Source organism: Terasakiella sp. SH-1 (assembly GCF_004564135.1).
GTDB lineage: Bacteria > Pseudomonadota > Alphaproteobacteria > Rhodospirillales > Terasakiellaceae > Terasakiella.
Genome location: NZ_CP038255.1, coordinates 3,223,632 through 3,454,317 on the forward strand (window position 1 = coordinate 3,223,632; position 230,686 = coordinate 3,454,317).

The window sequence follows — 230,686 nt, forward strand, 5'->3', positions numbered from 1 at the left end:
ATCAAGGAACTGTAATTTATGGGCAAACTTCGGATTTGTTTCTGCATTTGGCTCATCCCCCCCTGCCGGAATATAGAAATTGTGCAGTTCAATACCGCCTTCCAGTTCCAGACTGACATGACGCTTGTCTTCGCGTTCGCACCAGGACAGGGCTTGCTCATTGCTAAAGGGGGTTTTGGACAGAATCGCCACACCATTATAGCTTTTTTCCCCGGAAAAATGGATATGAGGGAAGCCCATGGCTTGTAAATCAATCAGGGGAAACAGTTCATCACGGACCTTGGTTTCCTGAAAACAAATCACATCCGGATTATATTTTTCAACCAGCTCTTGGACATGGTGCAAACGAATGCGAACAGAATTAATATTCCAGGTGACAAGTTTCATCAGACGACCCTTTAAACGATTGTCATCCTCGCGCATGCGGGGATCTTTATGGAAAAAGAGATCCCGCATCAAGTGCGGGATGACGTTTTTTTACTCTATAGCAGAAAAGAAATGCGCCCGGCTAGGGGGTGCCGGGCGCAAAAGGCTGTCTCTCATGGCTGAGAGTGTCATTGGTGGCAGGGGAACCACCATTGATCAGCGGCAAATAATATAGGGTAGGACTGCCGCTGCCTATTAAATGGGGATTGAACGGTAAAATAGTTAATGCAATTTATACAATGCAGCTATGCGTTTATTGCATATTTTTTAATCACTTGAATCTACTTAATTATTGCCCTGATCATATTGCGGGTCAATAAATTCAAAATGCTTTGGATTGATTTTTTGCCCCAGCACCGGGTTTAAAAGGGACACTTGGGTCATGCCCCCTTGGGCATCTACAACTACCCATTTTCGCAATTCCAGCGGGGCCTCGCTAAAAACCAACGTCACCGTTCCCATACCGGGGTCTTCACGATCCACCAGTGTCAATTCTATCACCCCGGCAAACCGCGCAATATCAATAATCTTGACGTCTTTTTCAAACGAGAATTCTTCCTGTAACAACACAGCCAAGGGGGTTGAGGCCAACGGATAATAATTTACCTGTTTAAATTCTTTATCGTGATAAATGATCGTCTCGTTACGCACCACCAGTTCTGTCTGGCTCGGCGGGTTATAGATCAGACGCATTTTACCGGGGCGAGAGAGGTAAACCTTGCCATCAGAATAAGCCCCATCGGAACTGACCTGAGCAAATCCGCCACTCAATGTTTTCATTTCATTGAGATACCCACGCAGTTTCACTGCCAGTGCCTGTTTTTCCGGTGAAAGTTGCCCCGTTTCCGCCAATAGCGGCGTTGCAACAAGGATCAAGGCAAGAAAAGCAATCAGGCGCAGCATAAAGGAATATCCTATCAATCTATCACTGTGACACAATGTAGCGTGTTAGAAATCAAAAGCAATGGTTCTTACATTTCACGCAAAACACGAAAAGAGATATTATAGCTAAAGACCTGCACATGGTTTTTATAGCGATAGGCCGATCGCGACAGTTTTGGGAAATAATACCATGATCCGCCCCGTGTCACCGGCTGTTTACAGTCCCCATCCATACGCGCCCTGCCATCTGTCGGGGCCAGGGCGTAATGCGGGCTCCAACAATCAGCCACCCATTCCCAAGCATTGCCATTCATATCGTGAAAGCCCCAAGGGTTTGGTTTGAATGACCCAACAGGGGCCGATCCCAATCCCGACCATTTAGAGCCACATTTACGGCAATTGGCATTATTCTTTCCCGGTTTATCCCCCCACCAATAGGCCGATGTGGTCCCTGCACGTGCAGCATATTCCCATTCCGCTTCACTAGGCAGGCGATAGGTTTGCCCGGTTTTTTTCGACAACCAACCAAGGTAATCACCAATATCTTTATAGGTCACATTGATGATGGGATAACGCCCCTTGCCCCAGCCATGATCATCAGGGGCCGGCTTACACCCCAGTTCCTGCGCACAGGCTTCCCATTCATCAAACGTGATTTCATACTGACCCAAAGCATAAGGGTAATTGATCTGCACTTCATGGGCCGGACGTTCATATTTATAGCCATGATCATCGCCCATGATAAAACTACCCGGCTGCACTGTCACCATACGCGGACACACGTCACAGTCCTGAAACGTAACGGGCTCGGCCTCTACAGAAGAGATCATAAAAAAAGAAAGCAGTACGAAAAATATATACATCACACCCTGAGCTTACTGGATTCCCGCTTTTGCGGGAATGACGAATTCATAAAAAAAGGGAACCCAAGGGCTCCCTTTCTTCAATCATTTTACACTGTGGATTAACCAACATGCCCCATGTCCGGCTTAACAGCGGCCATGCGCAAACGCAGGGCGTTGAGCTTGATAAAGCCTTCTGCATCACGTTGATCATAAACTTCATCTTCTTCAAACGTGACATGTTCTTCGGAATACAAAGACACATCAGACTTACGACCGACAACGATGACATTGCCTTTATAGAGTTTCAGGCGAACCACACCGGAAACATTTTCCTGTGTCTGGTCAATCAGGGCTTGCAGGGCTGCACGTTCCGGGGACCACCAGAAACCGTTATAGATCAGTTCAGCATAACGCGGCATCAGCTCATCTTTCAGGTGGCCTGCGTTACGGTCCAGCGTGATGGATTCCATCGCACGGTGGGCTGTCAGCATGATGGTGCCACCCGGTGTTTCATAAACACCACGAGATTTCATACCAACGAAACGGTTTTCAACCAGATCCAAACGACCAATACCGTTCTTACCTGCCAACTCATTCAATTTCGTCAACATGGTTGCCGGGGACAGTTTTTCACCGTTCAGCTTAACCGGATCACCTTTTTCATATTCGATCTCGATATATGTCGGGGTGTCTGGTGCGGCTTCCGGGGAAACTGTGCGCAAGAACATATCTTCAGAATATTCCGCCCATGGGTCTTCCAGTGCCTTGCCTTCATAAGAAATATGCAGCAGGTTCGCATCCATGGAATAAGGCGCTTCACCGAATTTATCTTTTGGTACCGGAATTTGGTGGTGCTGTGCATATTCAATCAGCTTGGTACGGGAGTTCAAATCCCACTCACGCCACGGGGCAATGACCTTGATGTCTGGTTGCAGGCCATAATAACCCAGTTCGAAACGAACCTGATCGTTACCTTTACCTGTGGCCCCATGGGAAACCGCATCTGCGCCAACTTCACGGGCAATTTCGATTTGACGCTTGGCAATCAATGGGCGGGCAATAGATGTGCCTAACAGGTAAACCCCTTCATACACCGCATTGGCGCGAAACATCGGAAAGACATAATCGCGCACAAATTCTTCACGCAGATCATCAATGAAGATTTCCTTGATGCCCAGCATTTCAGCTTTCTTGCGAGCCGGTTCCACTTCTTCGCCCTGACCGAGGTCAGCGGTAAAAGTCACCACTTCACAGTTATAGGTATCTTGCAGCCATTTCAGAATAATGGATGTATCCAGACCACCGGAGTAGGCCAATACTACTTTTTTAATGTCACTCATGATTAAACCCGCCTTGAAAAATGCGTCGTCAAAATTTGCGCCGAAAATAGGGCAAATGCTTCCCAAGAGCAAGATTTATTGAATCGTACTTATGCGTATCGCTTTCGTGACAATGATGGGGTAGAGTGAATAAACGCCATCGAAGCCGAGGAACTAAAGAAACATGGAAGAAAACTTCTTATACGATGCAGCCCCAGCCATTCTGGAAGCCAGCAGCGAAGCCATCATCACCATTGATTATGACGGTAAAATCAAAGGCTGTAATAATCAGTTCCTATTTCTATTGGGAATCAAAACGGAAAACGACTTGCCCCAAAACATTGACGGGCTGTTTCCAGACTTTGATTTTGAAAACCTCAAACCCAACAGCGCCGATGTCTTTGAACCCACAAAACTGACCAAACCGAGCGGCACAAATTCGCTGGTCCTGATGAAGGTCATCCCAATCGGGCTTCATACCAACAGCTTTAAAACCATCCTGATCCAAGACCCGGAAACCATTCGTCGCATTATTGATCATCTTGATTATATTGACAGTTTTGATGTGGCGTCCGGTCTGCTCAACCGAAACAAAGCCACCCTTGAATTTGAACAATTGCAAGCCAGTAACCTGTCGGGTGGGTGTTTCCTGATCAAAACGTCAATCGGTGGGGAACTGGATAACGAAGATCAACGTTATGGTGAAATCCTCAAACAGGTTTCTGTTCACCTCAAACCCCTATCCAGCCAAAGCGTTATTTGTCGCTATTCTCTTGATGAACTTCTTTTCGTCAGCGTCAATGAAAAACCACTAGACACAACGGCCCTGCAAACTGCCATTGAAGCCATTAAAAATGACCCCTATCTGACCCCTGATATTCATTTTTCCCTGTCTTATCAAGAATGGTCTGGTACCAAGGAACCTGTTGGCTCGTTGCTCAGTGCCTTGCGTCAGCGTCTTGATGACATCAACGCCACAGACCTTTTTGATGCGGTGGCCCATAAATCCACCAAGGGGTCGCGCAGTGCCTTTCTCCATAAGCTTGAAAAAGCCCTTGAAAATGACGAACTGCACTTTTTCATCCAGCCACAACTCAGTTCTGAAAACCGCCATGTGGCAGGTGGGGAACTGTTGATCCGCTGGATGCCCTCAGACAATGAAGTCATCCCGCCCTCACAGTTTGTCGACTATCTCGAACATGGGGAATTTGGCAAAACATTCCTCAATTGGTCAATCAAGCGTTCTGCGGAAATCCTCACCTATCTCAAAAAAGAGCTGGGGACCTATGTACCGATTTCCCTGAATGTGGCCTCCAATTATTTTTCAGAAGAAACATTGGTTCAGCCTCTGGAACAATGCATGACGCAATATGGCATTCCGTTTGAAAACCTGGAAATCGAAATTACCGAACGGGTTTTGGCGGAAAATCCCAAGGAAGTCATGAAAACCCTGTCAAACTTGCGTGAAAAAGGCTTCCCCGCCGCCATTGACGATTTTGGCACGGGCTATTCCAGCCTGTCCTATTTGCGCAAGTTCCCGCTGGATCGCCTGAAGATTGATCGGGTGTTTGTCACCAACCTGCAAGAAAATGAGGAAGACCGCCTGATTGCTGTGGCGATTGCCTCTTTAGCCCATGTGTTAGGGCTGGAAATCGTTGCCGAAGGGGTCGAAACCAATACACAAGCGGCTTTCCTGAAAAATATCGGCTGTGAATATTTCCAGGGCTACCTGACTGGCAAGCCCATGAGCGTGAAGGATTTTGTCGAATTCTACCGCGAAAACGAAAAACAACTGGATGAAGACAGCTGGTCAACAGACTATATTGCCGATACAAAAGTCGGCACCAAACACCGCAAAGTCACCTGGAAGAAAAGCTTCTCAACCGATGTGGTGTCCATTGATAATGAACATCGCGACTTGATTGAACTTCTCAATAAAGCGGCTGAAACCTACAATGAAGACCCCGAAGCCCTTGATCTGGGCGAAACCTTTGACCTGATCGGGGCGGAAACCTTGCGCCATTTTGATCACGAAGAAAATGTCATGCGCAACATGGGCTACCCCCGTTATGAAATGCATAAGGATAAGCATAAATGGCTGATTGCCGATCTGGCCAAACGTAAGGCGGAAATCCTCAATAACCCGGAAAGCACCAACTTTGAAGAAGTCTTGCACTATCTGAAATACTGGCTGTTGCGCCATTTAATCAGTGAAGACACTCATATTTTGCGCTACCTCAACAAATCCAATACGGAACGCCGCTTGCCATAAAGAATATTACGCCCAAAAGTTTTATCTGGACCATAAATACAATTATTGATAATTTTATATCAATGATTGTATTTATGAGGTGAAATCGTGCAAATTGATATGCATTACTATGGCACTTATGCTATGGCACGGGCAGCTGGATTAACAGAAAAAGCCGCCCAGCTCATCGCACAATGTTCCCAATTCGTTGATGATGCGGCAGAAGAAGAAGCCCTGCATTTTGAAGATGGCGGGGCTGTCTATGCTGAACCAACAGCCCACCATAACGGGCAGGTTCTCATCCAATATGCCACACAAAAAGTCTCCGGTAATGATCTCACACAACGCCAGATTTGGGTGCCTTATCATTTCCTGCCGGGCAATCAGGGGACAAGTTTTAGTGAACGGCTGAAATGTCAACAAAACAGCCTGATTGCACAGAAAATGGTTGCCCATAACCTGAAAATGGCTACAGAAGAATTTGCCTTGCCCCTCATCGGCATTACGGCACATGTTTATGCCGATACTTTTTCCCATTATGGGTTTTCAGGGGTCAGTTCCCGCAATAACCGTGTTAAGGGGGACAGCTTTCGCTTTCACAATGCCAATCCCGACACCATCACCTATCTGGAAAGCAAGAAAAAAAGTTTCCTTGAAAAATCAGAAGAGTGGGTCAAAGACAATTTCCGCTCCTGGATTTCTGATGGTGTTGCAGATGTCACAGGCGCGCTTGGTCATGGGGCTGTCATGACCTATCCAGACCTACCTTATCTGGAATGGGAATTCAGCTATGCCGATTCAGACAGAAAAATCCAGCGCAATAATCCAGAAACATTTCTGGACGCCTGTGAACAGTTGCACGGCATGTTCAGAACGTTTGCCGCACGTTGCAACCCGGTATTCCAGGACCCTGACGCTTTGGTTTCTTTTGAAAAAATGCGTCCAACCATCCAGGCTATTCTGGCTGTGATGCATGGTAAAAAACAACGGATTGCCGCCTGGAAAGATGCCTTGCAAACTGGCACGCTTTATGGCCGTGCAGAAGACCTGCCGGATTATACAGGTGAGGCATGGATTGACGAATTAGACCAGTTAAAAGCAGGTCGACAAACCTTCCCTTCTTCTGAAATGCGTGACAAAGATGTCTTCCATTATTTTCAGGCCGCACGCCATCACCGTTCCTTCATTCTCAGGGAACTGCTTCCTGATCATGGGCTGATTGTTGCCTAAGATGTCAACTTTAGGAAAGAAGGGGGCCGTTGGCCTCCTTTTTCTTTTCTCCTGTTTCCTCTCTGTGCTAGGTTCGCCAAAATTCTTTCTTCCTTATCGGAGCATAAAATGAAAATTGGTATTGTCGGCTGTGCAGGCCGTATGGGTCGTATGTTGGTGCAAGCTGTGGTCAATCAGGATGGGGCTGAACTGGCCGGGGGAACGGAAACCTCTTCCTCCCCCTTTATCGGTCATGACCCGGCTGTTGTCGCTGGCGAAATACCCAGCGGTGTAGAAATTACTGCCGATGCCGACAAGCTGTTTGCCGATTCTGATGCTGTCATTGATTTCACCATCCCTGCAGCCACAGTCGAACATGCCAAACTGGCCGCCAAGCACAATACCAACCTGATTATCGGTACAACCGGTTTAAGCGCAGAAGATCAGGCCATCATTGCTGAAGCCGCCAAATCTGTCACCATCATTCAGGCCCCGAACATGAGCTTGGGTGTCAATCTGGCCTTTGCCATCACTGAAAAAGTCGCCTCTATGCTCAATGACGACTGGGATATCGAAATTGTGGAAATGCACCACAAACATAAAGTCGATGCTCCCTCCGGTACGGCCTTGGGCCTGGGCCGTGCAGCGGCAGCTGGTCGCAAGGTTGATCTGGATAACGTTGCCGATAAAGTACGCAACGGCCATACAGGTGAGCGTAAAAAAGGCGACATCGGTTTTGCCACACTGCGCGGTGGTGATGTGGTTGGCGATCACACCGTTGTTTTCGCCATTGAAGGTGAACGTTTTGAAATCACCCATAAGGCATCCAGCCGTGTCATTTTTGCCCGTGGTGCTGTCACCGGGGCCTTGTGGACAGGTACAGCCAATGCCGGTCTTTATGACATGCAGGATGTGCTGGGCCTGAAAGAGTAAAAAAAAAGGGCGTCATCCTCGCGCAGGCGGGGATCTCTTTAACCTTAAGAGATTCCCAATCAAGTTGGGAATGACGATGATGTGAACATGAAAAAAGCTGATCGTGAAGAATTTTTCCGCCGTTTGGAAGAAGATAACCCTGAACCGGAAGGCGAGCTGAATTACACCAACCCTTATACATTATTGGTGGCCGTGGCCTTGTCTGCCCAAGCCACAGATGTTGGTGTCAATAAGGCTACAGAGAAGCTTTTTCAAATCGTCTCCACCCCGCAAGATATTCTGGATTTGGGTGAGGCAAAGCTTAAGGATCATATCAAGACCATCGGGCTTTATAATTCCAAGGCCAAGAACGTGATGAAAGCGGCTCAAATGCTGGTCGACCTTCACGATGGCGAAGTGCCCAATGATCAAAAAGCCCTGGAAGCCCTGCCCGGTGTCGGGCGCAAAACCGCCAATGTAGTGCGCAACATCGCTTGGGGGGAACATACCATGGCGGTGGATACCCACATTTTCCGCCTTGGCAATCGCACAGGTCTTGCCAAGGGCAAAACAGTTTTGGAAGTTGAAAAAAAGCTGATGAAAGCCGTGCCTAAACATTACATGTTGCACGCTCATCACTGGCTGATTTTACATGGACGCTATATCTGCAAGGCACGCAAACCCGATTGTGCCAAATGTAAAGTCTACGACCTCTGTTCCTATAAGGCCAAGACCGTTTAAGAAAGTCTTTTCAGACCTATCTGTTTGTGTAAAAATACTTAAATGGATTATGTGCTGAAATCACTGATAAAGGCTGGCGTTGCCCTTTGTATATTGGCGACAAGCTCCTTTAATCTATCTGCCAAAGAAACAATCCTTTGGACATTAAACGATTTCATTCCCTTTTATATTCAGGAAGGCCCCTACAAAGGACAAGGGATTTCGGACAAGCTGACGGCATTTTTTATCAAGCATCTGCCGCACTATCAGCACAAACAATCAAAAATGAATTTCCCACGTTTTTTTGCCTTGGCCAAACGCGGGGACCTTGTTTGTAACCCTTTATTGCTCAAAACGACTGAGCGCGAAAAAATCCTCGCTTATTCCCAACCTTTCAAGCCAGCCTATGCCCATATCATGGTCAGCACCCATCCGGTCAATAATGGAAACGGACCCATCTCGTTGCGAGATTTTTTAAAAACGGACCCCCATGCCATGATCGTTCAAACCAAACGCTCTTATGGACCTGTTTTGGACGAAGTTATCAAGGAAGCAGTTGAGGCAGGCCGGGTTAAAGTGGAAAGTTTTCCAACACGGCAGCTTCTCATCATGCTGGAAAACAATCGGATTGAGCATTTTATTGATATTGAAAATACCACCAGCTATTACAATACCCTGCATCGTGGGACCAGAAAGCTTTATAAAATCGCCCTGAAAGAAGACCGCCTTGATCGTTTTGGCTATGCCGTCTGTTCCAAAACCCCAGCGGGGCAAAAGCTGATTTCTGAGATCAATGACATTCTGAAACGTAAAGGGGCCTCCCAAGAATTTCGTGATATTCTGGAAAGTTGGATGGCGACGGAAAACCTGATGCGCTTTCGCGAATTCTACTATCGGGAAATCCTGAAAAAATAGGCAATCTGTGCTATAATAGCTCTGTAGAGACATCACCTGACAAATATAGGGAGGTGTATTATGGCCATTGCAATCACCATAGAACAGTTCCTGCATGATCATCATGTCACTTATGACACTTTGACCCACAGGATCACAGCAACTTCTTCGGAAACAGCTGAAATCGCCCATATTCCGGGCGCCCGTCTGATTAAGGCGGTGGTGCTGAAATCCGAAGGCCGCTACATGATGGCTTTGTTACCCGCATCCCATCACTTAAGCCTGCTTATGCTCAAAGACCTTCTTCTCAAAGATGTTGCCCTGGCAACAGAAGAAGAACTCAGCCCCTTCTTCACTGATTGTGAACTAGGCGCGGTTCCAGCCCTTGGCATGGCTTATGATATGGATGTGATTGTTGATCGTTCATTAGCAGATGTCGGTGATGTCCTTTTTGAAGGGGGCGATCATCAAACCTTGGTACGCATGCAAGCTGAAGACTTTGAAGGTCTTGTCAGCGATGCCATGCACGCCAGCTTTAGCCATTGGGACAAACATCCTGAAAAACGCGGCGGTTTTCGTTTCTCCCACTACTAACGAAACCAGACCCAAGAAAAAACGCCCTGCACAAATACTGTGTAGGGCGTTTTTATATTCTTGTCATCCGCGCGAATGCGGGGATCTCCCTGATCTTAAGAGATTCCCGATCAAGTCGGGAATGACGTTATGGCTTTATGCTGCTTCAGCAACCAAGGACGTGATATCAGCCATAATAGTGTTGATCTCATAATCCTTCGGTGTGTAGACGCGAGAAACACCAGCCTTGAGCAGTTCTTCTTCGTCTTCCGGCGGAATGATGCCACCAACAACCAACGGAATTTCCGTGATCTCAGCTTCTTTCATGCGATCCAGAACTTCTGTCACCAGCGGAATGTGAGAGCCAGACAGGATAGACAGGCCAATCACATGCACACCTTCTTCCAAGGCTGCGTTTACGATTTGCGCAGGTGTCAGGCGGATGCCTTCGTATACCACTTCCATACCGGCATCACGCGCACGCACGGCAATTTGTTCTGCACCGTTGGAGTGACCATCAAGACCCGGCTTACCCACCAACATCTTCACACGACGACCCATTTTGTCAGACAGTTCGTCTACTTTCGTGCGAACTTCTGCCAATTGATCCCCATGTTTAGCACTAGATGCGCCCCCAACACCTGTCGGTGCACGGTATTCACCAAATACTTCACGCAGCGCTGTACCCCATTCACCTGTTGTGACACCAGCATGAGCCGCCGCGATGGATGGTTCCATGATGTTGCGACCTTCTTTCGCCGCAGACTTCAATTCTTCAATCGCTGCTTCTGCCTTGGCCGAATCGCGTTGATCACGCCATGCTTTCAAACGTTCAATCTGTTCAGCTTCTGCTGCTGGATCAACCGTCAGGATGGAGCCATCGCCAGATGTCAGCGGACTGTCTTCACCTTCGGCAAATTTGTTTACGCCGACAACAACCTGCTCACCAGCCTCAATCGCGGCCAAACGTGTGGCGTTGGATTCAACCAGCTTTTGCTTCATGTAACCTGTTTCAACAGCCGGGATCGAACCGCCCATTTCATCAATGCGCGCCAGCTCATCACGGGCACCAGCTTTCAGCTCTTCCACCTTGCGGGTGACTTCGCCAGACCCGTCAAACAAATCGCCATATTCCAGCAAGTCTGTTTCATAGGCCATGATCTGTTGCAGACGCAGCGACCATTGCTGATCCCACGGACGCGGCAGGCCAAGGGCTTCGTTCCAGGCCGGAAGCTGTACGGCACGCGCACGGGCATTTTTGGACAATGTCACCGCCAGCATTTCCAGCAGGATACGGTAAACGTTATTTTCCGGTTGTTGTTCAGTCAGACCCAGTGAGTTCACCTGAACGCCATAACGGAAACGACGGTATTTTTCTTCTTCAACGCCGTAACGCTCACGACAGATTTCGTCCCACAGTTCAGTAAAGGCACGCATCTTACAGATTTCTGTGACAAAACGGATACCTGCGTTCACGAAGAAGGAAATACGACCCACCACTTTCGGGAAATCTTCATCCGGCACCTGACCAGATGCTTTTACAGAATCAAGAACCGCGATCCCTGTTGCCAGTGCATAGGCCAGTTCCTGTTCCGGTGTCGCACCCGCTTCTTGCAGGTGATAAGAACACACGTTCATCGGGTTCCATTTCGGGATTTCACGATATGTGAAGGCCGCGATGTCCGTAATAAGTTTCAGGCTAGGCTCCGGCGGGAAGATATATGTGCCGCGAGACAGATATTCTTTAATGATATCGTTCTGCGTTGTCCCGGCCAGCTCATTACGCGCTGCGCCCTGACGTTCAGCCGTCGCAATATAAAGCGCCAACTGCCACGCTGCCGGAGCGTTGATTGTCATGGACGTGTTCATCTTGTTCAAAGGAATTTCATTGAACAGTGTTTCCATATCGCCCAGATGTGAAATCGGCACACCTACTTTACCCACTTCACCGCGAGACAGCACATGGTCAGAGTCATACCCTGTCTGTGTCGGCAAATCGAAGGCAACGGACAGACCTGTCTGGCCACGGCCTAGGTTGGTGCGAAACAGCTTGTTAGTTTCAACGGCAGAGCTGTGACCGGAATAGGTCCGAAACAGCCAGGGACGATCTTTTTGAACAGTCATTTCAAACGCTCCTAAAGCGGTAATAAAATTACGTGTAATGATTCGCAGAAAATACAATATTTCACAAATGAATCATTAATTGCCGACAATCTACCACTATGTGCATCGCAAAAAAAGTCCAAAATCATATAAAAACTAGGATCTTTCCAAAATAAGTTACATATGCAACCATTTTTTTGTGCGCAGTCGCAAAAAAGACTTGTCAACGGCCCAAAAAAATGTAGGACTGATGTCAAATTAATCGTCGATTTTTGATCGGCAGTTGGAAACGTAATTCATAAACCAAGGGAGTATCCCGCATGAGCTATCTCGCTGAAGTTCTTCAAGACCAGCCGAAAAAAGACCTGTATGAAATTGGTGAAATGCCGCCACTGGGTCACGTACCTGCACAAATGTACGCCTGGGCGATTCGTCGCGAACGCCACGGTGATCCAGATACAGCAATGCAGCTGGAAGTCGTTGACACACCTGCACTGGACAGCCACGACGCCCTCGTCTACGTGATGGCCGCTGGTGTAAACTACAACGGCGTATGGGCTTCTCTGGGTAAGCCGATTTCTGTATTCGACGTACATGACGAAGAATACCACATCTGTGGTTCTGACGCGTCCGGTATCGTTTGGGCTGTAGGTGACAAGGTTAAAAACTGGAAAGTGGGTGACGAAGTTGTCATTCACTGTAACCAGGATGACGGTGACGACGAAGAATGTAACGGTGGTGATCCGATGTTCTCCCCGACACAACGTATCTGGGGTTATGAAACGCCGGACGGTTCTTTCGCACAATTCTGTCGCGTTCAAGCCCGTCAGCTGATGGAACGTCCTAAACACCTGACTTGGGAAGAAGCAGCGTGTTACACACTGACGCTGGCAACTGCTTATCGTATGCTGTTTGGCCACCGTCCGCACATCCTGCGTCCGGGCCACAACGTTCTGGTTTGGGGTGCTTCTGGCGGCCTGGGTTCTTACGCTGTTCAGCTTTGTGCGGTTGCAGGTGCAAACGCCATCGGTATCATCTCTGACGAATCCAAACGTGACTTCGTTATGGGCCTGGGTGCAAAAGCTGTTCTCAACCGTAATGATTTCGATTGCTGGGGTCAGCTGCCGACAGTAAACGGCGAAGGCTTCAACGATTACATGAAAGAAACACGTAAATTCGGTAAGGCCATCTGGGAAATCACTGGTAAGGGCAATGACGTTGACATGGTCTTCGAACACCCGGGTGAAATGACTTTCCCTGTTTCCTGTAACGTTGTTAAGCGTGGCGGTATGGTTGTATTCTGTGCGGGTACAACAGGCTTCAACCTGACAATGGATGCTCGTTTCGTATGGATGCGTCAAAAGCGTATTCAGGGTTCTCACTTCGCCAACCTGAAACAAGCGGCTCAAGCGAACAAACTGATGGTAGAGCGTCGTCTTGACCCATGTATGTCTGAGTGTTTCCCATGGGATCAAATCCCTGAATCTCACATGAAGATGATGAAAAACCAACACCTTCCGGGCAACATGGCTGTTCTGGTTAACGCCAAAACAACTGGCCTGAAAACAGTTGAAGAAAACCTCGAAGCATAAGTTTCACGTTTTCTAAAATGAAATGAACGCCCGTCATCCTCGCGAATGCGGGGATCTCGACAAGCAGATCTCCGGTTCATATTCCGAAGATGACGGGCGTTTTTATATCGCTTCGCTACACTTTAAAAAAAATTGAAAGGAATGATCCATGAGCGATCTAATCCTGTCTGATCTTCTGGCTTCTGCTGGTCGCGCTGTTGAAGCTGCTGACGCACTGCTGGAAAAAGCCAAAGACGCTGTTTCTGAAAAAGTTATGGTCGATGGCCGCGTCAATTCTGCCAAACTGGAAGAAGAACAAACCGCTGCTCACGGCCTGTCCTGGATGGCAACTTATGTTGAATCCCTGCGTCAAATGCACAAATGGGGTGAAAAGCTGACTGAAGAAGGCTCCTTCGGTGAATTTGAACAGCTGATCCTGCAATGCGCGTTCGGTGAATATTGCACACAGCTGACACACGGCATTGCCATTTCCCAAGTTGAAATCATCCGTCCACACGATCTCGGCCTAACATCTGCTGATTGCCACGCTTACATGAAAGACGATGTGAAGCGCTTCAAATATGAAGGCAACACACCAGCTGTTCGTCGCAAGATCGCTGAATATGCCAAAGACGGTCTGGAAACAGGTTCTTTCGGTACAACGGGTCTGGACGAAGAGCTGGAAATGATCCGTGATCAGTTCCGCCGCTTTGTTGACGAACAAGTGATTGAAGAAGCCCACAAATGGCACGAAAAAGACGAACTGATCCCGCTGGAGATCATCGAACAAGTTGCTGAAATGGGTGTCTTCGGCCTGACAATTCCTGAGGAATACGGCGGGCTTGGCATGGGTAAAACAGCCATGTGCGTGGTGACAGAAGAACTGTCACGCGGCTACATCGGTGTGGGTTCGCTCGGTACCCGTAACGAGATCGCAGGTGAGCTGATCCGCCTGGGTGGTACAGAAGAACAAAAAGAAAAATACCTGCCGCTGATCTCAAGTGGTGAAATTCTGCCGACAGCTGTTTTCACTGAACCAAACACAGGGTCTGACCTGGGTTCCTTGAAAACACGTGCGGTTCTGGAAGACGGCAAGTGGAAAGTTACAGGCAACAAGACATGGATCACACATGCCTCTCGTTCTGACCTGATGACATTGCTGGTTCGCACCAACCCGGACGAAAAAGGCTATAAAGGTCTGTCTATGCTGTTGGCTGAAAAACCACGTGGCACAGAAGACAACCCGTTCCCGGCTGAAGGCATGGACGGCGGCGAAATCGAGGTTCTCGGTTATCGCGGCATGAAAGAATATGAATTGGCATTTGACGACTTTGAAGTTGAAGAAGGTCAATTACTCGGTGGTGAAGAAGGCCAGGGCTTTAAACAGTTGATGGAAACATTTGAATCAGCCCGTATTCAAACCGCGGCACGTGCTTCTGGTGTGGCCACATCTGCCTTGGAACTGGGCCTGCGTTATGCAACAGAACGCGTTCAATTCGGCAAGCCGATCTTTGAATTCCCGCGTGTTCACTCCAAAATCGCCTGGATGGTTGTTGAAACCATGATCGCCCGTCAGATCACCTATTTCTCTGGCTGGGAGAAAGATCACGATGTGCGTTGTGATATCGAGGCAGGCATGGCGAAACTGCTGGCTGCCCGTGTAGCTTGGTCTAACGCCGATAACGCGCTTCAAATCCACGGTGGTAACGGTTATGCGACCGAATATCCGATCTCTCGCGTTCTGTGTGACAGTCGTATCCTCAATGTCTTTGAAGGTGCCGCTGAAATTCAGGCAGGCGTTATTGCACGTGGTCTTTTGACCCGTCGATAAGATTATCACCACGGGCCTTTGTTCTTCCCTCTCCTTTTTTAGGGCAAAGGTCCAATCGGTGGTCCGGCGTGAGATAAGCACCTTAAAAGATTCTGCCATCTGCTTATCAACAACCACGCCTTCCATTGGGGCTCCCCTATGGAAAAGGCAGACAGCGAAGCCGACTTGACCCCCTTTCCTTTTTTAGGGAAGGGGATTTTTTAAAGGGGCGGCTTGCATGTTTGAATTGTTAGCCCTCTTAACAATTCTTTACCTCTTTGAGCTTGACGAATATGTCAAAAAGCCCATGATTTGCCCTTGCACTTTTGCATGCGAAAATAAGGTTTGATTGATCTATGGTCACATTGACAAAAATCTACACCCGTGGCGGTGATAAAGGCGAAACCTCCCTTGGAGATGGTAGCCGCATTGCCAAACATGACTTGCGCGTGGATGCCTATGGCTGTGTGGATGAAACCAATGCGACCATCGGACTGGCCCGCCTTCACACCGAAGGCGAGATGGATGTCATGCTGGAACGTATCCAAAATGACCTGTTCGATTTGGGCGCTGACCTGTGTACCCCACAGGATGGCCGCAAAAACGAAGGGGCCTTGCGGATTGTTGCAGAACAAGTCACCCGTCTCGAATCGGAAATTGACCGAATGAATGACGAGCTGGAAGCTCTCACTTCTTTCGTCTTGCCCGGTGGCAGCCCGGCGGCTTCTTATCTGCATCTGTGTCGTACGGTTTGTCGTCGCGCAGAACGTCTGTGCAGTGAACTGGCAAGCCGTGAAACAATCAACCCTTTGTGTGTGCAATACCTCAATCGCTTATCTGATCATGCTTTTGTCATGGCCCGTTATCTAAATGGCAAAGGCAAATCGGATGTTTTGTGGAAACCGGGTGCACATCGTTAGGTCTTAAGGAGGTTTTTCGGCTGAGGCACAGCAGGTACAATTGGGCGCATGAAGTTGACATTCAACGTTGCAACCCGTATTGTGCATTGCGAAAAATTGATTGGTGGAAGAGGGCTTCCTCTGAACCGCATAACAAGCCTCAGGCGTTATTTGAAACGACTTCTGAGAAAGGAATTCCATGAAGGTTCTCGTCGCAGTAAAGCGCGTAATTGATTACAACGTGAAAATCCGCGTAAAGTCGGACAACACGGGTGTTGAAACAGCAAACGTCAAAATGTCTATGAACCCATTTGACGAAATTGCCGTTGAAGAAGCTATCCGCCTTAAAGAAGCAGGCACAGTTGAAGAAGTTGTGATTGTTTCCATGGGTGAGAAAAAATGTCAGGAAACCATCCGTACCGCCCTCGCCATGGGTGCTGATCGCGGTATTTTGGTTGAAACAGGCGAAGAGCTTCAGCCGCTGGCCGTTGCCAAGCTGCTTAAAGGCATCGTTGAAAAAGAAAACCCGGATATGATCATCCTGGGTAAACAGGCAATTGACGACGACAATGGCCAAACAGGTCAGATGCTCGGCGCGTTGCTGGATTGGCCGCAAGGCACATTCGCTTCCAAGGTTGTTGTTGCTGACGGTTCTGTTGATGTCACACGTGAAGTTGACGGTGGTCTGCAAACGGTGAAACTTGCATTGCCGGCAATCGTTTCAACTGACCTGCGTTTGAACGAGCCGCGTTACGCAGCACTGCCAAACATCATGAAAGCCAAGAAAAAGCCGCTGGAAACAGTTTCTCCGGCTGACTTCGGTGTTGATGTGGCGCCGCGCCTGAAAACGTTGAAAGTTGAAGAACCTGCTGCACGCTCTGCCGGGATCAAGGTGGAAACAGTGACTGAACTGGTTGATAAACTGAAAAACGAAGCGAAGGTGATCTAAGATGAGCGTTCTTGTTATTGCTGAACACGACAATGCGTCCATCAAAGACGCAACGTTGAACACAGTTACAGCTGCTAAAGAGCTGGGTGATGTAACTGTTCTGGTTGCTGGTAACGGTTGCGGCGCTGCGGGTGACGCAGCGGCAAAAATCGACGGTGTTGCCAAAGTATTGGTTGCTGATGATGCAGCATATGACCACCAGCTGGCTGAAAACATGTCCAAACTGGTTGTGTCCCTGGCTGATGATTACAGCCACATTCTGGCCCCTGCAACAACAACGGGCAAAAACTTCATGCCACGCGTTGCAGCGCTTCTGGATGTTGCCCAAATCTCTGACATCACAAAAGTTGAATCTGCTGATACATTCGTTCGCCCGATCTATGCGGGTAACGCCATGGCGACAGTTCAGTCTTCTGATGAAAAGAAAGTCATCACCGTTCGTGGGACAGCTTTTGATGCAGCTTCTGCTGAAGGTGGTTCTGCGGCTGTTGAAGCTGTGGCATCCCAAGGTGACTCCGGCAAATCTTCCTTCGTTGGTGAAGAACTGTCTGTGTCTGAACGTCCAGAACTGACATCTGCCAAAGTGATCATCTCTGGTGGTCGCGGTATGGCAAATGGCGAAAACTTCGCCCTGCTGGAAAAAGTTGCTGACAAACTGGGTGCAGCCATTGGTGCGTCCCGTGCAGCTGTTGATGCGGGCTTTGTACCGAACGACATGCAGGTTGGTCAAACAGGTAAGATCGTTGCGCCTGAACTGTATATCGCAGTTGGTATCTCCGGTGCGATCCAGCACTTGGCAGGTATGAAAGACTCCAAAGTGATTGTTGCAATCAACAAAGACGAAGAAGCCCCGATCTTCCAGGTGGCGGACTACGGTCTGGTTGCAGATCTCTTCGATGCGGTACCTGAACTGGAAAAAGAGCTGGGTTAATCCCGGCTCTTTGCCTATGATGTCTCGTACTTTACCTTAACAGACGGAAAAAAGAGGGACCATGTCTGTAGAAATTAAAACAATCGGTGTTATTGGTGCCGGTCAAATGGGTAACGGTATTGCACATGTTGCAGCCGCTGCTGATTACAAAGTCATACTGGTCGACGTCAATGCTGATGCATTGGAAAAGGCCGTTGCCACCATCACCAAAAACCTGGACCGCCAGGTTAAGAAAGAGAAGATCACACAGGATGCACGCGATTCGGCCTTGGCCAATATCGACACATCCACTGAAATGTCTGCTCTATCTTCTGCAGATTTGGTTATTGAAGCCGCCACAGAGAATGAAGAGATCAAAAAAGCGATCTTTGAACAAGTTTGTGCGGTTGTGCCGGAACATACGATCCTGGCATCTAACACCTCTTCTATCTCCATCACACGTCTGGCGGCCTCTACAGACCGCCCAGAACGTTTCATCGGTATGCACTTCATGAACCCGGTTCCGGTCATGAAACTGGTTGAACTTATCCGTGGTATCGCCACAGATGAAGACACCTTCCAGTGCATCAAGGAAATGACAGCGCGTCTTGGCAAAACATCTGTTTCTGCCGAAGATTTCCCGGCCTTCATCGTAAACCGTATCCTGATCCCCATGATCAACGAAGCGGTCTACACATTGTATGAAGGTGTGGGTAACGTTAAATCCATCGACAACGCCATGCGTCTGGGTGCCAACCACCCGATGGGCCCGCTGCAACTGGGCGACTTCATCGGTCTGGACACTTGCTTGGCAATCATGAACGTTCTACACGAAGGTTTGGCCGATACCAAATATCGTCCTTGCCCGCTGCTGGTTAAATATGTGGAAGCTGGCTGGCTCGGTCGCAAGACGGGTCGTGGTTTCTACGACTACAGCGGTGACGAGCCGGTACCGACTCGTTAAGGTCATTAAAGACTTTCAAGAAAAGCCCTGCCTGAGAAATCCGGCAGGGTTTTATTTTTGGGGCTGAAGTAGCTAAGGACTGAAAGAGGTTCTATAATGGCTACGATGTACATCCGAAAAAGTCGTCTGACTTTACGTCAGCAAAGCAAGTTGATTGAGCATTTTGTCGCAGGCAGCACGGCTCGTGCGACTGCTGAAATTGTAGGTATCCAAGCGAACACATCGATCCGCTTCTTCATGCGGCTTCGCCAATTGATTGCCAGCAAGTTGCCGAGCTATCGTTTGCAAGGCGAGATTGAAGCTGATGAAAGTTATTTTGGCGGTGTCCGTAAAGGAAAACGAGGTCGTGGTGCTGGCGGCAAAGTGGCTGTGTTTGGCCTTTTAAAGCGGGGTGGCAAGGTCTATACGGCAATCATTCCCAATGCAAAGACAGAGACGCTGTTACCGATTATTCAGGAGAAGGTCGAGCCTGACAGTATCGTCTATACCGATACGTTTGGCGCTTACAACGCATTGGATGTTTCGGACTTTCATCACCGCCGCATCAACCATTCCAAACTCTTTGCAGACAAACAAAATCACATCAATGGCATTGAGAACTTTTGGAATCAGGCAAAGCGTCATATGCGGAAATTCAACGGTATCAAAACTGACCATTTCTACTGGTTTCTCAAGGAGTGTGAATGGCGTTTCAATGGAGGCAACCACGCAGACCTCCTAAAGCAGCTGAAAATATGGTATAAACAGGCTAAACATTAACCCTTAGCTACTTCAGCCCCTTATTTTTTGCCTAAACCAATAAGAAAAACGCCCCTGAAGTTTCCCTCAGAGGCGCCTTAAACTGCTTTAGAGAATAAAGCTTATTTCTTCAGATGGTCACGTACCAGCGCTTCGGCAATCTGAACAGTGTTCAGGGCTGCCCCTTTGCGCAGGTTGTCAGACACACACCAGAAAGACAGGCCGTTTTCAACCGTATCGTCTTTGCGGATACGAGATACATAAGTCGCATCTTCACCTGCACATTCGACCTGAGTGACGTAACCTTCATCAGCGCGATGGTCAACAATCACCAAACCGTCTTGCGCTTTCATCACTTCACGTGCGCGCTCTTCATCAATCGGCTTTTTCGTTTCAATGTTGATATATTCCGCATGACCGACAAAGGCTGGAACACGACAGCAGTTAGCGTGAACTTTGATGTTTTCGTCGAGAATCTTTGCCGTCTCAACCTTCATCTTCCATTCTTCTTTTGTCGCGCCATCATCCATGAACACATCAATATGCGGAATACAGTTAAAGGCAATCTGCTTTGTGAACTTCTGCTTGGTTTCAGATGCAGGCTTGTTCATGAAAATGCCTTTGGTCTGTTCAAACAGTTCGTCCATAGCTTCTTTACCGCCACCGGAAACAGACTGATATGTAGAAACGATCACACGCTCAATCTCAAATTCTGCGTGCAGCGGCTTCAACGCAACCATCATCTGAATTGTGGAACAGTTCGGGTTCGCGATGATCCCTTTTTTCTTATAGTCCCCAATCGCTTCCGGGTTAACTTCCGGCACGATCAGTGGAATATCCGGGTCCATACGGAAATGGGATGTATTATCAATCACAACCGCACCCGCTTCAGCCGCACGCGGAGAATATTTCGCAGAAATCGCACCACCTGGTGAAGACAGTACAATGTCTGTCCCTGTGAAATCAAATGTATCCAGATCCTGTACTTTCAACACCTGATCTTCCCCATAAGAGATTTCACGCCCGACAGAACGACGTGAAGCCAGTGCAACGACTTCATCTGCCGGGAAGTTGCGTTCTGCCATAATCTGGAGCATTTCACGGCCCACATTACCAGTGGCACCCATTACTGCGACTTTATAACCCATTTTTAAATCCTTTTTAAGTTACGGTCCCGTTGGTTTTACCCGCCTGGCCCATTTCCCATCTAGATATTACATACGAAAAAAGGCCCGAAGCGGTATTCCCCGCGAGGGCCTGTTTTTCGAATATATAATCCGTTTACCTGGTTCCTCGCGAGACTTACGTCGTCTTTGTCAACGTTGTCTTGGTCGTTTTGGAGCCGATGAGAAGCGTGCACGCCACATCATCCGCAAAAATCTTTGCGGTTGTCTTTTTCACAGACATGATGTTCAGCGCATTTAGCATAATAAAAAACACTCTCTTTAAAACGTGTTCTTTACATACTGAAAAGATTCACATTTGTCCAGTGATGTTTATGGCCGTGTCCAGCTTTCCACAAGCCCGTCAACCAAAGGCACCTGTAAATTATTTTCATGTAACGTCACCGGGCCTTTAATCGCACTGGCAAAACGTCGCTTTGCAATCACTTCTGCTTTTCCTGACACAAAACTGATCACGCGTAGCTCATGACGGGTCATATCAGGCACGATGATATCAACGGTTTTATCCCGATTCCAGTCCACAATCTCATGAAGGTCCAGCTCTTGCGCCCCCATTTTATGGTTGGAAAAAAACTCAGTGGCTTTATCCGCAACAAGCTTTTTGCCCTGACGTTCATAAAGTTGCAACTTGCCGCCAATATGGGGCGTAATCACCGCTGCGATTTCCAGTTTACGATCCCGATCAAAATCCCCAATCCCAATGGGGTTTTGCCAGCGAAAAGCTGTCCCGATTGCCGGGCTTTCTGCCGCAATCATCAATTGACCAGAACGCACATCCAACACCACAAGCGCCGCCCCCCGGTCTTGATAACTGCGCACCACCAAAATCGCTTTACGCCCATTTAAGCCCATCGGCACAAGGCGTGGGGTGACATCTTCAAAAACAGAGCCTTCATCCAGACGAAAAGACAAAATACGGCCATCATCCATAATTGCCTCAATCGCTTCATATTCAAGACAATCACCCAGCACACAATGGTCATAGCGGTCCGTCGGCAAGACAAAACGTGCAGAAACAATATCATCAGCCCAGACCATTTGGCTGATCACAGTGAAGAGCAAAGTAAGGATCAATCGGAACATGATGCGACCTCTCTTTCTTATTGTTATTTAAGAAAGACTATAGCCGATTGCCCTTAATAATCAGTAAAGCCTGATATAGGGTCAGGACCTCTTAATTTATTGCGTTTGGCGGAGCTAAAAATAAAGGTGGATTAGGCATGACACTCGCCGCAGTGCCATCCACTGCAAAAGTTTTATAACGCTAGCCACCTTTATTTTTAGCCCGTCCCTTCGGGATTTGTAGAAAATGACGCAATAAATTAAGAGGTCCTGACCTTAGCTATTTCAACTGTTTGGCTGGTGGGGTCAGTTCATCAGCAGGGCTATCTTCCCCCAGCTGGATTTCTTCAATCCGCTCGCCCCGCTTGGTGACTTTATCGGTGGAAATGCGGATTTTACGGATGTCTTCAATGGATTGATTGAAATGGCGTTCCAACCCGCCAACCCGGTCATCCAAACGCCCGACATCTTCCAGCAAGGTCATCACCTCTTTTTGAATACGCCCGGCTTCTTCACGCATACGGGCATCTTTTAAAACTGCACGCACCGTATTCAAGGTTGCCATCAAGGTCGTTGGGGACACGATCCAGACCTTCGCCTTATAGGACTTTTCCACCACATCGGTGAAATTGGCATGAAGTTCCGCATAAATGGATTCTGAAGGCAAAAACATCAAGGCACTTTCAGCCGTTTCCCCCGCAATAATGTATTTTTCAGAAATATCCTTGATATGCTTCAATACGTCCGCCTTGAAGGTGCGAATAGCCAGCGTTTTTTCCTGCTCGCTATTAGCAGCTTGCAACGCCTGATAACTTTCCAGAGGGAACTTCGCATCAATACAGATGGAACCCGGCGGGTTTGGCAAACGCAGCAAGCAGTCCACCCGTTTGGTGTTAGAAAGTGTTTCCTGAAAACTATAAGCCGACGGTGGCAACGCATTAGTCACCAGCATTTCCAGCTGCACCTCCCCAAAGGCCCCGCGTGATTGCTTGTTGGACAGGATATCCTGCAATCCCACCATCTGTTCCGACAGGTCCATAATATTTTTTTGTGCCGTATCAATCACGGCCAGCCGTTCTGCCAAATGAGACATATGCTTAGCCGTGGATTTGGTTTGTTCCAACAATCCTTCGCCCATACGGTGGCTCAGATTATTAAGGCGTTCATCCAGTGTTTTGGTAATCGCACGTTCTTGGGCCTGTAAACGCTCATTAACCGTCTGTTGAGAGCGGTTCTGCACTTCTGCCATCTGGGCCATGCGCCCGGTTAGTTCCCCGTGGGCACGGCTCAGTTCCAAAAGCTGCTGGGCCAAGGCTTCGGATTGACCATCTGCGATGGGTGCCTCCTGATTTTGGTTTTTGCGTACCGCCATTACAGCAATCACCAGACATAAAACCGAAAAACCGACCAGCACACTGATCAACACCGCACTATCTTGCAAAAAATCCACGCTCTCACCTCTCCATAAGCTTATGAATACATCCATAGCACGTTTTTTTTCAGACGCAAGCTTGCCCCACCGTTTTCCAGCAGGCAACATAAGACCAGCTGCATTTTTTCAAGGAGCCACCCAATGTCCTGTCTCACCCCCTTAAGCTTTGGTCTGGCTGCTTGCCTGTTTGTCACAGCTGCACAGGCCGAAAGCCCCCTTGATCCCCCCCATCAAAAAGAGTTATCGCTCACCCTTTATCAAAATGGCCTGGGATTTGTACAGGACCGCCGTCAGGTTCGTTTAGGCACAGGTTCCCAAACATTGGCTTTTGCCAAGATCAGTCCGCAGCTCCTGCCTGACAGTTTACTAATCTTTGGCACAGGCTTTAACGTGATGGAACGCCGCTTTGCCTTTGACCTGCTGACACCACAAGCTTTGCTGGAAAAATCTGTGGGCAAGACCGTTTCATTTCGCCGCTTTAACAGTGTCACGGGAAAAGATGACATCATCCGTGCCAAAATCCTTTCCGCACAGGGGCAGGTGATCCTTGAACGCGACGGCAAAATTGAAGTGGGCCTGCCCGGACAGCTGATGATTGACAAACTGCCCGAAGGATTACGCCCCCACCCCACCTTGTTAGCCACGCTGAACAGCACAGAAAAACAACAGGCAGATTTAGCCCTTGCCTATCTTTCAAATGGGTTAAAATGGCATACCTCTTATAGTGCCGTACTTGATCCCAAAAAAGACAAGCTCCAGCTCAACGCCTGGGCAAACCTGACCAACAACACAGCCGTTTCCTATGAAAAGGCCGATATCACCCTGGCCGCCGGACAAGTTAATAAACAATCTTTGCGCAAAGACGTGCCCATGATGGCACGCGCTGCCCAGCCCCAAGCCATGATGGCGATGGATAGTGTTATGGAAAGAACAGCCAAACCTGCACAGGCCCTTGGCGGGCTCCATCTCTTCAAACTGCCTGTCAAAACGACACTCCATTCACAAGAAACCAAACAAGTGCAGCTCCTGCCTGTTCAGAACTTTACCACACAACGTATTCTGACTCAGAAGTTTGGCCCCACCTATCGCGCCTTAGCAGGGAAAACCAAAGCCCACCATCCTCACATTAAAATCCGTTTTCAAAATAACAGCGCCCATCCGCTTCCCAGCGGGATCGTTCGCCTTTATCGACAGGATACGGAAGGACAGCTCCACTTTATCGGGGAGGACCGCCTGGGCGATACACCCAAGGGCACAAAAGCCGCTTTACACCCGTCTCAAAGCTTTGATGTGACATTAAAGCGTGCCCAAACCGATTTTGAGCTACACGGTAAACACAGTTTTGAAGCGGCTTATAAAGTCACCATTAAAAATGCCAAGAATGTGAAAGAAACCGTGGAAATTACAGAATCCATCCCAGGGGAATGGTCTTTGGAAAACAGCAGCCACAAACCCAAATCACGGGAAAATAATCAAGCGGTCTGGGCCATTGACGTCCCTGCTCAATCAGAACAGGTTTTAACCTATCGCCTGAAAGTCAGGACACGTTGATTACATGGACATATTATTAAAGAAATCAACCTGCCACTGAAGTTCTTCTTCAGACAGGGCATATTTTCCCTTATGGGGGCGCACCACATCTTCTGCTGGAATATGACCAACACGGGTTTGAACTTCCACAGCCATGCGTGCACTCAAACCTGATTTCCAGCACAAGGCTGTAATCCCGCGTGCGCTACGCATGGCGATCATACGCTGGGCAATCGAAATATGCAGGTTTGCCTGTTCTGCAATACAGGCAACAACAAAATCATATTCACCTTCTGCCAAAGCATTCACAATAACCTGAACATTCAAGCGGTTCATGCGTTTCAGGTTTTGGGCAATTTCTTGCGGGGGTTGCTGGAAAAGCCACTGATATTCCCGGCGTAGCTCTTTATTGCCACCTTTTTGGGCCTTAACTTCAACCACAGTCGTTTCGGGCGCTTCACTATGTTTTAAGCGCCGGTTCATTTCCTTGCGGATCACAGACAAGGTTGTTGGGGCAATATCTTCCCTGCCCTTAAGCGTATCAAGCAAATTGTCCGCAACAAATTCCGCCAAACGGCGCGATGCCTGATCACTTAAGACCGGGCGATGAACCAGTGGCCCCTGCCATTCCGTGACATTGCGGGATTCTTCAATCAATTGATCCAGCGTATCTTCACGAATTTGCGCACTGTCATTACACAACAAAGTGGTAATGGCTGAAACATCATTGGTGCCCACAATCGCATCAGAAACATCCGAGCTGACATGCGCCCGATTAGAAATAGCGCCTAAAGCCCCGGAAGAAATCCCACTGCTGATAATTTCCTGTAAATCCTCATCACTAAGCACCGGGGAATGTTCCAGCACCGGACAAGAAACCGCCAGTTCTGCATCCTTGGCCAGTTTTAAAATCACGTCTTCAGGAACATTAGCGACATCTTTTAACGTATCAGCCAGAACACTACGCACCTGTGTCAGCTGATCGCTCGCCAGAATTTCCAGTGCCTGAAAGGTGAAATTCTGCATTTTATCGACCTGGCTTGCCGATAAGGTCGGGGCAAGTTTGGCAATTTTTTCCGCCAGATTTGAACGAATATCATCATTGCTGTCACGGGCCAATTCCACATAAGCCTGTGCAGGTGTGGATTTATTCTCCGTAATGGCCCGGCGCACCTCAGAATCTTTATCCCCAGCCAGATAAAACAAAATTTCCGGACGGATATCTTCGCGTTCAGCCAATGACTTTCGCACCGTCACATCCTGATGGCGGGCAAGTTCCCGAGCCTCTTCATAGGTCAAGGGGGCGTCATGTACCGGGTCTTTTGTCATTTGACTTCTTCACCCTTGTAATCTTCGGCAACGCAAAACTGGCTTTTCCCGGAATGTTTGGCCTGATACATGGCCGCATCTGCACGCCCGACCAATTCTTCAACAGTTTCATGTGTCTGGGGATGATAAAGCGCCAAACCAAGGGACACCCCTAACGGCTTATCCTCCACCCCGGAATGCTCAATCAGAAAACGACTGCTTTCCATCATTTTCTCACACCGCTTATGAGCCGTTGTTTCTGTAATGTCATCCAGCCACAAGGCAAACTCATCACCGCCCAAACGGGCAACGACATCACCGGGGCGCACTTGTTTAAGCAAATAATCACGCACCAACAATAAAACATCATCACCTTTTTGATGACCAAAGACATCATTGACCTGTTTGAAATTATCCAGATCCACATAAATCAAGGCCGCAGGCTTGTTGTTGAACTGCAAACGTTCAATATGACGAGGCAATTCATCTTCAAAAAAGGCACGACGGTTCAACAGGCCGGTCAAGGCATCTGTACGTGAGAGTTCAACAATGCGTTCATGCCCGGTAATTTGTTCATTTGCGATCCCAAGTTGGTTTGCCACATCAGTTGCCAGGATTTTGTCGTCATCACTCCACACCCCACGCACCTTTTCGCGCCACAAACAAATCGCGCCATTGACATGACGGCGATAACGCGTGGCTGAATAAATCGCCACCCAGTCTTTGACCTCATAAAACCCGACTTCGTTTTCACCCAGATTTTCAAGCTTGGCAAACAAATCCGGAATTTCATCCGGCACATCCCCAAAAGAGGCATTCACGATCATGTCGCAATCAGGCTTGCTTCTGAAAATCTGGCATCCATTGGCGCTCAACGCCCGTGCTGTTGCATTAGCCGCAGCGCTCAACATATTGCCGGGTTCCACCTCATCACGGATGGTTTTGACAATATAGGCCAGAAGTTGATCACGGTGATAGGCCCGCGCCAGTGCAGCATCGCGTTCACGCTCTTCGGTAATGTCACGACAGACCCCGCGTGCACCGACCCAGTTGGCATCATCATCAAACAAAGGCACACAGGAAACCGTCAAACAGGCCGGTTCCCCATCCGGGCGAACAACCCAAACCTCTTCACGTTCCAGTTTGGATTTGGATAAAAACGGATTGAGAGAATGTTTTTTATGGCGTTTGAGAACAATGTCATCGCAATGTTTGCGAATTAGCTCGTCCGGTTCATAGCCCACCGCCCCTTTTTGCGAGACGAAAATAAAATAACCATCTGCCCCGACTTCCCAGGCAAAATCACTGGAAATATCAACCAAATCCTTAAAACGCTGGCGCGAATCCATCAAGGCAGCGCGCAGGTTATGTTCCAGACTGGCATCTTTGGCAATCAGCAAAAAACCCTGTTCACTGGGACACAGGGTCAGGTCATAAAACAGAACACCTTTTTCCGTTTCCAAACCTGTGGTTTGCATATGGGCTGCATTTGTCTGAGACACTCTGGCAAATAAATCCACAATATTGGGCAAATGCAGGCTTTTAACCAGCAAATCGGCCGCACGGCTTTGGGATAAGACGGTTTTATCCTTATCCATTAACACCGCTGGGAACGGCGCAGTCGTCACCCAATCAGCAGATGAGATCTCAGAAGTTTCAAACATCTTTATTCTTCTTCAACGTCGACGAACCTAAATATAGATAACATCTTATAAAAACTTCGAATTATCCTATTCGGGTTTGCCATGGAAATCAAACATTCATACCAGAAATCTACACAGAAAAATGCTTATTAATTGCAATGGAAATTAAAGGCAAAAAAGAAAGATTTTTTAACGTTTTTTTAAGATGACTATATTCAACTGGTATTTTGCGTTCAAATCTGTACAATCCGCATCCATGATCCAGACATCACAGTTGATGAAAACGGTTATCCGTTGCCTCTGGGTATGCGCGTAAAAATAGCCAGCCACATGCGGGCCGCGCTCTTGTTAACAACATTTGATTTTCACATGGCTGCGACACCGCAAAACAACCGCTTCCATCATATGCTTCTAGGTCTGGTGGGAACTTCCTTTTTTGTACTTTTAGGCATGCATGTGCTGAACCCCAGCAATACAGTCAGCAAAGCGCCAAAGGCTGTTCTCAAACCCGTAGAACATAAAAAACTCAGCAAAGCAGACATGGATGCCATTGCCGGGGAAAGTCCATCTTCCTTAAATGGTCGCCTGACAGTCAATGATCTCAATCAAACCTTTAATAAAATCGGCTACGAACTGGACCCGGTTCTAAAAGGAACCAGTGATGTTCCCCGTGTCTTTTTGACATCCTTGCCGATTGATCTGGCTAAAATCAAACAAAGCGAAGAACGCAAGTCCCTGTTTTTCAGAACGCTCTTGCCTTTGGTGCTGAAAATCAATGAAGAGCTACATGAAAAACGCGCTAAAGTCTGGCGTTTTCGCCATCGCCTGAATATCGGTCTGGACATTGCCGGGAAAGATCGGATTTGGCTGAGCGGCCTGTTTAAACGCTATCGTGTTGAACAAGGGAACTTTGACGCCCTGCTACAAAAAATGGATGTGGTGCCGCCCTCTCTGGCCTTGGCACAAGCGGCTGAAGAAAGCGGTTGGGGAACCTCACGTTTTGCCCGTGAAGGCAATGCGCTGTTTGGTCAATGGACCTTTAACCCCAAAGACAAAGGCATTGTGCCCCAAGGGCGCGATCAGGGGAAATCCCATCGCATCAAAGCTTTTGACAGTTTGGCAGACAGCCTGCGGGCCTACGTTCATAACCTGAACACCCATAAAGCCTATCTGGGTTTGCGCAAAAAACGCGCTGCCATGCGCACCTCTCATCAGGAATTAAGCGGTTATGATCTGGCACGTACGCTGGATAAATATTCAGAACGCGGTGAACATTATGTCACTTCGCTTCATTCCATTATGTCCCAAAACGAGCTGGGCCGCTTCGATCAAACCGCACTTGATGGCGGCGAAGCCACAATCCTTAAGGGGCCACTGATTTAGAGTGTAAACTCAGGCCCCTCGCAAATCTTTTAATTTATAGAGTGCTTCCAAAGCTTCACGCGGGCTCATATCGTCGGGCTGGATATCATCAAGCGCGGTTTCAACTTCACTGGGGCCGCTTTCCACCACGATCGGGTCCGGCTCGTTGGCAAGAGCTGCAAAAAGGGGCAAGTCATCGGCCAGCTTGGTCACAGCACTGCTTTGTTCACCCTGTTCCAAGGTTTCCAATACCTGTTCTGCCCGCTTGATCACGGCCTTGGGCAACCCAGCCAGACGGGCCACATGAATCCCGTAAGAACGATCCGCTGCGCCAGCCCCGACTTCATGGAGGAAAATCACCTCCCCTTTCCATTCTTTGACCCGCATGGAATGACAGGAAAGATGACTAAGCTTGGATGTCAGGGCGGTTAATTCATGATAATGGGTGGCAAAAAGCGAACGGCATTTATTTAATTCATGAAGGTGTTCCACCACCGCCCAGGCAATGGACAACCCGTCAAACGTCGCTGTCCCGCGCCCAATCTCATCCAGAATCACCAAGGAGCGATCACTGGACTGGTTCAAGATGGCAGCAGCTTCCACCATTTCCACCATAAAGGTTGAACGCCCACGGGCCAGATCATCTGCGGCCCCCACACGGGAAAACAGCCGATCCACCACCCCGATATGGGCCTGATCAGCTGGCACAAAACCACCCATCTGCGCCATAATGGTAATTAAGGCATTTTGGCGTAGGAAAGTTGATTTACCTGCCATATTCGGACCGGTGATTAACCAGAGGCGCTGCTGTTCAGACAGGTCACAATCATTGGCAACAAAGGCCGATTCGTTTGCAGCAATCAGGGCGGCTTCCACCACCGGGTGACGCCCGCCTTTAATATCAAATTCATACCCGCCTGATAAAACCGGGCGATTAAAATCACGTTCCACCGCAATTTGGGCCAGCGCTGCCAACACATCCAAGCGGGCCAACGCATTAGCCGCACGGGCAATTTCATCTGCACGGGCCATGACATCGCCAATTAATTCCTCAAACAGGCGGGTTTCCAAGGCCAAAGCACGATCACCGGCAGAACTGATTTTCCCTTCCAGTTCGGACAATTCCACCGTGGTGTAACGAATGACATTTTTCATGGTCTGGCGATGAATAAACACACCATCTGTCGGCATTTTTTCCGATTGTTTTGCTGTAACCTCAACAAAATAGCCCAGTACGTTATTGTGCTTCACCTTCAAGGTCGGGATATCGACCATCTCGGCATAACGCGCCTGAAGGTTGGAAATTAACCGTTTGCTTTCTGAACGAAGCGAGCGCAATTCATCCAGCTCTGGGGCATAGCCTGTCGCAATAAAATCCCCATCTCGTGCCAAAAGCGGCAAGTCTTCGCTTAAGGCGCGGCGTAATTTATCCACCAGTTCGCCATGATTACCCAGATCCGTGGCACATTGCTCCAAAATCGGCGGCGGGGTCAGGGGCAGCAGCTTTTCACGCAACTCAAAACTCGCCGTCAACCCATCACGAATACCCGCCAAATCCCGTGGACCACCCCGGCCCAACGTAATGCGTGACAAGGCTCGTTCCATATCCGGACATTTTTTCAAGGCCGCACGGATATCTTCACGTGCTGCCAAATCTTCTGCAAAAAACTGTACCCCGTCCAACCGGGTATCAATATCGTCCACATTTGTTAAAGGCGATGACAACCAGCCCGCAAGTAAACGGGCACCTGCGCCACTGACTGTGCGATCAATCACCTCTAACAAACTGCCTTTGCGCTGCCCGCTTAAAGTAATGGTCAGTTCCAGATTGCGTCGGGTGGCCGCATCAATTTCCATACTGGCCCCCTGGGCCATCTGGCGGGGAACTTCCAGACGGGGCAACTTGCCCTTTTGGGTCAGTTCCACATAATCGACCAAGGCCCCGGCAGCAGAGATTTCAACACGGGAAAAACTGGCAAAAGATTCCAGCGTTTTGACCCCATAAAGCTTTTCCAGCCGCTTGGTTGCATTGGCACTGTCAAAGCGCGTACCTGGTTGCGGGGTTAAAATGGATTTAAAGTCATTGAAGGTTTCAAAATGATCCGGGGTTTGCAGCAATTTATCACTGATAAGCAATTCACCGGGATTGAGTCGGGCCAAAACCGCAGGCAATACAGCAGGGCTACAAGCTTGTGTATAAAAGGCCCCGGTGGAAATATCCAGCCACGCCACACCAATGTCATTGCGTGTTTGGGTCACAGCCGCCAAATAGTTGTTTTGGCGTGAATCCAACAGCGTATCTTCGGTGATTGTGCCCGCCGTAAACAGGCGCACCACATCACGTTTGACCACCGCCTTGGAACCGCGTTTTTTGGCTTCTGCCGGATCTTCCATCTGTTCACACAGGGCTACCTTGAAACCTTTATCCACCAATTTTGGCAGATAACTTTCATAGGCTTTGACCGGCACCCCGCACATGGGAATATCATCACCTTTATGATGACCACGTTTGGTCAGGGTAATTTGTAAAGCATTGGCAGCCGCCACCGCATCTTCAAAAAACAGCTCGTAAAAATCCCCCATACGATAAAACAACAAATAGCCGGGATGACGATCCTTGATCGCCATAAACTGCGCCATCATCGGCGTTGCCCCGTCTTTCATGCGCGCTTCAATCTCTTCCTGCGTGACTTCGCCAGACAGGTGTTCTTTAACCAGTTCAAGGGTGCTCATGGGTGGTTTTCAATACTGCAATAAATGAAGAGCCACAGTGATAGCACACCGCCTTGAACGGGTGAAGCCTTGCATGGCCGCTTTTGCACAACTATTGTAATGCCCGACCAATCAGCAAGGAAACAGCGCACCATGATTTCACGAATTTTTCAAAGTCTCGGTTACTTATGTCTGCTTGGTGCGCTTGTCAGTTTCTTCTATTACTGGGACCCAACACGTATCTTTTTCATGGGCCTGAAAAGCAAAAACAGTTTTGCCTTTGAAGAGCTACCTAAAGAGATTACCAAATACGATATAGAAAAAACGCTAACGCTGACCTCATCAAGTAATCTTGAAGATAAACGCGCCCAGTTAAGAAACTCTATTTTAGGCAAACAAAAGCTAGAAGACCTGCGCCCCTATCGGCAGATGCGGATTTATAAGCAGGAATTTGCAGAAAAATACCCTGCACCGATCTGCCTGTTTGAACCTTCTGTCAGTACGCGTATGTATTGCCAGCTGGCAGCTTACAAGCAGTGGTCAAATCTCGATGCCATTTTTGAACTGTCTACAGACTTTGATCCAGCCTATATTGCCAAATCTTTTTTATTTACCCCATTAAAATCAAATGGGCATCTTGTGCTCTATCATCACGGTTATGCCGGAACATTTCACCAGCAAAAATATTTTCTGGAAAAACTGAATGAACAAGGCTTTACAGTCATTGCCTTCAATATGATCAGTTATGGCGATCACCCCAATAATATACCGGACCCTTGGATGTATGCTGTGAATGGCAAATTGGATCAGGTCAAACACCCGCAAGAAGTTATTTTCAAACCTGTTTTTGCCTCCCTGAACCATGCGTTGGATACGCAGAAGATTCAACATGTCCATATGATGGGCCTGTCGGCTGGTGGTTGGGTGACAGCTGTGAGTGCCGCGCTTGATCCCCGTATCGAAAAATCCTATCCCATTGCCGGGGTTCTTCCCATCGGATTGCGTCATGGTGATAAAGAACGAGCCTCGCCTCAATTTTATAAGCCCATGCTAGAGACTGCCTCTTATCTCGATATGTTTGCCTTGGCCGCAGATCGGCCAGGGCGTTCACAGATGCAAATCTTTAACCGCTATGACCGCTGTTGTTTTAACAATACACGCGGCAAGCTCTATGAAGATATTGTGCAAAATGTGACAGGCGGTGATTTCTCTGTCCTGATTGATGAAACCCATGCGCGTCATAAGATTTCATCTTGGGCATTTGATAAAATTCTAAAGGACCTCGCCCAATGAAAATCGCCTCTTTCCTCGCTTTCCTTTTAGCTGTCGCAGCTCTCACACTCTGGTATCAGGACGGGGCTTGGCAAAATGGTGACATGCCAACCAAAGGCATGATTAAAACCACCGCTCTTAGCGCCCTTGCCGTGTTGTGTTTCTATCTGGCAAAGAAATTTCGCAAAGCCTCATAAGGTTTGCTGTACTGATTTGTGAAAATTGCATAGCACATGTTTCTTTTTTTGCGTTATGCTAAGGGATAATGGGACTCGCATTATGTCTTAAAATAGGGCATGCTGCGCAATATAAATACTCAATTCACATACTGGTTAAAACAAATGAACACAAACACATCAGTAACAGAAGTCGTTGGTCTTCTTGAAACCCGCGAGACTTTTGAAAAAACAGTCGAGGCATTACTCAACGCAGGATTTGAACGCACGGATTTAAGTGTGCTTAGTTCTCATGAATCCATTGAAGCTGCGGGCAAACCTGCCAAACCGATCAAAGATATTTTGACCGCCCTTGTGGGGGAAATTCGCTTTGAAGGTCCGATGGTCGCCAGTGGTGCTGTTTTCCTGGCTGGTGGTCCGGTGGGTGAATTGATTGGCGCTGTTGTGGGAGCAACAGTGGGCGGTACTGCAATTAAAGAAGTCCTCGATGAAGTCACCGCAACACCGCATACTGAAGATTTTGCCCGCGCTGTTGATGCCGGAAGCATTATCTTATGGGTGCGTGCCCTGGGTGAAGACAAGCAAACCAAAGCCACAGAAGTTTTGGAAAATCTGGGTGCGCAAAACGTCCATCTTCATACCAAATAAACCAGTGTCAATCTGGTCTTATCAAAATACCTAAATACTACTAACAGAGATCTATACATCATGGACGATCAATCAATTCGGGTGACAGAGCGCGAAGCTCTGTTGATGCATGCCTCGGGCCGACCGGGGAAATTTGAAATTCACCCCACAAAACCGCTGACAACACAGCGTGACCTGTCACTGGCCTATTCCCCCGGTGTGGCGGCCCCTTGTGAACAAATCGCACGCGATCCTAATCTGGCTTATGACTATACGGCCAAGGGTAACGTGGTTGCGGTTATTTCCAACGGGACAGCCGTTTTGGGTCTTGGTAATCTTGGCGCACTGGCCTCAAAGCCCGTGATGGAAGGTAAGGCCGTTCTCTTTAAACGCTTTGCCGATGTGGATGGTATTGACCTGCTGGTCGATACCGAAGATGAAGATGAATTTATCAATTGTGTGAAATATCTTGGCAAGACATTTGGCGGTATCAACCTTGAAGATATCAAGGCCCCGGAATGTTTCACCATTGAAACCAAGCTGCGCGAAATCATGGATATCCCGGTTTTCCATGATGACCAGCATGGCACGGCGATTATTTCTGCGGCGGGTCTGATCAATGCCTGTGACCTAACCGGCCGTAAGATGGAAGATGTGAAGCTGGTGGTCAATGGCGCAGGCGCTGCCGCCATTGCCTGTTGTGAGCTGGTGAAAGCCTTGGGTGTTAAGCATGACAATGTGATCATGTGTGATTCCAAAGGTGTGATTTACAAGGGTCGCAAAGAAGGCATGAACCAGTGGAAATCCGCCCATGCCTCTGACACCGATGCCCGTACATTGGCCGAAGCCATGGAAGGGGCAGACGCGTTCTTTGGCCTGTCTGTTAAAGGGGCAGTAACCCAGGATATGGTTGAAAAAATGGCGCCCAAGCCGATCATTTTCGCCATGGCGAACCCGGACCCGGAAATTACCCCGGAAGATGTCAAGGCCGTGCGTGCCGATGCGATCACCGCCACAGGGCGTTCTGATTACCCTAACCAGATCAACAATGTATTGGGTTTCCCTTATATCTTCCGTGGTGCACTGGACGTGCGTGCCAGCACCATTAACGAAGATATGAAAGTGGCTTGTGCCCAAGCTTTGGCTGATTTGGCAAAAGAAGACGTACCCGATGAAGTGGCTGCGGCCTATTCCGGGCGTCGCCTGCGCTATGGCCCAGATTACATCATCCCCGCCCCGTTTGATCCACGCTTGATTTTCTCTATCCCCCCTGCGGTGGCCGAAGCGGCCATGGCCTCTGGTGTGGCGCGTCGCCCGATCATTGATATGGATGATTATCGCAATGAACTGCAGGGTCGATTGGATCCGACAGCCTCCAGCCTGCAAGTCATCTGTGACAAGGTACGTGGCAACCCACGCCGTATTGTCTTTGCCGAAGGCGAAGAAGAAAAAACAATCCGCGCCGCTTATGCGTTTTTGAATGCAGGATATGGCACACCGATTCTGGTTGGGCGTGAAGAAAAAATTCAGGAAACCATGTCTCACCTCGGTCTGGCTGATGCCTCCGGGATTGAGATTAACAACTCCCTCATTGGTCCACGCACCAAGGAATATGCGGAATATCTTTATCGCCGCGTACAGCGCAAAGGGGCCTTGCTGCGTGACTGTAACCGCTGGGTCAACCAGAACCGCAATATTTTTGCCGCCACCATGGTGGCATGTGGCGATGCCGATGGTATGGTCACAGGGCTGACCCGCAGTTTCTATTCTTCTTATGATGATGTGGCGCGTGTTCTGGACCCTCACAAAGATCAAATCCCCATGGGCGTGTCCATTGTAGTCAGCGGTGGTCACAACACAGTCTTTTTGGCTGATACCCGTATTCATGAAACACCGACTGCGGAACAAATGGCGGATATTGCCGTTTCCGCTGTAGCAAAAGCACGCAAGCTTGGTCATGAACCCCGTGTGGCTTTCCTGTCTTATTCTTCTTTCTCCGGTCGCGCAGGCGGTCGTACAGCAGAAGTACGCAAAGCCGTAGAAATCCTTGAAGGGCGCAATGTAGACTTTGAATTTGATGGAGAAGTCACCGTCAATACCGCCCTTGATCAGGAATTACTCAACGATTATCCATTCAGCCGCTTGTCCGGTCCGGCCAATGTCCTGGTCATGCCGGGCCTGCATACCGCAGATATTTCATCCAAGCTGCTGCAAAAGCTGGGCGGTGGGACGGTCATTGGTCCAATCCTGCTCGGTCTGGAAAAGCCGGTACAGATTGTACCGCGTGATACAACTGTGTCAGAGATGGTCAATATGGCAATTTTGGCGGCCCATGACGCAATTGTTGGTCGTTAAGATACATCCAGAACCAAAGAAAAAGGCGGGTCATCTGATCCGCCTTTTTTTGTTAGCGCCGTACCCACTTATAAATTTCCATCACGATGATCAGCCCCAATGCCAAAGGCAAAAGGGTCAACCATTGTTCCAGCGTCACCGGCTGAATATGCAATGTTGTGTTCAACCCTGGAATATAGGCGGCTGCAATATGTAGTGTCTGGGTTAGAATAACCATCACCACCAAGATCGGGTTTTTAAACAAAGACATGCGCAACAGGGATTTCCGTTCTGAGCGGCAGTTAAACACATGGGTATTTTCAAACAGAACCATGAGCAAGAGTAAGGCACTGCGCGCTGCGGCCTCATCCATCCCGCTATCCAGCGCATGTTGGAAAAAGATATAGGCCACAATCCCAATAAACAGGCCGGAAATCACCACTTCTTCAATCATGCGCCTGTTAAACAAGGGGGTAGAAGGATCACGTGGTGGATGATGGAGTTCATCACCTTCCGCCTTTTCCAAAGACAAGCCCACATGCTGCACCCCATTGGTCACAAGATTCAGCCATAAAAGTTGCACGGCAAACAATGGCAAGGGCATACCACTAATGAGACACAGGAAAAATAGTACAATTTCAGATGCACCGGTACTGACCAGCAGATAAATCACCTTGCGCACATTGGCATAGGCAATGCGGCCTTCTTCCACCCCATTAACGATGGAAGCAAAATTATCATCGGTGATAATCAAATCCGCCGCCCCACGTGCCACATCGGTGCCTTCCTTGCCCATCGCCACACCAATATTGGCCGAACGTAGCGCAGGAGCATCATTGACCCCATCACCAGTCACCGCAACAAAATGGTTATTTTCCTGCAAGGACTGAACGATATTAAGCTTCTGCACAGGTTCCACACGGGCAAAGACACGCGCATTATGAATGGTCTCACTGAGGTTAATCGGATCATCTTGCAGGTCTTTGAGTTCTGCCCCTGTGACCACATCATTTTTTTCTTCAGCAATCCCCAGTTCCTTGGCAATGGCCAGGGCCGTTGCCGGGTGGTCCCCTGTGACCATCCGCACGCCTACTCCGGCATTTGTGCATTTTTCAATGGCTGTGAAAGCTTCGGGACGTAATGGGTCAATTAAGCCTGCCAGCCCCAGAAATTCCATATCCTGATGTTCGCCCAAACGATCAAGATCATCATCATCTGCCCATGCTCCTTGGGCAAGGGCCAAAACACGATAGCCCTGCGCCGCCATTTCATCAGCAGTTTTCAAAACAGCCTCAACCGCCACATTGCCACACAGTGGCACAATGACTTCTGCTGCCCCTTTCAGGCTGACCTTTGCCCCCTTTTCAAAACTATTGATACTAGCACTGAATTTCCGTTCTGATTCAAACGGCAAAAAACCATGTTCGGGGTGACGTTCTAACAGAAGTTCACGGTCCAAACCGCCTTTTGCCGCCATCACCAGAAAGGCCACGTCAACCGCATCCCCAAAATGATGATAGCCTTCTTTTTCAAGGCGAAAAGTTGCTTCGTTACACAGGCTGGCAGCCACGGCCAAACGTCCGGCTTTGAAATCAAGGGTACCTTTCGGGCTATAGCCTTCCCCGGCAATGTCATATTCGTCCCCACCGGGAAGCCATAAGCGACGCACCGTTAACTCATTCACCGTCAACGTCCCTGTTTTATCACTGGCAATGACCGTACAGGCCCCCAGTCCTTCCACCGCAGGCAAGGCACGCACAATCACATTGCGCCGTGACATATGAAACGAGCTGATCGACAAAGCCACCGTGATCGCTACAGGCAAACCTTCGGGAATGGCAGAAACGGACAAGGCCACAGCAAGGAAGAACACTTCCTTCACACTGACCCCCTGCCAGATCATGGTGGTCCCCAAAATCACCACGGCCCCAATCACCAACAAGCCGACTGTCCGGGTAAAGCGGTCCAGACGCTGCACCAAAGGCGGATCGGCATTTTCAGTGGTTTGCAGGGCCTGGGCAATGCGACCCAGTTCAGTGTGCAAAGCGGTTTGTGTCACCAGTCCTTCACAGCGCCCTTGCGATAAAGTTGTGCCTGCATGCAACATATTGCGCCGATCCCCCACGGCGCATTCATCACTTAATTGGACTGTGGCGGTTTTATCCACTGTAACCGATTCCCCTGTCAGTAAGGATTCATCAGATCGCGCCTCTAATGCTTTGACAAGACGAATATCAGCCGGGATTAAAGCTCCACTTTCCAAAAAGACATAATCACCGGGAACAAGTTCTGAACTATCAATCTCAATGCGCTTTTGATCACGCATGACAATGACCCGGTTTTTCACCATAGCATTCAGGCTTTCCGCACTTTTCTGCGCTTTCCATTCCTGAATGGTTCCGATGATCGCATTGATTTGCAAAACGGCAAAAATAAACAACGCATCGGTGCCTTCCCCAATCAAGACAGACACAAAAGCCGCAGCAGCCAACAGATAAATCAACGGGCTGATGAATTGATGGAGATAAACCGATAAGACAGATTTGCGTTGGGCCTTGGGCAACACATTTGCCCCAAAAGCCTCTTGGCGACGGGCCACTTCCTCTGTGCTTAACCCTGTCTCAGAACTATCCAACAGCCCCCAGAGGTCCTGCACATCAGTCGCATGCCATAAGGTATGTACCAGACGATCACGATCCATAACCGCCTCCTATCATTTGAGAGGATCAGTATAACAAGGATCACAAAGCCTGTGATAGGCGTAGGTCAAAAATAATGGAAAAAGGTCCTGAGACTAAATTACGCGTCTTCTTCCAGACCCACCAGCGCATTGGCAAAAGCACGCGCTTCAAAGGGGCGCAAGTCTTCGGCCTTTTCCCCCACCCCAATGGCATAGATCGGTTTCTGGAACTTTTCAGCCAGCGAAACGGCCACACCGCCCTTGGCCGTACCGTCCAACTTGGTCAAAATCAGGCCCGTGAGATCAGTGATTTTATCAAACAGTTCGACCTGAGAATGGGCGTTTTGGCCTACACCGGCATCAAGCACCAAAATCGTATCATGGGGCGCACGTGGATCGACTTTTTTAATCACCCGCACCATTTTTTCCAGCTCGTCCATCAAATGGGATTTGTTCTGCAAACGTCCAGCCGTATCAATAATGAGTACGTCCATTTCCTGCTTTTTAGCTTCCTGAATCGCATCAAAGGCCAAAGCAGGCGCATCAGCCCCGGTTTCTTTCGCAATCACCGGAACACCTGCGCGCTCCCCCCAGACTTTCAGCTGTTCAACAGCGGCTGCACGGAAAGTATCACCTGCCGCCAACATGACCTTTAAATCCTGCTGTTTAAACAGCCCTGCGATTTTACCGATGCTGGTGGTTTTACCCGACCCATTCACCCCACAGACCAACACCACATGAGGCTTTTTATCCACATCAATTTCCCAGTCTTCCGTCACCGGGATCAGCTCATGTGTGACCGCATCGGCTAAAACCTGCTTGAGCTCTTGAGAGGTAATATCCTTGCCATAGCGGGTTTCGCGAATATGTTCGACGATCTTTTGGGCGGTTTCCACCCCCATGTCAGACATGATCAGCGTATCTTCAAGCTCTTCCAATGCCTCGTCATCAAGCTTGCGTTTGGTAAAGGCCCCGCCGATACCATCACTTAATTTAGAGGAAGATTTGCTCAAACCTGCACGCAGGCGGGATATCCAGCCTTTTTTCTCGTCCGTCATGGGTCTTAGATCACTTTCGCTATTAAGGAACCGTCTTGAATTTTCTCAACTTTTGCGCTGACGATTTGGCCTGCTTCGACCTCACTTGTCAACTGCACAGGACAATAATGTTCACAATGTCCCGCATTATTTTTTTCCACCAAAACTGAAACCGTCTTGCCAACACGACCGCTTAAGAACTCATCCAGCGCCGCCTCGCCCAAAGCGCGGATTTTCGCCGCCCGTTTCTTGCGGATATCGCCGGGAACTTGCGGCATCCGCGCTGCTGGCGTGCCTTCACGTGAAGAATAAGGAAACACATGGGCAAAGGTGATTTGGCAACGATCCAATGTTTCCATGGTGGTGGCGAACATAGCGTCATCTTCGGTGGGGAAACCCGCAATCAGATCAGCCCCAAAGACCGCATCAGGGCGAAGCCCACGAATTTTATCACAAAGTGCGATGGCATCTGCCACCGTATGGCGACGCTTCATGCGTTTAAGCACCATATCTTCGCCTGCCTGCAAAGACAGATGGAAATGTGGCATGAGACGCGGCTCCGTGGCAATCACGTCAAACAAATCATCATCAATGGCCGCTGGATCAAGGGAGCTGAGGCGCAGGCGCGGCAAGTCCGGCACGTTATTCAGCACCCGGCGCACCATCTGACCAAAAGTCGGCTGTCCCGGCAAGTCCGGCCCATAAGAGGTCACATCCACGCCCGTCAGCACCACTTCACGATAGCCGCGTTCCACCAGATTCTTCACCCGGTCCACAATCTCGCCTATGGGGACTGAACGGTTTGGCCCACGCCCAAAAGGAATGATGCAGAAGGTACAGCGATGATCACAACCCTGTTGAACCTCAATAAAGGCACGAGTATGACCGTCAAACCCATCAATCAAGTGATTGGCGGTTTCGCGCACATCCATAATATCGGTGACTTCGATCAGTTCTGTGCGTTCAGGCAGGAAGCTTTCAACTTCCAGCTTTTCCTTATTGCCGATCACCCGGTCGACTTCATCCATTTCCGCAAAGCTTTCCGGGTCAATCTGAGCCGCACAGCCTGTCACGATAATTTTGGCATCCGGATCGTTCTTACGCATTTTACGAATGGTTTGACGAGCTTGGCGCACGGCCTCACCAGTCACCGCGCAGGTATTCACAATCACCGCATTGTCCAATCCGGCTTCCTGTGCGTTTTTACGCATGACTTCTGATTCGTAAGTATTGAGCCGACACCCCAATGTAACGACTTTGGCCTCAGACACGGTTGTTCAGGCCCCCGGATAGACGCTTGCGTGGAAATTCCCACCAAAGGCATAAGAGGCTGGACCCGTCATCAAAATATCGCCATTTTCCAACCATTCAATGGTCAATGTGCCACCATCTAAAACCACGTCAGCCTTGCGCCCGTCAATGACACCACGACGAACCGCAGCCACGACTGTTGCGCACGCCCCGGTCCCACAGGCTTGTGTAATGCCAACACCGCGTTCCCACACACGCATACGCAAAGAGCCATCTTCCATTTTAGAGACGACTTCCACATTGATGCGTTCCGGGAAAAACGGATGGGTTTCCACATGGGGGCCTGCGGCCTCTAAATCCACTGTTTCAGCATCTTTAACAAAATAAACAGCATGGGGATTGCCCACATTGACCCCAACCGGGCCTTCCAACGGGCCAACAGTAACGGGCATATTCAAGGTATCGCAATCTTCAGCTATCGGGATTTGATCCCAGTTCAAACGGGCAGGCCCCATATTGACACAAACCGTCCCATCCACCCCTTCACTGGCATGAAGAAGGCCAACGACAGTTTCAACCACCACCTTGGATTTACCTGTTTCATCCATCATGATACGGGCAATACAGCGTGTGGCATTGCCGCAGGCTTCGACCTCATTCCCATCGGCATTGCGAATACGCATAAATACATCTGCCGTGCTGTGCCGGGCAGGTTCCATCACGATAAATTGGTCACATCCGGCCCCTGTACGACGGTCGGCCATCGCCTGCACCTGCGCTACAGTCAGCTCAATCGGATTTTCACGCCCGTCCAAGACAACAAAATCATTGCCCAGACCATGCATTTTGATAAAAGGTAATCCACTCATAGCCTGCTTTATATGTGCTTTTTCAGGCGCAGAGTCTATAGTTAATACTGCTTTTTTTTGTTATAATGAACCTGTTATGAGCTTTATTGATGCCACCCTTGGATTGTTGAGTTATTCCCCCTTTATTGGCGGAGCATCCCCTTTGCGCTCAACGCCGGGGACCGGCCATGTCCCTGTGGGCCGACAGGCTGAAATCATTGATGGGCAATATTACCCGGACCGCCCCTTGCCGCAAAATTATCGTTTGCTGGAAAACCCTTATGCCTCTTCGGTCCCGATCTTTGAAGATTTACAACAAAACCACAGCCCAACACGGGGCACCTTTGGCGCTGTTGCCGCCCTTTATGCCAATCAAAGCAAATTCACCGCTGCCATGGTCGCCGGACGGGATGCAGAAAGCGGTATTGATATCCGGGTTTAATCTTTTTCTTCTTTTGTCTGTGACGTTCTAAACCGATCCAGATGGAAAAAGGCATGTTCGCGTTCATAAGCATATTCCTTGCCCACCGGGCAGGCTTGACGGGCCAAACAGCCGTATTTCATACAAGAGCCTTCCAGGTTTTGATTGAGGTGATCAATACAGTCCAGAAAAGCAAATTCCTGATCTTCACCAAACGCATCCACAGGACAGCTGGTCAGACAGGGTTTGCTAAAACATTTCTCACAAGGGGAGATGACATCGGGAATAGAGGGGATATCCTCCACAGGTTCACTAAAAATCAATACTGCGCGATAGGCATGCCACAGGCCATATATCGGATGGATCAATGGCCCGATTGGTGATGGGAATACACTGTCGGCCTTTGCCGCCCAAAACTGGAAAGGGGCATAATTCGGACCGTCAAAAGGATAGATAACATTGGCCCCCAGCCGGGCACCAAAGGCATCCATCTTTTTGCGAATCCAGTTATCCATCGGGTCCGGTTCAATCCAGTCTTCATATTGAAGACCAAACTGTTCCCACATTTTTGACCCGACATTGCCCACAAGGAGGTAGGTTTCATTTTCAACAAAGCCGCCCCTAAGGCACAGGCCAAGGGGCTCCAACTGCTTGTCGATATCGAGATAAGAAACCATGCCTTACCCTTGTGCTTTGACCCTAAGAGCGTGCCCACCCTTGGTGCTGAAAGAAAACAACCACAACAACAGGCAGGACCAGAAAGGCAAAATCGCTTATCGCACGAATGGGGGCCTGCGCCAAAAACATGACATCCGCAATTTCAATGGCAACCGCCAGAAAAACAATCGGAGCTACACAGATCATTCGCGTCATCGGTAAACGAAAAACCAATCCGCCCAACAGCCATAACAACAACCCAATAACAATCAAAGTTGCATCATAACTGAATGGGAATACGCCGAATATTTGAGATTTGATATCGCCATACATGATTTTCCACCTTTATTTCAAACAGGTTAGAAAATCATCTTAAAAGATAATGTTTAAAAAAGTGTTTCGACCACAACGGTGGAAATATATCGAAATATTATCAACCTTGCGGTTCTACGTATATATACAGTATATTAGGAAATTAGAATTATTATAAATAAGGTAATCCAATGACCTGGGCGATTGTCGGATTTATGGGAATGATCATCGTTGGGACAGCCTGCATCTATACGCAGATCAAATAAGGCTTTCTTTACCCAACGTTATCAATAAGGCGGGCTTTCCCTAGAAAAGCTGCTGCCAGAACGCGGATGGGCTCATCCTTAACCCCGTCAAGCGCAATATCATCTGCACGGCGAATGACAATATAATCAACCTTCTGAAACCCTGCATCCAACAATTGCTGGCCCGCCCATTTGGACAAAGCTTCGGCTTTCCCCCCCATTTTGAAACGTTCAGAAACCTCAGCCAACGTGCGATAAAGCACAGGTGCGATTTCGCGTTCCTCACGGGTCAAATACTGGTTGCGCGATGACATTGCCAATCCATCATTTTCACGCACAGTGGGGACACCACAGACCTCAACCGGAATGTTCAAATCCGCAACAAACCGCTTAATGACATTCAGCTGTTGATAATCTTTCTCACCAAAGAAAGCCTGATCCGGCAAGGCTTGCAGCAAGAGTTTCGTCACCACTGTTGCAACCCCATCAAAAAAACCGGGGCGACATTCACCTTCCAAAATATCACCAAGACCGGCAACAGAAACCTTTGTCACCCCGCCATCTTGCCCATACATTTCTTCAACATGAGGCGCAAACAACAGATGCCCCCCGACAGAATCCAGCTTTGCAGCATCTTCTTTTTCTGTACGTGGATAGGTGTCTAAATCTTCATTCGGGCCAAATTGCTTGGGGTTGACAAAAATGGTCGCCACCACCCGATCACAAGTTTCAAGCGCGGTTTTCACCAAGGTCAAATGCCCTTCATGCAAAGCCCCCATGGTTGGCACCAATCCAACCTTCAACCCTTCACTGCGCCAGCTTGAAACTTGTGCACGTAAATCAGCAACTGTGCGAACCGTTTGAAGCGCCATGTTATTTATCCCCTTTATAACCGAAACAATGTTCCGGTGCCGGGAAAGTGCGGGCACGCACTTCATCACGATAGCCTGCAACGGCTTCGGTAATCATTTCATCCATCTGGGCATAGCGTTTAACAAACTTTGGCTTGAATTCAGCAAACAGGCCGATCAAATCTTCTGTCACCAGAATCTGACCATCACATTCAGGCGACGCCCCAATGCCAATGGTGGGAATATCCACTTCCTTGGTAATGCGAACTCCCAATGGTTCCATCACCCCTTCCACCACAACGGCTGACGCCCCGGCCGCAGCCACGGCCTTGGCATCTTCAACAATACGTTCTGCGGCCTCATCCGTGCGCCCTTGTGATTTAAACCCGCCAAAGGCATGAACTGATTGCGGTGTCAGACCCACATGAGCCACCACCGGAATACCGCGCTTCACCAAAAATTCAATGGTATCGGCCATTTCAACGCCGCCTTCCAGCTTCACACCGGAACAACGGGTTTCTGCCATCACGCGTGAACAATTGCGAAAGGCTACTTCACGAGATTCTTCATATGACCCAAAAGGCATATCTACAATCACACAGGCTTTTTCAGACCCCCGCATGACGCCTTTACCATGGGCGATCATCATATCAACCGTCACCCCCAGCGTGCTGTCCATGCCATAAAGCACCATGCCCAGACTATCACCGACCAAAATAAAATCCACATGATCATCAATCAGGCGGGAAATAGAGGTGGTATAGGCGGTCAGGCAAACAATCGGATCTTTGCCTTTGCGTTGTACCAGATCGCTCAGCGTGATGCGTTTTGTATTGGTTGCTTTACTCATTGTTTTTTTCCTCTGGTGGCAAGGGCGCTTCATCATCATCAAACAAAATCCGCGATGCGTTGCCTTCCATATCGTCATATTGACCCGATTTCAAAGCCCATAAAAAGCCAGCCAGCCCAAGGCCGCCTAAAAACAGCATGGCCGGAATTAGATATAACAAGCTTTTCACGACAGTTTTCCTCTGCTTAATCGAAGGGCGTTCGCTATCACTACCAAAGAAGAGGTGGACATGGCAACCGCTGCAATCAAGGGCGTGACATATCCCGCCATCGCCAGTGGGATGGTAATGGCATTATAGGCAAAAGCGAGACCAAAATTCTGCTTCACCAGAATATCAGCCTTGCGCGCCACACCCAGGACTTCCAACACCGGGCGCAACTTATCCCCCTGAAAGACTGCATCAGCCGTTGTTTGCGACACATCAATAGCCGTTGAGGGGGATAAGGACACATGGGCTGCGGCCAATGCGGGCGCATCATTCAACCCATCGCCCACCATCAGGCTGTGATCCATCTTTTCAAGGGCGTCACATTTATCGCGTGGGCTACATCCAGCTTGCCAGTTTTCAATGGACAGATCATTGGCGACTTTTTGTGCCGGTTCCACACGGTCCCCAGACAGCAAATGAATGCCGTATCCACGGGATTTCAGTTTCTCAATCACATCTTTGGCATCACTGCGCAGATGATCAGCAAATTTCAAACATTTGGCCTCTTTGCCTTCAACCGCCAACCAAAGTTCAGGCCCTTCAGACAAAGGCGCATCCACATTGCCACACCAAGCCCGACTCCCCAAACGCACGCCATCTGCTTCCAGCCCACAGCCAGGTACTTCCTGAACAGAAGACCGAATAGCGATATGAGGAACGGCGCGACAAAGTGCGCGTGATAATGGGTGTTTACTTGCGCCTGCCAAAGAGGCCGCTAATTCCAACTCTTCTTGGGAAAATTCATCCTGGTTAATCAGTTCTGCACGGCCCAAGGTCAGGGTCCCGGTTTTATCAAACACCACATTGCTGACATGGGATAAGCGTTCAAGGGCCGTCCCGGTTTTCACCAAAATACCTTGGCGCATCAATCGGCCAGAGGCAATAACCTGTACCACCGGAACGGCCAAGGCCAAGGCACAAGGACAGGTGATAATCAGAACCGCAATGGCATTGAGCAGCGCTTCATTCCACACAATCCCACCGGGGATCAGCCAATAAAAGAAAGTCACCAGGGCCAGCACATGCACCACAGGCGCATAATAACGCGCCACACGATCCGCCAAAGCCACATAATTAGCCCGACCTGCTTCGGCCTCTTCCATCAAGCGGACGATTTCGGCCAAAAGTGTGCCTTCCCCTGTTGCCGTAACGCGAATCTTAATTGGGCCGGACAGGTTGGTCGTTCCGGCAAAGACCTGATCTTCGCACCTCACCATGACAGGGACAGACTCCCCGGAAATCAGGCTGGTATCAATATCGGACTGACCGTCAATGATCACCCCATCCACAGCAACCCGTTCCCCGGCCGCACAGAGAACCGTCATGTCCTCATGGACCTGATCCGGCGGTAACAGGGATTTGGTGCCATCCTCGTTAATCACCGTCACCGCAACGGCATTCAAACCCAACAGGTGTTCAGCCGCCCCACGCGCACGACCACGCGCACGACGATCCAGATACCGCCCAACCAGCAGGAAAAACAACAGGCTGATGGATGAATCAAAATAAGCATGTTCTGCGCCATTGATCACCTGAAACAGGCTCATACCCGCAGCCAGTAACACGGCCAGCGAAATCGGCACATCCATATTCAAACGGCCCAGACGCAGGGCTGTTAAGGCCGAACGGTAAAAGGGGCGACCCGAATAGGCCACCGCAGGCAAGGCCACAAGGGCAGAAAGCCAATGCATCAAATCACGTGTACTGTCCTGCATTCCTTGGGAATAACCCGCCCAGACCGACACACTGAATAACATCACATTGGCCGCCGCAAAACCTGCCACCGCCATCGCTTTTAAAAGCTCTCTTTCCCCTTTTTCATTTTCGGAATTCAGCAGACACGGGTCATAAGGCACCAGACGATAGCCCAGCCCGGTGATGATGGCGACCACCTGATTAGGATCAAGCCCCTCATTTTGCCATTTCAAGACAAGGCGACGTGTGGACATATTCACACGGGCTTGTTGCACACCATCTTGGCGACCCAAGGCGGTTTCAATCAACCAAACACAAGCCGCACAATGAATGCCTTCAACCATCAGATAAAGGGTGTTTGTGCCCCCATCTTCTTCAATAATGTGAGCGCGATAATCAATGACCGCGCCTTCTTCATCGGGGCGCAGGGCCTTGGCTTCCGGGTCAAGGACACGGCGATCATAATAGCTTTTCAGCCCCAACCCATTAATGAGTTCATAGGCACCGCGACAGCCCTTACAACAAAAGCCCTCCCCCCCATCGGAATGGGCCAAAATAGGATCACCACAATGCTGGCATGTTGCTGTCGTCATATCTCTACCTGAGCTGTCATCACACACCTGTTGTGTGATCGTCCCTTTATGCAGAGTTCTACATCAAAAGATAACCCCGCAACAAGTGCGGGGTGACAATCTTTTTTGCATATTTGTCGATGCGATTATTTAATCACAACACGTTCCACATGCTGATACTGACGCCCCATGCTTTCCACATGGATACGTGCATCCCATTGCCCCGGAACAGACAGAACCAACTCGCCACTGATTTGACCATCGGAAACCTGGTCAGCTGTTTCATCTACATCCAAACCTTCACTTGTCGGACGGACGAAAAAGACATGAGCCTTCAAGGCAGAAACGGGCTTCTGATCATGATCAAGGAAGCTGGCCTTATAGGCGACTTTGCGCTGAAGATCGACAGTTTCAAGCACATCTACATCCAGCTTCACCGTCCAACCCAGTGCTTTTTGCGCACGCGAGGCTTCGACGTTGCGGTCATACGCCAGACCTTTCAGATAATGGTCTTTGGTCTCCAAGCCTGTCCAGCTGTCAAAGGCAAAGAACATCATGATGCCGTTTACAGTGATGATCACGGCAAAAAAGGCGACGAAAATCCAGGGATACCACCACCCCGGTGCGCGTTGCTTACTCATTATTTATTAGGTCCACGGAATACTGTTGAATGACTGACAATTTCGCCAGTCTCCTTATCCTTGAGCACAAAGTCAATATCCGTTGACTTGCCATCCAATTTTCCAGGCCGTGCTTTCAAGAAAATCTTGAAAGCACCAATACGGTCTGCCTTGACGCCAAGGTCTAAAGACTTAAGGTCTTTTTTATCATGACCAATCATGGTCATGGTCACACCTTCCAGCCCAGCGACACTGAGTTCATATTGTTTGGCTGACGATTCCATATTCAGAATCTTATAGGTATAACCGTTGCGAATCGTCCCATCGGACAATGTGACAAACAGCGGCGCACGGTCACGGATGATGTTGACTTCCAAACGATCACGAAAAGACAGGCTGGTCAGGATAGCAGCCGCCACAAGCGACAAAATCACCGCATAATAAATGGTACGCGGGCGAATAATATGAACCTGTTTGCCCAAGCCCTGCTCACGCGCAATCATGTTTTTGTAACTGTCATAAGAAATCAGGTTACGCGGCAGCTTGAGATTATCCATCATGGTATTACAGGCGTCGATACACAGACCGCAGCCAATACATTCCATTTGGGACCCATCGCGAATATCAATCCCCATCGGGCAAGCCTGAACACACAGGCCGCAATCCACACAATGACCGCGATCTGGCGAATCCAGATTCTTCGCCCCCTTCATCCGGGGCTCGCCGCGCCACTCTTCATAAGTGACCAACAAGGATTCTTCATCGGTCATCACAGACTGGAAACGACCATAGGGGCACATATAGAAACACACCTGTTCACGGGCGAAACCCGCCATCAAATAGGTCATACCTGTCAGGATACCCAGCGTAATCAAAACCCAGCCGCCCAGCTCACCCGAAAAGAGTTCTGCTGTTACCGTCGGAGCATCGTTGAAATACCAGACAAAAGACAAAGCCATGAAGAAGGAAATCAGCAACCAGATCACATGTTTTGTCAGGCGCTTAACAATTTTGTTAAAAGAGATCGGTGCGTTATCAAGCTTGATACGCTTGTTGCGATCGCCTTCAACAAATTCTTCAACCTTCATGAACAGGTCGGTCCAGACGGTTTGGAAACAGGCAAAGCCACACCAGACCCGCCCGGCAATGGCCGAAGCCGCAAACAGACCAACAGCGGCCAAAATCAACAGGCCCGTCAGGTAATAAACTTCCTGCGGCCAAATTTCGATCCAGAAGATGTACGCACGGCGCCCCGGTAAATCAAACAGGACGGCCTGATCGGGTACACCCGGCCCACGGTCCCAGCGAACCCAGGCAAAACAGTGATACAACGCCAGAAAAAACCACAACAGACGCGTTTTCCACAAACGAAAAGGGCCTTTGAAAATGCGGGGATGAACTTTGATACGTTCTGCGTAAAGGGGGCCATCACCATTTTCATTTGGCTTGATGACACCGACTGCTTCAGTTTTCGCCATGGCTCTTACTCGATCTCAGGGTCAAAAAAGGTTGTGGTTTTGTATACTTCTTCCCACCGATTAGCAATTGATAACCGTCAATTTCACGAAATAAAGCCACCTGACTCAACTTCCTGAAAGCCATTCTGATCTCATTGCGAACCTATTGGTTTATCGGGCAAAGAAGAATATCAAGATATGCTAACGTAAATCTTTTGTAACTGCGATTTCGCAATTTTACAAACAGGTCAAAAAAAACGGCTGTCGGAACATTCCAACAGCCGTTTTTAATCGGATCAATCAAACGATTGTTCTTACTGACCGCCACCCAAAGAGTGAACGTAGATAGAAACCTGTTTGATTTCTGTATCTGACAGACGACCAACCCAAGCTGGCATTACACCATGCTGTGGTTTATTGATCTGTGCCAGAACGCCTTCACGACCAGCTTTGAAGAGCCAGATGCCGTCGTTCAAACGAGGCGCACCCAGGTCCATCATGCCAGCGCCGTCTTCAGCGTGACAAGAAGCACAGTTCTCTTCATACAAAGTCTGACCAGCGTCAGAACCACCCTGACCGCCAAGCTTCATTACGTAATCCGCAATTTGCTCAGCATCAGCAGCAGTGATTGTTTCGTCAGCAACCAGTGCCGGCATGTCAGAAACGCGTTCTTCATCATGACCGGAACGAATGCCGTATTGTACAGTTGTCTGGATCTCTTCCAGCGTACCGCCCCACAGCCAATCATCATCAGCCAGAACCGGGAAGTTTTTCGCACCAGAACCCGCAGAACCGTGACATGGCTGACAGTTGTCGGCGAAAATCACGCGACCACCTGCCATAGCGTAGTTCAACAGTTCAGAGTCTTTAGCAACTTCACCGATCTCTTTCCCTTCAAACTTGGTTGTCCAAGCTTCGCGGGATTTCGCAACAGCTGCCATTTCTTCAGCATGTGCGAGACGGTTTGTTGTACCGAATGCACCTTTGGCGTAATCGGTCAGTGTCGGCCAGGACGGGTAAACTACCCAGTAGCCGACTGCCCAAATGATACAAGCATAAAAAGTCAGCAGCCACCACTTTGGAAGCGGTGTATCCAGCTCTTTAATGCCGTCCCATTCATGGCCTGTGGTATTTGTGCCCGTTACTGGGTCCTTTTCCACGTTTGCCATCTTAATCTCCTTAATCATCGTCCTGTAAGGGGATCTGAGAAGCTTCGTCGAACTTCTTCTGATTCTTCGGCCGAAGCGCGAAGAAAATGATCCCCACGAACAGGAACATCAGCCACACGACCCATAACTGTCGTGCGAGTGAGACTATGTCGTCCAAGCTCACGCTTGCACCCTATCGAGCCATTTCGCCTTCAGGCTTGTACGTCGTGAAATCCACGAGTGTACCAAGCATCTGAAGATAGGCGACAATTGCATCCAGCTCAGTGATTTTAGACGGATCACCGTCGAAATCACCCAGAACGGCTTTCGGATAACGAGCTTGCAGCTCTTCCGTATCGCCTTCACCTTCGTCACCCATTGCCTGAGTGATGAAGTCTTCTGCAGCTTTCGCGATTTGCTCATCGGTATACGGATCACCCGCAGCACGCAGTGCTTTCAGGTGTGCCCCGGCATCACGGAACGTCAGTTCTTTTTCAGCCAGGAAACCGTACATCGGCATAACAGACTCAGGCACAACGTCTTGCGGACGAATTAAGTGCGCAACATGCCATGCGTTAGAGTATTTGCCACCGACACGTGCCAGGTCAGGACCTGTACGCTTAGAGCCCCATTGGAACGGGTGGTCGTACATGGATTCTGCAGCCAGGCTGTAGTGACCGTAACGCTCAACCTCGTCACGGAACGGACGAATTTGTTGAGAGTGACAAGTATAGCAACCTTCACGGATGTAGATATTACGACCGGCCAACTCCAAAGGAGAGTAAGGACGGATACCGTCTACTTTCTCGATTGTTGAATCGATAGTGTAGAGCGGTACGATTTGAACCAGACCACCAACAGAAATGGTGATCACGATAGCGATCGCCAAGAGGATCGTATTCTTCTCGAAAATTTCGTGTTTCATAACGGATCCTCTTACTCAGCTGCCGCGCCTTGGGGTGCAGCGAAGTCTTCTTCTGTACGAACGTTGCCACTGATTGTCTGGATAAAGTTCCAAACCATGATCAGAGCACCAAGTACAAAGAGAACACCACCACATGCACGGATGACATAGTACGGATGCATCGCTTCAACAGACTCGATGAAGGAGTACTGCAGGAAGCCAAGATCGTCGTATGCACGCCACATCAGACCTTGCATGATACCGGAGATCCACATCGCAGTGATGTAGAGAACGATACCGATCGTTGCAATCCAGAAGTGGTAAGTTACCAGACGCAGAGAGTACAGACGCTCACGGTTCCACAGTTTCGGTACCAGATAGTACAACGCACCGAAGGAAACGAAAGCAACCCAACCCAACGCACCAGAGTGTACGTGACCGACAGTCCAGTCAGTGTAGTGAGACAGACCGTTAACCGCCTTGATAGACATTGCCGGACCTTCGAAAGTAGACATACCGTAGAAGGCAACAGCTGCGATCAAGAAACGCAGTACAGGGTCAGTACGCAGTTTGTCCCAAGCACCAGACAATGTCATCAGACCGTTGATCATACCACCCCAGGACGGCATCCACAGCATAATGGAGAATGTCATACCCAGCGTTTGAGTCCAATCCGGCAGTGACGTGTAGTGCAAGTGGTGCGGACCAGCCCAGATATACAAGAATACCAGCGCCCAGAAGTGGATAATCGACAGACGGTAAGAATATACCGGACGATTAGCCTGCTTCGGGATGAAGTAGTACATCAGACCCAAGAAACCCGCAGTCAGGAAGAAACCTACTGCGTTGTGACCGTACCACCACTGAGTCATCGCATCTTGAACACCGGAAGCCCAGATGTAGGACTTAACGAAGCTCTCACCACCGAAGAGAATAACCGGCAGTGTGATGTTGTTACCCAGGTGCAGAACTGCAACTGTAATAATAAATGCAAAGTAGAACCAGTTTGCCACATAAATGTGGGAAACACGGCGGGTCATCAATGTGCCTGTGAAGGCAACCAGATACGCAACCCATACTACTGTAAGAAGAAGGTCAGCATACCATTCTGGTTCTGCGTACTCTTTGCCCTGGGTAACACCCAAAACATAGCCCAGAGCCGCAATCACGATGAATGCTTGATAACCCCAAAAAATGAAATCTGCCAGCAATTTGCCGCCAAAAAGCGGCGCGCGGCAGGTGCGCTGCACAACGTAAAAAGACGTTGCAAACATAATAGAACCACCGAAGGCAAAGATTACTGCCGACGTATGGACCGGACGTACACGACCGAAAGTCGTCCATTCCAGACCGAGGTTCAGCGCCGGAAACGCTAATTGAAAAGCGATGAAAGTCCCGACGATAAAGCCGATTACACCCCAGAAAGTGGCTGCGAGTACAAACTTACGTACGACGTCCTCGTTATAGGCCACTTCGGATGCACTAGCTGTGGTCGCTTGGTTCATGCCGAACTCCTGTTCTTCCCGAAAATCGAACGCATCAAAGCCATAAGCCAAAGATGCTTGAAACACCCCCCAGTGTTTCGACCTTTGTGCAAATGACCTCTTTGCATTCCGCTTCCAAACCCCATGCTTTCAACAAAAAAACACAAGTTGGAAGGCTTTGAAATATAGCGGCGAATATATGGAGCGCTTTGATATAAGTCAAATACAGTTTCCAAGTAACCACCAGTTTAAATTGATTTTAAACTAGGCAGTAATGTAAAAGTTAAATACTCATATTCCCCAACATTATTATGTTGATCCATTTCAGAGTCACAAAATCATACTTTAGTTTTGATTCAAAAACTTTAGACCATTATATTTTTTTCAAGAACAAAAGGTATCACCACTTATTACTTTAGCTTTACTTTATTCTATTTAAAATAATAATATTTTTATGGGTTTTCGCTTTACATACACAGTTATTATTGAACATAAAATCAACACTATAGCTGATCATAAGCCTATTTCTCTTGTTTTTATCTTTGTTTCAGCCCATTCTTAAAAGAGCTTTAACACCATTACTTGTCTGATCCACACAATGTCTTTATTGCGCCTGCCTCGCCCCACTTATTCTCTTATCTTATCAATCGTTTGCCTGTTTCTGCTTAGCGCCTGTGGTTCTGCCCCACAAACAGACCCTTCTGCCAGCCCGGAAAGTGCGTCCGGGCGCATGGTTAAACCCCTTGTAAAGTCCCAAAAAGCCATGATTGCCGTGGCTAATCCACTGGCGGCTCAAGCAGGGTATAAAATCCTTCGTGCCGGGGGAACTGCAATAGATGCCGCAATTACAGCGCAAATGGTGTTAAACCTAACAGAACCTCAATCCTCAGGAATCGGTGGGGGTGGCTTTTTGTTGGTATATGATCCCCAAACAAAAAACATCATCACCTTTGATGGACGTGAAAGCGCTCCTAAAAAAGTCACACCGAATCTGTTTATCAGGCCCGATGGTAAAAAAATGGGCTTTTTTGAAGCTGCTGTTGGCGGACGCGCTGTGGGAATCCCCGGTTTGTTACACATGCTGGATCAGGCCCATCGTGAATATGGCCGTCTGGACTGGTCCCTTTTATTTGATGATGCCATTCAACTTGCAGACCAAGGATTCCCGATTTCCCCACGCCTTCACCATCTTTTATCCCAAGACCGTTTCCTGAAACAGGACCCGACAGCCAAAGCCTATTTTTATGACAAAAAGGGCCATCCCCACCCGGTTGGTCATTCTTTAAAGAATCCAGATTTTCTCAACACACTGCGTCAAATCCAGATGGGGGGAGCGGCCTCTTTCTATCTGGGGCAAATTGCCGATCAAATTGTCGATAAAGTCCAAAATCATCCCACAAACCCCGGCTTGCTCAGCCATGATGACATGATGGAATATCGCGCCATTAAACGCGACCCTGTCTGCCTTAATCATGCCCTATATAAAGTGTGTGGCATGGCCCCACCAAGTTCCGGGGGGATAAGCGTCCTGCAAATTTTGGGGCTGATGGCTCAATATGACCAAAATAACGACCCAAAGCCAACCATTGAGCGCGACCACCTGTTTTTAGAAGCCTCAAAACTCGCGTTTGCTGATCGCAATCATTTTATTGCAGACCCGGATTTCATCACGGTCCCCACAGAAAAACTGCTCGCCCCCAACTATCTCATCGGCCGGCAAACCTTGATTTTAGATAACCAAGCCCTGAAAACACCCGTTGAACCCGGTGGCCCACGCCTCTATAGCGCAAACGGTGATGAACATGGCCTGTCCACCACCCATCTCAGTGTTGTAGATCAGGATGGTATGGTGGTTTCCATGACCACCAGCATTGAAAATGCCTTTGGGTCACGTCAGATGGTTGGCGGCTTCTTGCTCAATAACCAACTGACCGACTTTTCATTTCTGGCACAAAAAAATGGGCTTAAGGTTGCCAATCGCGTCGAACCCGGTAAACGCCCGCGCAGTTCCATGGCTCCAACCATTGTATTGGACCAAAAACAAAACAGCCCTGTTCTCGCCATTGGCTCACCGGGTGGGTCACGCATCATTGGCTATGTCGCCCAAAGCCTGATCTCAATTCTTGATCATAAAATGCCACTGGATCAGGCCCTTTCCCAAGGCCATATCAGCAACCGTAATGGTAGCACAGAACTGGAAAAAGACACTGAGGCCACAGAGCTTGCCGATAAACTACGCGCCCTTGGTCATGAGATCAAATTCAAAGATATGACCAGCGGCCTACATGCCATCCAAATTCTCCCAAACGGTAGCCTCATTGGTGCCGCTGATCCGCGCCGCGAAGGAGTTGTGATGGGGTATTAGGGCGTAAACTCATAAAAAGGCCCCCAAATCAGACACCTACGTCCAACTTGGGGGCCTTTTTGTGCCCATTGGGGGCCTTTTTGTGCCCATATGCACCCTCATACCCTTCTTATACCCAGACTCATATGAGGGTCATTTCTTCAATTTCAAGCTTTTGTCAGCTTAATAATTTCATCAACACACGCCTGCGCCCCATCCGCAATCTGGGCGATATTGGCATCCAGCATATAACAAGGTGTAGTCACGACTTTGGCCGCTGCATCCACCGTAATCTCCCCATGACTGGTCGTGGTATGGGTGCAACCCAGCGTTTCAATCGCCCCAGCTGTCCCTTCATCCTGACCGATGGTTACATTGATATCCCCAAACACCTTAGCCAACACGGCCGGGGAAATACACAATGCCCCAATCGGTTTGGCCGCATCCCGTGTCGATTTCAGTGCAGCTTCCACATCCCCATTGACCTGACAATCCGGGCCATCAAAGGCAAAACTGGACAAATTTTTAGCCGCCCCAAAGCCGCCGGGCAAGATCAGCGCATCGAAATCAGACGCTTGATAGTCCGCCAAAGGTTTAATATCCCCACGGGCAATCCGTGAAGATTCCACCAAAACATTGCGGGTTTCATCCATTTCATCGCCCGTCATATGGTTAATGACATGATGCTGGTCCACATCTGGTGCAAAACATTGATAGCTTGCGCCTGCGCGTTGGATTGCCAACAACGTCAAAACAGATTCATGGATTTCCGCCCCGTCAAAGACACCGCAACCGGACAGAACAACCGCAATTTTCGTCATTTTAAAATCTCCCTGATAGATATTTTACAAGGAGTATAATCAGAAAGAAGACGCGCTGTCATTCCCAACTTAACCGGGAATTTCCCAGCCCTTGGAAAAAGATCCCCGCATTCAGCGAGGATGACAATCTCGTTTTGTTAATTGCCAAAGAGTTTCTCAAAGAACCCCTGAACTTCCTGCACCGCCTTGGGAGCCCTATCACCGGGTAATGGTTTGGGCGGCAAGTTATGGTGTGCAGATTTCATCACATCCCCCCACAATTGGGCCGGCAAACCCGCCCCTGTGACCTTTTTCATAGGCTTTTCATTGTCATTGCCCATCCAAACCCCAAGGACAAGATCAGCGCTATAGCCCACAAACCAGGCATCACGAAACGCTTGAGATGTTCCGCTTTTCCCCCCAAGGCTGCGGTTAAAGTTGGCCTTTTGCCCTGTGCCTGTCATCATGACCTGTTTCATCATTTTATTGATCTCAGCCACATGTTTGGGGGCAACGATTTGTCCAGCCCCCCCGCCTGTGCGTTGATAAAGGACCCGCCCGTTCAAGTCCTTGATGGTTTCAATGCCAAAGGGAAAAACGCCAAAGCCACCATTGGCAAAGGGACCATAAGCCGCCGTCAGTTCCAGTAAATTCACTTCACTGGACCCCAATGCGATGGAGGGGTGAGCTTTTAAATCCGATGTAATGCCCAAACGGTGCGCGGTTTCAACAGCCCGGCGCGGACCAACTTTCTGCACAATCTTGGCAGAAATGGTATTGACCGATTCGGCCATGGCCTGCGCCAACGTAATCTCGCCCAAATATTTGCCAGAATAATTGCGCGGTTTCCACGTTCCAATGGCAAAAGGCTCATCTGTCATTCGGCTATGCGCTGTCAGCCCTCTTTCCACCCCGGCCAAAAAAACAAAAGGTTTAAAGCTGGAACCAGGCTGACGACGGGCCTGAGTTGCCCGGTTAAACTGACTACGGGCATAATTGCGCCCGCCCACCATGGCACGCACCGCCCCATCAGGGGCCAAGGCTACAAGGGCTGCTTGTTCCACCTGTTTTTTCTTGCCATTTTTTGTCAGAATTTGGCGCAGCTTCCGTTCGGCCAATTGCTGCAAGCCCATATCCAGCGTGGTCATAACCGTCATATCCTGATTAATCGGCCCCACATAATCACGCACCTGTTCCATAATCCAATCGGCAAAATAGCGCCCGGCCTTATGGGGTTTAGCTGATTTAATCACCCGGTTTTTATGACGTTTGGCCTGACTGGCCTGTGCCTTGGTCAAATAGCCCGCATTCACCATATTCATTAACACAACAGCCGTGCGTTCTTCGGCCAGTTTCGGGTTTGCACGGGGGTTATAACGGCTTGGTGCCTTTAAAAGACCGGCAATTAAAGCTGATTCATATAAAGAGAGATGACGCGCTGATTTTGAGAAATATTTCCGTGCAGCAGCCTCCACCCCATAAGTCCCGGCCCCGAAATAAACCCGGTTGAGATAAAGGGTAAAAATCTGATCTTTGGTAAATTTCTTTTCCAGCCAAAGCGCCAGCATCAATTCCTGTACCTTACGCTTGATCGAACGTTCCGGAGATAAAAACAGGTTTTTCGCCACTTGTTGGGTCAAGGTGGACCCCCCCTGTTTTACCCGACCTGACATCACATTTGTCACCATGGCCCGAGCCAAACCAATAAAATCCACCCCGAAATGACTATAAAAACGGCGATCTTCCGTTGCCATTACAGCCTGAGGCAAATAATCCGGTAAATCATGAATTTGCACCGCCTCGCCATATAAGTTTCCACTGGTCGCAATAACTTTCCCATCCGCAGAAAGCAGGGTCAGACCGGGGCGACGGTCAACCGATGTAGCTTTATCCACATCCGGCAAATCATAGGCATAAAAGGCCAGTATGAATCCCAGCCCCACACAGCCCCAGACCGCCAAAGTCGACAGCCACATCATCACCCGTTTAAAACGGATGGGCTCTTTGGTCTTCGCAGAAGCTTTTGCCGATGTTTTTGCAGGCTTCTTTGCCTTTTTTTTAGCAGGTGTTTTCTTTTTCTGGCTCATGACTGTCTATATGGCGTCAAGAGCGTTAGAAATCTGTTAACTTGCAGACCATATTAACCATTTTTTATTTCTCTTGTGCCATGTTTTCAGGGCATAATATCGAAAGATAAATGATTGCAAGACCTTCCACCCTGTTAAAGCAAGAACCCAATGGCTGACGACGACCAACTCCAAACCAAAAAACCCCTGATCGAGCCTCTCTCGATTCAACTGCCGCCAATGGTCAATGTGGATAAAACCATCAAGGCGCAGATTATTCAGGGTACCAAAGACGCCATTACCCTTTTGCAGGAAAATGAACTGCTGGATACAGAGCTGACATTTGATGCGATCCTCAGCGATCCACAAAAGCTCAAGCATCTTTTTACCGTCTTTCGCGATAACATCGACCTGTTTGCAGAAACCGTTGTTGATAAAGCAGGCGATCCGATTGTGGATGAAACCACCGAAACCGCCTGTGGTGTCACTTTGCAACAAGTTCAAAAACTGTTGGTGTCCACCACAGCACGGCGTATTTTTGTAGCCAATGATGGTAAGGTTGTCGTTAAAAAGCAGAAGAAAAAAGTCAAAACCATGATGTTTTTCACCAAAGAAGTCACGGTGAAAAAGAAAGTCAAAACAAAACCCGGTGCCGATAAATTTGACGTCATGAAACGGATTCTCGGTTTTGACTGGCAATTGGATATGCTTGAATTTTACCGCGATGAACTGCCCGATGCCCATATGCTGGTATTGGGTGATGACGTATTGGTCATCCGTGATGTTGCAAGCGGGCGTGAAGTTGTCGAAGTCCATCACGAAGATTTCAAAAAAGTCAAAGAAGCCGTCGGTGTATATTTCAGGAACGTTGTGGCCCACGGGGCAGCGGCCATCCCTGGCATTCTTTATTGGCGCAAGGATCTGGTCGGCACCTTTATTAAAGTGATGGGTGAAAAAGCCTGGGATTTCTTTAAACGGGAAAAATCCTTCTTTGATCATTGTACCGAACTGGATAACCCGCGCATTGGTATTTACGGCGATGTACTGACCTATATCGCCCATGAAAACCTGACGGAAATGAACCGCCTGAATCTTGATCGCCTGGATGGCACCATCAACGCTTTTAAAGAGACGTTTGGTGATAAGTTACCGGAAATTCTCTCAGAACCTAAATTCGCCACAGATATTCTGCGCCCCACCGTTGATAGTTTCATTCACCTTGAGGCCAAGGATAATGAACAATTCAACATCGGCTGTCGCAGTGCCGTCAGCTCCCTGAAAACAGAAGTTCTCTCCTTTATTAAAGAAGTACAGAACACAGCGTAGTGCTCCCCTCGCACAACGGCGAAGGGGCTTTCGTGATCAAAAAGATTCCCAATCAAGTTGGGAATGACGATGTGTTTCAATCGCTTGGCAACATTAATCGAAAACACGTCCCGCTTTCCCCAGTCTGAACCAGCATAAGGTCCCCACCATGGATGCGCATGATATCACGTGCAATCACCAGTCCCAGGCCGGTGCCCCCGCGCCGTGCTGAACCATCAAAAGGTTTAAACAGATTATCACGCGCTTTGTCAGGCAGGCCGGGGCCATTATCGCTGACATCAATACAGCAAAAACCATCTGCGTCCTGCCCGGATGTATATTCCAGTCGGCTTGCCCCCATTTGCAAAGCATTGCGCGATAAATTCACCAGAACCCGGCGCAACTGGGTTAAATCACCTTCGGCTTCGGCCATAGCCCCCACATGATTGACAATCTCGCTGTTTTCATCACACAAATCCTGAATGTGACTGGTCACTTCCTCAATCAAATCACTGACGTAAAACAGCTCCATCTCCAAACGCGGGCTGGAATTGGACACATAGTCCATGGTCTGGGAACAAAGATCAATGGCCTGATCCACGGTTTGGGACAGTTGCGGGGCCATCTTCACTACCTTTGCATCACTGCTGCTGGCCAGTTGATCTGACATTAACATGGCTTTTGACAAGCTATTGCGCAGATCATGGTTGATCTTGGCTGCGGCCGTCCCAATAGAAGCCAGACGATCTTTTTGTTTTAAGAGTTTGCGCAACTCCCCTTGCAAGGATTGCAGTTCCTGTTCCGCCCGGCCCAATTCATCGCGTCGCCCAGATGGAATAATGCTTAAAGCTTCCTCTTCCGGGTTTTTGCGAAATTCAGCCATATTACGTGCTAATCGCCGCACCGGGCGCACCAGCAAACGATGCAGGCTGACATAAACCAACACTCCGGTCATCAAGGAAATCATCAAAGACAGGTTTAGGATGCGACGCGAATAATCCGCCATTTCCATACGCATGGGCGCCTCATCAATAATCACCTCGATTCGTACCGTTTCATCACGCGGACTGGGACCGATGACGCGCAATACCCGGTTTTCTTTTTGAAACAACGTATCAAAGGCCCCCGTGATCATAGGAACCCAGTCTTCATAGCTCAAATCAATGCTCAGGTTGGTTTGAGGCGGCATATCCTTGGACAGAACCAACATGCGCTTCTCGCCTTCAATCAATACCACCCCATAAGCTTCCGCATGTTTGAGCAAACGATTTTCCAGTTCCTCATCCACCATCTGGTCCGGTGCAGCTTCCAGAGCCAAAGCCGCCAGATGGGCAGTTTCCATATGTTCTTTCAGGTAAACTTTGCGATAGCGCGCAATGGAGGGCACATAAATAAACGCCTCAGCCAACAAAATAAAAATAGCTGTTAAGATCAGCAAACGCGCTGACAGGCTGACACCGATGGGATGCTTGTTTTCCATCCCAAAAGCTTAACTGAAACGCAAAAGGAAACGAACGATCTTCTTGGTTTTCTCACTAAATAAAGACGGGGTGTAAAAAGACCCGGCAGCACGTTTGGACACCTCACTTAAGGTCGGATAAGGCGCAATGATGGAGGCCATGGCCCCGATCTTCATTTTTTGAGACAGAGCCAACACCCAAACCTGAATCAATTCCCCCGCACTCGGCCCAACAATAGAAGCCCCAAGGATCAGCCCTTTCTTAGTGGTAACCACCTTAATCTGACCTGTGGTTTTACGTTCAGCACGCGCCCGGTCATTTTCACTAAAAGGCCAGCGCAAGATGCGAATATCACCATGTTTTGTACGCGCAGCTTCTTCATCCATCCCCACATGGGCCAACTCCGGGTTGGTATATGTCACCCAGGGCAAGGCCGAATAATCCGCCTTGGCCGGAAGCCAAAACAAAGCATTACGAATCACAATCCCGGCATCATACCCCGCCTTATGGGTAAACTGAAATCCACCCGCCACATCCCCAATGGCAAAGATTTTTTTATTGCTGGTACGCAAACGGGCATCTACTTGAATGCCCTTGTCACTATAACTCACATTAGCGGCTTCCAAATTCAAGCCATCCACATTGACCTGACGCCCGGTTGCGACCAATAAATGGCTTCCATGAAATTCATCATCTTCTGTGATGAGTGTGATGCCACCATCGGTTTTCACCACTTTTTGAACAGCCACCCCTTCTTTTAAAGTAATACCCTCTTCGACAAAACGGCTGCGAATGATATCAACCAATTCAGGATCATCTTTGGGCATGATAGAGGAACGATCCAGCACGGTTACATCACAGCCCAATTGACGATGGGCTTGGGCCATCTCCATCCCGATCGGCCCCCCACCGAGAATCAATAAATGATCCGGTTTTTCTTGCAGGTCAAACAGGGTTTCGTTGGTGAAATAATCTACATCACTCAATCCACCCAAATCAGGAATGCGTGCGCGTGATCCGGTGGAAATGACAAAACGTTTGGCCTGAATGCGCTGATCACCAGCTTCAATTTCCTGTGGCCCTGTAAAACGTGCAGCCGCCTGGATAACTGTCACACCCAAGCCTTCAAACCGTTCCACCGAATCATGAGGTTCAATCCCGCCAATGACCTCATGCACATGATCATGCACGGCCTTGTGGTCGATGGATTTAATCTCTGTCTGAATGCCGAATTTTGCGGCCTCTCGCACATGCTGGGCAGCATGGCCTGCAGCCAACAGGGCTTTGGATGGGACACAACCATAATTCAGGCAATCCCCGCCCATTTTACCTTTTTCCACCAGAACGACTTTCGCCCCCATTTGTGAGGCACCGGCTGCAACCGATAACCCGCCTGATCCCCCCCCGATCACACAAATATCGCAGCTGATTACATCGCTCATGCTTTCCCCCGATTTTTCCATTTTTTATAAAAGACAGGCACCATCGCCAAAACAGCCAAGCCGACCATAGGTGTTAAAATTTCCGGGCTAAAGATAACCCCGACATCCGGTGTTTCCCCTTTTGCAAACAAGGCCCCCAGACCACTGCCGACCGAGGCATAGACAAACGCACCGGGAATAATGCCAAAAAACGTCCCGATGGTGTAAATGCGCAACCGTACACCCAACAAGGCAGGCACCAGATTAACCAGCCAGAACGGAAACAACGGGACAAGACGCAACACCAGCATGTAGCTCAGCGCATCATCCTGAAACCCCTTTTCCATCCGCTTCAGGGTTTTACCGACACGGGCATGGAAAAAATCATAAAGGGCATAACGCGCCAGCAGGAAAATCCCCACGGCCCCAGCAGTCGCCCCAACCACAATATAAGCCGTGGCCTCAACTGTTCCGAATAAAAACCCACCCGTCAGGGACAGCCAAACCGCACCGGGCAAGGAAAACATCACCGCCACATGATAGGCCAGAATAAAGGCAAGGATCGCCAACCCATAATTTTGCTGGGTCCAATCCAAAATTGCCTGTCGGTTATCGCGCAAGGTTTCAAAAGACAGATAATCCAGCCCGCCAAATAAAACAAAAGCCACAGCTCCTGCCCCAATAATGAGAAGGGGGAGCAGATGGGCTTTCTTTTTATTTTCTTTCGGGGTCGTCTGTGTCATGTCACCTGTTGCCATCATCGCGCTTGTCCTACTTCACTATCATTTGTCCCCTATTCTACCGCCCTTTGCAAGCTTCGCCAGTCACGCTTGCGTGATCAGAATGTGATCCATCATGAAATACGCCCTACAGCTCTTTTCTCTAAACCTGACTCGCTTTCACGTTTATCTCATACAATGTGGGTAGAAACCTTGCATGTGGCGGTGTTATTCACCGCAAATGGAAGGTGCCGCCCTCCACATTGTTTGAGATAAACGCCTCTGGTGGGCCTTATCTGTGCTTGTGTCGCGTCAATTTGCTTAACCGATGCCCCGCATCGCTTTGCACAATTTTCCTAACTCAAGCACAGATAAGGCTCCATGAAACGGGTCAGATTTAGAGAAAAGAGCTGTAGACCGCTCATTCCTTTCCCATTAAAAACAATTCATGAATGAGCGTATGCCCCATGTTTTGACCATTTCCCCCAACGTATCCTTTGCCGATGCGTTGGCCCATGGTGTTATGGAAAAATTTGGTGAACGCCCGGAAACCCTGTCTCAAGTCACCCTCTTGCTTCCCACACGGCGGGCATGTCGCACCGTGCGCGATGCCTTTTTGCGTTTATCAGAAGGCAAACCCCTGCTGTTGCCGCGCATGCAACCCCTTGGCGATTTGGATGAAGATGAACTGGCCCTCACAGGCTGGAAAGATATCGGCGGACTGAACGCAGTCAAACCTGCCATTGCCCCGCTTCGTCGCCAGATGTTGCTCACCCGTTTGATCCTGTCCTTTGAAGGGGGCAAGACCTCCCCGGATCAAGCAGCCCAATTGGCCGCAGAACTCGCCAGCCTGCTGGATCAGGTTCATACCGAAGGATTGGCTTTTCATGATCTCAAATCACTGGTACCGGAAGATTACGCCAGCCACTGGAACATCACGCTCGATTTCCTGAAAATCCTGACCGATAACTGGCCTGTCATTTTAGAGGCCGAAGGTGTACTGGACCCGGCAGAACGTCGCAATCGCCTGCTCGATGCCCAGCGCCGAGTATGGGAAGACACCCCGCCCCAAGGCCCTATCATTGCCGCAGGTTCCACTGCCTCTATCCCTGCTGTGGCAAAACTTTTAGCCTGCATTGCCCGCCTGCCCCAAGGGATGGTCGTACTGCCCGGTCTTGATCGTTATATGAGCGATGATGACTGGCAAAACCTTGATCCCAACCATCCGCAATATGGGCTGAAACAATTACTCACCCGCCTGCGTATGGGGCCTGAAGAAGTCACTGAATGGGACATCACGGGCCTGCATGGTTCCCACCCTTTGCGCGCAAAACTGCTATCCGAAGCCATGTTGCCTGCCGCCAGTACCGATAAATGGCGCACCATGGATGTCCCCCCAAATGGGATTCTCGATGGGGTGGAACGCATTGACTGCCCGACACCGTTCGAAGAAGCAGGTGCCATTGCCTTAATCCTGCGCCGCGAACTCACGATTGCAGGCAACACCGCTGCCCTTGTCACACCGGATCGAAATCTGGCACGCCGTGTCGCATCGGAACTGCGCCGCTGGAATATTGAAATTGATGATTCTGCCGGGACCCCGCTACATTACAGCGCACCGGGCACTTACCTGCGCCTGCTCGCCCAATGTGTCGCTGAAGAATTTGCCCCGGTGCCCTTCCTCGCACTCGCCAAACATCCCTTAAGCTGTACCGGCATGGAGTCTGGCATTTTCCGTCGCCTGATCCGTCAGTTGGAAATCCAAACCCTGCGTGGACCACGCCCTGGTCCCGGCCTTGAAGGCATGCGCGTTGCCCTTGAACGGGTAGAAGCCCATTGGCGCAAACCCACCAATCGCTTAAGCGCCCCACAAAAAAAACTGCTGGATAGTCTGACAGGTCTGCTCAACAATCTTGAACAGGCACTTAGCCCTTTCATTAAGGTGATGAAACGGAAAAAAACAGACTTCATCAAACTGGTGGAAAGCCATATTAAAGTAGCCGAATGTCTGGCAGATAGTAAGGAAGCAAGCGGGGTTGAACGGCTTTGGTCTGGGGAAGCCGGCGAAGCTTGTGCTGATTTCATTTCTGAATTGATGGATGCCGCCAATGGTTTTGGCGAGATGGAACCTGCGAGCTATCCTGCCTTGCTCGATGCACTCATGCAAGGTCGTGCCGTTCGCCCCCGATTTGGTGCCCATCCCCGCTTGGCAATCCTCGGCCTGTTTGAAGCCCGCCTCCATAAGGCCGACTTGATCGTGATGGCGGGCCTGAACGAAGGCACATGGCCGCCAGATACCACCGCCAGCCCATGGATGAGCCGCCCCATGATGCGCGATTTCGGCCTGCCGCAACCGGAATTTCATATCGGCCAAACCGCCCATGACTTTACCCAAAGCTTTTGTGCTGAACGGGTCATCATCACTCGATCCGAACGAGTTGATGGCACACCGACCGTGCGCTCACGTTGGTTACGCCGACTGGAAAATCGCCTGTCCGGCACCAATCTGGCACGTGATTTTACAGGCTATAATAACTGGCTGTCCATGCAGGCCGCCCTTGATTATGTGGCAAAAATTCAGGCCGTTGCCCCGCCTGCACCACGCCCGCCCCTGTCAGCACGCCCGCGTCACATGTATGTCACCCGCGTTGAAACATGGATGCGCGACCCTTATGCGATCTATGCCCGTAACATACTGAATCTAAAAGCACTTGATGCCATTGATGCAGACCCTGGTGCAGCAGATTATGGTAATATCATACACGAAATATTAGAAAAATTTATCATTAACTTTCCAAAAGAGCTGCCTGACCAAGCCGCAAGCTTGTTGCGCGAGATGGGGCGCGAGGTCTTTGGCTCTGAACTAGATAACCCCGGCATTTGGGCCTTTTGGTGGCCACGATTTGAGCGCATCTGTGATTGGTTCATTGAGCAGGAAGAAAGCCGGCGCGCCCTTGTTGCCAAAAGCTTCTGCGAGATCGAAGGTTCCCTAACCTTTGAAACATTGGGCGGGCCGTTCACCATTGCAGCCAAGGCCGACCGTATGGACCTTTATAAAGATGGCGAACTGGCAATCATTGATTATAAAACAGGTGTGCCCCCAAGCCAACGCGAAGTCGAAGCCGGCTTTGCCCCGCAACTGCCGCTCGAAGCCGCCATTGCCATGGCTGGCGGATTTGCAGAATTCGGCCCGCGCGATATCAAGGAACTGGAATTTTGGCGTTTGCGCGGGGCCAACCCGGCAGGCGAGATTAAACCCGTCACCAACAATCCGGCCCAAACCGCTGCCGATGCCTTAAAAGGGCTGCAAGGTCTCGTATCAGCTTATGACCGGATCGAAGCCGCCTATGGGTCACGCCCCAACCCGGAAAATGCGCCGAAATATTCTGATTACGAACATCTCGCCCGGGTGAAAGAATGGTCCGTCGCAGGTGGGGAAGGTGAAGAATGATGCCTGTTCTCTTTACGTCATTCCCGCGAAAGCGGGAATCCAGCACTTCCTTTGCATCCATCTGGATTCCCAATCAAGTTGGGAATGACGGTATTGAGGAACGCCTATGACCCAGTTCATTGACCCTAATATCGTCCAGCGTCAAGCCTCAGACCCCAAAGCATCCGTCTGGGTAGCCGCCAATGCAGGGACGGGCAAAACCAAGGTTCTGACTGATCGGGTGCTGTCGCTTATGGTGACGGGCACAAAACCGCATCATATCCTTTGCCTCACCTTCACCAAGGCCGCTGCGGCTGAAATGGCGAACCGGATTGCCGATCAGTTGGGCAAATGGTCGATCATGTCTGATGAGGACCTCAAGGCGACCTTGCATGACTTATTGACCCGCCCAGCCAATGAAGAAGAGTTCACACTGGCACGGCAATTGTTTGCCCATGTGCTCGATACCCCCGGTGGCCTGCAAATCCAGACCATTCACGCCTTTTGTCAATCCCTGTTGCGCCGCTTCCCGCTGGAAGCCGGACTGGCCCCGCATTTTCAGGTCATGGATGAACGAAATGCGGCAGAATTGCTCAAAAAAGCCCAAGACGAAATCCTCATGGATGCGCGTTTGGGCCGCACACCAGAACTTTACGAGGCTTTGCGCGCCGTCACCCAACATATTCATGAAACCGCCTTTCCTGAATTAATGGGGGCTTTGGCTTCTGATCGTGGTCGCCTGCGCCGGGTGTTAGAGATCCATGGCGGTGTGCGCAAACTGGTCGCCCGACTGGCCGAACTGATGGACCTGACGCCGACTGATACACCCGAGCGCATTGTGGAACGAGCCTGCGAACAAGACAGCTTTGATGCCTTGGGCCTGCGCATCGCCATGGATGCCTTACTGGCCGGGTCCAAAACCGATCAGGCACGCGGGGACCTGTTGGCTGCATGGCTTGGCGCGACACAGGCTGAACGCCCAGCCCTGTTTAACGAATATAAGAATGCGTTTCTCACAGGTAGTGGTGAAATTCGCAAAACTCTGATTACCAAAACAGCCGCCGCCCAAAGCCCCGGTGCCATTGATGTCTTAAGCGTTGAGGCGGAGCGCATGTTGCGCATGACCACGAAAATCCGTGCCGCTGTGACCTTGCAAACCACCAACGGCCTGTTGCGCATCGGCAAATGCCTACTGGATTCTTACGAAAAATATAAACAAGGCAGCGCCACCCTTGATTATGACGATTTGATTTTGAAAACTCGCGACCTGCTCACCCGCGAGACCGTACCTTGGGTGCTTTATAAACTGGATGGCGGGATTGAACATGTCTTGGTCGATGAGGCTCAAGACACCAACCCGGATCAATGGCGCGTGATCGAAGCCCTGACCCAGGAATTTTTCGCAGGTGTGGGTACTCATGAGGACGAAAACCCCCGCACCATCTTTGCCGTGGGCGATGTCAAACAATCCATCTACAGCTTCCAAGGGGCTGACCCGGCAGAATTTGAACGCATGAAACATCATTTCGCCGCCCATGTGCCTCAATCCCTGCATGACTGGCGCGAAGTCCCCATGACCATGTCGTTTCGCTCCACCCGCGCAGTCTTGCAATGTGTTGATGCGGTCTTTTCGGACCCCACCATTGCCCAAGGGGTCGAGATTGATGACGTTATCCACCATGATGCCTGGCGGGCAAAAGACGGCGGGCTGGTGGAACTCTGGCCCCCGGTTGTACCCAGCGCTGCGGCCCCTGCCACCCCATGGAAGCCCCCGGTCGAACGCATTCAGGCCGATAGTCCGCGTGCGCGTCTGGCCCAAATGATTGCCCGGCGCATCCAGCATATGGTACTGAGCCAGGAAAAGCTGGAAGCCAAAGGCCGCCCCATTGAGCCCGGTGACATAATGGTGCTGGTGCGCCGTCGCAGTGGTTTTGTCGAAGAATTGGTGCGCTCCCTTAAAGAGCTGAATATCGCAGTTGCCGGGGTTGACCGGATGGTCTTGAGCGAGCAAATCGCGGTTATGGATTTGGTGGCCTTGGGCCGATTCTTGCTACAACCCGAAGATGACCTGCAACTGGCTTGTGTGCTCAAAGGCCCCTTGATCGGTTTTAGTGACGAAGACCTGTTTGATCTCGCCCATAAACGCAAAGGTAGCCTGTGGTCCATCCTGCGCGATAAAGCCAACAGCGACCTACATTATCTAACCGCCTGTAATTTCCTCAAAGACCTGATGGCACGCACCGATTATGTGCGCCCGTTTGAGCTGTTCACCTATGTGCTCTCAGCCCTTGAGGGGCGCAAAAAATTGATCTCACGCTTGGGCGTGGAGGCTGATGATCCCATCAATGAATTTCTTGATCTCGCCCTTCAATATGAACGCAGTCACGCCCCTTCGCTGGAAGGATTTTTAGCGTGGCTTGATACCGGGGAAACCGAGGTCAAACGGGATTTGGAACAAGCCAGCCAAAATGCTGTGCGGGTGATGACTGTTCATGGGGCCAAAGGTCTTCAGGCCCCCATCGTCTTTATGCCTGATACCTTGCAAGCCCCCTCAAAAGGGGCCAAACTCTTCTGGCCCCATGATCCAGAAACCAGCGAAGAACTGTTTATCTGGCCGCCAAAATCTGAATTTATGGAAGACCTGTCAAAGGCGGAAAAAGACAGATTGGCACAAAAACAGGACGAAGAATACCGCCGCCTTCTTTATGTGGCGCTCACACGAGCCGAAGATCGCCTTTATGTCTGTGGCTGGGAAACCAAACGTACAGCGCCCGCGCACTGCTGGTATAATCTGATTAAAAATGGATTGGCCCGTGTGGGGGAAGAAGTCGATGATATTTTCATCAATCAATCGGAAGAAGTCAGCGAAACAACCGTCTTGCGCTTGAAATGTGCCCAAGAAGAGGAAGCAACCGTTGAAGCCAGCCCGGAAAAACTGGACGTTGTGGTCCCCACCCTGCCTGACTGGGCCAAATCCATGCCCGGACGAGAACCCAGTCCCCCGCGCCCCCTGGCCCCGTCTTGCCCAGCTGAACCAGAACCGGCCACCCGATCACCACTGGGCAGCGATCATGGGTATCGTTTCAAACGCGGAAACATCATCCATGCCTTGTTACAAACCCTGCCGGAACTGCCCATGAGTGAGCGTGAAGAGGCGGCACGCAGCTACCTTTCAAGCCCCGCCCATGACTTAAGCGAAACCCAGCAAGAAGAAATCACTGCTGAAACACTGCGGGTGCTTCATGATGAAGAATTTGCAGCCGTCTTTGCACCGGGCTCTCAGGCCGAGGTTCCCATCGTAGGCGAAGTCAATGGCCGGGTCATTTCCGCCCAAGTCGACCGTTTGTTGGTCAAATCAGACGAAATTGTCATTATCGACTATAAAACCAACCGCCCACCACCACGCACGGTGAAAAAAGTCCCGACCCTCTATATCAACCAAATGAAAGCCTATCGTCAGGCTTTGGAACTGATCTACCCGGACAAACCTGTGCGCTGTGTGCTGTTGTGGACAGACACCCCCAAACTGATGGAAATCCCGCCAACAATGTTGGAATAATTTTTTTATTGTAGGTGCACATCTTGACGCACGTCCCCCATGACCTTAAATTCAACGGACGTAATTTTTCGCCTTCTCCAAACAGGATAAGACAATGACTAAAAAGATCACTGACGATAGCTTTGATGCTGACGTTGTAAATTCCGATACTCCCGTTCTGGTAGACTTCTGGGCAGAATGGTGTGGTCCGTGTAAACAGATTGCTCCGGCTCTGGACGAACTGTCTGAAGAGTACAGCGGTAAAATGACTATCGCCAAACTGAACATTGATGAAAACCCAGGCACACCATCCAAATTTGGCGTGCGTGGCATTCCAACGCTGTTGTTGTTTAAAAACGGCGAAGTTCTGGCAAAGAAAGTTGGTGCCCTGCCGAAAGCCAAACTGCAAGAATGGATTGAAGAATCCCTGTAAGATTAGGCTTGCTCCAATCATAAAAAAAACCGCTGAGCCAGAAGTTCAGCGGTTTTTTTGTTTCTACAGCTCTTAAGCTTTCAATTTATAGCCTGTCTTGAACATGCGATAGCTCAACACCCAAAGGACCGTATTCACCCCGGCCATGACCAGCATTCCCGTAACAATATCACTATCGGCCTGACCGATAAAACCTGCACGAAAACCATCAATCATATAGAAAAACGGGTTGATACTTGCCAAAAACTTGCCAACTTCCGGCAAACGTTCAATGGAATAAAAAGTCCCCGACAAGAAAGACAAAGGGGTCACAATAAAATTGGTTACAGCTGCCATATGATCAAATTTCTCAGACCAGATGCCCCCGACCACACCAAACAGCGACAGCATCAAGGCCCCCATAAAGGCGTGATACAGCACAAGGCCGATATTATCCACCCCCATCGGCACAAAGAAACTCATCACTGTAACGATCACCAGACCAATCAGAAGCCCGCGTGTTGTGCCCCCCATGGCAAAAGCAAATGTCAGTTCATGGGCATTAAGTGGTGGCATCAAGGTATCCACAATATTACCCTGCACCTTTGAGATCACCAATGAGCTGGAGGTATTGGCAAAGGCATTTTGCGTAATCGCCATCATCACCAGCCCCGGTGCGAGAAATTCCAGAAACGGCACAGAACCGATCTGTTCCACCGCCCGGCCCAAAGCGAGGGAAAATACAGCAAAAAACAACAAGGTTGTTACCAGCGGGGCCACCAAGGTCTGGGTATAGACTTTCAAGAAACGACGTACTTCACGGGAATAAAGGGTCCACAGGCCCAACCAATTGCCCGCATGGGGATTGACTTCAATCGGAGTCATAAGAGATTCTCTTTTTTGAATTTCAAGGTTATGTTCCTTGTAACAGGCAAAGCCCATTTGGTTAAGTGAGATATGTCACAAGATAAAAAAATTCCAAAACCCGTCACAGCACAGTCCCTGCGCAATGCTGCGCTGAGATATCTCGATCGTTTTGCCACATCACGTGAAAACCTGCGTCAGGTTCTGATGCGCCGGGTGCAGAAATCCCATTACCATCACAACACGTCTCTTGAAGAAGCCTCTCAATGGATTGAAGACCTGCTGGACAAATTGCAAGACGCCAAATTTGTCGATGACCTGCGCTATGCAGAAGGGCGTGCAGGCGCATTACATCGCAAAGGCACCTCACAACGCGTTATCCGTATGAAGTTGAAAGAAAAAGGCATCCGTGAGGAGGATATCAATCAGGCCCTTGATGCATTGCGCGAAGAAACCGACAGCCCCAATCTGGAACGCGACGCGGCCATCGCCCTGGCAAAGCGACGACGCCTTGGGCCGTGGCGATTGCCGGAAAAGCGCAAGGCCATGCGTGACAAGGATCTGGCAGCTCTTGCCCGTGCCGGTTTTTCCTATGACCTTGCCCAAGATATTATCAATGCCAGCACCGTAGAAGAACTGGAAAAATTCACAAACAACTAAAACACTTATATAGCCATTACGCCTGACACAGTTTACTCTATTTAAAAAGAGATACTGTGTCAGGCAACACATGAGTGAAACAACACAACGCACAGAATTTGAACCCAAAATGCTCCGGCGGCTTCAACGCCTGATCACATGGACGCGTTATGTCTTGTTATGGGAACAGCTTTGGCCCCGGCTTTGGCCGTTCTTAATTATTTCCAGTCTCAGTATTCTTCTGGTTTTATTTGACCTGCTGCCCAAATTAAATGCCACGCTTCACCTTTTGGTCTTAGGGGTGCTTTTTTCACTATGGGCCGGCTGTCTCTATCTGGCCTTTCGCAATCTGAAACACCCGACCTCCAAGCAAGCATTGCTGCGCCTTGAACAAGACAGTGGGTTTACAAACCAGCCCCTGATGACCCTAATGGATCGCCCCAGCGCAGCCAGCACTTCCAAAGTGTCCCAGACCCTGTGGGTCTATCATCAAGACCGCATGGCCGCTGCAATGGAAAATATCCAAAGGCCCTGGCCACGCTCTTATCTGGAACACCGTGATCCCTATTCCCTGCGGGCCGGACTTGTTTTATTGCTGCTTTTGGGGGGAATTGAAGCCCGTTTTGACTGGAATGAACGACTGGCCCGCGCCTTTGACCCGGCATTTGGCTTATCGGGTCCGGGCCATTGGACCATACAAGCCTGGATCACCCCGCCTGCCCATACCGGTGCCAATTCCACCTATCTAAACGCCAAGGCAGACACAGAAGAGACCACAACAGGTCCGGTAGTCTCCATCATTCAAAACAGCGATATTTTAATCCGTCTGGAAGGTTGGTCTTCCCACGAAGGAGTTTCTCTTCAATTTGGCCCGTTTGAAGACCAGTTCACCCCTCTGGGCAAAGGAGCGTTTTCACTGGAAAACCGTCTGGAACAAGGTGAAGAGCTTATTGTACGCCATGATGACAAGATTCTATATCGCTGGCCTGTTCATCTTCAAGGGGACCTGCCCCCAAAAATCACCGTCTCAGGAAAACCGCGCACAGGTTTTCGCGGGCACCTGCAACTAAGGTTTGAAGCCACAGATGATTTCGGCTTGAAAGAAGCCCGCCTTGAAATCCAGAACCCTGCGGATTCCACATCCCCTAATATTACCATCAAAAACCTTCTTCAAGGCATGGAGAGTAAAGGACAATTTAGCCATAACCTGGCCGCACACCCCTGGGCAGGACAAGCTGTTATCATGACCCCAATGGTGCAGGATAATCTGGGACAAGTGGCGCAGGGTCACGCCCTTGAAACTATCCTGCCTGAGCGCAAATTCACCCATCCGGTTGCGATTCGCCTGATTGATATTCGCAAGGAACTCTACACGCCCACAGCCCATGAACGGGCCTTTAGCAATTTACGCCTGATGCGTCTGCTGGATACACCACAGGATTTTAACGGATCACTTGCCATCTACTTTGCCTTGAAAGTTGCAGCCGACCGTCTTAACGCCCCTGACGGTCATCAAGAAGTTGCAACCGTTCAATCCATTTTATGGGAAAGCGCCATACATTTAGAAGAAGGATCAGGGGGAAGCGCACGTAATCAGCTTGAGTTTATGTCCCGGCAAATGAGTGAAATGCTGCGTTCTTCAAACGACAAAGCCGCCATGGAAGCCCTGTTTGAACAAATGCGTAAAAGCCTTGATCATTACCTGCAACAAATGATGAAATCTGGCAATGCCATACAAGGGTTTGAAGAGGCATTGGGACAAGAACAGGTCAATATGGTCGGACGTGACCAATTACAGGATATGCTCAACAAAGCCCGTGAATTGATGCGCCAAGGTAACATTAAAGCCGCCCAGGCAGTGATGGATCAATTCCAGTCCATCTTGTCCCGTTTGGCCATGCAGCAAAAGATTGATCCCAAACAGGCGGCAAAGGCCCGTCATATTCTGGAAAAACTGCGTGAAATCAAAACCGGGCAGCAGAACCTGCTTGATCAAACCTTTCAACGCAGCCGCAATGAAGACAGTCCCTCTCTCAAATCAACCAAGCAGGCCATTATCGAAGCAGCAGAACAAAAACGTTTGTTGAAGATGCTACGTGAAGAAATGAACAAACTGCGCGAAATGAAGGTTAAAGCTCCCAAACCACTTGGTCAGGCAGCAAAAGATATGGGGCACTCTTATACGGCATTGGAAAAGGGGCAGGACGAAGCGTCTATTCAGGCACAAATGCGGGTGCTGGAACAGTTGGAAGACGGCCTGAAAAACAGTGCTCAATCCTTGGCCCGGAAAATGGGCATACAACCCATGCCGCAAACCTTACCCGGCCATGACCCCTTAGGCCGTGGGCGCAGTGGACCCATTCAGACACAAGGCACAAATGTCGTCCCTACAGAACGCGAAATGCATCAATCAAGGGAGATTTTGCAGGAATTATACCGTCGGGCCGGACAAAAAAGTCGACCTGAACAGGAATTACAATATATTGATCGCCTGTTAGACCGTTTTTAAATAAAAGAGACTTTCAATGAAGGACCGTTCTGCCCGTTTATCCGCTTTACGCCGCGAAATGGCTATCTTTGGCATGGATGGCTTTATCATCCCGCGCAGCGATGAACATCAGGGAGAATACGTTGCCCCCTGTTCTGAACGGCTCGCCTGGCTCACAGGTTTTAGCGGTTCGGCCGGATTTGCCATTGTCTTAACAGAAAAAGCCGCCATTTTCGTTGATGGACGCTATACCCTTCAGGTGACAAAAGAAGTCGATGGACAGAATTTTGACTATCGCCATGTGACAGATGAACCTGCCTCAGACTGGTTGGAAAACCAGTTGGGCGAAGGTATGACATTGTCCTATGACCCGTGGCTACATACTGGGCCAAGCCTGCATCGTTTAAAAGCAGCCTGCGAAAAAGCTGGGGCAAAACTGGTGGCAGCCCCACATAATTTTATTGATGCCATTTGGGCGGACCGCCCGTCCCCTCCCTTAAACCCGGTCTATCCCCACCCCCTGTCATATGCTGGGCTCTGCCACGGTGAAAAACTTTCGCAACTGGCCGATCAATTGCGCTCTAAAGGGCAGGATGCGGTGGTGTTAAGCCTGCCTGATTCCATCGCCTGGTTATTTAATATTCGGGGCGGCGATATCCCCTGCACCCCCGTTCCCCTTTGTTTTGCCCTGATCCATGCTGATGGCAGCGCCATCCTGTTTTTAGATCATCGTAAAGCCGACGAAACCTTGCGCAATCATTTGGGCGAACGCATTAAAATTTACGACCCCGATGATCTGGGGACAGAACTGGACCAGTTAAAAGGACTAAAAGTACGTCTTGATGGGGCAACAGCGCCGAAATGGCTCCATGATCGTCTGAAAAAAGCCAAGGCCGAAGTCATCCTGGGCGATGATCCCACCATTTTACCCAAAGCCTGTAAGAATGCTTGCGAAGTCAAAGGGATGCAAAATGCCCATCGTCGTGATGGGGCCGTGATGGTGCGTTTTTTATACTGGTTGTCCCAGCAACCCTATGGTGACACCCTTACTGAAATGGCCGTATCAGACAAGATTGATGGTTTGCGTAGCGAAGATGACCTGTTTCATGACCTGAGTTTCCCGACCATTTCCGGGGCCGGAGAAAATGGGGCGATTGTGCATTATCGTGTCAGTCCGCAAAGTTCTATCCCTTTACCTGCAAATGGACTTTATCTGGTCGATAGCGGGGCGCAATATCGTGACGGCACCACCGACATCACCCGCACAATTGTGCGCGGAAAAGCAACCCCTGAAATGAAAGATCGCTTTACCCGTGTGCTGAAAGGTCATATTGCGCTTTCTTCAACGCGCTTCCCCAAAGGGACCACGGGGTCACAGCTGGATGTACTGGCGCGTCATGCCCTGTGGCAGGGGGGGCTGGATTATGACCATGGTACAGGCCATGGGGTGGGCAGTTTCCTCAATGTTCATGAGGGGCCGCAACGCATTTCAAAAGCCTATAGCAAAACAGCCTTGCAACCCGGCATGGTGATTTCAAACGAGCCGGGATATTACAAGGCGGGGGAATATGGCATCCGTTTAGAAAATCTCATTTGTGTGCACGAGTCTGAAAAAGGCGAGCGCGAGATGTTTGAATTTCACCCCTTGACCCTGTGTCCGTTTGATCGCAATGGTATTGAAGTCACCCTACTCAATGAGCAAGAACTCGACTGGCTGAACACCTATCACCAGCAGGTATGTGACGAGCTGACACCTTTGCTGGAAAAGGACGAAGCAGCATGGTTAGCTGAGATGACACAACCTTTATAAAACTAGAATCAAGCCGAGCATGACGTATTATTGTGTAATCGTTTGAACCAGATTCTGTGCCTGACAATATTTGGCCAGCAGGCTTGCGGTTTCATCCAGATAAGCCTGTAATCCCTCACCTTCACCAAAATAGATCAAAACCATAATGATCTGGTGATTGCCTGGCGTGATCATGGTGCGTTCGCTGTCACTGGTTGGACAACCAAAGGGGCCGAGTTCATCACAAAAAACCGGAAGCCCTTCCAAATTCAGATCCCCCCGGCCAATGCCTTTATAGCTTTCGCCTTCACCGGCACGGCGAAAACTCACATCGCCTTGAATTTTTTCACTGATATACGTGCCGATAGAAATACCGGATTTAATAGAAATCAGGTTGTTCACATCGACCACGTTATTCACATGATAGATCCCTTTACCCGATAAAATACGACGCGTCAGGGCTTCTGCTGCCGGACGATAGCGGGCCGGGTCTTTACCCAAAGCTTTATAGGCTTTGCGCGTTGCCATAATTTGCGGGTCAGTTGACGCAGGCTGGCCGTTAAAATCTGCAATTCGACACTCTGCAGTTTCTTCCAGCTGTTGCAACAGCTCAGCTGAGGCATCTTCAATCACCACATCAGCCTGAATGATCCCCAGACGAACCTTAAGATCACGGTTGGCAAAATCACAAGACAGGGAAATATTCATTAGGGTCAGGACCTCTTAATTTATTGCGTTTGGTTTGTAAAAAATGTCGCAAGGCAAGGAAATGACTTGCAGGAAGAGTATTCTCTTTCAAAAGTTATTGACGTGGCCTTTGCGTCATTTTCTACAAATCCCGAAGGGACGGGCTAAAAATAAAGGTGGCTCGCGTTATAAAACTCTTGCAGTGAATAGCACTGCGACGAATTTAATGCCTAATCCACCTTTATTTTTAGCTCCGCCAAACTCAGTAAATTAAGAGGTCCTGACCCTAGGCCGCTTTCGGTTTAGTAAACACTTTTTGCAGCTTATCGACCAGCCAAGCACTTTTCAAGCTGGCAACAGCAACAATAGTCACAAGGGCACCAACAATCTGCATAGGGTTGAGAGTTTCCCCCAAAATCGCCCAGGCAGCCAAAACCGTTATAATCGGACCGGACAAGGTAATCAGACTGGCCTGGGTTGCCCCGCAGCGCTTAATTCCTTCAAATAACATGAAAAATGGCAAAACCGTACAGGCCGTGGCAATAATCACCCCCCATAAGATACCATCTGTTGGAAACGAAACCCCTTCTGCCCCTGCCGTCAAAGGGATCACCAATAACATAATGCCCAATGTGACAGTTCCCGAAGCCGCTGTAAAACGCACAGAGCCCAAGGATTTCATAATCTCCTGACTGGAAATCAAATAAACGGCATAGGTAAAGGCAGACCCCAGCGCCCAACTGGCCCCCGCCCAGTCAAACCCTTGTAACGATGCCAGACCATCAGGCAACATCACCATAGCGATCCCGAAATAAGTGGCAAAAAACACGCACCATTGATGCAGGCTTGGCGGTTTTCTCATCAACACTGCGTTGATTAACATCACCATCATGGGAAAGGTAAACAGGATCAGGCGCGATACGCTGACCCCCACTTTTGCAACAGCGGTAAAATCACAATAGGTGGCAAAGAAAAACATCAATCCGGCAAAGCTACAAGCTTTCCATTGCGCCCTCGTCAATGGGGCGGATTTGCGTGCCAAGAAATAAACCCCAACCCAAAATAAGGGGGCCGCAATACCAAAACGCATCAACAAAACCGCATCAACAGACATACCGGCCAGATAGGCAAATTTGGCAAACACCCCTTTAAAGGCAAGAGCGATGGTTGCCAGTGTGACAAAAACAATCGCGCTCATATCTGTCTGTTGGTTGGGCATGGCTTTTTTTCCGTTTGATTGATGACTATGGTGATATCTCAGTCCGTGACATAAGCCAATTTCAATATTATTCTAAAAGATATTACTTTTTGTTATATCTGGTACAAAATGGACCTTAAACAACTGCGCAGTTTTTTACATGTGGCTGAAACAGGCTCGCTATCCAAAGCGGCCAAACGGCTTAATGTGACCCAACCGGCATTAAGCCGCCAAATCCGCTTGCTTGAAGAAGATGCGGGTGCCCCGTTGTTTATTCGCACAGGACGTGGTGTGCTTTTAAGTGAGGCCGGACAGATGTTGCAAGCCCGCGCCCGTGTGTTAAATGAAGAGATGGAACGGCTTAAAATGGACCTGACGGCTTTTGCCGGAACCGTACGCGGACAGGTTCGCCTTGGCCTGCCGCCCAGCGTTGGCTTGGTACTCGCAGGTCCGGTGATTGAAAAATTTCGCCAACAATACCCCCATGTTCATTTGAAAGTCACCCAGTTGCTCAGTGGTGCCTTGCAAGATGCCTTGTTGGAAGGACGCATGGATTTAGGGGTCCTGTTTGAAGGTAATGTCAGCCCACACCTTCATAGTGAGCCCCTGTGGGCCGAACAGCTTTATTTCATCACCACGCCCGCCAAACCCTGGACCCAGCGCACAGAAATCTCTTTATCAGAATGTCTGGACCAACCTTTTATTCTGCCGGGAACCAAACATGGTTTGCGCGATTTACTGGATAAAGAAGCAGCCAAACTGGATCGCACCTTGAATGTGGTGGTCGAGGCCGAATCCCTTGCAATCCAGACAGAACTGGTCTGTCGGGGCTTAGGTTCAACCATCCTGTCCTATGAAGCCTCTAAATCCCACGTAGAAGCTGGACGCTTGATTGCCTTACCGTTACGTGAGCCACGTGTAGAACGGGTCTCTACTTTGGTCTGGTCAAAAGATTATCCCCTGACCCGCGCCGCGCAAGCAATGGCTGAGGTCATTAAAGATCAGGTGAAGTAAAACGAATCCAGGCTTCAATCATATTGCGTGCAATGCTATCGCGACTGGGCAGGAATTTGCCCTGATCACTAAAATTCAGCAGGTCATCGCGGGTAAACCATTGGGCATCGCTGAGTTCTTCATCCTGAATGGAAATATCGTAATTTTCACATTTGGCATAAAAACCAATCATCAGCGACGTTGGAAAGGGCCAGGGCTGCGATCCCGCATAAGTGACGTCACTGACCTTGATACTGGTTTCTTCCAAAACTTCACGGCGCACAGCCTGTTCCAAAGTTTCACCGGGCTCAACGAATCCAGCCAGTGTGGAATACATGCCGTCCTTAAGGTGATGATTATGGGCAAGCAGGCAATTTTCCCCGTCATGAACCAGCATAATCACCGCTGGGTCTGTACGCGGAAAATGTTCCAGATTGCATTCAGGATTGGTACAGCGACGAAGATGGCCGCCCTGAGCCATGATGGTTGGATGGGCACAACTGCCACAAAAACGGTGGCGTTGATGCCAAAACATCAAGGCTCGGCCATAAGCAAATTGCGACGCCTGTTCTTTTTGCAAAATCGGGCCTGCACGGCGTAAATCCTCAAAAAACAAATCATCATCAAGATTTTGCAGGATGAGCATTTCAGTCTTTTGTGACAGATCAATCACAAATAAATGGTTGTCCCCATCCCCGCCAAGATAGGCCCAAGGGTTTTCTTCTAGAAAAGGAGCAGCTTCTTCATATGACAGCATATGGGGTAAATTCTGTGTTTCTGTCTTTTTAAATAAATTTTTACTTTGATGCAGAAGAATAAAACATGAAGAAGGCTGTTTGATTTGCTTGGCCAACCATTGGTCATCGCTACGCAGGTGAGCATGGCGATTCAGATTAGGGGTTGCATAGAAGAGATCGTCTGATGCAATAAACATTGTGTATGTTACCTTTTCTGCAAGAAATCATTGCCGTTTCCAAGAGGCAACGATAAAGTAGCCACCAAAGTTAACCTACGGCCCGATGAAGGTCTGTACAAGGGATTAAGGTAAGTAAAATGAAAGTTCGTTATGGATTGGCAATTTTGGCTGCACTCGGCTTAACTGCCTGTGCTGAACGTGACATCTCTTACGAAAAATCCTTTATTACCGACTTTGGCAGCTATCAGCCGACACAATATGTGAATACAGACGCGCTCGATAAAACTGCGTGGAATGAAACCCGTCAGATTACCCTGACTGTGCGTCAAAACGAATTTTCCCCCATGGTTGTCCGCCTGAAAAAGGATGTTCCCTATACCATCCGTGTGGTGAATCAGGATAAAAACACGGTTTCTTTTGACGCCAGTGACCTGTTTGAAAATTCTGCTGTAGCAGAATTAAGCGAAGCTGCGAGCTATCCGGCACGCAGCAAACCATTATTGAAATCTTTCGTGGTGCCCTCTAACGGCGAACGTATGGTGAAATTGGTTCCCGTTCTGGAAGGACGTTATGAATTTGAAGATAACGCGCCGGGACTTTTCCTGCTTGATCTGGTCTTTTCCCCCTGGAGTCGGGGTGCGACCAAAGGCACAAGCGGTGTCTTTATTGTCGAATAAGCCGTTATCCACCCAGTGATTTCTTCACTTTCTGCCAAAGCCCCTGCTTTTTTGCCGGGGCTTTTTTCTTTTTCTTGGGCACAGGACCACCTGTGGGGCGAATTTTACGCCCTGATGACTTCACCACATTGGGGTTGGTGTAGGAAAACAACACCTTAAACCCACCCCCGCTGACATCGTAATAGACAATCTTTTCAATGGTAGGGATGATCTTGCAGCGTTGTTTGGCATCCTCTTCGGCAGCGGCCTTACAGTCAATGTCATTGGACATGACCATCTGGCCTTCTTCAATTTTCTGGCCGGGTTTGCAGATATAGATTTCAACAGCGTCCGTCATTTTCTCGTCCAATCTTACTTTCGTCTTATTATTTTTGCGTTTTTTCTTGAAGTCAACGCCTTCACAGGGTAAAAGCCGCCCTTGAGAGGTTGGTATGGACGGACTCCTCGCCAACCCGGTCAGGTCCGGAAGGAAGCAGCCGTAACGAGTTCTTTGTTCGGGTCGTATTCAACCTCTCACCTAAAAGCCCTTGTGTGGAAACACCAAGGGCTTTTTGCTTATCTCGTCGTCCTCACGAATGCGGGGATCTTTTTCCTGATTGATAAAGATTCCCAATCAAGTTGGGAATGGTATTATTGTTATAAATAATAAGCGTAATACAGCAGGAACCCGCCAAGGCCAAGGCGGTAAATAAAGAAGGGGGTGAAAGACGCCCGCTTAAGCCAGGCCATCATAACCGCAATGGCAATAAAGGCTGAGACAAAAGCCAGTCCCGCAGCCGTCATTGCATCATTGGTCAGCTGCATATTGCCGCTTTCATAAAGCTCCAGCCCCTTAAGCGTACCAGCGCCCAAAATGGCAGGGATGGACAACAACATGGAAAAACGCGCCGCATCCAAACGTTCATAGCCCAAAAAACGCGCTGCCGTCATGGTGATGCCGGAACGTGATGTGCCGGGGATCAGGGCAAGACATTGTGCCAGGCCAATCAAAATTGCATCCACAATCCCGGTATGTTCCACCCGGCGAATGGTCAGGCCCATTTTATCGGCCATATACAACAGAAAGCCGAATCCCAACGTTGTCCAGCCGATCACTTCAACGGTACGAAATTCCGGCCCAATATATTTATTCAGGAAATACCCCGCCGCAATAACCGGGATCGTGCCAATAACCACCATGGCCGACAAACGCGCACCGGGGTCTTTCTTGCCTTTGGTAAAACGCAACAAGCCACGGATCATATACCAGATGTCGCGCCAAAAATAGATCAGCACAGCTCCAAGGGTTCCAACATGGACGGCAACATCCATCAAAAGCCCCTGATCTTCCCAACCACCAAAAATCGGCACCAGGACAAGATGCCCAGATGAACTGATCGGCAAAAATTCTGTTATGCCCTGAACAAGTGCCAGAACCAGGATATGGAGTTCAGTCACGTTATTTCCCCGTTAGAGAGATTTTCTTATTAAATTTCTGATTTATATAGCACGTTCGGATTCGAGGCCCAAAACCAAAATATAGTACCATTTTGGTACGAATTTCAGAAAAAACAGATTTTCAGGTCCCGCGCTAACGGCCTTTAAACAAGGTAATTTTCGTCACATAGGACAGCTTAACTGACCTATGTGTACATTTTTCCTTGAAATCTGCGCAAAAATCGCGCATATCAACCATCCGGCTTTGCCCCTGCGGTTCAGCGGGCATGTGCTTGCGCGTAAGGTTATAGCGCAAACCGAGGAAAACACACTCTATTATAAAGAGGAATTGGAGAGAGATATGGCTGAAAAAATGATGCAGTTCGTCAAAGTCGGGCAGGATTATCCCGAAAAACGTTCTGCTGAAGACCGCAAAAAAGATTTCAATGAAATTTATGCGCGCTTCTCCATTGAAAAAGCCCAAGAACAAGCCTCACGCTGTGAACAATGTGGCATCCCGTACTGCTCTGTTGCCTGTCCGGTAAACAACAACATTCCTGACTGGCTGCGCCTTGTGGCTGCGGGCCGTCTGGAAGATGCTTATCATGTCTCTCAGGAAACCAACACTCTTCCTGAAATCTGTGGCCGTATCTGCCCGCAAGACCGTCTGTGTGAAGGTCTGTGTGTTCTGGAACAGTCCGACCACAATGCCGTGACCATCGGTTCTATTGAAAAATTCATTACAGACAACGCATGGGAGCAAGGCTGGGTGAAGCCGGCTCAGCCCCTTAAAGAATTGGGTCAAAGCGTTGGCATCATCGGGGCAGGCCCCGCTGGTATGGCTGCAGCAGACCGTTTGCGTCGCAAAGGCTACGAAGTTCATGTTTATGACCGTTATGACCGTGTTGGTGGCCTGCTGACTTATGGTATTCCGGGCTTCAAACTGGAAAAAGACGTTGTTGAACGCCGTGCAAAACTTCTCGAAGAAGGTGGCGTAACGTTCCACATGAACTTCGAAGTGGGCCGTGATGCGAAACTGGCTGAACTGCGTGACAAACATGATGCGGTTATGATCTGCGTGGGTGTTTATGCAGGTCGTAAACTGGATGCACCAGGTTCTGATCTGGAAAATATCTTCCCGGCTATGTATTTCCTGACAGCCTCAAACAAGAAAAGCTTCGGTGATGCGGTTGAGGAATTCGACAATGGTACATTGAATGCAGAAGGCAAAAACATTGTAGTCATCGGTGGGGGTGACACGGCTATGGACTGTGTGCGCACATCCATCCGCCAGGGTGCCAAGTCTGTGACATGTATGTATCGTCGTGACCGTGCTAATATGCCGGGTTCCCAGCGCGAAGTCGAAAACGCTGAAAATGAAGGCGTGGATTTCCAATGGCTGTCTGCCCCGAAATCTTTCAAAGGTTTGGGCAAGGTTCAAAAAGTTGAAGCTGTTTCCATGCATTTGGGCGTGGCGGACGGTTCTGGTCGTCAAAGCGTCAAAGAAATCGAAGGGTCCGAATTTGATATTGACGCCGACATCGTGATTGAAGCTCTTGGCTTTGAACCAGAAAATATCCCCACATTGTTTGGCGAACCGGAACTGGCTGTGAGCCGCTGGGGCACGCTGGAAGTTGATAGCGACACATGGATGACAAGTCTAGACGGCGTTTTTGCCTCTGGTGATATCGAGCGCGGTGCGTCACTGGTTGTCAGCTGTATTAAAGATGCCCGTGATGCATCCGATGCCATCCACCAATATCTTCGCGCGAAAACACGCGCCGGCGCTGCGGCCGAATAAGGAGCATGAGTAGAAAAATGACTAATAAGTACGTATCCGATTATAAACAAGCCGCCCAGTTCCTTGCTGAAAATGGCATGTATGACCCGGCTTTTGAAACAGCCAACTGTGGTGTCGGTCTGGTGGCCTCTTTAGATGGCAAACCCAACCGTGAAGTGCTGCGCCATGCCTTTCAGGCAACACGTGCCTTGGATCACCGTGGTGCGGTTGATGCCGATGGTAAAACGGGTGACGGCGCGGGTATTCACGTTCAAATCCCGCAAGAATTTTTCAAACGCCACATCCGCCGCACAGGTCATGAGCCGGAAGAAAGCTCTTTGGCGGTTGGTCAGGTCTTCCTGCCGAAAACAGATTTTGGGGCGCAAGAGCGTTGCCGCTGTATCGTTGAAGCCGAAGTTCTGAAATTTGGCTACCGTATCTATGGCTGGCGTCAGGTTCCGGTAAACATTGATGTCATCGGTGAAAAAGCCAACGCGACACGCCCGGAAATCGAACAGATCATGATTGCCAACACATTGGGCAAATCTGACGATGATTTCGAAAACGACCTTTATGTTATTCGTCGCCGTATTGAAAACCAGTGTCTGGCCGAAAACCTGACAGAATTTTACTTCTGTTCCCTGTCTTGTCGCAGCGTGATCTACAAAGGTATGTTCATGGCCGGTGAGATCACTGAATTTTACCCGGACCTGAATGACGAACTGTTTGTTTCAAACTTTGCGATTTATCACCAGCGTTACTCCACAAACACATTCCCGCAATGGCGTTTGGCCCAGCCGTTCCGTATGCTGGCACATAATGGTGAGATCAACACGGTTACAGGTAACATCAACTGGACGAAAGCCCATGAAACATGCATGGCGTCTCCGGTCTTTGGTGGTCATATCGAAGATATCAAACCGTTGATCCCGAACGGCGCGTCTGACTCTGCTGCACTGGATGCGGTATGGGAAGTTCTGGTGCGCGCAGGTCGTCCGGCCCCGGCTGTTAAGGCCCTGATGGTACCGGAATCAATCGGTCAAAACGCGTTGATGCCGAAAGAACATGAAGACCTGTTCTCTTATTGTAATTCCGTTATGGAACCATGGGATGGCCCTGCTGCGATCTGTGGTACAGACGGTAAATGGATTGTTGCTGGTCTGGACCGTAACGGTCTGCGTCCGCTGCGCTACACCATCACAGGTGACGGCGTGCTGCTGGTTGGTTCTGAAACAGGTATGTCAGAAGTTGACGAATCCAAAGTGGTTGAAAAAGGTCACGTTCGCCCGGGCGGCATGATCGGTGTTGACCTGTCTGAAGGTAAATTCTACCACGATAAAGAACTGAAAGACTGGACTGCGGGTCGTCAGCCTTATGGTAAATGGGTTGAGAAAATCGTTAAAGTGAACGATATCCTCAAAGCCGGTTCGCCGAAACCGGTTAACCCGTCTGCTGAAGACCTGCTGCAACAACAACAGCTGTTCGGTTTCACACAGGAAGATATGGAACTGATCCTGCGCCCGATGGTGGAAACAGGTCAGGAAGCCACAGGCTCCATGGGTGATGATACACCGCAGGCTGTTTTGTCTGATCAATATCGTGGTCTGCACCACTTCTTCCGTCAGGCGTTCTCTCAGGTGACAAACCCGCCGATCGATTCATTGCGTGAAACACGTGTAATGAGCCTGCGTACACGTTTGTCCAATCTGGGCAACGTTCTGGATGAAGGTCCGGATCAGTGCGAAGTGGTTCAGCTGGAAACACCGTTCCTGAATTCCACAGAATTCCACGCGTTGAAGAAATATCTCGGCAGTGATGCAATCGAACTGGATTGTACATTCACGCCGGAAAAAGAATCTCTACGCGAATCTATCGAACGTATCCGTCACGAAGCTGAAATGGCTGTTCGTGGTGGCAAGAAACACATCATTTTGACAGACGAACATGTGTCTGGCGATAAGGCTCCAATCCCGATGATCCTGGCCGCAGGTGGTGTTCACAGCTACCTGGTTCGCCAGCAACTGCGTACATTTACATCCCTGAACGTTCGTTCTGCCGAAGCCCTTGATGTTCAGTATTTTGCTGTTCTGGTTGGTGTTGGTGCAACAACCGTCAACGCTTATATGACAGAAGAAGCCATTGCGGCAAACCATGCCAAAGGCATTTATGGTGACATCACGTTTGAAGCGGCTGTTGAAAACTACAAGAAAGCGATCAACAAGGGCCTGCTGAAAACCATGTCCAAGATGGGTATCGGTGTGATCAGCTCTTATCGTGGGGGCTACACATTTGAATCTGTGGGTCTGTCACGTTCTGTTGTGGCGGAATTCTTCCCGGGTATGATCTCTCGTATTTCCGGTATTGGTCTTAAAGGTCTGGAAGAAAAGATCCTTGAGATGCACGACAAAGCCTTTAGTGAAACAAACCCGCTGGCACAAGGTGGTTTCTATCGCTACCGTGCAAATGGTGAACGTCACGCCCACGATCCGCTGTTGATCCACAAGCTGCAAGAAGCTGTGGCGACAGAAAGCTATTCCAAATATCGTGAATATGCCGATGGCGTAAACAATCGTAAGCCGATGATGCTGCGTGACCTGTTGGACTTCCAGTCTGATCGTGACAGCATTTCCATCGACAGTGTTGAATCCATCACTGAAATCCGTCGTCGCCTGTGTGCGCCTGCGATTTCTGTGGGTGCTTTGTCAAAAGAAGCACATGAAACACTCGCGATTGCCATGAACCGTATTGGGGCGAAATCCAACTCCGGTGAGGGTGGTGAAGATCGCGAACGTTTCACACCGCGCAAAAATGGTGATAATGCCAACTCTGCAGTGAAGCAGGTGGCTTCTGGTCGTTTCGGTGTGACAGCTGAATATCTCAATAATTGTCAGGAACTGGAAATCAAGGTTGCCCAAGGGGCAAAACCGGGTGAAGGTGGTCAGCTGCCGGGCTTCAAGGTAACTCTTGAAATTGCCAAGCTGCGTCACTCCACACCGGGTGTAACGCTGATTTCACCACCGCCGCACCACGATATTTATTCTATCGAAGATTTGGCACAGCTCATTTATGACCTGAAACAAATCAACCCGGATGCACGCGTTTGTGTGAAACTGGTGGCACGTAGCGGCGTGGGTACCATTGCTGCGGGTGTGGCAAAAGCTGGTGCAGATACTATCCATATTTCCGGTTATGACGGTGGTACGGGTGCGTCCCCGCAGTCTTCCATCAAATATGCTGGTCTGCCATGGGAAATGGGCCTGTCAGAAGTCAATCAGGTTCTGACACTCAACAAATTGCGTCACCGTGTGAAGCTGCGTACAGACGGCGGTTTCCGCACAGGTCGCGACGTTGTGATTGCAGCCATGCTGGGTGCTGAGGAATTCGGCATCGGGACAACATCCCTGATCGCGATGGGCTGTATCATGGTTCGCCAATGTCACTCCAACACATGTCCGGTGGGTGTGTGTACACAGGATGAGGACCTGCGTAAGAAATTTACAGGATCTGCGGCCAAGGTGGTCAACCTGTTTACCTTCATCGCAGAAGAAGTGACAGAAATTCTGGCCTCCCTCGGTTATGAGAAACTGGAAGATGTCATTGGTCGTTGTGACCTGTTGACACAGGTTGGCCGTGGTCGTGAAAACCTTGATGACCTTGACCTCAACCCGCTACTGGCACAGGCTGATACGGGTGATACACCGCGCTTCTGCACATTGGAAGAACGTAACCCTGTTCCAGATACACTGGATGCACAAATCATCAAGGATGCAGGCAATGCCCTGCACGGTGGTGAGAAAATGCAGCTGTTCTACACAGTGAAAAACACACACCGTTCTGTTGGGACCTCCACAAGCTCTATCATCACCCGTAAATACGGGATGACTGGTCTTGAGCCGGATCACCTCACAGTTCGCATGCGTGGGTCTGCGGGTAACTCACTGGGTGCCTTCATCGTTCAAGGTCTGAAGCTGGAAATCTTTGGTGATGCCAACGACTATGTGGGTAAAGGTCTTTCTGGCGGTACCATCGTGGTGCGCCCGATGGTCTCTTCCCCGCTGAAATCCAATGAAAACACCATTGTGGGGAATACATGTCTCTATGGGGCGACGGCTGGTAAGCTGTTTGCATCTGGTCAGGGTGGCGAGCGTTTTGCGGTTCGTAACTCTGGTGCGGTTGCTGTTGTGGAAGGCATCGGGTCCAACGGTTGTGAATATATGACGGGCGGGACCGTGGTTGTTCTGGGTGATGTCGGTGCCAACTTCGGTGCAGGTTTCACAGGCGGCATGGCCTTCATCTATGATGCAGACGGCACATTCGAACACCGCGTAAACGGTGACAATGTGATCTGGCAACGTATCGAAGTTGATCATTATGAAGATATGCTTAAAGGTCTGATCCAGGAGCACGTTAAAGAAACACATTCTCAGTTTGCAGAACAACTCCTGCAAGATTGGGAAATGGAAAAAGGGAAAATCTGGCAAGTTGTGCCAAAAGAGATGCTTGATAAGCTTCCGGTTCCAGTAACCAAAGAAGCAGCCGCCCAAAAAACGGCTTAAAAGTACATTTCTTTTAAGAAACTGGCCTGAAAGGTCAACTGAAGCACCAGGTTACACCAATCTCTCGTGACTTGATTGCAAGGGTCCGGTTCGCTGGACCCGCCTTGAGTGCCGCTTCATCGGCATTCATCCCTAACCAAGACTTAGAGGCGAAGCTATTTTTGGCTTCGCCTTTTTTTGTCTTTTAAAAGTTGAGAAAACAGGCTATTTGACTTCTAGAGCAATAGGCTTTGTTCTCGTCACCCTCGCGTAGGCGGGGATCTCTTTGATCACGCAAATTCCCGATCAAAGTTGGGAATGACAGCCTGAGCATGAATGGTACTCTGCTCTGTTATATCCACGCATTTAATGAGTGTTATGAGACGTCTTTATCATCTTCCCTTTGATCCACAATCGCGCAAGGTTCGCCTTCTTTTAGCCGAAAAGAAGCTAGACTTTTCCTGCGTGATTGAACCTGTCTGGGAACGGCGTGAAACATTTCTCGCCTTAAACCCTGCAGGTGAAGTGCCTGTTCTGGTGGAACCGGAAGGTCGCCCGATCTGGGATGATGCCGCTATTTGCGAATATCTTGAAGAAGTCTACCCAACACCCACTTTACTGGGCATGCAAGCCGACCAGCGTGCCGAGGTCCGCCGCCTTGTCGCCTGGTTTGATAAGAAATTCGCCAATGAGGTCACTAAAAACCTGGTTGGTGAAAAACTGCATAAACGTTTTGTCACAGGGTCAACCCCCAATTCATCCGCCATTCGTGCCGGTAAACAGAATGTACATTACCATCTGGACTATATCGGGTATCTGACTGAACAGCGCAACTGGCTGGCAGGGGATGATTTATCCTTGGCTGACATTACCGCAGCGGCCCATATTTCCTGTGTGGATTATCTCGGTGATATTCCGTGGAAAGATCACGAAGGGGCCTATGACTGGTATGTGCGCTTTAAATCCCGCCCAGCCATGCGTGAGATCTTAAAAGATACGGTGACAGGCTTCCCCGCCTCACCACATTATTCTGATTTGGATTTTTAGTAATCTCTGACATTTCTTTACAATTGTTATGATGTTTGGTTAGCGAACATTCTGTATAACAGTTTCATCTGAAAAGACACTTGCACTCCCTAGAGGTGTGAGGAAAACTATATGCGACTGCGCTTAACGTCCCCCTGACTTTGCGTGTGGTCGCATTTTTTTTGAGCGAAAGGAATTGGCTGTGTCCGACTTACCAAAATTGATTGATGCTGAACTCACTGTTGAAAACCGAATTGCGACCCTGACGTTTAAACGCCATGACGTGCGCAATGCCCTCACCGGGACCAACCTGATTGACGATATCATCAATACGATTGACTGGGTGAACAAGGCGGCAGACAAGGTCAACGTCCTGATCATGACAGGCGAGGGCTCGGCGTTTTCCGCAGGCGGCAATGTCAAGGATATGAAAGAGCGTGCCGGTGATTTTGCCGGCGATGTAGAAGAATGCCAGACCCGTTATCGCCAAGGCATCCAGCGTATCCCGCTGGCGATGAACAAATGCGAAGTCCCCATCATTGCTGCGGTGAACGGCCCCGCCATTGGTGCAGGCTTTGATCTGGCAAATATGGCCGATATTCGCATTGCTTCAAGTAAAGCCAAATTTGGGGAAACCTTTGTCAATCTCGGCATTATCCCCGGTGATGGCGGTGCCTATTTCCTGCAACGCCTTATTGGGTATCAAAAGGCTGCGGAACTGACTTTCACAGGACGGGTCATTGATGCGGCAGAAGCCAAAGAAATCGGCGTGGTGCTTGATGTGGTGGAACCAGACCAACTTCTGGCTCGTGCAGGTGAACTGGCGGGAGAAATGGCGAAAAAACCACCCCAAGCCCTACGCTTTACCAAGCGCCTGATGAAAATGGGCCAACGCATGGAACTCCCCGATTTCCTTGATCTCTGCGCCTGTTTCCAGGGCATATGCCATAATTCCGATGAACATATGGAAGCCGTGGAGAAAATGTTGGAACTGATGAAAAAATAAAAACCGCTCAGGTCCTTTCATAGCCCTTTCAAACAGATTGTCGTCCTCGCGAATGCGGGGACCTCTTTCCCCAAGAGATTCCCAATCAAGTTGGGAATGACATAATTTGATTGAAGGATAAAGCTATGACAGCACGCATTACCACTGTCACATTTCAAGGCATCGACGTTATTGAAGTCGAAGTACAGGTTTCCATCACCACGGGCCTACCCGCCCTCAATATTGTTGGTTTGGCAGATAAGGCCGTGTCTGAGGCACGGGAACGGGTACGCTCTGCTTTAACCGCTTTGGGGCTGTCTTTGCCGCCCAAGCGTATTACAGTCAATTTGTCTCCTGCGGACCTGTCTAAAGAAGGCTCCCATTTTGATTTGCCTATTGCCTTGGGTCTTTTGGCCGCGATGGGCGTCATCTCAGAAGAAGAACTTCACCCTTTTATCGTACTGGGTGAACTGGCTTTGGATGGGCGGATCTCTCCGGTGACAGGGGTGTTGCCCGCAGCCATTCACGCCCAGATCAGCGGGCGCAATATCCTGTGCCCCAAGCCACAAGGCGGGGAAGCGGTCTGGGCAGGTGACTTGGATGTCTTGGCTCCTCATAATCTTTTGGAGCTGGTCAATCATTTTAAGGGGCGTCAGCTGCTCAGTCGCCCACAAGCGGTTCGAGCACAAGAAAAGGCCCCCAAAGATCAACTGGATTTACGTGATATCCGGGGACAAGAAAGTGCCAAACGCGCCTTGGAGATTGCCGCAGCCGGCAACCATAATCTCTTGCTGTGTGGCCCACCGGGGGCAGGAAAGTCCATGTTGGCACGACGTTTGCCCGGTATTCTCCCACCGCTGGATGCGCATGAGGCCCTGGAAGTGTCCATGATCCATTCCATTGCCGGTACACTTCCAGAAGGCGGATTGATGGTGGAACGCCCTTTTCGCGATCCCCATCACAGTGCCTCCATGCCGGCGTTAATCGGGGGTGGGCATCGCGTGCGCCCCGGTGAGGTCTCGCTGGCCCATTTGGGCGTGTTGTTTTTAGATGAATTGCCCGAATATAACCGCACAGCCTTAGAAGCCCTGCGTCAACCATTGGAAACGGGGCGGGCTGAAATTGCACGGGCCAATGCCCATGTGAGCTATCCGGCACGTGTGCAGTTGATTGCAGCGATGAACCCATGTCGGTGTGGGCATTTAGATGATGCGGCTCTGGCCTGTTCACGTGCACCAAAATGCGCAGAAAGCTACCGTGACAAAATTTCAGGCCCCCTTTTGGACCGAATCGACCTTCACCTTGATGTCCCCCCAGTCAGTCCGGCAGACTTGCATCTGCCCCCTTCTGCTGAGGGCAGTACAGAAGTGCGTGCCCGTGTCCTGCAAGCACGTCTGATTCAAAAAGAACGCTATGCCGATTATGGGGTGCGCACCAATGCCGAAGCTGATGGCGAGCTGTTGCTCAAAATCAGTGAACCGGATCAGGCGGGTAAAAACTTGCTGCTCGAAGCCACCAATAAGCTGAAACTATCAGCACGAGGCTATCATCGGGTCTTGCGCGTGGCCCGGACCTTGGCTGACCTACAAGGCCAAACACGGGTTAAAGCAGACCATATCGCAGAAAGCCTGTCCTATCGTCCCAACATGGCACGAAAAAAACAGGCTTTTGCAATATAATATGTCACCCTCACCACAAGCGGGGATCTTTTAGGGCCAGGACGTTCCTTTTAAGCCGCACGTCTACCGGCGAGGTTTGGCTTTTTTGTTTTTTTGGCCTTAGTCTTTTTAAAGGTACCATTGGCTTTTTTGCGGAAGCCACCCTCAGGCTTCTTCTTATTGCCGCCACCAAAACGGCGTTTCTGGCCATTGCCACCCCCGCCAAAGCGACGACGCTTTTGTTCACCGCCCGCTTTAAACGGTAACGGATCAGCATGATAGGGGTGATCGTCATGGATATCGACGCGCTGTTTAATCGTGCGTTCAATCTGTTTGAGAAGATCACTTTCCCCATCCGTACAGAATGAGAGAGCGATCCCGCTTTGGCCCGCACGACCTGTACGACCGATACGGTGAACATAAGCATCACCTTCCAGCGGCATGTCATAGTTGATCACGTGTGAGATATCAGCCACATCAATACCACGCGCGGCCACATCTGTGGCGACCAACAGTTCGATATTACCACTACGGAAAGCCCGCAAAACACGCTGGCGTGCAGATTGTTGGCGATCACCATGAATGGTGTCCGTTTTATGACCACGATCGCGCAGGCTTTCACACAAACGATCGGCCATAGCTTTCGTGCGGGTAAAGATCAGTACCTTTTTCAGGGTCGGGTCATCCAACAGGTGGGCGAGCAGCTTTGGCTTGTCTTTTTGTTTCAGATGCAAAACACGGTGGTCAATGGTTTCAGCCACGGTGTTTTCACGCGCCACTTCCACATGTTTGGGCTGAACAAGCAGACCTTTGGACAGGTTGCGGATTTGTTTGCTCATGGTCGCAGAGAACATCACGGTTTGTTTTTCTTCCGGCATGTTTTCAGCAACTTTATTCACGTCATGAATAAAGCCCATATCCAGCATACGGTCCGCTTCGTCCAGAATGAAGGTATGGACATTGTCTGTTTTGATGGAGCCACGTTCCATATGATCCATCAAACGCCCCGGTGTCGCAACAACGATATGCACACCGCGTTGGAGCTGCTGCAACTGCTGCTTATAAGGGGAGCCGCCATAAATAACGGTGTGGAAAACTTTTTGGCCTTTGGTGAAAGAACGAATGCTAACGCCAATTTGTTGAGCCAACTCACGGGTCGGGGCCAAGATAATGCAGCGCGGTTTGGCCGCAACGGTCTTTTCATTTTCTTCTAACAAGCGATGCACCAGCGGGAGAACGAAGGCTGCGGTTTTACCGCCCCCTGTTTGGGCAACACCCATCAGGTCAAAACCGTTCATCAAATGGGGAATAGCCTGATTTTGAATGTCAGTCGGGGTGTCAAAGCCTTGTTTCTGGATGGCGTTCAGCAACGGCTGCGCCAGACCCAGCATATCAAATGTGGTCACGGACGTGTTCCTATATCATCTGCGTTTAGATCATCGAAATGCAAGTGATGATCTGTAAAACTTCCGCACATGATGCCCAAATCGGGGCAAGGAAACGCGACCAAGAGACTTAACGATTAAGCCGAAGGGCACGTGCATTTATCGCACGCACGGAAAAATCTAAAAGCCCATCAGCCTTACTTGTCATCCTCGCGAAAGCGGGGATCTTTTGATCATAAAGATTCCCGATCTAAATCGAAAGACGCTATATGTGAGATGCGCTCTAGGGCTGCTTATCTACTTTTTGGGCGGATTTGTCAAGAAAAGCTTTCGCAACTGCGAAAAGAGATAGGCAAAAAAAAGAGGCTGCGCTCAATGAAGAGCTGCAGCCTCTAGAAAAAACCTTACAGGGGGAAGGTTTATTTTTTCAGCTTCAGAACTTGTTCTTTAACTTCGTCCAGAGACTCTGTGAAACGAGTGTGGATAGTTTCAAAAGCTTCAGTGTTGGATTTGCCAGCCATTTCAGCCAGTTCACGCATGTTGGACAGAGCTTTCTCAACAGCGTCTTTTACCAGATCAGTCTGTTGAGCAACTTTGTCTTGCGGCTCACCAGCAGTAGCCAGATCTTTAAAAGTAGACTGCATTTCTTCCATTGCTTGGCTCAGGATTTCAGCTTGACGCTTGAATACAGCCTGCATGCCTTCCAGAGCAACTTTGTTTGCTTGAGCCAAAGCTTCAACGTTTTTCTTTTGGCTTTCCAGAATGATGTTGCCATCAACGCCTGGGATTTTGTACTCAGAAAATGCTTTCTGGAAATCGCCCATGAATTTCTGCGGGTCGAATTCACCCATCAGTTTAGTCGGGTCAAAATCACCGAACATTTTTGTTGCATCGAAAGAAAACGGGTTAGCAGAAGATGTGGATTTTTTAGCGTTAGCCATAATAGTGAACTCCAAATAAAAGTAATAAGGTTTGCTGCACTGCAAAATTTCTGAGGGGAATATGGTCTAAACACGTAAAAGTGTCAACTGGTTTTTTGTGCGGCGCACAAAATTTCACCTATCCCCCTATCCAAAAGGCATAGAGAACAGCACTATCCCTTTGGTTTATTTGATAGTTTCAGAAAAAGAAAAATTTTATGACAATTCGCCTCAGGTAAGGGATTACCCTGCCAGTTCCTTGGAACGTTGCGTCGCAGCAAGAACAGCGTCACACATTGGTGCAGCGATTCCATCTTCTCCCATCAAGACATTCAGGGCTGCTTCGGTTGTGCCCCCCGGCGATGTCACATTAATACGCAACTGTTCTGCCTCAGAAGAACTTTGACGCATCAACTCACCTGCCCCGGCTACTGTTGCACGTGCCAATTGGGTCGCCAGCTCTTCAGACAAGCCCGCTTTCACCCCGGCTTGGGTCAAACATTCGGTCATATAAAAGACATAGGCCGGACCGGACCCTGATACAGCTGTTACCGGGTCCATCAACGCTTCCTCTTCAATCCAGGCAACTTCACCGATGGCTTCCAACAGGTCGCTACATTGTTCTTTGGCTCTGTCACTGACATTGCCATTGGCATAGGCAACGCTGATGCCCCGACGTACAGCAGCAGGCGTATTGGGCATCACACGAATAATCGCAGCCTCAGCCCCAAAGAAACCTTCAAAATAAGAAACCGTTTTGCCCGCAGCAATGGAAACAAAGGTCGAAGCCGCGCTAAATCGTTTACAGGCTGTGGCAGCCCCATCCATGCCCTGAGGCTTCACGGCCAGAATCACAATATCAGCGGGAAAGCCCTCTTCAATATCAGTAATATCATCGACAACACGCACATCATGGGTATCGCGCAGGGACTGGGCATGTTCTGCACTTTGTTCAACAATGCGAATACTATCTTTCGGCACCCCCTGATCCAACCAGCCCTCAAGCATGGCACCGCCCATTTTACCGCATCCAATCAATACCAGTCCCATAAGCTTAGTCTCCTACTTTTTGGCCTTCGGCTTCCAGTTCCGAGGTTTTTGTTTCGATGGTTTCTTCCAGTTTGGCCATAAATTCGCGCCGCTTCAAGCCTGGATCAATCGGTGGCATGATTTCCATGATGATTTTACCCGGTTTTTTCAGGAAACTACGACGCCCCCAATAAAGACCGGAATTCAGCGCAACTGGAACAACAGGCAGTTTCATCTGGGTATAAATCGCAGCCACACCAGGGTGATAGGTTCCCGGCGTTCCCGGCGTAGAACGGGTCCCTTCGGGAAAGATGACGACATTGCGACCGTTATCAAGTGCTGCTCTAACATCAGCCACCATTTGCTTTAACGCACTGGCCCCAGCCTTGCGATCCACCGCAATATGGCCGCTGCGTTTCACATACCAGCCATAAAACGGGATATTAAGCAGCTCTTTCTTCAAAATATAAGCTGTTGAAATACGCAATAAAACAAACACTGCCGTATCCCAGGCAGACTGATGTTTACAGGCAATCACCGCCCCACTTTCCGGCAGATTTTCCAATCCGCGTATTTCATAATCAATCCCGGTGATATGACGCATACCCCACATGACATATCGGGTCCAGAACTGGGAACCTTTGCGCATTTCCTGTGAGGAAAAGAGCATCAAAATCAACAGAATTAACGCAATAACGGCCGTGCCGCCAAAAAGATAAATGTTAAAAAGAAGAGAGCGGATAAATGTCATTTCAAAATCTCAATATCGGTCAGACGCGCCAGTTCCTGTCGTAACCAGACCAGCAGATACTTGTTATATTCACCAATAAGCAACCCTGCCGTACCCGGCCAGCGCCACCATTGGTCCACTTTTACATGTTCAGGAAAAACCGGATGGGCGATAATTTTCGTTTCCGGCAAAGAATAGGAAAATTCCAGCAGGCTTCGCGGCATATGATAATTCGCCGTCACCAGCCTAAGGGACGTAAAGCCTGTTTTTGTCACCCACTGCAATGTTTCCTTGGCATTGCCACGGGTATTATCGGCTTCATGCCCAATGTCGATACAACATTCCAGCTCGGCCGGGGCACGTTTGGATAAAGACAATAATTCTTCCAATTCCACCCCCCGATAAACACCGGAAATCAGCAGTTTTTCAGCCCTTTTGTCCGAAAGCAGACTCAAGCCCGTGTTCAACCGATGGGTGCCCCCGGTTAACACCACAATGCCATCGGTCTGCGTAAATCCATCGGCTACATGACGCGGCACCAGATTGGTAAAGGCAATAAAGCCCCCTGCCCAAACCAGACCTGCAACAAGTACAAGCAAGGAAAAAGGACCTAAAAGGCGACGTTTCTTTTGTTGTGCAAACCCCACCATCTTAAAACGTCACACCATTTGCTTTAAGGTGCGCAACACCGCAGAACGTGCCGTCAGATACCCCATAAACGCGGCCATCACCGGCAAGGAGCACACCACAATCCACTGAATAAGCGTGATATCAATTTGCGGCAGCAAGGCACTTTCAACCTGACGATAAAGATAGGCAAACCCGCCAAAGGTCGGCCCGGCCACTGCCAGCCCCAACAAGCCGCCCTTAAAGGCCAGATGCATGGAATGTTCGGCAAACTGGCGGGCAATATAACTGTCTTGTGCACCAATGAGATGAAGAACTTCAATCACCTCGTGATGAATCGCCAATCCCGTGCGAGTGACAAAAAAGATGGTCCCCACAGTGGCAAAACAGATCAGCCCCAAAACAATATAGGCCCCCCAGGTCAAGGTTTGGCTCATCCGAATAAGACGGTCCAGCCAGATGCGGTGATCATCCAGTGTTGCCCCTGGTGCCACCTTGTTAAGCTGATTAATCAACTCCTGCGCATCCAGTGGCTTTGAAGAGCGCAAGGCCACATCAATTAAATGTGGCAAAGGCATATCCGCCAACGTTGCCCCGCTACCCAGCCAGGGTTCCAGCAATTCCAACACATGGTCTTTGGCAATCGGTTCTGCCATCACCACAGCCGGGTGGCCGCGCAAAATTTTCAGTGCTTCGGCAATCTGGGTCTGGTCTTGCTTGACACTGCGTGCCGGTGGGATTTGCACCGTCAGTGTATCACTGACACCACGTTCCCAGCGGTTGCTGACCGATTGCATAATCGAGGTCGCCACAACAGACAAAGCCGCAAGATACACCATAAACCCCACCAGCCACGGCAAAAAACGTGTACCGGGGTCTTTATCAAGGGGCAGGTCCTTATGGTGGTTTAAGGAAAGGAAATTCATGAAATCTTTCCTTCCATACGGATACCACCAGCCCCACGCGCCGGGCGCAACGGCCCCATCTGTTCAACCCGCCCACCATCAATACAAATGCGTGGATGACCAAACTGGCGCACCAGACCTTCGTTGTGGGTTGCCATCACAATAGTCGTGCCCAACTTGTTAAGTTCTTCCATCAAATGGAGCAAACGCACAGCAAGTTTATCATCCACATTCCCGGTGGGTTCATCGGCCAACAACAGGCGCGGGCGTTTGATGATGGCACGCGCCAAGGCCACACGTTGCTGTTGACCACCCGATAGAGTATTGGGCTTGGCCTCCATATGATTTTTCAGACCAACCCAGGCGAGCAATTCTGTGACATGTTTTTTAATATCGCTTTCATGAACACCAGCCACCCGCATAGGCAAAGCAACATTATCAAAGGTGGACATATGGTCCAGCAGGCGAAATTCCTGAAAGACAACACCGACCTGACGGCGCAGGGCTGGCAGTTTTTCACGTTGGATGGTGGCAATATCATTCCCAAAAAGCGAAATCAAACCACGGGTTGGACGATGGGCCAGATACATCATCTTCAACAACGAGGATTTACCGGCACCACTGGGACCTGTCAGAAAATGAAACGCGCCTTCTTCCAGTGTCAAAGACACATCGCGCAGGACCTCGGGTCCCACGCCGTAGCGTAAACCAACATTTTCCAATTTTACGATAACCAAGCCAGCCATCCTTTGATTTTGAATTCAAATGCCTTTTTACGCATTCTTTGTCGATTCGTTAAGACCTTATTCACACATATTATATTAAAGTGGATACTAACGAGATTTTTAGGTGTTGGGTAGTCTTGCCTCGTGTATAAGAAACGCCTATAAAGAATAAGGACTTAAGGTATTTGTTGGTGGCCTCATGATTGTAAGTTGTCCAAGCTGTTCGGCGCATTATTCCGTCCCTCTCGCCGCATTAGGTGAAGAAGGGCGTACACTTCGTTGTGCAAAATGCGGCCATTCATGGGAACAACTCCCTTATGAAGATACGGTGCTGGAGCTGAACGAACATGAAGAAACAGAGGCGCCGCCACCACCGCCGCCAGCCCCTAAACCCGTTGTCATCCCTGAACCCGAGCCGGAACCTGAGCCCGAGCCTATTTTTGAGCCGGAGCCAGAACCCGAGCCGGAACCGGAACCCATTTTTGATCCCGAACCGGAGCCCGAGCCGGAGCCCGAGCCACTGGCGGCCAGTGATCGTTTTGATGAAGAAGACATGCCTTCTGATGAAGAGCTGAATAACTTCTTCTCAGATACAGATGACATTCAACCTATGGAATCCATGGCAGAATCCATGTACACCAAGGATGATATTCTGGACGATATGGATGACCCGGAACCAATTCCGGAAGTCTTCACCGCCCCGGTACGCCAAAAAGAGAAAAAGAAAAAAGGCGGTTTCTTCCGCTTCCTGCTGTGGCTGATTATTATCTGCTGTACCCTCATTGCCGGTCTCCATTTCGGGCGCCCTTATGTGATGCAATATGTCCCGCAGGCTGATCCTGTTTACAAGATTTACGACCAGTATTTTGGTATGGCTCAGGAAATGATGGGTATGAAGCCGAAACTGTCTGACCTGATGGAAATCCGTGATGTCCATTCTTCGCGTCGCAAAGAAGGCGAAGATGATATTCTGATCATCGCAGGTGATGTAGGCAATATTTCCGAAGCCACCCAGATGATCCCGCAAATCCGTGTCTCTCTTTACGATGCAACGGATCAGGAAGTTCAGTTTGTGGTCGTCAATACACAGGATAAGGAAGTGGCTGCGGGCGGAACAACACCGTTTGAAGCCTTGATTAAAAATCCGGTTTCATCGGCACGTCGCCTTGAAGTCACGTTCATGGAAGCCAAACCTGAAGCGAAATAATAGCCGCTTCAGGAAACGGTCCGAAAAGACGTTACACTAAAATATTAAGGTAATAACCGCGCGGAACATCATCGCGCAAAGGCTCACCAGAAGCCAGTAAGCGGCGCAACCGTTCCAGTGCACCACGAATATCGGGTCCGTCACGACGGCCAACCTTGGCGATACGAACCCGTTCCTCACGGTCTGCACCGTAAGAGCCACGATCCCCGACGACGGGCTGGGTCGTTGACCCGGATATGCGAATATTTGACGACATGCCAAAGATTTTAGGCCATGCCTGCACAAAGATAAAGTTTTTTCATTGACCCGACTACAGGTTCATAGTTTAGACATCCTGCTCCCTGTAGCGAAAAGGAGCATAAATCCATGGAAAAAGACTATATCGAGAACTTCGCCAAACGAGCCATCTCTCCGGAAGACTTCGATCATAAAGGCCACCTTTATATGGCCTGGGTTCATTTAAAATGGTTTCCTTTCCAAGACGCAAACCAGAAAATCTGTACCGGCATCCACGATCTGGCGACCCAATTTGGTGCCCCTGAGAAATATCACCGTACCTTGAGCGAAGCCTTTGTCCGTATTGTACAGTCCCGCCTGAATGAAGAGACGAAGACGTGTTTTGAATGCTTCGTCAAAGAAAACAGGGATTTAATAGAAGATTCAAAATCCGTTCTTGCCCAATATTATTCCCACAGCCGACTCTATAGCGCTGAAGCCAAATCAAGCTGGGTCCAACCAGATCTACAGGACATCACATGAAAACAATTTCACAATTTGCCCGCCAATTTGGATTATCGCGCTCTACGTTGCTGTATTATGAGCGCATTGACCTGTTAAAACCCGCAAGCCTAAACGCCAAAGGCTATCGTCTCTATGGTGACGAACAAATCCGACAGATGGAAAAGATCAGTCTTTATCGACAAGCGGGCCTTTCTCTGGAGGCCATTCAAAGCCTCTTGAAAGACGACCAGCAAAGTCAGTTACGTGACTGCATTGAAACCCAACTTGCCACCCTTAACAAACAAATTGCCGCACTTTATGCCCAACAAAAAGTCCTGCTTGGTCTTTTAGATGCTAAAAAACGCCAAGAATTAAGGACATGTCATGTCAATGTTGCCCAATGGGTCGCCATGCTGGAAGAAATTGGTATCGACGCTAACGGACAGGATCAATGGCATCAGGTGTTTGAACGCGATGCACCCCAAGCCCACGAACAATTCCTCTATTCTCTAGGGCTGGATGAAACCGAAGTCCAATCCATCCGCAAACAAGCCAAAAAAAACGATTAAGGTCAGCTCATCTTGTAGAAATCGGATGTTTTGGTGATCGCAGGGACCACATCATGACCACGGACCTCATCAAAACGTTCCAATGTCCATTTCACAGAGGGAAAAGCCAGTTCTTCCCACGGAATATCCTCCCAATGAAACAGGTTAACTTCAAGGCTTTCACTACCTGCCTGAAAATCAGCGGAACGCATCTGGGCGCGATGCATAATCATCACATGGCCGACACTGGGGACTTCATAGACACCAATGATATCTTTGATATCAACATGTACCCCAGCCTCTTCATAAGCCTCACGGGCCGCAGCCTGAGCAACGGTTTCATTGAGTTCCATAAACCCCGCCGGGAACGTCCACTTCCCAATGGAAGGGGCAATCGCGCGGCGACACAGCAGAAACTGATCTTCCCACGTACAGACCGCCCCCACGACAATCTTGGGGTTCTGATAGTCAATAAAGCCACAATCAGGGCAGACAAGCCGTTCGCGGTCATCGCCTTCGGGAACTTTTTTGACAGTTGGGCCGTTAAATCTTTGATCAGACATGGACACAGTTTGCCCTGTCACGCTCAAATAGGCAAGACTGTACAGCCCTTTTCTCTAAATCTGACCCGCTTTCACGTTTATCTCAAATAATGTGGGTAGAAACCTTGCATACAGCGGTGTTATTCACCGCAAATGGAAGGTGCCGCCCTCCACATTATTTGAGATAAACGCCTCTGGTGGACCTTATCTGTACTTGTGTCGCGTCAATTTGCTTAATCGATGCCCCGCATCGCTTTGCACAATTTTCCTAACTCAAGAAAAGATAAGGCTCCATGAAACGGGTCAGATTTAGAGAAAAGGGCTGTAAGCAAACTCTCGCTTTTTTATAAGCGATAAGTCCTTGCAAATACATATGAAGTTAGACAACACTACGTTTGAAGTTACCCCCATGATTTTGACCAAGAGAAATTTTTTTTATGTTTTTTAAAACTGATGAATCCCATCCCCTGCCCCATCATCCTTTCAAAGCCTGCATCGTCCCGCGCCCTATCGGGTGGGTCAGTACGGTCAGCGCAGAGGGAATCGGCAACGTCGCGCCCTTTAGCTTTTTTAATGGTGTGGCACAAAACCCACCTCAGCTAATGGTCGCAGTCAATGGTAAGACCCCTCATGCGGATACCAAGGATACGTTGCAAAATATTGAAAATACAAAAGAATTTGTCATTAATATTGCTAATTATGACTTGCGCAACGAAATGTTTCGCACCGCTGCCCCAGAACACCCTAACACTGATGAAGCCGATGTTGCTGATTTAGAGATGACCCCCTCCACCTTAATAAAACCAAAACGGATTAAAAACTCACCCATCCATCTGGAATGTGTTTTAACCCAGTTTGTGCCTCTTTTATGTGACTCAGAGTCAGAACGAAACACGGCTATCTTCGGAAAAGTCGTTGGCATTCATATTGATGACGACTGTTTGGTCGATGGCAAGGTTGATATTCGCAAGGTAAACCCCATCTCCAGACTGGGATATAAGGATTATGCCACGGTTGGTGACTTGTTCCAAATGAACGCAAAGTGGCGCAAAAGCTAAAGTTCTTACTTGTTTTTCACGTTCATTTCGGCCAGTTTAATCAAAACAACGATTGCAGTAACAAAAGGTTAACCCCATGTCCTACGATTCAAACAACATTTTCGCCAGAATTTTACGTGGTGAGATTCCGTGCGATAAAGTCTTTGAAAATGAACATGCACTGGCCTTTAAAGACATCGCCCCGCAAGCCCCTGTTCACCTGCTGGTCATTCCAAAAGGGGCTTATGTGGATTTTGATGATTTCACCCTCAATGCCACAGAAGCCGAGATTGCCGGTTATATCCGTACCATTGGTGTGGTGGCACGTGAAGCCGGGGTGAAAGAAAGCGGTTATCGCATTCTCTCCAACCTTGGTGAAGAAGGTGGTCAGGAAGTCCCCCACCTTCATGTCCATATTTTCGGTGGCAAGCCTTTGGGCCGAATGATCAAACCGATCGATAAATAAGACTCTCTTTCTTTAATCAGGGAGTCTTCCCCTGATTATAAAGACCCATTGGGGGAAGGTCCGTTTTGTGAAAAGCAAAAAGCCATGACCCCAATTTCCCGTGCCTTATTGATAATGGCCTTTGGTATCGCCTTCATGAGTTTCATGGATGCCATTATCAAGCATCTCAGCGACGAACTGAGCGCCGCGCAAATTTTATTCTTTCGCTCCTTTTTCGGCCTGTTACCCTTATTGGTCCTGTTCTTCAGAAAAGGATCGCCCACGTCCATTCGTACCAAACGCCCCTTACTGCATGTATTGCGTGCCGCCTTGGGGGCCTTGATGTTTGTGTCCTTCACCATTGGCCTGCGTGAAATGTCACTGGCCAATGCCTTGGCCATTTGTTTTGCCGCGCCCTTTTTCATGGTTGGCTTCTCTCTCCTTCTCTTAAAAGAACCTATTGGTCCCCATCGGATCTTTGCCATGCTGGCCGGGTTTGGCGGTGTCTTGATTGTCCTGCAACCCGACACGGGTATTTTTGATGGCGGGGCGGGCTATATGCTGATTGTGGCCCTGTCCTATGCCCTGACACAAACATTGGCGCGCAAATATAAAGACAGTGAAAGCACCTTCTGCCTCACCTTTTGGGGGACAAGCGGGATGACCTTATGCGGGGCTGTCATGATGGTATTTTTCTGGCAAGAACTCACCCTCATGGCCTTGGTCTGGTGTGTTGCCATGGGGGTTTTCGGCACCTCAGCCCATTATCTCATGACCGAAGCCGCGCGCACCGCCTCACCTGTCGTGGTCAGCCCCATGGAATATACCGCCCTGATCTGGGCAGCCGTATTTGACTGGGTTGTCTGGCAAAGCGCACCTGAACATGCCACAATGATCGGCAGTCTGGTGATTGTCGCCAGTGGCATCTATATTGTCTGGCGTGAACGTCTTCCCCATAAAGAAGTGGTATCCTTATGATTATTCGTCCCATTGAAATTAATGATTATGGCCGCTGGTTTGACCTGTGGCAGGCTTATCTGTCTTTTTATGACGTGCAACTGGATGATGATGTCAGCGAAGGGGTATGGGAACGGCTGATGAATGAAGATGACAAAGACCTGTGGGGCCTTGTCGCCGAACAAGATGGTCAAGTCATCGGCTTTACCCACTATTTTTTCCATGGCACCACCTGGCATCCCACCAGCTATTGCTATCTGGAAGACTTGTTTGTGGATGAAAACGCCCGTGCCAATGGGGCCGGGCGGGCCTTAATCAATGGGGTGAAAGACGCAGCCCAAGATGAAGGGGCTGCAAAACTTTATTGGCATACCAATAAAAACAATGAACGCGCACAAGCGCTCTATAATAAAGTCGCCAATCTCTGTGACTTTATTCGCTACGACATTCCTTTATAGCGTCATCCCCGACGTTGATCGGGGATCCAGAGAAGTACCAAAATCCGTGCTGGATTCTCAATCAAGTTGAGAATGACAGTCGCTTACTCGTCTTCCAGCTTTTGCTGCAAACGATAAGGGTGTGGCGGATACACCCCCAAAATGCGCATGTTGGAGGTAAAGAAATCCAGCTCTTCCAAAGCAAGGCGTAAATCGCGGTTTTCCGGGTGCCCTTCACAATCGGCATAAAACTGTGCCGCAATGAACGTACCGTCCACAATATAGCTTTCCAGCTTGGTAATATTGATCCCGTTGGTGGCAAATCCCCCCAATGCCTTAAAGAGGGAGGCCGGAACGTTACGCACACGGAAAATGAATGATGTCACTGCCTTGCCTGCTTTCGGGTGCGGGACAACGGCTTCTTTGGACATCACCACAAAACGGGTGGTGTTATGTTCCGCATCTTCAATATCAGCGGCCAGCGATGCCAGCCCATAAATTTCACCTGCCAGTTCAGAGGCAATCACCGCCTTGGTCGTATCGCCGGATTTGGCAATATCCTTGGCAGATCCGGCCGTATCCACTGCAACCACAGGCGTGATAGCATGTTCCTTTAAAAAATCACGACATTGGTTCAACGCATGCACATGGCTGTAAACTTCCGTCACATCTTCCAACTTGGTGCCCGGCAGCGCCAACAAATGGTGATTAATGCGTTGATAATGTTCCCCAATGATATGAAGACCCGATTCCGGTAAAAGATGGTGAATATCAGCCACACGACCTGCCACTGAATTTTCAATGGGGATCATCGCCAAAGCCGCCTTACCGTCACGCACCGCTGCAAAGGCATCTTCAAACGTGCGACACGGCAATGTGTTCATTTCCGGGCGCGACATGCGGCAGGCCAGATCGGAATAGGCACCAAGTTCACCTTGGAAAGCAATGAGTTTGGCGGGGTCAACCGGACGGGACAATTCTGACATTCTTCACTCTTATCTTTTCTTTTTATGGTTTCAGCGCAGCACGTGCACGTTCCAGATCAGCCGGAGTATCCACCCCTAACGGCACCGTGTCAACGAGGGCAACGTCAATACGCATGCCATTTTCAAGAGCACGTAGCTGTTCCAGCTTTTCACGTTTTTCCAATACGCTGGGGGCCAAGCTGACAAAACGTTTTAAAGCCTCGCGCCGAAAAGCATAAAGACCGATATGATGATAAAGCGGCCCCTCCCCATAAGGGGCCGTTGCACGGGTAAAATACAGGCCATGACCCACGTTGGCCCCTTCTTCAAAGCCCACAACCGCTTTCACCACATTGGGGTTTGTGCGTTCAGACTCTTCTGATATTTCAACAGCCAGTGTTGAAATATCCACCACTTCTTTACCCAAGGGTGCAAAAACCGTGCGCACTACATGGGGATCCAACGTCGGCAAATCGCCCTGAACATTGACCACCGCATCATAAGCCCCTTTGGGGTCAAAATTTTCAATGGCTTCAAACACCCGATCAGACCCGGACGGATGATCCGGCTTGGTCAAAATTGCATGGCCCCCTGCACTGGTGATCGCATCGGCAATTTCTTTTTCTGCACAGGCCACCACAACCGGACCGATCTCCGCTTCCATGGCACGGCGCCACACATGGACAATCATTGGCTCCCCATGGATATCGGCCAACGGTTTACCAGGCAGACGTTCTGAGGCCATACGGGCCGGGATCACAACAACGGGATTTTTAGGCAAAGACATGGGCTTAATCTCAATTGATAAATTCTGTTGAAATCAGTTTTAGACCATTTCCCCCATAAGTCAAAGCGTTCGCCCATATTTAAAACTTCCTCCCAAGACACAGGAAAGATATAAGAAGGCATGTCTCATGCTTCTGCTTTTGGCCTTTATATTCACTGGCCCTTTTGTGTCTCAAAATGTCCCTACTGCGATTTTAACTCGCATGTGGCTTCCCACATTGACCAAACCCAATGGCAAAACGCTTATCTTTGCGAGCTTCAGCGTGTTTACGAAGAAAGCTCGGACCGTCAACTTAGCAGTATTTTCTTTGGCGGTGGCACACCTTCCTTGATGCCAGCACAAACGGTTGAGACAATTTTACAAACCGCACAAAACCTGTGGGGCTTTCGCGATGGTATGGAAATCACACTGGAAGCCAATCCAACAACGGTCGAAACCGATACTTTCCCCAATTTTAAAGCCGCAGGTATCAACCGCCTGTCCATCGGCATCCAGTCCTTGCGCCCCGAAGTCCTCACATTCTTGGGCCGTGCCCATAGCCGGGAAGACGGTTTGCATGCTCTAAAACTGGCCCAACAGACCTTTGAACGCTATAGCTTTGATCTGATTTATGCGCGACCTGATCAAACATTGGATGACTGGAAAGATGAACTGACCCAAGCCCTCTCTCTAAGTGGAGGGCATCTTTCGCTCTATCAACTGACTATTGAACCGGGCACCGCCTTTTATAAAAACAAGGTCCCTGCCATTGATGAAGAACGCGGCGCTGATCTTTATGACCTGACACAAGAGATTATGGAAAATGCCGGGCTTCCGGCTTATGAAATTTCCAATCACGCATACCCTGGTCAAGAAAGCCGCCACAATCTGATTTACTGGCAAGGCGATGATTATATCGGGATCGGCCCCGGTGCGCACAGTCGCCTAAAAAACCAGGCCATCCATCAAATCTATAAGCCAGACTTATGGCTAGAAGCCGTCACCCAGAAAAAATCCGGTGAACAAAAGCGCAAACGGATCAGCACGGATGACAGGGCGATCGAACTCATTATGATGGGCCTTCGATTGAACCAAGGTATTGATAAGTCAAAATTTTGTAGCATAATTGGTGAAGATATCCACAGCTCAATTGATGAAGGTGGACTTAATATGCTAATGGATCATAAGCTTATTGAATGGAAGGAAAGTCACCTTCGCGCCACTGAAGAGGGACGTAAATGCCTCAACGGTGTCATTGAGAAATTAATTAAGCTTTAGGACCCAACTCATCCGTAAGCTGCCCCACCACACTGGTAAAGTCATCCCATTGCGGGCCAGACATATCAGCCGTACCCGCCTGAAAATCATCAATCATGGACAAGATAACCTGACAGATCGACACATGACTCTCATTGCCTTTCTTCTCCAGTTTTGCCCCAAGCTCCCGTGTTATCTCAATCATCTTATCTAAAAAGAACGCCGGATTTTGATGTTCGTTGCGCAATGAAGAAACTTTCTTACATAACCAACCGACTTGCACCACATATCGTTCAATTTTCAGCATTTCAATACGGGCCATCGCCTCTTGATGGGCCAAAAGATAGTCTTTTTCATTTTGTTTGGGCAGTGCCTTGAAAGCCAACGGGTTTGGCACATCGACCAAAGGAATTTCCTCACTGCCTTGACGAATGCTACTGCGACGGTCCGGTCCCACATAATCCAGCGTCACAACAAAAGGTTTGCGTTTACGAATGCGGCGTTCCACCCGGTCCATAATATTGCCCAACGCAACCGGCTTCACCAACACATCATCCAGACCGGCTTCTGATAGAACCTCCAGAACCGACGGTTCCGGCTGGTCGATAATGGCAAAAATCATACAAAACGGGCTGACCGTTCCTTTGCCCTGGCGAATATCACGGATAACTTGGGCAACATTGGATGTGCCCAGATTATTATCCACAATAATCAAATCCAGCTCATTGCCCTGGATACGATTGCGAAAATCAATGAAATTTCCGGCCTCTTCAATCTCGCGAAAGCCCTGCATATGTAGGCCCCCCTTAATGCTTTGGCGAGATTGCGAATTGGCATCGGCCAATAAAAAACGAATACTGCTGAAATTCAGCTTATCACGATAATCTTCCTTAAACAGAACAGATGTATGGGCGACTTTATTGGTCTCAATCTGTCCCTTTTTGGCGGCTTTCGTTAGAAAAGACGGTTCCGTCATATCTGCGATCATCTGATTTTGTTCACGCAGTCGTGCAATCAAGGTTCGCACCAGATTTTTGGTAAAAATATCTAATGCTTCTTGTTTTTGATTAAAGGTTGGCGGATCAACCACAATAACCGACACATCTTCCAAGGCGCGTACGCTGGCAGAACGGGGGAGAAAATCCACCATCGACATTTCACCGAAGATTTCCCCTGCCTTCAAGACCTGTAGAAGAATCTCCCCACCATCAGTGCGTTGTTTTATAACCTCAACAGAACCTTGCTTCAAAATATAGGCATATGTCGGCGGGTCCCCTTCCTTGAGAATATAATCGCCTTTTTTAAATTCTTTATTTCTATATTCCGCCATTATTATAAGTATTCCTAATTTGTAACTGGCGCAAAACTTTTCGGTGCCGGGGAAATTTCTCTAAAGCTTTTCTTCTGAACCTGCATAATCGCCAGCCCCCGTTCAGCCAGCCCCCAACTATGCAAACGGAAAATACCGTTACGCCCCAGATAACCTGCCGGATCTGTCAGGGTCGCCCGACTGTAATCGGCTTCCCCCTTATCATTAGCCAGCACCGCACTTAAGGCCACGGCATCATAAGCCAAGGTCGCCAAACGATGCGGGGCTGAACTGTAAACGGATTGATATTGGCGCACAAAATCACCCCGGTTCTTCGCACTTGGGGCGGCAAACCACCCCCCTAACAAAGCAGGTTCCGCACGAACCCATTTGGCTTCCCACAGACTGGTGCCTAACATACGCACTTTTTTCGGGTCTACATCATAATAGGGCAAATTCGCTGCGATAGATTGCAGGGTCTTACCACCAGCAGCCACCAGCAAGGCATCAAAATCCACATCACCCACTGTTTGCAGCAGCTCCAAACGCTCCAGCGCTTTTTGTGATAGTGCGTCTTCCTTGCCTTCCAGCTCTTTCTTTTGTTCCAGTAAGTCCTGACGGCGAATATCATAATCCGCCATTTCCCGGATCATCGCTGGCAGGTCATCACTGCCTAAAAACTGTACGATTTTTGACAGTTCCACCCCGTTGGACTGAACAGCGGCTTCAAAAGCAGTGCGAATACGGATGCCATATTCATCCGCAGGGGCCAGCAAGGCAAAGCGGGTTGAGCCTTGCAGCACGGCAAAATTGATAATGCGCTCAACCTCTTCTTCCGGGCGCACCCCCATCACAAAAACATTCTGACTGGCTGCGGTGGAATCATTGGTGAAGGCCAGCGCATTCACATTGGCGGCTTGCAGATAAGGCGCAATGGCTTGGGCTGATTTTGACAAAAGCGGCCCCACAATGATCGAAACCCCATCGGAAATCGCATATTGCGCAGCCTGAACCGCCCCTTCCGGTGTACTTTGCGTATCATACGGCAACAGCTCATAATTCGGTCCGGCAAAATCAAACAGGGCAAGCTGGGCTGCATTCATAATTTCTTGACCCACCTTGGCCGCACGCCCAGATAAAGGCACCAACAAACCAACACGGGCAGCACGCACGCCGCCGCGCACATCATATTGGGTCATCCATTCCTGAGACTTGGCTTGCGCATCGGCTTGCTGCACGGTTGGCTGGCTTGGGTCCCAGGGCTGAATCTCTTTTCCTTGTCGTGGGGCCGCTGTTGGGTCATAACTACCCGGTGCAGGGCCACGGGCCTGAGGTGTCGTTCCCGGAACTTCCCACCATTTGGGTATTTCAACGGTTTGACAAGCGCTTAATACCAAAGTGATGGCGAGCAGCAATGGCAAAAGATAAACACGCGGATTTAGAAACATCGGGTCCCCAAGACAACCAAGAAAACAATCAATTTGCGCAAGAGAGTACCCTTAGCACGCAACAGAGTAAAGGGACTGCTGGACTCTATATTGTCGCAACCCCGATCGGCAATGCCCAAGACATTACCCTGCGCGCCCTTGAGCTGTTAAAAACAGCCGATACCATCTTGTGCGAAGACACCCGTGTGACAGGCAAACTCTTGATGATTCATGGCATTTCCAAAAAGAAATGCATCGCCTATCACGAACATAACGCTGAAAAGATGCGCCCCAAGGTCCTTGAAAAACTGCAAGGCGGGGAAACCGTGGTACTGGTCAGCGATGCTGGCACGCCTTTGATTAACGATCCCGGCTATAAACTGGTGCGCGATTGTGCCGAACTGGGCCTGCCTTATACCAGTGCACCGGGGGCCAGTTCTGTCATCACGGCCATGGTCCTATCCGGCCTGCCCAGTGATCGCTTTCTCTATCTTGGTTTCTTACCCAATAAAACAGCGGCCCGTAAAAAAGCACTGGAAGAAATTAAAGCCGTGCGTGCCACCCTGATTACACTGGAATCGCCACGCCGCGTGGGCGCATGTCTGGCCGATATGGCTGAGGTTTTAGGCAATCGTGAAGCTGCGGTCACACGTGAACTCACCAAACGATTTGAAGAAGTTCGCCGTGCGCCCTTAACGGAACTGGCAGAATCGTATAAAGATGCAGAAGTGCGTGGTGAAGTCGTTCTGGTCATCGGCCCACCAGATGACAGCGCCAGTGAAACCAGCGCAGAAGATTTGGACGCCTTGTTAGAAAACGCCCTTTCTCGACTTTCTGTTCGCGATGCAGTTGCCGAAGTGGTCGATGCCACCGGGCTTAAAAAACGCATGGTCTATAATCGGGCCTTGGAACTGTCGAAATAGCGTTGTCTAAGCAAAGAATTTAATTGCTGCCAAAAAACCGCCAAGCGCAAAAATCATAACCCCTGTACGAATGGTAATGCGTTGTTCCATCTGCTGCATCGACATTTCAAGCTGTTTCAGGTCGTGTTTGGTGGTTAAGTTTTCATCAATCAGACGCGTTTATTCGTTGGCAATTACCTCGGCCTGTGCCTCCGGCATACCCGCTGTCACCAGTTTTTTCACAAATGCGTGTGTATCAAAAATCAAAACACCCATCCTTTAATCCTTTCATAAATATGGGTGAAAGGACGTGACGGATTTTCCCCCTGCCCCATTCATAGCTTTGTGTATGAAAGATCAAAAACGCAAAGCCTTTTCCTATGGGCAATGGGGGGAAACCCTTGCTTGTCTCTATTTACGGGTCAAAGGCTATCACATTCTCAAACGCAATCTACGCCATCCCCTTGGGGAGATTGATATTCTTGCCAAACGTAGAAATCAGCTGTGTTTTATTGAAGTAAAGTCCCGAAAAAACCGCAGTGATGCCTTAAGTGCGTTAAGCCTCCACCAACAAAAACGTCAGATCAATGCGGCAAAGGCTTTTCTTTCTGGAAACCCGCGCTATTCTACATGTGATATCCGATTCGATTTGATTGCCATTGCCCCCTGGCACTGGCCTGAGCATATTGAAAACGCATGGTGTGAAGGCAAATGAGACGTCGTTTAACTGGACTGGTTCTTGGTGGTTTTTTACTAACATCCTGTACCCCCGTGGGCATGTTGACCTCTCTGGGTACCACTGCGGGCACCTACGCCATGGAAGAACGCGGCCTGCAAGGGGTCACTGATGACCTGACCTTAAAAGCAGACATTATCACCAAATGGGCCAATGAAGACCTGTCTTACACCACAAACCTTACCGTCATTGTCTATAATGCCAAAGCCCTGATCATTGGGGCGGTAGAAACAGAAGAACAACGTGCAAAAGCCGTTGCAAAAACATGGGAAGTCACCGGAATTCAGGACGTTTTTAACGAAATTATCCTACAAGCCGAATCAGATTTGCAAAATTTTGCCTATGACACCTGGATTGATACCAGCTTGCTGGCTTCTGTGACCTTTGATGCCCAGATCATGGACATCAACTATCGCTTTGAAACCGAAGGCGGCACAGTTTATCTGATTGGTCTGGCCCAAAGCCCGGCAGAACTCAACCGTTTTATTGCCCACGCCAAATCCATTTCTTATGTGCGCAAGGTGGTCTCCCATGTGGAAATCAAACCCCGTAAATCCATGTTTAAACAAAACCCCAACAAATTAAGTCTTAAGCATGAACCTGCCTGAGCGTCTGATACGGGACCTAAGTGAACTTGCCCATCAAGATGATCACAGCTTTGACGCCCTCAAGGCTGCTTTTCTGGTTTCCAAAATCCTCAAACCTTCTGCCCGTCTTGAAAGTTACGATAACCAAATCAGTGACATCATCGCCCAGCTGGACAAACGATTTCGCCAGCTTTGTAATTATCAATCTGTTCTGGAAGCCAAAGTCTCCAGCCTGCAATTAATTTTAAGTCAGGACATGGGGTTTCATGGCGATGAAGATGCCTTTGATGATCTTGATCATTTAAACCTGTTTAGCGTGCTCGATCATAAATGTGGTACTGCGCTGTCTCTCAGCCTGCTCTATCTACATTGTGCCCAAGCCTGCGGCTGGTCTATTCATGCCTTGAATTTTCCCGGCTACAGTCTGATTTGTCTGGATGAAAGTAATAAACGCACCATTTTGGACCCGTTTCATGGCTGCGTTGAGATTGATACCTATACCTTGCGCCAAATGATCAAAGTCATCGGCGGGGCCGAAGCCGAACTGCAACCGGAACTCTATCAAAACCTTAGCCCCAAAACTTTGAGCATGCGCTATATTGCTTCAATCAAAGCGCATTTCTTGAGATGCCAACAAATTGATAAAGCTCTCGATATCTTGCAAGCCTCCCTTTGTCTTGAGCCCGAATCTGCCGCCTTCTGGCGCGAAACCGGATTATTACAGGCCCGAACCGGACAACTTGAAGAGGCGATAGACTCTCTTAATGTATCCCTTAAATATACGACAGATGGCGATGCTATTCGTCATGTCCAACATATTGTGCAGGACCTGGAAAAAAAGACAGAAGATTAAAGAGTTATATTTCAAGCTCTTATCCCTGCATTCACAAAACCATACGACGAAAGTCTAATTTTTTGCGTTGCTCCCCCTCATACGGGTGATGTTGGCAGAAGGCATTTTCGATATTTCTCAAAAATACAAAGAACAAATAAGTATAAAAAAATGAGGGAACAAAAGTTCTATATATTTTGTTAGGAATAGACCATGCAAGCTCACACAAGCCCCCGCTCACTTACAGAAAAAAAAGACATCCCTTATTCTGACTTTGAAGTCTCAATCAGTGAAAACCCCTTTACCAAAGAAAAACGGGAAATTTCCCGAGGCCGTTTTCTCATTTGGGGTGATGTCAAAACAAACGACTGCCCGGCCTAAAGGGCGTAATTTTTTCCCATCTGCAACTGGCGTATGCCTTCATCTTGATCTATATGTTTGGACAAGACTTAATTTTAGATCGACCTTAAGGAATTCACATGTCTTTGCGCGTTGCCATTCAGATGGACCCGATTGACTCTATTGATATTAATGGAGACTCCACCTTCGTTCTTGGCCTGGAAGCTCAAAAACGGGGCCATGCACTCTATCATTACCTGCCGCAAGATTTGACAATGGTGGATGGCCGCGTTGTTGCGTATGCCCATCCCATGACCCTGCAACGCGAACAAAACAATCACTATGAATTTGGCGAAGGACGCTGGATTGACCTGCTTGATGATGTCGATGTGGTGTTGATGCGTCAGGACCCGCCATTTGACATGGCCTATATCACCGCAACCCACCTGCTGGAACATGTACATCCCCAAACTCTTGTGGTGAATAACCCGGCAGAAGTGCGCAACGCCCCGGAAAAACTGTTCGTCACCAAATTTGCCGACCTGATGCCCCCGACATTAATCACCTGTAACAAGGAACAGATTGATGCTTTCCGGGAAAAACACAAAGACATTATTGTTAAACCGCTGTTTGGCAATGGCGGGGCAGGTGTTTTCCATATCAAGCCGGGTGATGAGAACCTCAATTCCCTGATTGAAATGTTCTCAGAACTCTATCGTGAACCTGTCATGGTTCAAGCCTACCTGCCCGATGTGCGCAAAGGTGATAAACGTATTATTCTGGTCGATGGCAAACCTGCTGGTGCGGTAAACCGCATCCCGGCTGAAGGTGAAGCACGATCTAATCTACATGTCGGTGGGCAAGCTGCCAAAACAGATCTGACCCCGCGTGAACAGGAAATTTGTGAACGCATCGGCCCTGACCTGAAAGCACGGGGCATGATCTTTGTCGGTATTGACGTGATTGGTGATTACCTGACAGAAATCAACGTAACATCACCAACAGGTATTCAAGAGATTAACCGCTTCAATGGTGCCTGTCTGGAAGGTGATATCTGGGACGCTATTGAAAGTAAATTTGAGAAATAAAATCATCAATGCCCTATTTTGCCGGCTTTTCTTCCTATCGGGTAAGTGACCCTGATGGACCTGTCCCTTGTGGGCTTTGGTATCCAACGCACACCAAAGCCCAACAGCTCACACAAGGGGTCTATGACATGCATGTCGCCAAGAAAGGCGAAATTGCACAAGGGCGCTTTCCCCTGATCATGATATCCCACGGGTCCGGCGGCACCCGGTTTGGTCATTGTAAAACAGCAGAAATGCTGGCTGAAAACGGCTATATGGTCCTTGCACCGGAACATCCAAAGAATAATTTTTTCGATGACCGTGGTGTCGGTTCCGCCCATACCTACCAATATCGGTCCCGCCATATGAAATCGGCCCTTGATGCCTTTTTAGGCGACCCAACATGGGGGGCTTGTGTTGATCCTCAACGCATTGCCGTTTTTGGTTTTTCCCTTGGCGGCTATACGGCACTCACTTGTGTCGGCGCACGCCCCTATGTCAAAGGATTGCGTCAACATATCCGCACAAACCGGGAATTTGACCCGATCTTCAGCGGTTATGAAGTCATTGTGCGCGATGGTTTTGACGATGATTACCTGCCCACCATGGCTGACCCCCGATATAAAGCCTGCATTGCACTGGCCCCGGTTAGCGGCGGGCTGTTCCCGAAAGCCAGCCTGCAAGACATCACCTGCCCGATACAAGTTTTCAGGGCGGAACGTGATATGATTTTGCGCAACCCGTTTCACGCCCACGACATTCAACAAAACCTCCCCGCAGGGTGTGACTATCATGTCACGCCAAAGGCTGGGCATTTTTCTTATCTCTCCCCGGTTCGTGAAGATGCCAAAGCCACATTGGGGGAACTGGCCAACGATGATCCCGGTTTTAATCGCGCCGGGGAGCATGCAAAAATTCATCACTTAATGCTCATTTTTCTGGATAAAGCCCTTTCATAGACAGGGGCTTCGGGCTACATAAAGCGATAGTAACGCGCATCTGCGCAAGGATGACATCAACCATATAGAAAACAAAAATGATCGGCGCCTTTACAAAATCCTTTGCCCAACTCCCCGACCCGACCTTTCGAAAAGTCGTATTTATGGGAATATTGGGCGCTTTTATCACCTTCTTGCTGCTGTTTAGTGCCGTAACCGGATTTTTATTTGATGCGGTTCTGGTCAATATCCCCTGGGTCGATGTCGCCATTGACTGGCTCGGCTCCATTGCCACAGTGGCTGTCGTCTGGCTGCTGTTTCCCGCTGTGGCCTCTGTCATTATTGGCTTTTTGCTGGAAGATATCGCCCAGGCAGTTGAAAACAAACATTACCCGGACTTGCCCCCAGCCAATTCCCTGCCTTGGGGGGAAACATTGGTCGAAGCACTTAAGTTTTCCAGTGTCATGATCCTGCTGAATGTGCTGGCCTTGCCGATTTACATTCTCTTTCCGGCTGTAAACCTGTTGGTTTTCTATCTCCTTAACGGCTATTTAATAAGTCGGGAGTATTTTGAGCTGGTAGGCCAGCGCCGTGTCGGTGTAAAAAAGGCCAAAGCATTGCGCAAGGCGTATCAGGGGCGATTACTTATCGCAGGTGCATTGACTGCTTTCCTGTTGACGATTCCTCTGGTAAACCTATTAGCGCCTGTGGTCGGTACGGCCGTGATGGTGCATCTTTTTCACAGCTGGCGTCAGGAACCAAAATTTCTGATGCTGGAACAACAAAACCTTTAAGGAGTATGTGTGAGTATGTTTGGGCGTAATAAAGACGGCGACAAAACAACCACCGAAACCAAAGACGCAAAAACCAACCAGCCTGCTGCTGAAAACAGCGCAGAAAAAGTTGAACAATTGCCGCCCCTCAAGCCATTTTCGGCCAAAGGGTCACATACATCCTCCACCACAACACCACCCAGCAAACCCGCCGTACCCAGTGCGGCTTCAACCGGTTCATCTCCTGGTTATCGCCCTGATATTGCCGCCCGCCGCCTGATGGATATTCCGGGGGCAACCCCGCGTCGTGGTGATCAACGCACCTATCAGGACCCGCGCACCCTGACAGTGGGCCGCGAAATCTCCCTGCGTGGTGAAATCACAGCCTGTGAAACCCTGATTGTTGAAGGTCAGGTGGATGCTAAAATCACAGATGCCCGTGTCCTTGATGTGGCAAATGGTGGGGTGTACACAGGTACCGCCCATGTGGAAGAAGCCTTTATTTCCGGCGTGTTTGACGGCGAACTGTACGCTTATAAAACACTGACGGTCAAAAGTGGGGGCCGTGTGAAAGGCGATGTGCGTTATGGCCGCATCGTCATTGAAGAAGGTGGTGAGATTGCTGGCTCTATGGCAACGCTCAGCCCTGATGAAATTGCCGCTGCACGTAACGAAAACAGCAAATAAAAGCCTTACTCATGAAATGCTTACATCGCGCCGCCTCTGCCCTGTCACTGGGCGGCGTGTTGCTTTTATCGGCCTGTGGAAGTTCAAACACACACGACATGTATCGTGACGGTATCGAAACAACCACACCTTCCCCAACGGAGCAGGCTGCACAATCAAACCTGCCGCCTCAACGGCTTGCCGCCATGAAATCCTTTGGCCTTGATGAAACATCGCAGCCTATCAAACTGGTCGGCATGTCTTCTTTTGACGTCAAACAAGTCTTGGGCGACCCTAGTTTCGTGCGAAAAGACAACGGGGTCGAAATTTGGCAGTATCGCCATGAAGATTGCATTTTAGACCTGTTTCTTTACGAAGACCGCCGGGGCCTGTCTGTTGATCACAGTGAATTACGCGGCCCGGAACTGGATCAAAATGGCCAGCCCAGCTGCTTTCAGACCATCTTGATGGGTCAAAGCTGATGCGCAGTTGGTTTGAGGCGTCGAAAATCTATTTTGATAAACGTGTCCTCGCCATTCTGTTTCTGGGTTTTTCAAGTGGCCTGCCTCTTTTATTGGTTTATGGCACTTTGTCCTATTGGCTAGGCGTGGAAGGTGTTTCCCTTGCCACCATCGGCTTTTTCTCGCTGGCCCGCCTGCCTTATACCTTCAAATTCCTGTGGGCTCCGCTGATTGACCAGCTGCGTCTGCCCCTTTTTGCCAAACTGATCGGTCATCGCCGCAGTTGGGCCTTACTTTCCCAAGCTTGTCTCATGGCCTCCATTGTGGGTCTTGGTCATTCCAGTCCGGCTGAAACCCCTGAAATAACCGCCCTTTTTGCCGTGCTTGTGGCCTTTTTCTCCGCCACGCAAGATATTTTGATTGATGCCTATCGCATTGAATTGCTCAAAGACGATGAACAAGGCGCAGGGGCTGCCATGTACGTCAATGGCTACCGCTTGGGTATGTTAATCGCGGGTGCTGTAGCCATTGGCCTGTCAGACTGGGTGTCCTGGCCGTTGGTTTACACCCTTATGGGCGGTCTTATCGCTATCGGAATGATCACCATTTTGCTCAACCGGGAACCGGAAAACCTGGCGGCACAAGCCCAGAAACAAGAACGTGACCAACATTGTGAAGAACTGATCCAGAAAGGCAAAGCCCGCTGGCTGGCGTCCCTGATTGCCAATATCAATATCGCCGTTATTCATCCCTTTAAGGATTTCATGACCCGTGCAGGCTGGCTCTGGATCTTGGTCTTTATTGTTCTTTATAAAATGGGCGAAGCCATGCTCGGGGCAATGGCAAATCCATTTTACTATCAGATCGGTTTTAGCGGGACTGAAATTGCCTCAGTCACCAAGGTCTTTGGACTGGCAGCAACCATTATTGGCGGTATGATCGGTGGCATTGTGGTTTATCGCTACGGTGTCATGCGCGCCCTGCTTTATTGCGGGGTCGTACAGATGTTATCGACCCTGCTTTTTGCCATTCAGGCCGAAGTGGGTCACAATATCCCCATGCTTATGGTCGCCATTTCTGGGGAAAATGTCACTGCAGGCATGGCCACCACCGCCTTTGTCGCCTATCTGTCTTCCCAATGTAATACGGCCTATACCGCCACCCAATATGCCTTACTCAGTTCATTCATGGCTATCCCGCGTGATATGTTTGCCGCCTTGTCCGGTATTTTGGCTGAAATGGTCGGCTGGACCTGGTTCTTTATCGCCTGTTCAACCATTGCCGCACCCGCCTTGATTTTGCTGGTTTGGATGATCAAGAGGTATGACCAAAGCAATGAGAATCCTGCTTGAAAAAGGCAGTTTTCTTGGCTAGAGTGCGCCTGCAAAGTTTGTAGGGGGTCGCATATTGGGGCTCCGCATAAAGTGTGAGGAAAATCCATGGATATCAAAAAGATTCCAGTTGGCGACGCACCTGAGTCCGTCAACGTAATCATCGAAGTTTCTGCCGGTGCAGCTCCGGTAAAATATGAATTCGACAAAGACAGCGGCGCGATCTTCGTTGACCGCTTTGTGCACACACCGATGCACTATCCGGCAAACTACGGCTTCATTCCGCACACACTGTCTGATGACGGCGACCCGGTAGACGTTTTGGTTCTCGCACCGGAAAGCATCATTCCAGGCGCAGTTATCGCTGCACGCCCGATCGGCGTTCTGATGATGGAAGATGACGGCGGCATGGACGAAAAAGTTCTGGCGGTTCCGACTGACAAAATGCACCCGATGTATTCTGATGTGAAAACACACACAGACCTGCCGGAAATCGTTCTGTCCCAAATCGCACACTTCTTCGAGCACTATAAAGACCTCGAAAAAGGCAAATGGGTTAAGATCATGGGTTGGGAAGGCGCTGAAAAAGCCAAACAACTGATCACAGAAGGTGTTGAGCGCGCAAACGGCTAAGGCCCAGACGCAGCATAAACGCTGATCCAGTTAAAAAGCCCGGTAGTTCCAAACTACCGGGCTTTTTTTATATTTATGTCATTTCCAACTTGATTGGGAATCTCCGTCCCGCTTGAAAAAGGGCTCCGCTTTCACAAAAGCGACTTTACTTTATTCGCGACCAATGGAATTCAGATCCTGACGGAAGGTAGTGCCACTGTTTTTATTAAGCTCATCTGCTAAGTCACGGGCATCCTTTTTTCGTTTTTCCAGATCAATCGGCTCAGCACCGGGAAGTAATTGTTTTTCCCCTTTTTCAATGGTCCAGACCCGACGTTTGGGTTGTTCCATTTTTTCCAGTATTTTCTGCGCATCACGGGTATCTTCTGGTACTTCCACCGCAATCTCTACCCGACGGTTACGCGCCCGTGCTTGGCTTGTCTTACCCACAACCAGCGGGCGGGAATCGGCATAACCTTGCGATGTCATGCGTTCTTTTGGAATTTTGCCACTGCGCAAGAAATGATGCACCACCGATGTGGCGCGTGCTGAGGACAAGTCCCAGTTTGACCGATACTGTAAGGTAGAGATCGGAATATCATCCGTATGGCCCCCAACCTTGATATCCCCCGGTGTCTTTGCCAAAATCGGAATAATCTTATCCAAACTGGCATATGACGTTATGGCAAGTTCTGCCCCACCGGATTCAAAGGCTGTTTCGGATGGAAAACGAATAATCACCCCCAGTTTTGTTTCTTCCAGCTCCACCAGATTGCTGGCAATGTCACGCGCCAGCGAACGGCGTAACTGGGCCACCATGGCTTCGCGCAAATCATCGGTTTCAGGAATATCCATGGGCACAGACTTCACCCCGGAAAGAATGCCACGTCCCCCAGATAGGTGCGATTCTTCATCCGTTTGAAAATCAGAATTCTGATTAAAAGCTTCACGCATGGGGCCTGCATTTTTCTGAAAGCTATTGTCATTGACCTCAGAAAAAGACAGCAACAGCACAAACAAGGCAAAAAGAAGCGACATCAAATCGGCATAAGTGACCATCCAGGCCGGCGCATCATGACCATGTTTGATAATCTTCGAGCCGTCTATGGCCTCTATTTCTTCATCCAGTGTTTTCATCGACTATCGCTTTTTCTTGGCATCGCGCCCCGCTGTATAAGCCGCATCAACGCCTGCCTGACGCTGTTTTTCCGGCAGATGAGGCTCAAGAATCTCCAACATGGCCGTTGGGTTTTGCATTTGTTGAATTTGGAAAACACATTCAATAATCAAGGACCGCAAAGCCTTATCTTCAGCCGATTTTGATTCCAGTTTATCAGCAATCGGCAAAGCAATGAGATTGGCAATCAAAACCCCGTAAAGGGTTGTCAATAACGCCACCGCCATCGCCGGACCAATCGTGGTGGGGTCATTCATATTGGACAGCATCTGGATCAAGCCGACGATTGTCCCAAACATCCCAAAAGCAGGCGCACTATCACCAATGGCCCTGAAGATTTTCCCACCGATTTCTTCACGCTGGATCGCCATTGCCATTTCTTGTGTCAGAATCTTGCGAATATAATCCAGGTCGCGACCATCCGCACAAAGCTGTACCCCTTTCACAAAAAAAGGGTTCTTCAAATTATTACGCTCTAAGGACTGAATACCGTTTTTGCGGGCTTTTTTCACCAGCTGGATTGCCTGGCGAATATAATCACGCGGTTTTTCTTTCTGCACAGTGAAAGCGGCGCGAATCCCGATGGGAATGGAAATAAAAATCCCGGACAAGGGGAATTTAATCAATGTGGCCGCAAAAGTTCCGCCCACAACGATTAATAAACCCGGCAAGTTGAAAAAGATTGTGATATCCGAACCGGAAAGGATCGCCAGCGTTACCACAGTCAAGCCAATAATCAAACCGGCAATGGTCGCAAAATCAAACTGCATAGACGCTATCTCTTTCCAATATCTATCATTTCTTGTTTAGCCATAGTGTGCAACCTCTTTCCCCAGAACACAAGAGGCAATCTCGGGCTTGTCGTGGGGGCAAAAATATGTAGAATGCCTCTATTCTAATATGATTTGAGGTTGAGGCGTGCCCAAAATCATAAAAACAATAAGCCTGTTACTGGCACTATTTCTTCTGTATCAAACCACTGCACAGGCACGGGATTTGCGGGTCTGTACTCATATGGGATTTGAACCCTACGTTATCAAAGAGGGTAAATCTTTACGTGGGATTGATATTGATATTGTTCTGCAAATCATTAAAAACATGAAACAACCTGCGGAAATCAGGGCTTTTCCGTGGAAGCGTTTGCTCGCTTCTATTCGTGAAGGCGAATGTGATGTCGGATTTTCCCTGTTTGATACGGAAAAGCGTCGCCAGTTTGCCGACTATATCTTCACCGTCCCCTTGCATTATTCCACTTTCAGTGTCTTTGTACGCAAGGATAAGGAATTCGATTTCAACAGCATTTATGACTTCTTTGGCAAGAAGATTGCCCATAATCGTGGCTTTGCTCTCACCATTGGCTTCGAACAAGCGATAAATGATGGAAAAATTCAGCGTTTGACCTTTGATGATGCAGATAATGCCCTGAAAATGCTGGAAAAGGGGAGAATTGATGCCATTTTGGATAATGAAGCACGCTTTCGCTATTATTTAAAGAAAAATGGCAAACTGGGCCAAATTAAATCTTTGACCATCCCTTTCATGCCCCATCACCCTGCTTTTTTAGTCATCTCGCGCAAATCAAGCTTCCCCAATTCTCAGGAATTGAAAAACAAGATCGAAGCCGAACTGAAAAAGCTGCATCTGGATGGGACCATTATGAAGATCACCACCCAGTATTTGAATTAACCTCAACTTGATTAAAGATGACGTTTTTATTCAGCAGAAGCGGGCAATACATGGTCCGAATCTTCAATACCAGCCTCAATCCGGGCCTTCATACGTGAACAACGCACACGCTGGCTTTCTGATTTCAACTGACCACAAGCTGCCAAGATATCTTGGCCTCGTGTCACCCGTGTTGTCGCCGTATAGCCTGCACGGTTCAGAATCTCTGTAAAACGCTTGATTGTTTTACGATCAGAACATTCATAATCGCTACCCGGCCAGGGGTTGAACGGGATCAGGTTAAACTTACAAGGGATATCTTTGACCAAACGGGTCAGTTCACGGGCATCCGCCTCAGAATCATTAATGCCCTTCAACATGACATATTCAAAAGTCACCCGCCGTGCATTAATCGCAGCCGGGTAATCACGCACAGCTGCCATCAAATCTTTTAAAGGGTACTTCTTGTTAATAGGCATAATCTGGTTACGCACCTCGTCATTCGGGGCATGTAAGGAAATTGCCAGTTCCACATCCGCAACTTCGCCTAAACGACGAATTTCCGGCACAATGCCACAGGTTGACAAGGTAATGCGGCGTTTGGAAAGAGAAATACCTTCCTGATCCATCAGGATTTTCAAAGCCTTGACCACATTGTCAAAATTATAAAGCGGCTCCCCCATACCCATCAGCACGATATTGGACAGCAACCGCTTATCCCCCGGCGGAGAGGGCCATTCGTCATAACTGTCACGCGCCGCCATAAACTGGCCGACAATTTCTGCCGCAGACAGGTTACGCACCAGTAATTGGGTTCCGGTATGGCAAAACTTACAAGTTAAGGTACAGCCCACCTGTGAAGAAATACAAACCGCACCGCGATCTTCTTCCGGGATAAAAACGGTTTCAGCCTCATTGCCATCGTCAAATTTAAACAGCCACTTGCGCGTGCGATCAACAGAGGTCAGTTCTTCACTGATACCGGGGCGGCCAATATAGAAATGGTCAGCTAATTTACCATGCAACGACTTGGAAATATTGGTCATTTTGGTGAAGTCTGTGACACCATAATGGTAAATCCATTGCCACAGTTGTTTGGCACGAAAGGCTTTTTCACCAATACGTTCCATTTCAGCCTTCAATTCCTCACGGCTGAGTCCCACCAAGTCAATGCGTTGGTCTGTCATTTTCAAATTGTCCGAATAGCTGAGTTCAATACTTGGTTTTTCCAAGCTGTGGCGCATCTATACAGGAAATAGCGACAGATTGCAAATCTAGGGCGTAAACTCATAAAATAGACTTGTTTGGCGGAGATGTATTTGAGGATAGACAAGGCATGAAACCCGCAGAAGTGCGAGCACTTTAAGGGTTTTATAACGCCGCTCTATCCTCAAATACATCCCGTCCCTTACGGGATTTCCCTAAAATATAGGCATTACGGCGTTAAAGTCTTTTGAAAGTACAAGTACTTCCTGCAAGCCTTTGCCTTATCTTGCCTATATTTTAGGGAAACCAAAGCAAGTCTATTTTATGAGTTTACGCCCTAGGGTCAGAGTCTATCAATTTAATGAGTTTGGCGATTATTTGGTGCGGGTCAGTTTGATCTGGTCGATGATGTAGCGCCCGACTTTGGTGCGTAAACCATTCATTTCTTCACGCAGACTTAACAAGGCACCTGCCACTCCAGCTGTCTCTGACATATTGGACTCGACCATGGTACGTAACATGGCCACATCCTGTTCCAGCTTCATCGTGCGGGCAGACTGGCTGACAGCTGTATTTTCCAAAATCGCCGTACGGGTACGGGTATCGTCCAGATCACTGCGGACCACACGCATCTGGCTTTGAAGATCTTTTAGCCCCCCTTCGCCTTCAACGATTTCAACCAAATCAGCCATATCCTTGCGTACAGCGTGAATGGCACGTTGGTAGCCGGTGATCTCGTCATGCATTTCTGCGACTTCTTTATGGACATCATCTGCCTTCATGGCAGCGCGTTCCATACGCTGAGTCCGTGCGCGAATCCCTTTGAGTTCAGCCTGCTGACGTTCCATGGCATAAAGCGCCTGTTTCAGCAATGTGCGAATATTCTGGATATCACCAGCTTGCGCTTTGGTCGGGTTTGCAGAAACAATCTGAATATGTTCCACCAATTGGTCGACCTTGCCTTTCAGGTCATTATATTTCGCCTTTGTCTTTTCACGATGGAGGCGAATTTTATCCAGTTCCAAACGGCGCTGCTCTTCAAACTGTTCATGGCGTTTGACGGCATCAGGGCGAATACCAAAACGTTTGGCAGCAGCTGCTAGTCCCGGTGTCAAAGGCGAGCGACGCAATGGGGTAATATTGTCCGTTTCTTGGGTCTGGGCCAAAGCCTGATGTGCAAGTGCCATGATGAAGTCTCCCGAACTCTCTTTAGAGAATCCATAAACAGTTATCCTTTCCCTACATCATGACCATAAAAGGTAAGGAGAAAGTTAAAATTTATCAGAGGGGAAGAAAAAACTTCGAAGAAAGGCATACACATTGCGGGGTAAAGGGGTAAGGAGAGATATTAAAGCCAGGTCAAGGAAGGCAAAGTGATCCTCAGCTCCAAGGGCGGGATACTTGGGGTAGGGTTTTTGGAGTCTGAGAACCACCCTGCCCTCCTAACCTGTTATCTCGTGTGCGTTGTGTATGTCCTTTCTCCGAAGTATGGGGTCGCTCTTATCTAGCGATTTTTATTTTGGCGTACTATCCGCACGAATACCTGAGTAAGTTTGCGAATAGTATTCTTACTTACAGTTTAATGTTTCACCACCTGGCGCCAAGCACCTGAACTAAAACGTTTCAGCACCATCCGTGCACGGGTGAGATCAACGAAAAAATCTTCAAGCTCATTATCGTAATCAAAGTACCCCTCCATTTTTTGGGGACTTAATTCCGTATCGACAAACCCCATGGACCAATTTTGAAATTCTTTTTCCTGAATATCACCGCGATAAATCAGCTTGAGCTTACTGTGGCGCTTGTCTTGAGTAATTTTATCAAAAAGCTGTCCGACCTCTTCTTTTGGCCCTTCAAGAACCTGAAGGAATGATCCTGAACGATAAACAAGGATACCGCTGATGCCGCTTTCTTTATTGCGATCACGTGCCGTATTGAGAATAGCATTGAGTTCCTGCGTATCAAATTCACGGCTGGCTGCACTTGCGTAAATTATTTGAGAGAGTTGTCTCATTTTCATGACCTCCTTGCTCGTTCATTTTTATAACCCTACCATAAAAATAATAACCAAGTAATTAGGTCGACTACTTGAGGGATTCTACATAGGCATAAATACTTTGGTATTAGAGCGAAGCCATAAAAAAGGCCGTTGCGACATCAAACGCAACGGCCTTTTTAAAAGAAATAGGGTATTTCTTAGTCGTAGTAACCAACACCGAACAACAGGTCGTCATGCTGACGTACCCAAGTTTTCTTCGGAGCAAGCTTTTTCGTTGCCGGGTTTGTCCAAGTGTATTCTGCCCAACCGCCATTCGGGTTGTTCACACCAGCGTTAACCATTTCAGTCAGGATAACCTTACCGTTCACGTCTTTCAGCTTCGGCAGTTTTGGATTGTCAATCAGTTTCGGGTTGATCGCGTGTGTTTTAAAGATGCCTTCTTTTGTGAAAATGATCACATAGAATTCACCATTTACATAGCCACCGTTTTTGTCATTGAAAGAAGCTGCAGCTTTATCAAAGCCAACTGCTTTATAGTGAGTAATCGCCTTATCAACCATTTCTTTGGCAATAGCAGCTTTATCAGCAGCTTTTGCATCCATTGCAGTGAAGATCGGCATCATCAAGATGAAGACAAACAGAAACAGACGTTTCATGAGTATTTCCCCTAAATATAGAAATATAATATTAATGATTACGTAGATTGCTCAGCAACGTATCCATTTGCTGTGAAAGCTGTGTCACTTCCGCATGCAGATCGTCACTTATATTGCGCATACCGCGTGCAGATTCGCCTGTTCCTTTTGCGATATCCTGTACGCTGCGAATTTCATCAACTACAGAACGAGTCCCGGCCGCAGCCTCCTGTGCATGCACGTTGATGCTGGAAGTTTCCTGACCTTGAACAGTAACCGTATCGGAAATGCTGTTCAATGCCCCTTCCACTTCATCAATCGTATTCTGAATGCTGCGAATCGCCTGTACGGCATGACCTGTTGTCGTGGTGATAGCTTCAATCTCATTTGAGATTTCTTCCGTAGCACGTGCTGTTTGTGAGGCAAGATTCTTCACCTCACTGGCCACAACCGCAAAGCCTTTCCCGGCTTCCCCGGCGCGTGCCGCCTCAATCGTCGCGTTCAGAGCCAACAGGTTGGTCTGGTTGGCAATGGCACTGATCAGCTCAATCACATCGCCGATCCGTTGCCCAGCTGCTGCCAAAGAATTCACCGTTTCATTGGTTTCTTGGGCTTCTGTTACCGCACGGCGGGCAATTTCTGTAGAGCTTTCGATATTCTGTGTAATCTGACCAAAGCCATCAGCCAAAATCTGTGCTGTACTGGCCATATTTTCCACATTGCCATTGGCACTTGTGGAAGAATTGGTCACTTGTTCACTACGCTCAGACGTGGCTTCAGCATTTTGAACCAGCTTGTCCGTTTCACTTCGGAAGCTATCAACCGCCACAACGGTTTTTTCAACCGCACTCTTCACGGTTTGCTCAACCTCATCTGCCAGCTGCATCATCGTTGCCTGTTTGGCGGCTTCCGCCTCTTTAGCACGTTCTGCTTCTTCGGCCTGCGCTTTCTTCACATCCACAGCGTTTTGGCGGAAGACCTCCAATGTAGAAGCCATCTGACCAATCTCATCACTTTGGCCTTTACAGGGTACTGTAATATCCAACTTACCGTTGGCAAGATCAGTCATGGCATCGGTCATTTCCACAACCGGCTTGCTGACCAAACGTGAAATCATTACAGACAAGACAATCGCAGCAACCAAAATAATCAAAGCGATGATCATCAGCTCGCTTTTAAAGGCGATTGTATCCTCGTTCACTTCTTTCACAGCCTGAGCCACGCTGTTCTTTGTCAGATCACTGAACTTATGCAGATGTTCTGTTAGCGCCGTATGGCTTTGTTGGGCGGTAAAGAGAAAAGACACCGCACCCGTAAAGTCAATTTCCAGCATTTCAAGAACGACCTGAACATTTTCATTATAATTCTTGAACTCAGCACTGACTTTGTTGAACAAAGCTTTTTCTTCATTCGACAACTGAAAATCATTTTTAAGGTGCTTAAGGGCAGACGTAACGTTTGCACGATATTGCTTACTGGACTCAATAACCTGAGTCGTTTTTTCTTCATCCGTGCCTGCTGCACTCCATGTCAACAAACGGTAAATCTCAAGCTGGGCCATTGTGGAATTATAGATAATGTCACCAGCCAAAGTCGTTTTGGCATATTCGACACGATCGAGTTCTTCCAATTTCTCATTTTGCTGGTTGGCCAACCCCATAGCCAACCAAGAGATGATCGCGATCCCCAATAACGGCAGAACTGGAATTACCCCGATTTTGCGCGCGATCTTCATATTATTCAAAAAAGACATGCCAACTTAACCACTTTATCTGTTCAGTCTTTTCTCAGCTATCCTGCGTTATATTAGTTTTTTTATGCAGGTGATACTTTTATAGTTGTTCTAGTTTTCTAGAAACGATTGTTACAATCTCAAATAGAGATGCCACAACTTTGCAGTCGTCCGCAAGGGCAAAAACTCCCGTTAATGAAATATTAATGGAAGTTTACGCAAAAAACCTGATTTGTACTACTTATGTATAGGATTAATTGTTTTGGCCCAGAACAAAAAACCGCCGCTTTCCAAAGTAGAAAGCGGCGGCTCTTATTTTTTAGGCTTTATACGAAAGCTTAGTGCTTCACGTCCGCCCAGATCTTACGCTTAAGCGCATAGAGCATGGCTGTCAGAACCAACAGGAACAACATAACCTTCAAGCCCAAAGATTTACGCTCATCCAGCTCAGGCTCAGCAGCCCAGTTCAGGAAAGCAGAAATATCTTTGGCATGTTGGTCAGCCGTCATTGGCGTACCGTCTTCATACTCTACCAACTCGTCCGTCATTTGCGCCGGCATGGAGTTGTAGTAGCCAGGGAAATACAGGTTAAACGCTTTATCTTCGTTTTCTGTAAAGCCCTTCTGGTTTTTCACTTCTGCCGGGATTTCTTCTACGAAACCCATCAGGAAGCTGTAGATGTACTCAGGACCACCCACACGTGCTTTTGCCATCAAAGACAGATCCGGTGGCAATGCACCGTTTGCATCAATTGCAGCAGCTTCGTTCGGGTAAGGCGGAACAAAACGATCAGATGGTTTTGCCGGGCGTGTGAAGAATTCACCATCTTCAGTCAGCTCGTTACCAGCGTCATCGTGCTCAACACGTACTTCGTATTCAGCAGCGATTTCCTTGATTTCATCTTCCGTGAAACCCAGTGCAGACAGGTTACGATAAGCAACCAGACGCAGAGAGTGACAAGAAGCACAAACTTCTTTGTAGATCTGGAAACCACGACGCAGTTGTTTCTGGTCGTACTGGCCGAAGATCCCTTCAAAAGACCAGTCCGCATCCATCAGAGGCGGGTGATATTCACTACCCGCAGCTTGTGCTGAACCCGCGTTCAAAGTGAGAGCAGCAACAGCAGCAATAATCAGTTTACGCATGTTACGCATCCTTCTTCAAAACGGCAGCAGCAATGCTTTCCGGGAGTACCACAGACTTCTCAAGTTTTGCCATCATCGGCAGAACAACGAGGAAGTGAGCGAAGTAGTAAAGCGTTGCCAACTGAGCCATCCATACGTACGGCTGTTCAGCAGGCATCTGGCCCAACCAACCCAGGAATACGAAGTCAGCGAACAGAATCCAGAAGAACCATTTGTAAACCGGGCGGAAACGCGCAGATTTAACTTTGGAACGGTCCAGCCACGGCAGCGCCATCCATACCAGGATAGATGCAAACATCGCCAATACACCACCGAGTTTCGCCGGGATGAACAGGATGTCAAACGTGATCGCACGCAAGATCGCATAGAACGGCAGGAAGTACCATTCAGGAACGATATGTGCCGGTGTCACCATCGGGTTCGCCGGGATATAGTTATCCGGGTGGCCCATGTAGTTTGGTGCCCAGAATACAAAGGCAAAGAAGAACATAAAGAACACGCCCATACCGAACAAATCTTTGATTGTGTAGTACGGATGGAACGGAATGCTGTCTTCCGGTGCCTTCATTTCAACACCCAGCGGGTTGTTGGATTTCACAGCGTGAAGCGCCCACAGGTGCAGGCCAACAACGCCAACCAGAACGAACGGCAGCAGGTAGTGCAAAGAGAAGAAACGGTTCAGTGTCGGGTTATCAACGGCAAAGCCACCCCACAGCAGTGTTACGATGAAATCACCAACGATCGGGAAAGCCGAGAACAGGTTGGTAATAACAGTCGCGCCCCACAGAGACATCTGACCCCACGGCAGTACGTAACCCATGAAGGCTGTACCCATCATGAGAAGCATGATGACAACACCGATGATCCACAGGATCTCGCGTGGGCCTTTGTAAGAGCCGTAGTAAATGCCACGGAAAATGTGGATATACACAACAATGAAGAACATGGAGGCGCCGTTCATATGGACGTAACGGATCAGCCAGCCGTAGTTTACATCACGCATGATACGTTCAACAGAGTCAAACGCCATGTCAACATGCGGTGTGTAGTTCATTACAAGGAAAACACCTGTCAGGATCATAACGATCAGGACAGTCAGAGCCAGAGAACCGAAGTTCCACCAGTAGCTCAGGTTGCGCGGCGTCGGATAGCCGGCAGTCGAATGGTGCATCATGGAGAAGACCGGAAGACGGTCATCGACCCATTTGATGACGGGATTGTTCCATTCAGGAGAACTCATAGCAATAGGACCCCTTAACCAATTTTGACGGTTTCATCGTCGAGGAAGGCATACGGCGGAACTGCAAGGTTCAATGGTGCCGGGCCTTTGCGAATACGACCAGATGTATCGTAGTGTGAACCGTGGCACGGGCAGAACCAGCCACCGAATTCACCGCGCGGATCGCCAGGTTTCTGACCCAGTGGCACACAACCCAGGTGGGTACAAACACCCAACAGGATCAGCCATTCTGGTTTCTGAACGCGATCAGCGTCTTTTTGTACGTCGATCAGTGACGCACTGTCGTCTTTGGCGGCTTGTCCGATTTCTTCCGCTGTGCGGTGACGAACAAATACCGGTTTCCCGCGCCAAACTACAGTGACGCTTTGCCCTTCTTCGATCTTGGAAATGTCAACTTCTGTTGTTGACAATGCCAGAACGTCAGCAGATGGGTTCATGCTGTCAACGAAAGGCCAGATCGCGCCTGCAACACCCGCAGCACCGACAGCAGAAGTTGCCAGCAGCAGGAAGTCGCGACGTGATTCACCGCTTTCCGTCTTTTTGGTAGCCGTATCAGCCATGTTTTACCTCACTCTTGTCCCCGCTTACACCACGGGGGCCCCAAGTCGTTGTCCGTTACAGATTTATTTCTGCGTATACCAAGTGTTTCACTTAAAAAATATGAAGACACAATGACAAAACTCAATTAACAACGAGACCCGCCAAACTAAAGGACGAGTCGCGCATCCGTATAATGCATTTCGCCCGTCAAGAAAAGGTTTAACCGCCCGAAAAATGTGAAATAATATTACGAATTGTCTTATTTTTCTCTTAATTAATAGCAATTCTCAACTAGAAGGACTGAAACCGTGCGATTGGCTCTTTACCAACCTGATATTCCACAAAATACCGGGACTTTATTGCGACTCGCTGCCTGTATGGGCGTTGGCGTTGATATCATCGAGCCCTGTGGCTTTATCCTCGATGACAAACGCATGCGTCGAGCAGGAATGGACTATCTCGACCAGGTGGATTTAGTGCGCCACCCTTCCTGGACTACTTTTTTGGATGATAAACGCCAAAAAGGAGGACGCATTATCCTCCTTTCAACCAAGGCCGCCCACCTCTATACGGAATTTGCCTATCAAGAAGATGATACCCTGCTCTTAGGGCGTGAAAGCCAAGGTGTGCCTGAAGAAGTCCACGACACCGCAGATGAACGCCTGATTATTCCCATGAGTGAGGGCATGCGTTCCATCAATGTCGCCATCAGCGGTGCCATGGTTCTGGGCGAAGCCTTACGTCAAACCGATTGTTTTCCCGCCTCACCGTTATAAAGCTGCTGAAAATTGCCCGGTGTGACAAAAAGACCGAGAACACTGCATAAAGGATCATGTACGGCGCAAATCACCTTGCCAAACCATGATCCTTTTTTAGAAAGGGCCAACCGAAAACGGACTTCGCGAGTGCGATGTTGAACAAAGGGAACAACCAGCCGAGTCGCCCATGTAGAACGGCGCATCAAACGCACATAAGGAATCGCCCAAAAATGATAGCCATCCATAAAAGTTGGAGGCAGTCGCTTAAGGGCATAAAGCGTACAAACTGTACGGTCCCGTTCACGCATCAACTTCTGGCGCACCAGTTCTGTGCAGATGACTTTGGGACCATCCCCATTCCCACCTCCACCAACACCTCCCAACCCCAAAGCCGCACTAGGTTCACCAGCGTCACCTGGTCCCCCTTCTGAACCCACATCCTGCTGTTGTCGTTTGCGACGCTCTTCTTCCTCTTTCTTCTTGCGCTCAGCTTGGGCCTGCGCAGATTCCCCGGATGTTTTTTGAGGTGCCTTTGCCTTGATGGCCCCTGACTTATCCGACTTCACCAACTCTTCACCGACAATCGGATTATCCCAGGGCGTTAAGTCCTTGGGAGAAAGAGCCGAACCGTCCCCCCCCTGAGCGGCTGCTGGGCTAGGAGAAGATGGTATTTTGTTTACTATTTGTTCTTTTTCTTCTGACCGTTTAATTTCTGTTGGCTGGCGTCGTTTTTGTTCAAATTGCGCCACGCTCAATGTCTGTGAATTATTCTTATTCTTGTAATACCCTTGTCCCAATCGCCCCATTGGATCAGCAACATAACCCCAGTCTGATGGGTTAAAAGATGATGTCGTCATGTTTCATCGCCCCTAATAAATATGATCAATTTCCTTGATGTAAGGTAATTTTTCCTATACACAAGGGGAGAAGACCTTTTCTGACCTAAAAAAAGCCCCTGCCAAATGCAGGGGCCTTAAAAAGGTCAATGGAAATTAACATTCATTCATAAACTATGGCTTATAGGCCAAACGTAAATTGCCCCAATGACGTTCCTCAATATAAATCGGAGCATCGACTTCTTTGAGCAAAACACGCTCGTTCCCAACCACCCGGTCATAGGATTGTACCAGCACAGGGGCGGTATTGCGCGCAGCACGCAACCCTGCCGGATCGGCAAAAATACGGCGATTGCGGCAATGGGCATCGTTCCAGATCGGATCATCGCCCTGTTCCTCAGAATAGACCTTATTATGAGTTGGCAAATAAGCTGAACGGTCCACCGCCGCACTAAAGACAATATTAGGCAGCTTTGTAATAATATCTTCCTGAATCGGCGGGAGGTATTCATCCGTAATCGGCGTAAATTTCGTCATCACCTGAATCGGGTTTGACCCATCAATTGGCTGGTGATCAATATCAAAGAAATCTTCCAGGCCAATTTTATTGGCCCTGATGGCATCCAGGAAAGCCGCTTCGACTTTTTTGGCCCCTTGTTGCACCAGTGCCATATAAGCTTGGTCCTTCTCCTTGGTCTCTTGCAAAAGCTTGAGGATTTTTCCTCGACCCTCTTCGGTATGGCGACCAAAGGCAACGTTTACAACCAAATCACCCACATGGCGGATTTCACAGTTAAACTGCCCCAGTTGTGACAAAGTCAATTGACAGGTCCCCTGGCGCACAGAGGATTGTTCATCCAACAAACGCAAAGAACACCCGCCCAGCCCCAAATCGGCCATCACAACCGCAACGCTTTGACCGTTTTGGGTCAATTCACCTTCCATCCCCAAGGGGATCCGTTCTGTTTTACGACGGTTACCAGCATAAGATGTGCGCAACAACAAGGTCATGGCATTACTCAAGCCAGACACATCACGCATAACATTTTCAGAAATATTGGACACACGGCGTGCCACAATCAAGGCATCTTCATTTTGCTCACGCACGCCACTCATGTTCGAGGTCACATCAGCTGTTGTATCTGAAGCGCTTAAGGCACTGGAACTAATTTCAGAAGTTGCTGCTGTTTGCTGTTCAACAGACTGGGCAATGGTAGAAACGTTATCCCCCATCTTCTGAATCAACTGGTTGGTCAATTCAATCTCTTTCACCGCGCGTTCGGTTGCCTGTTGAATCTGTACAGATTGGGCATTGACCTGATCAATCGCTTTTTCTGTTTCTGCCGCCAGGTTCTTCACCTCGCTGGCAACAACAGCAAACCCTTTCCCGGCTTCCCCTGCCCGTGCAGCTTCGATCGTAGCATTTAAGGCCAGCAGGCGGGTTTGAGACGCAATATTTTGTACAAGTGATACAACAGACGAAATTTCCTGTGCCGTGGTTTCCAAAGAGGTCACAGTTTCTTGGGAACGCATAGACTGCTCAATCGCATCCTGGGCAATCTGTTCAGAGGTCTGAACCTGATCAGCAATGGTCTGTGAAGAGGCATCCAGCTCTTCAGTTGCAGCCGCCACCGTTTGAATGGCTTGGGATGTATGGGTCAGTGATGTATCCGCTGCCTCAACCCGAGCCCCCAAATCCCCTTGCGCCTGATTTAAGCGGTTCACATTGCTTTGCATCAACTGGGTTTGACCATTCACACTGCGAATCGTTTCGCCTGCCTCGCGCAAAACCCCATTGGACATTTCCAGCAGTTGTTCACGCATTTTGCGCAATTCACCGCTTTCAATATAGGTCATCATTGCCAGATCAATATCCAGACAGACCGTGCGTAACATGCCGCCAATCTGTTGAGCCACCTTCGGGGATTTCACCCCGGCTTTTTTCAGATAGCTTTCAATCAGCTTTTCAATAAACAGAAAATAGCCGCCCAGATACCAGCGCGGCTTCAACCCGATCGCATCATGTGCCTTACCAATCGCACGAGCACGTTTGACATATTCATCATCATACTGGCCCCTGAACATATCTTGCCAGTGGCTGCTTTGTACCTCAGTCAAATTTCGGCGTGACGCATGGCCGTCCAGAATGGACTGAGGTTCCTCAAACTGAGAAATATGGCTGTAAAAGTCTGAGATAATGGACGGAAGATCACCTTGAACCTGCGCATAAAAATCACGCATTGCCGTTTTGGCATTTTCGTCGATTCTCAAATATTCAAGGCGTTTTTCAATATCATCCGTATCGTTGTTTTGACTCATTGTTCTGATACGACCCCTAGATAGTTCCTACGTATTTTCGTGTTCCGCGAGTATTAGCTTTTTAATTGGCGCACATCTTAACGAATAAAATGAAAAATATAACGTTTTTTTGACGGTATCTGCCAAGAAACGTCTATAAGTTGGAAAAGCCAAAAAGCTACTTGCCTAACAGCTGCAAAAAGGCTTCTTTCTTATAGCCTGGTGGCAAGATCCGAACATGTTCCTGAGAGCGATACATGTCTGCTTCCGGGTTGCGTACCTCTGGCTGCAAGACATCGGTTAAAAAGGCAAAAACCCCCGGCGCCATGTCTTTCTGAAACGTCTGCCAGGTAATAAACACCCCACCGCGCATATCATATTCCATGATATCCGCACTTTGTTTCGCATCTGTAATATCCATTGCCAAATCATCAGCTAACCCGACATAGACCCAGCCAGGCTTAACCCCGCCATGCCAGATCACATAAATGGCGCTTACACCGGAAACATTTTCTTTTGCCAGCTCGACAAAAGGGAGGCGACGAAATTTACCCTGAGCATTCTTGGACCATTTCACTTCCAACAGCTCAGACGATCCCTTCTTCTTTTTGCCCCCGCCAAAAAAATCAAACAGTCCCATCTTTTCTTCGAAACCCTACAAGACATTACGAATTTATTTTGAAGTATATGTCGGTAATAACCAATTGTCATGTCCGTTGCAATACGGAGGTAGGATGAAGAGCCCTATCGGCCAAATAACCTCTTGGCTTTGGCTTCGCGCCGGGCCATCTGTTTGATGGTCACACTTTCCACAGCCGCCTCAATCATGACCCCTTCGTGGGAGCCATCACTGATCAAGTCCACAAAATGCCTCACATATTGTTCTTTATCTGCCGGACAGGTAATCTGAACCATTGCCTTGCTTCTTTCTTCATATTTGAGGCGTTGGCGAATCTTTGGATCCCCCTCAGTTGCCCCGGTCAAATAGGGTTCATAAGCCCGGTCAACCTTGGCAATATGATCCAGGAGCCATTTTTCAAGGAAAGCAACAATTTTATCGGCATCCACATCATCTGAATGTTCCTGATGGTAATGCCGCAAAGACATGATCGAATCGCGAAATTCATCATGGGCCGTTTTATGGGCATCATATTCGGGATACCCCGCACGCAGCAGAAAACGCTCTTCGCGTTCAAAATGTTCATCAACATACAACGACAGTGACATAATCGTTGCTGCGATAATATTAGGGTCCCGGTTTTCCGCGATATTTTGCCCCAATTGCTGAATCGTTCGAAACAGCATCTGGTGGTCATCATCAATCGGACCGATTCCCAAGTCAAACTCAGCGGGCCATTCTTTTAACTGCATGCTTATACACCTTCTGTGCAATAGACTTTTTATTCAATAAAAGCCTTATATTCAGTTGTCTGGAGTGTAGCACAAACTTTCAGAAAAAAAACCCGTCACCGCATGGTTGAAACTCTGTTTAATCCAATATTCAACCAGCTGGTCAATTTTCTGGATTTACTATCATAACATAGACCCAAAACTTAAATGACTCTAAGTCTCGCTACAATATTGATAGGGAACAAAACAATTTAAAGACTTGTGAAACACGCCACCTTTATCTATCTATCAGAGAATAAAGCCTTATTTTTTGTTCGACGTTAATATATGGGCTTGCATTTCGCCCATAAGGCGCAGATGATTAGCGGGCCTCTCATTAATTGATTATTGTGGTTGGTGGTTTGAATTTAGATTCTGGAAATGAGCTATTTGCATCCCTTGTACAAAATACAGACGCCCCCGTGTGCCTGTGTGATTGTACAGGCCAGCTGACCTATGCCAATCCGGCTTTCCTCAAAGCCCTGAACCTCCAGACATCTGAGCTAAAAACCACCCGACTTGATCAATTGATCACCAATCAGGAATGGTCCAGCCTTGTCCAGGACGTAGAGCACAAGGGCCACTGGAAAGGGGAACTTTCCCTTCAAGACAAAAACCAAACGCAATTCTGGTTTCGAACGACCCTTTCCCCTGTCGCTGGGGAAAAAACAAGCAAGAGCGGTTTTTCTCTTATCCTGCAGGACATCACGGATAAAAAAGAGAAGGAATATCAATATATTATTTCCCAAAACAAACTCAAAAGCGTTTTGGACAATATTCCGGCCTATGTCTTTTCCAAAGACCGCGAAGGGCGCTACACCTACGTCAACAACCTGCTCTCCATGTTGTTGACCCTGAAAAGCAGCGATATTCTTGGTAAAACAGATTATGACCTCTTTACAAAAGAGGCCGCTGATAATTTCACCAAAAATGATCACCTTGTTTTAGAAAAAGACAAAACCATTCGTGCCTTTGAAGATGGTGGCATTGATGAATATGGGATTGAGCGCAGCTATCTGACCGTGAAATGCCCATTAAAAAATGCTCATGGCGAAACCGAAGAAATCCTAGGTATGGCCCTTGATATTTCGGAACAGCAACGTCTTGAAAAAGCCCTGCGCGAAAGTCAGGAAAAGCTCAACAGCATTCTGGATAACCTGAAAGCACGGGTCTATATCAAAGATCGCGATTTAAAATACACATACGCCAATGAAGAACTCTGTCAGGTGCTCAAAACAGACCGGGCTTCTATTGTTGGAAAAGATGATTACGATCTGTTTGAGCCAGAAACCGCCGTCTGTTTTCGCACCACCGATCAGGAAGTGTTCCAGAAACAACAAAAAGTCTCCAAGCTGGAAGTCTCAGTTGATCAAGATACCCTTGAAAAACAGCATTTCCTGTCAATCAAGGTGCCGTTACTCAATGCCAAAGGTGAAGCCCATTCCCTTTTAGGCATTTCCACCGACATTACCGAACAAAAACAGCTGGAAGAAAAACTGCGCCGCAACGAACGCCAGCTGACCACGATCCTCGATAATCTGAAAGCCCATGTTTATATCAAGGATGTGAATTTCACCTATACTTACGTCAATGCTGACATGTGTACCTATCTGGGCCGTGATCGTGATGACATCATCGGCAAAACCGATGCGGAAATATTTGGCAGTAAAATCGCAGAACGCTTCCATGTCAGTGACAATGAAGTCTTTGATTATAGTGAAAACATCTCCAGCATTGAAAAATCCAAACATTTTCAAACTGGAAACACCTGCTATTTCCTGTCCGTTAAGGCCCCATTGATCAATGATCTGGGGAACCCATATGCCCTTCTGGGCATTTCAACAGATGTTACGGAACAAAAACGACTGGAAAAAGAGCTGCGCCAAATGGCCTCAACCGATGTGTTGACCGGCATTAACAACCGTCGTCATTTCCTCGAACTCTGTGAACGTGAAATCGAACGCGCCCAACGCTATGACACCAAACTATCGTTGATCATGCTGGATGTGGACCATTTTAAACATATCAATGACACATACGGCCATGCAGTGGGGGATGAAGCCATTCGTTCCATGACCGGATTGTGCCGCCAAAACCTGCGCAACAGCGATGTTATTGGCCGTATTGGCGGTGAAGAATTTGCTATTTTGCTCCCGGAAACAGACCAAAAAGGGGCCAAGCTACTGGCCGAACGCATCCGAAAAAACACAGCCAAATATGCCTTTGATATTGGTGAGAAAAAACCTGTCAGTTTCACCGCCAGCTTTGGCGTTACCAGCCTCGTTAAAAGTGATGAAACCCCGGACGATTTGCTTAAACGCGCCGATATTGCGCTTTATGATGCCAAAACATCCGGGCGCAATCGGGTTTGTGAGAATTAAAGCGCAGATTTTCAGTCATTTCCAACTCGATTGGGACTCTTCATCCCTTTAAGAAAAAGGCCCCCGCCTGCGCAAGGACGACATCATCTTTCCAACAAAAAAGCCCTTCCTCACTTTTTCTTAATTTCTTTCATAAATCATGGCGCGCGGTGCTTGCGAAAAAACGCAAATGCCCTTATATATCGCCCAGTTTTTCACCCTCAGGGAATTTACGCTTTGTTTGTGCCTTCACAAGTATAAGGGCAAACGCCTGTAAATTCGCCGCAACGTAAAGAGAGTAAAATGAGTAAAGTTATCGGTATCGACCTCGGTACAACAAACTCCTGTGTATCTATCATGGACGGCGGGGATTCCCGCGTTATTGAAAACGCTGAAGGGACACGTACAACCCCTTCCATGGTTGCCTTCACAGATTCAGGTGAGCGCCTTTCCGGTCAGCCGGCTAAACGCCAGGCTGTTACGAACCCTGAAAACACACTGTTTGCCATCAAGCGTCTGATCGGCCGTCGTTTCGACGATCCGCTGACAAGCAAAGACCAAGAGCTGGTTCCTTACAAAATCGTCAAAGCAGACAATGGCGATGCGTGGGTTGAAGCCAACGAAAAATCCTACAGCCCATCTGAAATTTCTGCCTTCATCCTGCAAAAGATGAAAGAAACAGCTGAAAGCTTCGCTGGTGAAGAAATTACACAAGCCGTTGTAACTGTTCCGGCTTACTTCAACGATTCACAGCGCCAGGCCACAAAAGATGCCGGTAAGATCGCAGGTCTTGATGTTCTGCGTATCATCAACGAGCCAACAGCTGCGGCCCTTGCTTATGGCATGGATAAAAAAGAATCCGGCACAATCGTGGTTTATGACCTCGGTGGCGGTACATTTGACGTTTCCATTCTGGAAATCGGCGACGGTGTTTTCGAAGTTAAATCCACAAACGGTGATACGTTCCTTGGTGGTGAAGATTTCGACATGGCCATCATTGATTATCTGGCTGACGAATTCAAAAAAGAACAAGGCATCGACCTGCGCGAAGACCGCATGGCCCTGCAACGTCTGAAAGAAGCAGGCGAAAAAGCCAAGATCGAACTGTCTTCTTCCATGGAAACAGAAGTCAACCTGCCGTTCATCACAGCTGACCAATCTGGTCCGAAACACCTGAACGTGAAAATGAGTCGTGCGAAACTGGAAAGCCTGGTTGCTGACCTGATCAAACGCACAGTGAAGCCGTGTCAGGCTGCCCTGAAAGATGCGGGTCTGAAAGCTTCTGAAATCGACGACGTGATCTTGGTTGGCGGTATGACCCGTATGCCGAAGGTTGTTGAACAGGTTAAAGAAATCTTCGGTCGTGAGCCGAACAAAGGGGTGAACCCGGACGAAGTGGTTGCCATGGGTGCGGCCATTCAAGGTGGTGTCCTGAAGGGCGACGTAAAAGACGTTCTGCTGCTGGACGTTACACCGCTGTCTCTCGGTATCGAAACATTGGGCGGCGTCTTCACACGCCTGATTGATCGCAACACCACCATCCCGACACGCAAATCTCAAGTCTTCTCAACTGCCGAAGACAACCAGTCTGCTGTAACCATCCGCGTTTTCCAAGGGGAACGTGAAATGGCGGCTGATAACAAACTGCTCGGTCAATTTGATCTGGTTGGTGTACCGCCAGCACCGCGTGGTGTACCGCAAATCGAAGTAACCTTCGATATCGATGCCAACGGTCTGGTGAATGTATCTGCGAAAGACAAAGCCACTGGTAAAGAACAGCAAATCTCCATTAAAGCGTCTGGCGGTCTGGACGATTCTGAGATTGACCAAATGGTAAAAGATGCAGAATCTCACGCAGAAGAAGATAAGAAGCGTAAAGAAGTGGCTGAAGCGCGCAACCAAGCGGAAAGCCTGATCCATACAACTGAGAAAAACCTCACTGAACATGGTGAAGCACTGGGTGCGGATGAAAAGGCTGAGATCGAAACAGCGATCAACGATCTGAAATCTGCTCTGGAAGGTGACGACATTGATCCAGAAGATGTCAAAGCCAAGACAGAAGCCCTGATGAATGCCTCCATGAAACTGGGTGAAGCCATGTACAAAGCCCAGCAGGAAGCTGCGGGTGGCGAAGGTGAAGCCGCAGGTGCTGGTGCTGATGAAGCCCCGGCTGATGACGGTGTTGTGGATGCAGACTTCGAAGAAGTCGATCCGGACAAAAAAGACAAGTAAGTCTCTTTCAGAATAAGGAGTCGTCCTCGCGAAAGCGGGGACCTCTTTGTTTTGAGGATAAAGGTCCCCACTTTCGTGAGGACGACACTATCTAGAAATAGAGGTTTCAATGGCAAAAGAAGATTATTACGAAACACTGGGCGTTAATCGCGATGTGGATGAGAAAGCGCTGAAAAGTGCGTTTCGTAAACTTGCCATGCAATATCACCCGGACCGCAATCCGGACAATGCCGAAGCAGAAGCCAAGTTCAAAGAAATCAATGAGGCCTATGAAATCCTCAAAGATGCTGAAAAACGCGCCGCTTACGATCGTTACGGTCACGCAGCGTTTGAACAAGGCGGCGCAGGTGGCGGCGGCTTCGGTGGTTTCGGCGGCGGCGGTTTCTCCGGCTTTGGCGATATTTTCGAAGAAATGTTCGGCGATATGATGGGTGGCGGTCGTGGCCAATCCTCTGGTCGCGGCGCTGATCTGCGCTATAATATGGAAATCAGCCTCGAAGACGCCTTTAACGGTAAAAAAGCCACTATCGAAGTCCCCACATCGGTCAATTGTGACTCGTGTGACGGCACAGGTTCTGAAGGTGGCAAACCACCAACCACATGTCCAAGCTGTCATGGTCGCGGCAAAGTCCGTGCCCAGCAAGGTTTCTTCACCATTGAACGCACCTGTCCGACCTGTCATGGTGCGGGTTCTGTGATTTCCGATCCTTGCGGTATCTGTGGTGGCACAGGACGTGAGCGTAAATCCAAAACCCTGTCTGTGAATGTTCCAGCCGGTGTGGAAGACGGCACACGTATCCGCCTGACCGGTGAAGGTGAAGCGGGCTTACGCGGTGCGCCCAGTGGTGATCTCTATATCTTCCTGTCTGTCGTTCCCCATCGCATTTTCCAGCGTGAAGGGGCTAATATCTTCTGTGAAGTACCGATTCCCATGACCACAGCGGCACTGGGTGGTGAAATTGAAGTTCCAACTGTAGATGGTGGGCGTGCCCGCATCAAAGTCCCGGAAGGCACCCAAAGCGGCAACCAGTTCCGCCTGCGCTCTAAAGGGATGAGTGTCATGCGCTCAAACTCTCGCGGGGATATGTTTGTCGAGGTTCATGTGGAAACCCCGGTCAAACTGACCAAGGAACAAAAGGAAATCCTCAAACAATTTGCCGAAGCTGGCGGCGGGGATGTGGAAACCCACAATCCGGAAAGCCAGGGTTTCTTCAGTAAAGTCAAAGACTTCTTTGAAGATTTGAGAGATTAAGACCCAACCGTCATCCTCGCGAAAGCGGGGATCCAGTTAATCATTTGAGTTTTCTAGATTCCCAATCCAGTTGGGAATGACGTTTAAAGTTTAAAAAAAGCCCGGTTCTCCCGGGCTTTTTTCTATACCAATGTTGCCCCTTGTGTAGCCCCGACAGGCATGAGCCTATCAATCTTGGCTAACAGCTCTTCATCAAGTTTAATATCCGCCGCAGCCATATTTTCATCAATCCGGCTGATTTTACGCGAACCCGGAATGGCATAGATATCATCGCCCTGATGACACAACCATGCCAAAGCCAATTGCGCAGGCGTGATACCCAAATCTTTGGCAATTTCCTTTAACGGAGCAAAACGATCCTGATTGGCCTTGAGGTTCTCCCCAACAAAGCGCGGATTATTAGTTCTAAAATCACCTTCATTGACCGTATCGACTTTCCCGGTTAGAAAACCCGAACCCAAGGGGGACCAGCCCACCAAAGCAATCCCCAATTCGCGCAATGTCGGCAATAAGTCTGTTTCTGCCTCACGACGCCACAGGGAATATTCATATTGAACAGCACTAATCGGATGAACCGCATGGGCACGGCGGATTTGATCGGCTGTCACATTACTCAGGCCCAAATATCTGATTTTCCCAGCGTCTTTTGCCTTAGCCATCGCTTCAACGGTTTCTTCAATAGCCACATTGGGATCAGGATAATGCGCATAATAAAGATCAATATACTCTGTTCCCAAACGGTTCAGGCTGGCATCAAGAGCTTGGGTGACATAACTTTTTGTCCCATTAATGCTCAGTGAAAAGCCCCAGCCTGTTTCAACATCTGAACCAGATTGTTGCGCATCAAAAACAATTCCAAATTTACTGGCGATAAAAGCTTGGTCGCGCTGTCCTTTGATCGCTTTGGCAATCAGTTCTTCATTATGACCATTGCCATAGGCATCAGCGCTATCAATCATCAAACCTTTTTCAATACAATGGCGCAATACCTCCACAGCTTGATTATCATCAATGCCGCCATAATAACCTTCCAGAACCATTGCACCATAGCCCAAGCGATTCAGATCTTTAAAATTTACTGTGCTCACTGTCTTTTCCTCTTCATATCGAAACATTAAAAACAAGCTATCACAGGAAATTCATAAGAATAAGACGATACAAACCTATTAAATAATTAGATAAAAGCTAACAATTAAGCCCAAAACAGGATAGATTTCTCTTTAAGAAAATCAATTAATACCCTGATACGTCTAGCCTTTTGGCTATTTTGTGGGAAATAAGCATAAAGGCCGGGATAATCCAGCCACTTATCTTGCAAAATAGGCAGGACATTCTGCGCACGCAAATCAGCCGCTACAATCGGTTCTAAAATCCGGCCAATGCCCACCCCTTCTTTGGCCGCATCCAGCATCATATCGGTATCATTCACAATCAAGGCCGTGGGCATTTCCACAGCGACCTTTTGTTTGCCCCCCATTAATTCCAGAACGGCCAATTGCTTGGACCCAATAAAACGATACTGGATCAACTTATGTTCTTTTAATTCCCCAAGGGTTTTGGGCATGCCCTTTTGACGGATATAATCGGGTGAGGCAAAAAGAGCTTCTTTCATGGGCGGGGTCAAAAGGGTTGCCACCATCCCTTCTTCGATTCGATCCCCGAGACGAATCCCCAAATCAAAGCCTTGCTTGATGATATCCACAGCCTCATCTGAAATAGAGACTTCCAGTTCAATTTTGGGATAAAGCGCACAAAATTCAGCAAAGATAGGCTTGAGAAACAACTGATAGACAAAACGAGGCAAGGTAAGACGCACTTTACCACGCGGGACCTCACATAAATCCTGCACCGTTTCCAGGGCATAAGATAAAGACTGCATGGCGGGTGCGGTTTCTTCACAGAGCATATGCCCAGCTTCCGTCAGCTCAATACGACGGGTTGTACGGGTAAAAAGCGGCAAACCGACCGTTTTTTCCAGCCCCTTCAAACTGTTACTAACGGAGGGCGGTGCTATTTCCAGCTTTCGCGCCGCCCCATTAATGGAGCCTTCGGCCACAATGGCGTGAAACACAATCAGCTGATTGTAAGTCGAGCCATTCATTACTCTTTCCAGGCAATCCAGCCACCAAACAGAAAGGCCCCGTAAAAGGGTTCCACAATTTTAAAGCCAGCACTATGCAGTAATTCCAAAATCCGGTCTTCACTGACAAACTGGATATCGCGCACCACATGTTCAAACCCACGATCTACAATATGTTCGGGCATGCCTTTATGAAGCTGCCAATCGCGCCAAATGGTGAGGAATTTTTCAAACCGTTCGCCTTCCACATCGGCATGAAGGTCGGTTAACACCAACGGTGCCCCCGGTTTGAGATGATTGGCAATGGAACGCAATAAGGCTTCTTTTGAGCCATCATCAGGCACAAAATGCATGACCAGCACCAAGGTCGCCACATCAAACTGCTGATCACTGTCCAAATCTTCAACAAAGCCCTGAAAAATCTCGCAACGCTCCGTTAAACGTTCCAACATAACATTGGCTTTTGCCGTATCTGCCATGGCTGGTGCAGGTTCCACCCCTAAAAAATGCCATTCGGGGAAATCATAGCCCATTGTGGTCAATTCCACCCCGGTTCCACAGCCAACAGATAACAATCGGGCATCTGTTTTCTTAACGTAACGTTTTAACAGTACCTTAATCATCTCGTGCAAGGTCTCATAACCGGGGACGACTTGGCGGATTACACGGTCATAAGCATCTGCTTTTTGCTGATCGAAATGCTGGGTGGTATCAAACTGTGTCATAACTTGGGTTCTTTCAAATCAACCTGGCCTTTCCAGGGAATAAAGGCGGGGACACGGGATTTATACGTGGCATAATGATCACCGTATAGCCTTATCAGATGACGTTCTTCAAAATGACTGCCAATGATTAAATAAAGCGACCCACAAATCGCTGTCATCAAGTCAAAATCATTACTGACCCGACCCCATAAAATCATAAATCCGGCTGTATAAAGAGGATGACGCATCCAGCGATGGAAGCCATTAAAATGCAAAGGTTCTTCATCATGGGCCATAATTCCCTGAAAATGTTCACGAATTTGCTTAATACCTGCCAGTTTTCCCAGATCATATTCGCGCAAGGCCCACAACATAACAATCCAGCCCAGCCCATAGAGCAGCCCCTGGCTCACAGCCAACCATTCCGGGCGGTTAAAATCAACCAACCCATCAAATAGCATAAAACCAATGATATAGACGAGTACAAGATGCAGACCGGCCAGCACATTATAAGCGGCCCGATAAAAGGCCCCAAAAGCAGGCTTTAACACCGCTTTGGCTTTTTCACGCGCAAGCAAGGAATGAACAAGACCGAAGCTTGCCCAAGCCGTTGAATATATAAGATAGTCCTGAACCATAAAGAATAGTCTGTGCCAAGCCAGTGCCTATGTCCAGTCCCCAGAATGAATTTATTGTGTCCCCCATCACAGCCAAAACCGATATTTCACTTTAGAATGATGAAAGACTCGCCCCTAAAAGATGAGGTTTTCAATGTTCAATACGGAAAAACCCGCGCAAACACTGGCACGCCGTGCTTCAGCCCTGCGCCATCGCATGGATACGGAACAAAAATCCGCTTTGGGCCGGGAAATGGCCCAAACCCTTGACCAGCCTGATCTGAGCCAAACCCAACGCACATTAGCCGAAGAAATTATTGCCAAACTGGTCGACGATGAAATCGTGGCTGTTCGCGCTGCCATTGCCGAAGCCGTCGCAGGTTCACCCTACCTGCCGGGAAAAATTGCTAAAAAACTGGCCGAAGATATCGCTGATGTCAGCCTGCCTATTTTAGAACTTTCCCCGGTGTTAGAAGAAAAAATTCTTGAAGATATAATCAACAGCGGCATAACCGAAAAAATCTATGCCATTGCCGGGCGCGAAAATATTTCAACCCATATCTGTAATCTCATTGTAGCCTCTGGTCGCAAAAATGCTGTCGTGCGCTTGTTAAAAAACCCCAGTGCCCATATCAATGATCACACCATGATCAATATCGTCCGGGTTTATGGTGATGATCAAAAAGTCGAACAAGCCATCTTTGATCGGGGTGCATTAAACGAAGATATCCTCAACACCCTTCGCGATCTCAGCGAAGCCCATGTCATTGCCTTTATCAAACGATATTTTAACCTGCCCGAACATATGGTTGATGTGGAACGCGGCCGCCAATTGTTAGAGCGCGAAGAACGGCGCACTTCAGGTTGGTGGGATCAAAAACAAGGGGTGATTTAGGGTCAGTACCTATTAATTTACTGACCTTAAGCCAGTGCCAGCAAGCCATCCAAATCACAATATTCTTCCAGATGATCTGCCAGTTTATCCAGCACCTCATCTACCTGCTGTTCATAAGACAGGCTTGCCACCCGATCTTGGCGCAAAGACTTTAAAAAGTCGTGGCGAAACTCATCACTGCTAAAGACCCCATGAAGATAGGTTCCCCGAACCAAACCGCACTCAGACACATGGCCTTCTGTTTTGCCGTCCAGCTCCAGCCAGGGTTTTGTCGGGCTTAAAGCTTCTGACACCCCCATATGCATTTCATAGCCTTTGACCAGGTGATCATTTTCAAGACAGACCCCACTGGTTTCACGCAGAGTTTTGGGGCCTTTCATCACCGTTTCCAAAGGCAACAGCCCCAAACCCGTCATGCTTTTGATATTTCCTTCAATCCCATCGGGGTCTTTCACCTCTTGACCTAACATCTGATAGCCCCCGCACAAGCCGACAACTTGTCCCCCACGGCGCACATGGGCCTTGATATCAATGTCCCAGCCTTGTTCCTTTACAAAGGACAAGTCAGCCAAAGTTGCCTTGGAACCGGGCAAAAGCACCAAATCTGCATCCCCTGGCAAGGCTTGGCCTGCCTCAATAATTTCCACCTGTACATCAGCTTCTGCCCGCAAAGGGTCAAGGTCATCAAAATTGGCAATGCGGGAAAAACGCGGAACCATAATCTTGATCGGTTTCTCCACAGAAGCCTTCTTGCGATTATCCAGACTCATCGCATCTTCATCAGGTAAGAGCTTGGCCTTAGGGAAAAATGGTACGACACCGAAACAGGCTTGATCGCACGTTTCTTCAATGATATCCAGCGCTGAATTAAACAGGCTGACATCACCGCGAAACTTATTGATCAGATAGCCTTTGGTGCGTGCCTTTTCACTCTCGCTAATCAGCTGGTGGGTGCCAACGATAGAGGCAATGACCCCGCCGCGATCAATATCACCGATCAAAATCACCGGAATATCGGCAGCCTCCGCAAAGCCCATATTGGCAATGTCAGAAGCCCGCAGATTCACTTCTGCGGCACTGCCTGCCCCTTCCACCAAGATTAAATCGGCTGTTTCTCCCAGTTTATGGAAGCTTTCCAACACCTTGGGCATCAGGCTGGGCTTGAGTTTGGTATAATCACGAGCAGACGCATTGCCGAGCACTTCACCCTGCACCACCACTTGGGAGCCCACATCACTTTGCGGCTTTAAAAGAACCGGGTTCATATGAACCGTTAAGTCCAATCCACAAGCACGCGCCTGTAAAGCCTGAGCACGCCCGATTTCGCCGCCCTCAACCGTCACAGCGGCATTATTGGACATGTTTTGTGGCTTAAACGGAGCAACTTTTAAGCCACGACGCACATAGGCACGACACAGACCCGCCACCAAAAGCGACTTGCCCACATCAGAACCCGTGCCTTGAAACATCAAGGCTTTGGGGGAATGAACCATTTTTATTGCATTTCCAGCGCAGATAAGGTGGAACGCAAATTATCAGCTGCTGGATCGCTGACCATATTTTCCAGAACAATCTGGCGCGGGGTTACAGGTTGTCCATAAAGAGTCTGATTAAAATCATCCCGTTTGGCAAACACAGAGCCCTCAATCGCCCCACCGCCAAACAGGCCCCGGTCCAAAGAAAAGGCCACGATATCAGCCCCCATGGCTGTTGTAGCCGCACCTTCAACACTGCCGCCAAACATACCAACAACAACACCAGCTTCGGCTCCGGCCTTAAACTGATCTTGCAAAATGGCTTCCATCCCCACATGGGTGCGAATCACCAAAATCATCTGGCTGTCTTTTAAGCCAATTTGAAAACCGACACTACCGCCCCCAATGGTATAAAAGGCCGGATAGCTCCATGTGCCATCCTGTCTTTTTGCCAATAAGACCGCATTGCCATATTCCGCCCCAAGGATAAAGCCGCCTTTGAGCAAACGGGGAATGATCACCACACCGACTGCATTTTTAAAAGCCTCGTCCAGCTCTTTATATTGTTTAGAGCCAATGACATGACGTGCTGTGGCTTCGGCCTCCAACAAAATCTGGATGGCATCTTGTTCAACTGCTTCTGCCTTGGAAAAAGACAAGAGCGTCATACAGGCACAAATTGCAGCCAAAAAGCGTTTCATCGGTGTAATCCTTTTTCAGGTGATCTTTTCTTTAGCTATCAAAGATGCCTCATAAACCTAAAGAAATCCCTAAAATTCAACACCCGGCTGGGCCTTGATCCCGCTTCTGAAGGGGTGTTTTACCAAAGTCATTTCTGTTGCCAGTTCCGCCACATCCAGCAACTTTTCAGAAGCATGACGCCCGGTCAGCACCACATGGACCAGTTCCGGACGATTGTTCAGGCACTCAATGACCTCATCCTCATTGATATAGTCATAACGCATAGCCACATTGATCTCATCCAGGATCACCATGCGATATTCCCCGCTTTCAATCATCTCTTTGGCTGCTGCCCAGGCTTTTTGAGCCGCAGCGATATCACGCTCTTTATCCTGTGTTTCCCAGGTAAAGCCTTCACCCATCGCCTTAAAGGTGACAAGATCGGGAAAACCTTCAAAGACCTTGCGCTCTGCCGTATCCCAGGCCCCTTTGATAAACTGGATGACCCCAACTTTGAAACCATGCCCGACACAGCGCAACGCCATACCAAAGGCAGAAGACGACTTGCCCTTACCTTTACCGGTATGAACAATCACAAGCCCTTTTTCATCAACCTTTTTTTCCATCATACGGTCACGGGCGGCTTTCTTTTTCGCCATTTTACTGGCGTGGCGTTCCAGGTCTTCTTCGGACATGTCTAAGTTCCTTTAATCCAAACTATTTTGAATCAATATAAGTTTCGTTTGTTTTTTCGCAATCTTCAATTCACTTTCATGATACATCTGATATATTAGCGCCTTATTATTTATAAATAGGATAATGGATATGCGCGTTCTTTTTTCTTTTCTGGCTCTAGTGCTCATAAGCAAAACAGCCTTTGCCCTTGAAGTTCAAAAAGTCACCGATGATGTTTACGCCCTTATCGGGGAGAAAAAGCAACGTTCTGCCAGCAACCTTGCCAATAATGCGACCTTTGGCGTTGTCCTTACCAAAGACGGTATTGTGCTGATGGACCCCGGCGGCAGCTTTAAAGGGGCACAAGTCATTCATGAAACTATCAAGACCATCACCGACAAACCCGTTAAGATCGTGGTGAATACAGGGGGACAGGACCATCGCTGGCTCGGCAACAGCTATTGGAAAGCCCAAGGTGCCCAAATCATTGCCTCCAACGCCGCTGTGGAAGATCATAAAGAACGCGAATCCATGCATTTCACAGCATTGCGCAATTTCTTAGGCAGCGGTCTGGACGGTACCGAAGCCGTTTATGCGGACACGACTTTTGATGATTTCCACACATTCAGTCTGGGTGGCATGAGCTTTGAAATCCACCATAAAGGCCAGGCCCATACACCGGGCGATAGCTTTGTCTGGCTGAAAGAAAAAAACACCCTATTTAGCGGTGATATTATCTATGTTGAACGTATCCTTGGCATCGGCGGCATGTCCCATAGCGGATCATGGATTGAAGTTTTTGAAGCTTTGGCCGAATTCAATCCAAAACACATCATCCCCGGTCATGGTCATGCCACAACACTGGAAAAAGCCAAGGCCGATACCCATGCCTATTTGTTAAATATCCGTAATAAAATGCGGGCCCATATTGATGACGGCCATGACATCATGACAGCCCCCAAGATTGACCAGTCTGCCTTTAGCTATCTAGAGCAATTTTCTTCGCTGGCAGGACGCAACGCCCAGCAGGTCTTTACCGAGATGGAATGGGAGTAAGCCTCTCTTCGGTTATTCCCAACTTGATTGGGAATCTCCATCCATTCACAACAAGATCCCCGCCTGCGCGAGGATGACAGCAACTTTAAATAATCGCAATGAAGGCGACAAAGGCCGCATTCAAGATACAGGCAACCGCATATGCTTGTAAGGCACGCTTGATATCTTTTGCCACCACACGGGCACGGCCATCACCGATCCATTCGTCATTGACCTGACCTTCACGATATTTGCGCGGGCCAGCCAAGGCAATATCCAACGCCCCGGCCATGGCCCCTTCCGGCCAGCCAGCATTAGGGGAACGGTGTTTGCGCGCATCACGCACCATGGTTTTTAAGGATTTCCAAGGGCTTGACGTTGGAATGAAGAGCGATCCCAGGCAAATCCAGACCCCGGCCAATCGAGCAGGGATCAAGTTTAAAATGTCATCAAGGCGCGCGGCAGTAAAACCAAAGGCTTTATAGCGATCTGACTTATGACCAATCATGGAATCCATGGTGTTGACCGCCTTATAGACCAACAAGCCGGGAAAGCCGAACAAGACATACCAAAATACCGGGGCAACCACCGCATCCCCGAAGTTTTCCGCCAAAGATTCAATGGCCGCACGCGCCACCCCATGTTCATCCAGCTGGTCCGGGTCCCGCCCGACAATATGGCTCACCGCTTCGCGCCCGGCAGATAAACCATTTTTATGCAAAGCTTGCCCCACCCGGCGCACATACATGAACAAACTACGCTGGGCCACCAACGAAATGGTCAAAAACAGCTCCAGCACCCAACCAAAGGGATAATTCTGCCCCAGCCAGGCCACAGCCAACCCAATGACCCAACATAAGGCAACAATAAAAGCCACCACGACAAAGCCGCGAATAGAACGGTTAAGATCAGAACGGCTGTCCCGGTTCAGCTTTTTTTCCAAAAAGGAAATCAAATCGCCAATCCAGACCACAGGATGTTTAACAATCCGAAACAACCGATCCATATCCCCAACATAAACATCAAGGGCCAGCGCAGCCAATAACAGCCACAAAGGGTCATAGGTTTCAAAGGAGATCAGGGCATCTGTGCCAATCATTACTCGGCTGCTTTCAAATCTGTATTCAGGGCTTCAAGGGTTTCCTCGCTATATACCTGAATTCCATTTTCTTGCAACAAGGCAGCGCTTATCCCCTGCCCTTTTATGGTCCGGCCTGAAAAATGACCGTCATAAATCTCATTGCTCCCACAAGAGGGGCTGCGTTCTTTCAACAGGGCAAAACGGATATGATGGGTTTGGGCCAAATGCAAGACAGCTTGCGCCCCAGCCTGAAAAGCAGCTGTAAAATCCTGACCTTCTTTGGTCAACACATGTCCAGTCTGCATATCATATTCACAAGGGGAACGTGGCACAGGCAAGCCGCCCGCCACTTCCGGGCAAATGGCAACCAGACGGCCTTCTTCCTGCCAACGCTGAATATAGGGATGGTTCAGACGCTTTTGCCGCCCATCATAGCGCACGACCTCCCCATAAAGGCAGGCACTGATGAGGATTTTTTCCACCGCAGCTTAATCCCGTTCCCGTCGGTTCAGTGATTTTTTACGCGCTGCAGCCGCCTTGTCATGGGCTTCGGCACGTTTTTTCAAGGTTCGCATGTTTTTACGTCGGGATTCTTCAGCGATCAGAGCTTCCACATGGCGCCCCTGAAACATTTTAATACCGTTATCACGACCAAATTCAATGGATTCTTCTGTATCACAACGCGACATAATGATCCGGTCAGCCCCCGTCAGCATAATCTGGCGGATCACCCGGTCAGTCAAGTCATGCCCGCCATTGACAATATCCGGCGACCAGATCAGCTTGATCATATCGGCCTCAAGGCGTTCACGATCAATAAAAGGCAAGGTCTTATAATTCACCCCGTCAATACAGATGCGATAACCACGTTCTTTGACAAACTCACGGGCAAACAGATAGGCATTGAGATCGCTAAAAATATCGAGTTGTTGCAATTCCAAAACAATGTTGCCGCGCATGGCTGCAATCACATTTTCATCAAACCGCATAAAATCAGCCGATAAAAGCGTCGCCACATTCAGATTAATGCTGATATCACCTGTAATATCGCGATCTTCCGTGCGGGAAAGCAAAGACAGCACCCGGCGGTCCAGTGTTTCGGTCAAATGCTGGAAGAGCCAGGGTGATGACGTCAAATTCACACCGGGCAGCAAGGTTTCACGCAAATCGTTGATTGAGATAAACAGCTCGCTAAATTGTTGCGTCGGGATCATCTGCGGGCCATCGACCGAACAGACATATTGACGACGCACCATATTGGTCAAATCCGCAACCTTCAGTGCTTCGACCACCCGGTCCAGAATACGCGGGGTCATACGTTCCCCACTATCCTGCTTGGCCATCAGTGCTGCCTTGACATCCTGAGTGCGACTACCACTTTTTTGCGCGTTATTTTGGTTTTCTACCTGTTTGCGCGCCATATTGACGATGGTTTCATAATCGCCTTGCACATCATACCAGGTGCTGAAACCTTTTCCGTTGATTTCTTCTTCTGATAACAGCGGGTCATCGCCAAAGAGGAATTTCACCTTATCAATGGCTTGTTCCACCTGCCCCATGGCTTCGGTTTTAAAAACGAAAATAATATCCGCATTATCAAAAACAAAAATCTGACCCAGCAGTTCCTTGACCATCCCTTCAAAAGCATCCGCTGCCACGCGGATATGATGTTCACGACGGTTAAAAGGGCGCAGTTTAGACAGGTGAAAATGCACCATTTCACGGCCTTGGCGATGGTGTTCTAAGCGGCGGATATAATCTAAAAAGAGGCTTTCCTGATTTTGTGCACTCATGGCCCTATACCCCTTTGACCGCAGAGGCGGTTTTTTGTGTCATCGCCCCGACAAGGCGATCAACAAAGAAGCCTTGAAAACGCTGAACACCCAGTTGAAGGCCAAAACGGATTGCCTCTTCACTATCAACCAGTGAAATAATCACCTTTTCAACCCCGATACTGTGGATCAATTCACGCATTTCAGCCAAGCCTTCCTTGGTTGCTGACCCGCCAAGACGATCCCCCCAGGCGATCTTGTAAAAATCTGCTTTGAGCATAGACGGATCAAAATAATCCATAACCAGTGGCTGTACACTGTCGATCAACACTTTATAGCCACGGGCCTGCAACTGATCACGCGCAGCTTCATAAGCAAAAATATTGGAAAACACATCTACGGGCTGCAATTCAATAATCACACGATGGGCCTGTTCCCCAACAAAATGATCAAACAGCTGAAAATCTTTGCTTTGGATGGTTTGGATATTCAAATTCAAGCTGATATTTTTCGGCAAATCATCCATGGACTGGCTGCGTAACATATGCAGGACGCGCTGATCCAAAATTGTTGTTAAATATTGAAACAACCAACGATCGGCCAACAAGTCGATTTTTGGGGCCACCACCTTGCGCAAATCCGCAATGGAAACAAAATATTCGCGAAACAACAATTGCCCCTGCCCGCTTGCCCCGATCTGCACCGCAGACTGGTGGCGCATCAACGGGCGGGCATCCAGTTTACGAAAAGAACGGGCCAGTTGATCCAAGTTTTTGGGTGTCAGCTTGTCATCATCCATGGAAACGGCACCAAATTCCAGAGACTGGCGCTTTCCTGCCAAAACCGTCGTGACAACAGCCTCTTTAAAATAGGGGAAATCCTCTTCCAGATCATACCAGGTTGAAAACGCTTCTTCTCCGCTGATATCACGCCGTTCAATAAGCGGATCAGCCTTAAACATGGAACGAATGGAACTTAAGGCCCGATCAATTTCTTCCACTTTATTGTTGGGGCATGTCAGAACAATATCAAAATTACCCAACGTAAACAGTTCCGACATATGGGTAATGGTGATGGCATCAAAGGCGCGTTCTGCAATCCGGATATAATCCGGTTTCTTGTTGGTACGCTGTAATTTGGACAGATGGATATGGATAGCACAATGCCCTGTCGGCTTTTTTTCCAGAATTTGTAAATTTTCCAGCAGCTTGTTTTCCGGCCCATTGGTATCGGCCCGGACCGCCTGCATGATCTGAGCATCCGTTAGTTTTTGCACCATTTTTATTTATACCCGCCCAAATAGGTTCTATCTGTTATTCCATTGACTGTACCATAGCGAGGAAACGGTTCATAAAAAATTAAAATTATCTATGTTTTTCCCCCCCCAGATGGTAAATGAACCCGACGTCGATTTATAAAAGGGGAGAAGACCCGTGCATATGCGTAAACGGATTTTGGTCACTGGTGGGGCTGGCTTTTTAGGCTCACATCTTTGCGAACGTTTGCTGAAAGAGGGTCATGACGTTATTTGCGCCGATAATTTCTTTACAGGCAGCAAAGACAACATCCGCCATTTGTTGGATAACCCCTATTTTGAACTGATGCGCCACGACATCACCTTCCCACTCTATGTGGAAGTGGATGAAATTTATAATCTGGCTTGTCCAGCCTCCCCCATCCATTATCAACATGACCCGGTTGCAACGACAAAAACCAGTGTTCATGGGGCCATTAACGTGTTGGGGCTGGCCAAACGTGTGGGGGCAAAAGTTTTTCAGGCATCTACCAGCGAAGTTTACGGTGATCCGGAAATTCATCCTCAACCGGAAGAATATCGCGGCAATGTGAACCCCATCGGGCCGCGTGCCTGTTATGACGAAGGCAAACGCTGCGCAGAAACCCTGTTTTTTGATTATCACCGCCAACATGGAGTCAGCATTCGTGTCGGGCGTATTTTCAATACCTATGGCCCACGCATGCACCCAAATGATGGTCGTGTTGTCTCCAACTTCATCATGCAATCCCTGCGCAACGAACCCATCACCATTTACGGGGATGGGTTACAAACACGTTCTTTCTGTTACTGTGATGATCTGATCGAAGGCTTTATTCGCCTGATGGCTGCTGATGACACCCTTACAGGCCCAATCAATTTAGGTAACCCGGGGGAATTCACCATCAAGCAACTGGCTGAAATGGTAATTGATATGACAGGGTCAAAATCCACCCTAACCTTTGAAGACCTGCCGGTCGATGACCCCATGCAGCGCAAGCCCATTATTGATAAGGCACAGAAACATCTGGGATGGGAACCCACCATCAAGCTGGAAGACGGTTTGAAAAAGACCATCGCCTATTTTGAAAAGATGGTGTGAATACCAGCCTTAAAATAGGTTAATAACGGCGGTAAGTCTGGCCTTCCAGAAAACGTATTGTTTCAGCAACGCTTTCCCAATGGCTTTGTTCAGCCTTTTCCTTAGCCCCTTTATACCCAAGGGCCTTGACCAGTAATTGGGCAAGTTCGTCTATACGTTTTTTTTGTTGTGGGTGGCTGTAACGGTTCGCACGCGATGTGGCAAGAGTTGTGAACATAGCATTCCCCTTTGTTGAAGCCTCAACGATCAGATAATCTGCAAATTCCCTTTGCTTTTTTACAGCTCTTTTCTCTAAATCTGACCCGTTTCATGGAGCCTTATCTGTGCTTGAGTTAGGAAAATTGTGCAAAACGATGCGGGGCATCGGTTAAGCAAATTGACGCGACACAAGCACAGATAAGGCCCACCAGAGGCGTTTATCTTAAACAATGTGGAAGGCGGCACCTTCCATTTGCGGTGAATAACACCGCCACATGCAAGTTTTCTACCCACATTGTTTAAGATAAACGTGAAAGCGGGTCAGATTTAGAGAAAAGAGCTGTAATATCTTCATAAAAAGAATATAAACGTTTCGATTCAGTTTCAATATTTAAATGCAAAAAAGCCCCAACAAATTGTATGGGGCTTTTTTAAACATACGACATACAGATAAACCTTTAGGTCACATTGCGAAATTCATCTTGCATGAACCGAAGTTCTTCTGCGACATTAAACATCTGAAATTCCATCGCAGTACAGATGGCGTCGTTATACCCGAGGCTGAGTACAAGCTGTTCGGCATAGCTGCGGACTTGGGTTTGGTTTTGCTGGCTCAGCAGATTCATTTCGCTTTCAATATTCAACATGGTTGACCTCTTTAAGGGCATCTGTTTTGTACCTTCTTTAGTAAACCATGAAATTATTGCGCCGTTTTTTCCGCTTTCTGTTTATTTATTTCGAAATATTTCCAACATTCACTCATCACTCCTCTTTCATGGCGACAAAAGGCAGGCTATAAAGAAGTCACTTGGAATTCGAATGCAAAGCACTTAATGCCATGGATTTAAAAGCCCTTTTTGAGAGCGAACTGGACCGCCACGAAACGGCCCTGAACCAGACACGTCAACAGCTTGCCACACCCTTTACCCAATGGGTTGAACTGGCTATTTCCTGCCTGAAACAAGATGGGAAAATCATTTTCTTTGGCAATGGCGGCAGTGCTTCAGATGCCCAGCATCTCGCAACAGAACTAACTGTGCGCTATGTTAAAAACAGACAGGCACTGGCTGCTTTGGCATTAACAACAGATACCTCTTCCCTGACCGCCATTGGAAATGATTTTGGCTTTGAATATCTTTTTTCCCGTCAAATCGAAGCCCTGTGTCGCCCCAATGATCTGGTCATTGGCATTTCCACATCAGGCACCAGCCCCAATGTTATCAAAGCCTTAAAGGCTGCTCAAAAGATCGGGGCGAAAACAGTTGGCATGGGCGGGCGAAGCGGGGGTGATTTACCAGCTTTGTGCGATATCAGCCTGATTGTCCCCCATGAAGAAACCGCACGCATTCAGGAAATGCATATCACACTGGGCCATGCCTTTTGTCAGGCCCTTGAGAATGAATTTGGAAATTAGGCCGTAAAAACTCATGTCCGAACATGCCCATCTCATTGATTTGATTCAATCCGCCGCCGATGTCGAAATCCTGTGTGTCGGTGATATTATGCTGGATCGTTTCATCTACGGTTCTGTTGAGCGTATTTCACCAGAAGCCCCTATCCCCGTGCTGAAAATTGATCGTGAAGACGCCATGCTGGGCGGGGCGGGAAATGTAGTGCGCAATCTCCTGAGCCTTGGGGCACAAGCGCGTTTTTGTGGTGTTGTTGGTGAAGATGAAGCTGGGCGAAATGTTGGTAGTCTGCTCAATGAAGATGACAATTGCTGTGCCAACCTGTTGCTTGATACAAACCGCCCAACTTCTGTCAAAACCCGTTTCATGGCCTCTAATCAGCAGATGCTGCGCGCAGATAGCGAAAATACAGCCCCGCTTGATCAAAGCCAACAAGACGATTTGCTCTTGGATGTCGCTGAAAGCCTGGGGACAGCCCGCGTCATGGTCCTCTCAGATTATGGTAAAGGGGTATTAGACGGCGAAACCCCAACCCATTTGATCAATCTGGCAAAAAAAGCCGGCATTGCGGTCATTGTTGATCCAAAGGGCACAGATTATTCCAAATATCGCGGCGCCACACTCGTAACCCCAAACCGTAAAGAACTGTGTGAAGCCAGCCGCATGAAATGTGACGATGATGCCTCTATCGTGGCCGCAGCGCGCCATATTATTGAAAGCTGTGGCATTGAAAATGTGCTGGCGACCCGCTCCCAGGACGGAATGACACTTGTCACCAATAAAGGAGAAGTCGTGCACTTGCCAACCGAAGCACGCGAAGTCTTTGATGTATCCGGTGCCGGTGATACCGTGGTGGCAAGCCTTGCGCTAGCTCTGGCCCAAAAAGCCTCTTTAAGTGACGGGGCCAAACTTGCCAATATCGCTGCGGGCATTGTCGTGGCAAAGATTGGCACCGCCAGTGTTTATAGTGAAGAATTGATCGAAGCCCTGCATCATCAGGACCTGTCACAAGCCGAAGCCAAAATCATTCAGAAAGAAACCGCCAAAGACCGCATCCAGCGCTGGCAGGCTCAGGGGAAAACCGTTGGATTTACGAATGGTTGTTTTGATTTGCTTCATCCCGGTCACATTTCGCTTCTCAAACAATCGGCTAATCAGTGCGACAAACTCATCGTTGGGCTTAATAGCGATGCTTCTGTCAAACGCTTGAAAGGGGATGAGCGCCCCTTGCAAAGCGAAATGGCACGTGCCACGGTACTGTCTTCACTAGCCTGTGTCGATATGGTGGTGATTTTTGATGAAGACACACCGTTGGAACTTCTCTCCTGCCTGCTGCCAGACGTTCTGGTGAAAGGGGCTGATTACACCATTGATCAAGTGGTCGGGGCTGAGCTAATCCAGCAAAATGGTGGTTGTGTCTTCCTTGCCCAACTCGAAGATGGTTTTTCAACGACCAATACGGTCAATAAGATGAAATCCACCTAAACTCTGTTATTTTTGCCCAATCACCTCACGATAGGCATGCCAGGTGGCGTGTCCAATCAGGGGGAAGGCAAGGATCAAGCCAAAGCCTGTGATTAAGCCCGCAAACATAATCAAGGTAATGATCACTGCCCATAGAACCATCGTCTTGAAATTCAGCACAACCGCATAAGCACTGGTCAACATGGCCGGGATCAGAAGCGTTTTGCGATCAATCATCAAGGGCAAGGAAAACGCCCCGGTCAGGAAGATCAAACTGGCAAAGATGCTGCCCAGCCCTGTAATCATCAGGGCAAAATGCAATCCCTCCATGCTAAAGGCCCGTTCCACAATCAGCGGCCAGTCAGGGCTGATACCGGGAAAGGCAATGGCAAACAGGGTAAAAGACAGCCTGATCCAAACCATGAATAGGAAAACTTGCGCAATCCCAATGGCCATAATTGAATATGTATTGCGCCGAAAACCCAAAACCGCACCAAGCAAAGTAAATTCGCGCCCCTCTTGGCGACATAAACTCCCTTCATAAAACCCGACAGCAATGGCAGGCCCAACCAACAGGAAACCGGACAAGGCCGGCAAGATTAAATAAGGTAATTCCAGCATATAAAAGCCAAAGGAAATCAGTAAACCCACAATTAAAAAAAGGGTCGCATATAATGTGCTGACCCCTTTTAATGCCTGTGTATCGTCCCAGCCATGCGCTAACCACTGAAAAACCCGGCCTGTTTCAACCTGTTTGGGCAAGGTCATTTCTTCGACCAAAAATACCTCATGGGGGGCTTTATGAACCTGTGTCATCCTCATTCTCCTTTTGACCCAAAACCTGTTGATAGGCATGCCAGGTGGCGTGACCGATGAGGGGAAAAGCAAAAATCAATCCCAATCCTGTTACCAGCGCGGTAAACATCACCGCCACAATCATCGCCGCCCATAAGATCATCACCGGGAAATTGCGAATAACGGCATAGGCACTTGTCACCATAGCCGGGATCAACATGGTTTTACGATCCACCATCATGGGCAGGGAAAAAGCCCCGGTCAGAAAAATCCCTACGGCAAAAATACTGCCTTCGGCCAATAACATAATACCAAAATGAATCCCTTCCATGGAAAAGGCCCTGTCAAAGATATGGCCCCATTCCGGCATAATTCCAGGAAAAGAAATGGCAAAGACCGTAAAAGCCATCTTTATCCAGATCATAAACAGGAAAACTTGCGCAATCCCAATCGCCATGATCGCCAGCGTATTGCGCCGGAATCCCCAGATTGCGTGCCAGAGTGTGAATTCATCACCGCGTTGACGACGCAAACTGCCCTCATAAAAACCCACCGCAATGGCAGGGCCAACCAGTAGAAATCCTGTTAAAGACGGTAAAATCAAATAGGGAAGCTTGAGAAAGTGAAACCCAAAGGAAATAAAAACCCCGATGAACAGGAATAAGGCAGCATAGATCATGCTGACTTTTTTCAAATGTTTAGTATCGGTCCAGCCTTTAGCCAGCCACATAAAGACATCTTCGGTCTGGACCTTGCGCACATGGGCCATTTCCGGCACAAGAAAACTGCGCTGCGGTTTTGTGGATTGTTCTGTCATATCCCCTCCCAGAAGATAGCGCCCAGGCCACAAATTTCTTATAATTATTCTAAGAGTAAAACACACAAAGGTGAGTTATGGCAAGATTACGCGTGATTGAAGGCGATATCACCACATTGGATGTGGATGTCATTGTGAATGCCGCCAACCCGACTTTGTTAGGCGGTGGCGGTGTTGATGGGGCCATCCACCGCGCCGCCGGGCCTGCGCTTTTAGATGAGTGTCGCACCTTGGGGGGCTGTGAAACAGGTCAGGCCAAAATCACATCTGGCTATCACTTAAAAGCCCCTCACATCATCCATACCGTTGGCCCCATCTGGCATCAATATTTCCCAGAAGAAGCCGATCAACTGCTTGCAGCTTGTTATGAAAACAGCCTGAAGCTTTGCTTAAAGAATAGTCTACAAGTTATTGCTTTTCCAGCAATTTCAACAGGAATTTATGGTTTTCCAGCTGAACGAGCTGCCCGGCTTGTGGTACAAACAGTGGCTCAGTTTTGTGACAATCATTCAGAAATCAAAGAAGTCATTTTTTGTTGTTTCGATCCCGAGAGTAAAGCTTTGCATCAATCCGCTTTAGATCATTTATAACTGATTATCCTCCACCCAATCCTTCAGGCTTTCCAAAAAGCCAAGAGCGGTGCGGCCAAAATCCGTAATCTCATAGGCCACAGCAACAGGCTTGGTACTGATCACCTGACGGGTGAGTAATCCATTTTCTTCCATTTCCTGTAGGCGTTGGGCAATCATTTTCTTGCTTGCCCCACCGACCATGCGATTTAAATCGTTAAAGCGCACGGGACCATCCTGTAAATGCCACAGGATTGAGCCTTTCCATTTCCCGCCTAAAACCCGCATGCCCCGTTCAATGGAACAGGGTTCCGTACAGATATTTTCAACTATTTTCCGGCCGTTTTCTGCCGTTTTTACCGATGCTTTCATCTTTTTGACCTAGGTTACAAAAAGTATACTAGTTGACCTTAGTAACCATTCTACTACATCCTGTTGCAAAGTTAAACATTGCTGATAAAGGAAAGCCAGCTCATGAAAACCATCCTCTTGATCTCAGGAAAAGAAACCAGTGAATTTGCCCGCGGTGGCTATAACCAAGGGCTGTTTGACACAGCAAAAGAAACCTTGGGACAAAACTATCATATCCTGAGCACGGTTATTGAAGACGGATATGACGTTGAAGAAGAAATCGCCAAATATAAACAGGCTGATATCGTGATTTATCAATACCCTGTCTATTGGTTCATGATGCCATCTAGCTTGAAAAAATATATGGATGAGGTTTTTGCCTATGACAGTTTCTTCACCTTCAGCGATGGTCCTTATGGCAGTGGCGGGCTGATGACAGGCAAAAAGTTCATGCTCTCTACCACATGGAACGCCCCCGAAACAGTCTTTAATAACCCTGAACATTTCGACAATGGTCAGTCCGTTGATGACATCCTGTTTCCCATGCGCACCAGCCATTTCTTCTGCGGTTTTGAAGAACTGACGCATTTCTCCAGCCATGATATCGTCAGCAACCCGGATTTTGAAAGAGATCAAAAACGCTTTATCGCTCACCTTCAGGATACCCTGCTCAAGGAAGCTCAACATGCAGCCTGATATTCATCTTTATACCGCCTCCACCATGAATGGCTGGAAACCGGTGATTTTTCTGGAAGAAGCAGGTGTGCCTTATCACCTCACTGCCATTGATTTTTCCAAGCAGGAACAAAAAGAAGACTGGTATGTCGATCTTAACCCCAATGGCCGTATCCCAACCATTGTGGACCGTTCCAATGATGATTTCACCGTTTTTGAATCCGGGGCCATTCTTTGGTATCTGGCTGAAAAATATGAAAAATTCCTGCCCGCTGGGGAAAAAGAAAAGTCCGAAGCCCTGCAATGGATGATGTTTCAAATGAGTGCTATTGGCCCGATGATGGGCCAAGCCATGTATTTCCAACGCATAGCCGCCCCCCAAGGCCATGAAGATAAATTTGCCATCAACCGCTTTGTCACAGAATCGCGTCGTTTGCTGGAAATTCTCGATAAACAACTAAAAGGGCACGACTATATCTTGGGCGATGACTATAGCATCGTTGATATGGCGACTTATCCTTGGGCACGCAGTTTTTATTGGGCCAAGGTAGACATCAACGGATTAGATCACCTTCAATCCTGGTTTGATCGTTTAGACCAACGCCCGGCCATTCAAAAAGCCCTGACCATCCCCAAAGCCTTCCCTGCCTTTTTTGGTGAAGGTGACGTGGATGCGGCCATTGAAATGAATTCAAATCGCTTCAAACAAGATGTGAAGGGCTAAAAAGGCTTACGCCTCACGCAAGACAATTACATCCATCAGGTGGTCGACCCCGGCCACCTGTCGATCTTTGCGCAACTCCCAACGCGTTGCAGCCTCGCTATAGCCTTGTTTCACAGCACAGTCCAACGTCACAGCCGTGGCAATGGCACGCACGCCTTCGGCCTTGGTTTGTTTTTCCATTTTGGCCGATACATTGGCCGCATCACCAATCACCGTATATTCCAGACGATGTTCTTCACCAATGACCCCAAACACAATGGGGCCAGAGGCACAAGAGGCATGGATCACCACAGGTTCCAACCCTTGTTCACTTCGTTCTGCATTCCATTGATCTGAGGCCCTGATAATCTCTTCCATGGCTTTTAAGGATTGCGCCGCATGGCTTGTGGATTCGGTTAAGACACCGAAATAGGCCATAATGCCATCGCCGGTAAATTTATCCACATGACCGCCACAGCCGGAAATAATCGGTACAATCCGTTTATGATATTCAGTGATCAGGGCGATTTGTTCTTCCGGGGTGCTGCGTTTGGTTAGGGGTGTAAAGCCACGAATATCCACGTTTAAAATAGAAGCCTCGCGCGACACCACATCGCCAACCTTTGCGTCGCTTTCAGAATTTTTAATCTGTTCAGCCAAATCATCAGAAAAAAACCGCGACAAAGATCGGGCCGCTTGGCCTTGGGTCACTGATTGTTTCAATAAAACACGGGCACGAATCGTTGCCACCGCTAAAATAAGGGACACCATCAAAATGGAAACAATTTTGTCAAATTCCCCCCCAATCAACACACTGTTTGAGGTGAGGTAGCGCACATAATCACGAGTCAACATGGTGTTCATATCATCCATGACCACCACATAGCCCACCATAAAGCCCCACCCCACAGCGGCCGCCAACCCGCTGAGCAAAATATATCGTGCTTCAAAACGAAGGGTGCGCAAGGCAATGAAGATAAAGATATAAAGGACTGTTGGTGCTTTAAGATAAAAGCTTGGCGGCTGCATATATTGAATATGAAAACTGAAAATCGTCCCAAAAAGCAGCAGAATATCAGCCATGATCGAAGCCCCAATCATCAAGCCAGACAGGCGTATACGGTAACTGAGATAAAGCCGCACAAGTGTGAAAACCAGATAAACCGACAAGACATAAGGCACCGGAGCAAAAGGCGCATCGGGATGAAAGGTCTTGGGCGAAATCGCATAAAGCGTGCCAAAGGTAAAAACCACCAGCAACTGAATCCAGCCAACCAGCTGTTCAGAAATATTTTGCTGATCCACAATCGCTTTTTGTACCCGTTTGGGCACATTTCGATCACCAGCATCCCCAATAAAATGATAAATACAGTCCCTTAGCATTTACGGAACCAATTTATAACCGCCGGGTTCTGTCACCAGAATCTGTGCATTGGACGGGTCTTTTTCGATTTTTTGGCGCAGACGATATACATGGGTCTCCAAAGTATGGGTTGTTACGCCTGCGTTATAACCCCAAACTTCATCCAAAAGCACATCGCGCCCCACCACTTTGCCCCCAGCACGGTACAAAAATTTGATAATATTGGTTTCTTTATCGGTAAGACGGATTTTTTGATCTGTTTCATTTTCCAGTAACATTTTCGCGGCAGGCTGAAACATATATGGCCCCACCGTAAAGGTCGCATCTTCGCTTTGTTCATGCTGGCGTAAATGGGCACGAAGACGCGCCAGCAACACACCTAAACGAAAAGGCTTGGTGATATAATCATTGGCCCCGGCATCCAGTCCCAAAATGGTATCAGCATCCGTATCGGCCCCTGTGAGCATAATGATGGGACATTTTACCCCTTGTTTACGCATGACCCGACAGGCATCACGCCCATCCATATCGGGCAGGCCCACATCAAGGATCACCACATCAAAGCTATCTTGTTTGACTTTTTCCAAGGCACTTGAGGCCCCATCGGCCTGTGTTACGTCAAAATCTTCATGAAGTTGCAGCTGTTCACACAACATTTCACGTAGCGAATCGTCATCATCGACCAAAAGAACACGTTTTACGTTGGACATGGTTCCTCACAAGACTTCAAAAATCTGACTTTCAAAACCATAGCAAGCAAAAATTCTTCCGTACAGAGGCAAAAGAGCATGATAACACTATTGTGAAATGACGTTATTCGTCCTACATATGGGGACCTGTTGACCAACCAAACGTTTTTGAAAATGCCCCATCGCCTGTCCATTACCCTAAGCGACTCTAACTCGACTGACTATACACCGTCTTTGCTGGCGGTTGACCGCGCCCTGAGCGATCTACGTCGCGGCCAAATTGTTGCTATTGAAGGGGAAAGTGGCGAAGTCACCCTGACCTTGGCTGCAGAAGGGGCAACAAAAACGACAATTCAACGGCTGAAAGATTTATCCGGGGCTTTCCCCCATCTGATTTTGACCACCGCCCGCGTCCATACTCTGGGTCTTGGCAGCTTTAGTACCAAGGCCGTGCGCGCTGAAATGGGCAAAGCCCTGCGCCCCGACCTGATCGAAGGTTTGGTCAATCCCCTGGCAAGCATTTCTAAAAACGATTTTTTCGATATTCCTTTCAAGGAAGTCCCCCTGCAAAGTGGGGAAAATGCCTCTATCGGTCTGGCAAAATTATCCCGCCTGATCCCGGCTTCGATCACAGCCACCATTACGGTTGATGATTTCAAGGCATTCATTGAAAAAGAAAACCTCATCGGCTTGAAAAAACAGGATATCTTTGGCTATGAAGAGGCTGCCGCCCGTTCATTACGCGCCGTCAGTGATGCCCAGGTTCCGCTAGCCGATGCACCCAATACCAAAATCGTTGCCTTTCGCCCCTCAGACGGGGGCATTGAACATTTCGCCATTATCATTGGTGAACCAGATCCCAAAGACCCTGTTTTAATTCGCATTCACTCAGAATGTTTTACCGGCGACCTTGTCGGGTCGTTGCGTTGTGATTGTGGGGATCAGCTGCGCGGGGCCATTCGCTCTATTGCTGAACACGGCAGTGGCGTTTTGCTTTATCTTGCCCAGGAAGGTCGCGGCATTGGTCTGGTCAATAAGCTGCGTGCTTACAAGCTGCAAGATACAGGTGTAGATACATTTGATGCCAACGAACAGCTTGGTTTTGATGCCGATGAGCGTGTTTATCTGCCTGCGGCCCAAATGCTGGAACATCTAGGCGTTGCCCAAGTCCGTCTGATGACCAACAACCCGGAAAAAGTCCGTGTTCTTCAAGCCTGCGAAGTGGATGTGACAGAACGGGTCGAACATGCCTTTCCCACCAATCAGCATAATGAACCCTATATCATCGCCAAGGCGACCAAGGGCGGGCATTATCTTTAAGAGCCTGAACCGAAAAAGGCAAAAAACTCCCTTTCTTGTAACGGTAATTTTTGCCCTTCCTTTTACACAACACACATAATTTATTGTTTTTAAACAGTTTTATATCTGGCACGATCTCTGCATTGTTCTGATCAAAATATAATTAGAGCGATATCTAGAGCATCGGAGCCACATATGGTCGATAGCATTTATACTCAGGTTGCTTATGCCCCCAGCGAGGCAAATGGCGACACTAAACTCTCAGAAGAGGGGGCTGATAAAGAATTCAGCTTCTTTGGGGATGACGGTTTTTCCTTTTTGGATTTTGTGGATATGGTTAATCCACTTCAACATATCCCTGTTGTTTCAACAGCTTATCGTCAACTCACCGGTGATGAGATTGACCCCGGTTCCCGATTGGCCGGTGGCACGCTGTTTGGTGGGCCCGTCGGGTTGGCCATGTCCGCCTTTAATGTCTTGCTGGAACAAAATACAGGCAAGGATGCGGGTGAACATGTGGTCGCCTGGTTTGATGGGGAGGAAGAACCCATGGAAAACCCAACCATGATGGCAAACCGCAATCCAAACCAGCCCCACCCGGCTGTATCCAGCTTTGCCCCCCTGCCCGCTGCCAACATCCCGGCGAGTGAAGCCGAAGCTTTTGCCGCAGGAGAAGCCTCCCTTCGCCTCGCACAGCTGCAAGAATTTATGAACCCGACCCAGGCTACAGAAATTCCGATGACAGAAGCTCAAAAAGGGGCAGGTTCTGCGGGCACATGGACACCACCGCTTAATCAGGAACACCCCTTCCCAACAGAACGTCCCGGTGCGGGTTCGGCTATGCCGCGTGAGATGACGAGCTTTTTCCAACGCAGCCCTCAACCTGTGGCAGAAGTAGCCCAAGCCGAGATGACCCCAAAACCTGTTCCGGTTCAACAACAGGCCCCGCAGTTTCAATCTAAACAATCTTATGAGGATTCTTCCTTAGCCGCACTGCAAGCTTTTGCCCGTGATGTCAAAGCCCAGCGTCAACAAGAACAGACACAAGAGGTCAAACAGGAAATGGTCGCCCCCAAACCTGTGCCCAGCAATACTGCACAACTAAGCCAGACTCAGGATAATGCCTGGTTTGCTCAGATGATGAACCAGAATATGGACCGTTATCGCCAAGCCAACCAGCCCAAAGGCTAACCGATGAATTTAGTTATTCAGGGAAAAACCCTGTCTTTCGGTGCTAAAAGCTATCCCTGTGCCATTGGCAAAGGCGGCGTCCGTGCTGATAAACGTGAAGGTGACGGGGCCAGCCCCATTGGCAGCTTTGCGATCCGCCGCATCCTTTATCGCGCCGACCGGGTTTCAAAACCTGAGACCCGCCTGCCTGTCAAAGCGATTGGAAAGCAGGATGGCTGGTGCGATGACCCGGACCATATTCTCTATAATCGCGCAATCTGTCTCCCCTTTAAAGGGTCTCATGAGAAGCTTTGGCGCGAGGATCATATCTACGATATCATCGTCATTCTCGGCCACAATGATGCCCCACCTGTTGCTGGCAAAGGCAGTGCGATTTTCTTTCACCTTGCACGGGAAAACTATGAAGGGACAGAAGGCTGTATTGCGGTCAAACAAGCCCATATGTTTGAAATTTTAAAAGCGGTTGATGAAACCAGCCGTATTGAAATCGGCTAAGCCTTTTTCGGACGTTGCCCAAAAATAGCCGTGCCCACACGCACAGAGGTCGCGCCAAAACGAATGGCGGCTTCATAATCCCCGCTCATCCCCATGCTGAGTTTTGAAAGCCCGTTACGTTTGGCAATTTCACGCAAAAAAGCAAAATGCAAGCTGGGCTCTTCCTCTGCCGGGGGAATACACATCAAGCCAAGCACATTCAGCTGAAGCTCATCGCGACATAACCCAATGAGTTCATCGGCTTCTGCGGGCAGGCACCCCCCTTTTTGGTCTTCTTCCCCGGTATTAACCTGAATATAAATCCCGACTTCACGGTTTTGGACCTGTATTTCACGAGCCAAAGCGCGGGCCAGTTTAGGGCGATCTACCGTTTCAATCACATCAAAAAGCCCAACCGCCTCTTTCACTTTATTAGTTTGCAGACCACCAATAAGGTGAAGCTGCACCCTATCAAAAGCCTCTTTTAAAGCAGGCCATTTGCCTTGGGCTTCCTGTACACGGTTTTCCCCAAAGATACGATGACCAGTGTCCAGAACAGGCCGGATGGTCTCTTCCGTATGGACTTTGCTGACAGCAACCAGTTCGATCTCACACAGATCACGATTGGCCTGTTCAGCAGCCTCTTCAATTGAATGCTTCACTTGGGAAAGATTATCTGCAATACCCATATCAGGCCCTTAAAAGATTGTTGAGTTCAGGAAAAACATGTCCCAAGTCGTATCAGAGCTTGCGCGCAGGCTCAATCGCTTGAATGCAAAAGGCAAAAAATTTCCCCATCTTATTTTCATGACGGATATGGAACGACTCCCTGACCCCTGTGGTCTGATTCCACGCCTACCTGTGGGGTCCGCGCTGATTATTCGCCATATTGACAAGTGCGCAAAAAAATACTTAATTAAAAAAAACAAATACTTATGCAAAAAACATAAAGTAAAACTTCTGGTTTCTGATGATATAGATCTTGCCTTGCGCTATCGCCTTGACGGGGTGCATTTTTCACAGAAGACAGCACAGAAAATGGCCCAGTGTGGATATATAAAACGGCCTAAACCAGGTTTTATTTTTTCCGCAGCCTGTCATAACGAACAAGCCCTGAGAGCTGCCCAGCATATTCATTGTGATATCGCATTGATTTCACCGATCTTTCCCACCCAAAGTCACCCAACAGCAATAACAAAGAAAGCTCTTGGTTTTCAAAGACTTGCCAAAAAGACAGACCTTGCCTGCTACGGCCTCGGCGGCATCAACAAAAAAACTGCATTCCACCTGCAACACACAAAAACCTGTGGCTTTGCCGGAATCAGCGGTCTTCTTTAAATAAGCTCTAACCTAAAAATGAGCTTTAATACCTGTGATTAATGCCCAGTTTGACCCCTCGTCCGTTTGATTAGGAGAACGATCTGAAGCATCATCGGTGACAATATTGGTAAGTGAGCCTGCTAATGTCACGCCTGGGCCAAGCTTGTAAGAGGCTGAAAGAAGATACAGGTCTGTCGTGTCTTCCAACGCACCAGATAAACCGGAATCTTCAGTTTGACGATTAAAATAACCTGCTGAAAAACCATATGGTCCCATCTTATAAGTCACACCAGCTTCCCAAGCAGTTGACTCCTTCCCAGTCACAGTGCCTTTATTGTCTGTTTCCAAAAAAGCCCCGGAAATGGTCCAGTTTTTTTGAGAAATTGTAAACCCGGCACGCCAGGATTCTTCATTCTTAACCTGATCAGTACCTTCTGTTAGTGCCGATATTGTGCCGCCCCCAGTTAAGCCTCCGTCTTCAATAAGCTCGTAATTTAAATCAACACTGACACTCAGGTCCTCATAAGTAGCGTTATAAACAACCCCTGCATTATATTGCAAATCGTTGCCTTCTGCTTGAGTATCCACCGTACCCAGGTTAGATTCATCAATGAGCCCATAAGAAAAACCAGCTTGAAGACCCGCAAGATTTGGTGACAAATAAATTATCTTATGTCCATCTGACGTATTATGGGTCGTATCAATTTCATCACCCAAGGCATTCACGGCAAAAAACTGATGGACCCCATCATCCATCAACACACCGACATCCCAATGATGATTGGATAAACCATAAGAAACACCCATAGTTGATCCTACTTTCAAGACTCCAAACTGGTCAGAAGAAATCGTCAAATAGGATTCGTCACTGACACCATCAATTGTTCCACCAGAACGCTCAATTTCAAAAGTAATTCCAACGCTTAGGCCATTATCCAGACGGGTTGAGCCTTTCAGAAACATTTCAACATCAGAAAATGTACTGACTTCTGAATAATTTTTAGCTCCATTGTCAGTTTCATTATCAGAATAACCGACCCATTGTTCCATAAAGCCAGAAAATGACACCTTAATTGGTTCAGCAGCCAAGACCTGCCCTGAAAGCAGTCCATTAGCAGCCAAAGCTGTTCCAAAAATTATTTCCCTCTTCATAAAACACCGCCCCATCATTGAATATCTTATTCCCTTAACATACCTTCATATAAAAGTTTTAAACAAAATAAAAAAAGGGCGCTACCCGAAGGTAGCACCCTTTCTTAAACTTGTTTTCTTTTAATCTTAAGTCAGATTAGAAAGAAACGAGCAGACCAGCAGCGATGCCCCAGTTGGAACCTTCGTCTGTTTGGTTTGCAGCGTTGTCAGAAGCGTCGTCTGTGTCAACATTGAAAACAGAACCAGCTACAGATACGCCAGCGCCCAGATCGCGGGAAGCAGACAGGATCCACAGTTCAGATTCGTCTTCTTTCGCAGTAGACAGACCAGAATCTTCGTCAGACTGGTTCAAGTAACCCAAAGAGACAGCGTATGGGCCAGTTTCGTAAACAACACCAGCTTCCCAAACTTCAGAATCTTTGTCAGTTACGCCACCAACGTTTTCTTTTTGCAGGTATGCAGCAGTCACTGTGAAACCAGCAGCCCCTACAGAAATACCACCACGCAGTGTTTCTTCGTTTTTGATTTGGTCAGTGCCGTCAGTTTCGCTACCAGCTGTTGTAGAAGCAGCGCCACCACCAGTCAGGCCACCGTATTCAACATAAACATAGCTCAGGTCAGCACCAACAGAAACACCATTGAGGTCGCCATTGTAACCGATTGCCGCATCATACTGGATGTCGTTGCCAGAAGACAATGTATCAGCAGTACCAAGGTTTGCTTCTGGAACCAAGCCGTAAGAGAAACCAGCTTGTACGCCACCGAAGTTTGGTGTCAAGTACACAACTTTGTGACCGTCAGAACCAGAAGTTTCTGTGGACAAAGAGCTATCCAGTTCGTTACGTGCAAACGTTGTTGCATCTGTACCAGACAGGCCGAGACCTACATCACCGTGCAGTGTGTTGAAACCATAAGCTGCACCTTTTGTGTTACCAATTTTGACTGTACCGAGGTTATCAGCAGAAACAGATAGGTATGTATCATCAGATGCACCGTCAGAACCACCTGAACGTTCTGTGTCGATTGTTACACCAACAGTCAGGCCATTATCCAGTTTGGTGGAACCACGGAAAAAGATTTCTGCATCAGAGAATGTGCCAACTTCAGAATAGTTAGCTGCACCATTATCGTCTTCATTATCAGAATAACCAACCCACTGGTTCATGTAACCAGAGATAGATAATTTGATCGGGTCAGCAGCTTGTGCAGATGTAGAAACTGCAGCAAAAGCAACGAGAGCAGTAGAAGCTACGAGAAGCTTTTTCATTTTATTACCTTTATATTAAACAAGTTAATTCTACCTTCCATTCACGAAACCTAACCGATTTATCTGAATAGAGGAAAAGAAATCAGAGTTAAATAAGCATAAAATGATAATCATGTTGCAGGATTACAACACTGAGAATAGGAGGTGTTAAAGTATAAAAATTTTATGTCATTCCCGACTTGATCGGGAATCTTTTTCCTATTTGAGCAAAGTAACCGCCCTCCCAAATTTTGTTCTGAAACAAACCTCAAAAACAAAACTATGTCTAACGATTACCCCGCAACACGTGCGGGATGACGATGGTTTTTGTAAAAATCAATTCCACTCAAAAAAAGAAAGGGCGTTGACTCTAAGCCAACGCCCAAACTTTGAATGCTTAATTCTATATCTGTATCAGATTAGAACGCAACTTTCAGACCAGCGATAACGCCCCAGTTGGAACCTTCATCAGTCTGGTTAGCAGAGTTGTCAGAAGCATCGTCAGATTCGATGTGCAGAACAGAACCCGCCAGAGTGACGCCAGCGCCCAAGTTGTAAGAACCAGAAACCAAAATCACGTCCAGAGTGTCTTCTTTAGCAGTAGACAGACCAGAGTCTTCTGTTTCACGCTGGAAGTAAGCTGCAGAAACAGCATACGGGCCAGTTGCATATTTAACACCAACTTCCCAAGCTTGAGTGTCTTGGTCAGTTACGAAATTAACATTATCTGTATCAATGTAAGATGCTGCAACAGTGAAACCAGCAGTGCTTACAGACAGACCAGCGCGAATAGTCTCTTCGTTTTTAACCTGGTCAAGACCTTCTGTAGTAGCAGAAGTTGCGCCACCACCAGTCAGGCCACCATCTTCGAACATTTCATAGTTGATGTCAGCGCCAACAGCTACACCACCGAAGTCACCCTTATAGGCGATGCCAGCATTATACTGGATGTCGTTATTAGCGTCTTGCAGGTCTGCTGTACCAACGTTACCTTCACTAACCAGACCATAAGAGAAACCAGCTTGGATGCCGCCGAAGTTCGGCGTCAGATAAACAACTTTGTGACCATCGTTACCATTTGTCAGTGTAGAAATACGGTTTGAATCATTTGCTGTTGCCAAACCAGTATTTACGAATTTAGTACCGATACCATCGTCAAGACCTACACCGACATCACCGTGCTTGTTACCCAAGCCGTAAGAAACGCCTTTTGTAGAACCGATTTTGACAGTACCCAGTGCATCACCAGAAACAGACAGGAATGTGTCGTCAGAATCACCATCAGTACCACCAGAACGTTCTGTGTCGATATTCACACCAACAGTCAGGCCGTTGTCCAGTTTAGTAGAACCACGGAAGTAGATTTCTACGTCAGAGTGAGTACCAATTTGGGAGTAGTTAGCTGCGCCGTTATCGTTTTCGTTGTCAGAATAACCAGCCCACTGGTTCATGAAACCAGAGATGGACAGTTTGATCGGGTCAGCAGCTTGTGCAGAAGTAGAAACTGCAGCGAAAGCAACGAGAGCAGTAGAAGCTACGAGAAGCTTTTTCATTATAAATAATCCCCATATATAAGGTTTGGTTTAAAGTCATTAAGCATAGTCGGCGTACCCACACACCTTATGCGTGGATGTATTAAATGGGTTTGCACCCGCCGGGTCAAGCCTGACAAACATACCTCTGTTGCCTTTTTTCACCACTGTTGCAAAAAAAACACACACTGCAAATCGCCCTGTCCCCATCAGAATTGATGATTTTGCCTAATTTTCAAGCTATGGGCTTGCACACACCTTATATATTAAGGCATACATCAAGGGTGATTAATCAACCGACAGCATGAAGGATTCTTTGCGATGCGTCGTTTCAATAGATCTTTGAATCAAATGGCCGCTTTATGTATGGGAGCGATCTTGCTAACTGCTTGTGAAGGAATGGAAATTACCGGTCCTGATACCTTTGATCGGCCCAATGATAAATGGCAACAAGTCGATAAAGAAAGAGAATCCATTTTCGGTGAAGGTGGTCTTTCCTTTGGTGGAGCTGATGAAAAACGCAAAGGTCAAGGGGGCACAGGCATTGGCGTCAACGCCTTTTTATGGCGTGCAACACTGGATACCGTTTCTTTCATGCCGCTGGCTTCGGCCGACCCGTTTGGCGGGGTCATTTTGACAGACTGGCATAGCACCAGCAATTCCCCAAATGAGCGTTATAAGCTGAATATCTATATTATTGGTCAGGCACTGCGCGCAGACGGCATTCGAGTCGCTGCCTTTCGTCAGGTTAAAAATGGGGCCAATGAATGGCAATCCGTTGCCATTGACCCCAAAGCCGTCACCGATATTGAAAATGCAATTTTGACCCGAGCGCGCCAACTGCGCAGCGAAAGCATGACACAATAAAATAAAGCCCTTTTTCCAAAACACAGCCCCGCATCCCCGTCGCGGGGCCATTTACTTATATATAAAGACTAAGAACCACATCATGGCCCGTTATAATTTTAAAGAAACCGAATCCAAATGGCAGTCCTACTGGGATAAGAACGAGACTTTTAAAGTCACGGAAGATCCTGAACGTGAAAAATACTATGTCCTGGAAATGTTCCCCTACCCGTCTGGGCGGATTCACATGGGCCATGTGCGCAACTATACCCTTGGCGATGTGGTTGCCCGTTATAAAAAGGCACAAGGGTTTAATGTGCTGCACCCCATGGGCTGGGATGCCTTTGGTCTGCCGGCAGAAAATGCGGCCATGGATGCCGGTGTTCATCCGGGTAAATGGACTTATAAGAATATCGAAGACATGCGGGCTCAACTGAAAACCATGGGTCTGTCTTATGATTGGGATCGTGAAATCGCCACCTGTGATCCAGACTATTACAAACATGAACAGAAAATGTTCCTGGATTTCCTCAAAAATGATCTGGTTTATCGCAAAGAAAGCTGGGTCAACTGGGATCCGGTAGAAAATACAGTTTTGGCCAATGAACAGGTTGTTGATGGCTGTGGCTGGCGTTCTGGTGCGCCTGTGGAACGCCGCAAGCTGAACCAATGGTTCCTGAAAATCACCGATTATGCTGAAGACCTGCGAGTCGCCTTGCAATCACTTGATCGCTGGCCGGAAAAAGTCCGCATCATGCAGGAAAACTGGATCGGTAAATCCGAAGGCATGCGCCTGACTTGGGATCTTGTTGACCGCGACGATTCGCTGGAAGTTTATACCACCCGCCCGGATACCCTTTTTGGGGCCTCTTTCTGTGCTATTTCCGCCAACCACCCCCTGGCAACGGAACTGGCCGAAAACAATACAGAACTGCAAGCCTTTGTTGAAGAATGCAACAAGATGGGTACTTCGGAAGAAGCCATTGAAAAAGCAGAGAAAAAAGGCATTAACACCGGCCTGAAAGTGAAACACCCGCTAGATGACAGTTGGGAGCTGCCTGTTTATGTCGCCAACTTCGTTTTGATGGAATATGGCACAGGTGCGATCTTTGGCTGCCCAAGCGGGGACCAACGTGACCTTGATTTTGCCCGCAAATATGACCTGCCGGTTGTGCCGGTTGTGGCACCGAAGGATATGGACAAGCCGGAAGAGTTTTCAATCGAAAATGAAGCCTTCACCGACGATGGTGTCATGATCAATTCTGATTTTATGACAGGCATGAGTGTGGCTGAGGCCAAAAAGGCGATTTTTGCCAAATGTGCCCAAATGAATATCGGGGAAAAAGAAACCAATTATCGCCTGCGTGACTGGGGTGTATCGCGTCAACGCTATTGGGGCTGCCCGATTCCCATCATTCATTGCGGGGATTGCGGTATCGTAGAAGTCCCGGCTGAAGACTTGCCCGTCAGCCTTCCAGAAGATGTGACTTTTGATAAACCCGGCAACCCGCTGGACCATCACCCCACATGGAAACATGTGGATTGCCCGAAATGTGGCAAAGCCGCTGTTCGTGAAACCGACACATTTGATACGTTCTTTGAATCAAGCTGGTATTTCGCCCGTTATTGTTCGCCAACAGCCGACAACAGTATTGATAAAGCAGCCGCTGATTACTGGATGTCAGTTGACCAATATATCGGCGGGGTGGAACATGCCGTGCTTCACCTGCTTTATTCCCGTTTCTTCACCCGTGCTCTGAAAAAATGCGGCTATCTTTCTGCAGATGAACCCTTTGCCGGTCTTTTGACCCAAGGGATGATCTGTCATGAAACCTATAAGGATGCCGATGGTAACTGGATGTTCCCAAGCGATGCGATCGCAGGTAATGATGGCAAACTGGTTCATAAAAATGATGGCCGCCCGGTTGATGTGGGTGCTTCCATCAAAATGTCAAAATCCAAAAAGAACGTGGTGGACCCTGAGCTGATTATCTCGACCTATGGCGCAGATACGGCGCGCTTGTTCATGCTATCTGACAGCCCGCCGGAACGTGATCTGGAATGGACAGACAGCGGTGTGGATGGGGCCTGGCGTTATCTCAACCGTTTGTGGCGCTTGATCACAGAACCCAAAGCACCTTATGCAGGCAAAGATACAGCACAACCTGCAAACCTGTCTGCTGATGCACAGAAACTGCGTTCACAAGTTCACAAGACCATTATGGCTGTGACCGATGATCTGGCAAAATTCCACTTTAACAAAGCTGTCGCCCGTCTGCGTGAATTGACCAATGCGTTGGGTAATCTGGATGGTGTTGAAGGTGATGATTCCTGGGTCTTGCGTGAAGGTTATGAATATCTCGTACGTCTTCTCGCCCCTATGACACCTCATATTTCAGCAGAACTCTGGGCAGAACTGGGGCATGACAGTATTCTGTGTGAAGTCGACTGGCCTGTTGCCGATGACAGCTTGCTGGTTGAAGATACAGTCATTTTGCCGATCCAAATCAACGGGAAACGCCGTGACCAGCTAGAAGTTGCCAAAGATTTAGACCCGAAAGAAGTTGAAAAACTGGCTTTGGCTTCTGAAAAAGTTCAGGCAGCACTGGATGGCAAACCTGCAAAAAAAGTCATTGTTGTACCAAACCGGATTATCAATGTTGTTGCATAAAAGTTTTTTGATCAAACCCCTTTGCCTTTTTATGATAGCTGCAAGCCTGAGTGCCTGTGGCTATCAACCTTTGCATGGGAAACGCCAAACCGCACAAAAAACAGCCATGCAGGATGAATTGGCCACTGTCTGGATTTACGAAATTAAAGACCGTAAAGGCCAAATCCTTCATAACGAATTGCTCAATCTTTTTAATACCAAAGGGCGTCCAAAGAACCCAAAATACAATCTGCGCATTACGTATAATGAAGGCAGTGCAGGCTTAGGTATTGGTAAAGATGAATTTGCCACACGAGCCAACTTGATTGTCACAACAAACTTTAAATTCTCCGGCCTTTCAGAGCTTGATGGGAGCAGCCAATCTGTGGTCAGTTACAATATTCTCAACTCCCCAACCGGAACAGAATTTGCCCGTCGTGATGCCCGCATACGTGCGATTAAACAGGTCGCAACCGATATTCATCGCCGTATTGCCGTTCATTTGCTCAATGCAAAAACAGATACAGAAAAAACAACGCGGAAATAACCTGTCATGAAAATCAGTGCAGGCAAAGCCGATGGTTTTATCAAAAACCCGCCGTCTGATATCCGCTGTATTCTCCTGTTTGGGCCAGATCAGGGCCTTGTTTTTGAACGTTCTAAAGCACTGGCGGCTTATACACTGGATGATATCAATGACCCGTTTAATACGGTCGTTTTGCAAGCCAGTGATGTCAAAAGCGATCCCGCGATTATCGCCGATGAAGCTGCTGCCATGTCCTTAACAGGCGGGCGGCGTTTTATCCGTATACAAGATGCAGCTGATAGTTTGACCTCAGCCTTTAAAACTTATTTCTCAGACCCTTTAGGGGATGCGATCATTGTTCTAGAAGCAGGTGAACTCTCTGCGCGTTCCACTTTACGCAAGCTGTTTGAAGGCGATAAATCACTCGCTGCTGCTGTGGCCTGTTACGGGGATGAGGGGCGAAACCTGTCTGAAGTTATTGCACAAACTTTACAAAAGCATGGGCTACGTGCTGATCGTGATGCCATGGGATACCTGCTTAATCACTTGGGCTCAGACCGTCAGGTCAGCCGGGGTGAGCTGGAAAAGCTTGCTATTTACATGGGGGATGAAACCATGGTCACAATGGACCATGCCATGGCCTGTGTTGGCGATAGTGGAGCATTTTCACTGGATAACGTGATCATGTCTGCGGCCAATGGTGATCATGGCGGACTTGAAACGGCCTTAATGCGGTGTTTTGATGAAGGTAATCAGCCCATCATGATCTTGCGCATGCTGGCACGTCATTTTCATCGTCTTCATATGGCAAAAGGCAGCATAAGCAAAGGCTATAACGCAGATGAAGCCTTAAAAAAACTACGCCCGCCTGTGATCTTTAAACAAGCCCCGGCTTTTAAAAAACAGCTTGCAAGCTGGGACCTGAAACGTATTGCCATGGCGATGGAGGTTATCACACAGGCTGAAATGGACTGTAAAGTCACTGGGAATCCGCCGGAAACAGTCTGCTCACGTGCCTTAATGCGCATTGCCCAAGCTGCACGTGCCCGGCGTTAAAATTTTCTAGCTAAACCAGGCCCGCCGATCACGTTCAAACAGACCTTCCATATACTGTTTCACCGCCTGAATCCGGGCTGTCTGGCTGGTATCTTCATGAGTCACCAGATAAATCGACATTTCAAAAAGGTCTGTGGGAAGGTCCAAAATAATCAAATCACTGACCGCATGGACATAAAAACGCGGTAACATGCCGATTCCCATGCCACTGCGCAACGCACTGACAAAACTCATGGCACTGTTGGTTTGAAAAACAACATCTTGATGATTTTTAACACTTTCCTGCCATAAAGAAAGCGCCTGACTTTCCTGGTAGCCCAGATAATCCACAAGTTTATGGCCGGATAAATCAGCCCAGTCCCTGGGCATGCCAAAAGAATCCACATAAGCCGGGGCGGCAAATACATGGAATTTGATCATTCCCACTTTACGGATTTTCAACGCAGGCTCTGTCGGTTCACTTAAACGAATGGCAATATCAGCTTCACGAGCAGAAAGGTCAACAAAATGCCCCTCGCTCATAACATCAAGGGAAATTTGAGGATAGGATTTTTGAAAGTCAACCAAATTGGGGGTCAACCAAAAAGACCCCAATCCATCAGTTACAGAAATACGCACCCGACCATTTAGTGCCTGATCATTTCCCTTGATCATATTTTCCAAATTCACAGCGGAATTTTCCATCTGTTGAACATGGTCCAATAAACGTCGCCCATCCGGAGTCAAGATCATGCCATAACGTTGACGGTCAAACAGCTTACACTGAAGTTCGCCTTCCAATTGATCAATGCGCCGACCCACTGTTGAGCCGTTAACAGACAGGCTCTCAGACGCTGCTGAGAAGCTCCCATTACGGGCAACCGATAGAAAATAGCGTAAATCATCCCAGTTCTGCATTTTTGCATATCCTTTTTGCATATTTGGCTATTTATTGCCATTTATATGCATGATAATCTATAAAAAATATCAATTTAAATGCTTTTTTGCAGAATTAACAATGATCACTCAAAAAAATGGATTTCAAATTAAAACGGGCTATCAAAATGGTCTCATTGGCTGGATCACCAGTCTACATGGACAGCATTATGCTGAACCATGGAAATTTGGAAAATTTTTCGAAAGTAAGGTTGCTCGTGAACTTTCTGACTTTATGGAAAACTTCCAGCCGTTAAATTCACAAATCTGGTCCATCGCCAAAGAAGGCGATTTTTTTGGCTCTCTGACTCTGGATGGAAGCCATGCCCATAAAGAGGGAGCCCATCTGAGATGGTTTATTCTTGATCCAGCTCTAAGAGGTCAGGGTTTTGGACACCTACTGTTGGATACGGCTATTGGCTTTGCCAAAGAACGACAGTACCCCTCAATCTATCTTTGGACTTTAGAAGGTTTGGAACCGGCAGGGCATCTGTATCGCTCCTGTGGATTTAAGCTGGAAAAATCTGCTCTCCAATCACAATGGGGAAGAGAAATTCAGGAAGAAAAGCTGCGTTTAATCTTCTAAAGGATAAAAAAAGAGGCTCAAAAATTTGAACCTCTCTCATAATATATTGATAAGTCTAGATTTAAAGCTTATCTAATTCTGCCTCAATATCAAATTCACTGACGGGATCAAGGGCTTCTTCTTCTGTGATCTGACCAGATTTTCCGTGATGACCATGGCTGAGACGATGAAGTAAATCATCTAATTGTTCCAATGTGGAATAATGCAGCGTCAGTGCCCCCCCCTTTGGTGACACTTTGATGTCTACTTTCACCCCAAGCAAGTCGGTTAAATCCCGTTCCAAGGCGACCGTATCAGCATCTTTTTCTTTTTTCGCCTTTGGTCGTGCCTGAACACCGGCTGTTTTCACCAGACTTTCCGTCTGGCGCACATTCAGACCTTTTTTAATGATCTGTTTGGCAATATCAGCAGGTTCATCACAATTTAACAGCGCACGGGCATGACCTGTAGAGATCAACCCATCTTCCAAATAGGTCTTTACATCGTCTGGCAGCGCCAAAAGACGCATCATATTGGCTACATGAGAGCGACTTTTACCCAAGGCTTTGGAAAGCGCTTCCTGCGTATGGCTGAATTCAGCCATCAAACGGTTATAGCCTTCGGCTTCTTCCAATGGTGAAAGGTCCTGGCGTTGCAGGTTTTCCACAAGGGCGATTTCAGCGGCATCACGGTCATCCATCTCTTTAACGATGACCGGAACTTCATGAAGCTGTGCACGTTGAGAAGCCTGCCAACGGCGTTCACCCGCGATAATTTCAAACTCACCATCGCGATCTGGATGGGGGCGAACCAGAATTGGCTGTAAAATTCCTTTTTCGCGAATAGAATCGGCTAAACCTTCAATGGCCTCTTCTTCAAAGTTGGTGCGTGGTTGGTATTTTCCCGGTGATAACAAGGTGATAGACACCGTTTTTTGATTACCACTTGAAAAAGGAACCACATTTGCCCCTTCTTCTCCTGTATCACTTTCAGAAGCGGCTATAACTTCTTGTTCTTCAACAACACTTGCGGTTTCTTCCCCCAAAAGGGCGGAAAGGCCACGACCAAGGCTGCGGCGTTTTTTATCTTTAGCCATTTTTTATGCTGCGCTCCTGTTTTCGCGTTTTAAAACTTCGCTGGCGAGATGCAAATAAGCTTTTGATCCCGCACAATTATGATCATAAAGAAGAACCGGCTTACCATGAGATGGTGCTTCAGAAACCCGAACATTTCGCGGAATGACGGTCTCATACACTTTTTCACCAAAAAAATCGCGCACATCATTAGCCACCATGTCACTGAGGTTATTGCGCTTATCAAACATGGTCAGCACAATGCCTTGAATATCAAGCTTGGCATTAAAGTTCTTTTTCACCCGATCAATAGTTTTGACCAAGGCGGATACCCCTTCCAAGGCAAAGAACTCGCATTGCAATGGCACCATCACCGCATCAGCGGCCACCAAGGCATTAATGGTCAACATGCCCAAAGCCGGTGGACAGTCAATCAGGACATAATCATAGCCAGAAATATCTTCGATGGCTTCGCGCAAGCAAAATTGCGGACGATCCAGTTCCGGAATTTCGATTTCAGCGGCGGCCAGGTCCGTACCAGACGGGATGACTTGCAAATTAGGAATATCACAGGTCTGAACAGCGGCATCAGACTCAATATCCCCCATTAAGACATGGTAGGCATTGCGGCTGCGTTGATCATGACCAATGCCAAGCCCTGTGCTGGCATTACCTTGCGGGTCCAGGTCCAAAACCAATGTCTTTTTCCCCACAGCTGCCAAAGCTGTTGCCAAATTAATGGTTGTTGTGGTTTTCCCCACCCCGCCTTTTTGGTTGGCAATCGCAATAATGCGTGGCACTTTTCCGATAGTCGCTTGATCCGTCATTTTCGTGTCATCCTTTCGATGATAAGAATCTGCCCTTGCGGGTCAGAAAGACTTCCTTTGCTCACATAATCGAAATCCCAGTTTTTCTGGGCTTCCATAATCTCTTCGTCAGCCTTTTTCCCTTTCAGGAAAATACAGCTTCCACCCTCTTTGCGCAAAACACTTGAAAAACCCAAGAGTTTGTCCAGAGTCGCCAAAGCCCGTGATGTCACTACATCAGCAAACTCGGCTTCTTTTACATCGTCGATTCGACAGTTATGGATGGTCACAGCTGTTTCTGTTACCCGTGCAGCTTCACGTACAAAAGCCATTTTACGCATATCAGAATCCACCAAATGTACATCTGGCACACCCATAATAGCCAAAACCAATCCGGGGAACCCTGCCCCACAACCAATATCGACCAGTGTTTTACAATTTTGAGGCAGATAGGGATAAACCTGAGCTGAATCCAGCAAATGACGGGTCCAAAGATCATCCAGTGTTGAATTGCTCACCAGATTGATTTTAGCCTGCCATTTCACCAACAGATCCCCATAGGCTTGCAACTTATCCAGTGTTTCACGTGAAACATTGAGTGCATCCCATTGATCTTGTTGTTTTGCGAAACCCATTTTTATCCCTTTTAAAAATCTTATAACCGAGATCATACCTGAAAAAGTCAGTAAGGTCTCGCTAAATTGATCCTCTTATTTAAGCTTAAGCAACTTTGTTTGAATTCTTGCGTTTAACGTAACTTAACAAAGCTGTCAGTGCCGCTGGCGTAATCCCGGAAATCCGTGCCGCCGCCCCTAAGGTCGATGGTTTATGTTCCGCCAGCTTGCTGCGGACCTCTGTCGACATGCCATCGATGGACATATAATCCAAATCTTCCGGCAGACTGAGGGATTCATCACGACGAAAGGCACGAATATCAGCTTCCTGGCGTTCGAGATAGCCCGCATAACGCCCTTCAATTTCCACCTGTTCGGCCACAGCCCCGGTAATGTTATTCAGTTCCGGCCAAATCTCTTTGACTTTATCTAACGTCACATCGGGGTAAGCCAACAAGGCCATGGCTGTACGACGACGGCCATCCATATTGACCTTAATGTCATATTTACCCAACTCTTGCGGGCTGGCGTTCAGCTCCGTCATACGCTGTTTAGCTTCAAAGATTGCTTTTTCTTTGGTTTCAAACGCAGAAGCACGAGAGGCAGAGACACAACCGATCTCCATCCCCAAGCGGGTCAAACGCTGATCTGCATTATCGGCACGCAAAATCAAACGATATTCGGCGCGCGAAGTAAACATACGGTACGGCTCATTGGTCCCCTTGGTCACCAGATCATCGGCCAACACACCGATATAAGCCGTGGCGCGATCAAAAATAAAGTTCTCTTCGCTCCCCGATGCTTTTAAGGCGGCATTCACCCCGGCCATCAAACCTTGGGCTGCTGCTTCTTCATAACCTGTCGTGCCATTGATCTGCCCGGCGAAATAGAGATGAGAAACTTTACGGGTCTCAAATGTCTCATAAAGTTCACGCGGATCGACAAAATCATATTCAATGGCATAAGCAGGTTTCAGCGCTTCGACTTTTTCCAATCCGGGGATGGAGCGCATGAAAGCCATTTGAATATCACGCGGCAAAGACGTCGAAATCCCATTGGGATAGACACTATCCGTATCAAGCCCTTCCGGTTCCAGGAAAATCTGGTGGCTGGTTTTTTCTGCAAAACGCACCACTTTATCTTCGATAGAAGGACAATAACGTGGCCCCCTGCCCTGAATCTGACCCGAATAAACCGGGGCCTGATCCATATTAGATCGAATAATCTCGTGCGTTTCTTCGGTCGTGCGGGTGATATAACACGGAATTTGTGGCGTCGTGATCTTATCGGTTAAAAAAGAGAACGGCTGCGGCGGAGTATCCCCATCCTGGCGCTGTAAACTATCCCAATCAATGGTCTTGCCATCCAGACGCGCCGGTGTCCCGGTTTTCAAACGACCCAGATCAAAATTCAAGCGGGCCAAAGTTTCAGCCAAACCGATAGAAGGCTCATCACCCATACGACCTGCCGGCCAGGTTTCCTTACCAATATGGATTAACCCATGAAGGAAAGTGCCTGTTGTCAGGATCACACTGCCTGCTTGCAGCTGTTCGCCAGAGCCCAGCACCACGCCTGTGACCCGTTTGTCATCAGAAGACATGAGCAAGTCTTCTGCCGTGCCTTCCATCAATTCTAAATTCTCATAAGAAGACAAGATGCCTTGGACCGCAGCTTTATAAAGTTTGCGATCTGCTTGGGCACGTGGTCCCCGCACGGCTGGTCCTTTGGACTGGTTGAGCATACGGAACTGAATGCCGCCTTCATCAATGGCGCGGCCCATCACCCCATCCAAAGCATCCACTTCGCGGACCAAATGCCCTTTCGCCAATCCACCGATGGCTGGATTGCACGACATTTCGCCAATTGCGTCTAATCTTTGTGTCAGCAACAGGGTTTTGGCACCCATCCGTGCACTTGCCGCCGCAGCTTCGCAGCCAGCATGTCCACCACCAATCACAATTACATCAAATGTCTTCATGTTCGGCAATGTATGTATGGCTCTAAATAGAGTCAATTTGGAAAATTAACTATTTTAAGTACTGTGGATAAGTCAGGGGAAAAGCCCGTTTATAATTAACGAATAATCAATCTTTTGATTTTTTGATTAGTCTTATCCGCCCAAAACCACCTCAGTGTTTCACGTGAAACACTCTATTTACCAATACAGAAATCACTAAAGACGATATCTAAAACATCTTCCACGTCGATTCGACCTGTGATTCGCCCCAAAGACCGGGTTGCCATACGTAAATCTTCTGCGGCCAGTTCTGGTAAATCAATATGAGCAAATCGTTCCAAAGCTTGCAGACATTCTTCCAGAGCTTCACGATGACGTGCCCGTGTTAAGGCAGGAGCCCCTGTCATCATACAACGGGTTGCAACTTCTTCTTCCAACTTGGCAAAAAACTCTGTCAGCCCCTCTTTTGATTTTGCAGATATATATATAGGCGTATGTCCTTTAATCTCAGAGATATCAGGCTTGTTATTGGTATCAATTTTATTGAGAACCACCAAACTATCTTCATCAATCAGATTGAGGGTTTTCTCATCCAGATCAGGATAATCCCCACAATCAAACATGACGACTTTAAGATCAGAAGATTGTGCCCGATCTTGTGCCCGCTTGATCCCTTCAATCTCAATCACATCTTCACTGTGACGAATACCTGCCGTATCGGACACCACAACCGGATAGCCACCAATATCGAGATGACTTTCAATAATATCACGTGTGGTCCCGGCAATATCAGAAACAATAGCTACTTCGCGTTTTGCCAGATGATTGAGCAGACTGGATTTCCCCGCATTGGGTGGACCAACAATAGCCAAACGTACCCCATCGCGAAGAAGCTCACCACGATGACCATCTTTGAGATGATCTTGAATTTCTGTTGTCAGTACATCAACCTGAGCACGCACACCGGCTTCGACTTCTTCTGGTAAATCTTCATCAGGGAAATCTATCACCGCTTCAAAATGGGCGAGAATACGCACAATTCGATCTGCCCAGTCATTATAAAGAGAACCCAAAGCCCCTTCCATCTGACGAAGTGCCTGTTTGGCCTGGGCACGGGTTTCTGCATGGATCAAATCAGCCAGACCTTCAGCCGCTGTAAGATCCATTTTGTCATTTTCAAAGGCACGACGGGTAAATTCCCCCGGTTCAGCCAAGCGCAATCCATCTATCTTAGATAAAGCATCCATCAGGGCCTGAACAACAGCACGTCCCCCATGGGTCTGAAATTCGACCACATCTTCACCGGTAAAGCTGTTGGGACCGGGGAAATAGAGCGCCAAGCCATCATCAATGGCCTCCCCATCATCGGGATCAATCAAATGAACCCGCGTAGCATAACGCGGGATAAAACTGTCTTTTTGAGAAAGTTTTTGTAACACATTCAATGCATGGGGGCCGCTGAGACGTACAACAGCCACACCGCAACGCCCGGCCCCACTGGCCAGTGCAAATATGGTTTGGTCCATCATTTTATTTTATCTTAGTCGTTTGAGCTGCCGCCCATGGGGTTTTTACCAAATTGGGACCAGAACATTTTCTGCAATTGCTCCATATTCGAAATCCCTGCGGGCAACCATGTTTTAAACAGGGTTTCCGGGTCCATGGCATTGAGGTTGTTTTTCATACGCTCTTCAACCTCTTTCATCATCATTTCCTGCATGGGCTTTACATCGGGTAGCCCCATAAAGGTACGGGCCTCTTCCGGTGTACAATCGACATTAATGGTGATTTTCATGAGTTCATCCCATCTCAATTGAATAATCTTGCCCCTAATGTGACAATCTTTTGGCTTAAGGTCCATCCCTCATAGAAAAAAGGGTTGTTATTTTTGTAAAAAAGCGAAACTCTTCAAGAAGAAAAGACACAATAATGAATAGGCTTCGCCATGTCCCACAATGAACTTGGCACACAAACCAGTCCTTACCTGTTACAACATGCTGATAACCCGGTCCATTGGAAAGCCTGGTCTGAGGATGTTTTTGCCCAGGCTCAGGAATTAAATAAACCAGTTTTGCTCTCCGTTGGCTATGCTGCATGCCATTGGTGCCATGTGATGGCCCATGAATCCTTTGAGGATATTGAAACCGCCCATTTGATGAATGATCTGTTCATCAATGTCAAAGTCGACCGGGAAGAACATCCCGATGTGGATGCCCTTTATCAAAAAGCCCTGTCTGTTATGGGGCAACAAGGGGGCTGGCCCCTCACTGTTTTTTTAACCCCTTCGGGTCATCCCTTCTGGGGAGGAACCTATTTTCCCTTAAAAGCCCTTTATGGTCGTCCGTCTTTTAAGGATGTGCTGCAATCAATTTCCAATGTTTTTCATACTCAAAAAGAAGACGTTGCCCAAAATGTTGAAGCGATCAGTGGCGCAATTGCAGAAGAAGCCATGCCAAAAGGCAATGGGCAAATGACGATTAAAAACCTGACTGATCTGGTTGGGTCCATTCATCAGGCCCTGGATAGCGATTTTGGCGGTCTGACAGGCGCACCAAAATTTCCCCAGCCTGTCCTGTTTGATTTCTTCTGGCGAGCTAATTGGCTGAAAAAAGATAAAAAGATCGAAGACCTGATCCATCTCTCCTTGGAACAAATGTGTTTGGGCGGCATTTATGATCATCTGAGCGGCGGTTTTGCCCGTTATTCCACCGATCAGGAATGGCTGGTGCCCCATTTTGAAAAAATGCTCTATGACAATGCACTGTTGGTTTCTCTTCTCACCATGGTTTGGCGCAAGCATCCCGAACCCTTGTTTAAACGCACCATTGAAGAAACCATCGGCTGGGCCATTGAAGAAATGACCATCAGAACACCAAAAGGAGCCGTGTTTGCAGCCGCCCTGGATGCCGATAGCGAAGGGGTCGAAGGGAAATTTTATGTTTGGGATGAACATGAGATTGACCAAATTCTTGGTAATCACTCAAAATCATTTAAAGATGCTTATGATGTCACGTCACGGGGAAATTGGGAAAATAAAAATATTCTGCGCCGTGTAACACCTTTTACCTCCCTCAGTGATGAAAAAACTCTCAATAAATGTCGTCGCATACTTTATCAAGAACGTCACAAACGCATTGCCCCAGCACGTGATGATAAAGTTTTGCTGGATTGGAACGCCATGATGGTCAAGGCCCTGTGTGAAGCCGGACTGGTGTTTGAACGTGAAGACTGGATCAAACGAGCAGAAGAAAGCTATCATGCCCTATTAGACATCATGGATCATTCTGGAAAAGAACTTCACCATAGCTGGTGTAACGGCATTACCGGGGCCAAAGCTTATCTAGAAGATTATACCAATCTGGGTATGGCGGCCCTCGCCCTTTATGAAGTCACAGGCAAAGAAGAGTATTTTAAAAATGCTAAAACCTGGGCTGAATTACTTTTCGAACAATTCCTTGATCCTAAATCCGGGGCTTATACCATGTCCAGCCGCCCCACCGTGGCACAAATAGAAATTCAACAAAAACCGGTCCATGATAACGCCACCCCGTCTGGTAATGGTCTAATGGCTAATCTTCTCGTGGACCTCTATCACTTAAGTGGTGAAGAAAAATACAAGGAACGCTTTGAAAAATTACTCACAGCATTTGGCTCCCCCCATCCAAATGATATCTTTGGGATGCCCGGATTATGTTCAGCCCTGCTTCGTTTTGAAAAAATGGAAACCATTGCGATTTTAGGTACAAAAACAGATAAAGAAACTAAATCATTGATAAAAAAGGCTTCTTATTATCCTTCCCCCTCTAGAAAGCTTCTACTAGGTGGAAAACAGGGGAAAATTGATGGTCCAGCCTTACTTAAAGACAAAAAAATGATCGACAAAAAGCCAACCGCTTATGTCTGTCAATTTGGCACCTGTTCTCTCCCCATTACCAGTGAAGATGAAATGGAAGGAACCTTAAGCTCCCTGCCAGATCGTCCATAAGGGCGATTAATGGGAGTCGTCTCTTTTCATAATTTAAGAACCGAAACAAAAAAACTACATATGAATCCAAAAAGGACAAAGATGGAAATTAAATGTACTTCAATTATGACAGCCGTAGGCACCCTGTCCTGTTTTGAAGAAAATGAAAAAATCATTGTGCTGGAATGGGGACAAGTCCCCCAAGGAATTGAAACCCCTCTTCTCAAAGAAGCCAAAGCCCAGCTTTCAGCCTATTTTAGTGCAAAGCTCACTGAATTTGATCTTCCCCTTGATCCTATGGGAACAGATCATCAGAAAAAAGTCTGGCAAAAAATGATTGAAATTCCTTTTGGTCAAACCCGCCCTTATGGGGAAATTGCCAAAGAACTGAACAGCAGCGCGCAAGCCGTTGGAAGTGCCTGTGGTAAAAACCCCATTCCCATTCTCATTCCGTGCCATCGTATTGTTGGATCAAACGGCAATATGGGCGGCTATTCCGGAGGGGAAGGACTGGAAACCAAGCTTCAACTCTTGCGTATGGAAGAAGCCATTCTTAGGGCCAGGACCCATTAATCACGAAATTAACACTCTAATGCCATCCTCGCGAATGTGGGGATAATTGAACAAGGAAAAATCATGACCCATGCAATCCGTATCCATGAACCCGGTGGCCCCGAAGCCCTGTCTTTCGATCAGATTGATCTGAATGATCCTAAAGAAAATGAAGTTCAAATCCGATTTAAAGCCATTGGACTTAACTTCATTGATTGTTATCACCGCAGTGGTCTCTATCCTGTCCCTGCCCTGCCTCATACCATTGGCATGGAAGGAGCTGGTGTGATTGAAGCTCTCGGTTCAAATGTGACAGAATTTTCTGTCGGTCAACGAGTTTGCATTGGCGCAGCCTTGGGCTGTTACACCGAAGTTGGTAATTTCGATCAAAATGTCGTTGTACCTCTGCCCGATGAAATTGAATTTGAAACAGCGGCTGCCATGATGTTGAAGGGAATGACAGCTCATTACCTTTTACGTCGTATTTATAAAGTGACAGAAAAAGATACCATCCTTTTCCACGCAGCCGCTGGCGGAGTGGGTTCCATTGCCACCCAATGGGCAAAATCCTTAGGCACAACTGTGATTGGTACCGTCGGTTCTTTAGATAAAGCCAAACTTGCCAAAGAACAGGGCTGTGATTTCCCTATTCTCTATCGTGAAGAAAATTTCACCGATCGTGTGCAGGATATCACCAATGGTGAAGGTGTCCCTGTGGTCTATGATTCCATTGGGGCAGCAACTTTTGAAGGTTCCCTTGATTGTTTGCGTCCACTAGGGATGATGGTTACTTATGGCAATGCAACAGGCCCTGTGCCAGATTTCTCCCCTGCCCTGCTGGCCCAAAAAGGTTCTCTTTTCATCACACGCCCCAGCCTGATGCATTATGTGGCCAAACGTGAAGACCTGCTGTGGGCAGCAAATGATCTCTTTGATGTGGTGAAATCAGGAGCGGTTCAAATTCATGTAAATCAAACATATGATCTTAAAGATGCCGCCCAGGCCCATCGTGATTTGGAAGATCGCAAAACCACGGGCTCAACCATTCTTATTCCTTAAAAAGATAGGTCGTCCTCAACTTGATTGGGGACCTTTCTCCTTTGAGAAAAAGGTCTCCACATTCGCGAGGACGACAATCAATGATCAAAACTTCCCAGCTCGAAAATCTTCAAAAGCCTGATAGATTTCTTCTCGTGTATTCATCACGAAAGGACCATGACGGGCAATGGGTTCCTTGATCGGATCAGCAGACAACAAAATAAACCGTCCCCCTTCTGGTCCTGCTTTTACAGACAAGACATCACCATCTTCCAATGTGACCAAACGGTCCGTTTCAATATCTTCCCCATCTAAATGGATGCTGCCTTCAAAAGCATAAAGAAAAGCAGATTGTCCTTCAGGAAGGGGCAGATCAATTTTACTCTCTGCCTGCATAGCAAGGTCAAGGAAAATGGGCTTAGTAACAATTTCCTGAACCGGACCTTTAAGACCCAAAATTTCACCAGCGATGACTTTTAACGTCCCTACCCCGTCAATTTCTTTCACCACAATATCTTGTGCAGAAAGGTCTTGATAACGTGGGGCTGTCATTTTTTGGTCTGCGGGCAAATTCACCCAAAGCTGAAATCCTTTCATCAACCCATCTGTTTGTTCCGGCATTTCAGAATGAACAATACCCCGACCAGCTGTCATCCATTGTGCCCCACCCGTTTCCAGTAAACCTTCGTTACCCGCACTATCGCGGTGGCGCATTTTACCGTGAAGCATATAAGTCACCGTTTCAAATCCCCGGTGCGGATGGTCTGGAAATCCGGCGATATAATCAGCCCCCTCTTCTGAGCCAAACACATCTAAAAGCAAAAAGGGATCAAATGTATTAAGTGTCGGCGTGCCAATCACCCGTTTAATTTTCACCCCTGCCCCATCGCTGACTTCAATGGGACTGACAATTTGATCAATGGTTCTCTGTTTCATTTTTCTCTCTTTCATCTCATCTCTATTTACCCTTAAGATAAAACGAAACCCGGCTTTCGATTAGAGGCCCAATTGGAAACAAATTGTTTCACGTGAAACGCTCAATAAGAAATGGGAATAGATATGCGCTTTTTTATCTTTGTCATCACAATCATTATGATCCCCCCTCAACAGGCATCTGCTTTTGATTTGCTAAACACCTTAAAAAAGACTGTTGAAGAAAATGTGCAGATTCCGGGGGCCACAAAATCATTGGGTCTTAGTGAACAACAAATTATTGAGGGGCTTCAAGAAGCCCTTAGGGTTGGTACAGAAACAGTCACCAAACAAATTGGAGCTGTAGATGGATATAATACGGACCCACAAATCCATATCCCCTTGCCTGATGAACTACAACAGGTTCAAAATCTACTGACAAAATTCGGTCTCTCTGCCCTGGCTGATGATGTTGAATTAAAGCTCAATCGCGCAGCTGAACAGGCTGCTCCCTTAGCCAAGGATATCATCTGGAAAACCATCAATGAGATGAAACTGCAAGATGCCAAAGCCATTTACAATGGCCCCAAGGATGCGGCCACACAGTATTTTAAAAAGGTGGCTTCAACTGACCTTCAACAAACCATCACTCCCATTGCTGAAAACAGCCTGAAAGATGTTGGGGCCTTAAACGCTTATGACACTCTGATCGGACAATATAAATCCCTTCCCTTTGTCCCTGATGTAAAAGCTGATCTGGTCAATCACACGACCAAATTAGCTATGGAGGGGATTTTTTATTATCTTGCCCGTGAAGAAGCTGCTATTCGTGAAAATCCGGCCAAACGTACGACTGAAATTTTAAAAACTGTCTTTGGAAAATGATCGTCTCTATCTTTCAAAAGTATCTCCATTCCCTGTCCATCTCAAAACTGAATGTGGTCAGCGTTTTTATCACTTTAGGCGGCATCACGGCGTTGGTTATCGCCATCTGTGCCCCTATCCTGTTTTGGGCAGAAACAGGGGCTGAGGAAGCGAATATTAAAAGCTGGGAAGATGCCTTGTGGCTCTCCTTTATGATTGTCACCACCATCGGTTTTGGCGATTTTTACCCCATTACCGGAATTGGCCGCTTGGTTGCCATCCCGCTTGCCGCCACAGGAATTGGCGTGTTTGGAACACTGGCAGGTTATATTGGATCCATTGTCCTGGATAAAGTTGTGCGTCAAGCCACAACCGATATGCTGCATCAACAAAATGAGCGTATTGAAGGACTTGCCAAACAAAACAATGAACTCAATGCCCATATTAAAGACATTGCTTCAGAAAATAAAAAACTGAACCGCTTGATTGTTGAACTGAGCCAAAACAATCAGGACCTGAATGAAAAGATTGGTCGTGATACAGATGAAATTTTAAAGGCTTTGAAAGAAAGATAAAATACGTCATCCTCGCGAATGCGGGGATCTCTTTCATCATAAAAGATTCCCGATCTAGCCGGGAATGACATTTTGGTTAATCAAAATCCGCAGGTGCTTTGCCCTTTTTCCCTGCCCCTGGTTTCCATTCATCAGATCGTTCAATTTTACCATCAGGGGTAAAAGCAGCCAGACAGTTCTTAATCGCCTTGACCTTATCTTTATGAGGCTTCATACGCACGCGAATATGATCCCATAAAAAACGGTTAAATAAACCACCATAGACCTTGCGATGGAACCGTTCAGCACGCGAAACCGCCCGACAGTAGGCATAATCAATATGATCTTCTGTTAACAATGGCGGTTTTTCCAAAATGGTAAAATACATCGCCAAGACAGATTCATAACGTGAGCGCCCTTTTTGTGCCGATAAACGATCCGGGGCGGCATGAGGCAACAACCCCACATCCCCAAAGACGCGTGCCCCCTTTTCATGGGCGAAAAGGCGGAAAAACAGCATCTGATCGGGCGAAACCAGACGGGGATCACATCCCCCCACTTGTTGATAATAGCTTTTCTTAAACAGCATACAGGTGGAATTAGCCGGATTATTGCGAATGAAAAAACGCAACCCATCTTCCATCACTTCCATCTGAGGTTCTGAAACTTCACGCTCTAACGGATCTTCCTCGCCTTGCCATTCAAAATAGGATGAATGACCCCAGGCATGATTGACGTTGAATTTCTCACAAGCTTCAATCAACCATTTTGAGGATTGCGGTGTCAGCAGATCATCCCCATCACACAGTTTGATCCATTCATGACTTGCTGCCTCAACCCCCGCATTCGTGCCCCAGGAAGCCCCTAGGTTTTCCTGTTCGATGATGATGGTTTTAGCCTTTAAATCCTTTGTACAGTCTTTAATCACCTGTACAGAGCTATCTGAAGACCCATCATCAACAAAGATATATTCCCGTTCATCAATATCTATTTGTGCCTCAAGAGATCGGATCACTTCGGGCAGATATTCTTCTTTATTGAAAACGGTAATGACGTAGGAAACAGCAGTCATTTTATCTTCCTCATGTCATAAAAAATATCCCCGCTTTCGCGGGGATGACACTTTTTGATTAACGAGAATTCATCGCATCGAAGAAATCATCGTTGTTTTTGGAATATTTCAGCTTATCCAGCAAGAATTCCATGCCGTCGGCTGTACCCATCGGATCGAGAATACGACGCAGCACCCACATTTTGGACAATGTGTCTTTTTCCACCAGCAAGTCTTCCTTACGGGTCCCGGACTTGGTGATATCAATTGCCGGGAAGGTGCGCTTATCCGCCAATTTACGATCCATAACAATTTCAGAGTTACCTGTGCCTTTGAATTCCTCAAAGATCACTTCATCCATACGCGAGCCTGTATCAATCAGGGCTGTAGAGATAATAGTGAGGGAGCCGCCTTCTTCAATATTACGCGCAGCACCAAAGAAACGTTTGGGGCGTTGCAGGGCGTTCGCATCCACACCACCTGTTAGAACCTTACCGGAAGACGGTACGCACGTGTTATAGGCACGTGCAAGACGCGTGATGGAATCAAGCAGAATGACCACATCTTTTTTATGTTCGACCAAACGTTTGGCCTTGGAAATCACCATTTCAGCCACTTGGACGTGACGCGCTGCCGGTTCATCAAAAGTAGAAGAAATCACTTCGCCTTTTACAGAGCGATCCATATCGGTCACTTCTTCCGGGCGTTCATCAATCAACAGAACGATCAGATAACATTCCGGATGATTTTCCGCGATGGAATGGGCAATATTTTGCAGCATCACCGTCTTACCTGTGCGCGGTGGGGCCACCAGCAAGGCACGTTGACCTTTACCGATCGGGGAAACCAGATCAATCACACGCGGGGTCATATCCTTGCGTTCCGGATTGTCGATTTCCATCTTGAGACGCTCATTGGGATAAAGCGGTGTCAGATTATCGAAATGCACACGATGACGCGCTGATTTGGCATCTTCGAAATTAACATTTTCCACTTTTAACAGGGCAAAATAACGCTCTCCATCTTTCGGAGCGCGAATTTGGCCTTCAACCGTATCACCTGTGCGTAAAGAGAATTTACGAACCTGATTGGGGCTGACGTAAATATCATCGGGTCCCGGAAGATAGTTGGCTTCCGGACTACGCAGGAAGCCAAAGCCATCTTGTAAAACTTCCAGAACACCACCGCCGTAAATGGTGACATCATTTTCTGCCAGCTGTTTCAAAATGGCAAACATCAATTCCTGTTTGCGCATATTACCGGCATTTTCAATTTCCAACTCTTCTGCATAAGCCAAAAGGTCGGCGGGTGATTTTTCTTTGAGTTCCTGAAGATTCATAAGGGAAAGCACTCTTTAGGGTAAATAGAAGAAAGAAACCTTAAAACGAAAGAAATCAATGATGAAATCTAGTTATGGTTTTGTTTCTAAATGATAAATCCGAAGTCTGGGTAAAGCGAAAGGAGAATTTTCGAAGTGAATTCAGATAGTGAAGGAAGGAGTATCATTGCTGATATACGGACCATTTCGCCCGTTTCTGGATCAAGATGTAACTTATAACGCCTCGCAAAGTCAAGCTGTCTCTATGAAACTATTGCCAGAAGGGGGCTGTATTTGGTTTACTACAAAGATAAGAAGTTTTCCTATCCATTCTCAAATATCTTTAAAGAGCTATGTTTCAAAAAACCGCATTCCTTATCTTGATCGCTTTTTCTTTTTTACTGACAGACATTACCAATGTATCTGCCAATGCAGGCTTTAACCGTCTGAAAGCTGCAGGTTCCGGCTTAAGCGGCGGCGGTGGTGGCGGTGATGAAGAAGAGGGTGATGGCAAAGGCGGCGGTGGTAAGGGCGGCAAAGGTGGCCGTCTGGATGGCAAACCGGCTGGAGGGAAAGATATTCTCTATATCGGTAGTTTTGAAACCTATATTCCCAAAAAACGCTATAACGCCAAGATTACAGTTTTTGGCGAAGGTCGTAAATTTTTGCTGACCCACCGGGCTTGTGTCAAAATCAAACGTATTCGTGATAGCCTTAATCAATATCTTTTTAAAAAGGAACTCCAGCTCGATCGCCGGGGGCGGGTAGATACCAAAGGCATGGATAGTGAAGTCCGCGCCGTGATTAAAAAAGCCCTGAAAACCAAAGTGGAATATTTCACCAGCCTTTATGTTTATTCCGGCCTTTATAGCCATCGTAAAGGGCCAAAACCGCTACAAAATCAAAGAATTGTTGATTGTGATACGGTATTTGAAACCAAAAAAGAAATGGATCGCGCCAAGAAGTAGCTGGATTCCCGATCAAGTCGGGAATGACATTTATATAAGTTGTCATCCTCGGACTTGATCCGAGGATCCAGCTTAAAACGGCTTCACAATCACCATAATGACCAACACGATCATCAAAACCGTCGGCACCTCATTGATCATGCGATAGAATTTTTCTGACTTGGTATTTTTATCTTCCAAAAAATCAAGGCGATATTTCGCCAGATAAAAATGAAAAACGATCATCAGGAAAACACAAGTCAATTTGACATGTAGCCAGCCTTGATCCCAGGCATCAATCTGAAACAGGATTAAGGTACCAAAAATGGCTGAGGACACCATGGCCGGGTACATAATGGCGCGCAACAAACGTCGTTCCATCACTTTTAAGGTCTCAGACAATTCTGAACCCACTTCGGCTGTGGTGTGATAAACATATAAACGTGGCAGGTAAAAAAGTCCGGCCATCCAGGCCATAACTGAGATGACATGCAGGGCCTTAAACCAAAGATAACTGTCTTCAAACATAATCTAGCCTTTACAGATACAACGTTTATGACTGTTGGGACACAGGCGCTTATGGCCGTCTGGTAACACATCTTTTTCAATGGAAATATGATTGATCACCAGATCGCGCAACCCATCAATAAAGAAAGGGTGAGTCCCCACCGCAGGTGTACGCAGGTAAGCTGGAACCCCATGTTCTTCGGCCAGCTCACGATATTCAATATCCAGCTCGACCAAAGTTTCAGAATGTTCAGAAACAAAAGCAATGGGCACGACAATCAGAGGGACTTTATCCTGACCAGCGCGGATAATCTCATCTTCGGTATTGGGTCCAATCCATTCCTGTGGGCCAACCCGGCTTTGATAACTCACCCACCAATCTAAATTAGGGATATTGAGTTTTTCCACCACGGCTTGGGCTGATTGTTCCACTTGCCATTGGTAAGGGTCGCCCTTTTCAATAATGGATTTGGGCAATCCATGAGCAGAAAACAGAACACGGGGCTTGCCAATATGACTGGCTTCTTGAATTTGGGGGTGAAGAAGGTCCGCAATGGCGCTGATAAAACCTTCATTGGTGGGATAGCAACAGACCGTTGTGGTTTTAGCCCCTATTTTTGCCTTTTGAGCTGCTTTTTCCCAGTCTTTCAGGGAAGATTCCACAGTTGTGGTGGAAAATTGCGGATAAAGCGGTAAGAGAACAATATGGTCTGGGTTAAATTCTTTGACCTTTTGCGCACAATCCTCGCTAAAAGGATACCAATAGCGCATGGAAATAAAGCTTTCGACTTCCACAGTGTCTATTTCACGTGAAACACTTTGGCTTAATGCTGTGGCCTGATCCTTTGTTAAAGGCAAAAGTGGGGATTTTCCACCCAAATGTTCATAGATTTCTGCAGCTACTGGGGCGCGTTTAGACGAAATATAACGCGCTAACATCCAGCGAATAGGCTGTGGTGCGCCAATAATCGCCTTATCATTAAACAAATTAAACAGGAAAGGCTGGATGGCCTCAATGGAATCAGGTCCACCCAGATTAAATAATACAATAGCCAGTTTCATCGGCTCTCGCCCTTTCCTCTTTGAAAGTTAAATGGCTGTTTTATCGAAATTTTGAACCATTTCAACCACACGTGCCACATTCTCAGGTGGTGTTTGCGGCACAATACCATGCCCTAAGTTGAAGATAAACGGCCCGTGGCTCATTTTTTCCAGAATATTCTGCACTTGAGCTTCCATCTGTTCACCACCCGCAACAACGGCCAGATTATCCAAATTCCCTTGGACACAACAATGGGGCTGAAGTTCTTCAATGGCCCAATCGAGGGGCACAGTTTGGTCGATACTGACGCCATCAACCCCTGTTTCTACAACAAACTTCTTATAAAGCGGCCCTGCCCCACGGGGGAAACCGATAACAGGGATATCAGGATGGGCATCTTTAATGCGTGATGTGATTTCTTTATTGGGTTCAATCACCCAACGGTCAAACTGTTCTTCTGGCAAAACCCCTGCCCAGCTATCAAAAATTTGAACCGCTTCTGCACCGGCCTCAATCTGTTTGAGAAGATATTCAGAGGTGGCCTCAACCAGTAAATTGATTAATTCCTGAAAGAAATCAGGGTCTTGATAGGCAATCAGACGAATGGTTTCGTATGTTTTTGACCCCTTTCCTTCCACCATATAGGTCGCATTGGTCCAAGGGGCCCCTGCAAAACCAATAAGCGCTGTTGTTTCAGGAATACTCTTACTCAACCTGGAGACAGTTTCATAGACGGGGGCAAGATGGTCATGAATCCCGGTAAGGCTCAGTTTAGAAAGCTCTTCTGAATTGCGGATCGGCTCTAGCTTTGGCCCTTCGCCTTTGATGAATTCAACTTTTTGGCCCAACGCATCGGGAATAGTCAGAATATCAGCAAAAAGAATGGCAGCATCAAAGCCATAACGACGAAGCGGTTGTAAGGTTACTTCTTCGGCCAAATCCGGGGAATAGCAGAAATGTAGGAAGTTTTTCGATTTGGCCCGAGTTTCCAGATATTCAGGAAGATAGCGTCCTGCTTGACGCATAAGCCAGATGGGGGGGCGTTCAGTGGTTTCCCCTTTAAGGGCACGTAAGAACAATTTTTCTGAAGAGGCCATAATTTTATCTTCCCTTTGATCCTTGAGTTTGCAGGAGTTATTCACAGTTCAATAACAAGTGTAAAGGTTATTTTCTTTAGTTTGTTTTTGATGATGGTCCTGTGGATAACGGGGATCAAATTTAATCCACAGGCTGTCCCCATATGACAGGGCATTCTGACGAAAATATGGCTGAAATGGAGTCGCCCCTGTGGATGTTGATTTTTTATTTCTGGAGTCGGTTCATAAAATTTACGGAGTCGCTTTCATCCACTTTAATTATGGGGATAACGGGGATAACATTTGAAAAATATCCATTTGTCCCCATAATGTGGCGACGCGCGGGATTTCTATCCCGATGCGGGTAACAGGGCAGATTTTTTTTGGAATTATTGGGAACAAAATAGCCCCTGTGAAAGAAACAGCGACTTATCCCCAGGTTTTGCAGACTTATGAACAACTATCACATCCATCTCGTCTCCGACTCCACAGGGGAAACCATTGAAACCCTGACACGGGCTTGTATCGCCCAGTTTGAGGGGATTTCGGTTACTGAAAATGTCTGGACACTGGTGCGTACCAGCGGTCAGGTCTCTAAAATCCTCAATGCGATTAAACAGCGTCCAGGTGTGGTAATCTTTACGATGGTAGATCGTGGGTTGCGCACCCAGCTTGAAAAAGGTTGTGAAAGTTTGGGTGTGCCCTGCATTGCCGTGCTTGATCCGATTATGTCGGCTTTCAAGGATCATTTTTGCGCCGAAGCTTCTTTTAAGCCGGGGCGCCAGCATGAAATGGATCAAAATTATTTCAATCGTATTGAGGCCATGCATTTTGCGTTGGCTCATGATGATGGTCAGTCTACCCATGAAATTCATAAGGCGGATATTATTTTGCTGGGGGTTTCACGCACCTCAAAAACGCCAACCAGTGTTTATTTGGCTAATAAGGGGTTAAAAGTCGCCAATATTCCCATCGTACCGCAATGTCCCTTGCCGACAAATCTGACAGACCCTAAATTTTCCGGCTGTCTTATTGTCGGGCTGACCAAAGATCCGCGTCGTCTTGTTCAGGTGCGCAAAAACCGCCTTTCCATGCTCAATGAAACCGCCATTACCGATTATGTGGATCTGGAAACTGTGGTGGAAGAAGTCCAGTTTGCCCGCAAGCTGTGTAATCGAAATTTCTGGCCGATGATTGATGTGACGCGCAAATCTATTGAAGAAACCGCCACAGCTGTCCTGAACTTGAAAATGAAACGGGATCAGGCATATGAAGACAGCAATTGGGATGGGGAATAATATAAATATAACAATGACTCAATTAATATTAGCTTCAGCCTCAAAATCACGCGGTGATCTGTTACGTGGCGCGGGATTGAATATCGAAACCATTCCGGCTGATTTGGATGAAGAGATTATCAAGGCTGAAGGTTTGCCTGTTGTGGAAACAGCGATAAAACTTTCAAAAGCCAAGGCCGCCCATATTTCAAAGCACTATCCTCAAGCCTATGTCATTGGTGCTGATCAGATGATGGAATGCGATGGTTTGCGTTTTGATAAACCGACCAGTCGAGAAAAAGCTCGTGAACAGCTGCAATTCTTGCGTGCTAAAACTCATCATCTCATCAGTGCCGTCTCTCTATATAAAGACAATGACTGTTTATGGTCCCATCATCAAATGGCAGAACTGGAAATGCGCAGATTTAGCGATGCCTTTTTGGAAAGCTATCTTGATCAAATCGGTAATGATGTAATGACCACTGTGGGGGGCTACCGATTAGAAGAAATGGGTGTGCAATTGTTTAATCGTATTGAAGGCGATTATTTCACGATTTTGGGCTTACCTTTATTGGCTGTCTTGGCATTTTTGCGCAGCCGCGATATGATTGATAAGTAAGACAATTTTTAAAATGGGGAGGAACTCATGATCTTATCAGGAAAAGCGGCTGTGGCCGGTGTGATGGGTTGGCCGATCAGCCATTCAAAATCCCCTCGCCTTCATGGCTTTTGGCTAGAAAAATATGGCATTGATGGCACCTATATCCCCATGGAAGTCACCCCGGATAATTTTGCCAAGGCCGTTCACGGTATGCAGGCCGCCGGGATGAAAGGCTGTAACGTCACCGTTCCCCATAAGGAAAAGGCGCTGAAAATTGCTGATGATGCCAGTGCGCGCGCCCATAAGATTGGTGCAGCTAACACATTGGTTTTTAAAGAAGATGGCTCCATTTATGCCGATAATACAGATGGGTATGGCTATATGGAAAATCTGAAAGCCGGGGCACCGGATTGGGACCCTGCGGCTGGTCCGGCCGTTGTGTTGGGGGCTGGTGGGGCTGCGCGTGCGGTTTTGGTGGCTTTGGCAGAAGCGGGATGTCCAGAAATTCGCCTGACCAATCGGACCAAGGAACGTGCAACCAATTTGGCTGATGAACTTGATCATAAAATCCATGTGATTGATTGGAGAGAGCGCGAAGAAGCCTTGGCCGGGATTAATCTTCTGACCAACACCACGACTTTGGGCATGACCGGGCAGGCGTTATTGGAAATTGATATTTTCGATATGCCGAAAACCGCGCTGGTCAGTGACATTGTTTATGCGCCCCTGATGACTAATTTGCTGGAAAAAGCCCATGTTCATGGCTGCACGGTGGTTGATGGTCTGGGCATGTTGCTTCATCAGGCGCGACCTGGTTTCAAGGAATGGTTTGGCGTGGACCCCCAAGTGGATGCGGATTTGCGTGAATTTGTCTTGAAAGAAGAATAATGTTCATTCTGGGGCTGACAGGCTCTATTGGCATGGGAAAGTCAGCGACAGCGGAGATGTTTCGCACGCTTGGCATTCCCGTTCATGATGCCGATGCCACTGTGCATCAATTGATGGGGCCAAAAGGTCGGGCAACAGCGAAAATCAATCAGGTTTTTCCCGGTTGTTTGGCTGAAAATGGGGCAGTGGATCGCCAAAAACTCGGTGCACAGGTTCTGGGTGATGATGTGGCTTTAAAAAAACTGGAAGCCATTCTTCATCCTATGGTGCGGGGCGAAGAACGTAAATTTTTGCGCATTTGTCAGCTGCAACGGCGCAAAATTGTGGTGCTGGATATTCCCCTACTCTTTGAAACTAAAGGGGAAAAGCGCTGTGATGCCGTTTGTGTGGTCTCAGCCACCAAGGCGATCCAAAAACGCCGGGTTTTGGCCCGATCTGGGATGACACAGCAGAAATTCAACGTGATTTTAAAAAAGCAGATGCCCGATGTTCAAAAACGTCGCCGGGCTGATTATATCATTTTTAGCGGCGCTGGCTTTCGTGTGGCGCGAAATCAGGTTAAAAAGATCGTTCAGGAAATTCAGGGCTGATCATGCGCGAAATTGTACTCGATACGGAAACCACCGGGTTTGAATATAAACAAGGCCATCGCCTTGTGGAAATTGGTTGTGTAGAACTCATGAACCATATGCCCACAGGCAAGACCTATCACCAATATATCAACCCGGAACGCGATATGCCGGAAGGCGCTTTTCGCGTTCATGGCTTATCAGAAGAATATTTGCGTGATTTCCCTATTTTTAAGGAAGTTGCGCAGGAATTTCTTGATTTTATCGGGGATGCGACCCTGATTATTCACAACGCGGGCTTTGACGTTCCCTTTTTGAATTACGAGCTGGAACAACATAAATTCCCGGTCATGGGCAATAATGTCACCGATACATTGATCATGGCACGCAAGAAATTCCCTGGCTCCCCTGCGAACCTAGATGCCTTGTGTCGTCGTTATGGTGTGGATAACTCCAACCGGGAAAAACACGGCGCCTTGCTTGATAGTGAGCTTTTGGCCGAAGTTTATCTGGAACTGATCGGTGGGCGTCAACCGGGTTTGGTTTTGGAAAAAGAGGCTGCTGCGGCCTCGGACATTGCCCAAAAAGAACGGGTTTTTAGAGAACCCCGCCCCCATGCCCCGACAGAAGAAGAACTGTCTGCTCATACTGCCTTTTTAGAAAAAATTAAAAACCCCATATGGTTAGCGGGTGAAGCTGAAGAGAAAAGTTAACATGAAACATACCTTTATTGCTTTATTTGGATGTCTGGTTTTGATTGCTTTTGTCGCTCAGGCGGCTCTCACACCAAATGTGGCGGGAAAGGTGAAACAGGTATCTGGTTCTGTTGTGGCTGTACAAGATGCGCAGGTGCGGGTTCTTAAAACAGGCGATGAAGTGTTGATTGGTGATATTCTCTCTACAGGACCCGATGGTCGTTTGGAAATTACCATGATTGATGAAGGCAGCTTCAAACTGGGTGGACGGACATCTTTTGTGGTGATTGATTACACCTTTGGTCAAGGTAATAACAATGCAGTGATAGAATTGCTCAATGGGGCGATTGATGGGGTGTCGGGCCAAATTGCCAAGGCAAGCGCGGAAGGGTTGCGCATTGAAACCAAGGCGGCAACAATTGGTATTCGGGGCACAAAATTCTTTGTAGGTGAACTGGATGGGGCCTTAAGTGTGGCTCATTGGAAAGGCGGCGGTGTTCATGTGAAAAATTTTGCAGGGGAAGTTACCCTTACAGGCAATGATAGCGGAACCCGTTTACATGATCCACACACAGCCCCTACCCCATCAAAAATGTGGGGTGGGGAGAAAAAGCAGCGTGCACTGGCTTTGATGAAATAAAAAAAAGGCCCCCAAAAAAGGGACCTTTTCTTAGATAAATTTGGCAAAAAACTTATTGTTTTGTTTCGCCAGCAGCTTCTTGTTCGGCCGCCAGTTGTTCCATGCGCGCACGATACATGCCCGCAAAATCCACTGGATTCAGCATCATCGGAGGGAAAGAGCCATCGCGTGTTGTATTGGCAATGATGTTGCGTGCAAACGGGAAAAGCATGCGCGGACATTCGATCAGAAGCATGGGCTCCAGATGTTCCTGGGGAACATTGAGTTCAAAAATACCGCCGTAAGCCAGCTCACAGATGAAAGCCACATCTTCTTGCAATTTGCAATCAGCGCGGATTTTTACGATCACTTCAAACTGGTTTTCTGTCAGTTTAGCCGCATCCACATCTACATTAACAGACACATCAGGCTGTTCCTGCATCATGCGGGCATAAATACCGGGAGAATTTGGCACTTCAAAAGACAGGTCTTTGATATATTGGCCGTGAATGATCATCGGCTGGACTTCTTGTTCTTGGTTTTCTGTCGCTTGTTCGTTTTGGTCGGCCATTGCCTTACTCCTGAAAAATCGAATTTATGTTGGAAAAACTGGTAGCACGAAAGAAATGCAATCTCAACTTAATCCTGTTTTTCTGACCAGGGGCTTTCTGGATTGGCTTTAACCTCTTCAAATTCCCCGTCAATGACGCTTGAATTGGCTCCTTGATGGGGCTGGGAATGGGGGGGATGAGGTTCAAATGGGCGACCATCGGGACCCATCATATGAATATTGGAAGAATTTTTGACCAAATCTTTCGCCTTGTGGCGCAAAAAAGCACGAAATGGTGGGAAAAACAGTAAAAAACCAACCGTATCGGTGACAAAACCGGGGGTGAGCAGCAAGGCCCCGGCAAACAAAAGGCAGGCCCCGTCGAATAATTCAGCTGTTGGCAAATGTCCCGTATTTAATGTCGCTTGGGCGCGCATCAGGGTATTCATGCCTTGTTGGCGCAGTAAAGCCGTGCCTAAAATAGCGGTCAAAATAACAATGGCAATGGTCGGCCACAGTCCGATAATATCGCCAACTTGAATAAAAACAGCGATTTCTGTGACTGGAACAGCGATAAATAGAAGAAGAATGAAAAAGCCCAACGGGTGAATCCTTGCTCTTTTGACGATTTAAGATTATCTAGTTTGCATAAGCTGATACGCAAGTTACACTACTTGTGAAAAGATAACAGGTTAAATGATTTATTATGGCCAATTTTGATCTCATTTTACTGGCATTGATTGCCATTTTTATTTTCCTGCGTTTGCGCAATGTATTGGGCAGCAAGGATGGAAACGAAGATAATCGCAACCACCGTGACATTTTCAACCCTGATCCCATGGATGATCAGCGCAATGAAAATGCCAACGACAATGTGATTCATCTACCAAACTCTCAGCAAGAGCCTGTGCAAAATGAACAGGTTGCTGAAGACATCAATGAGATTGAACCTGTTGGTCCGGTGCAGCGTGCACTGGCTGACATCATGGCGGTGGATGCCAGTTTCGATCAACATGGTTTTGTTGACGGCGCACGGGTCGCCTTTGAAATGATTATTACAGCCTTTGCTGAAAATGATCGTGAAACATTGAAGAACCTTCTGACCCCTGATGTATACAGCAATTTTGAATCTGCATTGGAAGCTCGTGTGGCAGCAGGGGAAACCCTGGAAACAACCTTGGTTGGGGTGAATTCGCTGGAAATCACCGATGCGGTCTTGGAAGAAAATGTTGCCGAAGTCACCGTTCGTATTGTCAGTGAACAGGTCAATGTGACTAAAGACAGTGATGGCGAAGTTGTTGATGGCGATAGTAACTATATTGATACCATCACTGATATCTGGACGTTTGAGCGCGATATTGCCTCAAGCAGCCCGAACTGGTTCTTGAAAGCAACATCGACGGAATAAATTATGGCTGTTTGGGGGAAAACTTGGGCGAAATGTGTAAGTGCGGCTGGGCTGTTGGCTTTGGCTTCTGCCTGTACGCCTATGCCTTCTCATCAGGGAATGATTGCGCCCAAAGATACCTCTGTCGGATTTGATCCCAAACTTATTCCTGTCTCCTTTGCCTCACTTCCCGGTTGGGAAGAAGACCATTTGGCTGAAACCCTGCCTGCTTTGCGCCGTTCTTGTGAAAAATTTGGTCGCATGAAGGAAAGCAAGCTCATTGGTCCCAAAGGGATTGGGGGGGCAGCAGGGGATTGGAAACCGATTTGTACCGAAGCCTATTCCCTGCCTGATGGTGATAGTCAAAAGGCACGGGCATTTTATGAAAGTTATTTTCAACCCTATCTGGTTTCGGATTTAAAGAAAAACAAGGCCGCAGCGGGCCTGTTCACTGGCTATTATGAAGCGGGTCTGCGCGGGGCAAAATCCAAAGGCGGTCCATACCAAACGCCCCTTTATAAACGCCCGAAAGATTTGGTCCTTGTGGGACTTGGTGAATTTAAAAATAACTGGCGTGGCAAGAGATTAGCCGGAAAACTGGTCAATGGTCAGTTGATGCCTTATGCCACGCGTGCAGAAATTGAAGCCGGGAAATTGCGCGGCAAGGATTTGGAGCTGGTTTGGGTTGATGATCCGGTCGATGCCTTTTTCCTGCATATTCAAGGTTCTGGCCGGGTGCTTTTTGCCGATGGTTCGACCATGCGGGTGGGCTATGATGGTCATAACGGCCATGATTATACCTCCATTGGCCGTATCCTGATTGAACGCGGTGAGATTACCAAAGAAAAAATGTCCATGCAGGCCATTCGTGAATGGCTGGCTGCTCATCCCAATGGTGGGCAGAAGCTCATGCGCGAAAACAGCTCGTTCATTTTCTTTCGTGAATTAAAGGATGATGGGCCGATTGGTGCCCAAGGGGTGGTTTTGACACCGGGGCGTTCACTGGCGGTGGATAAACGTTTCCTTCCCATGGGGTTGCCAGTATATCTGCATACTTTTACCGATCCAATTTCCCCTGCCCCGATTTCACGTTTGTTGATGGCCCAGGATACAGGTGGGGCGATTAAAGGTGTTGTGCGGGGTGACGTTTTTTGGGGTTTTGGAGAAGAAGCGGCCAATCGCGCAGGTAAAATGAAGGAACCGGGCAGTTTCTTTGCTTTATTACCCAATAATTCTTTAAACCGTTGTCAGGTTTGTGAAGCTGCTGAAGACAGTTCTATCGTTTCACAGTAATAAATCGTATTTCTCCTTATTGTTTTTCTGGACCGCACTTGATAATCTGTCTCCCATAAAAATAAGAATATGGGAGAAGGGGCCACCTTATGCGTCTTTTGTTAGTTGAGAATTCCAAGACTGTCACATCTTTGTTGATGACAGAATTGGCAAAGGTCATTGATATTCATATTGATTGGGCTCCGTCATTATCAGATGTTTTTGAACTGATTGAAAAAAATGGGCCTCAAAATTATACACTGGCAATTTCCTGCCTGAATTTGGCCGACGCCGAAGATGGGGAAGCGGTTTCTGTTATTACGGAATTTCAAATCCCGACCATTGTTTTTTCCGGCACGTTTGAAGATTCCTTGCGTGATCAGTTTTTGCAAATGCCAGGTGTGATTGATTATGTGGTGAAAGAAAGTCAGGCCAGTCTGACTTATCTGTGTAATATGGTGTATCGCCTGATTACCAACCGGACGATCAAGACGTTGGTGGTTGATGGATCACGGCCTATGCGCCTGCAAGCCTGTGAATTATTGCGTCAATATCAGTTTCAGGTTTTAGAAGCAGAAAACGGTGAAGAAGCCTTAAAAATTCTGCAAGAAAACCGGGATATTAAATTGGTGGTTACGGATTATCAGATGGCCCCGGTCGATGGGTTTGAACTGACCAAAAAAATCCGTGAAACCTATGGCAAGGATGAACTGGCGATTATCGGTTTATCGGTTGTAGAAGCCGTCAGCCTGTCAGCACGTTTTATCAAGGTTGGGGCCAATGACTTTCTTCCCCGTCCCTTCCAGCCAGAAGAATTCCATTGCCGGGTGGCACAAAATATTGAACTGATTGAAAAAACACAAAAACTTGTGGATGCGGCCACCAAGGATTTCCTCACCGGGCTTTATAACCGTCGTTTCTTTTTTGATAAGGGGGAAAAGAAATTTTCCCGTCTGAAAAATCAACGCAAACCCATCGCCATTTGTATGTTGGATATTGATCATTTTAAATCTGTAAATGACACGTTCGGTCATGATGTGGGCGATGAAGTGCTTAAAGGTGTATCTTTGCAACTTCTTTCAGCGGTGCGCAAACAGGATATGGTTGCCCGTTTGGGAGGGGAGGAATTCTGTATTTTCCTGGATGATTTTGCAGAAGGGGAACTCTTTGACATGCTGGATGCTTTGCGTGAATCTATTGAATTCAAGCAATATGATTGCCTTGAGGATCGAGGCAATGTGACCTCCAGTTTCGGTGTTGCAAAATTCCACCCTGGTGACAGTCTGGATGATTTGTTAAAACGTGCCGATGAATTGCTGTATCTTGCCAAACAGTCCGGGCGCAATCAGGTCATCATTGAAGACTAGAGCCTAATTTAACAGTCTGCGACATTCTGGAATGTGGGAAAAGCGTTTCTTTTCCTGTGCGTAGTAAGCTTTGAGAAGATTTATATCTATGCCAAGTTTTTTGCGCACTTTTCCCAAAGGCTGGCTCATAAACTGGTCATAATTGATCCGATCCAATGCTTTGCAATGACATAAAACCCCTAAATTCAAGCCATCTTTAAACACAGAGAGATCATCACGTTTAAAACGATAGACATCGGGATAAAGATGGTGGGAAATCAATTGATAGAGCTTGCGCTCAAAACAGCCGACTTTGCCTGTTGATCCCATGGTAAAACCAATGACGAAGGCTTCATCCTTGGGCATCATGCCGCGCCCTAAAAGAATATGGATACAATCATGATCTTTTAGATCAACAGCCCCGTGAAAAAGCTCAAGGCCGGGCAGGCGAAAACGGGGGTTTTCCACAAGTTGCACAATCAAGGGGATTGCGGCCTGTTCATGTGACAGGCTGTGCATATCGTGCAGGGCGTCTTTTAAAAGAATATGTCTTTCGCTTAATGGAATATGCCAATTTTTATAGTTTTGGCCCCATTTTGATCCATTTAGTGGTGTCATCTGCTATATATGGGGTAGAAATTGGGGATTTTCCAGAGGGGACCTTCGCGCTATGATAAAGAAATGTAAAAAATAAAAAAACTGCGATCCGAGGGCGCCTTAAATGTATATTTTGCTTGTTGAAAGTTCACGCACTGTTGCCTTTATGGTGATGGCTGAACTTGCCAAAACCATTGAGGCGGAAGTCCATTGGGCCTCTTCAACAGAACAGGCCCTGTTGTTTATTGAGAAAAATGGCATTGGTTATTACAAGTTTGCCATTTCCGGCTTGAACCTGTCTGATTCCAACAAGGGCGACATCATCAATGTTATTACGGAATACCAAATTCCAACGGTGATCTTTTCTGCCAGTTTTGATTTGCTGGTTCGCCAGAAATTGCTCAGTATTCCGGGCGTTGTTGATTATGTTGTAAAAGAAAGCCCCGCTGCGTTTCGTTATCTTGCCAATTTGATTTATCGTTTGGCCCATAACAAGGGGCTCAAGGCATTGGTGGTGGAAGAAGACCGATCCACACGTTTATATATCACCGAACTATTGCGCCAGTATGAATTTAAGGTACTGGAAACAGATAGCGGTGAGGAAGCCGTTGATATTATTGAACAACATGAAGATCTGAAATTGGTGGTCACCGATTATAAAATGCAGCCCATGGACGGGTTTGAGCTGATCAAAAAAATCCGCGAACGACATAGTAAAGAAGAATTGGCTATTATTGGCTTGTCGGAAAGCAACGAACAGGCCCTGTCTGCACGCTTTATTAAAACTGGTGCCAATGACTTTTTGATCAAACCGTTCCATCCTGAAGAGTTTTTCTGTCGGGTGACTCAAAACATTGAATTGATTGAAAAAACCCAGAAATTGCTGGATGGGGCGATGAAGGACTTCCTGACCGGGGTGTTTAATCGTCGTTATTTCCTTGATCAAGGTGCTGAAAACCTTGAACGGCTGCATTATGAAGGCAAAGATGCCTGGGTCAGTATTCTGGACATCGACCATTTTAAATCCATCAATGATAATTATGGTCATGATGTGGGTGATGAGGTGTTAAAATCTTTATCTGCCCAATTGAAAAACAGCTTAAGAGCCAATGATATTCTTGCCCGTCTTGGCGGTGAAGAATTTGGCCTGATTATTGAAGCGGTGGATCGTCCGCAAATTGAAAAACTATTGGAGCGTATTCGCAAAAGAATTGAATCTAAACCCTATGAGTCTTTAAAAGAACGCCGCAATGTAACTGCCAGTTTTGGCTGTGTAAAATTGCAAAGCGGGGAAGAATTAGGTGAGGCGCTTAAACGGGCAGACAAAATGCTCTATCAGGCAAAGGAAAGCGGGCGTAATAAGGTGGTTATCGGCGAATAATCCCTTGCCCTTTTTGAAAGTTACTGGAATATTAAGCCCTTAATTACATTCTTTCAAAATATGACTGGTTTCAGATGGTCTTTTCTCGATTATGGGCACAACGGTTTAAAAAAGCCGTCGCGTTTGGCCTTGCAGCACTTTCAACATCCCCGCTTTATGCACAAGATGTTCAAAAGACATCGGCCAGTGTGGTGATGTATCACCGATTTGGGGAAGCAGATTATCCATCAACCAATATCAAGATGGAACAGTTTGAGGCCCATATTGAAGAGATCAAAAACGGGGGCTATACGGTTTTACCGCTTCCTGAACTGGTTGATTTGTTGAATGCAGGCAAGCCCCTGCCTGATAAGGCACTGAGCATCACCATTGATGATGGCTATGCCAGTATTTATGAAAAAGCCTATCCGAAATTTAAGGAAGCAGGCATTCCTTTTACCATCTTTATTTCAACCGATCCTATTGATCGCGGGTATGCCAAACATTTAACCTGGAAACAGGTCAAGGAAATGTCGGATGATCCGCTGGTTTATATTGGTGCCCATACGGCCAGCCATCTCCATATGCCAGCTTCTTCTGAGGCCCGCATTGGCAGTGAAATGGAACGCTCTTTGGCCCGTTTTGAAGAAAAGCTTGGTTATCGTCCGGATATTTTCGCCTATCCTTATGGCGAGGCCAGTTTGAAAGCCATGTCTGTGGTGCGTGGTTTTGGTATGCGCGCAGCCTTTGGTCAACATAGTGGGGCCGTTGGTTCTGGAGATAATCAATTCTATCTGCCGCGTTTTGCCTTGAATGAAAAATACGGCGATATCAAACGCTTCCAGATGGTGGCCCAGGCCAAATCCTTACATGTGCGTGATTTGGGGCCAAAGGATATGACCATTGCCAAGCGCAACCCGCCGATGATTGGTTTTACGGTGGATGAGTCTGTGGGTAGCCTGTCACCACTGGCCTGTTTTGCTTCCCATGAAGGCAAGGTTCGCCTTGAAAAGCTATGGGAACGCCGCATTGAAGTCCGTATGGAAAAAGCTCTACCTGTGGGGCGCACGCGACTTAATTGTACCATGCCGGCAGGCGATGGCCGCTGGCGCTGGTTTGGTCGAATTTTCTATGTTGCGCCTTAAGAAACTGAATGAAGATATATGACTAAGATCATAAAACAAAAGCAAATTATTGATCGCAAAGCCCTGTGGGCAGAATTGGAAGATATGGCGGGCTGGTCCGGTTATTCGTCCAAAATGCAGCCTGATATCCTGAAATTATTTAAGGGTGTGTTGAATAATGGGCGCGAAGAAATCAAGGCTCGATTTGAAAGTAAAAAGGCTGACGGTATTGTGACATTTCACAATTACGCCTTTCTGATCGACCAGATCGTGCGCACGCTTTATGATTTTACCACCAAATATGTCTATGCCATTCATACGCCGACCAAGGCCGAACAGTTCTGTGTTGCCGCTGTTGGCGGGTATGGGCGTGCAGAAATGGCCCCGCAATCTGATATCGACCTGCTCTTCCTGCTGCCTTACAAACAGACGCCCAAGGTCGAACAGGCCGTTGAATATATGCTTTATCTGTTGTGGGATCTGGGCTTGAAAGTGGGCCATTCCACCCGCAGCATTGATGAATGTATCAAAATGGCCAAAGATGATTTGACCATTCAAACAGCCTTGCTGGATGCCCGTTTTCTATGGGGCAATCAGGACCTGTTTGATGAATTTTGGGCACGGTTTAAAGATAAAGTCATCAGCGGGTCAGGTCGCCAGTTTGTAGATGCCAAACTGGAAGAACGTGATGAACGCCATTTGCGCATGGGGGATACCCGTTATGTGGTGGAACCGAACCTGAAAGAAGGTAAAGGCGGTTTGCGTGATCTGCAAACTTTGTACTGGATTGGCAAATATATCTACGGCGTGGAACGTTGGCGCGAGTTGGTTGATCACGGGGTGATTACCGAAGATGATGCCAAGGCTTTTAAAAAATCAGTAAATTTCTTGTTTTCTGTGCGTGCCACTCTGCATAACCTGACCAATCGCCCGACCGAAGCCCTGACTTTTGATGTGCAAAGCCAACTGGCGGAAAAGCTGGGCTATCATGATCGTGGATCCGTGCGTGGTGTCGAACGGTTTATGAAACACTATTACCTGACGGCCAAAACCGTTGGGGATTTGACGCGTAATCTCTGTGCGGTTTTGGATGAACAGCATAAAAAACAACAACAACGTTTTGCTATGCTGACCAATTTCTTTAAACGCAATGTGGATGTATTTGGCGTTGATGCCGGGCGTTTGACGCTGGATAAGGAAGATGCGGTTGTTGAGAACCCGATCCTGATGTTCAAACTGTTTCAGGTTGCCCAGGATCATGAGTTGGATATTCACCCCTTTGCCTTGAAACAAATTCGCGCCAACTTGAAACTGATCAAGGGAAAATGGCGTAAAAACCCTGAAGTGAACGAAATGTTCATGGAGATGCTGACGTCGACTAAAAAGCCGCAGCGTGCCTTGCGCCTGATGGGGGAAGTCGGGTTGTTAGGCCAGTTTATCCCGGATTTTGCCCGTGTGACGGCGCAGATGCAGTATGATATGTATCACACCTATACGGTGGACGAACATACCATCAAGGCGATTGGTGAACTCAACCGCGTTGAAACTGGGCAAAGTGCCGAAGAACTTCCCATCAGCTGTGATGCAATTTCAGAAGTTCTGTCGCGTCGTGCCTTATTTACCGCTGTTTTGCTCCATGATATTGCCAAGGGGCGTGGCGGGGATCATAGCGAGCTGGGCGCTGAAGTCGCCATGAAACTGTGCCCGCGTCTGGGATTGGATGAGGAAGAAACCGAAACGGTGGCATGGTTGGTGAAACATCATTTAACCATGTCCCATGTGGCGTTCAAACGGGATTTGGAAGACCCGAACCTGATCCGTAAATTCTGCGATATTGTGCAGTCTCCGGAACGGTTGCGTTTGTTGTTGATCCTGACGGTTTGTGATATCCGCGCGGTTGGCCCGGATGTCTGGAACGGCTGGAAGGGCAACCTGCTGCGTGTGCTTTATGCCCGTGCGATGGAGGTTCTCACAGGGGGGGAAGCCGCAGCTGGTGGTGTGCAGGCCCGTGTGGAAGCCAAACAATTGGCCTTTGGTGAGGCGATTTCCGGTTGGACAGAACAAGAAATTGACGATCATGTTGCCTTGGGCAATGCAGGGTATTGGCTCAGCTTTGAAACAGATGTGCAGCTACGCCATGCCCAATTGGTGAAACGTGCAGCCAGTGAAGAAGGCCCGGTTCATATTCATGTGGAACATGATACGTTCAACAATGTTTCTGAAATTTCCATCTATACGGCGGACCATCCCGGTCTGTTTTCTGTCATTGCCGGAGCCATGGCCTTGACCAATGGCTCCATTGTGGATGCGAAAATCGCCACTTTGGCAAACGGCATGGCGCTGGATACGTTTTCTGTTCAGGATCATAGCGGCGAAGCCTTTGATTCTGAATTGAAAATCAAACGCTTAGCAGAACGGATTGATAAAGCACTTAAAGGTGAGATTTATCCGGCTAGTGAGCTGGAAAAAGTCACCAAGAGCACCATGAAGTCACGCCGTGATGTCTTTACCGTGCCACCACGGGTGCTAATTGATAACAAAGTTTCCAATGCCTTTACGGTGGTGGAGGTCAATGGGCGTGACCGTCTTGGATTCTTGTATGATGTGACCCGCACCCTGACCGATTTGGGTTTGCAGATTAATTCCAGTCATATTTCTACCTTTGGCGAGCGCGCCGTTGATGTGTTTTATGTCAAAGATGTCTTTGGCTTGAAGGTCAATACAGAAAGCAAGCTGGAGGCTATTAAAACCAAGCTGCTGGAAACCATCCGCGAAGAAAATTATCACCAGCCGAAAAAACGCAAAAAGAAGAAAGAGGCGTCTTCCTGAGGATTGTCATCCTTGCGTATGCGGGGATCTTTTTCCAATGGGCCAGAAGATTCCCAATCAAGTTGGGAATGACGCTGGGGGGTTAGAGGTGTTTTTTGATAAGTTTGCGCAACTCTGGCACCAGTTCGGCCTCAAACCACGGGTTTTTCTTGATTAGATTGCTCACACGCCAACTGGGATGAGGCAGTGGCAAATAGCCCTGTTCTAGATAGTTCTGCCAGTGGCGCACGGTTTCGGTCATGGTTTTCTTCTTGGTTTTGGCGAGATAATGGTTTTGCGCGTAAGAGCCAACCAGTAAAGTCAATTCGATATTTTCCAGTTCTTCCAAGACTTTATCATGCCAGGCAGGCGCACATTCTTTGCGGGGTGGCAAATCCCCACCCTTTTCAAGGCGTCCTGGATAACACAGTCCCATAGGCATGATGGCAATGCGGCTGTCGTCATAAAAGGTTTCTTTATTCAGATTAAGCCAGTCTCGCAGGCGATCCCCGCTGGGATCATTCCATGGAATGCCGGTTTCATGGACCTTTGTGCCCGGTGCCTGACCGATGATGAGCAGCCGTGCAGATTTTTGCGCTCGAATAACGGGGCGTGGGCCTAAAGGCAAGTCGGAACACAGGGTACAGGCGCGGATTTGGGTGAGGAGATTATCCATATTATTTTCGTCATCCCCGACTTTGATCGGGGATCTCTTTCCTGTTTTATAAAGATCCCCGCGTGCGCGAGGATGACGTTTATGATTCTAACAACTGATCCACATAAGCAGGCACCACTTCACTGGCGGGTCCATAAATGGTTTCAGCAAAGAGGGTCGCGCCTTCGGAAGGATCAAGATTAAGTTCGACGGTGTGACAGCCTCCCAGCTGGGTGACGGCCTGTACAAAACCAGCAGCCGGGTAAACATGGCCGGAGGTACCGATGGACATAAAGAGATCGGCATCTTCCAAAGCCTCATAAATCTCTTCCATCTGCAAGGGAACTTCGCCAAACCAGACCACATGGGGGCGCAAACCGCCTGTTTCTGCACAATCGGGGCATTCCGTTTCCACATGTAGATTGGCTTCCCAGTGGCGAAGAGACCCACAATGGTTACAGCGGACTTTCAGTAATTCGCCATGCATATGAATGATGTTTTTTGATCCGGCAGCTTCATGCAGATTATCAATATTCTGGGTGACAATCAGCACTCTGCCCGGCCAGTTTTCTTCCAGTTTTGCCAAGGCCAAGTGGCCAGAATTTGGCGCAGGCTTATCTTCCATCAATTGGGAGCGCCGCGCATTATAGAAATCCTGCACCATTTTTGGGTTGCGTATAAAGGCTTCAGGTGTGGCCACATCTTCCAGATTCACTTTGGACCAGATGCCATCTTTACAGCGAAAGGTATCCAGACCGGATTCCCGACTGATCCCGGCACCCGTTAAAATAACAATAGTACCTTCTTTATCAATTTTTACATTCATTGTTGCTTCTTCCCTGATTTGACTTCTATATTAGGGAAAAACACCAACAGGGAAAAGCACGTCGTGGTTAAAGTTTTATTTGTTTGTCTGGGCAATATTTGTCGTTCTCCTACCGCAGAAGGGGTCTTTCGTGATCTGGTTGAAAAAAAAGGTTTAAGTTCTCAAATCATCACGGATTCAGCGGGTACCGGGGATTGGCATGTGGGCAAGGCACCGGATGGTCGGGCACAAAAGGCGGCAAAAACCCGTGGCTATGACCTGTCAGATTTGCGCGCACGCCAAGCCAAGCCGAAAGACTTTGTGGAATTTGATTATGTGCTGGCGATGGATCGCAGCAATTATTCAAACCTGCAATCCATTTGCCCAGCGGGATATGAAGACCGCCTCCATATGTTTTTGTCTTTTGACCCTGATAGCCCGGAAGTTGAAGTCCCTGATCCTTATTTTGGTGGACCGGCGGGCTTTGATTATGTCCTTGATCTGGTTGAAGAAGCTTCTGAAGGGTTGATGCAGGATATTCAGCGCGATTATCAGGTTTCTTGAGTCTGAAAATAGCGCCGCTGATGTTGGATAAAGGCTTTGATATCCCATTCTTTATAGCCAAGCAGGCGACCAATAATAATATCATCTTCTTCGCGCCATTTCCCTTGATGAAGCTTTACGTGCAGTTCGTGTAATTGTTCAACACGGTATTCTTCGCCGGGTAGGCAGAAGTAAATAGCTTGAAGACAGTCATAGGGCTCAGGCAGATGGGTTGGTCTATATCGGTGTTCAAATTGTTTGATTTGGCCGCTTTGTACAAAAGGCGTAAAATCCTTAAGCGGGATAAAACCATTGCCGGGAATTGTGTCGCTGAAAAAGGCACAGGGTTTATCCCCGGCAATCATCAGGTTCAGTTCGTGGCCTTCATGGGGGCCAATCGCGTGGGCAGTTTCAAAGGCAAATGGATACATGTGTCTTTTCCTTTCTGTTTTCCTTATGAAAGGAAAAGAGGGAAAATTTTAACACACCCGGTTGCGCCCTTCTTTTTTGGCTCGGCGTAATGCCTTGTCAGCGCGTTTGATCATATCTTCCATGCGGTCTTTCAACATACTGTCATATAGAGACAGACCGATGGAGACGGTCATGGGGATCGGGTCTTCGTCATGGGAAAAATCTATTTTTTCAACGGCGTATCTGATGCGTTCCGCTAAGGCTAAGGCACCATCACGATTGGTGTCAGGCAGGAAAATACAGAATTCTTCCCCGCCCAGACGGCCCATGACATCAATATCACGCAAAAGCTTGCGACAGGTTTCAGAAAAGCGTTTTAAAGCTTGATCACCCACACTATGGCCGAAACTGTCATTGATGGCCTTGAAATGGTCGAGATCCAGTAACAAGAGGGAGAGATCGTTGCCATTTCTTTTACAGCGTTTAATTTCCCCTTCCAGCAGGGTGGTGAAATGGCGGCGATTATGGATTTCTGTTAAGGCATCGGTATTGGCAAGTGTGCGCAAGCGTGATGCCATGCGTTTATGTTCGGTGATATCAATATAGGTTGAAATAAAACCAAAAGGTTCCTCATCAATATAAAGGGGCTTGCCACTGACTTGTAAGGTACGGCCATCAGGGCGGGTACGTTCAAACTTATGAGGTTCAAATTTCAGGGATGCCTGAATGCGCATTTGAACATGTTGTTCCGGATCACCGGGGCCATATTCGCCGCGTTCTGCATTATAGCGGATCAGGTCTTCATATTTCATGACAGGCTTTTCAAGCTCTCTGGGGAAATTCAGCAAGTCGAAAAAGGCATTATTCCAGAAGATGATATTAAGGTTTTCATCAATAACTGTGACACCAAGGTCCAGATTTTGCAACAAGGCGCGCAGATAGCCTGTGGTGCGTTTGGCTTCTTCTTCGGCCTTTTTACGATCGGTGATATCTGTATAGGTGGTGATCAGACCATTTTCGACCCAGACACCACGAATTTCAAGGATAGTGCCATCAGGGCGGGTGCGTTCAAAGACATGATTTACCCGTTTGTTGATATTTTCAGCAAATTTATTGAGAACTTCATCAGAGCTATGACCTTCATATTCTCCGCGTTCAATATTGAACTGGATCAGTTTTTCAAGACTGGGCAGGCCGGATTTAAACAGGCTGTCGGGGAAATCCAGCACTTTTTTGACCATCTCGTTACAAAGCAACATATTCTGGTTATTATCAAAAAACGTAACCCCACTGGGCAGGTTATCGACAATTGTCTGGAAATGGGCGGCATCTTTTTTGCGTTTATAGATCAGATAAAAAGCCAGAAGGGCCATGGCTGTTACAAATGCAATGGCAAAGCCATTTAGAAAAGCTTGATTGGTCACTGATTGGACCGGGGACATGACCCAGATTTTCCAGCCAAATTTGTTCAGGCTGGATTTTTGAATGAAATAGTCTTTGTGTTCAATTTGGTAGGCTTGAAATGTCCCAAAATGAATATCGGATGGCTGATTATTCAAAGGCTGGATTTTAGGGACGGGATATTGTCGGGTCCGGGTAATATAAAGGCGATCTTTGGCTGAAAGGGTGCGCAGGGATTTCAGGGTGAAAGACGGGTTGGATGTCAGAAAAATAATATCGCGTTCATCAGCAATCAGGAAATTAACATCATTTTGTTTTGTATATTGATGCAGGCTGTTTAAATCGACTTTAATAACAACAACACCGATGAGTTCTTTTTTAGCGCTATAGATGCTATGGGCAATATAAAAACCAAGCTTGTTTGATGTGATCCCAATGGCAAGAAATTGCCCTTTTGCCTTGAGGACAGCCTCTTTGAAATAGGGGCGAAAGGAATAGTTTTTTCCAATAAAGCTATTGGGTTGATCAAAATTACTGGCTGCAACGGTTCGCCCCTCTGCATTCATCAGATAAACAGCGGACGTGTGCAGGGTCTGGTTGGTTTCTTTTAAAATGCCGTTTGTTTTCAGAATGTCTTTGGGCTGGGCCTTTTTTTTAAGAGCCTGCTGTAAAGTCGGGTTTTGCGACAAAATGCGGCCAACCAGTTGCAGTTGATCCAGTTCGCGTTGCAGGGTTTCATTATAAAGTGTCACCCGTTCTTTTAATCGGTCATTGAGCTGGCCTGCAGCTGTTGTCCCGGCTTGTTGCGCACCAAACCAGCCAATGGCCGTAATACTGACCATTGCAAGGCAAAGCATCAACAGTTTGTTGATCTTGGAAAAAATGCGCAGCATGACGCCAAACGTACCCTGTTCCGTTCTTCAAAAAAGTTTTTTATAATTTTATTAAACTTTAGAATAACTGATGCAGGGGCAGTTACAAACAAAAAACCCGGCCTGATTTCTTTCTTGTTGTCTGGTTTTTAAGCACTATACTGACGCAAATTTTTTACAAAGTGATCTCCAGATAAGGAAAAAGCCATGTCAGATGCAGATTTCGACGTCATTGGTATTGGTAACGCGATTGTGGATGTGCTCAGCCATTCAGACGATGCGTTTTTGACACAACACGGCCTGACAAAGGGCTCGATGGCTTTGATTGATGCCACACAGGCTGAACGTTTGTATAGCGAGATGGGGCCGGGTGTTGAATGTTCCGGTGGCTCTGCGGCCAATACCATTGCGTGCCTGGCAAATTTGGGGGCAAAAGCGGCCTATATCGGTAAGGTCAAAGACGATGCACTGGGTAAAATCTTTTCGCATGACATTACCGCTGCGGGCGTGGATTTCGTGTCCAAACATGCTTCTGATGGCCCCAGCACGGCACGTTGCCTGATTTTGGTCACAGATGATGCACAACGTACCATGAATACGTTTTTGGGTGCCTGTGTAAACCTGATGCCTGAAGACATTGATCCGGATTATATTGCCCGTGGTCAGGTCACTTATTTGGAAGGGTATCTATGGGATCCGGACCATGCCAAGGAAGCGTTCTTAAAAGCCTCAATGGCGGCGCATAAGGCAGATCGCCAGGTGGCTTTGTCTTTGTCTGATGCGTTCTGTGTGGATCGTCACCGTAAGTCTTTTCAGGATTTGGTGCAGCATCACGTCGATATCCTTTTTGCTAATGAAGATGAGATTAAATCCCTTTATGAGGTTGATACGTTTGATGCGGCCCTTCAATGTGTGCGCGACAAATGCACTGTTGCAGCCTTAACCCGTGGGGATAAAGGGTCTGTAGTGATCTCCGGCAATGAAATTCATGTGGTGGATGCAGAAAATGTCGATCGTGTGATTGATACCACAGGGGCAGGTGACGCGTATGCCGCAGGCTTCCTGTTTGGCTATACCAAGAATTTTGATATGGGGTCTTGTGCACGCCTTGGTTCTGTCTGTTCAGCGGAAATCATCAGTCATTATGGCGCACGTCCAGAGGCTGATCTGGCGGATCTGGCCGGTGCAGCGTTGGAAAGCTGACCTGTAACAGTCTGTTACAATAAAACGTCCAAGTTGTAATCTTGGCGTTACGTTTGATCTGTAAAGTCCCTTCAACTTTTTGATTGGAGGGACTTTTCTTATGACAAGCGCAACACTGGCTGAAAAAGCCACTCCGCAAAGCGGATTGTTTCAAACATTTTTAATGCGTTATGCCACAGTGGCGACTGTTGCGACATCTATCGTGGTCGGGATCAGTGGCGTGATGCTGTTTTTTCATGTGGGTGAAGGCTATGTCAAAGGGGCTCATGAATGGATCGGCATGGCCTTTTTTGTTGCTGCCTTGCTGCATGCGCTGCGTCACGTGAAACCCATTACCAAGCTTTTGCCAAAAACACGCAGCAAAATCATTATAGCTGTGGTGGCACTGGTCAGTTTGGGCTTTATCGTTGCACCGATATTAAATCCAAATGGCGGGAACCCTTTTAAGCAGTTTGTAAAGGTTTCTCAAAATGCACCGATTTCCAGTCTGGCCCCGGTTGTGGGAATGAGCCAAGAAGCTTTGGTTAAGAAGTTACAGGGCGCAGGTGTCCAAAATGTTCAGCTTGAACAGTCCTTGCGCGAAATCTCTCAGGCTTCCGGTGTGGAGATGCATGAACTGTTTGGAGCGCTGGTAAGGAAGTAGCTCACAAGGCTCTAAGACTTTTTCATGACAAAACGCCATTATTCTTGCTGTTTTGAAATTTCGGCGTATAGTCCGCCCAAATTGACTTTCCCAGATCAGGACGAAACAGATGGAACTTCGCAATATCGCGATTATCGCACACGTTGACCACGGTAAAACCACGCTGGTGGATGAACTCCTTAAACAGAGCGGTCTGTTCCGTGAAAACCAGAAGGTCGAAGAACGCGTCATGGACAGCGGTGATATCGAAAAAGAACGCGGTATCACGATTTTGGCGAAATGTACGTCCGTGGAATGGAAAGAGACCCGCATCAACATCGTTGATACCCCAGGCCACGCCGATTTCGGTGGCGAAGTTGAACGTATTCTGTCCATGGTTGATGGTGTGGTTTTGTTGGTGGATGCGGCTGAAGGCCCCATGCCACAAACAAAATTTGTCACAGGTAAGGCCCTGAAACTTGGCCTGAAACCAATCGTTGTTGTCAACAAGGCAGATCGCCCGGATGCACGCCCCTATGAAGTGCAAGACGAATGTTTCGATTTGTTTACAGCCCTTGATGCCAATGACGAACAGCTTGATTTCCCGACCCTCTTTGCTTCTGGTAAAGATGGCTGGGCAGCCGAAACACCCGATGGCGAACGCACAGACCTGACACCGCTTTTTGATCTGGTTCTTGAACATGTCAAAGAGCCCGAAGCCGATAAAGACAAGCCGTTCTCCATGCTGGCAACCACATTGGAATCTGATCCGTTTTTGGGCCGTATTCTGACAGGCCGTGTGGAAACAGGCGTGTTTAAGGTCAACCAGAATCTGAAAGCCTTAAACGCTGATGGCGAAGTCATTGAACAAGCCCGTATTACCAAGCTTCTGTCCTTCCGTGGTGTGGAGCGTGTGCCAGTGGATGAAGCCCATGCCGGTGATATTGTGGCGGTTGCGGGTCTGACCAAAGCAACTGTGGCCGATACACTCTGTGCGGTAGAGGTGGAAGCCCCATTGAAAGCCCAACCGATTGATCCGCCGACCCTTGCCATGACATTCTCTATTAACGACTCTCCGCTGGCCGGTCAGGAAGGGTCTAAAGTGACCTCTCGTATGATCCGTGATCGTTTGATGCAAGAAGCCGAAGGGAATGTGGCGATCCGCATTACGGAAACACAAAATGCTGATAGTTTCGAAGTGGCTGGTCGTGGTGAATTGCAGCTGGGTGTTTTGATTGAAACCATGCGCCGGGAAGGTTTTGAGCTGGGCATTTCACGTCCACGTGTTCTCATTCAGGAAGATCCGGAAACAGGGGAAAAGCTGGAACCGTTTGAAGAAGTCCAGATTGATGTGGATGAAGAATTTTCCGGTATCGTGGTGGAAAGCCTGGCGATTCGTAAAGGTAAAATGACCGAAATGCGCCCCTCAGGTGGTGGCAAGACCCGTTTGACCTTCCATGCACCAGCACGTGGCTTGATCGGTTATCACGGTGAGTTCCTGACAGAAACGCGTGGGACAGGCATTATGGCGCGTACCTTCCACCATTTTGGTGAATTTGCCGGCCCAATTCCGGGGCGCCGCAATGGTGTGTTGATTTCCATGGTTGATGGCGGCGCGGTTGCTTATGCGTTGGCCAACCTTGAAGGCCGTGGTCCGCTGTTCATCAATCCGCAGGAAAAAGTCTATCAGGGGATGATCATTGGTGAACATGCCAAGGGCACAGACCTTGAAGTCAACCCACTGAAATCCAAGCAGCTCACCAACGTGCGCGCAAGTGGTAAGGATGATGCCATCCGCTTGACACCGCCGCGTGTAATCACGCTGGAAGATGCTATTGCCTATATTCAGGATGACGAACTGGTGGAAGTGACCCCGGAAAGCATCCGTTTGCGTAAATTCCATTTGGACCCGCATGTGCGCAAACGCGCAGAAAGAGCAATGGCGGGAAGCTAACAGGCTTTATATACGTTTTGTTTAAGAGACCTCTGGCTGTGTTCAGGGGTCTCTTTTTTAATGATTTCTTGACCTTTTGGTTAGGTTTGACACATATTGAGACCATCGAGAAAATGATAGGTCCCCAAACATATGAGTCGTCTGCGTGCAAACCTGCTTTTATTAATTACTGCGATTATTTGGGGGACGGCCTTTGTTGCCCAACATACCAGTATGGGGGTCATTGGGCCTTATTACTTTACGGCCTTGCGGTTTTTGCTGGGTGGTCTGGTGATTGTGCCCTTGGCTTTGCGTGAATATCAAAAACGCAAGGAAAGCGGTGTGCCTTTAAGTCAGCGTCACTGGCTTGGCATGGTGTTATGCGGTGTGTTTCTTTTCACCGCTTCCATTACCCAGCAAGTTGGGATTGCAGATACATCGGTGACAAATGCAGGGTTTTTGACGGGGCTTTATGTACCATTGGTGCCGTTAATGCTTCTGATTTTCTGGCGCAAGCTTCCTCATTGGTCGATCTGGCCTGCTGCCTTTGGCTGTTTGATCGGGACATATTATTTATCTGGGGGTAATTTCAGCAGCTTCAATAATGGAGACTTCTGGATGATGGTCTCTGCCATTTTCTGGGCTTTGCAGATCATCACGGTGGGATTTGTTGTGCGCAGTTCAGACACACCGATTATTTTGGCCTGTACCCAGTTTTTATGTTGTTCCGTATTTGCAACAGTTGGGGCGCTGGGATTGGAAACAATCAGCTGGGCTGCTATTCAAGGGGCAGGCTTTGAGATTTTCTATGCCGGGGTCATGTCGATTGGAATTGCCTTTACCCTCCAAGCTGTGGCTCAACGCCATACAGGTCAAGCCGATGCCGCGATTATTATGAGTGGTGAAGTCCTTTTTGCCGCTATCGCAGGGGCGTTGTTATTGGGGGAACGCCTCACTATTGAGGGCTATATGGGGGCGTTGATCATGTTTATGAGTATTCTTTCTGTTGAAGTTCTGCCGCTTTTACGTCGAAAGCAGGCTTAAACGCTTGTCTTTACGGCTTAAAGAAGTCATCCTGAGCCTATGGCTGAAAACGGAAAAAATGTTGGTTTATTTGTAACATGTCTGGTTGATCTCTTTCGCCCGAGTGTTGCTTTTGCCGCAGTGAAATTGATGCAGGATGCTGGCTGTGAAATTTGTGTGCCAGAACGTCAAACCTGTTGTGGACAACCCGCTTTTAACAGTGGGGATATGGCTGATAGCCGTGCTATGGCGCAAATGGTTATCGAAGAATTTGAAGGGTTTGACTATGTCGTTGCCCCTAGTGGGTCGTGCGCGGCCATGATTGTCAAACATTACCCGGAATTGTTTAAAGATGATGTAGACTGGCACAAACGTGCACTGGATCTGTCTGGTAAAACCTTTGAATTGCTGACTTTCTTAAGCGATGTGTTGGGTGTGGAAAAAGTCCAGGCCACTTTGGATCGCAAAGTCACCTATCACGATAGTTGTTCCGGGCTTCGCGAACTGGGGATCAAGGAACAGCCACGTAAACTTTTGGACAGCGTTGAAGGTGTTGAATTAGTCGAAGCGGAACAGGCGGAGCGCTGCTGTGGCTTTGGCGGGACGTTTTGCTTAAAGTTTTCTGATATTTCAGCGCGTATTACCGATGATAAATGCGAAGACTTGTTAAAAACGGACGCTCAAACCGTATTGGGCGGTGATCTTGGTTGCTTGATGAATATCGCCGGGCGCATGACACGACGCGGTGAAATGGTGGAAGTGCGCCATATTGCCGAAGTTTTGGCGGATATGACAACAGAGGTCCCTCCGATTTCACAGGTGAAGGAGTAGTATATACAATTGATATATACATAGAATAATGCTATGTATATACAAGAAATATATACGAGGTGTATGGTATGACACAGAGCAGTGTATTTAAGAATAATCAAACACAAGCTGTTCGTATCCCTAAGGCTGTTGCATTACCGGAACATATAAAAAAGGTGGATGTCATCAAACAGGGGAATGCACGCCTTATTGTGCCCAGTGATTGTCTTTGGGACAGTTTTTTCGATGGAGAGCAGCCAAGCGATGATTTTATGGTTGAGCGCTCTGAACCTGAAATGCAGGTGCGTGAGGAACTGTAATGTTACGCTATATGCTGGATACGAACATTTGTATTTTTGTGATTAAAAACCGCCCTGAACATATGCGCGCTGTTTTTAATGAAAAATCTCATTCTATGTGTGTATCCGCCATTACTGTTGCTGAATTGATCTATGGTGCTGAAAAATCAGTACAAAAAGAGAAAAACCTGAAAGTGGTTGAGGGTTTTTTGTCCCGCCTTGAAACTCTTGATTTTGATGAGGAAGCGGCAAACCATTACGGCGAGATTCGTGCTGCGCTTGAAAAAAAAGGTTTACCTATCGGGCCTTATGATTTGATGTTGGCAGGACATTCGCGTTCACGTGGTTTGGTGATGGTGACAAATAATACACGGGAATTTTCCCGTGTTGATGGGTTACGTTTAGAGGATTGGAGTCAATAAATGGAACTCAATTCCCATAAGTTTAAGGAAAATGCCAAGAAGGCTTTGGAAGATAAGGACCTTCAAGCCTCGCTTTTTAAGTTAGGCACAGGCTTTCCCTTAAAACGACTGGCTGCCAAAGAACGCCTGCCGGAATTTGAGAATTTGCGTGATCAGGCCCGCGATATCAAAGATCACACCCTGCGTCATCTTGATTATTATCTGGAGACATTTGAAGCCCGTGTTCAGGAAACAGGGGGCAAAGTCCATTGGGCGCGCGATATCAAGGGTGGGCGCGATATCGTTTATGAGATTTGTAAATCCGTTGGGGCCAAGACGGTGACTAAGGGCAAATCCATGATCGGCGAGGAAATGGCCCTGAATGAATTCCTTGAAGAAAAAGGCTTGATCCCGGTGGAAACCGATCTGGGTGAATATATCATCCAGCTGCGCAAAGAGCCGCCTAGCCATATCATTGCGCCTGCGATACATTTAAATCGCACCCATGTGGAAGAAGCTTTTCGCAAAACCCACACTGATCTGCCCAAAGAGCGTAATCTGGATGCACCGGAAGATTTGCTTAAAGAAGCCCGTGCCATGTTGCGTGAGCAATTTATCAAGGCGGATGTGGGAATTACCGGGGCCAATTTCATGATTGCGGAAACAGGTTCCACCGTGATTGTCACCAATGAAGGCAATGGGGATTTGACCCAGACCTTGCCCCGTGTCCATATCGTGCTGTGTTCCATTGAAAAAGTCGTGCCGACCCTGGAAGATTGTACCACTTTGCTCCGCGTTTTGGCGCGATCTGCCACAGGTCAGGAACAGTCGGTCTATACGACGTTTTCCACAGGGGGCAAACGGGCGGAAGATTTGGATGGGCCGGATGAATTCCATGTGGTGATTTTGGATAATGGCCGCTCACGCATGCTCGGCCATGACACCCATGATATGTTGCGCTGTATCCGTTGTTCAGCCTGTATTAACCATTGCCCGGTCTATCAATCTGTTGGCGGTCATGCTTATGGTTCGATTTATCCCGGTCCGATGGGCTCGGTTCTGACCCCTGCCCTTCATGGTTTGGAAAAAGCGTGCGATTTGCCCAATGCCTCGACTATGTGTGGCAAATGTGAAGAAGTTTGCCCGGTGCGCATCCCCATCCCTCGTATGTTACGATCCTGGCGCGAAAAACAGTGGGAAGATGGCCCTGTTCCGCTTTTGCAACGATGGGGTCTCAGTTGGTGGGCCTTTTGGGCAAAACGTCCCAAAGCCTATCATTTTGCCGCCAAGATCAAAATGCGGGTTATGGGCTGGCTTGCGCGTAAAAACGGTCATTTCAAATCCCTGGCCTTCACCAAAGGCTGGACGGGTCATAAGGATTTTCCAGCCCCTGAAGGCAAGACCTTTCAGCAACTTTGGTCTGAAAAAGGGGGGAAACGCTCATGAGTACGCGTGATTATATCTTGGGCCGAATCCGTTGGTCACTGGGGCGTAGCGCGTTTGAGCGTGAAAGTGAAGAGCAACTGGCAAAACGTATTGCTGAACCAAAAGCCAACTTGATCCCCAAACGTGGTCAGCTCGATCATAAGGCGCAGCTCAGCCTGTTTGTGAAAATGGCAAAAGAGGTTAATGCGACTGTTTCGCGCATCAAATCCCTGGAAAATGTACCGCGTGCAGTGGCGAAATACCTGAAAGATCATGAACTTAAAACATCTGTCCGACTGGCAAGCCATGAAGCCTTAGCAGCGTTGGATTGGTCGAAACTGGAGACCGTATCCGGGGCAAGTGAGGGTCGTGATATGGTTTCGGTGGTGATGGCTTATGGTGGGGCGGCTGAAACGGGTTCTTTGGCGCTTCTGTCCGGGCCTGATAGTCCGACAACGCTAAATTTCCTGCCGGATTATCATATCGTTGTTGTAAAGGCGGAAGAGATTGTGGGCGATTATGAAGCGATTTATGCCCGGATGCGTCGCGAAAGCAACTCTGTCGATTTTATGCCGCGAGCCATGAATTGGGTCAGTGGTCCCTCACGAACAGCCGATATTGAACAAACCTTGTTGCTGGGTGCGCATGGGCCACGCAGCCTCCATATTTTGCTGGTAGAAGAGGATCATGGCTAAAAAAGCAAAATATGTGGAACAGCCGGAAAAACGCACTCGGGGCTTGAGTGTGGGGGAAACCCAGCTGTGGAAAAAGGTCACTGATGATGTGGAGGCGTTGCCCGGTCGTTTTGTTGATCTGGACGGGGCTGACCCAATCCCTGAGCCTGTGGCCACACGTCCCTACCCTGATACGGCCAAACCACTAGAGACGATTCGCGCCGATGAATCTCATAAATCCTTTGACCCCTTGCATCATGGTAAGGCCGCAGGGGTGGATAAACGTACTATGGATCGTTTGCGCCGGGGCAAAATGCCCATGGAAGGGCGTCTTGACTTGCATGGCATGACGCAGGATCAGGCCCATAGCGCTTTGTTACGCTTTATTAATTCCGCCTTTGGGCAGGGTAAACGCTGTGTCTCGGTCATTACGGGTAAGGGCACACAGCTCAATGGCAAGATTGGGGTGCTGCGTGAAATGGTTCCGCATTGGCTTAATCAGCCGGGATTGCGCTCTAAAATCATTGCTTTTACCTATGCGCCGAAAAATGAGGGTGGCGAAGGGGCGTTATATATATTATTAAAACGTTGGCGTTAACTGGATTAACTAGAACTTGGTAAAATGACACCCTTTGGCGAAAAAGTTCGTGAATTGCGAAAGAATCGCGGCATCACGATGAAAGAAATGGCGAAAGATTTGGAAGTTTCGTCCGCTTATCTCTCTGCTTTGGAACATGGCAAGCGGGGCAAGCCCGGTCCTGGCTTTGTTATGCAGGTGGCAGGTTATTTCAATCTGATTTGGGATGATGCCGAAGAGTTAAAAGAGCTGGCAGGTCTGTCTCATCCGCGTGTGGTGGTTGATACAGTTGATCGTTCTGCAAGCGCAACGTTGCTGGCAAATTTGCTGTCACGGCGTATTAACCGTTTGGATGAAGAGACCATTGAAGATTTGATTGCGCGTATCGAAGCAACCATTCCGGGGTGAGGCATATGATGAAAAAACTTCTGTTCGCAACAGCCTTTTGTGTTTTAAGCAGTCAGGTTCTGGCACAAGAACCTCGTTATTCCACATGGTCTGACCCGAATAAACCACAAACCAGCCAGTCTCTTGAGCTGGAAAAGATGATTAAAGAGTTGCAAACCCTTGTCGGGGAAGCCGAACATGCTCGTGCTGCAGACCCAAAATTCCTGCAAGATTTGAAAGACTTGGCCGCACGTTATGACGGTAGTTTTGAACGTTTGTTGTTTAAGGACGATTTCATGGATGGCAATTATACCGCCAATCCAACATGGCTGGTGCGCAATGGCAAATATTGGATTGAAAAAGGCTACGGCCTGCGTTCTGTTGTAGAAAAATCTGGTTCTTCAACACAATCTAGCCAAAGCCAAGAGCAGAAATTATCTAAGGAAGAACTCATCATTGGCGTTTTGGGTGCTGTTTTGGGTGGAAAAGTGCAACAACAGCAACCCCAGCAGCAAAAAACAGCCCCGAGCCCGGTTCAAGCGGCTGATATCTCCTTAGCTCACCCCATCAACAATGCCTTTCGTTTTGAGCTCGATATGTCGAGCTGGACAGCCAATAGCGAATTTCATTGGGGGCCCTATCAGGGGACGAACCAGAAAACAGGCTATCGTCTGGTCTATCGCTCAGCTCAGACCCCTGCCCTGCAATTGATGCGTCATTATGCCAGTAGTTCTGCGGTGGTGGCGAGCTATAACAGTTTGAATTTGGAAGACCAGAAGAATCATAAATGGATTTGGAAACGCGATAAAAACGGTCAAATGACGGTTTCATTGGATGATAAAGTTTTGATCCAGATAACGGATCATAGTTTCCGCGATGATTTCACTGGGCTGGCCTTATCCAACAAATCTGGTGATTTTACTGTTAAGTCGATTGCTGGCTTTGGGCATTGAGGCCATGCGCACAAAAGAAACGCGCCGCCAGCTTTTGGGGTTTCTTGTTACTGGCGGGTTGGCTTTTATGCTGGATGGGGGCATTTTGCAGGCTCTTGTCACGGGGCTGGAGATGTCCCCTTTTACTGCGCGTAGTATCTCTTTCTCAATAGCCGTTGTCTTTACTTGGCTGATGAATCGAAAAATCAGTTTTAAAGTCTCTACCCCTTTGTCATTTAAGGAATTTTTTGGCTATCTTTCAACTCAGAGCTTTGGGTTGTCGATTAATGTCGGGGTATATACGGCGGTTATTTTTACGGTGGAATTGGCCCAGACCTATCCGTTTTTTGCGCTGATTCCCGCCACTGCTTTAAGCATGGTGTTTAATTTTGTGGCGATGAAATATCTGGTTTTTAAGAAATTGCCAGAGAAAACTCACTGAATAGGTTTGTTGCGTTTTTGTGCACGCTGGACCTGAAACTGCCCATATTGTTGGTGTAAGTTTTTCAGCAAGGTCTGGGCTTTGATTGTAATTTCAACGGACTGGGAGGTCTCAAAATGTTCTGGAACTGTGCGCATAAAGATTTCCATCCAGCGTTTGAAATGTTCCATTTCCAATTTAGGCAAGGCGGCGTGTTTGATCATGAAGCCACCGCCATATTCTTTGGTATTCAACAAGACTGAACACCAGAATTTTACGACCCGGTCCATATGCGGGGCCCAGTCTTCTTCTGTTGTGCCAATTTTTTTGATAAAAATCGGTCCAATCAGTTCATCTTTTTGAACTTCGTCATAAAATGCGTTGAGCATGACACGCAACGTATCCGCATTAATCTCAGAAAATTTTTCCGACATTAAAATTCACCCTGGCTGTGTTGAAGGTAAGCTATTTTTTTATTTTCCAGACGTTGGCGGGCGATACTGTCTAAAATAATGCCGCAAGTTATGCTCATTAAGGCACTGAGCATCAGGCCCGTACATAAAACGGCGGTGGGCAGGCGTGTTACAAGACCTGTGTTGAGGAACTCTGAGATGAGGGGCACAGCCAAGCCGATTGAAAGAATTGCAAGAATTAATGCAGTTAAGCTAAAGAAAATCAACGGTTTAGCGTCTCTGAATAAGCGCAGGATTGTCATCAAGATGCGCCAACCATCACGATAGGTATTGAGCTTACTTTCTGTACCTTCTGCACGTTCATAATATTTGGTTTGTATTTCAGAGGCGGGCAGGTTCAGGCTTAGACAATGGATGGTGATTTCCGTTTCGATTTCAAAACCACTGGATAAAATGGGGAAAGACTTGGCAAAACGGCGTGAAAAAGCACGGTATCCGGTCAGCATATCGGTAAAACCACGGCCAAACACAGTTTGGGCAATACCAGTTAAAAGCTTGTTCCCAAAGGCATGGCCAGCACGGTAGGTCATTTCGCCTTCAACAGATTTACGACAGCCAACGACCATATCAAGTTTTTGATCAAACAAGGCTTTGGCCAATTGAGGAGCAGCCGCTGCTTCATAAGTGCCATCGCCATCGGCCATGATATAGCAATCTGCATCAACTTCTGCAAAAATCCGACGCACCACATTGCCTTTACCTTGTTGGCGCTCAGTAATGACCTGGGCACCAGCATTTTGAGCTTCTACAGCAGTGTTATCTGTAGAATTGTTATCAAAGACATATATTTTTGCTGAAGGAAGCGCTCTTTTAAAAGAAGCGACCACATCTGCAATAGCATTGCCTTCATTATAACAGGGCAAGACAACGGCGATTTTCTTTTGTTCAAAGGATGTGGTCATAATGTCATCAATAAAGCAGCATGAAAAGATGCCTTGTTTCTGCCTGATTATCTGGTCTCAGGCAAGTTTTCTTTAGGTTCTTGTATAAGGTTGCGTTACCATTTTTCCCCGTGGATAAAAGCTAGAGAAACCAAAGCAAGTCTATTTTATGAGTTTACGCCCTAATGCAAGTACTACCTGATTGCCGGACATTAATTTTACTGGATTGTGAATACACCTCTTGGGAGGGTTCTCAAGCTCGGCGGTGGTCTGAGCCCTGGGAAGAAAAAGAGATTGTACAGATTGCCATGTTGGCCTTGGATCGTGAGACGTTACAGCCTCATAACCATTTTTCCTGCTTGGTCAAACCTTCACTGAACCCTCAACTTAGTGATTATTTTATGAAGTTGACCGGATTGATACAGGAAAATGTGGATCAACATGGTATCAACCTCGTTGAGGCTCTTCACTTATCAGAAAAATTTATTGAGAGTTTTCAAGGACCCGTCCAAGTTGTAAGCAACGGGGTCGATGGATATCTGATTAATGCTAACGCTGCCTTGGTTGAGCTGGAAGAATTATCTTATTTTGAGCAGGCAATCAGCATTCATCCCTATCTGCGGGCCTGTATTCCCACTTATCGCAATGGGCATTATACCAGTGATTTGGCTGGTCTTGTCGGACAACCCCTTGAGGGGCACCATCATAATGCCCTTTATGATGTGC

Annotated in this window: 220 protein-coding genes and 1 other RNA gene (2 of these 221 only partly in view); 111 read left to right on the top strand and 110 right to left on the bottom strand. The window is 48.1% G+C overall.

The genetic code is table 11. The features are described from left to right. The 4 genes from xth to E4K71_RS15185 form a co-directional block, all read right to left on the bottom strand. Positions 1 to 423: the 5' portion of an exodeoxyribonuclease III gene (gene xth, locus E4K71_RS15170; protein WP_240796826.1), read on the bottom strand. 405 nt of this gene lie to the left of the window's left edge; 423 of the gene's 828 nt are visible here — the first part of the coding sequence; its start codon is at positions 421 to 423; its stop codon lies off the left edge, out of view. A gap of 288 nt (positions 424 to 711) precedes the next feature. After that, positions 712 to 1,329, bottom strand: coding sequence for an outer membrane lipoprotein carrier protein LolA (locus tag E4K71_RS15175; RefSeq protein ID WP_135081069.1), 618 nt, complete (start codon positions 1,327 to 1,329; stop codon positions 712 to 714). 68 nt (positions 1,330 to 1,397) lie between these two features. Next, entirely contained in the window at positions 1,398 to 2,138 is a 741-nt protein-coding gene (locus E4K71_RS15180; RefSeq protein WP_135081071.1) for an SUMF1/EgtB/PvdO family nonheme iron enzyme, read from the bottom strand. Between the two features lie 134 nt (positions 2,139 to 2,272). Continuing rightward, positions 2,273 to 3,493: an argininosuccinate synthase gene (locus E4K71_RS15185; RefSeq protein ID WP_135081073.1), complete on the bottom strand. Its 1,221-nt coding sequence runs from the start codon at positions 3,491 to 3,493 to the stop codon at positions 2,273 to 2,275. Positions 3,494 to 3,656: 163 nt separating this feature from the next. Here E4K71_RS15185 and E4K71_RS15190 point away from each other — a divergent pair, with 163 nt between their 5' ends. The 6 genes from E4K71_RS15190 to E4K71_RS15215 all read left to right on the top strand — a co-directional run bounded on the left by E4K71_RS15190 (position 3,657) and on the right by E4K71_RS15215 (position 10,052). Then, complete coding sequence (locus E4K71_RS15190; protein ID WP_135081074.1) at positions 3,657 to 5,744, top strand: EAL domain-containing protein; 2,088 nt, start codon at positions 3,657 to 3,659, stop codon at positions 5,742 to 5,744. A gap of 87 nt (positions 5,745 to 5,831) precedes the next feature. Further along, positions 5,832 to 6,953, top strand: coding sequence for a DUF6765 family protein (locus E4K71_RS15195; RefSeq protein ID WP_135081076.1), 1,122 nt, complete (start codon positions 5,832 to 5,834; stop codon positions 6,951 to 6,953). 108 nt (positions 6,954 to 7,061) lie between these two features. Continuing rightward, positions 7,062 to 7,865: a 4-hydroxy-tetrahydrodipicolinate reductase gene (gene dapB / locus E4K71_RS15200; protein ID WP_135081078.1), complete on the top strand. Its 804-nt coding sequence runs from the start codon at positions 7,062 to 7,064 to the stop codon at positions 7,863 to 7,865. A gap of 87 nt (positions 7,866 to 7,952) precedes the next feature. Then, on the top strand, positions 7,953 to 8,585 hold the full coding sequence (gene nth / locus E4K71_RS15205) for an endonuclease III (protein WP_135081080.1): 633 nt from the start codon (positions 7,953 to 7,955) through the stop codon (positions 8,583 to 8,585). A 42-nt stretch (positions 8,586 to 8,627) separates the two neighbouring features. Beyond that, positions 8,628 to 9,479: a TIGR02285 family protein gene (locus E4K71_RS15210; protein WP_135081082.1), complete on the top strand. Its 852-nt coding sequence runs from the start codon at positions 8,628 to 8,630 to the stop codon at positions 9,477 to 9,479. 60 nt (positions 9,480 to 9,539) lie between these two features. Further along, positions 9,540 to 10,052, top strand: coding sequence for a YbaK/EbsC family protein (locus tag E4K71_RS15215; protein WP_135081084.1), 513 nt, complete (start codon positions 9,540 to 9,542; stop codon positions 10,050 to 10,052). 135 nt (positions 10,053 to 10,187) lie between these two features. On the opposite strand, the gene E4K71_RS15220 is transcribed toward E4K71_RS15215, so the two are convergent. Further along, positions 10,188 to 12,155 carry a protein meaA gene (locus tag E4K71_RS15220; RefSeq protein WP_135081086.1) on the bottom strand — a complete coding sequence of 656 codons (1,968 nt, stop codon included), beginning with the start codon at positions 12,153 to 12,155 and terminating at the stop codon, positions 10,188 to 10,190. A gap of 299 nt (positions 12,156 to 12,454) precedes the next feature. Between E4K71_RS15220 and ccrA the strand changes: the two genes are divergently transcribed. The 7 genes from ccrA (at position 12,455) to E4K71_RS15255 (ending at position 19,996) form a co-directional block, all read left to right on the top strand. Next, positions 12,455 to 13,726, top strand: coding sequence for a crotonyl-CoA carboxylase/reductase (gene ccrA, locus E4K71_RS15225; RefSeq protein ID WP_135081088.1), 1,272 nt, complete (start codon positions 12,455 to 12,457; stop codon positions 13,724 to 13,726). A 148-nt stretch (positions 13,727 to 13,874) separates the two neighbouring features. Beyond that, a complete protein-coding gene (locus E4K71_RS15230; protein ID WP_135081090.1) occupies positions 13,875 to 15,536 on the top strand; it encodes an acyl-CoA dehydrogenase family protein in 1,662 nt (553 codons plus the stop codon). A 335-nt stretch (positions 15,537 to 15,871) separates the two neighbouring features. Further along, positions 15,872 to 16,435: a cob(I)yrinic acid a,c-diamide adenosyltransferase gene (locus E4K71_RS15235; protein ID WP_135081092.1), complete on the top strand. Its 564-nt coding sequence runs from the start codon at positions 15,872 to 15,874 to the stop codon at positions 16,433 to 16,435. 178 nt (positions 16,436 to 16,613) lie between these two features. Continuing rightward, positions 16,614 to 17,363, top strand: a complete 750-nt coding sequence (locus E4K71_RS15240; RefSeq protein WP_135081094.1) for an electron transfer flavoprotein subunit beta/FixA family protein — start codon at positions 16,614 to 16,616, stop codon at positions 17,361 to 17,363. A 1-nt stretch (position 17,364) separates the two neighbouring features. Next, complete coding sequence (locus tag E4K71_RS15245; protein ID WP_135081096.1) at positions 17,365 to 18,294, top strand: FAD-binding protein; 930 nt, start codon at positions 17,365 to 17,367, stop codon at positions 18,292 to 18,294. Positions 18,295 to 18,355: 61 nt separating this feature from the next. Further along, complete coding sequence (locus E4K71_RS15250; protein ID WP_135081098.1) at positions 18,356 to 19,237, top strand: 3-hydroxybutyryl-CoA dehydrogenase; 882 nt, start codon at positions 18,356 to 18,358, stop codon at positions 19,235 to 19,237. Positions 19,238 to 19,342: 105 nt separating this feature from the next. After that, positions 19,343 to 19,996: an IS1595 family transposase gene (locus tag E4K71_RS15255; RefSeq protein WP_135081955.1), complete on the top strand. Its 654-nt coding sequence runs from the start codon at positions 19,343 to 19,345 to the stop codon at positions 19,994 to 19,996. Between the two features lie 101 nt (positions 19,997 to 20,097). Here the strand turns inward: E4K71_RS15255 and E4K71_RS15260 are convergent, their stop codons facing one another. The 3 genes from E4K71_RS15260 to rmuC all read right to left on the bottom strand — a co-directional run bounded on the left by E4K71_RS15260 (position 20,098) and on the right by rmuC (position 23,671). Further along, positions 20,098 to 21,123, bottom strand: coding sequence for an aspartate-semialdehyde dehydrogenase (locus tag E4K71_RS15260; protein WP_135081100.1), 1,026 nt, complete (start codon positions 21,121 to 21,123; stop codon positions 20,098 to 20,100). 348 nt (positions 21,124 to 21,471) lie between these two features. After that, positions 21,472 to 22,242 (bottom strand): hypothetical protein, encoded by a 771-nt coding sequence (locus E4K71_RS15265; protein ID WP_135081102.1) that lies wholly within the window; start codon positions 22,240 to 22,242, stop codon positions 21,472 to 21,474. Positions 22,243 to 22,501: 259 nt separating this feature from the next. After that, on the bottom strand, positions 22,502 to 23,671 hold the full coding sequence (gene rmuC / locus E4K71_RS15270) for a DNA recombination protein RmuC (protein ID WP_240796827.1): 1,170 nt from the start codon (positions 23,669 to 23,671) through the stop codon (positions 22,502 to 22,504). Positions 23,672 to 23,794: 123 nt separating this feature from the next. On the opposite strand from rmuC, the gene E4K71_RS15275 reads away from it, so the two are divergent. Beyond that, on the top strand, positions 23,795 to 25,204 hold the full coding sequence (locus tag E4K71_RS15275) for a DUF4139 domain-containing protein (RefSeq protein ID WP_135081104.1): 1,410 nt from the start codon (positions 23,795 to 23,797) through the stop codon (positions 25,202 to 25,204). Here E4K71_RS15275 and E4K71_RS15280 read toward each other — a convergent pair whose 3' ends face one another. After that, positions 25,205 to 26,512, bottom strand: a complete 1,308-nt coding sequence (locus E4K71_RS15280; protein ID WP_135081106.1) for a DUF2336 domain-containing protein — start codon at positions 26,510 to 26,512, stop codon at positions 25,205 to 25,207. Beyond that, positions 26,509 to 28,155, bottom strand: a complete 1,647-nt coding sequence (locus E4K71_RS15285; RefSeq protein WP_135081108.1) for a diguanylate cyclase — start codon at positions 28,153 to 28,155, stop codon at positions 26,509 to 26,511. Before E4K71_RS15285 ends, E4K71_RS15280 begins: the two co-directional genes overlap by 4 nt. A 285-nt stretch (positions 28,156 to 28,440) precedes the next feature. Here E4K71_RS15285 and E4K71_RS15290 point away from each other — a divergent pair, with 285 nt between their 5' ends. Next, entirely contained in the window at positions 28,441 to 29,517 is a 1,077-nt protein-coding gene (locus tag E4K71_RS15290; protein ID WP_135081110.1) for a glucosaminidase domain-containing protein, read from the top strand. A 9-nt stretch (positions 29,518 to 29,526) separates the two neighbouring features. Here E4K71_RS15290 and mutS read toward each other — a convergent pair whose 3' ends face one another. After that, entirely contained in the window at positions 29,527 to 32,139 is a 2,613-nt protein-coding gene (gene mutS, locus E4K71_RS15295; RefSeq protein ID WP_135082097.1) for a DNA mismatch repair protein MutS, read from the bottom strand. 222 nt (positions 32,140 to 32,361) lie between these two features. Here mutS and E4K71_RS15300 point away from each other — a divergent pair, with 222 nt between their 5' ends. From E4K71_RS15300 to E4K71_RS15315, 4 genes are all read left to right on the top strand, one after another. Then, positions 32,362 to 33,501, top strand: a complete 1,140-nt coding sequence (locus E4K71_RS15300) for an alpha/beta fold hydrolase (RefSeq protein ID WP_135081112.1) — start codon at positions 32,362 to 32,364, stop codon at positions 33,499 to 33,501. After that, entirely contained in the window at positions 33,498 to 33,677 is a 180-nt protein-coding gene (locus E4K71_RS15305; RefSeq protein WP_135081114.1) for a hypothetical protein, read from the top strand. Before E4K71_RS15300 ends, E4K71_RS15305 begins: the two co-directional genes overlap by 4 nt. 144 nt (positions 33,678 to 33,821) lie before the next feature. After that, the gene (locus E4K71_RS15310; RefSeq protein WP_135081116.1) at positions 33,822 to 34,304 is read left to right on the top strand and encodes a hypothetical protein; all 483 of its coding nucleotides are present in this window, start codon (positions 33,822 to 33,824) and stop codon (positions 34,302 to 34,304) included. A gap of 60 nt (positions 34,305 to 34,364) precedes the next feature. Beyond that, on the top strand, positions 34,365 to 36,638 hold the full coding sequence (locus E4K71_RS15315; RefSeq protein ID WP_135081118.1) for an NADP-dependent malic enzyme: 2,274 nt from the start codon (positions 34,365 to 34,367) through the stop codon (positions 36,636 to 36,638). 52 nt (positions 36,639 to 36,690) lie between these two features. Here E4K71_RS15315 and E4K71_RS15320 read toward each other — a convergent pair whose 3' ends face one another. The 4 genes from E4K71_RS15320 to dapF all read right to left on the bottom strand — a co-directional run bounded on the left by E4K71_RS15320 (position 36,691) and on the right by dapF (position 42,454). Continuing rightward, positions 36,691 to 39,318 carry an HAD-IC family P-type ATPase gene (locus E4K71_RS15320; RefSeq protein WP_135081120.1) on the bottom strand — a complete coding sequence of 876 codons (2,628 nt, stop codon included), beginning with the start codon at positions 39,316 to 39,318 and terminating at the stop codon, positions 36,691 to 36,693. A 98-nt stretch (positions 39,319 to 39,416) separates the two neighbouring features. Then, entirely contained in the window at positions 39,417 to 40,355 is a 939-nt protein-coding gene (gene ftsY / locus E4K71_RS15325; RefSeq protein WP_135081122.1) for a signal recognition particle-docking protein FtsY, read from the bottom strand. Between the two features lie 5 nt (positions 40,356 to 40,360). Further along, positions 40,361 to 41,605, bottom strand: coding sequence for a tRNA (N(6)-L-threonylcarbamoyladenosine(37)-C(2))-methylthiotransferase MtaB (mtaB, locus tag E4K71_RS15330; protein ID WP_135081124.1), 1,245 nt, complete (start codon positions 41,603 to 41,605; stop codon positions 40,361 to 40,363). Positions 41,606 to 41,611: 6 nt separating this feature from the next. After that, positions 41,612 to 42,454, bottom strand: coding sequence for a diaminopimelate epimerase (gene dapF / locus E4K71_RS15335; RefSeq protein WP_135081126.1), 843 nt, complete (start codon positions 42,452 to 42,454; stop codon positions 41,612 to 41,614). A gap of 76 nt (positions 42,455 to 42,530) precedes the next feature. On the opposite strand from dapF, the gene E4K71_RS15340 reads away from it, so the two are divergent. After that, positions 42,531 to 42,875 carry a hypothetical protein gene (locus E4K71_RS15340; protein WP_135081128.1) on the top strand — a complete coding sequence of 115 codons (345 nt, stop codon included), beginning with the start codon at positions 42,531 to 42,533 and terminating at the stop codon, positions 42,873 to 42,875. On the opposite strand, the gene E4K71_RS15345 is transcribed toward E4K71_RS15340, so the two are convergent. The 12 genes from E4K71_RS15345 to ccoN form a co-directional block, all read right to left on the bottom strand. Next, positions 42,872 to 43,531 (bottom strand): hypothetical protein, encoded by a 660-nt coding sequence (locus tag E4K71_RS15345; RefSeq protein WP_135081130.1) that lies wholly within the window; start codon positions 43,529 to 43,531, stop codon positions 42,872 to 42,874. The genes E4K71_RS15340 and E4K71_RS15345 overlap by 4 nt on opposite strands. A 22-nt stretch (positions 43,532 to 43,553) precedes the next feature. Next, a complete protein-coding gene (locus E4K71_RS15350; RefSeq protein ID WP_135081132.1) occupies positions 43,554 to 43,844 on the bottom strand; it encodes a hypothetical protein in 291 nt (96 codons plus the stop codon). 253 nt (positions 43,845 to 44,097) lie between these two features. Beyond that, on the bottom strand, positions 44,098 to 44,940 hold the full coding sequence (gene panC, locus E4K71_RS15355; RefSeq protein WP_135081134.1) for a pantoate--beta-alanine ligase: 843 nt from the start codon (positions 44,938 to 44,940) through the stop codon (positions 44,098 to 44,100). A 1-nt stretch (position 44,941) separates the two neighbouring features. Beyond that, positions 44,942 to 45,769, bottom strand: a complete 828-nt coding sequence (gene panB / locus E4K71_RS15360; protein WP_135081136.1) for a 3-methyl-2-oxobutanoate hydroxymethyltransferase — start codon at positions 45,767 to 45,769, stop codon at positions 44,942 to 44,944. Beyond that, positions 45,762 to 45,938 carry a cbb3-type cytochrome oxidase assembly protein CcoS gene (ccoS, locus tag E4K71_RS15365; RefSeq protein WP_135081138.1) on the bottom strand — a complete coding sequence of 59 codons (177 nt, stop codon included), beginning with the start codon at positions 45,936 to 45,938 and terminating at the stop codon, positions 45,762 to 45,764. Before ccoS ends, panB begins: the two co-directional genes overlap by 8 nt. Beyond that, positions 45,935 to 48,265 carry a heavy metal translocating P-type ATPase metal-binding domain-containing protein gene (locus E4K71_RS15370; RefSeq protein WP_135081140.1) on the bottom strand — a complete coding sequence of 777 codons (2,331 nt, stop codon included), beginning with the start codon at positions 48,263 to 48,265 and terminating at the stop codon, positions 45,935 to 45,937. The genes ccoS and E4K71_RS15370 overlap by 4 nt, the downstream gene beginning before the upstream one ends. 125 nt (positions 48,266 to 48,390) lie before the next feature. Then, entirely contained in the window at positions 48,391 to 48,885 is a 495-nt protein-coding gene (locus E4K71_RS15375) for a FixH family protein (RefSeq protein ID WP_135081142.1), read from the bottom strand. After that, a complete protein-coding gene (gene ccoG / locus E4K71_RS15380) occupies positions 48,885 to 50,342 on the bottom strand; it encodes a cytochrome c oxidase accessory protein CcoG (protein WP_135081144.1) in 1,458 nt (485 codons plus the stop codon). The genes E4K71_RS15375 and ccoG overlap by 1 nt, the downstream gene beginning before the upstream one ends. 293 nt (positions 50,343 to 50,635) lie before the next feature. Next, positions 50,636 to 51,490, bottom strand: a complete 855-nt coding sequence (gene ccoP / locus E4K71_RS15385) for a cytochrome-c oxidase, cbb3-type subunit III (RefSeq protein WP_135081146.1) — start codon at positions 51,488 to 51,490, stop codon at positions 50,636 to 50,638. Positions 51,491 to 51,500: 10 nt separating this feature from the next. Further along, a complete protein-coding gene (locus E4K71_RS15390) occupies positions 51,501 to 51,599 on the bottom strand; it encodes a cbb3-type cytochrome c oxidase subunit 3 (protein ID WP_135082098.1) in 99 nt (32 codons plus the stop codon). A gap of 63 nt (positions 51,600 to 51,662) precedes the next feature. After that, positions 51,663 to 52,394 carry a cytochrome-c oxidase, cbb3-type subunit II gene (ccoO, locus tag E4K71_RS15395; protein WP_135081148.1) on the bottom strand — a complete coding sequence of 244 codons (732 nt, stop codon included), beginning with the start codon at positions 52,392 to 52,394 and terminating at the stop codon, positions 51,663 to 51,665. Positions 52,395 to 52,405: 11 nt separating this feature from the next. Then, positions 52,406 to 53,878 carry a cytochrome-c oxidase, cbb3-type subunit I gene (gene ccoN, locus E4K71_RS15400; RefSeq protein WP_135082099.1) on the bottom strand — a complete coding sequence of 491 codons (1,473 nt, stop codon included), beginning with the start codon at positions 53,876 to 53,878 and terminating at the stop codon, positions 52,406 to 52,408. A 577-nt stretch (positions 53,879 to 54,455) separates the two neighbouring features. Here ccoN and ggt point away from each other — a divergent pair. Then, positions 54,456 to 56,222, top strand: a complete 1,767-nt coding sequence (gene ggt, locus E4K71_RS15405; protein ID WP_135081150.1) for a gamma-glutamyltransferase — start codon at positions 54,456 to 54,458, stop codon at positions 56,220 to 56,222. Between the two features lie 146 nt (positions 56,223 to 56,368). Here ggt and elbB read toward each other — a convergent pair whose 3' ends face one another. Together elbB and E4K71_RS15415 are read right to left on the bottom strand one after the other, a co-directional pair. Further along, positions 56,369 to 57,022, bottom strand: a complete 654-nt coding sequence (gene elbB / locus E4K71_RS15410; RefSeq protein ID WP_135081152.1) for an isoprenoid biosynthesis glyoxalase ElbB — start codon at positions 57,020 to 57,022, stop codon at positions 56,369 to 56,371. 137 nt (positions 57,023 to 57,159) lie between these two features. After that, positions 57,160 to 59,088 carry a PBP1A family penicillin-binding protein gene (locus E4K71_RS15415; protein WP_135081155.1) on the bottom strand — a complete coding sequence of 643 codons (1,929 nt, stop codon included), beginning with the start codon at positions 59,086 to 59,088 and terminating at the stop codon, positions 57,160 to 57,162. Positions 59,089 to 59,238: 150 nt separating this feature from the next. Between E4K71_RS15415 and E4K71_RS15420 the strand changes: the two genes are divergently transcribed. Continuing rightward, positions 59,239 to 60,393, top strand: a complete 1,155-nt coding sequence (locus E4K71_RS15420) for a hypothetical protein (RefSeq protein WP_135081157.1) — start codon at positions 59,239 to 59,241, stop codon at positions 60,391 to 60,393. A gap of 76 nt (positions 60,394 to 60,469) precedes the next feature. On the opposite strand, the gene E4K71_RS15425 is transcribed toward E4K71_RS15420, so the two are convergent. Genes E4K71_RS15425 through E4K71_RS15435 form a run of 3 tightly spaced genes read right to left on the bottom strand, consistent with a single transcriptional unit; the run spans position 60,470 to position 64,014 of the window. Next, positions 60,470 to 61,852: a HAMP domain-containing sensor histidine kinase gene (locus E4K71_RS15425; RefSeq protein ID WP_135081159.1), complete on the bottom strand. Its 1,383-nt coding sequence runs from the start codon at positions 61,850 to 61,852 to the stop codon at positions 60,470 to 60,472. A gap of 9 nt (positions 61,853 to 61,861) precedes the next feature. Then, on the bottom strand, positions 61,862 to 63,274 hold the full coding sequence (locus tag E4K71_RS15430) for an FAD-dependent oxidoreductase (protein ID WP_135081161.1): 1,413 nt from the start codon (positions 63,272 to 63,274) through the stop codon (positions 61,862 to 61,864). Next, complete coding sequence (locus E4K71_RS15435; RefSeq protein WP_206201918.1) at positions 63,271 to 64,014, bottom strand: TVP38/TMEM64 family protein; 744 nt, start codon at positions 64,012 to 64,014, stop codon at positions 63,271 to 63,273. Before E4K71_RS15435 ends, E4K71_RS15430 begins: the two co-directional genes overlap by 4 nt. Before the next feature lie 406 nt (positions 64,015 to 64,420). Here E4K71_RS15435 and addB point away from each other — a divergent pair, with 406 nt between their 5' ends. The 3 genes from addB to trxA all read left to right on the top strand — a co-directional run bounded on the left by addB (position 64,421) and on the right by trxA (position 71,373). Then, positions 64,421 to 67,423, top strand: a complete 3,003-nt coding sequence (gene addB, locus E4K71_RS15440) for a double-strand break repair protein AddB (protein ID WP_240796828.1) — start codon at positions 64,421 to 64,423, stop codon at positions 67,421 to 67,423. 106 nt (positions 67,424 to 67,529) lie between these two features. Then, positions 67,530 to 70,961, top strand: a complete 3,432-nt coding sequence (gene addA, locus E4K71_RS15445) for a double-strand break repair helicase AddA (RefSeq protein ID WP_135081165.1) — start codon at positions 67,530 to 67,532, stop codon at positions 70,959 to 70,961. Between the two features lie 94 nt (positions 70,962 to 71,055). Beyond that, positions 71,056 to 71,373, top strand: a complete 318-nt coding sequence (gene trxA, locus E4K71_RS15450) for a thioredoxin TrxA (protein WP_135081167.1) — start codon at positions 71,056 to 71,058, stop codon at positions 71,371 to 71,373. A 72-nt stretch (positions 71,374 to 71,445) separates the two neighbouring features. Here trxA and E4K71_RS15455 read toward each other — a convergent pair whose 3' ends face one another. Next, a complete protein-coding gene (locus E4K71_RS15455) occupies positions 71,446 to 72,237 on the bottom strand; it encodes an ABC transporter permease (protein ID WP_135081169.1) in 792 nt (263 codons plus the stop codon). Positions 72,238 to 72,309: 72 nt separating this feature from the next. Here E4K71_RS15455 and E4K71_RS15460 point away from each other — a divergent pair, with 72 nt between their 5' ends. From E4K71_RS15460 to E4K71_RS15470, 3 genes are all read left to right on the top strand, one after another. After that, positions 72,310 to 72,876 (top strand): regulatory protein RecX, encoded by a 567-nt coding sequence (locus tag E4K71_RS15460; RefSeq protein ID WP_135081170.1) that lies wholly within the window; start codon positions 72,310 to 72,312, stop codon positions 72,874 to 72,876. A gap of 70 nt (positions 72,877 to 72,946) precedes the next feature. Next, complete coding sequence (locus E4K71_RS15465) at positions 72,947 to 75,364, top strand: DUF4175 family protein (protein WP_135081171.1); 2,418 nt, start codon at positions 72,947 to 72,949, stop codon at positions 75,362 to 75,364. 16 nt (positions 75,365 to 75,380) lie between these two features. After that, positions 75,381 to 77,153 (top strand): aminopeptidase P family protein, encoded by a 1,773-nt coding sequence (locus E4K71_RS15470; protein ID WP_135081172.1) that lies wholly within the window; start codon positions 75,381 to 75,383, stop codon positions 77,151 to 77,153. A 27-nt stretch (positions 77,154 to 77,180) separates the two neighbouring features. On the opposite strand, the gene E4K71_RS15475 is transcribed toward E4K71_RS15470, so the two are convergent. Together E4K71_RS15475 and E4K71_RS15480 are read right to left on the bottom strand one after the other, a co-directional pair. Next, entirely contained in the window at positions 77,181 to 77,840 is a 660-nt protein-coding gene (locus tag E4K71_RS15475) for a phenylalanine--tRNA ligase beta subunit-related protein (RefSeq protein ID WP_135081173.1), read from the bottom strand. 265 nt (positions 77,841 to 78,105) lie between these two features. Further along, on the bottom strand, positions 78,106 to 79,038 hold the full coding sequence (locus tag E4K71_RS15480; RefSeq protein ID WP_135081174.1) for a DMT family transporter: 933 nt from the start codon (positions 79,036 to 79,038) through the stop codon (positions 78,106 to 78,108). 108 nt (positions 79,039 to 79,146) lie between these two features. Between E4K71_RS15480 and E4K71_RS15485 the strand changes: the two genes are divergently transcribed. Beyond that, positions 79,147 to 80,031: a LysR family transcriptional regulator gene (locus tag E4K71_RS15485; RefSeq protein WP_135081175.1), complete on the top strand. Its 885-nt coding sequence runs from the start codon at positions 79,147 to 79,149 to the stop codon at positions 80,029 to 80,031. On the opposite strand, the gene nudC is transcribed toward E4K71_RS15485, so the two are convergent. Continuing rightward, positions 80,012 to 80,944, bottom strand: a complete 933-nt coding sequence (gene nudC / locus E4K71_RS15490; RefSeq protein ID WP_135081176.1) for an NAD(+) diphosphatase — start codon at positions 80,942 to 80,944, stop codon at positions 80,012 to 80,014. The genes E4K71_RS15485 and nudC overlap by 20 nt on opposite strands. A gap of 119 nt (positions 80,945 to 81,063) precedes the next feature. Between nudC and E4K71_RS15495 the strand changes: the two genes are divergently transcribed. After that, entirely contained in the window at positions 81,064 to 81,603 is a 540-nt protein-coding gene (locus tag E4K71_RS15495) for a cupredoxin domain-containing protein (RefSeq protein WP_135081177.1), read from the top strand. A gap of 4 nt (positions 81,604 to 81,607) precedes the next feature. Here the strand turns inward: E4K71_RS15495 and E4K71_RS15500 are convergent, their stop codons facing one another. Further along, positions 81,608 to 81,940, bottom strand: a complete 333-nt coding sequence (locus tag E4K71_RS15500; RefSeq protein WP_135081178.1) for a hypothetical protein — start codon at positions 81,938 to 81,940, stop codon at positions 81,608 to 81,610. 82 nt (positions 81,941 to 82,022) lie between these two features. Here E4K71_RS15500 and ffs point away from each other — a divergent pair. Further along, an RNA gene (ffs, locus tag E4K71_RS15505) (signal recognition particle sRNA small type) lies at positions 82,023 to 82,122 on the top strand. A gap of 117 nt (positions 82,123 to 82,239) precedes the next feature. Here the strand turns inward: ffs and E4K71_RS15510 are convergent. Next, entirely contained in the window at positions 82,240 to 83,040 is an 801-nt protein-coding gene (locus E4K71_RS15510; RefSeq protein WP_135081179.1) for an undecaprenyl-diphosphate phosphatase, read from the bottom strand. Positions 83,041 to 83,380: 340 nt separating this feature from the next. Between E4K71_RS15510 and E4K71_RS15515 the strand changes: the two genes are divergently transcribed. The 5 genes from E4K71_RS15515 (at position 83,381) to E4K71_RS15535 (ending at position 93,024) form a co-directional block, all read left to right on the top strand. After that, complete coding sequence (locus E4K71_RS15515; protein WP_135081180.1) at positions 83,381 to 84,820, top strand: NAD(P)-dependent oxidoreductase; 1,440 nt, start codon at positions 83,381 to 83,383, stop codon at positions 84,818 to 84,820. Positions 84,821 to 84,897: 77 nt separating this feature from the next. Then, positions 84,898 to 89,355 (top strand): glutamate synthase large subunit, encoded by a 4,458-nt coding sequence (gene gltB / locus E4K71_RS15520; protein ID WP_240796921.1) that lies wholly within the window; start codon positions 84,898 to 84,900, stop codon positions 89,353 to 89,355. A 357-nt stretch (positions 89,356 to 89,712) separates the two neighbouring features. Continuing rightward, complete coding sequence (locus E4K71_RS15525; protein WP_135081182.1) at positions 89,713 to 90,381, top strand: glutathione S-transferase family protein; 669 nt, start codon at positions 89,713 to 89,715, stop codon at positions 90,379 to 90,381. Between the two features lie 181 nt (positions 90,382 to 90,562). Continuing rightward, positions 90,563 to 91,366, top strand: a complete 804-nt coding sequence (locus tag E4K71_RS15530; protein ID WP_135081183.1) for an enoyl-CoA hydratase-related protein — start codon at positions 90,563 to 90,565, stop codon at positions 91,364 to 91,366. Positions 91,367 to 91,491: 125 nt separating this feature from the next. Further along, on the top strand, positions 91,492 to 93,024 hold the full coding sequence (locus tag E4K71_RS15535) for a YifB family Mg chelatase-like AAA ATPase (protein WP_135081184.1): 1,533 nt from the start codon (positions 91,492 to 91,494) through the stop codon (positions 93,022 to 93,024). A gap of 50 nt (positions 93,025 to 93,074) precedes the next feature. Here the strand turns inward: E4K71_RS15535 and E4K71_RS15540 are convergent, their stop codons facing one another. From E4K71_RS15540 to ftsE, 7 genes are all read right to left on the bottom strand, one after another. After that, positions 93,075 to 94,409, bottom strand: coding sequence for a DEAD/DEAH box helicase (locus tag E4K71_RS15540; RefSeq protein ID WP_135081185.1), 1,335 nt, complete (start codon positions 94,407 to 94,409; stop codon positions 93,075 to 93,077). Between the two features lie 398 nt (positions 94,410 to 94,807). Further along, positions 94,808 to 95,329, bottom strand: a complete 522-nt coding sequence (locus E4K71_RS15545; protein ID WP_240796829.1) for a phasin family protein — start codon at positions 95,327 to 95,329, stop codon at positions 94,808 to 94,810. A 222-nt stretch (positions 95,330 to 95,551) separates the two neighbouring features. Beyond that, a complete protein-coding gene (gene proC / locus E4K71_RS15550; RefSeq protein WP_135081186.1) occupies positions 95,552 to 96,358 on the bottom strand; it encodes a pyrroline-5-carboxylate reductase in 807 nt (268 codons plus the stop codon). A 4-nt stretch (positions 96,359 to 96,362) separates the two neighbouring features. Next, on the bottom strand, positions 96,363 to 97,088 hold the full coding sequence (locus E4K71_RS15555) for a lysophospholipid acyltransferase family protein (RefSeq protein WP_135081187.1): 726 nt from the start codon (positions 97,086 to 97,088) through the stop codon (positions 96,363 to 96,365). After that, positions 97,085 to 97,717 carry a YdcF family protein gene (locus E4K71_RS15560; RefSeq protein ID WP_135081188.1) on the bottom strand — a complete coding sequence of 211 codons (633 nt, stop codon included), beginning with the start codon at positions 97,715 to 97,717 and terminating at the stop codon, positions 97,085 to 97,087. The genes E4K71_RS15555 and E4K71_RS15560 overlap by 4 nt, the downstream gene beginning before the upstream one ends. Positions 97,718 to 97,726: 9 nt before the next feature. After that, on the bottom strand, positions 97,727 to 98,620 hold the full coding sequence (locus E4K71_RS15565) for a cell division protein (RefSeq protein WP_135081189.1): 894 nt from the start codon (positions 98,618 to 98,620) through the stop codon (positions 97,727 to 97,729). Then, positions 98,617 to 99,330, bottom strand: a complete 714-nt coding sequence (ftsE, locus tag E4K71_RS15570) for a cell division ATP-binding protein FtsE (RefSeq protein WP_240796922.1) — start codon at positions 99,328 to 99,330, stop codon at positions 98,617 to 98,619. Before ftsE ends, E4K71_RS15565 begins: the two co-directional genes overlap by 4 nt. A gap of 193 nt (positions 99,331 to 99,523) precedes the next feature. On the opposite strand from ftsE, the gene E4K71_RS15575 reads away from it, so the two are divergent. Further along, positions 99,524 to 100,531 carry a DUF3426 domain-containing protein gene (locus tag E4K71_RS15575; protein WP_135081191.1) on the top strand — a complete coding sequence of 336 codons (1,008 nt, stop codon included), beginning with the start codon at positions 99,524 to 99,526 and terminating at the stop codon, positions 100,529 to 100,531. A 31-nt stretch (positions 100,532 to 100,562) separates the two neighbouring features. On the opposite strand, the gene E4K71_RS15580 is transcribed toward E4K71_RS15575, so the two are convergent. Continuing rightward, on the bottom strand, positions 100,563 to 100,787 hold the full coding sequence (locus E4K71_RS15580; protein ID WP_135081192.1) for a hypothetical protein: 225 nt from the start codon (positions 100,785 to 100,787) through the stop codon (positions 100,563 to 100,565). A gap of 110 nt (positions 100,788 to 100,897) precedes the next feature. Between E4K71_RS15580 and E4K71_RS15585 the strand changes: the two genes are divergently transcribed. Together E4K71_RS15585 and E4K71_RS15590 are read left to right on the top strand one after the other, a co-directional pair. Further along, the gene (locus tag E4K71_RS15585; RefSeq protein ID WP_135081193.1) at positions 100,898 to 101,290 is read left to right on the top strand and encodes a hypothetical protein; all 393 of its coding nucleotides are present in this window, start codon (positions 100,898 to 100,900) and stop codon (positions 101,288 to 101,290) included. Then, positions 101,287 to 101,820 (top strand): MerR family transcriptional regulator, encoded by a 534-nt coding sequence (locus tag E4K71_RS15590; RefSeq protein ID WP_135081194.1) that lies wholly within the window; start codon positions 101,287 to 101,289, stop codon positions 101,818 to 101,820. The genes E4K71_RS15585 and E4K71_RS15590 overlap by 4 nt, the downstream gene beginning before the upstream one ends. 2 nt (positions 101,821 to 101,822) lie before the next feature. Here the strand turns inward: E4K71_RS15590 and E4K71_RS15595 are convergent, their stop codons facing one another. Then, positions 101,823 to 102,362: an NUDIX hydrolase gene (locus tag E4K71_RS15595; RefSeq protein ID WP_135081195.1), complete on the bottom strand. Its 540-nt coding sequence runs from the start codon at positions 102,360 to 102,362 to the stop codon at positions 101,823 to 101,825. Between the two features lie 416 nt (positions 102,363 to 102,778). Between E4K71_RS15595 and E4K71_RS15600 the strand changes: the two genes are divergently transcribed. From E4K71_RS15600 to E4K71_RS15615, 4 genes are all read left to right on the top strand, one after another. Beyond that, entirely contained in the window at positions 102,779 to 103,399 is a 621-nt protein-coding gene (locus E4K71_RS15600) for a flavin reductase family protein (RefSeq protein ID WP_135081196.1), read from the top strand. Positions 103,400 to 103,475: 76 nt separating this feature from the next. Next, positions 103,476 to 103,844 (top strand): histidine triad nucleotide-binding protein, encoded by a 369-nt coding sequence (locus E4K71_RS15605; RefSeq protein WP_135081197.1) that lies wholly within the window; start codon positions 103,476 to 103,478, stop codon positions 103,842 to 103,844. An 84-nt stretch (positions 103,845 to 103,928) separates the two neighbouring features. After that, positions 103,929 to 104,801 (top strand): DMT family transporter, encoded by an 873-nt coding sequence (locus E4K71_RS15610; protein ID WP_135081198.1) that lies wholly within the window; start codon positions 103,929 to 103,931, stop codon positions 104,799 to 104,801. Then, complete coding sequence (locus E4K71_RS15615) at positions 104,798 to 105,238, top strand: GNAT family N-acetyltransferase (protein ID WP_135081199.1); 441 nt, start codon at positions 104,798 to 104,800, stop codon at positions 105,236 to 105,238. Before E4K71_RS15610 ends, E4K71_RS15615 begins: the two co-directional genes overlap by 4 nt. Before the next feature lie 83 nt (positions 105,239 to 105,321). On the opposite strand, the gene E4K71_RS15620 is transcribed toward E4K71_RS15615, so the two are convergent. Next, positions 105,322 to 106,203 carry a prephenate dehydratase gene (locus E4K71_RS15620; RefSeq protein WP_135081200.1) on the bottom strand — a complete coding sequence of 294 codons (882 nt, stop codon included), beginning with the start codon at positions 106,201 to 106,203 and terminating at the stop codon, positions 105,322 to 105,324. A 22-nt stretch (positions 106,204 to 106,225) separates the two neighbouring features. Further along, a complete protein-coding gene (locus tag E4K71_RS15625) occupies positions 106,226 to 106,969 on the bottom strand; it encodes a 3-deoxy-manno-octulosonate cytidylyltransferase (protein ID WP_135081201.1) in 744 nt (247 codons plus the stop codon). A gap of 120 nt (positions 106,970 to 107,089) precedes the next feature. On the opposite strand from E4K71_RS15625, the gene hemW reads away from it, so the two are divergent. Then, entirely contained in the window at positions 107,090 to 108,226 is a 1,137-nt protein-coding gene (gene hemW / locus E4K71_RS15630; protein WP_135081202.1) for a radical SAM family heme chaperone HemW, read from the top strand. On the opposite strand, the gene E4K71_RS15635 is transcribed toward hemW, so the two are convergent. Then, complete coding sequence (locus E4K71_RS15635) at positions 108,216 to 109,535, bottom strand: cyclic nucleotide-binding domain-containing protein (protein ID WP_135081203.1); 1,320 nt, start codon at positions 109,533 to 109,535, stop codon at positions 108,216 to 108,218. The genes hemW and E4K71_RS15635 overlap by 11 nt on opposite strands. 14 nt (positions 109,536 to 109,549) lie before the next feature. Next, positions 109,550 to 110,962 carry a penicillin-binding protein activator gene (locus E4K71_RS15640; RefSeq protein ID WP_135081204.1) on the bottom strand — a complete coding sequence of 471 codons (1,413 nt, stop codon included), beginning with the start codon at positions 110,960 to 110,962 and terminating at the stop codon, positions 109,550 to 109,552. On the opposite strand from E4K71_RS15640, the gene rsmI reads away from it, so the two are divergent. Next, positions 110,929 to 111,864 carry a 16S rRNA (cytidine(1402)-2'-O)-methyltransferase gene (gene rsmI / locus E4K71_RS15645; protein ID WP_135081205.1) on the top strand — a complete coding sequence of 312 codons (936 nt, stop codon included), beginning with the start codon at positions 110,929 to 110,931 and terminating at the stop codon, positions 111,862 to 111,864. The genes E4K71_RS15640 and rsmI overlap by 34 nt on opposite strands. A 159-nt stretch (positions 111,865 to 112,023) precedes the next feature. Here the strand turns inward: rsmI and E4K71_RS18485 are convergent, their stop codons facing one another. Next, a complete protein-coding gene (locus tag E4K71_RS18485; RefSeq protein ID WP_240796830.1) occupies positions 112,024 to 112,119 on the bottom strand; it encodes a CCDC90 family protein in 96 nt (31 codons plus the stop codon). A gap of 73 nt (positions 112,120 to 112,192) precedes the next feature. Between E4K71_RS18485 and E4K71_RS15650 the strand changes: the two genes are divergently transcribed. The 11 genes from E4K71_RS15650 to ppa all read left to right on the top strand — a co-directional run bounded on the left by E4K71_RS15650 (position 112,193) and on the right by ppa (position 120,206). Beyond that, positions 112,193 to 112,558: a YraN family protein gene (locus E4K71_RS15650; RefSeq protein ID WP_135081206.1), complete on the top strand. Its 366-nt coding sequence runs from the start codon at positions 112,193 to 112,195 to the stop codon at positions 112,556 to 112,558. Further along, positions 112,555 to 113,187, top strand: coding sequence for a BON domain-containing protein (locus E4K71_RS15655; protein ID WP_135081207.1), 633 nt, complete (start codon positions 112,555 to 112,557; stop codon positions 113,185 to 113,187). Before E4K71_RS15650 ends, E4K71_RS15655 begins: the two co-directional genes overlap by 4 nt. Then, positions 113,174 to 114,019, top strand: a complete 846-nt coding sequence (locus tag E4K71_RS15660; RefSeq protein ID WP_135081208.1) for a transglutaminase-like domain-containing protein — start codon at positions 113,174 to 113,176, stop codon at positions 114,017 to 114,019. Before E4K71_RS15655 ends, E4K71_RS15660 begins: the two co-directional genes overlap by 14 nt. A 192-nt stretch (positions 114,020 to 114,211) precedes the next feature. Beyond that, positions 114,212 to 114,379 carry a hypothetical protein gene (locus tag E4K71_RS18290; RefSeq protein WP_167730617.1) on the top strand — a complete coding sequence of 56 codons (168 nt, stop codon included), beginning with the start codon at positions 114,212 to 114,214 and terminating at the stop codon, positions 114,377 to 114,379. A gap of 98 nt (positions 114,380 to 114,477) precedes the next feature. Beyond that, positions 114,478 to 115,425 (top strand): glutathione synthase, encoded by a 948-nt coding sequence (gene gshB / locus E4K71_RS15665; protein WP_135081209.1) that lies wholly within the window; start codon positions 114,478 to 114,480, stop codon positions 115,423 to 115,425. An 8-nt stretch (positions 115,426 to 115,433) separates the two neighbouring features. Beyond that, on the top strand, positions 115,434 to 116,363 hold the full coding sequence (locus E4K71_RS15670; protein ID WP_135081210.1) for an alpha/beta fold hydrolase: 930 nt from the start codon (positions 115,434 to 115,436) through the stop codon (positions 116,361 to 116,363). 77 nt (positions 116,364 to 116,440) lie between these two features. Continuing rightward, entirely contained in the window at positions 116,441 to 117,136 is a 696-nt protein-coding gene (locus E4K71_RS15675) for an EI24 domain-containing protein (protein ID WP_135081211.1), read from the top strand. A gap of 15 nt (positions 117,137 to 117,151) precedes the next feature. Continuing rightward, on the top strand, positions 117,152 to 117,802 hold the full coding sequence (locus tag E4K71_RS15680) for a polymer-forming cytoskeletal protein (protein ID WP_135081212.1): 651 nt from the start codon (positions 117,152 to 117,154) through the stop codon (positions 117,800 to 117,802). 11 nt (positions 117,803 to 117,813) lie between these two features. After that, positions 117,814 to 118,263 carry a hypothetical protein gene (locus E4K71_RS15685; RefSeq protein ID WP_135081213.1) on the top strand — a complete coding sequence of 150 codons (450 nt, stop codon included), beginning with the start codon at positions 117,814 to 117,816 and terminating at the stop codon, positions 118,261 to 118,263. Then, complete coding sequence (locus E4K71_RS15690) at positions 118,263 to 119,594, top strand: AmpG family muropeptide MFS transporter (RefSeq protein ID WP_135081214.1); 1,332 nt, start codon at positions 118,263 to 118,265, stop codon at positions 119,592 to 119,594. The genes E4K71_RS15685 and E4K71_RS15690 overlap by 1 nt, the downstream gene beginning before the upstream one ends. Positions 119,595 to 119,681: 87 nt before the next feature. Further along, entirely contained in the window at positions 119,682 to 120,206 is a 525-nt protein-coding gene (ppa, locus tag E4K71_RS15695; protein WP_135081215.1) for an inorganic diphosphatase, read from the top strand. Positions 120,207 to 120,356: 150 nt separating this feature from the next. On the opposite strand, the gene E4K71_RS15700 is transcribed toward ppa, so the two are convergent. Together E4K71_RS15700 and E4K71_RS15705 are read right to left on the bottom strand one after the other, a co-directional pair. Then, on the bottom strand, positions 120,357 to 121,322 hold the full coding sequence (locus tag E4K71_RS15700) for a flagellar motor protein MotB (protein WP_135081216.1): 966 nt from the start codon (positions 121,320 to 121,322) through the stop codon (positions 120,357 to 120,359). Positions 121,323 to 121,325: 3 nt separating this feature from the next. Next, complete coding sequence (locus E4K71_RS15705; RefSeq protein ID WP_135081217.1) at positions 121,326 to 122,132, bottom strand: MotA/TolQ/ExbB proton channel family protein; 807 nt, start codon at positions 122,130 to 122,132, stop codon at positions 121,326 to 121,328. Positions 122,133 to 122,280: 148 nt separating this feature from the next. Between E4K71_RS15705 and E4K71_RS15710 the strand changes: the two genes are divergently transcribed. Then, positions 122,281 to 123,048 carry a transporter substrate-binding domain-containing protein gene (locus E4K71_RS15710; RefSeq protein WP_135081218.1) on the top strand — a complete coding sequence of 256 codons (768 nt, stop codon included), beginning with the start codon at positions 122,281 to 122,283 and terminating at the stop codon, positions 123,046 to 123,048. 26 nt (positions 123,049 to 123,074) lie between these two features. Here the strand turns inward: E4K71_RS15710 and rlmN are convergent, their stop codons facing one another. From rlmN to petA, 8 genes are all read right to left on the bottom strand, one after another. Beyond that, a complete protein-coding gene (gene rlmN, locus E4K71_RS15715; RefSeq protein WP_135082102.1) occupies positions 123,075 to 124,214 on the bottom strand; it encodes a 23S rRNA (adenine(2503)-C(2))-methyltransferase RlmN in 1,140 nt (379 codons plus the stop codon). 393 nt (positions 124,215 to 124,607) lie between these two features. Then, a complete protein-coding gene (locus E4K71_RS15720) occupies positions 124,608 to 125,420 on the bottom strand; it encodes a hypothetical protein (RefSeq protein ID WP_135081219.1) in 813 nt (270 codons plus the stop codon). A gap of 392 nt (positions 125,421 to 125,812) precedes the next feature. Next, positions 125,813 to 126,247, bottom strand: coding sequence for a BLUF domain-containing protein (locus tag E4K71_RS15725; protein ID WP_167730619.1), 435 nt, complete (start codon positions 126,245 to 126,247; stop codon positions 125,813 to 125,815). 182 nt (positions 126,248 to 126,429) lie between these two features. Beyond that, positions 126,430 to 126,888 (bottom strand): cache domain-containing protein, encoded by a 459-nt coding sequence (locus tag E4K71_RS15730; RefSeq protein ID WP_135081221.1) that lies wholly within the window; start codon positions 126,886 to 126,888, stop codon positions 126,430 to 126,432. Between the two features lie 31 nt (positions 126,889 to 126,919). After that, positions 126,920 to 128,620 carry a methyl-accepting chemotaxis protein gene (locus E4K71_RS15735; RefSeq protein WP_135081222.1) on the bottom strand — a complete coding sequence of 567 codons (1,701 nt, stop codon included), beginning with the start codon at positions 128,618 to 128,620 and terminating at the stop codon, positions 126,920 to 126,922. A gap of 317 nt (positions 128,621 to 128,937) precedes the next feature. Then, positions 128,938 to 129,744: a cytochrome c1 gene (locus E4K71_RS15740; protein WP_135081223.1), complete on the bottom strand. Its 807-nt coding sequence runs from the start codon at positions 129,742 to 129,744 to the stop codon at positions 128,938 to 128,940. A 1-nt stretch (position 129,745) separates the two neighbouring features. Then, entirely contained in the window at positions 129,746 to 130,984 is a 1,239-nt protein-coding gene (locus tag E4K71_RS15745) for a cytochrome b/b6 (RefSeq protein WP_135081224.1), read from the bottom strand. A 14-nt stretch (positions 130,985 to 130,998) separates the two neighbouring features. Continuing rightward, on the bottom strand, positions 130,999 to 131,544 hold the full coding sequence (petA, locus tag E4K71_RS15750; protein ID WP_135081225.1) for a ubiquinol-cytochrome c reductase iron-sulfur subunit: 546 nt from the start codon (positions 131,542 to 131,544) through the stop codon (positions 130,999 to 131,001). Positions 131,545 to 131,832: 288 nt separating this feature from the next. Between petA and E4K71_RS15755 the strand changes: the two genes are divergently transcribed. Continuing rightward, positions 131,833 to 132,300: a tRNA (cytidine(34)-2'-O)-methyltransferase gene (locus tag E4K71_RS15755; RefSeq protein WP_135081226.1), complete on the top strand. Its 468-nt coding sequence runs from the start codon at positions 131,833 to 131,835 to the stop codon at positions 132,298 to 132,300. On the opposite strand, the gene E4K71_RS15760 is transcribed toward E4K71_RS15755, so the two are convergent. The 4 genes from E4K71_RS15760 to E4K71_RS15775 all read right to left on the bottom strand — a co-directional run bounded on the left by E4K71_RS15760 (position 132,267) and on the right by E4K71_RS15775 (position 136,787). Further along, positions 132,267 to 133,139: a hypothetical protein gene (locus tag E4K71_RS15760; protein ID WP_135081227.1), complete on the bottom strand. Its 873-nt coding sequence runs from the start codon at positions 133,137 to 133,139 to the stop codon at positions 132,267 to 132,269. The two genes, E4K71_RS15755 and E4K71_RS15760, sit on opposite strands and share 34 nt — an antisense overlap. 153 nt (positions 133,140 to 133,292) lie before the next feature. Beyond that, entirely contained in the window at positions 133,293 to 135,437 is a 2,145-nt protein-coding gene (locus E4K71_RS15765) for a protoglobin domain-containing protein (RefSeq protein WP_135081228.1), read from the bottom strand. A gap of 157 nt (positions 135,438 to 135,594) precedes the next feature. Then, on the bottom strand, positions 135,595 to 136,056 hold the full coding sequence (locus E4K71_RS15770) for a hypothetical protein (RefSeq protein WP_135081229.1): 462 nt from the start codon (positions 136,054 to 136,056) through the stop codon (positions 135,595 to 135,597). 104 nt (positions 136,057 to 136,160) lie between these two features. Then, positions 136,161 to 136,787 carry a hemerythrin family protein gene (locus E4K71_RS15775; RefSeq protein ID WP_135081230.1) on the bottom strand — a complete coding sequence of 209 codons (627 nt, stop codon included), beginning with the start codon at positions 136,785 to 136,787 and terminating at the stop codon, positions 136,161 to 136,163. Between the two features lie 380 nt (positions 136,788 to 137,167). On the opposite strand from E4K71_RS15775, the gene E4K71_RS15780 reads away from it, so the two are divergent. The 3 genes from E4K71_RS15780 to dnaJ all read left to right on the top strand — a co-directional run bounded on the left by E4K71_RS15780 (position 137,168) and on the right by dnaJ (position 142,649). Continuing rightward, positions 137,168 to 139,186, top strand: a complete 2,019-nt coding sequence (locus tag E4K71_RS15780; protein WP_167730621.1) for a PAS domain-containing protein — start codon at positions 137,168 to 137,170, stop codon at positions 139,184 to 139,186. Positions 139,187 to 139,468: 282 nt separating this feature from the next. Beyond that, the gene (dnaK, locus tag E4K71_RS15785) at positions 139,469 to 141,397 is read left to right on the top strand and encodes a molecular chaperone DnaK (RefSeq protein WP_135081232.1); all 1,929 of its coding nucleotides are present in this window, start codon (positions 139,469 to 139,471) and stop codon (positions 141,395 to 141,397) included. 109 nt (positions 141,398 to 141,506) lie between these two features. Then, positions 141,507 to 142,649 carry a molecular chaperone DnaJ gene (dnaJ, locus tag E4K71_RS15790; protein WP_135081233.1) on the top strand — a complete coding sequence of 381 codons (1,143 nt, stop codon included), beginning with the start codon at positions 141,507 to 141,509 and terminating at the stop codon, positions 142,647 to 142,649. Positions 142,650 to 142,771: 122 nt separating this feature from the next. On the opposite strand, the gene E4K71_RS15795 is transcribed toward dnaJ, so the two are convergent. The 4 genes from E4K71_RS15795 to E4K71_RS15810 form a co-directional block, all read right to left on the bottom strand. Continuing rightward, positions 142,772 to 143,737 carry an aldo/keto reductase gene (locus E4K71_RS15795; protein ID WP_135081234.1) on the bottom strand — a complete coding sequence of 322 codons (966 nt, stop codon included), beginning with the start codon at positions 143,735 to 143,737 and terminating at the stop codon, positions 142,772 to 142,774. A 104-nt stretch (positions 143,738 to 143,841) separates the two neighbouring features. Beyond that, on the bottom strand, positions 143,842 to 144,750 hold the full coding sequence (locus tag E4K71_RS15800) for a LysR family transcriptional regulator (protein ID WP_135081235.1): 909 nt from the start codon (positions 144,748 to 144,750) through the stop codon (positions 143,842 to 143,844). After that, the gene (locus E4K71_RS15805) at positions 144,750 to 145,454 is read right to left on the bottom strand and encodes a class I SAM-dependent methyltransferase (protein ID WP_135081236.1); all 705 of its coding nucleotides are present in this window, start codon (positions 145,452 to 145,454) and stop codon (positions 144,750 to 144,752) included. Before E4K71_RS15805 ends, E4K71_RS15800 begins: the two co-directional genes overlap by 1 nt. Then, entirely contained in the window at positions 145,451 to 146,071 is a 621-nt protein-coding gene (locus E4K71_RS15810) for a methyltransferase (RefSeq protein WP_135081237.1), read from the bottom strand. Before E4K71_RS15810 ends, E4K71_RS15805 begins: the two co-directional genes overlap by 4 nt. 133 nt (positions 146,072 to 146,204) lie before the next feature. Between E4K71_RS15810 and E4K71_RS15815 the strand changes: the two genes are divergently transcribed. Next, positions 146,205 to 146,945 (top strand): DUF2336 domain-containing protein, encoded by a 741-nt coding sequence (locus E4K71_RS15815; RefSeq protein ID WP_167730624.1) that lies wholly within the window; start codon positions 146,205 to 146,207, stop codon positions 146,943 to 146,945. A 26-nt stretch (positions 146,946 to 146,971) separates the two neighbouring features. Here E4K71_RS15815 and E4K71_RS15820 read toward each other — a convergent pair whose 3' ends face one another. From E4K71_RS15820 to cobO, 3 genes are all read right to left on the bottom strand, one after another. Further along, entirely contained in the window at positions 146,972 to 148,438 is a 1,467-nt protein-coding gene (locus E4K71_RS15820; protein WP_135081239.1) for a cobyric acid synthase, read from the bottom strand. Positions 148,439 to 148,440: 2 nt separating this feature from the next. Then, entirely contained in the window at positions 148,441 to 149,121 is a 681-nt protein-coding gene (locus tag E4K71_RS15825) for a lipid-binding SYLF domain-containing protein (protein ID WP_135081240.1), read from the bottom strand. Positions 149,122 to 149,190: 69 nt separating this feature from the next. Further along, positions 149,191 to 149,796, bottom strand: a complete 606-nt coding sequence (gene cobO / locus E4K71_RS15830; RefSeq protein ID WP_135081241.1) for a cob(I)yrinic acid a,c-diamide adenosyltransferase — start codon at positions 149,794 to 149,796, stop codon at positions 149,191 to 149,193. A gap of 130 nt (positions 149,797 to 149,926) precedes the next feature. On the opposite strand from cobO, the gene E4K71_RS15835 reads away from it, so the two are divergent. Beyond that, positions 149,927 to 150,832: an MBL fold metallo-hydrolase gene (locus E4K71_RS15835; protein WP_167730626.1), complete on the top strand. Its 906-nt coding sequence runs from the start codon at positions 149,927 to 149,929 to the stop codon at positions 150,830 to 150,832. 85 nt (positions 150,833 to 150,917) lie between these two features. Here the strand turns inward: E4K71_RS15835 and cbiB are convergent, their stop codons facing one another. From cbiB to E4K71_RS15855, 4 genes are read right to left on the bottom strand one after another with little or no spacing between them, the layout of a single operon-like run. After that, positions 150,918 to 151,910: an adenosylcobinamide-phosphate synthase CbiB gene (cbiB, locus tag E4K71_RS15840; RefSeq protein ID WP_135081243.1), complete on the bottom strand. Its 993-nt coding sequence runs from the start codon at positions 151,908 to 151,910 to the stop codon at positions 150,918 to 150,920. Further along, entirely contained in the window at positions 151,910 to 152,374 is a 465-nt protein-coding gene (locus E4K71_RS15845) for a DUF523 domain-containing protein (protein WP_135081244.1), read from the bottom strand. Before E4K71_RS15845 ends, cbiB begins: the two co-directional genes overlap by 1 nt. Positions 152,375 to 152,380: 6 nt before the next feature. Then, the gene (locus E4K71_RS15850; RefSeq protein WP_135081245.1) at positions 152,381 to 153,685 is read right to left on the bottom strand and encodes an EAL domain-containing protein; all 1,305 of its coding nucleotides are present in this window, start codon (positions 153,683 to 153,685) and stop codon (positions 152,381 to 152,383) included. 4 nt (positions 153,686 to 153,689) lie between these two features. Then, positions 153,690 to 154,943: an EAL domain-containing protein gene (locus E4K71_RS15855; protein WP_135081246.1), complete on the bottom strand. Its 1,254-nt coding sequence runs from the start codon at positions 154,941 to 154,943 to the stop codon at positions 153,690 to 153,692. 160 nt (positions 154,944 to 155,103) lie between these two features. Here E4K71_RS15855 and E4K71_RS15860 point away from each other — a divergent pair, with 160 nt between their 5' ends. Then, entirely contained in the window at positions 155,104 to 156,039 is a 936-nt protein-coding gene (locus E4K71_RS15860) for a UDP-glucuronic acid decarboxylase family protein (RefSeq protein ID WP_206202009.1), read from the top strand. 19 nt (positions 156,040 to 156,058) lie between these two features. Here the strand turns inward: E4K71_RS15860 and E4K71_RS15865 are convergent, their stop codons facing one another. Together E4K71_RS15865 and E4K71_RS15870 are read right to left on the bottom strand one after the other, a co-directional pair. Then, on the bottom strand, positions 156,059 to 156,256 hold the full coding sequence (locus E4K71_RS15865) for a hypothetical protein (protein WP_135081248.1): 198 nt from the start codon (positions 156,254 to 156,256) through the stop codon (positions 156,059 to 156,061). A gap of 439 nt (positions 156,257 to 156,695) precedes the next feature. After that, complete coding sequence (locus E4K71_RS15870) at positions 156,696 to 156,905, bottom strand: hypothetical protein (RefSeq protein WP_135081249.1); 210 nt, start codon at positions 156,903 to 156,905, stop codon at positions 156,696 to 156,698. Positions 156,906 to 157,045: 140 nt separating this feature from the next. Here E4K71_RS15870 and E4K71_RS15875 point away from each other — a divergent pair, with 140 nt between their 5' ends. Both E4K71_RS15875 and rfaE1 read left to right on the top strand, forming a co-directional pair. Further along, positions 157,046 to 157,651, top strand: coding sequence for a D-sedoheptulose 7-phosphate isomerase (locus E4K71_RS15875; protein ID WP_240796831.1), 606 nt, complete (start codon positions 157,046 to 157,048; stop codon positions 157,649 to 157,651). 13 nt (positions 157,652 to 157,664) lie between these two features. Further along, the gene (rfaE1, locus tag E4K71_RS15880; protein WP_135081250.1) at positions 157,665 to 159,131 is read left to right on the top strand and encodes a D-glycero-beta-D-manno-heptose-7-phosphate kinase; all 1,467 of its coding nucleotides are present in this window, start codon (positions 157,665 to 157,667) and stop codon (positions 159,129 to 159,131) included. Positions 159,132 to 159,137: 6 nt separating this feature from the next. Here rfaE1 and E4K71_RS15885 read toward each other — a convergent pair whose 3' ends face one another. Continuing rightward, positions 159,138 to 159,926: a DUF2189 domain-containing protein gene (locus E4K71_RS15885; protein WP_167730628.1), complete on the bottom strand. Its 789-nt coding sequence runs from the start codon at positions 159,924 to 159,926 to the stop codon at positions 159,138 to 159,140. Further along, the gene (locus E4K71_RS15890) at positions 159,910 to 160,722 is read right to left on the bottom strand and encodes a DUF2189 domain-containing protein (RefSeq protein ID WP_135081252.1); all 813 of its coding nucleotides are present in this window, start codon (positions 160,720 to 160,722) and stop codon (positions 159,910 to 159,912) included. Before E4K71_RS15890 ends, E4K71_RS15885 begins: the two co-directional genes overlap by 17 nt. 77 nt (positions 160,723 to 160,799) lie before the next feature. On the opposite strand from E4K71_RS15890, the gene E4K71_RS15895 reads away from it, so the two are divergent. Further along, positions 160,800 to 161,312 carry an O-acetyl-ADP-ribose deacetylase gene (locus E4K71_RS15895; protein WP_135081253.1) on the top strand — a complete coding sequence of 171 codons (513 nt, stop codon included), beginning with the start codon at positions 160,800 to 160,802 and terminating at the stop codon, positions 161,310 to 161,312. On the opposite strand, the gene E4K71_RS15900 is transcribed toward E4K71_RS15895, so the two are convergent. Then, positions 161,307 to 161,663, bottom strand: a complete 357-nt coding sequence (locus E4K71_RS15900; protein ID WP_135081254.1) for a helix-turn-helix domain-containing protein — start codon at positions 161,661 to 161,663, stop codon at positions 161,307 to 161,309. The genes E4K71_RS15895 and E4K71_RS15900 overlap by 6 nt on opposite strands. Before the next feature lie 102 nt (positions 161,664 to 161,765). Between E4K71_RS15900 and E4K71_RS15905 the strand changes: the two genes are divergently transcribed. Together E4K71_RS15905 and E4K71_RS15910 are read left to right on the top strand one after the other, a co-directional pair. Further along, a complete protein-coding gene (locus E4K71_RS15905) occupies positions 161,766 to 162,338 on the top strand; it encodes an NAD(P)H-dependent oxidoreductase (RefSeq protein WP_135081255.1) in 573 nt (190 codons plus the stop codon). Next, the gene (locus E4K71_RS15910) at positions 162,328 to 163,041 is read left to right on the top strand and encodes a glutathione binding-like protein (protein WP_135081256.1); all 714 of its coding nucleotides are present in this window, start codon (positions 162,328 to 162,330) and stop codon (positions 163,039 to 163,041) included. Before E4K71_RS15905 ends, E4K71_RS15910 begins: the two co-directional genes overlap by 11 nt. A 6-nt stretch (positions 163,042 to 163,047) precedes the next feature. On the opposite strand, the gene E4K71_RS15915 is transcribed toward E4K71_RS15910, so the two are convergent. Further along, a complete protein-coding gene (locus tag E4K71_RS15915) occupies positions 163,048 to 164,403 on the bottom strand; it encodes an adenylate/guanylate cyclase domain-containing protein (protein WP_135081257.1) in 1,356 nt (451 codons plus the stop codon). Then, positions 164,404 to 165,093, bottom strand: coding sequence for a response regulator transcription factor (locus E4K71_RS15920; protein ID WP_135081258.1), 690 nt, complete (start codon positions 165,091 to 165,093; stop codon positions 164,404 to 164,406). It abuts the gene before it with no gap. Between the two features lie 129 nt (positions 165,094 to 165,222). On the opposite strand from E4K71_RS15920, the gene ribA reads away from it, so the two are divergent. From ribA to E4K71_RS15935, 3 genes are all read left to right on the top strand, one after another. Further along, positions 165,223 to 166,392: a GTP cyclohydrolase II gene (ribA, locus tag E4K71_RS15925; protein ID WP_240796832.1), complete on the top strand. Its 1,170-nt coding sequence runs from the start codon at positions 165,223 to 165,225 to the stop codon at positions 166,390 to 166,392. Positions 166,393 to 166,566: 174 nt separating this feature from the next. Then, a complete protein-coding gene (locus E4K71_RS15930; RefSeq protein WP_135081259.1) occupies positions 166,567 to 167,562 on the top strand; it encodes a hypothetical protein in 996 nt (331 codons plus the stop codon). A 3-nt stretch (positions 167,563 to 167,565) separates the two neighbouring features. Then, on the top strand, positions 167,566 to 168,057 hold the full coding sequence (locus E4K71_RS15935; protein ID WP_135081260.1) for a L,D-transpeptidase family protein: 492 nt from the start codon (positions 167,566 to 167,568) through the stop codon (positions 168,055 to 168,057). Here the strand turns inward: E4K71_RS15935 and E4K71_RS15940 are convergent. Continuing rightward, positions 168,054 to 168,725 carry a YggS family pyridoxal phosphate-dependent enzyme gene (locus tag E4K71_RS15940; protein ID WP_135081261.1) on the bottom strand — a complete coding sequence of 224 codons (672 nt, stop codon included), beginning with the start codon at positions 168,723 to 168,725 and terminating at the stop codon, positions 168,054 to 168,056. The genes E4K71_RS15935 and E4K71_RS15940 overlap by 4 nt on opposite strands. Positions 168,726 to 168,762: 37 nt before the next feature. On the opposite strand from E4K71_RS15940, the gene E4K71_RS15945 reads away from it, so the two are divergent. Further along, positions 168,763 to 169,374, top strand: a complete 612-nt coding sequence (locus E4K71_RS15945; protein WP_135081262.1) for a thiamine phosphate synthase — start codon at positions 168,763 to 168,765, stop codon at positions 169,372 to 169,374. Between the two features lie 12 nt (positions 169,375 to 169,386). On the opposite strand, the gene E4K71_RS15950 is transcribed toward E4K71_RS15945, so the two are convergent. The 3 genes from E4K71_RS15950 to E4K71_RS15960 all read right to left on the bottom strand — a co-directional run bounded on the left by E4K71_RS15950 (position 169,387) and on the right by E4K71_RS15960 (position 173,307). Then, a complete protein-coding gene (locus E4K71_RS15950; RefSeq protein WP_167730630.1) occupies positions 169,387 to 170,508 on the bottom strand; it encodes a porin in 1,122 nt (373 codons plus the stop codon). A gap of 136 nt (positions 170,509 to 170,644) precedes the next feature. Continuing rightward, positions 170,645 to 171,775 (bottom strand): porin, encoded by a 1,131-nt coding sequence (locus E4K71_RS15955; RefSeq protein WP_135081264.1) that lies wholly within the window; start codon positions 171,773 to 171,775, stop codon positions 170,645 to 170,647. Positions 171,776 to 172,173: 398 nt separating this feature from the next. Further along, positions 172,174 to 173,307, bottom strand: coding sequence for a porin (locus E4K71_RS15960; RefSeq protein WP_135081265.1), 1,134 nt, complete (start codon positions 173,305 to 173,307; stop codon positions 172,174 to 172,176). Positions 173,308 to 173,652: 345 nt separating this feature from the next. Between E4K71_RS15960 and E4K71_RS15965 the strand changes: the two genes are divergently transcribed. From E4K71_RS15965 to holA, 4 genes are all read left to right on the top strand, one after another. Then, positions 173,653 to 174,153 carry a DUF3576 domain-containing protein gene (locus E4K71_RS15965; RefSeq protein WP_240796833.1) on the top strand — a complete coding sequence of 167 codons (501 nt, stop codon included), beginning with the start codon at positions 173,653 to 173,655 and terminating at the stop codon, positions 174,151 to 174,153. A gap of 82 nt (positions 174,154 to 174,235) precedes the next feature. Next, positions 174,236 to 176,803 (top strand): leucine--tRNA ligase, encoded by a 2,568-nt coding sequence (gene leuS / locus E4K71_RS15970; protein ID WP_135081266.1) that lies wholly within the window; start codon positions 174,236 to 174,238, stop codon positions 176,801 to 176,803. A 31-nt stretch (positions 176,804 to 176,834) separates the two neighbouring features. Further along, positions 176,835 to 177,329 (top strand): hypothetical protein, encoded by a 495-nt coding sequence (locus E4K71_RS15975; protein WP_167730632.1) that lies wholly within the window; start codon positions 176,835 to 176,837, stop codon positions 177,327 to 177,329. A gap of 6 nt (positions 177,330 to 177,335) precedes the next feature. After that, positions 177,336 to 178,364, top strand: a complete 1,029-nt coding sequence (gene holA, locus E4K71_RS15980; protein ID WP_135081268.1) for a DNA polymerase III subunit delta — start codon at positions 177,336 to 177,338, stop codon at positions 178,362 to 178,364. Positions 178,365 to 178,370: 6 nt separating this feature from the next. Here holA and E4K71_RS15985 read toward each other — a convergent pair whose 3' ends face one another. Further along, positions 178,371 to 179,261 carry a LysR family transcriptional regulator gene (locus E4K71_RS15985; protein WP_167730634.1) on the bottom strand — a complete coding sequence of 297 codons (891 nt, stop codon included), beginning with the start codon at positions 179,259 to 179,261 and terminating at the stop codon, positions 178,371 to 178,373. A 100-nt stretch (positions 179,262 to 179,361) separates the two neighbouring features. Between E4K71_RS15985 and E4K71_RS15990 the strand changes: the two genes are divergently transcribed. Beyond that, the gene (locus E4K71_RS15990) at positions 179,362 to 179,865 is read left to right on the top strand and encodes a GNAT family N-acetyltransferase (RefSeq protein WP_167730636.1); all 504 of its coding nucleotides are present in this window, start codon (positions 179,362 to 179,364) and stop codon (positions 179,863 to 179,865) included. A gap of 61 nt (positions 179,866 to 179,926) precedes the next feature. Here the strand turns inward: E4K71_RS15990 and E4K71_RS15995 are convergent, their stop codons facing one another. The 6 genes from E4K71_RS15995 to E4K71_RS16020 form a co-directional block, all read right to left on the bottom strand. Beyond that, positions 179,927 to 180,940 carry a ParB/RepB/Spo0J family partition protein gene (locus E4K71_RS15995; protein ID WP_135081271.1) on the bottom strand — a complete coding sequence of 338 codons (1,014 nt, stop codon included), beginning with the start codon at positions 180,938 to 180,940 and terminating at the stop codon, positions 179,927 to 179,929. A gap of 3 nt (positions 180,941 to 180,943) precedes the next feature. Next, positions 180,944 to 181,744 (bottom strand): ParA family protein, encoded by an 801-nt coding sequence (locus E4K71_RS16000; protein WP_135081272.1) that lies wholly within the window; start codon positions 181,742 to 181,744, stop codon positions 180,944 to 180,946. Beyond that, positions 181,741 to 182,358 carry a 16S rRNA (guanine(527)-N(7))-methyltransferase RsmG gene (gene rsmG / locus E4K71_RS16005; protein WP_135081273.1) on the bottom strand — a complete coding sequence of 206 codons (618 nt, stop codon included), beginning with the start codon at positions 182,356 to 182,358 and terminating at the stop codon, positions 181,741 to 181,743. Before rsmG ends, E4K71_RS16000 begins: the two co-directional genes overlap by 4 nt. Before the next feature lie 85 nt (positions 182,359 to 182,443). Then, positions 182,444 to 184,315 carry a tRNA uridine-5-carboxymethylaminomethyl(34) synthesis enzyme MnmG gene (mnmG, locus tag E4K71_RS16010; RefSeq protein WP_135081274.1) on the bottom strand — a complete coding sequence of 624 codons (1,872 nt, stop codon included), beginning with the start codon at positions 184,313 to 184,315 and terminating at the stop codon, positions 182,444 to 182,446. A gap of 173 nt (positions 184,316 to 184,488) precedes the next feature. Further along, the gene (mnmE, locus tag E4K71_RS16015; protein ID WP_240796834.1) at positions 184,489 to 185,823 is read right to left on the bottom strand and encodes a tRNA uridine-5-carboxymethylaminomethyl(34) synthesis GTPase MnmE; all 1,335 of its coding nucleotides are present in this window, start codon (positions 185,821 to 185,823) and stop codon (positions 184,489 to 184,491) included. 11 nt (positions 185,824 to 185,834) lie between these two features. Continuing rightward, positions 185,835 to 186,089, bottom strand: a complete 255-nt coding sequence (locus tag E4K71_RS16020; RefSeq protein WP_135081275.1) for a DUF6489 family protein — start codon at positions 186,087 to 186,089, stop codon at positions 185,835 to 185,837. 150 nt (positions 186,090 to 186,239) lie between these two features. Between E4K71_RS16020 and E4K71_RS16025 the strand changes: the two genes are divergently transcribed. The 3 genes from E4K71_RS16025 (at position 186,240) to E4K71_RS16035 (ending at position 189,869) form a co-directional block, all read left to right on the top strand. After that, positions 186,240 to 188,279 carry a thioredoxin domain-containing protein gene (locus tag E4K71_RS16025; protein WP_135081276.1) on the top strand — a complete coding sequence of 680 codons (2,040 nt, stop codon included), beginning with the start codon at positions 186,240 to 186,242 and terminating at the stop codon, positions 188,277 to 188,279. Positions 188,280 to 188,384: 105 nt separating this feature from the next. Continuing rightward, complete coding sequence (locus E4K71_RS16030) at positions 188,385 to 188,831, top strand: methylated-DNA--[protein]-cysteine S-methyltransferase (RefSeq protein ID WP_240796835.1); 447 nt, start codon at positions 188,385 to 188,387, stop codon at positions 188,829 to 188,831. Between the two features lie 63 nt (positions 188,832 to 188,894). Continuing rightward, positions 188,895 to 189,869, top strand: coding sequence for a quinone oxidoreductase (locus tag E4K71_RS16035; protein ID WP_135081278.1), 975 nt, complete (start codon positions 188,895 to 188,897; stop codon positions 189,867 to 189,869). An 84-nt stretch (positions 189,870 to 189,953) separates the two neighbouring features. Here the strand turns inward: E4K71_RS16035 and E4K71_RS16040 are convergent, their stop codons facing one another. Beyond that, a complete protein-coding gene (locus tag E4K71_RS16040; protein ID WP_135081279.1) occupies positions 189,954 to 190,784 on the bottom strand; it encodes a pirin family protein in 831 nt (276 codons plus the stop codon). A 123-nt stretch (positions 190,785 to 190,907) separates the two neighbouring features. On the opposite strand from E4K71_RS16040, the gene E4K71_RS16045 reads away from it, so the two are divergent. Further along, a complete protein-coding gene (locus tag E4K71_RS16045) occupies positions 190,908 to 191,645 on the top strand; it encodes a DUF4197 domain-containing protein (protein WP_167730638.1) in 738 nt (245 codons plus the stop codon). Further along, positions 191,642 to 192,199, top strand: a complete 558-nt coding sequence (locus E4K71_RS16050) for a potassium channel family protein (RefSeq protein ID WP_135081281.1) — start codon at positions 191,642 to 191,644, stop codon at positions 192,197 to 192,199. The genes E4K71_RS16045 and E4K71_RS16050 overlap by 4 nt, the downstream gene beginning before the upstream one ends. 76 nt (positions 192,200 to 192,275) lie before the next feature. Here the strand turns inward: E4K71_RS16050 and E4K71_RS16055 are convergent, their stop codons facing one another. Together E4K71_RS16055 and rho are read right to left on the bottom strand one after the other, a co-directional pair. Further along, entirely contained in the window at positions 192,276 to 193,250 is a 975-nt protein-coding gene (locus E4K71_RS16055; protein WP_135081282.1) for a glycosyltransferase family A protein, read from the bottom strand. A 58-nt stretch (positions 193,251 to 193,308) separates the two neighbouring features. Beyond that, positions 193,309 to 194,568: a transcription termination factor Rho gene (rho, locus tag E4K71_RS16060; protein ID WP_135081283.1), complete on the bottom strand. Its 1,260-nt coding sequence runs from the start codon at positions 194,566 to 194,568 to the stop codon at positions 193,309 to 193,311. A gap of 332 nt (positions 194,569 to 194,900) precedes the next feature. On the opposite strand from rho, the gene E4K71_RS16065 reads away from it, so the two are divergent. Further along, positions 194,901 to 195,515, top strand: coding sequence for a hypothetical protein (locus tag E4K71_RS16065; RefSeq protein ID WP_135081284.1), 615 nt, complete (start codon positions 194,901 to 194,903; stop codon positions 195,513 to 195,515). A 72-nt stretch (positions 195,516 to 195,587) separates the two neighbouring features. Here E4K71_RS16065 and hemJ read toward each other — a convergent pair whose 3' ends face one another. Genes hemJ through hemE form a run of 3 tightly spaced genes read right to left on the bottom strand, consistent with a single transcriptional unit; the run spans position 195,588 to position 198,140 of the window. Then, the gene (hemJ, locus tag E4K71_RS16070; protein WP_135081285.1) at positions 195,588 to 196,022 is read right to left on the bottom strand and encodes a protoporphyrinogen oxidase HemJ; all 435 of its coding nucleotides are present in this window, start codon (positions 196,020 to 196,022) and stop codon (positions 195,588 to 195,590) included. Positions 196,023 to 196,025: 3 nt separating this feature from the next. Beyond that, positions 196,026 to 197,063, bottom strand: coding sequence for a ferrochelatase (hemH, locus tag E4K71_RS16075; RefSeq protein WP_135081286.1), 1,038 nt, complete (start codon positions 197,061 to 197,063; stop codon positions 196,026 to 196,028). 27 nt (positions 197,064 to 197,090) lie between these two features. Further along, the gene (hemE, locus tag E4K71_RS16080) at positions 197,091 to 198,140 is read right to left on the bottom strand and encodes a uroporphyrinogen decarboxylase (protein ID WP_135081287.1); all 1,050 of its coding nucleotides are present in this window, start codon (positions 198,138 to 198,140) and stop codon (positions 197,091 to 197,093) included. A gap of 431 nt (positions 198,141 to 198,571) precedes the next feature. On the opposite strand from hemE, the gene E4K71_RS16085 reads away from it, so the two are divergent. The 6 genes from E4K71_RS16085 to E4K71_RS16110 are packed head-to-tail and all read left to right on the top strand — an operon-like array spanning position 198,572 to position 202,789. Next, on the top strand, positions 198,572 to 199,417 hold the full coding sequence (locus E4K71_RS16085) for a pyruvate, water dikinase regulatory protein (protein ID WP_135081288.1): 846 nt from the start codon (positions 198,572 to 198,574) through the stop codon (positions 199,415 to 199,417). 13 nt (positions 199,418 to 199,430) lie between these two features. Continuing rightward, positions 199,431 to 200,015, top strand: coding sequence for a Maf family protein (locus E4K71_RS16090; protein ID WP_240796836.1), 585 nt, complete (start codon positions 199,431 to 199,433; stop codon positions 200,013 to 200,015). A 27-nt stretch (positions 200,016 to 200,042) separates the two neighbouring features. After that, the gene (locus tag E4K71_RS16095; protein ID WP_135081289.1) at positions 200,043 to 200,885 is read left to right on the top strand and encodes a shikimate dehydrogenase; all 843 of its coding nucleotides are present in this window, start codon (positions 200,043 to 200,045) and stop codon (positions 200,883 to 200,885) included. Then, positions 200,885 to 201,475 (top strand): dephospho-CoA kinase, encoded by a 591-nt coding sequence (gene coaE / locus E4K71_RS16100; RefSeq protein WP_135081290.1) that lies wholly within the window; start codon positions 200,885 to 200,887, stop codon positions 201,473 to 201,475. Before E4K71_RS16095 ends, coaE begins: the two co-directional genes overlap by 1 nt. A 2-nt stretch (positions 201,476 to 201,477) precedes the next feature. Next, positions 201,478 to 202,167 (top strand): DNA polymerase III subunit epsilon, encoded by a 690-nt coding sequence (gene dnaQ / locus E4K71_RS16105; protein ID WP_135081291.1) that lies wholly within the window; start codon positions 201,478 to 201,480, stop codon positions 202,165 to 202,167. A 1-nt stretch (position 202,168) separates the two neighbouring features. Beyond that, entirely contained in the window at positions 202,169 to 202,789 is a 621-nt protein-coding gene (locus E4K71_RS16110) for a FecR domain-containing protein (RefSeq protein WP_135081292.1), read from the top strand. Between the two features lie 52 nt (positions 202,790 to 202,841). On the opposite strand, the gene secB is transcribed toward E4K71_RS16110, so the two are convergent. Beyond that, positions 202,842 to 203,339 (bottom strand): protein-export chaperone SecB, encoded by a 498-nt coding sequence (gene secB, locus E4K71_RS16115; RefSeq protein ID WP_135081298.1) that lies wholly within the window; start codon positions 203,337 to 203,339, stop codon positions 202,842 to 202,844. A 68-nt stretch (positions 203,340 to 203,407) separates the two neighbouring features. Next, the gene (locus E4K71_RS16120) at positions 203,408 to 203,920 is read right to left on the bottom strand and encodes an FxsA family protein (RefSeq protein WP_135081300.1); all 513 of its coding nucleotides are present in this window, start codon (positions 203,918 to 203,920) and stop codon (positions 203,408 to 203,410) included. A 104-nt stretch (positions 203,921 to 204,024) separates the two neighbouring features. On the opposite strand from E4K71_RS16120, the gene E4K71_RS16125 reads away from it, so the two are divergent. From E4K71_RS16125 to E4K71_RS16135, 3 genes are all read left to right on the top strand, one after another. Further along, a complete protein-coding gene (locus tag E4K71_RS16125) occupies positions 204,025 to 204,726 on the top strand; it encodes a Tim44/TimA family putative adaptor protein (RefSeq protein WP_135081302.1) in 702 nt (233 codons plus the stop codon). 3 nt (positions 204,727 to 204,729) lie between these two features. Further along, positions 204,730 to 205,998 carry a murein transglycosylase A gene (locus E4K71_RS16130; protein WP_135081304.1) on the top strand — a complete coding sequence of 423 codons (1,269 nt, stop codon included), beginning with the start codon at positions 204,730 to 204,732 and terminating at the stop codon, positions 205,996 to 205,998. 89 nt (positions 205,999 to 206,087) lie between these two features. Continuing rightward, positions 206,088 to 207,344, top strand: a complete 1,257-nt coding sequence (locus E4K71_RS16135) for a diguanylate cyclase (protein WP_135081306.1) — start codon at positions 206,088 to 206,090, stop codon at positions 207,342 to 207,344. A 3-nt stretch (positions 207,345 to 207,347) separates the two neighbouring features. Here the strand turns inward: E4K71_RS16135 and E4K71_RS16140 are convergent, their stop codons facing one another. Further along, positions 207,348 to 207,941: a hypothetical protein gene (locus tag E4K71_RS16140; protein ID WP_135081308.1), complete on the bottom strand. Its 594-nt coding sequence runs from the start codon at positions 207,939 to 207,941 to the stop codon at positions 207,348 to 207,350. A gap of 103 nt (positions 207,942 to 208,044) precedes the next feature. Here E4K71_RS16140 and E4K71_RS16145 point away from each other — a divergent pair, with 103 nt between their 5' ends. The 3 genes from E4K71_RS16145 to E4K71_RS16155 all read left to right on the top strand — a co-directional run bounded on the left by E4K71_RS16145 (position 208,045) and on the right by E4K71_RS16155 (position 213,233). Next, positions 208,045 to 209,301 carry a diguanylate cyclase gene (locus tag E4K71_RS16145; RefSeq protein ID WP_135081310.1) on the top strand — a complete coding sequence of 419 codons (1,257 nt, stop codon included), beginning with the start codon at positions 208,045 to 208,047 and terminating at the stop codon, positions 209,299 to 209,301. Positions 209,302 to 209,375: 74 nt separating this feature from the next. Further along, a complete protein-coding gene (locus E4K71_RS16150) occupies positions 209,376 to 210,425 on the top strand; it encodes a polysaccharide deacetylase family protein (RefSeq protein ID WP_135081312.1) in 1,050 nt (349 codons plus the stop codon). A gap of 18 nt (positions 210,426 to 210,443) precedes the next feature. After that, positions 210,444 to 213,233 carry a [protein-PII] uridylyltransferase gene (locus tag E4K71_RS16155; RefSeq protein WP_135081314.1) on the top strand — a complete coding sequence of 930 codons (2,790 nt, stop codon included), beginning with the start codon at positions 210,444 to 210,446 and terminating at the stop codon, positions 213,231 to 213,233. A gap of 82 nt (positions 213,234 to 213,315) precedes the next feature. Here the strand turns inward: E4K71_RS16155 and E4K71_RS16160 are convergent, their stop codons facing one another. Beyond that, entirely contained in the window at positions 213,316 to 213,888 is a 573-nt protein-coding gene (locus tag E4K71_RS16160) for a uracil-DNA glycosylase family protein (protein WP_135081316.1), read from the bottom strand. Positions 213,889 to 213,967: 79 nt separating this feature from the next. Continuing rightward, on the bottom strand, positions 213,968 to 214,693 hold the full coding sequence (cobB, locus tag E4K71_RS16165; RefSeq protein ID WP_135081317.1) for a Sir2 family NAD+-dependent deacetylase: 726 nt from the start codon (positions 214,691 to 214,693) through the stop codon (positions 213,968 to 213,970). Between the two features lie 63 nt (positions 214,694 to 214,756). Between cobB and E4K71_RS16170 the strand changes: the two genes are divergently transcribed. Beyond that, positions 214,757 to 215,236: a low molecular weight protein-tyrosine-phosphatase gene (locus tag E4K71_RS16170; protein WP_135081319.1), complete on the top strand. Its 480-nt coding sequence runs from the start codon at positions 214,757 to 214,759 to the stop codon at positions 215,234 to 215,236. Here the strand turns inward: E4K71_RS16170 and E4K71_RS16175 are convergent. Together E4K71_RS16175 and E4K71_RS16180 are read right to left on the bottom strand one after the other, a co-directional pair. Then, positions 215,224 to 215,646: a hypothetical protein gene (locus tag E4K71_RS16175; protein WP_135081321.1), complete on the bottom strand. Its 423-nt coding sequence runs from the start codon at positions 215,644 to 215,646 to the stop codon at positions 215,224 to 215,226. The two genes, E4K71_RS16170 and E4K71_RS16175, sit on opposite strands and share 13 nt — an antisense overlap. A 48-nt stretch (positions 215,647 to 215,694) precedes the next feature. After that, positions 215,695 to 217,920 (bottom strand): PAS-domain containing protein, encoded by a 2,226-nt coding sequence (locus tag E4K71_RS16180; protein WP_135081323.1) that lies wholly within the window; start codon positions 217,918 to 217,920, stop codon positions 215,695 to 215,697. Between the two features lie 186 nt (positions 217,921 to 218,106). Between E4K71_RS16180 and E4K71_RS16185 the strand changes: the two genes are divergently transcribed. The 13 genes from E4K71_RS16185 to E4K71_RS16245 all read left to right on the top strand — a co-directional run bounded on the left by E4K71_RS16185 (position 218,107) and on the right by E4K71_RS16245 (position 228,627). Beyond that, positions 218,107 to 219,102: an adenosine kinase gene (locus E4K71_RS16185; RefSeq protein WP_135081324.1), complete on the top strand. Its 996-nt coding sequence runs from the start codon at positions 218,107 to 218,109 to the stop codon at positions 219,100 to 219,102. Positions 219,103 to 219,202: 100 nt separating this feature from the next. Continuing rightward, on the top strand, positions 219,203 to 219,745 hold the full coding sequence (locus E4K71_RS16190; RefSeq protein ID WP_135081325.1) for a DUF4405 domain-containing protein: 543 nt from the start codon (positions 219,203 to 219,205) through the stop codon (positions 219,743 to 219,745). Positions 219,746 to 219,854: 109 nt separating this feature from the next. Continuing rightward, complete coding sequence (typA, locus tag E4K71_RS16195; RefSeq protein ID WP_135081326.1) at positions 219,855 to 221,678, top strand: translational GTPase TypA; 1,824 nt, start codon at positions 219,855 to 219,857, stop codon at positions 221,676 to 221,678. A 132-nt stretch (positions 221,679 to 221,810) separates the two neighbouring features. Beyond that, entirely contained in the window at positions 221,811 to 222,701 is an 891-nt protein-coding gene (locus E4K71_RS16200; RefSeq protein ID WP_135081327.1) for a DMT family transporter, read from the top strand. A gap of 39 nt (positions 222,702 to 222,740) precedes the next feature. Continuing rightward, positions 222,741 to 223,511 carry a (Fe-S)-binding protein gene (locus E4K71_RS16205; RefSeq protein ID WP_135081329.1) on the top strand — a complete coding sequence of 257 codons (771 nt, stop codon included), beginning with the start codon at positions 222,741 to 222,743 and terminating at the stop codon, positions 223,509 to 223,511. Between the two features lie 68 nt (positions 223,512 to 223,579). Further along, positions 223,580 to 223,810: a type II toxin-antitoxin system VapB family antitoxin gene (vapB, locus tag E4K71_RS16210; protein WP_135081331.1), complete on the top strand. Its 231-nt coding sequence runs from the start codon at positions 223,580 to 223,582 to the stop codon at positions 223,808 to 223,810. Further along, complete coding sequence (gene vapC / locus E4K71_RS16215; protein ID WP_135081333.1) at positions 223,810 to 224,211, top strand: tRNA(fMet)-specific endonuclease VapC; 402 nt, start codon at positions 223,810 to 223,812, stop codon at positions 224,209 to 224,211. The genes vapB and vapC overlap by 1 nt, the downstream gene beginning before the upstream one ends. After that, entirely contained in the window at positions 224,212 to 225,636 is a 1,425-nt protein-coding gene (locus E4K71_RS16220; protein ID WP_135081335.1) for a LutB/LldF family L-lactate oxidation iron-sulfur protein, read from the top strand. Continuing rightward, on the top strand, positions 225,633 to 226,310 hold the full coding sequence (locus E4K71_RS16225) for a lactate utilization protein (RefSeq protein WP_135081337.1): 678 nt from the start codon (positions 225,633 to 225,635) through the stop codon (positions 226,308 to 226,310). The genes E4K71_RS16220 and E4K71_RS16225 overlap by 4 nt, the downstream gene beginning before the upstream one ends. After that, entirely contained in the window at positions 226,303 to 226,887 is a 585-nt protein-coding gene (locus E4K71_RS16230; protein WP_135081339.1) for a Smr/MutS family protein, read from the top strand. Before E4K71_RS16225 ends, E4K71_RS16230 begins: the two co-directional genes overlap by 8 nt. A 24-nt stretch (positions 226,888 to 226,911) precedes the next feature. Further along, positions 226,912 to 227,274 (top strand): helix-turn-helix transcriptional regulator, encoded by a 363-nt coding sequence (locus E4K71_RS16235; protein ID WP_135081341.1) that lies wholly within the window; start codon positions 226,912 to 226,914, stop codon positions 227,272 to 227,274. Between the two features lie 5 nt (positions 227,275 to 227,279). After that, the gene (locus E4K71_RS16240) at positions 227,280 to 228,206 is read left to right on the top strand and encodes a hypothetical protein (protein ID WP_135081342.1); all 927 of its coding nucleotides are present in this window, start codon (positions 227,280 to 227,282) and stop codon (positions 228,204 to 228,206) included. Between the two features lie 4 nt (positions 228,207 to 228,210). Further along, on the top strand, positions 228,211 to 228,627 hold the full coding sequence (locus E4K71_RS16245) for a GtrA family protein (RefSeq protein ID WP_167730640.1): 417 nt from the start codon (positions 228,211 to 228,213) through the stop codon (positions 228,625 to 228,627). On the opposite strand, the gene E4K71_RS16250 is transcribed toward E4K71_RS16245, so the two are convergent. Both E4K71_RS16250 and E4K71_RS16255 read right to left on the bottom strand, forming a co-directional pair. Further along, positions 228,621 to 229,040: a group III truncated hemoglobin gene (locus tag E4K71_RS16250; protein WP_135081346.1), complete on the bottom strand. Its 420-nt coding sequence runs from the start codon at positions 229,038 to 229,040 to the stop codon at positions 228,621 to 228,623. The two genes, E4K71_RS16245 and E4K71_RS16250, sit on opposite strands and share 7 nt — an antisense overlap. After that, complete coding sequence (locus E4K71_RS16255) at positions 229,040 to 229,981, bottom strand: glycosyltransferase (RefSeq protein ID WP_135081348.1); 942 nt, start codon at positions 229,979 to 229,981, stop codon at positions 229,040 to 229,042. Before E4K71_RS16255 ends, E4K71_RS16250 begins: the two co-directional genes overlap by 1 nt. 164 nt (positions 229,982 to 230,145) lie before the next feature. Here E4K71_RS16255 and E4K71_RS16260 point away from each other — a divergent pair, with 164 nt between their 5' ends. After that, positions 230,146 to 230,686 carry the 5' portion of a 3'-5' exonuclease gene (locus tag E4K71_RS16260; protein ID WP_135081350.1) on the top strand. 56 nt of this gene lie beyond the right edge of the window, so 541 of the gene's 597 nt are visible here — the first part of the coding sequence; its start codon is at positions 230,146 to 230,148; its stop codon lies off the right edge, out of view.

Excerpts from the sequence above, each read along its gene's own strand:
- E4K71_RS15175 (WP_135081069.1), bottom strand. The coding sequence starts at position 1,329 with ATGCTGCGCCTGATTGCTTTTCTTGCCTTGATCCTTGTTGCAACGCCG.
- E4K71_RS15180 (WP_135081071.1), bottom strand. The coding sequence starts at position 2,138 with ATGATCTCTTCTGTAGAGGCCGAGCCCGTTACGTTTCAGGACTGTGAC.
- E4K71_RS15185 (WP_135081073.1), bottom strand. The coding sequence starts at position 3,493 with ATGAGTGACATTAAAAAAGTAGTATTGGCCTACTCCGGTGGTCTGGAT.
- E4K71_RS15190 (WP_135081074.1), top strand. The coding sequence starts at position 3,657 with ATGGAAGAAAACTTCTTATACGATGCAGCCCCAGCCATTCTGGAAGCC.
- dapB (WP_135081078.1), top strand. The coding sequence starts at position 7,062 with ATGAAAATTGGTATTGTCGGCTGTGCAGGCCGTATGGGTCGTATGTTG.
- nth (WP_135081080.1), top strand. The coding sequence starts at position 7,953 with ATGAAAAAAGCTGATCGTGAAGAATTTTTCCGCCGTTTGGAAGAAGAT.
- E4K71_RS15210 (WP_135081082.1), top strand. The coding sequence starts at position 8,628 with ATGGATTATGTGCTGAAATCACTGATAAAGGCTGGCGTTGCCCTTTGT.
- E4K71_RS15215 (WP_135081084.1), top strand. The coding sequence starts at position 9,540 with ATGGCCATTGCAATCACCATAGAACAGTTCCTGCATGATCATCATGTC.
- E4K71_RS15220 (WP_135081086.1), bottom strand. The coding sequence starts at position 12,155 with ATGACTGTTCAAAAAGATCGTCCCTGGCTGTTTCGGACCTATTCCGGT.
- ccrA (WP_135081088.1), top strand. The coding sequence starts at position 12,455 with ATGAGCTATCTCGCTGAAGTTCTTCAAGACCAGCCGAAAAAAGACCTG.
- E4K71_RS15230 (WP_135081090.1), top strand. The coding sequence starts at position 13,875 with ATGAGCGATCTAATCCTGTCTGATCTTCTGGCTTCTGCTGGTCGCGCT.
- E4K71_RS15235 (WP_135081092.1), top strand. The coding sequence starts at position 15,872 with ATGGTCACATTGACAAAAATCTACACCCGTGGCGGTGATAAAGGCGAA.
- E4K71_RS15240 (WP_135081094.1), top strand. The coding sequence starts at position 16,614 with ATGAAGGTTCTCGTCGCAGTAAAGCGCGTAATTGATTACAACGTGAAA.
- E4K71_RS15245 (WP_135081096.1), top strand. The coding sequence starts at position 17,365 with ATGAGCGTTCTTGTTATTGCTGAACACGACAATGCGTCCATCAAAGAC.
- E4K71_RS15250 (WP_135081098.1), top strand. The coding sequence starts at position 18,356 with ATGTCTGTAGAAATTAAAACAATCGGTGTTATTGGTGCCGGTCAAATG.
- E4K71_RS15255 (WP_135081955.1), top strand. The coding sequence starts at position 19,343 with ATGTACATCCGAAAAAGTCGTCTGACTTTACGTCAGCAAAGCAAGTTG.
- E4K71_RS15260 (WP_135081100.1), bottom strand. The coding sequence starts at position 21,123 with ATGGGTTATAAAGTCGCAGTAATGGGTGCCACTGGTAATGTGGGCCGT.
- E4K71_RS15265 (WP_135081102.1), bottom strand. The coding sequence starts at position 22,242 with ATGTTCCGATTGATCCTTACTTTGCTCTTCACTGTGATCAGCCAAATG.
- E4K71_RS15275 (WP_135081104.1), top strand. The coding sequence starts at position 23,795 with ATGTCCTGTCTCACCCCCTTAAGCTTTGGTCTGGCTGCTTGCCTGTTT.
- E4K71_RS15280 (WP_135081106.1), bottom strand. The coding sequence starts at position 26,512 with ATGACAAAAGACCCGGTACATGACGCCCCCTTGACCTATGAAGAGGCT.
- E4K71_RS15285 (WP_135081108.1), bottom strand. The coding sequence starts at position 28,155 with ATGTTTGAAACTTCTGAGATCTCATCTGCTGATTGGGTGACGACTGCG.
- E4K71_RS15290 (WP_135081110.1), top strand. The coding sequence starts at position 28,441 with ATGCGCGTAAAAATAGCCAGCCACATGCGGGCCGCGCTCTTGTTAACA.
- mutS (WP_135082097.1), bottom strand. The coding sequence starts at position 32,139 with ATGATGGCGCAGTTTATGGCGATCAAGGATCGTCATCCCGGCTATTTG.
- E4K71_RS15300 (WP_135081112.1), top strand. The coding sequence starts at position 32,362 with ATGATTTCACGAATTTTTCAAAGTCTCGGTTACTTATGTCTGCTTGGT.
- E4K71_RS15305 (WP_135081114.1), top strand. The coding sequence starts at position 33,498 with ATGAAAATCGCCTCTTTCCTCGCTTTCCTTTTAGCTGTCGCAGCTCTC.
- E4K71_RS15310 (WP_135081116.1), top strand. The coding sequence starts at position 33,822 with ATGAACACAAACACATCAGTAACAGAAGTCGTTGGTCTTCTTGAAACC.
- E4K71_RS15315 (WP_135081118.1), top strand. The coding sequence starts at position 34,365 with ATGGACGATCAATCAATTCGGGTGACAGAGCGCGAAGCTCTGTTGATG.
- E4K71_RS15320 (WP_135081120.1), bottom strand. The coding sequence starts at position 39,318 with ATGGATCGTGATCGTCTGGTACATACCTTATGGCATGCGACTGATGTG.
- ftsY (WP_135081122.1), bottom strand. The coding sequence starts at position 40,355 with ATGACGGACGAGAAAAAAGGCTGGATATCCCGCCTGCGTGCAGGTTTG.
- dapF (WP_135081126.1), bottom strand. The coding sequence starts at position 42,454 with ATGAGTGGATTACCTTTTATCAAAATGCATGGTCTGGGCAATGATTTT.
- E4K71_RS15340 (WP_135081128.1), top strand. The coding sequence starts at position 42,531 with ATGAGCTTTATTGATGCCACCCTTGGATTGTTGAGTTATTCCCCCTTT.
- E4K71_RS15345 (WP_135081130.1), bottom strand. The coding sequence starts at position 43,531 with ATGGTTTCTTATCTCGATATCGACAAGCAGTTGGAGCCCCTTGGCCTG.
- E4K71_RS15350 (WP_135081132.1), bottom strand. The coding sequence starts at position 43,844 with ATGTATGGCGATATCAAATCTCAAATATTCGGCGTATTCCCATTCAGT.
- panC (WP_135081134.1), bottom strand. The coding sequence starts at position 44,940 with ATGGCGCTTCAAACGGTTCGCACAGTTGCTGATTTACGTGCACAAGTT.
- panB (WP_135081136.1), bottom strand. The coding sequence starts at position 45,769 with ATGAGTAAAGCAACCAATACAAAACGCATCACGCTGAGCGATCTGGTA.
- E4K71_RS15370 (WP_135081140.1), bottom strand. The coding sequence starts at position 48,265 with ATGACGACAGCAACATGCCAGCATTGTGGTGATCCTATTTTGGCCCAT.
- E4K71_RS15375 (WP_135081142.1), bottom strand. The coding sequence starts at position 48,885 with ATGAGTAAGCAACGCGCACCGGGGTGGTGGTATCCCTGGATTTTCGTC.
- ccoG (WP_135081144.1), bottom strand. The coding sequence starts at position 50,342 with ATGGCGAAAACTGAAGCAGTCGGTGTCATCAAGCCAAATGAAAATGGT.
- ccoP (WP_135081146.1), bottom strand. The coding sequence starts at position 51,490 with ATGGCAAACGTGGAAAAGGACCCAGTAACGGGCACAAATACCACAGGC.
- E4K71_RS15390 (WP_135082098.1), bottom strand. The coding sequence starts at position 51,599 with ATGTTCCTGTTCGTGGGGATCATTTTCTTCGCGCTTCGGCCGAAGAAT.
- ccoO (WP_135081148.1), bottom strand. The coding sequence starts at position 52,394 with ATGAAACACGAAATTTTCGAGAAGAATACGATCCTCTTGGCGATCGCT.
- ccoN (WP_135082099.1), bottom strand. The coding sequence starts at position 53,878 with ATGAACCAAGCGACCACAGCTAGTGCATCCGAAGTGGCCTATAACGAG.
- ggt (WP_135081150.1), top strand. The coding sequence starts at position 54,456 with ATGTCTTTATTGCGCCTGCCTCGCCCCACTTATTCTCTTATCTTATCA.
- elbB (WP_135081152.1), bottom strand. The coding sequence starts at position 57,022 with ATGACGAAAATTGCGGTTGTTCTGTCCGGTTGCGGTGTCTTTGACGGG.
- E4K71_RS15415 (WP_135081155.1), bottom strand. The coding sequence starts at position 59,088 with ATGAGCCAGAAAAAGAAAACACCTGCTAAAAAAAAGGCAAAGAAGCCT.
- E4K71_RS15420 (WP_135081157.1), top strand. The coding sequence starts at position 59,239 with ATGGCTGACGACGACCAACTCCAAACCAAAAAACCCCTGATCGAGCCT.
- E4K71_RS15425 (WP_135081159.1), bottom strand. The coding sequence starts at position 61,852 with ATGGAAAACAAGCATCCCATCGGTGTCAGCCTGTCAGCGCGTTTGCTG.
- E4K71_RS15430 (WP_135081161.1), bottom strand. The coding sequence starts at position 63,274 with ATGAGCGATGTAATCAGCTGCGATATTTGTGTGATCGGGGGGGGATCA.
- E4K71_RS15435 (WP_206201918.1), bottom strand. The coding sequence starts at position 64,014 with ATGATGGCAACAGGTGACATGACACAGACGACCCCGAAAGAAAATAAA.
- addB (WP_240796828.1), top strand. The coding sequence starts at position 64,421 with ATGAATGAGCGTATGCCCCATGTTTTGACCATTTCCCCCAACGTATCC.
- addA (WP_135081165.1), top strand. The coding sequence starts at position 67,530 with ATGACCCAGTTCATTGACCCTAATATCGTCCAGCGTCAAGCCTCAGAC.
- trxA (WP_135081167.1), top strand. The coding sequence starts at position 71,056 with ATGACTAAAAAGATCACTGACGATAGCTTTGATGCTGACGTTGTAAAT.
- E4K71_RS15455 (WP_135081169.1), bottom strand. The coding sequence starts at position 72,237 with ATGACTCCGATTGAAGTCAATCCCCATGCGGGCAATTGGTTGGGCCTG.
- E4K71_RS15460 (WP_135081170.1), top strand. The coding sequence starts at position 72,310 with ATGTCACAAGATAAAAAAATTCCAAAACCCGTCACAGCACAGTCCCTG.
- E4K71_RS15465 (WP_135081171.1), top strand. The coding sequence starts at position 72,947 with ATGAGTGAAACAACACAACGCACAGAATTTGAACCCAAAATGCTCCGG.
- E4K71_RS15470 (WP_135081172.1), top strand. The coding sequence starts at position 75,381 with ATGAAGGACCGTTCTGCCCGTTTATCCGCTTTACGCCGCGAAATGGCT.
- E4K71_RS15475 (WP_135081173.1), bottom strand. The coding sequence starts at position 77,840 with ATGAATATTTCCCTGTCTTGTGATTTTGCCAACCGTGATCTTAAGGTT.
- E4K71_RS15480 (WP_135081174.1), bottom strand. The coding sequence starts at position 79,038 with ATGCCCAACCAACAGACAGATATGAGCGCGATTGTTTTTGTCACACTG.
- E4K71_RS15485 (WP_135081175.1), top strand. The coding sequence starts at position 79,147 with ATGGACCTTAAACAACTGCGCAGTTTTTTACATGTGGCTGAAACAGGC.
- nudC (WP_135081176.1), bottom strand. The coding sequence starts at position 80,944 with ATGTTTATTGCATCAGACGATCTCTTCTATGCAACCCCTAATCTGAAT.
- E4K71_RS15495 (WP_135081177.1), top strand. The coding sequence starts at position 81,064 with ATGAAAGTTCGTTATGGATTGGCAATTTTGGCTGCACTCGGCTTAACT.
- E4K71_RS15500 (WP_135081178.1), bottom strand. The coding sequence starts at position 81,940 with ATGACGGACGCTGTTGAAATCTATATCTGCAAACCCGGCCAGAAAATT.
- E4K71_RS15515 (WP_135081180.1), top strand. The coding sequence starts at position 83,381 with ATGGCTGAAAAAATGATGCAGTTCGTCAAAGTCGGGCAGGATTATCCC.
- gltB (WP_240796921.1), top strand. The coding sequence starts at position 84,898 with ATGTATGACCCGGCTTTTGAAACAGCCAACTGTGGTGTCGGTCTGGTG.
- E4K71_RS15525 (WP_135081182.1), top strand. The coding sequence starts at position 89,713 with ATGAGACGTCTTTATCATCTTCCCTTTGATCCACAATCGCGCAAGGTT.
- E4K71_RS15535 (WP_135081184.1), top strand. The coding sequence starts at position 91,492 with ATGACAGCACGCATTACCACTGTCACATTTCAAGGCATCGACGTTATT.
- E4K71_RS15545 (WP_240796829.1), bottom strand. The coding sequence starts at position 95,329 with ATGGCTAACGCTAAAAAATCCACATCTTCTGCTAACCCGTTTTCTTTC.
- proC (WP_135081186.1), bottom strand. The coding sequence starts at position 96,358 with ATGGGACTGGTATTGATTGGATGCGGTAAAATGGGCGGTGCCATGCTT.
- E4K71_RS15555 (WP_135081187.1), bottom strand. The coding sequence starts at position 97,088 with ATGACATTTATCCGCTCTCTTCTTTTTAACATTTATCTTTTTGGCGGC.
- E4K71_RS15560 (WP_135081188.1), bottom strand. The coding sequence starts at position 97,717 with ATGGTGGGGTTTGCACAACAAAAGAAACGTCGCCTTTTAGGTCCTTTT.
- E4K71_RS15565 (WP_135081189.1), bottom strand. The coding sequence starts at position 98,620 with ATGAATTTCCTTTCCTTAAACCACCATAAGGACCTGCCCCTTGATAAA.
- E4K71_RS15575 (WP_135081191.1), top strand. The coding sequence starts at position 99,524 with ATGATTGTAAGTTGTCCAAGCTGTTCGGCGCATTATTCCGTCCCTCTC.
- E4K71_RS15580 (WP_135081192.1), bottom strand. The coding sequence starts at position 100,787 with ATGTCGTCAAATATTCGCATATCCGGGTCAACGACCCAGCCCGTCGTC.
- E4K71_RS15585 (WP_135081193.1), top strand. The coding sequence starts at position 100,898 with ATGGAAAAAGACTATATCGAGAACTTCGCCAAACGAGCCATCTCTCCG.
- E4K71_RS15590 (WP_135081194.1), top strand. The coding sequence starts at position 101,287 with ATGAAAACAATTTCACAATTTGCCCGCCAATTTGGATTATCGCGCTCT.
- E4K71_RS15595 (WP_135081195.1), bottom strand. The coding sequence starts at position 102,362 with ATGTCTGATCAAAGATTTAACGGCCCAACTGTCAAAAAAGTTCCCGAA.
- E4K71_RS15600 (WP_135081196.1), top strand. The coding sequence starts at position 102,779 with ATGTTTTTTAAAACTGATGAATCCCATCCCCTGCCCCATCATCCTTTC.
- E4K71_RS15605 (WP_135081197.1), top strand. The coding sequence starts at position 103,476 with ATGTCCTACGATTCAAACAACATTTTCGCCAGAATTTTACGTGGTGAG.
- E4K71_RS15610 (WP_135081198.1), top strand. The coding sequence starts at position 103,929 with ATGACCCCAATTTCCCGTGCCTTATTGATAATGGCCTTTGGTATCGCC.
- E4K71_RS15615 (WP_135081199.1), top strand. The coding sequence starts at position 104,798 with ATGATTATTCGTCCCATTGAAATTAATGATTATGGCCGCTGGTTTGAC.
- E4K71_RS15620 (WP_135081200.1), bottom strand. The coding sequence starts at position 106,203 with ATGTCAGAATTGTCCCGTCCGGTTGACCCCGCCAAACTCATTGCTTTC.
- E4K71_RS15625 (WP_135081201.1), bottom strand. The coding sequence starts at position 106,969 with ATGTCTTTGCCTAAAAATCCCGTTGTTGTGATCCCGGCCCGTATGGCC.
- hemW (WP_135081202.1), top strand. The coding sequence starts at position 107,090 with ATGTCTCATGCTTCTGCTTTTGGCCTTTATATTCACTGGCCCTTTTGT.
- E4K71_RS15635 (WP_135081203.1), bottom strand. The coding sequence starts at position 109,535 with ATGGCGGAATATAGAAATAAAGAATTTAAAAAAGGCGATTATATTCTC.
- rsmI (WP_135081205.1), top strand. The coding sequence starts at position 110,929 with ATGGCAAAAGATAAACACGCGGATTTAGAAACATCGGGTCCCCAAGAC.
- E4K71_RS15640 (WP_135081204.1), bottom strand. The coding sequence starts at position 110,962 with ATGTTTCTAAATCCGCGTGTTTATCTTTTGCCATTGCTGCTCGCCATC.
- E4K71_RS18485 (WP_240796830.1), bottom strand. The coding sequence starts at position 112,119 with ATGGGTGTTTTGATTTTTGATACACACGCATTTGTGAAAAAACTGGTG.
- E4K71_RS15650 (WP_135081206.1), top strand. The coding sequence starts at position 112,193 with ATGAAAGATCAAAAACGCAAAGCCTTTTCCTATGGGCAATGGGGGGAA.
- E4K71_RS15655 (WP_135081207.1), top strand. The coding sequence starts at position 112,555 with ATGAGACGTCGTTTAACTGGACTGGTTCTTGGTGGTTTTTTACTAACA.
- E4K71_RS15660 (WP_135081208.1), top strand. The coding sequence starts at position 113,174 with ATGAACCTGCCTGAGCGTCTGATACGGGACCTAAGTGAACTTGCCCAT.
- E4K71_RS18290 (WP_167730617.1), top strand. The coding sequence starts at position 114,212 with ATGCAAGCTCACACAAGCCCCCGCTCACTTACAGAAAAAAAAGACATC.
- gshB (WP_135081209.1), top strand. The coding sequence starts at position 114,478 with ATGTCTTTGCGCGTTGCCATTCAGATGGACCCGATTGACTCTATTGAT.
- E4K71_RS15670 (WP_135081210.1), top strand. The coding sequence starts at position 115,434 with ATGCCCTATTTTGCCGGCTTTTCTTCCTATCGGGTAAGTGACCCTGAT.
- E4K71_RS15675 (WP_135081211.1), top strand. The coding sequence starts at position 116,441 with ATGATCGGCGCCTTTACAAAATCCTTTGCCCAACTCCCCGACCCGACC.
- E4K71_RS15680 (WP_135081212.1), top strand. The coding sequence starts at position 117,152 with ATGTTTGGGCGTAATAAAGACGGCGACAAAACAACCACCGAAACCAAA.
- E4K71_RS15685 (WP_135081213.1), top strand. The coding sequence starts at position 117,814 with ATGAAATGCTTACATCGCGCCGCCTCTGCCCTGTCACTGGGCGGCGTG.
- E4K71_RS15690 (WP_135081214.1), top strand. The coding sequence starts at position 118,263 with ATGCGCAGTTGGTTTGAGGCGTCGAAAATCTATTTTGATAAACGTGTC.
- ppa (WP_135081215.1), top strand. The coding sequence starts at position 119,682 with ATGGATATCAAAAAGATTCCAGTTGGCGACGCACCTGAGTCCGTCAAC.
- E4K71_RS15700 (WP_135081216.1), bottom strand. The coding sequence starts at position 121,322 with ATGAAAACACTGGATGAAGAAATAGAGGCCATAGACGGCTCGAAGATT.
- E4K71_RS15705 (WP_135081217.1), bottom strand. The coding sequence starts at position 122,132 with ATGCAGTTTGATTTTGCGACCATTGCCGGTTTGATTATTGGCTTGACT.
- rlmN (WP_135082102.1), bottom strand. The coding sequence starts at position 124,214 with ATGACAGACCAACGCATTGACTTGGTGGGACTCAGCCGTGAGGAATTG.
- E4K71_RS15720 (WP_135081219.1), bottom strand. The coding sequence starts at position 125,420 with ATGGCACTTGCACATCAGGCTTTGGCCCAGACCCAAGAAACGGACAAT.
- E4K71_RS15725 (WP_167730619.1), bottom strand. The coding sequence starts at position 126,247 with ATGAGACAACTCTCTCAAATAATTTACGCAAGTGCAGCCAGCCGTGAA.
- E4K71_RS15730 (WP_135081221.1), bottom strand. The coding sequence starts at position 126,888 with ATGAAACGTCTGTTTCTGTTTGTCTTCATCTTGATGATGCCGATCTTC.
- E4K71_RS15735 (WP_135081222.1), bottom strand. The coding sequence starts at position 128,620 with ATGTCTTTTTTGAATAATATGAAGATCGCGCGCAAAATCGGGGTAATT.
- E4K71_RS15740 (WP_135081223.1), bottom strand. The coding sequence starts at position 129,744 with ATGCGTAAACTGATTATTGCTGCTGTTGCTGCTCTCACTTTGAACGCG.
- E4K71_RS15745 (WP_135081224.1), bottom strand. The coding sequence starts at position 130,984 with ATGAGTTCTCCTGAATGGAACAATCCCGTCATCAAATGGGTCGATGAC.
- petA (WP_135081225.1), bottom strand. The coding sequence starts at position 131,544 with ATGGCTGATACGGCTACCAAAAAGACGGAAAGCGGTGAATCACGTCGC.
- E4K71_RS15760 (WP_135081227.1), bottom strand. The coding sequence starts at position 133,139 with ATGACGACATCATCTTTTAACCCATCAGACTGGGGTTATGTTGCTGAT.
- E4K71_RS15765 (WP_135081228.1), bottom strand. The coding sequence starts at position 135,437 with ATGAGTCAAAACAACGATACGGATGATATTGAAAAACGCCTTGAATAT.
- E4K71_RS15770 (WP_135081229.1), bottom strand. The coding sequence starts at position 136,056 with ATGGGACTGTTTGATTTTTTTGGCGGGGGCAAAAAGAAGAAGGGATCG.
- E4K71_RS15775 (WP_135081230.1), bottom strand. The coding sequence starts at position 136,787 with ATGCAGTTAAAAGAATGGCCCGCTGAGTTTGACTTGGGAATCGGTCCG.
- dnaK (WP_135081232.1), top strand. The coding sequence starts at position 139,469 with ATGAGTAAAGTTATCGGTATCGACCTCGGTACAACAAACTCCTGTGTA.
- dnaJ (WP_135081233.1), top strand. The coding sequence starts at position 141,507 with ATGGCAAAAGAAGATTATTACGAAACACTGGGCGTTAATCGCGATGTG.
- E4K71_RS15800 (WP_135081235.1), bottom strand. The coding sequence starts at position 144,750 with ATGAATGGCTCGACTTACAATCAGCTGATTGTGTTTCACGCCATTGTG.
- E4K71_RS15805 (WP_135081236.1), bottom strand. The coding sequence starts at position 145,454 with ATGACACAGTTTGATACCACCCAGCATTTCGATCAGCAAAAAGCAGAT.
- E4K71_RS15810 (WP_135081237.1), bottom strand. The coding sequence starts at position 146,071 with ATGGTTCAGGACTATCTTATATATTCAACGGCTTGGGCAAGCTTCGGT.
- E4K71_RS15815 (WP_167730624.1), top strand. The coding sequence starts at position 146,205 with ATGTTCAATACGGAAAAACCCGCGCAAACACTGGCACGCCGTGCTTCA.
- E4K71_RS15820 (WP_135081239.1), bottom strand. The coding sequence starts at position 148,438 with ATGGTTCATTCCCCCAAAGCCTTGATGTTTCAAGGCACGGGTTCTGAT.
- E4K71_RS15825 (WP_135081240.1), bottom strand. The coding sequence starts at position 149,121 with ATGAAACGCTTTTTGGCTGCAATTTGTGCCTGTATGACGCTCTTGTCT.
- cobO (WP_135081241.1), bottom strand. The coding sequence starts at position 149,796 with ATGTCCGAAGAAGACCTGGAACGCCACGCCAGTAAAATGGCGAAAAAG.
- E4K71_RS15835 (WP_167730626.1), top strand. The coding sequence starts at position 149,927 with ATGCGCGTTCTTTTTTCTTTTCTGGCTCTAGTGCTCATAAGCAAAACA.
- cbiB (WP_135081243.1), bottom strand. The coding sequence starts at position 151,910 with ATGATTGGCACAGATGCCCTGATCTCCTTTGAAACCTATGACCCTTTG.
- E4K71_RS15850 (WP_135081245.1), bottom strand. The coding sequence starts at position 153,685 with ATGAGTGCACAAAATCAGGAAAGCCTCTTTTTAGATTATATCCGCCGC.
- E4K71_RS15855 (WP_135081246.1), bottom strand. The coding sequence starts at position 154,943 with ATGGTGCAAAAACTAACGGATGCTCAGATCATGCAGGCGGTCCGGGCC.
- E4K71_RS15860 (WP_206202009.1), top strand. The coding sequence starts at position 155,104 with ATGCGTAAACGGATTTTGGTCACTGGTGGGGCTGGCTTTTTAGGCTCA.
- E4K71_RS15865 (WP_135081248.1), bottom strand. The coding sequence starts at position 156,256 with ATGTTCACAACTCTTGCCACATCGCGTGCGAACCGTTACAGCCACCCA.
- E4K71_RS15870 (WP_135081249.1), bottom strand. The coding sequence starts at position 156,905 with ATGCCCTTAAAGAGGTCAACCATGTTGAATATTGAAAGCGAAATGAAT.
- rfaE1 (WP_135081250.1), top strand. The coding sequence starts at position 157,665 with ATGTCCGAACATGCCCATCTCATTGATTTGATTCAATCCGCCGCCGAT.
- E4K71_RS15885 (WP_167730628.1), bottom strand. The coding sequence starts at position 159,926 with ATGACACAGGTTCATAAAGCCCCCCATGAGGTATTTTTGGTCGAAGAA.
- E4K71_RS15890 (WP_135081252.1), bottom strand. The coding sequence starts at position 160,722 with ATGACAGAACAATCCACAAAACCGCAGCGCAGTTTTCTTGTGCCGGAA.
- E4K71_RS15895 (WP_135081253.1), top strand. The coding sequence starts at position 160,800 with ATGGCAAGATTACGCGTGATTGAAGGCGATATCACCACATTGGATGTG.
- E4K71_RS15900 (WP_135081254.1), bottom strand. The coding sequence starts at position 161,663 with ATGAAAGCATCGGTAAAAACGGCAGAAAACGGCCGGAAAATAGTTGAA.
- E4K71_RS15905 (WP_135081255.1), top strand. The coding sequence starts at position 161,766 with ATGAAAACCATCCTCTTGATCTCAGGAAAAGAAACCAGTGAATTTGCC.
- E4K71_RS15910 (WP_135081256.1), top strand. The coding sequence starts at position 162,328 with ATGCAGCCTGATATTCATCTTTATACCGCCTCCACCATGAATGGCTGG.
- E4K71_RS15915 (WP_135081257.1), bottom strand. The coding sequence starts at position 164,403 with ATGCTAAGGGACTGTATTTATCATTTTATTGGGGATGCTGGTGATCGA.
- E4K71_RS15920 (WP_135081258.1), bottom strand. The coding sequence starts at position 165,093 with ATGTCCAACGTAAAACGTGTTCTTTTGGTCGATGATGACGATTCGCTA.
- E4K71_RS15930 (WP_135081259.1), top strand. The coding sequence starts at position 166,567 with ATGGTCGATAGCATTTATACTCAGGTTGCTTATGCCCCCAGCGAGGCA.
- E4K71_RS15935 (WP_135081260.1), top strand. The coding sequence starts at position 167,566 with ATGAATTTAGTTATTCAGGGAAAAACCCTGTCTTTCGGTGCTAAAAGC.
- E4K71_RS15940 (WP_135081261.1), bottom strand. The coding sequence starts at position 168,725 with ATGGGTATTGCAGATAATCTTTCCCAAGTGAAGCATTCAATTGAAGAG.
- E4K71_RS15945 (WP_135081262.1), top strand. The coding sequence starts at position 168,763 with ATGTCCCAAGTCGTATCAGAGCTTGCGCGCAGGCTCAATCGCTTGAAT.
- E4K71_RS15950 (WP_167730630.1), bottom strand. The coding sequence starts at position 170,508 with ATGAAGAGGGAAATAATTTTTGGAACAGCTTTGGCTGCTAATGGACTG.
- E4K71_RS15955 (WP_135081264.1), bottom strand. The coding sequence starts at position 171,775 with ATGAAAAAGCTTCTCGTAGCTTCTACTGCTCTCGTTGCTTTTGCTGCA.
- E4K71_RS15960 (WP_135081265.1), bottom strand. The coding sequence starts at position 173,307 with ATGAAAAAGCTTCTCGTAGCTTCTACTGCTCTCGTTGCTTTCGCTGCA.
- E4K71_RS15965 (WP_240796833.1), top strand. The coding sequence starts at position 173,653 with ATGGGAGCGATCTTGCTAACTGCTTGTGAAGGAATGGAAATTACCGGT.
- leuS (WP_135081266.1), top strand. The coding sequence starts at position 174,236 with ATGGCCCGTTATAATTTTAAAGAAACCGAATCCAAATGGCAGTCCTAC.
- E4K71_RS15975 (WP_167730632.1), top strand. The coding sequence starts at position 176,835 with ATGATAGCTGCAAGCCTGAGTGCCTGTGGCTATCAACCTTTGCATGGG.
- holA (WP_135081268.1), top strand. The coding sequence starts at position 177,336 with ATGAAAATCAGTGCAGGCAAAGCCGATGGTTTTATCAAAAACCCGCCG.
- E4K71_RS15985 (WP_167730634.1), bottom strand. The coding sequence starts at position 179,261 with ATGCAGAACTGGGATGATTTACGCTATTTTCTATCGGTTGCCCGTAAT.
- E4K71_RS15990 (WP_167730636.1), top strand. The coding sequence starts at position 179,362 with ATGATCACTCAAAAAAATGGATTTCAAATTAAAACGGGCTATCAAAAT.
- E4K71_RS15995 (WP_135081271.1), bottom strand. The coding sequence starts at position 180,940 with ATGGCTAAAGATAAAAAACGCCGCAGCCTTGGTCGTGGCCTTTCCGCC.
- E4K71_RS16000 (WP_135081272.1), bottom strand. The coding sequence starts at position 181,744 with ATGACGGATCAAGCGACTATCGGAAAAGTGCCACGCATTATTGCGATT.
- rsmG (WP_135081273.1), bottom strand. The coding sequence starts at position 182,358 with ATGGGTTTCGCAAAACAACAAGATCAATGGGATGCACTCAATGTTTCA.
- mnmG (WP_135081274.1), bottom strand. The coding sequence starts at position 184,315 with ATGAAGACATTTGATGTAATTGTGATTGGTGGTGGACATGCTGGCTGC.
- mnmE (WP_240796834.1), bottom strand. The coding sequence starts at position 185,823 with ATGATGGACCAAACCATATTTGCACTGGCCAGTGGGGCCGGGCGTTGC.
- E4K71_RS16020 (WP_135081275.1), bottom strand. The coding sequence starts at position 186,089 with ATGAAAATCACCATTAATGTCGATTGTACACCGGAAGAGGCCCGTACC.
- E4K71_RS16025 (WP_135081276.1), top strand. The coding sequence starts at position 186,240 with ATGTCCCACAATGAACTTGGCACACAAACCAGTCCTTACCTGTTACAA.
- E4K71_RS16030 (WP_240796835.1), top strand. The coding sequence starts at position 188,385 with ATGACAGCCGTAGGCACCCTGTCCTGTTTTGAAGAAAATGAAAAAATC.
- E4K71_RS16035 (WP_135081278.1), top strand. The coding sequence starts at position 188,895 with ATGACCCATGCAATCCGTATCCATGAACCCGGTGGCCCCGAAGCCCTG.
- E4K71_RS16040 (WP_135081279.1), bottom strand. The coding sequence starts at position 190,784 with ATGAAACAGAGAACCATTGATCAAATTGTCAGTCCCATTGAAGTCAGC.
- E4K71_RS16045 (WP_167730638.1), top strand. The coding sequence starts at position 190,908 with ATGCGCTTTTTTATCTTTGTCATCACAATCATTATGATCCCCCCTCAA.
- E4K71_RS16050 (WP_135081281.1), top strand. The coding sequence starts at position 191,642 with ATGATCGTCTCTATCTTTCAAAAGTATCTCCATTCCCTGTCCATCTCA.
- E4K71_RS16055 (WP_135081282.1), bottom strand. The coding sequence starts at position 193,250 with ATGACTGCTGTTTCCTACGTCATTACCGTTTTCAATAAAGAAGAATAT.
- rho (WP_135081283.1), bottom strand. The coding sequence starts at position 194,568 with ATGAATCTTCAGGAACTCAAAGAAAAATCACCCGCCGACCTTTTGGCT.
- E4K71_RS16065 (WP_135081284.1), top strand. The coding sequence starts at position 194,901 with ATGTTTCAAAAAACCGCATTCCTTATCTTGATCGCTTTTTCTTTTTTA.
- hemJ (WP_135081285.1), bottom strand. The coding sequence starts at position 196,022 with ATGTTTGAAGACAGTTATCTTTGGTTTAAGGCCCTGCATGTCATCTCA.
- hemH (WP_135081286.1), bottom strand. The coding sequence starts at position 197,063 with ATGAAACTGGCTATTGTATTATTTAATCTGGGTGGACCTGATTCCATT.
- hemE (WP_135081287.1), bottom strand. The coding sequence starts at position 198,140 with ATGGCCTCTTCAGAAAAATTGTTCTTACGTGCCCTTAAAGGGGAAACC.
- E4K71_RS16085 (WP_135081288.1), top strand. The coding sequence starts at position 198,572 with ATGAACAACTATCACATCCATCTCGTCTCCGACTCCACAGGGGAAACC.
- E4K71_RS16090 (WP_240796836.1), top strand. The coding sequence starts at position 199,431 with ATGACTCAATTAATATTAGCTTCAGCCTCAAAATCACGCGGTGATCTG.
- E4K71_RS16095 (WP_135081289.1), top strand. The coding sequence starts at position 200,043 with ATGATCTTATCAGGAAAAGCGGCTGTGGCCGGTGTGATGGGTTGGCCG.
- coaE (WP_135081290.1), top strand. The coding sequence starts at position 200,885 with ATGTTCATTCTGGGGCTGACAGGCTCTATTGGCATGGGAAAGTCAGCG.
- dnaQ (WP_135081291.1), top strand. The coding sequence starts at position 201,478 with ATGCGCGAAATTGTACTCGATACGGAAACCACCGGGTTTGAATATAAA.
- E4K71_RS16110 (WP_135081292.1), top strand. The coding sequence starts at position 202,169 with ATGAAACATACCTTTATTGCTTTATTTGGATGTCTGGTTTTGATTGCT.
- secB (WP_135081298.1), bottom strand. The coding sequence starts at position 203,339 with ATGGCCGACCAAAACGAACAAGCGACAGAAAACCAAGAACAAGAAGTC.
- E4K71_RS16125 (WP_135081302.1), top strand. The coding sequence starts at position 204,025 with ATGGCCAATTTTGATCTCATTTTACTGGCATTGATTGCCATTTTTATT.
- E4K71_RS16130 (WP_135081304.1), top strand. The coding sequence starts at position 204,730 with ATGGCTGTTTGGGGGAAAACTTGGGCGAAATGTGTAAGTGCGGCTGGG.
- E4K71_RS16135 (WP_135081306.1), top strand. The coding sequence starts at position 206,088 with ATGCGTCTTTTGTTAGTTGAGAATTCCAAGACTGTCACATCTTTGTTG.
- E4K71_RS16140 (WP_135081308.1), bottom strand. The coding sequence starts at position 207,941 with ATGACACCACTAAATGGATCAAAATGGGGCCAAAACTATAAAAATTGG.
- E4K71_RS16145 (WP_135081310.1), top strand. The coding sequence starts at position 208,045 with ATGTATATTTTGCTTGTTGAAAGTTCACGCACTGTTGCCTTTATGGTG.
- E4K71_RS16150 (WP_135081312.1), top strand. The coding sequence starts at position 209,376 with ATGGTCTTTTCTCGATTATGGGCACAACGGTTTAAAAAAGCCGTCGCG.
- E4K71_RS16155 (WP_135081314.1), top strand. The coding sequence starts at position 210,444 with ATGACTAAGATCATAAAACAAAAGCAAATTATTGATCGCAAAGCCCTG.
- E4K71_RS16160 (WP_135081316.1), bottom strand. The coding sequence starts at position 213,888 with ATGGATAATCTCCTCACCCAAATCCGCGCCTGTACCCTGTGTTCCGAC.
- cobB (WP_135081317.1), bottom strand. The coding sequence starts at position 214,693 with ATGAATGTAAAAATTGATAAAGAAGGTACTATTGTTATTTTAACGGGT.
- E4K71_RS16175 (WP_135081321.1), bottom strand. The coding sequence starts at position 215,646 with ATGTATCCATTTGCCTTTGAAACTGCCCACGCGATTGGCCCCCATGAA.
- E4K71_RS16180 (WP_135081323.1), bottom strand. The coding sequence starts at position 217,920 with ATGCTGCGCATTTTTTCCAAGATCAACAAACTGTTGATGCTTTGCCTT.
- E4K71_RS16185 (WP_135081324.1), top strand. The coding sequence starts at position 218,107 with ATGTCAGATGCAGATTTCGACGTCATTGGTATTGGTAACGCGATTGTG.
- E4K71_RS16190 (WP_135081325.1), top strand. The coding sequence starts at position 219,203 with ATGACAAGCGCAACACTGGCTGAAAAAGCCACTCCGCAAAGCGGATTG.
- typA (WP_135081326.1), top strand. The coding sequence starts at position 219,855 with ATGGAACTTCGCAATATCGCGATTATCGCACACGTTGACCACGGTAAA.
- E4K71_RS16200 (WP_135081327.1), top strand. The coding sequence starts at position 221,811 with ATGAGTCGTCTGCGTGCAAACCTGCTTTTATTAATTACTGCGATTATT.
- E4K71_RS16205 (WP_135081329.1), top strand. The coding sequence starts at position 222,741 with ATGGCTGAAAACGGAAAAAATGTTGGTTTATTTGTAACATGTCTGGTT.
- vapB (WP_135081331.1), top strand. The coding sequence starts at position 223,580 with ATGACACAGAGCAGTGTATTTAAGAATAATCAAACACAAGCTGTTCGT.
- vapC (WP_135081333.1), top strand. The coding sequence starts at position 223,810 with ATGTTACGCTATATGCTGGATACGAACATTTGTATTTTTGTGATTAAA.
- E4K71_RS16220 (WP_135081335.1), top strand. The coding sequence starts at position 224,212 with ATGGAACTCAATTCCCATAAGTTTAAGGAAAATGCCAAGAAGGCTTTG.
- E4K71_RS16225 (WP_135081337.1), top strand. The coding sequence starts at position 225,633 with ATGAGTACGCGTGATTATATCTTGGGCCGAATCCGTTGGTCACTGGGG.
- E4K71_RS16230 (WP_135081339.1), top strand. The coding sequence starts at position 226,303 with ATGGCTAAAAAAGCAAAATATGTGGAACAGCCGGAAAAACGCACTCGG.
- E4K71_RS16235 (WP_135081341.1), top strand. The coding sequence starts at position 226,912 with ATGACACCCTTTGGCGAAAAAGTTCGTGAATTGCGAAAGAATCGCGGC.
- E4K71_RS16240 (WP_135081342.1), top strand. The coding sequence starts at position 227,280 with ATGATGAAAAAACTTCTGTTCGCAACAGCCTTTTGTGTTTTAAGCAGT.
- E4K71_RS16245 (WP_167730640.1), top strand. The coding sequence starts at position 228,211 with ATGCGCACAAAAGAAACGCGCCGCCAGCTTTTGGGGTTTCTTGTTACT.
- E4K71_RS16250 (WP_135081346.1), bottom strand. The coding sequence starts at position 229,040 with ATGTCGGAAAAATTTTCTGAGATTAATGCGGATACGTTGCGTGTCATG.
- E4K71_RS16255 (WP_135081348.1), bottom strand. The coding sequence starts at position 229,981 with ATGACCACATCCTTTGAACAAAAGAAAATCGCCGTTGTCTTGCCCTGT.